Below are 230686 nucleotides of genomic sequence, written 5' to 3' on the forward strand. Positions count from 1 at the left end.
ATCAGAAAATAATTTAAAAAAATTATATTTTAATTACTTAATTAATATTAAGTTTATTAAACGATTGTGGGTTGTAAGGTTAAGTAAATAAGCGTATATGACGGATGCCTTGGCAGTCAGAGGCGATGAAGGACGTGTTAATCTGCGAAAAGCATCGATAAGTTGATTTAAAACATTATTAGTCGGTGATATCCGAATGGGGTAACCTAATATATATAATTATATATTATCGTTATTTGAATACATAGAATAACGAAGTAAACCAGGAGAACTGAAACATCTAAGTATCCTGAGGAAAAGAAATCAATAGAGATTTCCTTAGTAGTGGCGAGCGAAAAGGAAAAAGCCCAGAGATATATGTAATTATTATATTAATAGAAATAACTGGAAAGTTATACAATATAGGGTGATAGTCCCGTATATTAAAATATAGTGATTATAATCTCAATGAGTAAAACGAGACACGTGAAATCTTGTTTGAATATAGGGGGATCATCCTCTAAGGCTAAATACTACTGACTGACCGATAGTGAACTAGTACCGTGAGGGAAAGGTGAAAAGAACCCCGGTTAGGGGAGTGAAATAGAACCTGAAATCATATACGTACAAGCAGTAGGAGCATTTTGAAAAAAATGTGACTGCGTACCTTTTGTATAATGGGTCAGCGAGTTATATTTTGTAGCAAGGTTAACTGTATAAGGAAGCCGTAGGGAAACCGAGTCTTAAAAGGGCGTTTTAGTTGCAAGATATAGACCCGAAACCCGGTGATCTAACCATGAGCAGGTTGAAGGTTTGGTAATGCTTACTGGAGGACCGAACCGACTAATGTTGAAAAATTAGCGGATGACTTGTGGTTAGGGGTGAAAGGCCAATCAAACCGGGAGATAGCTGGTTCTCCCCGAAAGCTATTTAGGTAGCGCCTCGTGTAATTCATATTCGGGGGTAGAGCTCTGTTTCGGTTAGGGAATCTTCCAGATTTACCAATCCGATGCAAACTTCAAATACCGAATAATGTTATCACGGGAGACACACAGCGGGTGCTAACGTCCGTTGTGGAGAGGGAAACAACCCAGATCGCTAGCTAAGGTCCCTAAGTTATAATTAAGTGGGAAACGAAGTGGGAAGGCAGAAACAGCCAGGATGTTGGCTTAGAAGCAGCCATCATTTAAAGAAAGCGTAATAGCTCACTGGTCTAGTCATCCTGCGCGGAAGATGTAACGGGGCTAAATTATACACCGAAGCTGCGACAATAAAGAATTTATTTATTGGGTAGGGGAGCGTTCTGTAAATTGTTGAAGATAAATTGTAAAGTTTGTTGGAAAGATCAGAAGTGCGAATGCTGACATGAGTAACGATAAAATAGGTGAAAAACCTATTCGCCGAAAGACTAAGGGTTCCTATCCAACGGTAATCGAGGTAGGGTAAGTCGACACCTAAGATGAGGCTGAAAAGCGTAATCGATGGACAACAGGTTAATATTCCTGTACTCATTATTATTGCGAAGGGGGGACGAAGAAGGTTAAATTAGCCAAGTGATGGTAGTCTTGGTTTAAGCGTGTAGATGTATTATTTAGGAAAATCCGAATAATTATAAACATTGAGGCGTAATGACGAGGTACTTTATTGTATTGAAGTAATTGATACCCTGCTTACAAGAAAATCCTCTAAGCTCTAGATAATATTGAATCGTACTCTAAACCGACACAGGTGGTCAGGTAGAGAATACTAAGGCGCTTGAGAGAACTCAGGTGAAGGAACTAGGCAAAATAGTGCCGTAACTTCGGGAGAAGGCACGCTGATGGTAGGTCGAGAAATTTACTTTTGAAGCTGAAATCAGTCTAAGATAATAGCTGACTGCAACTGTTTATTAAAAACACAGCACTGTGCAAACACGCAAGTGGACGTATACGGTGTGACGCCTGCCCGGTGCCGGAAGGTTAATTGATAGAGTTATTATTTTAATAAGAAGCTCTTGATCGAAGCCCCGGTAAACGGCGGCCGTAACTATAACGGTCCTAAGGTAGCGAAATTCCTTGTCGGGTAAGTTCCGACCTGCACGAATGGCGTAATGATGGTCAGACTGTCTCCACCTGAGACTCAGTGAAATTGAAATTGCTGTGAAGATGCAGTATACCCGCGGCAAGACGGAAAGACCCCGTGAACCTTTACTATAGCTTGATATTGAATGATATTCATTAATGTGTAGGATAGGTGGGAGACAATGAAATATTGACGCTAGTTAATATTGAGTCAACCTTGAAATACCACCCTTTGATGTTTATTATTCTAACCTTGGCCCGTTATCCGGGTCAGAGACAGTGTCTGGTGGGTAGTTTGACTGGGGCGGTCTCCTCCTAAAGAGTAACGGAGGAGTACTAAGGTCAGCTAATCACGGTTGGAAATCGTGAGGTTAGTACAAAGGCAAAAGCTGGCTTAACTGTGAGAATGACAATTCAAACAGATGCGAAAGCAGGTCTTAGTGATCCGGTGGTCCTGTATGATAAGGCCATCGCTCAACGGATAAAAGGTACTCCGGGGATAACAGGCTAATACCGCCCAAGAGTTCATATCGACGGCGGTGTTTGGCACCTCGATGTCGGCTCATCACATCCTGGGGCTGCAGTAGGTCCCAAGGGTATGGCTGTTCGCCATTTAAAGTGGTACGCGAGCTGGGTTTAGAACGTCGTGAGACAGTTCGGTCCCTATCTGCCGTGGGCGTTGGAAGATTGAAAGAATTTGCTCCTAGTACGAGAGGACCGGAGTGAACGTATCTCTGGTGTTCGGGTTGTTATGCCAATAGCATTGCCCGGTAGCTAAATACGGAAAAGATAAGCGCTGAAAGCATATAAGCGCGAAACTTATCTTAAGATTAATCTTCCCAGAATTTTTGTTAATTATTTACAAAAATTCCTTAAGGGACGTTAAAGACTATGACGTTGATAGGCTGGATGTGTAAGCATAGTAATATGTTGAGCTAACCAGTACTAATAAACACCCGTGAGTCTTAACCTTACAACACCAGAATCGTTTAGATTTAATTATTAATTATTTATAACTTAACAAAATATTCCTGGTATAAATAACGCAATGGTACCACCTGAACCCATTCCGAACTCAGAAGTGAAACGTTGTAGTGCCAATGGTAGTGTGAGGTTTACCTCATGTAAGAGTAGGTAAATACCAGGAATTAATATATAAAAAAATGATTTTTTGTAAATATGCATTAAAAAAAATAAATACTTTTAACGTTAATGTTAATGCTAGAAAAATTGTAAAAGTTAAAAATTTACCACAACTTTGTAAGTTATGGAAAGAATATAAAAAAAAAAAACAGCCTTGTCTAGTTCTAGGAGAGGGTAGTAATGTTTTATTTTTAAAAGATTTTTATGGTCTGGTAATTATTAATAGAATAAAGGGTATTTATATAAGTGAATCTAAAAAATATTGGCATTTACATATAAATTCTGGAGAAAATTGGCATAAATTAGTAAAATTTACAATAAAACGTAAAATTTATGGTTTAGAAAATTTAGCATTAATACCTGGGTATGTAGGTTCAGCACCTATACAAAATATTGGTGCTTATGGTTCTAGTATACAAAAATTTTGTACATATGTAGATATAATTAATCCTATTAATAAAAGTATTAAAAGAATTAATAAAGAAAAATGTAATTTTAAATATAGATATAGTATTTTTCAACATAATTATAAAAATTATATAATAATTTCTGTAGGTTTATTGTTACCCAAAAAATGGGTTCCAAATTTAAATTACTTTAATTTTAAAAAATCAGAAAATAATATTTATAATACTCCCCAAAAAATTTTTGATTATATTTGTAGTATTAGAAAAAAAAAAATTCCTTATCACAAAATTTGTGGTAACGCAGGAAGTTTTTTCAAAAATCCAATAATTTCTATTAAATTAGGAAAAAAATTATTAAAAATATTTTCTAATATGCCTTATTCTTTGGAAAATAATTTTTTTAAATTATCAGCGGGATGGTTAATATATAAATGTAAATTTAAAGGATATATCAAGGATGGTGTAATGGTTTATTCTAAACAATGTTTAATTCTTTTAAATAAATTTAACAACGCATCAGGCATGGATATACTTAATTTAGCTATTAAAATTTATCATTCAGTTGGAAATAAATTTGGAATCTGGTTAGAACCAGAAGTAAAAATTATAGATCATTATGGTAAAATTAATCCTTATATATTGTTTAAAAAAAATTAAAAACTAAAATAATGTTTTTATTAAATAAAATTCTAAATTAATAATCTTTTAAAAATCATTTTTAATGCTAAAATATAGCCATATGTTCCTAATCCTAAAATTATACCGTTAGAAATATCGGAAAAAAAGGATTTATTTCTAAAAGCTTCTCTTTTATATATATTTGTGATATGTACTTCTATAAAAGGAATATTAATTCCTAATAAAGTATCACGTAAAGCAATACTAGTATGAGTAAAAGCTCCAGGATTGAAAATAATATAATTAATTATATCTTTATATCTTATTAAATAATTAATTAATTTATGTTCTGCGTTAGACTGAAAATGACTTAATTTAAAATTTTTTTTTTTTGCTTTTTTATATAAAATATTAATAATATCTTCTAAAGATTCGTTACCATATTTTTCAGGTTCTCTAATACCTAAAAGATTTAAGTTAGGCCCATTTAATACTAAAACATGATATTTGTTTTTTACTTGTTTATACATTATTATCTCTTAAATTAATTAAATACATTTAAAATTAATATATAATAAATTTATTTTAAATCTATAAAAAAATACAATTTTAAAAAAATATTATTTATTTGTAATAAATAATATATTTATTATAAATATAATGTTATTATTTAATAATAAAATAATACAATAAATTACATTTAATTAAAATAATTATAAAAATATAAAATTAGGTTTTTCTTATCATGTTAAAAAAATTTCGGGGAATGTTTTCTAATGATTTATCTATAGATTTAGGAACAGCAAATACTTTAATTTATGTGAAAGGACAAGGAATTGTTTTAAATGAACCCTCTGTAGTAGCAATTAGACAAGATAAAGCAGGTTTTCCAAAAAGTGTAGCAGCTGTAGGATATAACGCAAAAAAAATGTTAGGAAGAACGCCAGGAAATATTTCTGCAATTCGACCCATGAAAGATGGCGTTATAGCTGATTTTTTTATAACTGAAAAAATGTTACAACATTTTATTAAACAAGTACATAGTAATAGTTTTATGAGACCTAGCCCTAGAGTTTTAGTATGTGTTCCTGTAGGTGCTACTCAAGTTGAAAGAAGAGCAATACGTGAATCAACACAAGGTGCGGGAGCTAGAGAAGTTTTTTTAATAGAAGAACCAATGGCGGCGGCCATCGGAGCTGGTTTACCTGTTTCAGAAGCAACAGGTTCAATGGTTATAGATATAGGAGGAGGGACTACTGAAGTTGCCGTGATATCACTTAATGGTGTGGTATATTCTTCTTCTGTAAGAATAGGTGGAGATAGATTTGATGAAGCAATTATTAATCATGTTAGACGTAATTATGGATCTTTAATTGGAGAAGCTACAGCTGAAAAAATTAAACATAGAATTGGGGCAGCTTATAATAATGAAGAAGAATTATTAGAAATGGAAGTAAGAGGAAGAAATTTAGCTGAAGGAGTTCCAAGAGGTTTTACATTAAATTCAAATGAAATTTTAGAAGCTCTTCAAGAGCCCTTAATGGGTATAGTTAGTGCTGTCATGATTGCATTAGAACAATGTCCTCCAGAACTAGCTTCAGATATAGCAGAAAGAGGTATGATTTTAACTGGTGGAGGAGCATTATTAAAAAATTTCGATAAATTATTAATAGAAGAAACAGGGATACCAGTTACTATTGCAGAAGATCCATTAACTTGTGTAGCAAGAGGTGGAGGAAAAGCTTTAGATATGATTGATATACATGGAGGAGATTTATTTAGTGAAGAATAAAATTCTAATTTTAAGATGATATGTTTATGAAATTCATTTTTAATAAAAAACCTATTTTCAAATCAAGAATAATTATTACTATTATTCTTTCTATTGTAATTATCATTACAGATATATACTCAAATTATTTTATAAAATTTAGATATTATATTAATAATAAAATTAGTCCAATTTATTTTATTTTAAATAAACCATTTTCTATATATAGAAATACATTAGATTATTTTATAAAAAATGATATTTTACAAAAAAAAAATAAAGATTTAAATAATAAAATATTACAACAACAAATTAAACTATATAATTTACAAAAAATTAAATATGATAACGATAACTTAAGAAATATTTTACAATTACCTATTTTAAAAGAAAAAAAAAATATTTTAGCAGAAATAATACCTGTTTATTTTCCTATAAATAAAGATATAATATTTATTAACAAGGGATTAAAAAATAACATAAAACCAGGTACAATAGTTCTTAATAATCAAGGTATTGTGGGACAAGTAATATCAAGTAAAAATAGAAGTAGTCAAGTTTTATTAATTTGTAATAAAAATTTTTTTTTACCAGTACAAATAAAAAATAGTGATATTAAATTCATAATTAGTGGTAATGGGTGTACAAAAAATTTAAAATCTGAATTTATATCTACAGATATTAATCTTCATAAAGGAGACATGTTAGTTACATCTGGATTAGATGAACAATATCCTATTGGTTATCCAGTAGGTACAATCACTAATATATTTTTTGACAAAAAAAAGAATTTTAACACAGTATACGTGAAACCATTTTTACAAATAGAAAAAATAAAATATTTAGTACTATTAATAAATTTAGAATAAAATATGAAAAATTATTTTTTGAAATTATTTATTTATATAACTTTTATAATATCATTATTTTTACAAATTTTATTTATTAAAAATAATAATGTTATACTACATACATCATGGTTAATATTAATTTTAATTTATTGGATTATAACACATCCTTACCTTATTAATGTAAATACAAGTTTTTTTATAGGTTTAGTGATAGATTTTTTTACAAATTATATATTAGGAGTACATAGTTTATTATTATGTGTATTAACATATTTTATATCATACAATTATAAATTTATTATAAATTTACATATAATAAATAAGTTGTTGTTTATAATATATGTTACATTTATTATAAATAGTATTATTTATTGTATAAATAATGTTAATTATAATTATTTACAATTACTTTTACAAAGTATTTTAAATAGTTTTATTTGGTTAATTATATATTTTTATATAGAAAGAATCTATGATAAATATCAAAAATACTTTTTTAAGAAAATTTAGTATAAAAATTATTCTTATAAACAAATATTATTTTTTGGTAAACCAGCAATATTAGAAGCCTGTTTTATAGTTCCATTAGGAAATAATTGAAAAAGTATAATACTGTCCCAATAAACATCTTTATATTTTTTTTTAAGTGTATAAATTAATATACGTAGATTAGGATGTATATTATATTTTTTATATAAAAAACGTAATGTATAAATTACTTTCCAATGATTAGCTGTTAAAATAATATTTTCTAAAGAAGAAATTTTTATTGCTAATTTTTCATTCCATAAATTTTTTTTATGTATTTGCATATTTATATAACTAATTTAAATTTTAATATTTTTAAATAATGAAAAGATTTTTAATAGGAGGAAGAGAGATTCGAACTCTCGAATAGTTTCCTATTTCCGGTTTTCAAGACCGGTGCCTTCAACCTCTCGGCCATTCCTCCTTTTTTATATTTATAAAACTATATATTACAGCTTGTATATTAATACATTTTATCAAATAATTAAAGTAAATATTGTAAATAATGAATTATTCAAAATATGAAAAATCAAGATTTGAAATCTGGTAATTTATATATTATTGCTACTCCTATAGGTAATTATAATGATATAAGTAAAAGAGCTTTAATTATTTTAAATAAAGTAGATTATATTTTAGCTGAAGATACTAGAAAAACTGGAATATTATTAAAATATTTTAAAATAAAAAAAAAATTATATTCTTATTATGAATATAATGAAAAAAAGAATTCAACTTTTTTTTTAAAAAAAATTAAAAAGGGGCATAATATTGCCTTAGTTTCAGATTCAGGTACACCATTAATCAGTGATCCTGGCTATAGAATTATTAAATTATGTCGTCAAAAAGACATTAATATTATCCCTATTCCAGGACCATGTGCTGCTATTTTAGCATTAATTATTTCAGGATTACCAACAAATAGATTTTGTTATGAAGGATTTTTATCACATAAAAAAAATAAAAGAATTCAAAGATTAAATGAATTAAAATTAGAAAATAGAACATTAATTATTTATGAATCAACACATAGATTATTAAAATGTTTACATGATATAAAAAAAATTTTTGGAAAAGAAAGATATATAGTACTTATTAAAGAATTAACAAAAAAATGGGAAAATATATATGGTAATAATGTATCTAATTTAATTAAATGGATTAAATTAGATTTAAATAGATTAAAAGGAGAATTAGTATTAGTTATTAGTGGATATAATAACTCTGAATTAAATAACTATAAAATATCTCCTAAAATAATTAAAACATTTTTACTGTTAAAAAAAGAACTATCAACAAAAAAAGCAATACAAATAACTTCTGATATTTTTTCTATAAAAAAGAATTTATTATATAAATTTTATATCAAAAAAAAATATTAATTATTATTATTATAATATATAATATATATTTCTAAAGTTAATTAAAACAGTCGCTTTTATGAAGTAATAAAAGAGGAAAGTCCGGACTCCATAGGGTATTGGTGCCAGATAATTACTGGGAAGTTTAAACTTACGAATAGTGCAACAGAAAAAATACCGCCATCTTTTCAAAGATGGTAAGGGTGAAAAGGTATGGTAAAAGCATACCGGTATATTAGTAATAATATATGTCTATGTAAACTCCACCAGGAGCAAGGCTAAATAAGATTCGTATTTACCCGTACTATGAATCTGGGTAAGCTGCTTGAAATAATAAGTGATTATTATTCTAGATAAATGACTGTTCTAGACAGAATCCGGCTTAACAATTAACTTTATTATAAAAATTAAGCATAATTTTTTTATAAAAAATTATGCTTTTCATAAGCATATAAAATATTTTGCATTAACATAGCTACAGTTACAGGTCCTACACCTCCAGGCACAGGTGTAATATATGAAGCTTTTTTTTTAGCTAATTGAAAATCTACATCACCAACTATTTTATTTTTGCTAATTCTGTTAATTCCAACATCTATAATAATAGCCCCAGGCTTAATCCAATCTCCTGGTATAAAATTAGGTTTTCCAACAGCTACAATTAATAAATCAGCATATTTTATATGATGTTTTAAATTTTTTGTAAAACGGTGAGTAATAGTAATAGTACATTTATTTAATAATAATTCCATAGCCATTGGCCGTCCAACTATATTAGAAGCACCAACAATTACTGCATTTAAACCACATATATTAATATGATAATATTTTAATATTTCTAGTATTCCAAAAGAAGTACAAGGTCGTAATAAAGGTACTCTTTGACATAAACGTCCTATATTATAGGGATGGAATCCATCTACATCTTTTAATGGATGTATTTTTTCTAAAATTTTAATTTTATTAATTTTTTTAGGTAAAGGTAACTGAATTAAAATACCATCAAAAATTCTTTTTTTATTTAAAAAATTAATAATATTAATGATGTTTTTTTCATTAATATTTTTAGATAAATTATATTTATAACAAAAAAAACCTAATTTTTTACAAATTTTTAATTTATTCTTAACATAAATTTCTGAAGCTGGATTATTACCTACTAAAATAATTCCTAAACCTGGTTTTCTTTTTTTATTTGATGAAATAATTTTCATTTTTTGATTAATTTTATTATATATTTTATTAGCAATAATATTCCCATTAATAATTTTAGTATTCATTCTAGATACTCACTTTAAAATAATAAATAAAATTTATTTAATTAATTTGAATCTATATTGTAATAGTGATATCATTACTTACACATAGTATATTTTGCGCCCTTAGCTCAGTAGGATAGAGCAATAGCCTTCTAAGCTATTTGTCACAGGTTCGAATCCTGTAGGGCGCAAAAATATTAGAATATATAAAATTTATAATTAAACACATGTAAAATTATTTATAAATATTTAAAAAACTTATAATATTAATTAATTTTATAAATTAATTTGTAATATACTATGTATATAGAAACATTCTAAACTAATATTTAATTTTTCACTTGTCCTTATTTTTAATAAAAAACAAATCTAATAAAATATTTTTTTATATCTGAAAATTTAAAATTTATAATTATTAAAATATTAGGTATTTATTTTTATAAGAAAAAAATTTAAAATTCTAAAATTTTTATAAATAATAACATTTATTGGGTCGTGCAGGATTTGAACCTGCGACCAATTGATTAAAAGTCAACTGCTCTACCAACTGAGCTAACGACCCAAAATATTATATTTATAAATTACTTATAAATTCTATGGGTGATGACGGACTCGAACCGCCGACTCCCTCCTTGTAAGGGAGGTACTCTACCAACTGAGCTAATCACCCAAAATATAACTCTTATATGCTATATTTTTTAATACTATAATGTCAATGTTTTTTATTAAAAATGTTTAAAATAAAAATAAAATCATTTATATTATATATTAAATTATTAATCTACATAAAAAAAATTTTAAAATTATGAAAATAATTACTAGATTTGCACCTAGTCCAACTGGTTACTTACATATAGGAAATATTCGTACCGCTTTATATTCATGGTTATTTGCAAGAAAAAATAAAGGTAAATTTATATTACGAATTGAAAATACTGATTTTAAAAGATCAAAAAAAATTTTTATTAACAATATTATTGAAACTTTACAATGGCTAAATATTGATTGGGATGAAGGACCTTATTTACAAAGTAAAAGAATAAATAGATATAATAATATTATTAATCAAATGTTAAATAATAATAAAGCTTATAAGTGTTTTTGTTCTAAAAAAAAATTAGAAAAAAACAAAAAAAAACAAATAATGAATGGTGAAAAAATTAAATATAATGGTAATTGTCGGAATATTACATCATTAAATGATAAAAAATTACCTTATACAATAAGATTACGTATTCCTAAAAATAAATGTATTACATTTACAGATACAATTAGAGGTGAAATAAAATTTAATAATGCCGAATTAGATGATTTTATAATTCAAAGATCAGATGGTATTCCTACTTATAATTTTTGTGTCGTAATAGATGATTGGGATATGAAAATTACTAATATAATTAGAGGAGAAGAACATATAAATAATACCCCTAAACAAATACATATTATTAATGCTATTGGAGCAAATATCCCTGTATATACACATGTTTCAATAATTACAGATAAATTAGGGAAAAAAATTTCTAAAAGAGATAATAATTTTAATATTTTAAAATATAAAGAAAATGGTTATTTATCAATTACTTTATTAAATTATATTTTACGTTTAGGATGGTCTTATGGAAATAAAGAAATTTTTTCACAGGAAGAAATGAAAAAATTATTTAATTTAAAAAATTTAAATAAATCATCTAGTATTTTTGATATAAACAAATTAAATTGGCTAAATAAATATTATTTAAATAAATTATCAAAAGAAGATATGATTCTTTTTTTAAAAGATATTAGTATTACAAAAAATATTAATATAAATAATGGACCAAAATTAAAAGATTTATATAAAATATTTTATAAAAGATGTAATTCAATAAATGAAATAAATAATCTATTTTGTATTTTTTATAAGAATCCAGATTATAAAAATAATATTTTAATTAAAAATTATTTAAATATAAAAACTAAAATAATTTTAGAAATATTGGAAAAAAAATTAATTAATATTAACATATGGTCTTCAGAAAATATAAGTAATGTTTTAAAAAAAACAATATTTATATTTAATATATCTTTTAAAAAAATAGCAATGATTTTACGTATAGCTATTACTGGATTAGAAAACAGTCCTCCTATTAATGATATAATTTATTTAATGGGTAAAAAAAAAATTATATACCATATTAAAAATGCAATAAATTTTATTAAATTAAATACATAACAAAATATAGTATAATATCTTATACGTATACAATAATTAATTTTTTATATTATTTATATTAATTTCTTAATCTAGGCTTTATCAATTGTTTTTTTATTGCATCTGCTAATTCATCTAATAATGAATTACTTAGATGTTCATTTTCTAATGGTTCTCCAGATAATTGTGCTTCAGCTAAATATGTATGTATTGGTTGTCCATTATCATCTTCCATTATTACGTGATACCATGGTTTACTACGTAATGTTATACTTTCTGCCACTTCATCAATTTTAGGATCACTTAAAGAATATTCAGGATCAACATCAACTATAACTCCTAAAAAACCTAATAATTTATGTCTTACTTGTTGACCAATACCAAATTTACTGGTAATCATTATTAAGATCCTTTCTAAGAAATATTACAGTTTTCTATGATTAATTATATAATAAACTTCTTTGAAGTTAAATATTAATTTATACTAAAATAAAAAAAATAATATAATTTGATATCTTATATATATAAAAGATAGTCTATAATTTTTATAAAATATAAAATTTTTTGCACAGAGTGATTATATGATAAGACCAATCTATGCTATTATCAATACTAATGCAGTAAAAAATAATTTTAAAATAATTAAAAACATTGCATATAAATCTAAAATTTGGACTGTATTAAAAGCAGATGCTTATGGACATGGTATTAAAAATATTTTTCCCATTATTAAAAATGATACTGATGGTTTTGCTGTTTTAACATTAGATGAAGCTATAATTTTAAGAGAAAATGGTTATAATAAACCTATTTTGTTATTAGAAGGTTTTTTTAATAAAGAAGAATTATATTTAATTTATAAATATTTTTTAACTATTACTTTACATAGTAAATGGCAATTAAATAATTTAATTAAATATAAAGCAAAATATCCAATTAATATATATATTAAAATTAACAGTGGAATGAATAGATTAGGATTTTCAGTAAAAAATATTATGCAAATTATTAATATTATTAAAAATAAAATAAATATTTGTAAAATTACTTTAATGACACATTTTTCTGACGCATCAAAAAATTCTAATTTTATAAAAAAACAAATAAATAATATAAAAAAAAATATTCATAATTATTATAAATTTTCATGTTCATTTGCTAATTCTGCAGCAATGTTATGGCATTCATCCAGTCATTATAATTGGATTAGAACTGGAATTATTTTATATGGGGCTTCACCAACTGGTATTTGGCAAGATATTGCTAAAAAAAATATAAAACCTGTTATGACACTAAAAAGTAAAATAATATCCATACAAAAAATATCTCAAGGAGAGACAATAGGATATAATTGTAAATATTATACAGATAAAAAACATAGAATAGGAATTATTGCATGTGGATATGCAGATGGATATCCTAAAAATATTAATAATAAAACGTATGTTTTAGTAAAAGGCATTAAAACATTAATATTAGGTAATATATCTATGGATATGATTGCAATAGATTTAACAAATATTCCAACAGCAAGAATAGGTAGTTCAGTAGAACTATGGGGAGAAAATATTAAAATAGATGACGTTGCTAAATCTTCTGGTACTATTGGTTATGAATTAATGTGTTCTGTTTCTAAAAGAGTACCTAGGATTTTAAAATAATTTTTTTATAATATTAAAAATAAAGATTTAAATAAAAAAATAAGTTTTATAATTACTTATCTAGTATTTTATGTAAATCTTTTATATGTATTCTAAAAAATAATGGTTTAAATTTATTAATTTTTCTATTAATTAAAGGACATAAAATATTTTTAAAACATAATTTATATTTTAAAAATAACTCTGTTTTCTTAGATAAAATAGGCATAATTGGTTTCATATATATCATAATTACGCGAAACATATTAATACCCATAGAACAAATAGTTTGAACTTCATTTTTTTTTAAATCATCTTTAATTAAGATCCATGGTTTATATTTATCAATATAATAATTAGCTATATCTGATAACACTATTATTTGTTTAATAACATGACTAAATTTGCATTCTATAAAATATTTATGAATAATTTCTGATTTTTTAACAAATTTTAAATAAAAAGACATATTAATATTTTTAGATAAATTATTATTAAAATAATTATTAATAAAATAAGCATTTCTTGATGCTAAATTAATAATTTTATTAACAATATCTCCATTGATTTTATAAACAAAATCAGAAAAATTAAAATCAATATCATTAATATCAGATGATAATTTAGAAGCATAATAATAACGTAAACTATCAGGATCTAATACATCTAACCATTTTTTAGCAGTAATAAAATTACCCTTAGATTTAGACATTTTATATCCATTTAATGTTACATGTCCATGAACAAATAATTTAGTAGGTTTTCTAAAATTACTTCCTTCTAACATTGCAGGCCAAAATAAACTATGAAAATAAACAATATCTTTTCCAATGAAATGATATAATTCAGTAGTAGAAGTTTTTTTCCACCATTCATAAAAATTTAATTTTTTATTATCACATAAATTTTTAAAAGTACTTATATAACCTATTGGGGCGTCTAACCATACATAAAAATATTTATTAATAGTTTTAGGTATTTTAAAACCAAAATATGGTCCATCTCTAGTAATATCCCATTTTTTTAAACCTAAAATAAACCATTCTTGTACTTTATTTTTTATTTTTTCATTTAAAACACCAGAATTAATCCAATTTTTTAAGAAATTAAAAAATTGAGGTAAATCAAAGAAAAAATGTTCAGAATTACATAATATAGGGGTTGTTTGAGATAAAATAGAAATTGGGTTCATTAAATTAATAGATGCATATGTTGTACCACAATTTTCACAGTGATCGCTATATTGATGGATAGAAAAACAATTAGGACATGTTCCTTTTACAAATCTATCAGGTAAAAAGATATTATAAACAGAATCATATAATTGCTTAATAATCTTTTTTTTAATAAATGTACCTTTTTTTAATCGATTAAAAATTAATTTAGAAAAAAAAAAATTTTCATTACTATGTGTAGTATAATAATTATCATAACTAATATGAAATTGTTTTAAGTCTATAATATGTTCATTATATATTTTATTAATCATACTTTCCGGACTTATTTTTAATTGTAAAGATTTTAACATTACAGGAGTACCGTGTGCATCATCAGCACAAATAAAATATATTTCATTACCATACATGCGATGGTATCTAACCCAAATATCTGCTTGTATATGTTCTAACATATGCCCTAAATGAATACTGCCATTAGAATAAGGTAGTGCACAAGTAACTAGCATTTTTTTTTTTAATAACATAATATTTTATTATCTTTATATAATTAAATAAAAAATTAAAAATCTAACTAATATTTTAAAATCAATTAATAGAAGAATTTCATTATAATATTATTACAAATAGGATACAATAAATACAAAGAAAATATTAAATATAAATAACAAAAAATATCTTCTTTAAGAAATTTTTTTGTAATAAGTGGTAACTTAAATTTTTTTTTATAAGGCCATAATAATGGTACACCAGATGGTGTTAATATATCTGCAACAATATGACTACAATAACCTATAATCAAACCTAATTTAACATCAAAAACACAATTTAATTTTAAATTAATAGAAAAAATTATAAAACTGAAAACTAAAACTGATAATAAACTATGTGTAAATCCCCTATGTCCAAATATTTTATTAATTAAATATGATAAAATTTTAATTTTACGTCCTAAAATAGATTGAGGATTATCAATATCAGGTAATAAACATGTAACAATAGAAACAGGAATAATACGCCACCAATCATCATGATACATAATATTAGAAAATATAAAATGTTGTATTAAAACACTACTAGCTATTGTAAATATTATATGCCCTTTAACTGTCATACTTTACCTAATATATTAAATTATTTTCGCAATAATACCATTAATATTTACTTCTTTTATAATAACCTTTATTTTATCAGTAATTTTAAAAAATAATTTATTTTTATTAAAAATAACTCCCTTTTCTTGATTGATAATAATATTATCAATGTTATTACACAAAAATTTTTTAGGAATAAAAGCATAAGCACCATTTTTAATTAATCTTATTTTTATACCATAATAAAATATATCAATTATTTCAGATATAAAAATTTTACTACGAATAGATATATTTTTAAAATATTGTAAATATAAAAAATTATTTATCTCATTTTTTACTTTTTTATGTAAATAACGTTTTTTATTCATGTTAATAAATATATCATTAATAGGTTTTGATATATTATATTTTTTATCTATAACTGATTTAATCAATCTATGATTAATCATATCTCCAAATTTACGTATAGGAGATGTCCAAGTAGCATATCTTTTTACCCCTAAAGAAAAATGAGGACCTGGTTTTATATTAAATAATGTAATTAATTGATATTTTTTTATTCTATTTAAAATAAAAGATGCATTTAATTCATATAATTTATTATATATTTGTTTATAACCTTTTAAAGTAGTTAAAAATAATTTATCATATTTAATATTATATTCATTTAATAATTCTATTATTTTATTTGTTTTACTTATATTAAAACCATAATATACATTATATATTCCAAAACCTAATTTTTTATATAATACTTCAGATGCACATATATTTGCTGTAATCATAGCTGTTTCAATTATCTTATGTGCTATTCTTTTTTTTTCTTTTATTATATCGACTATACGTCCTTTATCACCAAAAACAAATTTATAATCAGTATTATTAAAAGCTACAATATTTTGATGATTCCATTTCTGACGATATAAATAAAATTTATATAAAAAAATAATTTGTTGTTCTATTTTATTATTATCAGGTTTCCAATTACCTATTTTTTCTAACCAATTAGAAACATCATAATAATTTAATTTTGCATGTGATTTAATCCAACCTGTAAAAAAAATTATTTTTTTAGACAAAAAACCATTTTTATGAATTATCATTTTACAAATTAAAACAGGTCTTTTTTTATTAGGTTGTAAAGAACAAAAATTTTCTGATAATATTTTTGGTAATAAAGGAATTGTTAATCCTGGTAAGTAATTAGTAAACATTCTTTTTGAAGCTATTTTATCTATTTCATTATCTTTTTCAATATAAGCAGTAGGATCTGCAATAGCCACATAAACTAATAATTTATCTTCAGATAATTCTTCTATATATAATGAATCATCTATATCCTTTGTATCTTTATTATCTACTGTGATAAAACATAATTTAGTTAAATCTTTTCTATATAAATTATCATTTAGAAATTTTATTTTTTTACATAAATTATTACTAGGAGAATTAATTGAAAGATTATATTTTAATAAAATATTCCACCATGGAATTAAATATTTATTATCTTCATTTAAAAATTTTGTTATTTCAGCTATAAATATATTATTCCCCCCTTTTAAGGGATGTTGAATAATTTTAGCAATTACTTTATCTCCATTTTTAATAATATTTTCTATATTTTTTTTTATATTACATTTTATTATATTTTTATACAAAATTTTTTTTTCTGGAATTATATAAATAATATTATTTTTTTTTTTAATTATTCCTTCAAAAATATTAATATTGGATTTTAATAATTTAATTGGAATAACTTCTAATTGACCATTATCATTATTTTTTATATTAGCTAAAATATAATCTCCTTCCATAATATATTTTAAATAAATACAAGATATATAATAAATATAATTTTTATCTGTTTCTAAAATTCCTGTTTTTTTATTTAGAATTTTAACAAAACCTTTAATTGGAGGTAAATGTTTTGTAAATTTTTTTTTAAGTTTTAAAAGTAAAAAATTATTATAAAGCATAATATTAATTATTAATTCTTTTTTAAATTAAAAATTTTTTTAATGATTAAAATGGTATGTCATCTTCAAAATCAAGAAGATTTTCATTTTCATTTTTATTAATAGATGATTCATCATTATTATTTTTTTCTATATTATTAGATATATTAATTTTTTTTTTCCAACTATTTTTAATTTCTTTTGATTTTTTTTCTTTATTTAATAAATTATTATCATTTTGACGTAAATTATTTAACATTTGCATAGTACCTCCTATACTTACAATTATTTCAGTTATGTAATTATCTTGACCATTTTGATTTTGCCATTTTCTAGTTTGTAAATAACCTTCAATATATACTTGAGAACCTTTTTTTAAATACTCATTAGAAATTTCTGCTAATTTTCCAAAAATAACAATACGATGCCATTCAGTTTTTTCTTTATTTTCTCCGGTATTTTTATCTTTCCAATTATTTGAAGTAGCAACTGTAATATTTACTACAGGATTTCCATTAGGCATATAACGTATCTCAGGATTTTTACCTAAAAAACCAACAATAATTACTTTATTAATACCTCTACTAGCCACTTTTAATCCTTTTTATAATTAAATTTCATATATTTTAAAAATTATTAATTAAATGATTATTACATAAAAAATATTAAAAAAATATAAATCATATAAAAAATAAATTTCCAATAATAAAACGTAATTTTTTCATTGCATTTTTTTCTAATTGTCTTATACGTTCTGCAGATATACCATAATAATTTGCTAATTCTTGTAATGTAGTTTTTTCTTTATTTTTATTTAACCATCTTAAAGTAATAATATTACGACTACGATAATCTAATTTTAATATAGCTTTATATAATTTATTTGAAATAAATTTACTCCAATTATCTTTTTCAATTATATTTGCAAAATTAGAATTATGATCTTTAAGAAAGATATTTGAATTATCTTTTTTGTTTTTAAAATTATCTTTAATATTATTATTATTATTATTACTCATATCTTGAGCTGACATACGTGATTCCATTTCACAAACATCTTTAATAGATACTCCTAATTCTTTAGCAACCATTTTAATTTCATCTTGATTAAACCAACCTAATCTTTGTTTGGCTTTACGTAAATTAAAAAATAATTTTCTTTGTGCTTTAGTAGTAGCAACTTTTACTATTCTCCAATTACGTAAAACATATTCATGTATTTCTGCTTTAATCCAATGAATAGCAAAAGATACTAATCGCACCCCAACTTCTGGATTAAATCTACGTACAGCTTTCATTAAACCTATATTCCCTTCTTGAATAAGATCTGCTTGTTGTAGTCCATATCCTGAATAATATTTAGCTACATGTATAACAAATCTTAAATGTGATAAAATTAATTTTTTTGCAGCCTCTAAATCTCCTTTATAATATAATTTTTTTGATAATTCTTGTTCTTCATCAGAAGTTAATATTGGATAATTATTTGTAACATATATATAAGAATCTAGTGTACCAATGGGTACAACAATAGAAGATCTTAAATTAGAGGTAAATATATTTTTATACATTAATTCTTCCAAAAATAAAAAATTATTAACATATTATATAATTAATTTTAAAATGGTATTATTAAAAATTAATTAATAATTATAAAATTGCATTAATAAAATCTTTTGCATTAAATAAATGTAAATCTGTTATTTTTTCCCCACAACCAATAAATCTAATTGGGATATTAAATCTATTTGCTAAAGAAAAAATAATTCCACCTTTTGCAGTTCCATCTATTTTAGTTAAAGTAATACCGGTTACTCCAATATTATTGTGAAATGTTTTTAATTGATTAATAGAATTTTGTCCAATAGTTGCATCTAAAATTAACATAATTTCATCAACAACCATATTATTATTTTTTTTTATCACACGTACAATTTTTTTTAATTCTTCCATAAGAGAAATATTATTATGTAATCTTCCTGATGTATCAGCAATTAAAATGTCTATTTTTTTTTTTTTAGCTTGAAAAATTGCATCAAAAATAACTGCTGAACTTTCTTTTTTTTTAGAATTATATATAAAAAAACTATTACTTTTTTTACTCCAGGTAAATAATTGTTCATGTGCACCTGCTCTAAAAGTATCACCAGAAGCTAACATTACAGATTTTTTTTTTTTATAGAAGTAATATGCTAATTTTCCTATTGTAGTAGTTTTACCTACTCCATTTACACCTATTATTAATATTATAAAGGGTTTTTTTATATTTTTATTAATTACTAAAGGAATTTCTACATGGCTTAAAATATTTAACATTTCTATTTTTAAATATTTATATAATTGAGAAGAATCTTGTAGATTATTTAATGTTACATATTTTTTTATTGAATCAATAATTTTTTTTGTAGTATGTATACCTATATCAGAAATAATTAATTTTTCTTGTAACTTATCAAATAATTTTTTATCAATAGTATTTTTTTGTTTAAAAAGTTTAATAATTTTTTTACTAATATTATTACTTGTTTTAATTAATTTTTTTTTTAAATAACTAAAAAAACTTATTTTTTTTTCGTTTTTTGGAATTGTATTTTTTTTATTTATCATTTTTTTACAAAATTTTAAATTATCTAGTAATAAAATTACTTGATATAATTAAATAATTATTTAAATAATATATCAAAAATACTTTTAAAGTAATTATTATTATTAAGTTATTTTACATAAATTATGAAAAAACAAAAATCTTTAAATACTATTAATATTATAGCAGGTAAATGGAAAGGTAAAAAAATAAAAATTATAGACAATAAAATATTAAAACCCACAATGTGTTTTATTCGTGAAAATTTATTTAATTGGCTTATAAACAGTAATTTACATGTGTTTAATTGTTTAGATTGTTATGCTGGTACTGGAATTTTAAGTTTTGAAGCTTTTTCTAGAAATATCTTATTTGCTACATTAATTGAAAATAATAAAAAAATATTTCAACAATTAAAAAAAAATATTTTTTTATTAAAAATACAAAATATTTCCTTAATTTATAAAAATACTTTAATTTTTTTATCAAAAAAATCAAATAAGCAATATGATTTAATTTTTATAGATCCTCCATTTTGTGAAACAAATATTTTATTACAAAAAACCTGTTTTTTATTAGAAAAAAATAATTGGTTAAAACATAATGCTTATATTTTTATTGAATATAGAACTAAAAGTAATAAATTTTTTTTACCAAAAAATTGGTTCAAATATCGAGAAAAAAGATTTGGTATCGTTACTTATCTTTTATGTAAACGAATTTTATTTTAAAAAAACTATAATTTTTTTATTAAAAAGAAATATGGTGGTACATTATATATTTTTTTATAAATTATGTTATAATTCATAAAATAACAAAAATTTTTTATATCTATATTAACTAATAAGTCGTCAGTAATAATTAATAAAGTTTCATGTTTTTTAATCCGAAGTGTTTTTTTTCTAATCATCATAATAGTTGTTGGGCACTGTAATCCTTGTATATCTAAAATATAATTTGCATTTTTATAAAGATTATTTTTTTTTAACATTTTAATATATTATTAAGAATAAATTCATATGAATAGTTTTATTATAATAAAAAAATTTTATTTTTATAAAAATTTTTAATTAAATTTATTATTTTAAAAAATATAAAGTAGGTGAATATTATGGATTTAAATAAAAAAAAAATAGTTCTTGAAGATGCTATTATTCAAATCGAAAACCAATTTGGTAAAGGTTCTATTATGAGGTTAGGTGATAATAGAACTATGGATATAGAATCAATATCAACAGGATCTATATCCTTAGATATAGCATTAGGTATTGGTGGTTTACCAATTGGTAGAATAGTAGAAATATACGGTCCAGAATCCTCTGGTAAAACTACTTTAACATTACAAATTATAGCTGAAGCCCAAAAGTTAGGAAAAATTTGTGCTTTTATTGATGCAGAACATGCACTAGATCCTATATATGCTAAAAAATTAAATGTTGATATTAATAAATTATTATGTTCACAACCTGATACAGGAGAACAAGCATTAGAATTATGTGACTCATTAGCAAAATCAGGAGTAATCGATGTTATTATTGTAGATTCTGTAGCAGCTTTAACTCCTAAAGCTGAAATAGAAGGAGAAATAGGAGATTCTCATGTAGGACTAGCAGCAAGAATGATGAGTCAAGCTATGCGTAAATTAGCAAGTAATTTAAAACAATCAAATACACTTTTAATTTTTATTAATCAAATTCGCATGAAAATTGGTATTTTATTTGGTAATCCTGAAGTAACAACAGGAGGTAATGCATTAAAATTTTACGCTTCTGTAAGATTAGATATTCGGAAAATTGGTAATGTTAAAAAAGGAGATGAAATAATTGGTAATGAAACAAGAGTAAAAGTTGTTAAAAATAAAGTTGCAGTACCTTTTAAAAAAGCAGAATTTCAAATTATTTATGGTAAAGGTATTAATATTTATGGAGAATTATTAGATTTAGGAGTAAAAGAAAAAATAATTGAAAAATGTGGATCATGGTACAGTTTTCATAATGAAAAAATTGGACAGGGAAAAATTAATGCTATAAATTTTTTAAAAAAAAATAAAAAACAATCTATAGAAATTGAAAAAAAAATACGAGAAATTTTTTTTAAAAAAAAATAATATAATGAAGTATTTTATTTTTTATAATTAATTTATATATAATTTTAATTATAATTAAGGATAATGTATAATATGGGAAGTAGAATAGAAGAAGTACGTAAAATGTTTTTAGAATTTTTTTCTACAAAAAAACATAAAATAATAGAAGGTAGTTCTTTAATACCTTATAATGATACATCATTATTATTTACAAATGCAGGTATGAATCAGTTTAAAGAATATTTTTTAGGATATAAAAAACCTCCTTATCCAAGAATTACTACAGTTCAAAAATGTATACGAGTAGGAGGAAAACATAATGATTTAGAAAATGTTGGTTTTACAAATAGACATCATACATTTTTTGAAATGTTAGGAAATTTTAGTTTTGGAGATTATTTTAAACAAGAAGCAATTTCTTATGCATGGGAATTATTAACTGATTCTAAATGGTTTAACTTAAAAAAAGAAAAAATATATATAACAGTATATTATACAGATATAGAAACATATAATATTTGGCATAAAAATATTGGTATTTCTAAAAAAAATATCTTTTTAAGAAAAGACAAAAATAATGAAATATATAATTCTGATAATTTTTGGCAAATGTCAGATACAGGACCTTGTGGCCCTTCTACTGAAATTTTTTATGATTTAGGTTGTAATTTAAAGGGAAATATTCAAAATAACTTGTTAGGAGATCGTTTTATTGAAATATGGAATATTGTATTTATACAATTTAATAAAAATTTAAAAGGAGAATTAATCCCTTTATCAATAAAATCAGTTGACACAGGTATGGGATTAGAACGTATTAGTTCTATTTTAGAGGGAGTTAATTCAAATTATCAATTATATTTTTTTAGAAAAATAATTAAAGATATAAATAATTTTATTAAAAATCAAGATTTAAAACATAACTCACTAAAAGTTATAGCTGATCATATTAGATCTTCTGTTCATTTAATATTAGAAGGTATTGTACCTAGTAATGAAAAAAGAGGGTATGTATTAAGAAGAATTATTAGAAGAGCTATAAATCATGGTAGAATTTTAGGTAAAAAAGAAACATTTTTTTATAGATTAGTAAAAATATATATTAAATATATTAATGATAAAGAAAAAAATATTTTATATAAAAAATATGATAATATTATTAATATAATTAAAAATGAAGAAGAAAATTATAATAAAATTATAAAATCAGGAATTTTATTATTAGATAAAGAAATTAAAAAATTAAAAAAAAAATATTTATCCGGAGAGAAAATATTTTATTTATATGATACATTTGGATTATCTCCTGATTTAATAGAAAATATATGTATAAATAAAAAAATTAATATTGATAAAAAAGAATTTATAAAATACATGGATATTCAAAAAAAAAATTCAAGAAAAAAAAATTTTTTTGAAAAAAAAAATTTTTTTTATTATAAAAATAAAATTTCAAAATTTAACGGATATGAAAATTTTGTTATTTATAGTAAAATAATTGATATATACTTAAATGAGAAATTAGTAGATAAAATAATTACAGGAGATCAAGGAGAAATAATATTAGATATTACTTCTTTTTATGGAGAATCTGGAGGACAAATAGGTGATATAGGATTTTTAGAAAAAGATAAAAAAAATATATTTCAAGTTTATAATACGAAAATACAAGGAAATTTAATTATTCATATTGGTAAAATGATTTTAGGAACATTAAAAACTAATGATTATTTATATTCTAAAATAAATATATCAAATCGCATACTAATTAGTAGAAATCATTCTGCAACACATTTATTACATTCTATCTTACGTAAAAAATTTGGTAATTATGTCCAACAAAAAGGATCTTTCATTACTAATAAATACTTAAGGTTTGATTTTTCATATAATAATTCTTTAGTATTAAAAGATATTTTTGATATTGAAAAACAAGTAAATACTTATATTTTCCAAAATATACCTATAAAAACATATTTGATAGAAAAAAATAAAATACAAGATAATAATATTATTGCTTTATTTAATAATCAATACAGTGATATTGTACGAATTGTAGATATTAAAGATATTTCAAAAGAATATTGTTGTGGAACACATGTATTAAATACTCAAGAAATTGGTTTTTTTATAATTACAAAATTTTTAAATATCGCCAGTGGCATAAAACGTATACATGCTATTACTCATAATTTTGCATTAGAATATATACAAAAACAGAATAAAAATATTAAATATATTTCCAATATCTTTAAAACAGATGAAAAAAATTTAATAAAAAATATTTTATTAAACAAAAAAAAAGTTAATATATTAAAATGTAATATTAAAGAATTAGAACAATATATTATTTTAAAAGAAGAAAAATTTTTATTAAAAAATAAAATTTTATTAAATAATATTAATTTAATAATAAGTAAAATATATAATTTTCATCCAAAATTATTTAATTATATTATAAAAAAATTATTAAAAAAATTTAAAAAAGTAATAATTTTTTTATCTACAAAATGGGAAAATAAAATATTTTTTGTAATAAAAATTACAAAAGATCTTTCTAAAACAATAAATATTATGGAAATTATTAAAAAAAATTTAGATAAAAATGTTTGTAAAATAAATGGATGTGTTAATATGGCACAAGGAAATATTAATCTCAATGAAGATAAATATTATTTTTTTTTATCTAAGATAAGATTATTTATTTTGAATAAAATAAATAAATAAATTAATTTCATTTAAAATTTCAATTAAAATTAATTAGATGTATTTAAAAATAAAATTTAAAATTATTATTTTAAATAAATACGAATATAATAAATATTTTATTATATTTTATTTTTTTAAGGAGAAAAGGATGCTTATTCTTACTCGCCGAGTAGGCGAAACACTTATGATAGGTGATGAAGTTATAGTAACAGTATTAGGAATAAAAGGGAATCAAGTTCGAATAGGTGTTAATGCTCCTAGAGAAATTGCTGTTCATCGTGAAGAAATATATCAACGTATACAAGCAGAGAAAAATCAAAAAACAAATTCGTTAAAATAAACTTATTTTTTTTATAAAAAAATAATTAATTTGACAAAGTTTTTATAAAAGATATAATATTATATCTAGTAAATATAATTGGTGAGATGGCCGAGTGGCTTAAGGCGCACCCCTGCTAAGGGTGTATGTGGTTTTCTACATCGAGGGTTCGAATCTCTCTCTCACCGAAAAATATTCGAAGCATCCGTAGCTCAGGGGATAGAGCACTCGGCTACGAACCGAGTGGTCGGGGGTTCAAATCCTCCCGGATGCAGATATAAAAAAGTTAAATATTTTTAGTTTTTACTTTTAAAATAGCAATCAAGTTATTATTCGATAATAAATAATTAATTAGTTATTTTGGTTATGTGTTTAGCTTCACGTAAAATATCATTAATTTCAGTTTTACTTAAAGTTTTTTTATCTACTTTTTTTACTATTATTACACAATATAAGTTATATTTACCATCTTTAGATGGTAAACTACCAGGTACTACAACAGAATAACTAGGAATTACACCATAGTGAATTAAACCTGTTTCTCTATTATAAATTTTAGTACTTTGTCCTATATATACTCCCATTGAAATTACTGATCCTTTTTTTACAATTACTCCTTCTACTATTTCTGATCTTGCTCCTATAAAACAATTATCTTCAATAATAGTAGGTCTAGATTGTATTGGTTCTAAAACACCACCTATGCCTACTCCTCCTGAAATATGAACATTATTTCCTATTTGAGCACAAGAACCTATTGTAGACCAAGTATCTACCATAGTTTTTTTGCCTATAAAAGCACCTATATTAATAAATGAAGGCATTAATATTGTATTTTTAGAAATAAAAGATCCATATCTTACTACAGTAGGTGGTATAATACGACATTTTATTTTTTCAAAATCATGGATTTTAAAATTATTATCAAATTTTAAAGGTATTTTATCGTAAAAATTATTATATGTACCTTTAAAAATCAAATTTTGATTAATATGAAAATATAATAATATTGCTTTTTTTATCCATTCATGAACTATCCAATTTTTCTTAATATTTTCAGCTACTCTAATTATACCTTTATCTAAAAATTTAATTACTTTATTAATATTATTGATAACTTCTTTATTTTTTAATAAATTATTATTTTTTTCATATTCCGAAAAATAATTTTCTATAATATCTTTAATATATTTCATATAATTTTATTATTAAAATTTTTTTAATTAAAATATGCGTATTGTTCAATAACAATATCATTTATTTGATAAATAAACAAATTTTAATATTTTTCAAAATTACTTATTTGATTAAGTAAATAAATTATTTTATTTTCATTAATAATTTTAATATTAAATTTAGTTGCTTTTAATAATTTTGAACTTGGTTTTATACCTAAAATTAGGATATTTGTTTTTTTACTAATATTATTATTTATAATTGCTCCTAATATCCTTAATTGATTGACAAGATTATATCTTGTTATAAATTTAAATCTTCCAGTAATAACTATTTTTTTTTGATAAAAAAAATTTTTTTTTGAAATATTATTAGTATAGATAATATCTATTTTTTTTAATAAGTTTTGAATAATATTTATATTATGTTTTTTTTTAATATAATTTAATATATTTAATGCAGTTTTTTCTCCTATATTCGTAATATTTTGTAATTTAATTAAATTAGTATTTAAAAAATCTTCTAACGTTTTAAAAAAAAATGATATAATATTAGAAGTTACTATCCCTACTTCAGGAATTCCTAAAGAAAATAAAAATCTATTAAATGTAACTTTATGTTTTTTTTTTAAACATTTTAAAATTTTTTCAATAGATTTATTTCCTAAATTTTCTATTTTAGATAAAACAAAATTATTTAAATTTAATAAATCTACAGAATTTTTTATTAAATTTTTATCTACTAATTTATCAATTAATTTTTCACCAATAAAACTAATATTCATAGCATTTCTTGAAATAAAATGTTTTAAATATGCTTTTAATTGAGCTTTACAAAATAGTTCTGACGTACAATATAAAATATTATTTTTTTTCTTATTTAAAATAGAATTACAACTAGGACACCTTTTAGGTATCAAAATATTTTTTCTTTTTCTTGTACATTTTTCATTAATTACAACATTAGTAACTTTAGGTATTACATCACCACATCTTTGTATTATAATCTTATCCCCAATTTTTAAATTTAATCTTTTTATTTCATTAATATTATATAATGTAGCAAAATTAATATTTACTCCATTAATATTTACTGTATGAAAATTAGCAATTGGAGTAAGAATTCCTGTACGTCCAATTTGGAAAATTACTTTTTTTAATGATGTTAATTTTTCTTGTGAAGGAAATTTATAAGCAATAGCCCATTTAGGTGCATGATTTGTACATCCAAAAATATTTTGTTTTTTTATATTATTTATTTTAATAACAATACCATCAATATTATAAGGTAAAAAATATCTCTTTTTTTTAAAATATTTATAAAAATTAATAATTTCATAGTAAGAAGAATAAACTTTTGTATGTTTACATATAGGAATTCCATAATATTGTAATTTTTTTAATATTTCTTGTTGATTTAAAAAAAAATTTTTATTTGTAAAACCAATTCCATAACTAAAAAAATTTAATAAATTAAAAATTTTTTTATTAATATTTTTATTTAATTTTAATATTCCTAATGTAGCACTTCTTGTATTACTAAATAATTTATTTTGATTTAATTTTTTTTGATTTAATAATTTAAATTTTTTTTTTGTTATAAATATTTCACCTCTTACTTCTAATATATTTGGTAAATTTTTTCCCTTTAAAATATGAGGTATATTTTTAATTTGTAATACATTTTTTATAATATTTTCTCCAATATTGCCATCTCCTCTTGTTATAGCACTAACTAAATAACCATTTTTATATAATAAATTAATTGCTATACCGTCAAATTTTAATTCACAACAAAAACTAGAGCTATTTATTCTTTTATTAATAGGGGAAAAAAATTTTTTAAATAAATTATTTTCATTAAAAACATTATTTAATGATAGCATGGGTATTTTATGTTTTTTTTTTTTTTGTAATATATATGATTTAACTTTTGCACCTACTAATTGAGTAGGTGAATTTTTATTTTTTAAATAAGGATATAAATGTTCTAATTTTATTAATTGAGTTAATAATTTATCATATTGATAATCAAGAATATTAGAATTATTTAATATATAATATCTATAATTATAGTTGTTAATTATTTTACGTAATTTAATTACTTTTTTTCTTAAATAAAAAAGTCTATAAATTTTGTATAAAATATTTATTAATTTTATTATATGAAATTTTATATTTTTTTTTTCCATATTGTTCCAATATCTGTATCTTCTAAAATAATATTTTTATTTCTTAATTGATTTCTAATTAAATCAGCCTTATCCCATAATTTATTTTTACGAGCAATATTACGTTTTTTAATTAATTCTTTAATTTTATCTTTACTATAAAAATTAAATAAATCTTTATTATCTTGTAAATATTTTTTAGGATTATAAAATAAAATTCCTAAAATATTACCTAATTTCTTTAATTTTGAAATATAATAATTAGTAATTAAATATTTTTTATTTCTATAATAAATATTAATTTTTTTAGATATTTTAAATAAAATACTATATGCTTTAGGAGTATTAAAATCATTATTCATAGCATTATAAAATTGTTGTTCTAATAAAAAAAAATTATTTTTAATATTTTGTATATTAAAAGATTTTTTTTTATAAAATAAAGAAGTATATAATTTTTTTATAGTTATTTGTGCTTGTTTTAATTTAATTTCATCAAATATAATAGGACTACGATAATGAGTGGCCGTTAAAAAATATCTAATAACTTCTCTATCATATTTTAATAATAAATCTTTTATTTTAAAAGTATTTTTTAAAGATTTAGACATTTTTTTATTATTAATTATAATCATTCCTGTATGTATCCAATAATTAACATAAAATTCTGGATCAATACAAGTAGATTGTGCAATTTCATTTTCATGATGAGGAAATATTAAATCATTACCTCCTCCATGTATATCAAAACATTTTCCTAAATATTTACGACTTAAAGTTGAACATTCTATATGCCATCCTGGACGTCCATACCCCCATGGAGAATTCCAGCCTATATTTAATTTATTAGTTAGTTTCCATAAAATAAAATCTTTATAATTTTGTTTAAAATTAATATTCTTAATTTTTATATTTGATTGTAATAAATTTATATTTTGTTTAGATAAAATCCCATATTTTGGATATTTTTTTACGGAAAACATAATATCACCATTTTTAGCAATATATGCAATATTATTTAGTAATAATTTTTTTATTATAAAAATAATATCCTTTATATGATCAGTAACTTTTGGTTCAAAATTAGGTAATAATATATTTAAATTATTAAAATCTTCTGATATTTTATCAATTATTTGTTTTGTAATAGAATATATGTCTTTATTTTCGTTATTTACTAAATGTATAATTTTATCATCAATATCAGTAATATTTCGGATATAATAGACTTCATAATTTAAAAATTTTAAATATCTAATAATAATATCAAATACAATAAAAGTTCTGCCATGCCCAATATGGCATATATCGTATGGAGTAATACCACATACATATATTTTTACTTTTCTTTTATTAATAGGAATAAATATTTCTTTTTTTTTACTTAATGTATTAAAAATTTTTAACATTGCTTTTTTCTTAATTAAATGATATAAATAATTTTATATTAATTTTTTTTTTGTGTAATATTTTTTTATAAAAATTAAATTTTTATAAAAAATTAATTAAATTATTTTAAAGAAAATTTTAAATATTTTCATTATTATAATAATCTGAATAATTATCAAAACGTGTAATTTGATTATTAAAAATTAATTTTATGGTTCCAATAGGTCCATTTCTTTGTTTTCCTATGATAATTTCAGCTATACCATGTAAATTAGTATTTTCATTATATACTTCATCTCTATAAATAAACATAATCAAATCTGCATCTTGTTCAATTGACCCAGATTCTCTTAAATCAGAATTCATAGGTCTTTTATCAGATCTTTGTTCTAAAGATCTATTTAATTGAGATAAAGCAACAACTGGGACATGTAATTCTTTAGCTAATGATTTTAAAGAACGTGAAATTTCAGATATTTCTAGTGTTCTATTAAAAGATAAAGAAGGTACTTTCATTAATTGTAAATAATCTACCATTATTAAACTTAAACCATTATGTTCTCTAAATACTCTCCGGGAACGTAATCTAATTTCTGTTGGAGTTAATTCTGAAGAATCATCAATATATATATTTTTTTTTTTTAGTAAAATTCCCATAGTATTAGATATTTTTTTCCAATCATTATCATTTAATTGTCCTGTTCTAATTTTACTTTGATTTACGCGAGAAAGAGAGGCTAACATACGAATCATAATCTGTTCACAAGGCATTTCTAAACTGAATATTAATACAGGTTTATCTTGAGATATTGCTGTATATTCACAAATATTCATTGCAAGTGTAGTTTTACCCATAGCAGGACGTGCCGCAATAATTATTAAATCAGAATTTTGTAATCCTGATGTTTTTTTATTTAATTCATGATATCCAGTATCTATTCCTGTAATTCCTTTCTGAGGTGCATTATAAAATGATTCAATTTTAGATATAGTAACTTCTAAAATTTCTTCTAAATTTTTAGGTTTAGTATTTTTATAAAATCTTTTTTCTGCAATTTTAAACACACGAGATTCTGCTAAATTTAATAAATCTTCACTATTTCTGCCATTTGGATAATATCCAGCTTCAGCTATTTCATTAGCAACAGATATCATTTCTCTAATTATAGCACGTTCATGAACAATATCAGCATAAGCATATATGTTTGATATACTAGGAATATTTTTGGATAATTCAGCTAAATACGCAAATCCTCCTACTTGATTTAATTTTTTTTTATTTTCTAAAGATTCAGATAATGTTATTAAGTCTATAGGTTTTCCTAATTCTATTAAAGAATTCATTTCATTAAAAATTATTTTATGTGATAAAATAAAAAAATCATCTACTATTATTTTTTCTATAATACGATCCCAGCGATTATTATCTAACATTAATCCTCCTAATATTGACTGTTCTGCTTCTAAAGAATGTGGAGGAGTTTTTATATTTTCAATTTGTAAATCTTTTTTAAATTGTTTCATTCAATTATTTATTACCATTTATCAATATAATTTTTAATTTATTTAAAAAATAAAAATAAAATATATTATTTATGTTTTATATAACACAAAGCATTTTTTAATATATCTAAACTATTATTTTTTAAAGAATTTGTTTTGTTAAAAATAAAATTTTTAAAAGCATGCGATCCATTAATACCATAAAAAATATTTAATAAAGGAGTAATAATAGTTCTTAAAGGGACACCTTTATTTAATTCTGATTTTATATAGGGAAACATAGATTTTATTATTATTAAAGGATCTTTAATAATAGTTTTTTTTATATTGTAAATATGTTTATCTATATTTATTAATATCATTGGATTTTTAAAAACTTCTCTACCAATCATTACTCCATCAACATATTTTAAATGTTCTTTTATATTTAATAAAGTTTTAATCCCACCATTAATTGAGATTTTTATATTTGGAAAATTTTTTTTTATTTTATAAATAATTTTATAATTTAATTTAGGAATAATTAAATTTTTTCTCGTATTAATTTTTTTGTAAAGTAATGCTTTTCTAGCATGAATAATAAATCTTGTACAACCACTCTGAACCATTAAATCAATAAAATTATGTAGAAAATGATAATTATCATTATTATTAATACCAATACGCATTTTTATTGTAATAGGTATTGACACAGCATCACTCATAGATTTAATACAATTAGATACAATTATTGGTTGAGATATTAAACATGCTCCAAAATTACCTTTTTGAGATCTTAAAGAAGGACATCCTAAATTTAAATTTATTTCTTTATATCCTATTTTTTCTGCTTTTTTCGCACATAAAGATAATAATTTTGGTTCATTACCAGCTAATTGTAATGCAAGATTATTCACATTATTATTTTCTAATAAAATTTTTGCATTATTTTTAATTAAATTAGAATGAATCATTTCAGTATATAAAAGTGATTTTTTTGTTAATTTGCGATAAAAATATCTACAATATTTATTAGTTTTTTTAAACATAGGTGCTACTTCAAATTTAAAATATGGATTTTTTTTTTTCATATTTATGCATTAACAAATGGAAATATTATTTAAATAAAATATTATAAAAGAATAAATATTGATTTTAATAAATTAATTGTATGGATTTTTATTTTCTTGAAATTTGAAATTTATAACATTACCAATACATTGTAATTTTTTATAAAAAAAATTTAATAAGTAACGTTTATAATTATTATTTAATTTTGTTAACTGATTACCATGTATTTTAAATATTAAAGGAGTATTATTTATTTGATGTATATATTTTAATCTTATACGCCTACCATTATAAATAGGAGGTAGAACTAATTTAGTTGCTAAATTTAAAATTTTCATAAGTTTAGAAGTATTATATATTTTAATAGATATATTATATATTTTATATATTATTTTATAAATATTTGTTAAATTTATAGTAAATTTAGCAGAAATAGAAATGATAGGAAAAAACTTAAATTTTATTTTTATAAGTTTTTTTATTAAATTAATATCTTTTACTTTTATAAGATCTATTTTATTTATTATTAAAATAATTGATTTTTTTTGAGAAATAATATAATTTATGGTATTAATGTCTTGATTACAAAAAATTTTTTTTTCTCCATTAATTACATATAAAATAATATTAGATTTTTTAATAATTTTATAAGATTCTAAAATAGAAATTTTTTCTATTTGATTTTTAATTTTATTTTTTTTTTTTATACCAGCTGTATCAATTATAGTAATATTTTTATTAAATTTATTTAATGATATAGCAATACTTTCTCTAGTTGTACCTGGAATATCACTAATAATTACTCTTTTTTCTTTAATAAATTTATTTATTAAAGTAGATTTACCTACATTAGGCATACCTATAATAGCTAATTTAATATTATTTTTATTTTTATTTTTATTTTTATCTTTTATACAAAATTTACTATATAATTGATTTTTATCTAATTTATTTATAGAAATTTTATTAATATAAGAAAATAATATTTTTTTTAATTTAATAATATCATTATTATCTGTAATATCTATTTGATAAAAATTTATACCTAAAGAATAAAATTCAGTATCTAAAAATCTTTTTTTCTTAATATTTAATATTATAATTACTTTTTTACCACATTTTCTAATACTATCAATAATTTTATAATCTATAAAATTTAATTTATCTCCTTTAATTATTAATAAAATAAGACTCGATTTTTTTATTAATAGTAAAATTTGTTCTTTTATTAAAGAATTTTTTTCATTAAATTTATTATAACTAACTGTATCTATACAAATAAATTTTAAATTTTTAATTTTAGCATTACTATATTTAGTATCTATTGTAAAATTTGGTATTTTATTAACTAATGAATCATTTTTTTTAATTAAAATATTATATAAAGAAGATTTACCTACATTATTATCACCTAATATAGTAATATTAGGATATTGAAGTATCATTTTTTTCTCTTTTATTTATTATACTGTTAAAATTTTAAATAAATATATTTTATTATATATAGTTTGTATAACTAATTGATTTTTTATTACTAAAATATAATGTATTTTATATTTATCAATTTTTTTCTTTCCTAGAAAAATTCCTGTATTAAGATCTATCCAATAAAGAAAACCTCTATTATTTGTAAAAAAAATTTTTTTATTATATATAAATAAATTATTAATTTTATTATTTTTAAATTTATCTATTATCCATATTAAATTTCCATTTTTTACATTTAAAGCTAAAATTCTATTTAGTGGATCTATTAAATATATAATATTATGATTTATAATAAAATTTTTATGAGTAAAATATATTTTTTCCCAAATAATATCACCTGTACTTAAATTAATAGCCATAAAATTACCGTTATAAGATGATACATAAACAATACCTTTATATATAACTGGTGAGATATCAATATCATTTATATTAATAAAATTTTCTTTATTATTCATTCTTAATAAATTTTGTTCCCAGACTAATAATCCATTAGTTACTATACGAGAACTAACTAAACCATTATCACTTCCTATAATTACATTATCAAAAAAAAGTACAGGATCAGATAATCCTTTTATAGATAATGAATTTGAATGTCCTAAATGTACTGTCCATAAAATTCTACCATTATTTTTATCTAATCCTTGTAAAATATCATCCATACTATGAACTATTAGTATATTTTTTCTAATAACAAAATTAGATAGTATTTCATTAAATATATTTTGTTTCCAAATAATAGATTTATTTTTTATATTTATTGAAAAAATTTTTCCTTGTTTATTACCAACATATAAATAATTATTCGAAATTATAGGACCAACTGTAAAATATTCATATTTACAAGATGAAAAAAAACAGGATTTATTTATTAAATTAAGAGACCAAACAACTTTACCTGTTTTTATATTTATACAATAGATAAAACCATTTTTATTAGCTAAATATAAAAATCCTTTACTATAATAAGGATTTAATTTTTTAAAAGAAACATTATTTTTTCCTATGTTATTTTGCCATATTAATTTTAATTTTATGTTATTAACTTTAGATAATAAATTATTATTTTTTTCATATGTACATGAAGTTAAAAAAATAGAACAAAAAATAAATATTAATGTTACAAATTTTCTTAATTTTATTTTCATATTTTACTCTTTTATGATTAAAATTTATTTTTTTATAATTTTAAAATTTAACCAGATAAAATTTTTTAAATAACAAAAATACATTAAAATATTTTTTCTAAATGTAATATTAATTTATTTTCTGGTATAATTATTTGTTTTTTTAAATATAAATCTTTAATAATAATTAAAGAATTTTTTATTTCTTCTGGACCTATAATAATTATAAAATGTGATTTGTATTTATTTGCTTGAATAATTTGTTTTTTTAAATTTTTAAAAAGATAACTAGTAACTATTCTAAGTTTAGGAAAATGTTTTCTAATTAATTCTCCAATAATTAAAATTTTTTTTAAAATATGATTATTTTCCATTGGTATTAAAAAAATATCAATCAAATATTTTATATTTAATTTAATAGATTTCATTTTTTCAACTAATAAAATTAAACGTTCTATTCCGATAGCACATCCAATACCATTATTAATTTTTTTATTACTCATATTTTTAATTAATTTATCATATCTTCCACCTCCACATATAGTTTTAGGATTTTCTGTACTTATATTATTAGTTTTCCATTCAAATACTATATCATTATAGTAATCTAATCCTCTGACTAAATAATCATTTATTATAAATTTTATATTCATAAAATTTAAAATTTTACACAATTTTTTAAATTGATATATACTATTTTCATTAAGAAAATTTTTTAATTTAGGTATATTAGGTATATTAGTTAATAATTTTTGGATATTTTTATTATTATTATCTAAAATTCTTAAAGGATTTGTGTATATTTTTTTTCTATTTTTTAAATCTAAAAGATGTGAATTTTTTTCGAAAAAAAATATTAATTCTTTTATATATCTTTCTCGATCTAGTATAGAACCAAGAGTATTAATTTCTAAAAAAACATTTTCTGTAATATTTAATTTTTTCCATATATTATTTGTCAGAATAATAATTTCAGCATCAATATAAGGTGATTTTAATCCAAGGCTTTCAATACCAATTTGATTGAATTGTCTATATCTACCTCTTTGAGGTCTTTCATAACGAAACATAGGACCATTATACCAAAAACGTTTATTATTATAAAAAACATTATGTTCTATTATGGCTCTAATAAATCCTGTAGTACCTTCTGGTCGTAAAGTTAAAGAATTTTTATTTTTATCTAATAAAGTATACATTTCTTTTTCAATAATATCTGTATTTTCACCAATAGTTTTATTAAATAATTCACTTTTTTCCAAAATAGGTAATTTAATTTCTTGATAACCATAATTATTTAAAATATTTTGAATAATATTTTCAATATTTTTCCATAATAAAGTACTAGGAAATAAATAATCATGCATACCATAAATTGCTGTAATTTTTTTTATCACTATAAATTCTCTTTATTAATATTAATTTTAATTATTTTTAATATTTTTTATAAAGTTTGAAATATATTAATATTATACTAATAACAATTATTTTTAAAAATAAAATATATATTCTTTTTATATTTTTTATATAATAAAATTAAATCTTATTTAACATAATTAAACTGAAAAATATATATTTTAATGAAAAATGACATTTATTGGATGAAATATGCTTTAAGTTTTGCTAAATTAGCAAAAAATATAGGAGAAATACCAGTTGGAGCAATTATTGTAAAAAATAATAAAATTATTTCTTATGGTATAAATAATTCAATTAAAAAAAATGATCCTACAGCACACGCTGAAATAATAGCTTTAAGGAAAGCAGGCAAATATTTAAAAAATTATAGATTATTAAATACAACTATGTATGTAACATTAGAACCATGTTTAATGTGCTCTGGTGCTATAATTATTAGTAGAATTGCTCGATTAGTATTCAGTACTTATAATAAAAAATATAGTAATATAGGATCTTTTATAGATTTATTAGGTATTTATAATATAAATTATAAAATAAAAATTCATTCTGGAGTTTTAAAAAAAGAATGTACAAATATCATAAAAAAATTTTTTTCTTTTAAAAGAAAAAAATTTTTTTTAAAAGGTAATTAATTTGAAAAAAAATAAAAAAATATTAAATTATGATATAGAATTATTAAATATTTTAAATAAAGAATCAAAAAGACAAGAAGAAAACATTAATTTAATAGCTTCTGAAAATTATACATCACATAATGTGATGTTTTTTCAAGGATCTCAATTAACTAATAAATACGCTGAAGGATATCCTAAATATAGATATTATGGAGGTTGTAGATATATAGATCAAATTGAAAACATTGCTATACAAAGAGCTAAAAAATTATTTAATGCAGATTATGTTAATGTACAACCACATTCGGGATCACAAGCTAATTTTGCTGTGTATATGGCTTTATTACGACCTGGAGATATTATAATGGGATTAGAAAATTCACATGGAGGACATTTAACACATGGTTCTAAAGTAAATTTTTCAGGAAAATTTTATAAAAATATATCATATACAACTAATGAACATGGAAAAATTGATTATAATAATTTATTAAAATTAGCAAAAAAATATAAACCAAAAATGATTATTGGGGGTTTTTCATCATATTCAAGAATATGTAATTGGGCTAAAATGAGATATATTGCTGATATAATAAATGCATATTTTTTTGTTGATATTTCACATATTGCTGGATTAATTATTGCAGGATTATATCCTAATCCATTACCTTACGCACATGTTATAACTAGTACAACACATAAAACATTATCTGGACCTAGAGGTGGAATTATATTATCATTAAAAAAAAATAAATATTTATTTCAAAAATTTAATAAGTCAGTTTTCCCTGGAAGTCAAGGAGGTCCTTTAATGCATGTAATTGCAGCTAAAGCTGCAGCATTTAAAGAGGCATTAAATCCTAGTTTTATTTTATATCAAAAACAAATATTAAAAAATGCTAAATTAATGGTTAAAATTTTTAAAAAATATCACTTTAAAATAATATCTAATTATACTGAAACACATTTATTTATTATTGATTTAACAAATAAAAATATGACAGGTATAGAAGCTGAATTATTATTAGAAAAACATAATATTATTGTAAATAAAAACAGTATTCCTAATGATGTAAATCCTCCTTCTATCACTTCTGGAATAAGAATAGGAACACCAGCTATTACAAAAAGAGGTTTCAAAGAAAAAGAAATATATTTATTATCTAAATATATTATAAATATTTTAAATAAAAAAAATAAGTATTGTGAAAATATAAAAAATAATATTATTAAATTATGTAGGATTTTTCCTATATATAAATAATATATTTTTTTAAAATTTTAGTTTTTTAAAATAAAATTAGGAGAAATTTATAATGACAAAATATAATTCTGTTTTAATATTTGTGACAGATGGTATTGAAGACATAGAAACAGTATCTTCAATAGATATCTTAACTAGAAGTAATATAAATGTTATATTAGTTAGTGTAAATAATATACGAGAAATTACATGTGCTCATGGTACAAAAATTATAAGTGATATTTTTTTAAATAATATAGAAAATATTAATATAAAAAATATAGCAGCAATTATCCTTCCTGGTGGTTTACAAGCATCTAAATATTTTCAAAAAAATTATTTTTTATTAAAATATCTAAAAGAAATTAAAAATTCTAATCGTATTATAGGTGCAATATGTGCATCACCTGCTATGGTTATTAGTTCTAATAATTTATTTCCTAATGCTAAAATGACTGGATATTTAGGATTAAAACATTTAATACCAAATAAACAATGGGTAAAAAATCCAATTTACTGGGATGATAAATACAAATTATTAACAGGGCAAAGTGTAAAATATGCTATTAAATTTAATTTAAAATTAGTACAAATTATTTTAGGTAAAGAAAAATCTCGTAAAATAGAAAATGAATTATAATTCAAACATTTAATAAAAAAATTAATATATTTAAAATATTTATAATTTTTATTACACAAATAATAATTCAAAATAAAATATTTAATTATTCATTTCTTAGTTTATTTGCTATTTTATCTAATACTCCATTAATAAATTTATAACTATTTTCTCCTCCTCCAAATTTTTTTGCAAGACAAATACTTTCATTTATTACTACTTTATATGGAACATCTAAACGATTAATTAATTCGTATAAAGATAGACGTAAAATTGCTTTTTCAACTTGTCCTAATTCAAATAATTTACGAGATAAAAATGGTTTCATTACATTATCTAAATAAAAACTATTAATTATTACTCCATTTATTAAATCATTAAAATAATCGACATCAATATTTTTAATATTTTTTATTGATTCATTTAAGAAATAATATTGAATTTCATGAAAATTATTTTTAGATAATTGCCAAGAGTAAATAGCTTGTAAAGCATATTTTCTAGATTGATATCTTTCAGTAAATTTCACTTAACTACCTTTTTACTTTTTATATGTAATAATTGTATTGATTTAAATATATTAATCATTTCTAATAGAGTTAAAGCAGCTTCAGTACCTCTATTACCCATTTTAACTCCTGATCTTTCAATTGCTTGTTCAATATTATCTGTTATTAAAATACTAAAAGCAATTGGAATATTATTTTGCACTGATAAATTAGATATTTGAGAACAAACTTCTTGAGATAAATATTTAAAGTGAGATGTTTTTCCTTTTATAATAGTACCAATAGCTATTATACCATCATAAATATTTTTTTGTATTAATAAATTTATAACTGATGCTATTTCATAACTTCCCGGGACCCAACATATAGTTATATTTTTATCTTGCACCATCCCTATTCTTTGTAAAGTATCAATCGTAGCATATAATAAATTTTTATTTATAAATGTATTATATCTTGATATAACAATAGCTATAAAAGCATTAGGTGCTATAATATTTTCATCAATAATTTTCATAATATATTATTTATATCCTTGTTTTATAAGATTATTTAATGGGTTTTAATATTAATTTTAAATCTGATCCTAATCTTTTTATTTTTGTAAAATAAAAATGAGGTACATTAATAATATTTGTAAATTTATGTATATTACATAAACTTAATGACATATTTCCTAATAATTTAGGTGATAAATATATAATTAATTCATCTATTAAATTATAATTAATTAAAGATCCTGATAAGATACTACCTGCTTCTATTAAAAGAGAATTAATTCCTCTATTACCTAATGTTTTAAATAAATTTTTTAAATTAAAATAATTATTAATTTCAGGAATAATAATTTGTTCTACATAATTAGGCCAATTTTCAAAAGTATATTTTGATTTTACTAAAATTATTTTTCCAGGAGATAAAATAATATTATTATTAGGTTTAATTGTATTTAATCTATCTAAAATAATTCTAATTGGTTGCCTGAATAATTTTTTAGGATATATCTTTTTTATTTGATTATATAATTTACTCCATTTTACTAAGAAAGTAGAATTATCTTGTAAAATAGTTTTACTTGTACTTAAAATAGCTGTACTTTTTGCTCGTAATATCTGAACATCTTTCCTAGCAATTATTGAAGATATCCATTTACTATTACCATTAAATAATGCAATTTTACCATCTAAAGATGATGCTAATTTAAGTTGTATCCAAGGTATCCCAGTTTTCATTCTTTTAAAAAATCCATAATTTATAGATTTAGCTTTTTTTGATAAAATATGATTCGTTATTTTAATTCCCTGAGTTTTTAAAAATTTTAATCCTTTTCCATTTACTTTTGGATTAGGATCTTTTGAAGCAACTACTAATCTTTTTATCTTAGCATCAACTAAAGCTTTACAGCAAGAAGGGGTTAAATTTTTATAATTACAAGGTTCTAATGTGATATAAACAGTTGCACCTTTAGCATATTGACCAGCCATTTTTAATGCATTAATTTCTGCATGAGTTTGTCCTGCTTTTAAATGATATCCTTTCCCAACAATTTTTTTATTATTAACAATAATACATCCTACATTTGGATTAGGAGTAGTAGTAAAAATTCCTAATTTAGCTAATTTAATTGCATGCATCATATAAAATTTATCTATTGAATCCATAATAACCTTAAAAAACGTTTAATATTAAAATAATTAGATAAATATTTATTTATAAAAAATAATTTTTTATTTAAACATTTAATAAATATAAATTATTATAATTATATATTAATATATATATAAAACATAATTTTTCTAATTATTTAATTAATTATTAAAATAGTTTTAATATAAAAAAATAAATATTTGTAATAAATTTTTTTTAAGAGATAACATTATATGAAAAAAAAAATTATTCTTTTTGATACTACATTACGTGATGGTGAACAATCACTAAAATCTAATTTAAATACTAATGAAAAAATAAAAATAGCATTAGCATTAGAATCTATGGGAATTGATATTATAGAAATCGGATTTCCTATTTCTTCTCCTAATGATTATCAAACTTCTAAAAAGATATCTAATATTATAAAAAATAGTAAATTATGTGGTTTAGCTAGATGCAAAGAAAAAGATATAGATATGGTATATAAAGCATTAAAAAAATCTCAAAATTTTAGAATTCACCTTTTTTTAGCCACTTCTCCTATACATATTACTACAAAATTAAAAACTACTTTGCATAAAGTAATAGAAAAAATATCATTTATGATAAAATATGCACGTAAATATACTGATGATATTGAATTTTCTTGTGAAGATGGAAGTAGAACACCTATTAATGATTTATGTTTAGTTGTACAAACAGCTATTGATGCAGGAGCTACAACTATTAATATTCCAGATACAGTAGGTTATACATTTCCTCAAGAATATTATAATATAATTTCTTATTTAAAAAAAAAAGTAGACAATATAGACAAATGTATTCTTTCAGTTCATACCCATAATGATTTAGGTATGGCTGTTGGTAATGCTATTACAGCAATAAATGCAGGAGCAAGACAAATAGAAGGCACTATTAATGGGATAGGAGAAAGAGCTGGAAATTGTGCATTAGAAGAAATAATCATGGCTTTATACGCAAGAAAAAAAAATATGAATTTTTATACCAATATAAATTATCAAAAAATATATAATACAAGTAAAATAGTAAGTAGAATTTGTAATATTCCATTAGCTATACATAAAGCTATTGTAGGAAGTAATGCTTTTTCTCATTCTTCTGGAATTCATCAAGATGGAATGATAAAAAATAAAAAAACTTATGAAATATTAAATCCAAAAAATATAGGTTTAAATAATACAGAAATTAATCTTACTTCTAAGTCAGGAAGAGCTGCAGTTAAATATCACATGAATTTAATGGGATATAAAAATAATACATATGATATTAACATATTATATAATAAATTTATTAAATTAGCTGAGCAAAAAGGACAAATTTTTAATTATGATTTAGAATCCTTAGCATTTAATAATGAAGTAGAAAACAATACAGAATATTATTCGTTAATATATTTTAATGTACAGTCTAATTCCAATATTTCTATTGCAACAATAAAATTAAAATGTGGGCAAATAATAAAGTTAGAAGCTGCAACAGGATTAGGTCCAGTTGATGCAATATATAAAACAATAATTAGAATAACAAATTATGATATAACACTAATTAAGTATATTTTAAAAGCTAAAAACCATACTGAAGAATCAATAGGTCAAGTTAATATTAAAATAAAATATAAAAACAAATTTTTTTATGGAATTGGTTTATCTAAAGATATTATTAAAGCTTCAGTTATTTCAATTATTAATTGTCTTAATAGTATTTGGAAATCTGAAAGAGTAAAACAAAACATATTAAAAATTAATAAATTTCACAATTTTAAGGAATAATTATGTCGGATATATTTAAAATAGCAATTTTAGCGGGAGATGGTATCGGGCCAGAAGTTATGAAACAAGCATTAAAAGTATTAGAAAAAATTAAAAAATATATAAATAAAAAAATATTTATTAATCATTATGTTGTTGGTGGAACAGCTATTAATAAATATGGGAATCCTTTACCTAAAAAAACATTATATGGTTGTGAAAATTCTGATGCAATATTATTTGGATCTATTGGAGGTCCTGAATGGGATTATTTACCTTTAAACAAACGACCAGAAAAAGGATCATTATTAAAATTAAGAAAACATTTTAATTTATTTGCAAATATACGTCCTACTTTTTTTTATAAAAAATTAAGTATTTTAAGTCCATTAAAAGAAAAAATTTTAAATAAAGGTTTTGATATTATTTGTATTAGAGAGTTAACTGGAGGTATATATTTTGGATTGCCTAATGGTAGAAAAGGAAAAGGTATAGATGAATATGCTTTTGATACTGAAATTTATTCAAGATTTGAAATAGAAAGAATTGCACATATTGCTTTTAATTTGGCATTAAAAAGAAAGAAAAAAATATGTTCTATTGATAAAGCAAATGTTTTAAATACATCAATATTATGGCGTGAAGTGGTAACAGATATATCTAAACAATATGCATCAGTCAAATTAGAACATATGTATATTGATAATGCTGTCATGCAATTAATGAAAAATCCGTCTCAATTTGATATTATATTATGTCCAAATTTATTTGGAGATATAATTTCTGATCAATGTGGTATGATTACAGGATCAGTAGGTAATTTACCTTCAGCTAGTTTTAATCATAATTATTTTGGTTTATATGAACCTTCAGGAGGTTCTGCCCCTAATATTGCAGGTAAAAATATAGCTAATCCTATCGCACAAATATTATCATTAGCAATGTTAATTGAATACTCCTTACGAGAAAAAAATATAGCTCAAAAAATAAAAAATGCTATTCAAAAAATATTAGATTTAGGTTATAGAACTAAAGATTTATTTACAAATAGTAAAAATGAAAAAATAGTTACTACTGAGGACATGGGAACATTAATTATGGAATCTATTATATAAAATATATAGGTATAATTTATGGGTAAAACATTATATGACAAAATATATAATAGGCATATTATTTGTAATATAAAAAATAATATTAATTTATTATATATTGATAGACATTTTATTCATGAGGTTACTTCGCCTCAAGCATTTAATGCATTAAGAAATAAAAATAGAAAAGTTTATAAATCAAATAAAACTTTTGCAACTATGGATCATAATGTATCTACTAAAATAAAAGATATAAATGCATCAGGATATATAGCTAAAAAACAAATGGAAACACTTATAAAAAATTGTAATGATTTTAATATTAAATTATATGATATTTATAATCCTGAAAATGGAATAGTTCATGTTATAGGTCCAGAACAAGGAATAACATTACCAGGAATGACTATTGTCTGTGGTGATTCACATACTTCTACCCATGGAGCGTTTGGAGCATTAGCTTTTGGTATAGGTACTTCAGAAGTTGAACATGTTTTAGCAACTCAAACATTAAAACAAGATCGTGCTAAAAATATGTTAATAAATATTAATGGTAATATATCTAAAAATATTACAGCAAAAGATATAATCTTATCAATAATTAGAAAAGTAGGTATTAGTGGTGGTAATGGATATATTATTGAATTTACTGGTGAAGTTGTAAAAAAATTAAGCATGGAATCTAGAATGACAATTTGTAATATGTCTATTGAAATGGGCGCTAAAGCTGGATTAATTGCACCTGATAATATAACCTTATCATATTTAAAAAATAAAAAATTTGCTCCTAAAAAGAATTTATGGAAAGAAGCTTTAAAATATTGGAAAACATTATATAGTGATTATGATGCTAAATTTGATAAAATTATAAATATTAATATTACAAAATTAACTCCTCAAATTTCTTGGGGTACTAATCCTGAACAAGTAATAGGTATAAATGAAAATATTCCATTAATAAATTCCTATAGCAATAATAATAAAAAAAAATTAGCTATAAAAGCATTAAAATATATGGATTTACATGAAGGTATTAAATTAATTAATTTAAAAATAAATAAAGTTTTTATCGGTTCTTGTACAAATTCTAGGATTGAAGATTTAAGATCAGCAGCAGAAATAATTTTAGGCAAAAGAATTTCTCCTCATATTACAGCTATAGTTGTACCAGGATCTAATGTAGTAAAACAACAAGCAGAAAAAGAAGGATTAGATAAAATTTTTAAAGATGCAGGTTTTGAATGGAGATATGCAGGATGCTCAATGTGTTTAGCAATGAATGATGATAAATTACTACCAGGAGAAAGATGTGCTTCTACTAGCAATCGAAATTTTGAAGGTCGTCAAGGACGCAATAGTAGAACACATTTAGTAAGTCCTATAATTGCCGCAATAACAGCTCTATATGGTTATATTACTAATATAAATTGAGATATATATGAAAAAAAAATTACAATACAATGGTGTTATAGCTCCCTTTAATATATCAAATATTGATACAGATGTGATTATACCAAAACAATTTTTACAAAGGAATAATAAAATAGGATTTGGAAAAAATTTATTTAATAATTGGAGATACTTAGATGATAAAAATAAAGTAATTAATCCTAATTTTATTTTAAATAAAAAAGAATTTCAAAATTCAAAAATTTTATTAACCAGAGATAATTTTGGTTGTGGTTCTTCTAGAGAACATGCTCCATGGTCATTATTAGATTTTGGGTTTCATACTATTATTGCTTCTAGTTATGCAGATATATTTTATAATAATGCTATTAATAATAAATTATTATTAATTATTTTAGATAAAAAAATAATTGATCAATTATTTTTTATAGTAGAAAAATTCCCTGGTATTTTATGTTATATCAATTTACTACATAAAAAAATTATGATAAATAATCAATTTTTTAATTTTAAAATTAGTGAAGATATAGTTAATTTTATTACAAATGATTTAGATCAAATAGATTTAACAATGAAATATTCTAAAGAAATTAATATCTTTGAAAAGACATATTTTAAGTTTTTTTAAAATGAGAATATTATTAAATGCGTATAATATTATTAGGTCCTCCAGGAGTAGGAAAGGGCACTTATGCAAGGTTTATATCTGAAAAATATGATTTACCTAATATTTCTATAGGAAATATATTAAGAAATTATATTTTAAATAATAAAAATTCTTTTTTAACCAATAAAATAAAAAATTTTATTCAAAAAGGAATGATGGTTCCTGACAATATCACAATTAAAATTATTAAAAATAGATTATACAATATAGATTGTAAAAAAGGTTTTTTATTAGATGGATATCCTAGAAATATTATACAAGCTAATATTCTAAAAAAAGAAAACATAAAAATAGACATAATTCTAGAATTTTATATACCAAAAAAACAAATTATTAAAAGAATTATAGGGCGGAAAATACATATACCTTCAGGAAGGACCTATCATATCATTTTTAATCCTCCGAAAATAAAAGATAAAGATGATATAACTGGAGAAACATTAATAACTAGAACAGACGATAATCTTATTACAATTAAAAATCGTTTTAAAGAATATTTAAAACAAACTAAACCATTAATTAAATATTATTACAAAGATTATATGCATAAAAAAATTATTTATAAAAAAATAAATAATACGTTATCTATTTTAGATGTAAAAAAAAAAATAAGTAATTTTTTAAAAAAATTTAATATACAAAAAAAATAATTTTTTTTATAAAAATTGAAATGAATAAATTTATAATAATTTGTTTATTTACTTTAAATTTGTTATGATCATTTAATGATTAATATTAATTAGTATGGATTATAGTCTAATGTTTACTGGAAGTATTGTAGCACTTATAACTCCAATGGATATTAAAGGAAATATTTGTAAAAAAAGTTTACAAAAATTAATTAAATATCATATTAATAATGGCACAAAAGCAATTGTTATTATGGGTACAACAGGAGAATCTGCTACATTAACATATAAAGAACATATAGATATTATAATGTATGCATTAGATTTTTCAGAAAATAAAATACCTATTATCGCAGGAACAGGATTTAATTCAACATCTAAAAGTATTGCAATAATATCTATTCTTGAAAATTCAGGAATTATTGGTTGTTTAAATGTAACCCCTTATTATAATCGACCTACACAAGAAGGTTTATATCAACATTTTAAAGAAATTGCAAATAATACTAAATTACCCCAAATTTTATATAATGTTCCTTCAAGAACAGGTTGTGATTTATTACCAGAAACTATTTATAAATTATCAAAAATTAATAATATTATAGGAATTAAAGAAGCAACTGGAGATTTGTCTCGTATTAATAAAATTAAAAATTTAGTTAAAAAAAAATTTTTTTTAATTAGTGGTGATGATAAAACTTCTTTTGAATTTATGTTATTAGGTGGTGATGGCATTATATCTGTAACGGCTAATATAGCCGCATTAAAAATGAGTAAATTTTGTAATTATATAAAAGAAAAAAAAATAAATAAAGCAAAAAAAATTAATCAAGATTTAATCTTATTGCATAATCAATTATTTATTGAGTCTAATCCAATACCAGTTAAATGGGTAGCAAAAAGATTAGGACTCATTAATAGTGATAAAATGAGACTTCCTATGACACAACTTACAAAGTATAATCAAAAAATTATAGAAAATACATTGAAAAAATTAAAATTAATATAAATTACTAATATTAATTACTTTTATAAAATATTCTTTTATATGGTATAGAATTAAGATTCTATTTTTTTTAATTTTTTTATCTTTATGATTAATTATTATCTTTTTAAAAAAATTATTTATAGGATAATATAACTCTGATAATATCAATAATATATTATAATATTCATTATTTTTAATTTTTAAAATAAATATTTTAGATAATTTGAGAATATGTTTAAATAACACAATTTCTTCTTTATCTTTTAATAAAGAGATATCTATCTTATTAATGAGATCTATATATTTTATATTTTTTAATAAAATTTTATTTATTCTTTTATAAGTAAAAATTAAAAAATTACCTTGTTTTATTTCATTTTTAAAAAATAAATCTAAAGCTTTTATTTTATAATCTAAAATTAATAAATTATTAATCTCATTATCTAAAACAGAAGAGATAATATTTTTTTTATAACCTAAAGAGATATACCAATTTTTACACCTATTTTTTATAAAAGATAAAATTTGCTGTAATATTTTTTTTTTATTAATAATATTTTTTTTATATAAAGTTAAACTAAAAAGAATTAATTTAGTTAAATTAATATTTATTTTTTTATCAATAATTATACGTATAATTATTAATGTTATATATTTTAAAGCAAAAGGATCTTTATCTCCAGTTGGTATTAATGATATACTAAAAATTCCTGTTATAGAATCTATTTTATCTGCAATAAATAAAATACAAGAAATTATATTTTTAGGTATTGAATTATTTTTTTTGTATTGATATTGTTCTTTAATAGCTTGTACTACATTTTGATTTTCTTTATTATATTTTGCATAATACATACCAATAATTCCTTGTAAATCAGGAAACTCATAAACCATTTGTGTAGCTAAATCACATTTAGATAATTTACTAGCTCTAATACAATCTTCTATATTAATATTTTTAATATTTTTTCCTATATATTGAGATATATTATTTATACGCATAGTTTTTTCAAATAAATTACCTAATTCATTTTGAAAAATAATATTTTTTAATTTATCTAAATATTTTTCAAATTTTATTTTTAAATCATTTTTAAAAAAAAATTGAATATCTTTAAATCTTGATGTAATTACTTGCTCATTATTAGAAATAATTGTTTGATTATTTTTAGTTTCTATATTTATTAAAATAATAAAATAAAATGATAAATTTTTCTCTTTATCATATAAGGGAATATATTTCTGATAATTAATCATAATATATTCTAATATTTCTGATGGTAATGTTAAAAATTTTTTATTAAATTTACCTATTAATAATACAGGCCATTCTACCATAGCAGATAATTCGTTCAAAAAATTTTTATCTATTTTAGAAATAAGATTTAAATTATTTGCTATTTTTTGTATTTCATGAAAAATAAAATGTTTTCTTTTATAATAATCAACAATAACTTTTCCTTTATTAAATAATAATTTATTATATTCTTTTGCATTTTTTAAAATTATTTTTTTTGAACACATAAAACGATGTCCTTGAATAATATTATTAGATTGAAGATTTAATAAATTTTTTTTAATATTTTTTTTATCTAAAACTAATACTATATTTCTTATAGGTCTAATAAATTTAAAAAAACTTTTTTCCCAAAACATAAAATTAGGAATAGAAATAATATTTTTTAGAGAATTAATTATTATATTTGATAATAAATTTTTAATATGTAATCCTTTAATTTTTTTTTTATAAAAAAGATATTTATTTTTATAAAAAATATCTTTTTTATTTTTAATATTATATTTTTTAATCCATAATTTTACTATTTTATCTGAAAAAATATTTTTTTTATTAGATATAAAAGGTCCTTTAATAGTATAAAAATGATCACTTTGTATAATATTTATAAAATATATTTGCAATGCAATACGTCTAGCAGTAAAAAAACATTTTATTGTTTTATATTTAAAAGAATTTTTTTTTAATTCATTTTTAAAATTTATTAAAATTATTTTAGATAATTTTAATAAATAATTAGAAGGTATTTCTTCTATACTAATTTCTAATAATAATATATTATTACACATAACATTATATTACCTAATTAAATAATTTTTTATTTTATATGATTAAAATATTTTGTAACAATTAATTTTGTCATATTACGTAATTTTAAAACATATCTTTGTCGTTCAGTATGGGATAAAAATCTACGTGCTTCTAATAAATTAAAACAATGAGATGCTTTTAAAAGTTTTTCATATGCAGGGAAAATTAATGGTTTTTCTAATTTTAATAAATAATCTATTTCAGTTTCATAATTTTTAAAACAATATATTAGAAAATTAATATTTGTATATTGAAAATTATAAATAGATTGTTCTATTTCATTTCTATAAAAAAGATCTCCATAAGTAATACAACTATTTTTATCTTTATTCCAAATTAAATCAAATATATTTTTTTTACCCTGTATATGCATTGCTAATCTTTCTAAACCATAAGTAATTTCTCCTGTTATTGGATCACATATTATTCCTCCCATTTTTTGAAAATATGTAAATTGAGTAATTTCCATACCATTTAACCATATTTCCCAACCTATTCCATAGGCACCTAATGTAGGATTTTCCCAGTTATCATCAATAAAACGAAGATCATTTTTTCTTAAATTTAATTTTAATTTTTCTAAAGATTTTAAATATAATGTTTGAATATTATAAGGAGGCGGTTTTAAAATTACTTGAAATTGATAATATTGTTGTAATCTATTAGGATTATTACCATATCTGCCATCGGATGGTCTTCTTGATAATTGTATATAAGCTAATTTAATAGGCTTTTCTCCTACTGCATATAAACAGGTCATTGGATGTGATGTAGCGGCTCCAACTTCAATATCAATTGGTTGAACAATACTACAACCTTGTTTCCCCCAATAATTTTGTAAAATAGAAATCATTCCTTGAAATGTTTTTTCGTTAAATTTCTTCATTTTTTAAAATTTATAATTTAAATATAATTATTTTATATAATTTTTAATAAAAATATAAATTAAAATTTAACATATTTTTAATAGAATAAAAATTAATGTTAAAATAATTTATTATTTTAAAATATAAAAAATTTTAATATGGATTAAATATAAACATGAATAATATATCTAAACAAATTTATTTTAAAGAAAAAAAAAATGAATATAATAAATTAATAAAAAAGGCTACAAATTTAGCTATTTTATTATCCTTAACGTTATTAATATTAAAATTACTAGCTTGGTGGCAAACAAAATCTATAAGTATGCTTGCCGCTTGCGTAGATTCTTTAGTTGATATTACATCTTCATCAATTAATTTATTAATTATATATTATTCTTTACAACCTGCTGATGTAGAACATACATTCGGGCATGGTAAAGCAGAATCTTTATCAGCTTTAACACAAAGTGTGTTTATTTGTATTACAGCAATATTTTTATTTTTAAATAGTTTACAATATATATCTCATCCTACAAAAATATATTATCCAGCAATAGGAATATTAGTAATAATAATTTCATTTTTTTTAACTTTAATATTAGTTCTTTTTCAAAAGAAAGTAATAGCTAAAACAAATAGTCAAGCTACTCATGCTGATATGATGCATTATGAATCAGATATTTTAATTAATAGTGCTATTTTATTGGCTTTAATTTTAAATTATTTTAATATAAAACAAGCAGATTCTTTAATAGCATTAATTATAAGTATATTTATTTTTTATAATGCTTTTAAAGTAGGATATAAAGCAATACAATCTCTATTAGATAGATCTTTACCAGAACATGAAAAAAAAATTATAATAGATTTGATTACTACTTGGCCTAAAGTAAAAGGAGCACATCAATTAAAAACAAGACAATCTGGTCCTACACGTTTTATACAACTTCATTTAGTATTAGAAGATAATTTACCTTTATTAGAATCACATTCAATTGCAAAAAAAATAGAAAATGCTTTAAATAAAAGATTTCCTTATTCAGATATAATTATACATCAAGATCCATATTCTATTGTTTCTAAAAAATATAAAGGTTTTTTTAAAAATTAATTTTATTAGTAAAATATTATATATTTTAATGAGGTATCACATGATTCAAAAAATTGGTGTACTTACAAGTGGTGGAGATGCTCCAGGAATGAATGCTGCTATTAGAGGAGTTGTAAGAACAGCTATAAGTTACAATATTGAAATTTTTGGAATATATAATGGTTATTTAGGATTATATAATAATAATATTATTAAATTAAATAGATTTAGTGTATCTGATATTATTAATAAAGGAGGAACTTTTTTAGGATCTTCACGTTTCACTCAATTTAAAAACCAAAAAGTACGTTCTATTGCTATAAAAAATATGAAAAAACATGGTATTAATGCATTAGTAGTAATAGGAGGAGATGGTACATATATGGGAGCTAAATTATTAACAGAAATGGGTTTCCCATGTATAGGAATTCCAGGTACTATTGATAATGATGTAGCAGGTACTGACTATAGTATAGGTTATTCTACTGCTTTAGAGACTATTGTTCAAGCTATTGATAAATTAAGAGATACTTCTACTTCACATCAAAGAATATCTATTGTTGAAATTATGGGTAGACATTGTGGAGATTTGACATTGTCTGCAGCTATTGCAGGAGGTTGTGAATTTATAGTTTTACCAGAAGTTAATTATAACCAAGAAGATTTAGTACAAGAAATAAAATTAGGCATTAAAAAAGGTAAAAAACATGCAATAGTATTGATTACAGAACTTATTTGTGATATTAATAAACTAGCGAAATTTATCCAAACTAAAATTAAACGTGAAACTAGAACTACAGTGTTAGGTTATATCCAAAGAGGAGGTTCTCCTGTTGCATATGATCGTATTTTAGGTTCACAAATGGGATCTTTTGCAGTAGAGTTATTATATAAAGGATATGGTGGAAGATGTATAGGAATTCAAAATAATAAAATGGTTCATCATGATATTATTGATGCTATTTTAAATATGAAAAAAGTTTTTAAAAAAGATTTATTAGATATTGCTAAAAAATTATATTAATTAATTAAAAAGAGATGGAATATGCATAATATAAAATTTTTAAAAAGAATGCAAACAGGTAAAAAATTTAGTAGACGATTAAGAATAAATCATCAATTTCCAGCTATAATTTATGGTAAAAAAAAAAAAGAAATACCTATAATTATAAATATTAATGATATAGTTAATATTAATTTTAAAAAAATTTTGAAAAAAAAATTTAGTGTAATTAATTTAATAGATGAAAAAAAAAAAATCTATAAAGTTAATATTATTGAAATTCAATATCATCCTTTTAAAAATAATAAAATATATCATATAGATTTTTTGTTTATATAATAATTTTATATTTATAAAATATATTTTTTTAAAATATTTAATTAGTTATATTAATTTTAATATTATATTTCTAATACATCATTCATATTATATATGCCAGATTTTTTATTATTAAGCCATATAGCTGCTTTAATAGCACCTTTGGCAAAAGGCATTCTGTTAGATGCTTTATGAATTAATTCTATTTGCTCTCCTATAAAAGAAAATAAAATATTATGTTCTCCATATAAATCAGCAGCTCTAATAGAATGACATGTAATTTTTTTTAAAATATTAAATTTTTTATAAGTTTGAATAATAATATTTTTAAATGATAAAGCTGTTCCTGATGGTAAATCTATTTTTTTTTTATGATGTTTTTCTATTATATCTATATCTAAATTATTTATTTGTTTATTTTTACATAAAATTTTAATTATATTTTCTATTATTTTTAATAAAATATTGATACCTTGACTAAAATTAGAAGATAAAATAACAGCTATATTTTTTGATATTTTTTTTATTATTAATTCTTGTTTTTGAGTAAATCCTGTAGTTCCAATAACAATTTTTTTTTTATACTTTTGACAAATATTTATATTTTTTAGTGTTGTTTGTGGATTTGTAAAATCTATTAAAATATCAAATTGATCAATAATATCTATTATATTTGATTTAATATCTAAAAAATTAGATTTATATAAAATTTTATTTATATTTTTTAGAGATATTTCACTTTCTGTAACTCCATTTAATGAAATATTATTTATTTTTTCTGTATTTAGTATTTTTAAAATACTTTGTCCCATACGCCCATTAATTCCTGATACAGCTAAACGAATTTGATTATTTTTCATATACAAAAACCTATATATTATTTTAATATTTTAAAATTATTTTTTATAATAATTATTATACCAATAAAAATGAAAATATCTGCAATATTAAAAACAGGAAAATGATAATTAAATATATGTATATCTATAAAATCTATCACAAAACCATATTGAATTCTATTAATTAAATTACTTAATATTCCGCTAAATATTATAGTGGTAGATAATTGATCATAATTTTTTTTAATAAAAATTAATATTATTAATATAATAATATTAATTTTTATTAAAAAAAAATTAATGTTGTTATAATTTTTTAAAAAACCAAAAATAATACCATAATTTCTTAAGTAAATTAAATTTAAATAAGAACAAATATAATAAAATTTATATAATTTTATTTTTTTAATTATTAAATTTTTACTTAACAAATCTATTAAAATTAATAATAAAATATATAAATTTAATATTTTTATTTTTTTTTTAATTATTTGCAAAAAACTACTAAATAAATAAACGTTTTTCACCATTACCTATTGTATTTAACCTACAACGATCACAAATATTATTAATTATATTTTTATAATAATACCAACAACGTTTACATTTGAAATATTTTGATTTAGTAATTTTAAATCTTTTTATTAATATATTTGTAGAAATTTGTTTTTCTTCATAAAGAGAAATATTAGATACTAATAATAAAAAACGTAATTCTGTCCCTAACATTATTAATTTTTTATAAATATTTGTATTTACAAAAACAGTAATGTTTGCTTCTAAAGAACTACCTATAATTTTTTTATTTCTTGCATATTCAATAATTTTATTTATTTTATTTTTAAAAACAAAGATTTCATCCCAATATTTATTATTCATTATATCATTTAATGGTAAATAAAATAATTTAGAATACCATTCTTCGGTAAAAACATATTTTGATCTTGTTCCAGGAATATAATTCCAAATTTCATGTGCTGTAAAAGATAATATTGGTGTTATCCATCTAACTAAAGCTTCAAGAATCATATATAAAGATATTTGACAACTTAATCTTTCTATACTAAATTTTTTAAATGTATATTGTCTATCTTTTATAATATCAAAATAAATAGAACCTAAATCTATAGAACAAAATTGCATAATTTCTTGAACTACATTTTGTATATTATATTCATTATAATATTTTATAATTTTATCTTGTGTAATTTTAGTCTTATGTATAATCCATTTATCTAAAATTAACATTTGTTCTTTTTTAATTATATTTTTTTTTGGTATAAAATTATCTAAATTAGATAATAAAAATCTAACTGTATTTCTAATACGTCTATAAATTTCTGTAATTCTTTTTAAAATATTTGAAGAAATATTTATTTCATTAGTATAATCTGTAGAAGCTACCCATAATCTTAAAATATCACTACCTAAAGTATTTACTATACTTTGAGGTTCAATAATATTACCTAAAGATTTAGACATTTTTTTACCTTTTTCATCAACAGTAAATCCATGACTTATTACTGTTTTATATGGAGCATCATTATTTATTGCCGTTGAAATAATTAATGATGAAGTAAACCAACCTCTATATTGGTCAGTACCTTCTAAATACATATCAATTTTTTTTTTTTTAAATTCTTTAATTTGTTTAATAATTGAATTATGAGTAGAACCAGAATCAAACCAAACATCTAATACATCTATCACTTTTTCATATAAACTAGCATCTTCACCTAAAAATTTATTAATATTTAAATCCCACCATGCTTGTATGCCTTTTTTTTCAATCAGACAAGCTATTTTTTCAATAAATTTTAAAGAATTAACATGTATTTTTTGTGTTTTTTTATGAATAAATAAGGGAATCGGAATTCCCCAAATTCTTTGTCTAGAAATACACCAATCAGGTCTTTTATCTAACATCAAACACATTCTATTATAACCCCAATTAGGTATCCAATTTACTTTTTTTATTGCTTTTTTTGCTAATTTTCTAAGATTATTTTTATCTATATTAATAAACCATTGTGGTGTAGATATATATATAATTTTTATTTTATGGCGCCAACAAAATGGATAATTATGTATATAATTTTCTAATAAGAATAATGTATTTGTTTTTTTTAAAATTTTAATAATTATTTGTTTAGAAGAAAAAATACTAATTTTATCTAATTTAGGATGTACACCATCTATAAAAAATCCTTTTTTATCTATAATATTTTTTAAACATTTTATATTATTTTGATGACATATTTTATAATCTTCTAATCCATGATTAGGAGCCATATGAACAATACCAGTACCTGATTGTTCAGATACATAATCACTTATAATTACAGAAGAAATTTTATTATTAATAGGATTTTTTACTAATATATTTTTTAAATATTTACCTTTTATTTCTAATAAAATTTTCCATGTTATAATTTTTGCTTTATTCATAATTATACTAACCAAATTTTTGGCTACTATAATAATATTTGTGTTATTAATCTTAATTAATTGATAATATGCTGTATAATTTACAGCAATTGCTCTATTTGCAGGTATTGTCCATGGTGTTGTAGTCCATATTAAAAATGAAATATCATGATTTTTTATTTCTATATTGAAATTTTTTTTAAAATAACTAGTATTTATTACATTAAACATAACATAACATGTTAATGTTTTTTTTTTAACATAATCAACTTCTGCTTCTGCTAAAGAAGAAAGGCATTTTATACACCAATATACTGGTTTTTCACCTTTATATATGTAATTATTTTTAATAATTTCCCCTAAAGTACGTACAATATTTGCTTCTGTTTTAAAATTCATTGTTAAATAAGGATTTAACCAATCAGCAAATATTCCTAATCTTATAAAATCTTTTTTTTGTTTTTCAATTTGTTTAAAAGCATATTCTCGACATTTAATTCTAAATATTTTTTTAGAAACTTTTTTATTTTGTTTTTTTAAAATTTCTTCTACTTTTTGTTCTATTGGTAAACCATGACAATCCCATCCAGGAATAAAAGAAGTACAATATCCATCCATATTTTTAGATTTTATAATAATATCTTTTAAAATTTTATTAAAAGCATGTCCAATATGAATATTACCATTAGCATAAGGTGGGCCATCATGTAAAATAAATAATTTTTTATTTTTTTTTATATTTAATATTTTTTTATATAAATTATCTTTTTTCCATTGTTTTAATATAATTAATTCATTTTTCGTTAAACATGCTTTCATGGGAAACATTGTTTTTGGTAAATTTAAACTAAATTTATTTTTCATACTAATTATCTTTAATTCATTATTATGTTAACAAAAATTAATAAATATACATTTTATTTATACATAGATATTATATATAATAATATTTTATGTAAATAAATAATTTTTATAAAAAAGAAAAATTATTTAAACAATTTAAAAGGTTATTGCATGGCAAATATAAAATCAGCTAAAAAAAGAATTTTAAAATCTGAAAAACAAAGAAAACATAATATTAATTATCGTTCAATGTTAAGAACATTTATAAAAAAAGTTAATAGTGCTATTATGAATAAAGATATAGAATTATCAAAAAAAAATTTTCAAATAATGCAATCTATTATAGATAAGCAAGTACAAAAAAAACTAATTCATAAAAATAAGGCAGCACGTTATAAATCTAGATTATATAATAAAATTATTAATCTTACTTAATTAAAATTAACTTAATAATAATCTGTAAAATTTAAATAATGAATATTAATTCAAAAGATTTTTCGATTTCTTTAACTAAAAGAGCTATGAATAAAATAAAAGAATTATATTTTCAAAATAGTAATTTTAGAATATTTATTCTAGGTGGAGGATGTAGTGGATTTAAATATAATTTTATGTTAGATAAAAAAATAAAAGAGAATGATATTCTGATAAATTTATCAGGTATAAATATTGTAATAGATAAAATAAGTATACAATATTTAACCGGAAGTATTATTGATTATATAGAAAGTATTGAAGAATCGAAATTTATTATTAAAAGTCCATACATGAAAAATACATGTAGTTGTGGTTCTTCTTTTGATATTTAATATTAAAAAGTATATTTATATAAGGAAAAACTTATGTCTAATACAAAATTAGTATTATTACGTCATGGACAAAGTGAATGGAATAAAAAAAATTTATTTACTGGTTGGCATGATATTCAATTATCTCCAGAAGGAAAAATTGAAGCAATACAAGCAGGAAAAATATTAAAAATAAATAATTTTAAATTTGATTATGCATATACTTCTGTGTTAAAAAGAGCAATTCATACTTTATGGTTAACTTTAAAAGAATTAGATCAATTATGGATTCCGATAAAAAAAACATGGAGATTAAATGAAAGACATTATGGTAAATTACAGGGAATGAATAAAGAGCAAATTGCTAATCAATTTGGTAAAAAAAAAGTACAAGAATGGCGTCGTAGTTTTAAAATTGCACCACCAGAATTATCTACTAATGATATTAGATGGTCTAGATTTGATTCAAAATATTCTAAATTAGAAGATTATCAATTACCTTTATCAGAAAGTTTATCTAAAACATTAGAAAGAGTTATTTATCTATGGAAACATAATATATCAACTAAAATTATAAATGGAGAACGCATCCTCATTGTCGCACATGGTAATTCATTAAGAGCATTAATTAAGTATATTGAAAATATTAACGATAATGATATTATTAATTTAAATATTGCTACTGGCATGCCAATAGTTTATGAATTTGATAGTAATTTAAATTATAAAAAAAAATATTATTTAAATCATTAATATATAAAATATTTTTTTACTTTCTTGTATATTGAGATTGAATAACCGTTACAGCTATTGTATAAATTATATCTTCAATTGATGAACCTCTTGAAAGATCATTAATAGGTTTTTGTATACCTTGTAATATAGGACCAATAGAAATTATTTTAGATGTTCTTTGAACTGCTTTATAGGTAGTATTACCTGTATTAAGATCAGGGAAAATTATAATATTAGCTTTTCCAGCAACTAAAGATTTTGGTGCTTTATATTTACCAATCTTTTTGATAACAGCGGCATCATATTGTAATGGTCCATCTATTATTAAATTTGGTAATTTATTTTGTACTAATTTAGTTGCTTTATATACTTTTTCAACTTCAATACCTTTACTAGAATTACCTGTTGCGTACGAAATCATTGCTATTTTAGGTATTAAATCAAATAATTTACTAGTATTAGCTGATTGTATTGCTATTTCAGATAATTGTTTGTAATTAGGATTAGGATTAATTGCACAATCTCCATATATTAAGATATTTTCATGTAATAACATTATAAATATTGATGAAATTATAGAATACTCTGGTAGAGTTTTAATTATTTGTAATGCTGGTCTTATAGTATTTGCTGTTGTTGTGTTAGCTCCTGATACTATTCCATCAACTTCATTATTTTTTAACATCATAGTAGCTAAAAACATATTATCTTGTAATAATTTTATTGCATTATTTTTATTTAATAATTTATTTTTTCTTATATACATTAATTGTTCTATATAATTATTTCTAATAGAATTAGGCTCGATAATATCAATATTTTTTAAATTTATATTATTCATTTTAGCTATATTAGTAACTTCTTTTATTTTACCTAATAATATACATTTAGCTATTTTTTTTTGAGAACATATTGATGCAGCTTGAAGAATACGTAATTCATTTCCTTCTGGTAATAAAATTGTTTTATCCAATTTACTAGCTTTATTAATTAAATTATATTTAAATAAAAATGGTGAAAGATAATATTTATAGTTTTTAGATTTTTTATTAAAAAATTGAGAAGGAATATATAAATTAATATAATTAATAATATTTAATATTAATTTAGAATCATTAATTGGAAAATTATTTGTATAAATATTTTGTAATTTTAAATTAATTTGATAAAAATTATTTTTTGTATATAAAATATACATATCATTATCTTTCATAATTTTAAAAATTTTTTTTATTATTAAATCAAAATTTTTTTGTATACAATTTGTAAATAATATAGCTTTAAAAAAAAATTTTTTAGATAACATTTTATATATTTTTTTTAAATTTTCGGTATCTTCTATAGAAATAATAATTAAAGATTCAATAAAAAAAAACTTATCTATAAATATTTGTTGATTTAGAAAAATAATATATTTAATATTTTTATATTTAAAATTCTTAGGTATATTACAGTTCAAATATTTACATATAATTTTTAAGTTTATTCCAAATACAAAATTTGTTAACCATGGAATAAAAACACAATTATTTGTACTTAAAGGTAATAAATTATAATGTAAAGTATTTTTTTTTAAAAAAATATTTTTAAACATATTTATTGTATAAAAAAAGGGATTATTATTAATAAATTTTTCTTTAATAAAAAAAAATGTATTATTTTTTGTTAAATTACATAATTTTTCTTTAAAAAAATTATTAATAATTAATTTTGTTTTTTCTAAAGTTTCATTTTTTGAAAATTTTGATGCAACAAAAATAATTTTTGCATTAAATATATTTGCTATATCACAATTTAATTTAAATATTGTTTGTTCTAAATAGAATGGAATTATTCCTTCTATAAAAACAATTTCTGTATCATTTATATTTTTAAAATATTCTTCTATTATTTTTTCAATAATATTATTATATTCAGTTTTATTATGTAATAAATTAAAATCATTAATTTTTAATGAATTAATAGATTCAATATTTAATTGATATTTATTTAAAATATCATAAGTATAATTAATATTATATTTTTCTATTTGAGAAATAGGTTTAAAAAATTTACATTTTAATTTTTTTTTTTTTATATTATTTAATAATCCAATATTTATACTAGTAAAAAAATGCATATCAACATTAACTGGTATTGACATAATTACTTTTAACATTATTATTACCTTTTAAAATAAATAATTTTTTATAATATTATTTCTTAATTATAATATTAAATGTATCATTTGCTATCATTAATTCTTCATTTGTAGGAATAACTAATATTGGAACACTATTATTTGTATTTATTAAACCAATTTTACCAAATTTTATTTTATTATTTAATTTATGATTAATAAAAATATTTAAAATTTTTAATTTTTCTATAGTTTTTTCTCTAATTAAAACACTATTTTCTCCAATCCCACCTGTAAAAATAATTGCATTTATTTTATTTTCCATTAAGATACTATAAGAAGCAATATATTTAGATAGAGAATGTATAAAAATATCTACTGCTCTTTTTATTCTAAAATCATTTAAATAATTATTTTCAAGATATCTAAAATCACTAGTTATATGAGTTAATCCTAACATCCCTGATTTTTCAGTTAAAATTTTATTAATTTTATCTATTTTAATATTTAATTTGTTAAACATATAAAAAATAATTGCAGGATCAATATTACCACATCTAGTACCCATAACTAAACCTTCTAAAGGTGTTAATCCCATTGAAGTATCAATACTTTTACCATTTTTTATAGCAGTAATAGATGAGCCATTGCCTAAATGGCATGAAATACAATTGAATTTATCTAATGGAATATTCAATATTTTTGAAGCCATTTTACTAACATATTTATGGCTAGTACCATGAGCCCCATAACGACGTATTTTATATTTTTCATAAAATTTTATTGGTAAAGCATATAAATATGATGTTTCAGGGATTGTTTGATGAAAAGAAGTATCAAATACAGCAACTTGTTTATTTTTTAAATGAGGTAATATTTTGATACTTTCACTAATACCTATTAGTTGAATTGGATTATGTAAAGGAGCAAAAATAGATGCTTTTTTTATTGCTTCTATCACTTTTTTTGTAATAATAACAGATTCTGTAAATTTTTCTCCACCATGCACTATACGATGTCCTACTGCAATTATATTATTATATAATAAGGTTTTTTGTAAAATTTTATTTATTAAATACTTTAATATTATTTTATGATCAATTTTTGAATAAAAATTTTTTTTTTCTTTTTGACTATTAAAAGTCCATTTAATATAAGCATTTTTATTTTCAAAATTTTCTGATAAACCGGATAATAGAATTTTTTTTTTTAAAACATTTATAACTGAAAATTTTAAAGAAGAACTTCCACAATTAATAACAAGTACTGATTTATTTATCATATATTTTCCTGAAATAAAATTTTATTAAATAAGTAAAATTTAATTATATATAAAAAAATTATAAAATTATATATAAGATAAATTATAATTTTTACTAAAAATAAAATATAATATGTACAGAATTAATAATTTAATATATTATGTACAAATGGCGCATTGGCAGAATGGTTTATGCAGAGGATTGCAAATCCTTTTATTTCGGTTCAATTCCGGGATGCGCCTTGTTTAGTAAAAACTATTTATTTTTTTTTTGCCCAGATGGTGGAATTGGTAGACACAAGGGACTTAAAATCCCTCAGCATTTATACTGCTATGCGGGTTCAATTCCCGCTCTGGGTATTAAATTTTTATAAAATATATTTATATTTTTGTAAAATATTATTAAAATAAATAAAAAATAAGGATTTTTTTTTAATTAAAAAATAATTATATAAATTTTTGTCTATATTATTTAATGAATATAAAAAAAGGAAAATTATTAAACATCCTTTAAATAAGCCAAAAAATAATCCTAATATACTATTAACATTTTTCATATGATATTGATTAATAATCTTTTGATTTAAATATTTTTTAATACTATTTCCTGATATAAAAATTAATACAAAATAAATAAATAATAAAAAAATTTTTCTGAAATAAAAATTCATTATTTTTTTATCTTTTATAAAAATAATATAATTATAATATTTTTTAGATATATAAAATGATATAAACCAAGTAAATATTGTAAAAATTTCTTTTATAAATCCTCTAAAATAACTAAATATTATAGAAAAAAATAACACTATTATAAATAAATAATCAATGTTAAACATATTTTTTATGTAAATTTTTTGGTTACGTTAAATTATTTAAAATTTTCTAAATTTTAAATAATTTTAAAATAATAGAAATAAAATAAATTATATAATTTATTTAATATAAAATCTTCTTTTAATAAAAATTTTTATTAAACTAATTTTTTAAAAAAATAAAATAAATTATTATTAATATTTGGAATTCCAAAATATTTTGGATATTCTACTTCTACTAAAAACAAACCGTTTGGTTTAACTGTAGCAGCTGCTTTAGTTCTATCTTTCATTTTTATTAATTTTAATAACCAATCTTCTTTTTTATTACCAATCCCTATTTCTAACAAACTTCCAACAATATTTCTAACCATATGATATAAAAAAGCATTAGCTTTAATATCAATTAAAATATAATTTCCATATTTTGTAATATTACAATGTAAAATTCTTCTATAAGAAGAACCAATTAATTTACCAGATCTAAAAGATGAAAAATCGTGCTCTCCTAAAAGGAATTTCATTGCATTTTTTATTTTTTTTATATTTAAATTACAATTATATAAAGTAACTAAATTATTTAACAAAGCAGATCTATATCTATTATTATAGATAATGTAAAAATATCTACGTGATAAAGCACTAAAGCGAGCATGAAATTCTGTATTTACAGAGATTATCCAATTAATAACTATATCTTTAGGTAAAAGACTATTTATACCTAAAATCCAAGATTTTTTTTTTCTAAAACTATATGTTTCAAAATGAATAACTTGGCCTAAACTATGTACACCAATATCAGTTCTACCTGCACAAAAAATTATTATATTATGATTTGCTATTTTAGAAATAGCATTTTCTAAACATTCTTGTATAGTCTTTTTATAATGTTGTTTTTGTTTTTGCCATCCATGATAATTAGTTCCATTATATTCTACTCCTAATGCAAATCTATATTTTTTTATAAATTTAAAATTTACCATATGATAATTTTCTATCTTTATATTTTTTATAATATTATATTTTACTAAAAATTAGTTACATTTTTAAAAAAATTATATAAAATAATGTTTTAATAAATAAAATTTAAATAATTTTAATAAAAATAAAAACATATTTATATGTGAGTAAAATATAATGAAAATATATAAAAAAAATAATAAATCTATGAATAATATATTAAAATTAATTATTATTGTATTTTTAGTATATTCAACAGTTATATATGCAAATGAAAATATATTTAATATTACATCTCAACCAAATATTGGTGCTAAATCATATATTTTAATAGATTATAATACAGGTATTATTTTAACTGAAAAAAATTCAAATGAAACTCAAAAACCAGCTAGTTTAGTAAAAATTATGACTAGTTACGTAATAGGGAAAGCATTAGTAAAAGGTAAATTACATAGAAATGATATAGTTACGGTTGGTAAAAATGCTTGGGCTACAGGTAATGATGAATTTAACGGTTCATCACTAATGTTTTTAAAAATAGGAGACCATATTTCTGTAAAAAATTTAATAAAAGGTATTATATTACAGTCAGGTAATGATGCATGTGTTGCTATAGCAGAATATATATCTGGAAATCAAAATAATTTTGTAAATTTAATGAATTTTTACGCTAAAAAAATAGGATTAAAGAATACTAATTTTAAAAATGTACATGGATTAGATGAAGAAGGGCAATATACGTCTGCAAAAGATATTGCTATTATGGGAAAATGTTTAATACGTGATTTTCCTTACGAATATTCTATATATAAAGAAAAATATTTTACTTTTAATCATATTTCTCAAAAGAATCGTAATTTATTATTATGGGATAAAACATTAAATGTAGATGGTATTAAAACTGGCCATACTGAAAATGCTGGTTATAATATAATTGCTTCTGCAATTAAAAATAATATGAGATTAATTGTTGTTATTTTAGGAGATAAAACAGAACAAGATAGAAAAAAAAATAGTAAGAAACTATTAAATTGGGGTTTTGAAACATTTCGTACAATTAATCCAATAAAAAAATATCAAAAAATAGCTACTATTCCAATTTTATATGGTAAACATAGTTATGTAAGAATTGGAATTAAACATAATGTTTTTTTAACAATTCTGAAAAATCAAGAAAAAAAAATTAAAATTTTATATCATATTAAAAATAATAAAATTTTTGCTCCAATTCATAGAAATCAAATATTAGGCCATTTAACTTTCATGATTAATAATCATATAATTGGCTATTATCCATTAATTGCTTTGGAAAATATACCCAAGGGTAATGTTTTCGTTTGTTTTTTAGATTATATAAGATTATTATTAAGTAAATGGATACATCAGTAATTATGTATATTTTAGATAAAATATAATATTTCAGTAAATATAAATGTATAAAAATAATTTTATTATAAGAGATTTAGGAATAGAATCATGGTATATAACTTATCAGAAAATGTATTATTTTAATTATATAAGATCTATTCATACATTAGATGAAATATGGTTAGTTGAACATAATCCTGTTTTTACTCAAGGAAAATTATCAAAAGTAAAAGATATTTTATCTTATAAACATAAGATACCAATCTTTAATACTGATAGAGGAGGGAAAATTACTTATCATGCTCCAGGACAACAAATTATATATATTTTAATTAATCTAAAAAAAAGAAAAATAAAAATTAAATCATTAATTACTATTTTGGAACAAACTATTATTAATATATTATTATATTTTAATATTACACCTGATTATTCTTTTAGTCATACTCCTGGTGTATATATTAATAATAAAAAAATTGCATCTATAGGAATAAAAATTTCGAAAGGATTTACTTCTCATGGAATGTCATTTAATATTAACATGAATATGTTACCTTTTAAATATATTAATCCATGTGGTTTCTATAAATTAAAAATGACTCAATTAAAAAACTTTATTCCATATATAAAACCAATTACAATTAAAAAATTATTAATAAAAGAATTATTATCATTAATAAATAATATTTGAGATTAATTAAATTTATTTTTTTTTAAAAATTTTTCTTTTATAATGTTAAATATATTTTTTAAATACATAATTTATGAAATTTATATGATATGAAACAAAAAATTTTAAAAAAACCTAATTGGATTAAAATTAAATTTTCAATAAAAAATATTAATAAAATTAAAAAAATTAAATCTATTTTAAAAAAAAATAAATTATATTCAGTTTGTGAAGAAGCATCTTGTCCTAATTTAATAGAATGTTTTGGTAAAAAACAATTAACTTTTATGATTTTAGGTAATATATGTACAAGAAATTGTCCATATTGTGATGTAATTCATGGCAGACCAAAAATTAAATATGATGAAAATGAAGCTTCAAATTTAGCTAATATTATTTTTAAAATGCAATTAAAATATGTTGTTATTACTTCAGTTAATCGTGATGATTTACATGATGGAGGTGCAAGTCAATTTGTTAAGTGTATAAAAAAAATACGTAAAAAAAATTCTAATATTAGAATAGAAATTCTAGTTCCTGATTTTAAAAATTGTATAGAAAAAGCTTTAAAAATATTTAGTAAATCATTACCTAATGTTTTTAATCATAATATAGAAACAGTACAACGTTTATATTATAAAATACGGCCTTCTGGTAATTATCAAAAATCTTTAATATTATTAAAAAAATTTAAAAATTTATTTCCTAATATTTTAACTAAATCAGGTTTAATGGTAGGTTTAGGAGAAACAAAAGAAGAATTATTTAATACTATAAAAGATCTAAAATATAGTAAAGTTGATATTTTAACTATAGGACAATATTTACAACCAAGTAAACATCATATACCTGTTTATCAATATATTAGTCTAAATGAGTTTGCACAAATTCAAAAAAAAGCAAAAAAAATTGGTTTTAAAAAAGTTATATGTGGTCCTTTTATTCGTTCTTCATATAATGCAGAAAAATTTTCTTTTTAAATTTTATATAATAAATATGCCTCTGATAAAATTTAAAAATTTTATGTTTATAATTATTTAAAATTAATAAAGTAATTAAAATCTCTTATATATTTATTAAAATAATAAATATTTAAAATAATTTTAATAAAAATAAATTTTTTTCAGAGGCATATTATATTTAACCTTTTCTTACTAACTAACGAAATTTAAAGAGCAACCACATTAGCAGCAGAAGGTCCTTTGGCGCCGTTAGTAATCTCAAATTCTACTCTTTGGCCTTCGGTTAATGTTTTAAAACCACTACTTTGAATTGCAGAAAAATGTACAAAAACATCTTTACTACCATCTTCAGGAGTAATGAAACCAAAACCTTTAGATTCATTAAACCACTTAACGTTACCTTTAATCTTGGACATCAATTATTACCTTTACATAAAAATAGACACTAAATTTGTGTCATTTAAAAGTACATCAATTAATAATACATTTGTCTAGTGAAACAAATCAAAAAAGTGAGAGATATCGAGTTTTTAAATATTTTTTTAAAAAATATTTAATTTTTTTATTATTATTAATAATTTTGTTAAGTTTATTAATAAAATTTTATTTTTTATAGGATAAAATTTATGTGTTTACTTTTAGGAAAAAAAATATTAATTACTGGTATTTTAAATAAATTATCTATTGCATATGGTATAGCTCGTATTATGTATAAACATAAAGCAAATTTAATTTTTACATATCAAAAAAAAAAAAATAAAGATAAAATCCAAAAATTAGTAGGGAAAATGACAAAAAATCCAATTATAAAATGTGATGTATCTAATGATAAAGATATTAAATCTTTATTCTTAAAAATATCTAAAATATGGAATAAATTTGATGGTTTTGTACATTCTATTGCATTTGCTCCTAGTAAAACTTTAAAAAAGAATTTTATTCAAAATACATCTCGTTTGGCATTTCAAATTTCTCATGAAATTAGTTCATATAGTTTATTAGCTATGGTTAAAGAATGTGTTAATATATTAAATAATAAATCTTCAATTATAGTATTAACTTATTTAGGATCAAGACGTGTTATACAAAATTATAATATAATGGGATTAGCAAAAGCTTCATTAGAAGCTAATATTCGTTATATAGCATGTAATATTGGTAATAAAAATATTCGAATTAATGGTATTTCTCCAGCACCAATAAGAACAATTGCATCTTCAGAAATAAAAGATATTTACCAATTAATAAAATTATATAACAAAAATAGTCCTTTATCAGAAAAAATTTCCATTAATCATATAGGTAATGTAGCTACTTTTTTAGCTTCTGATTTATCTTTAGGTATTACAGGAGAAATAATAAACTTAGATTCGGGATTTAACATAAAATAAAAATTTGAAAAATAAATTAATAAATGATAATTTTTAATTTTAAATAAATATTTTTTATTTTATTAAATTTTATTAAATAAACACATTTTCTTATATTCAAGGAATAAATATGATAATTGGAATACCAAAAGAAAAATATTTTAAAGAAACTAGAATAGCAATGACTCCTTTAAATATTAAAAAATTAATAAAATTAGGATTTAAAGTATATGTTGAAAAAAATGCAGGTAATTTATCTTATTTTACAAATGAAGATTTTATAAATGAAGGTGCTAAAATAGTAGAAAATGAAAAAATTTGGGAATCAAATATAATTATAAAAATTCATCCTCTTGATACAGAAGAAATTAAATTAATAAAAAATAATAGTATATTAATTAGTTTTATTTGGCCTAATAAAAATAGTTTATTATTAAAAATATTAGCAAAAAAAAATATAACTACTATTGCAATGGATACAGTACCTAGAATTTCTAAAGCTCAATCTTTCGATGCATTAAGTTCAATGAATAATTTATCAGGTTACAGAAGTATTATAGAATCTATAAATTTATTACAAAGAACTCCAAATGGACAAATAACAGCTGCCGGTAAAATATTACCAGCAAAAATAATGGTTATTGGAGCAGGAGTAGCAGGATTATCAGCAATAGGAACAGCTAAAAGTTTAGGAGCAAAAGTAATTGCTTTTGATAAAAGAAAAGAAGTAAAAGAACAAATCCATAGTATGGGTGCTGAATTTTTAGAATTAAAATATTATAAAGAAGACAATGATAATGAGTATCAAACCTTATCATCAAAAAAAAAAATACAATTAGAAAAAAATTTTTTTAATAACATTATCAAAACAACAGATATTATAATTACAACAGCAGTTATTCTGAATAAAAAAGCACCTATTTTAATTACTAAAGAAATGGTTAGTTTAATGAAACCAGGTAGTATTATTTTTGATCTTGCAATTGAAAATGGAGGTAATTGTGAATTAACAAAAATAAATCAAATGATTATTACTGATAATCAAATTAAAATCTTAGGATTTACTAATTTACCTAGTAAATTAGCTCCGCAAGCTTCTCAATTATATAGCACAAATATTATTAATTTAATAAATTTATTATCTAAAAATAATTTCGGTAAAATAAATATTGATTTAAATAATGAAATTATAAGAAACATGACTATTATCTATGAAAGTAAAATTATTTGGCCAGCACCAGAAATTAAATTTGAAAAAACAAAAAAAAATATAGAAAAAAATAATAATTTTGAAAATAAAAAAAATGCTATAAAAAAAAATACATGTTTTTTTAAAAATAAATATTTTTTATATACTATAGGATTATTTTGTACTTATTATATAACACAATCTGTTCCTCATGAGATAATTCCACATTTTATAATTTTTTTATTATCTTGTATAATAGGATATTATGTAGTATGGAATGTTGATCATAAATTACATACACCTTTAATGTCTGTAACTAATGCTATTTCTGGTATTATTATTATTGGTTCTATATTACAAGTAAATAGTGATTATTATACTATAATTCTATTTTCATTTTTGGGAACTTTATTATCTAGTATTAATATTTTTGGAGGTTTAACTATTACTCAACGTATGTTGAAAATGTTTCGTAAAAATTAAGGAGAATTTATACATGTTTGATAGGTCATTAATATTTATATATACTATATCTGCAATATTATTTATATTAAGTATTGCTAGTCTTTCAAAAAAAGAAACTTCTAAAAAGGGTAATTTATTCGCTATTTATGGAATGCTTATTGCTATTATTATTACTATATTAAAATCATCAATAGATAATATAGGTTTTGTACTAGGAGCAATTTTTTTAGGTTCAATTATAGGTATTATTATTTCAAAAAAAATTGATATGACTAAAATGCCTCAATTAATTGCAATATTACATAGTTTTGTGGGATTAACTGCTATTCTCGTAGGATTTAATAATTATTTACTATTAATGTATGATAAGATTTTATTTTATAAAAATATTCATATTCAATTAATAGAAATATTTATTAGTATTTTTATTGGTTCCATAACTTTAATAGGATCTATTGTTGCATTTAGTAAATTATCAGGATTTATTCAATCAAAAGCTTTAAACTTAAAATATAAAAATCAAATACACATTTTTACTTTAATAATATCATTTATGTTTATGATGTTTTTTTTAAAAACACATAATATAATATTACAAATTATATCATTAGGATTAATTTTTTTAGTTTCACTAATATTTGGTTTTCATTTAATCATGAGTATTGGTGGAGCAGACATGCCTGTAGTAATTTCAATGTTGAATTCTTATTCAGGGTGGGCAGCTGCATCTTCAGGATTTATGTTAACTAATGATTTATTAATTATAACAGGAGCATTAGTAGGATCTTCTGGTGCTATACTTTCATATCTAATGTGTAAAGGCATGAATAGATCATTTATTAATGTACTTCTAGGAGGAAATAATAAATTTTTTAATAAAAAAATTACTACAACAAAAAAAGATATACAAAATTTTAAAAAAATATCTATTGAAAATACAGTAGAAATGTTAAAAAATTCTAATAGAATTATCATTGTTCCTGGATATGGATTAGCTGTATCTCAAGCACAATATCCACTTTCTGAGATAGTAAAAAAATTACGTTTATTAGATATTATAGTAAAATTTGCAATTCATCCTGTAGCAGGACGTTTACCTGGACATATGAATGTGTTACTAGCAGAAGCTAATATACCATATGATATCGTTTTAGAAATGGATGAAATTAATAATGATTTTATTAATACAGATACTGTATTAGTAATAGGTGCTAATGATACAGTTAATCCATTAGCTCAAGAAGATATTAATAGTCCAATATCAGGTATGCCTGTATTAGAAGTATGGAAAGCTAATAACATTATTATTCTTAAAAGAAGTATGAATCAAGGATACTCTGGAGTTAATAATCCTTTATTTTATAAAGATAATAGTTATATGTTATTTGGTGATGCTAAAGATATAATAAATAAAATTTTAAAAATTATTTAAAAATAAAGTTTACTCACTGTATATAACTAAAATACTAGAGTAAACTTTATAAAAAAATATATTTTGTTATATAAATAAAAAAATTATGGTCTTTTTACCGGAGATGTCGCATATCTTTTAGCAGCATGTCCTCCAGCACCTTTTTTGTTTTTTGAATTAAATGATGAATTAATTAATTTATTATGAAAATAATTTGTAAAATTATTTTGTATTTTTTTTTCATTTGAGAGAATATAATTCTTATATGTTTTTTTTTTTGTTAAAAAATGATTATTTTTAATTTTAAAATGATGTTTATGAATAAAATCAGGGATAACTATATTTGTTTTAGATATTAGTTTTTTTTTAGAATGTAATTTTACTTTATCTAATATTACTTTATTAATAGAATTTTTAAATTTATTACATTCTATTTTATTTTCTATAGAAAATTTAGATATATTATTTTCTTTATTATCAGTAAGTTTAATATACTTTTTTTTATTTAAATATAAATTTTTATTTACTTGTATTTTTAAAAATTTTTTGGATTTTAAATAATTAAAATTATTTTGATTATTTTTTTGATTTTTATATATTAATTTATCATCTAATTTGAATAGTTTTAATTTATTTTTTATTAATTTAAAATTAGCAATGGGTACAGTTTTTTTTTTATAAAAATTTAAAATTTCTTTTTCTTGATTAAAATTTATTTTATTTAAAGAATTATTTATATTTTGAGTTATACTATTTTTTTTTGTATTATAAAATAAATATTTATTACATAGATTTAAAATAATTGTTTTTAGAAATATTATTTTCTGAATAAAAAAATTTTTAACATTCTTTAGATAAACTGTTTTTTTTTTAAATAAATTAAATAATTTATATTTTTTAAAAAAAGAATAATTTTTTTTATCTATTATTGACTGATTATATATTTTTGACGTTTTAAGTTTAATATCTTTATTAATTAAAGTTTTATTTAAACATGTATTTTTAAAATAATAATAATTATTAATATTGGAATTTAATTTATGAATTTTTTTTATAAAAAAATAAATATTTTTTTTATCTTCTCCATGTTTAACTCTTAAAATAGAATAATTAGGTGTATTTAATTTATCATTAGGAATAATAAATGTTCTTATTTTTCTATTTTCAATTGCATTAACTACATCTCTTTTTTCATTTAATAAATAAGATGCTATTTTTACAGGAACTATAGCATAGACTTCTTTTGTATTTTCTTTAAAAGACTCTTCTTCTATTAATCTTAAAATTGATAAAGATAAAGACTTACTATTTCTTAAATTACCATTACCTAAACATCTAGGACATAAATAATAACTTAATTCTTTTAAAGATGATTTTAATCTCTGACGTGACATTTCTAATAATCCAAATTTTGAAATATTATTTATTTGAATTTTAGCCCTCTCCTGACGTATATTATATAATAATCTTTTTTCTATATTTTTTTTATTTTCTAAAAGAGACATGTCTATAAAATCTATAACAATTAATCCTCCTACATCTCGTAATCTTAATTGTCTAATAATTTCATCTGCAGCTTCTAAATTAATATTTAACGCTGTTTCTTCAATATCTATACCTGTAGTAGCTTTAGAAGAATTAACATCAACTGATGTTAGTGCTTCTGTTGTATCAATCACAATTGATCCTCCTGAAGATAATTGAACTTTTCTTTGAAAAGCTGTTTCAATTTGTGATTCTATTTGATAATGACTAAATAAAGGAACAGTTCCTTTATATAACTTAATTTTATGTTTTAAATCGGATCTTCCTAAAATATTAATATGTTTTTTAGCTAATTTTAATATTTTAGGATTATCAATTAAAATTTCATTAATATCTTGATATAAATAATCACGTAGTGATCTTATAATGATATTACTTTCTTGATATATTAAAAACGGAGCAGGTTTCTGCTTAGCTATCTTTTTTATTATTTCCCAATGTTTTAATCTAAATTTTAAATCTAATTTAAATGTTTCTATATTTTTTCCTAATCCGGCTGTACGAATAATTAAACTCATATTATTAGGTAAAGATAATAATGATAAAATTTTTTTTAAATATCTTCTATTATCACCTTCAATTTTTCTTGATATCCCACTAGAATTAGGATTATTAGGCATTAAAACTAAAAAACTACCTGCTAAACTAAGAAATGTCGTTAATGATGCCCCCTTATTACCCCGTTCTTCTTTATTTATTTGTACAATAATTTCTTTACCAATTAATAAAGATTTTTTTAATTTTAATGTATTATATAAATTTTGATTAGATAAATATTCTTCTGTAATTTCTTTAATTGGCAAAAAACCATGTTTATCAACCCCATAATCTACAAAAACAGCTTCTAAACTTGGTTCAATTCGTGTAATTATACCCTTATATATATTAGATTTTTTCTGTATATCATTAGAATTTTCTATATCTAAATCATACAATCTCTGTCCATCTACTAAAGCAACACGTAGTTCTTCATGTTGAGTAGCATTTATTAACATTCTTTTCATAATGACTTACTCATGTATTTTTTTATAAATTAATTAATATTTTTATATAAAAATATAAAATTATATAATAAGAAAAATATATTTAATATTTAATATTTAATGAATTGAATAGGTTAAAAACTAAAATATCAATTATTTGCTAATAAAATATACTTTATAAGTATGTATATTTTATAAAAAATTATTTACTTAAATAATATTAACATAAAATTTTATTTTAAAATAATGATTTTATATGAAAGAATATTAAAAAAAATTAAATATTATTATATTTTTTTATATTTTTTAACTATATTAATAGAATTATTAATTTATTTTTATAAACATTTTTATAATATTATGTACAAAATAATAATTGTTTCCTCGATTATTGATACACAAAGAATTGATAATTTTTTAATAAATAAATTTAAAACCGTACCTAAAAGTATGATATATAAAATGTTAAGAAAAGGAAAAATAAAAGTTAATAAAAAAAAAATACTACCGAATTTTAAAATTAAATCTCAAGATATAATAAAACTTCCTTATATATATAAAAAAAAAATAAAACCAATTAAAGTTAATTTAACTTTAAATAAAAAAAAATTTTTAAAAAAAATAATTATTTTTGAAGATAAATATCTTTTAATTATAAATAAACCTTCTGGAATAGCTGTACATGGTGGTAGTGGAATTAACTATGGTATTATTGAAAATTTTAGATGTTTGTTTAAAAAAAACAAATTTTTAGAACTTGTACATAGAATTGATAAAGAAACTTCTGGTATTCTTTTAATAGCAAAAAAAAGATCAATATTAAAAATATTACAAAAACAATTAATAGAAAAAAAAATAATTAAAGAATATATTGCTTTAGTTAAAGGTAATTGTTTTGAAAAAAAATATATTTATATTAAAAATTTTTTATTAAAAAATTTTTTAAATAAAAAAATTAAAGTAAAAATAGATAATAAAGGTAAATATGCAGAAACTAAGTTTAAAATAATTAAAAATTATAAAAATATGATGTTAATAAAAATTAACCCTATAACAGGACGAACCCATCAAATTAGAGTTCATATGTCTCATTTAAATTTTCCTATAATAAACGATCAAAGATATGGTGATGATAATTTAAATTTTCAATTTAAAAAACATTATCATTTAGATAGATTATTTTTACATGCTAAAAGTATTAAATTTATACATCCAAAAAATAATAAAAAAATAAAAATTGTTGCACCATTAAGTAATGAATTAAATAATTGTTTAGTAAAAATAGAATATAATAAATAATATTGCAAATATAAATAAATATACTTATAATAAAGTGTATTTAAAATATATAAGATAAAATATTATTTTATAATGCAAAAGGTATATAAATAAACAATATGGCTGTACAAAAACATAAAAAATCAAGATCTAGAAGAAACATGAGACGGTCTCATGATAAATTATCTAGTAATAAATTTTTATTAATTAATAAAAGAACAGGTAAAAAATATTTATATCATCATATGACTGATGATGGTTTTTATCGAGGCAAACATATTATCAATAAACATAATAAATAAAATAAAATATACTGTAAAATATGAAAAAATTTGCTGCTATTTTTCCTGGCCAAGGAACTCAGTTTACTCAAATGATATCTTGTTTATATGTTAAATATAAAATTATAAGAGAAACTTTTTATACTGCTTCCGAAATACTTGGATATGATCTATGGAAACTTATTACAAATAGATCATTAAAAAAAATAAATATAACATATTATACACAACCTGCTATTTTAGTTGCATCTATAGCTATATATAAACTATGGATACAAAAAAACAATATATTACCTAGTATAGTTACCGGTTATAGCTTAGGAGAATATTCAGCTATGGTATGTAGTAATATTATTAGTTTTATAGATGCTATTAAAATAGTAGAATTCAGAGGAAAATTAATGCATAAAATATCATCTAATTTAAATGATTATAAAATTAATGGATATTATATGCAAACTATTATCGGATTAAAAAAAAAACAATAGAAAATATTTGTAAAAAAATATCTACAAGTGATAATATCATATCAATATCAAATTATAATTCACTTAATAATATAACAATTAGTGGAAATAAATTAGCTATAATTAAGGCTATTAAAATATTTAAATCTTTAGGTGCACATATAATCCCTATTAATATCAATATACCTTCTCACTGTTTATTAATGAAACCAATAGCATATAAATTTAAAATTTTTTTAGATAAAATTATTATAAATAAGCCAAAAATTCAATTTATTAATAATATTAATTGTGAATATGAAAAATCATCTAAAAAAATTAAAAAAAATTTAGTAAAACAATTATATTCTACAATTAATTGGGTTGGATGTATAAATTTCATCGAAAAACAAAATATATTTAATATAATAGAATTTACTCCTAAAAGTATGCTTAAAAAAATATCACAATCAATTACAAAAAATATTAGTATAGATTCCATTTATAATGTAAAAACATTTCTTTTAACATCAAAAAAATATAAAGTTTAATATAAATATATGTTAAAAAACATTAATTTCAAAAATAAAATTGTTTTAGTTACAGGAGCAAGTAAAGGAATAGGTTATAGTATTATTAGTACATTAGCTGATTATGGTGCCTATGTAATAGGTACATCAACTAACATGGATGGAATAAGAAAAATTAATAATTGTTTAGGTAAAAATGGTATTGGTTTAATTCTTGATTTAAAAAATAAATCACCATATATTATCAACAATTTAATCAGATATATTATTAATAATTTTAAAAAATTAGATATACTTATTAATAATGCTGGTATTATATATGATAGACTTGTATTAAATATGACAGACTATCAATGGGATAATGTATTACAAATTAATTTAACTTCTGTTTTTAGAATTTGCAGAGAAGTGATTTATTATATGTTACAAAAATCATTTGGACGTATAATTAATATTGGCTCTACTATAGCAATTACCGGCAATATAGGACAAGCAAATTATGCAGCATCAAAAGCAGGTATTATAGGATTTAGTAAATCTTTAGCAAAAGAAGTAGCTTCTAAAGGTATTACTGTAAATGTTATATCTCCTGGTTATATCAAAACTAATATGACATTAAATTTTCAAAAAAAAAATCATGATAGTATTATAGCACAAATTCCATCTAAACGTTTTGGTTATCCTCAAGAAATAGCTGATGCTGTAATTTTTTTATCTTCTGAAAAAGCATCTTACATAACAGGAGAAATACTTAATATTAATGGTGGTTTATACATGGGATAATTATATTATTTTATTTTTTCATAATAAATTATCTAAAATAATTTTATAGGAAAATATAACAATCATGAGTAATTCTATTACTAACCGTATTAAAAAAATCATTATTAATCAATTAGGAACAAAAAAAAATATTTTTCATTATTCTTCTTTTAAAAAAGATTTAGGTGCAGATTCTCTTGATACTATAGAGATTATAATGGCTTTAGAAGAAGAATTTAATATTGAAATTTTAGATGAAGATGCTGAAAAAATTACTACTATTCAAGAAGCAATTAATTATATTAATAGTCATAAAAAATAAAATTTAATTGATATTATGGAAAAGAGTAAAATATATTTTACTCTTTTCCATAATCATAAATATTATAAAATAAAATTTATATAGAAGATATATAATGTTTAAACGTAGACGTGTAGTAATTACAGGAATTGGTATGATTACTCCTATAGGAAATTCAATAGAATCTAATTGGTTTAATCTTATTAACGGTAATAGTGGTATTAATTTTATTAATACTTTTGATACTAGTAAATATAAAACAAAAATTGCAGGATTAATAAAAAAATTTAAATATCACAATTATATTTCTGATAAAAAAAAAAAAAATATTGATTTATTTATTCAATATGGTTTAGTCGCATGTCAAGAAGCTATTAGAAATTCAGGTTTAATATTTCACCAATCTTATCACCCTAGATTTGGAGTTTCTATCGGTTCTGGTTTAGGAGGTATCAATTTAATAGAAAAAAATACTAATATTTTATATAAAAAAGGTCCTAAAAAAATAACTCCATTTTTTATGACATCAACACTTATGAATATGTTAACTGGAAATATTGCAATAAATTATAAAATAACAGGACCTAGTTTAACAATTAGTACTGCTTGTAGTTCTGGAATACATAATATTGGAATTGCTTTTAAAATTATATCATATAATGATGCTGATGTAATGATAACAGGAGCTTCAGAAAAAGCTATTACTCCTTTAAGTTTAAGTGGTTTTTGTGCAATGAATGCTTTATCTAAAAGAAATAATGAACCACAAAAAGCAAGTAGACCATGGGATAAAGATAGAGATGGATTTGTACTTGGGGATGGAGCCGGTATCATAATTTTAGAAGAATATAATCATGCAAAAAAAAGAGATGCTAATATTCTTGCTGAATTAGTTGGTTTTGGTATGAGTAATGATTCATTTCATATAACTTCACCTTCTTTCCATGGTAAAGGAGCACAATTAGCAATGTTAAATGCACTTAAAGATGCTAATTTAAATCCTGAAAAAATTCAATATATAAATGCACATAGTACATCAACTATTTTAGGAGATATAGCAGAAGTAAATGCTATTAAAAAAATTTTTAAACATAATTGTTATAAATTATTTGTAAGTTCTACTAAATCAATTACTGGACATTTATTAGGTGCAGCAGGTGCAATTGAATCTATTTATTCTATTTTATCTTTAAAAAATCAAATAGTACCCCCTACAATTAATTTAGATAATCCTGATAAAAATTTAGATTTAGATTTTATTCCAAAAATTTCAAGAGATGTTCGTAATATGAAATATGTATTATGTAATTCTTTTGGTTTTGGAGGAACTAATGCATCATTAATTTTTAAAAAAATATAAAATTTAAATAATTAAATATATATTTAATTATTTAAATTTTTTTATTTATAAAAATAAATATTATATATAATCTAATAATAAATGTATATTTCGAAAAAATAAAATGAATAATAAAAAATTTATTGTAGTAGAAGGTATAGATGGTTCTGGAAAATCTACTATTTGTCATTATATAATTAAATTGTTAAATAATTTTAATATTAAAAATATAATTCAAATTCATGAACCAGGAGGTACTCCAATTGCAGAAAAATTAAGAAATATTATTAAATTTTCTAAAGGAGAAAAATTTTCTTATAAAACAGAATTATTATTAATATATGCTGCTAGATTACAATTATTAGATAATGTTATAAGAAAAAATATTAATATTAATTGGATTTTATCAGACAGATATGATTTATCAACATATGCCTATCAAGTAGGAGGAAGAAAAATAAATAAAAAAATTATATTATTTTTACAAAATTTTATTAATAATGATATAAAACCAGATATAATTCTTTATTTAGATGTAGAACCTAAAATTGCTTTACAAAGAATAAAATTCAAAATATATGATAGAATTGAGAAGGAATCTATAAATTTTTTTTATAAAGTTAGAAATTATTATTTAAAAATGGCTAATCAAAACAAAAATATTAAAATAGTTAATGCAAATAATAATTTAAAAAATGTAAAATTATCAGTTAAAAAAATTATATATAAATTAATATCATCATAAAATGAAAAAATATCCTATATTATCATATTATCCTTGGTTAGATTTTTTTTATAAAAAAATAATTTCTCAATTTTTAAATAAAAAAAATTATAAAGCTTATATTTTTTGTTCTTTATATGGATTAGGTACAAATATTTTAATTTTTTCTTTAATTAAGTGGATTTTTTGTATAAATAAAAAAAAAATATATAGTTGTTTAAAATGTAAAAATTGTATTTTAATAGAAAAAAATATTCATCCTGATGTACATATTATTCAAGATAATAACAAAAAAGTTAGTATTAGTATCGAATTAATTAGAAATATAACTGATATTATTTCTAAATCATCTTACAGAGATGTTGGTAAAGTTATTTGGTTCACAAATGCTAGTAAATTAAATGTTTCATCCAGTAATGCTATTTTAAAAATTTTAGAAGAACCTTGTAATAATACTTGGTTTTTTATTCAATGTAAAAATAAAACTGATTTATTACCCACAATATATAGTAGATGTCAATTTTGGTATATATGGCCTCCAAATGAAAAAATAGGTATATTATGGTTAAAAAAAAAAATCAAAAATTATAAATTTTTTAAAAAAGACTCTATAAAAACTGCATTACGTATATGTAATAATGCACCAATTTATGCATATAAATTATTAAATAATGTAATATGGGAAAAAAGAAGTATTTTATATAATATTTTAGTTTCCTCTTTAGAAAAAGATATTATGAATTTGTTATCTATATTAAATAATAAAAATATTTTGTTATATTTAAATTGGATTTATCTAATTTTATTAGATGTAATAAAAATGCATTTAAATATAGATAAAAAATTTTTTTATAATTTAGATCAAATATATTTTATACATAAAATATCTAATCTAATTTTAGAAGATAAAATCTTATTAATGATAAAAAAAATATTATTTTTTAGTAATATTTTAATAAAAATTAATACAATTAATCATGAATTAGTATTAATTAATTTATTATTTTCTTTAGAAAAGATATATAAATATAATAAATAATAATACTAATTAAATTTCATAATAAAAATTAGGATATTTATAATGTTTAATAATACATTCGCTAATATGCAAAAAATAGGTAAATCTTTAATGTTACCAGTATCTGTTTTACCAATAGCAGGAATACTATTAGGTATAGGATCAGCTAATTTTTTTTGGTTACCTCATATTATTTCTAATATTATGGAAAAAACAGGTAGTTCTGTTTTTGCTAATATGCCATTAATATTTTCTATCGGGATTTCTTTAGGATTTACTCAAAATAATGGAGTATCTGCATTAGCATCTGTTGTTTCTTATGGTATTTTAACAAAAACTATTGAAGTTATGATACCTATTTTATTAAATAATAACTTAACACAAGAAATAATAATTCAAAAACATCTTGCAGATACAGGAGTATTAGGAGGTATTATTTCTGGTTCTATTGCAGCATATATGTTTAATCGTTTTCATAATATCGAATTAGTAGAATATCTTGGTTTTTTTTCTGGTAAACGTTTTGTTCCTATTATTTCTGGATTAGCATCAATTGTTTTTGGTTTATTATTATCTTTTATATGGATTCCTGTAGGAAAATTTATACAATTTTTTTCATACTGGGCTGCTTATCAAAATCCTATTTTTGCATTTGGTATTTATGGAATTATAGAAAGAACTTTATTGCCTTTTGGATTACATCATATTTGGAATGTTCCATTTCAAATGGAAATAGGTTCATTTATGAATATAGTTACTAAACAAATATATCATGGTGATATTGCTAGATATATAGCTGGAGACCCATCTGCAGGAAAATTAGCAGGAGGTTTTTTATTTAAAATGTATGGATTACCTGGAGCTGCTATTGCTATATGGCACACAGCAAAGAAAGAAAATAAAAAAAAAATTGGTAGTTTAATGTTATCAGCGGCATTAACATCTTTTTTTACAGGTATTACTGAGCCAATAGAATTTTCTTTTATGTATGTTACACCATTATTATATATAATACATATTATTTTGTCTGGATTATCTTTTCCTATTTGTATTATATTAGGAATGAGAAATGGGACAAGTTTTTCTCATGGTCTTATTGATTTTATTATTTTAAGTGGTAATGGTTCTAAAATCTGGTTATTCCCAATTATCGGTTGTATTTATTTAATTCTTTATTATTACATATTTAAAATATTAATTATTAAATTAAATCTACAAACTCCTGGTCGCGAACAGATACAAAATTATGTATATAAAGATAATTATATAGCATCAAATTATACTAAAAAATTAGTAGAAGCTTTTGGGGGAAGAAATAATATTACTAATTTAGATGCATGTATTACTAGATTACGTATAAGTGTTATAAATATAAAAAAAGTTAATATAAAAGAATTAAAATTATTAGGTGCTTCTGCTGTTATTATAGTTGGTAATGGTGTTCAAGCTATATTTGGTACTAAATCTGATAATTTAAAAACAAAAATGGATGATTTTATAAAAAATAATAATCATAAATAAATATAAAAATATTATGAATAATAAAAAAAATATATTTCAACAAATTTTATCTAAAAAAATAATTACTGATATTATTTATCAAGATGATTTAGTAACAGCTTTTAATGATATAAATCCTCAAAGTCCAGTACATGTGTTAATAATACCTAATATTTTTATAAAAACACTTAATGATGTGAATCATAATCATGAATTAATTTTAGGTAGAATGTTATTAGTTGCGTCAAAAATAGCTAAAAAAAAAAATATTAATAACTCTGGATATAGGATTGTTATTAATTGTAATAAGCATGGTCATCAAACAATATTTTATTTACATATTCATTTATTAGGGGGAAGAGAAGGTATAAAAATTTTATTTTAGATTTTGAATATGTTTAACATTAATAACATTTTTTAAAAAATATAATTTTCTATTTGCTATGTATTTTAATTAAATACATAGCAAGATAATATTTTAATTTTTATTTAAAAATATGTATTATTAAATCTAATACTTTAGAAGAATATCCTGTTTCATTATCATACCAAGCAATTAATTTAAAAAAATTATTATTAATAGCTATACTTGCTTTTTTATCAAAAATAGATATTAATGTTGATCCATTAAAATCACTTGATACAACATCATCTTCTGTATATCCAATAATATCTTTCATATTATTTTCGGAAGCATATTTAATAACTTCATAAATATCTGATAATGTAGTTTTTTTTATAACTTTTACTGTAAAATCAACAACTGAAACATTAGCAATAGGTACTCTCAAAGATATTCCTGTTAATCTATTATTTAATTCTGGCAAAACAATTCCTACTGCTTTTGCAGCTCCAGTACTTGAAGGAATAATATTTTGATAGGCACCTCTACCTCCTCTCCAATCCTTTCTAGAAGGACTATCTACTGTTTTTTGTGTTGAAGTTACTGCATGAATAGTAGTCATAAGACCATTTTCAATAATATAATTATCATGAATAATTTTAGCTAAAGGAGCTAAACAATTAGTAGTACATGAAGCATTAGAAATAATATCTTCTCCATTATAACTATTAAAATTTACTCCTCTTACAAACATAGGAATAGAATTATCTTTAGGAGGAGCAGTAACAATAACTTTTTTAGCACCAGCAATAATATGTTTTTTTGCTAATTCTTTTGTTAAAAAAATACCTGTAGATTCTACAACAACATCAATTTTTAAATCATACCATTTTAATTTACTAGGATCTGATTCAGAAAAAATATGTATAATATTTTTACCTATAATAAAACTATTATTCTGAATTTTAATTTTTTTTTTAAAAGGCCCATGTGTTGAATCATATTTTATCATATATGCCATATAATTTATTTCTAATAAATCATTAATAGCTATAATTTTAATTTTTGTATTTTTTTGAGCAGCACGAAAAAAAATACGTCCTATTCTCCCAAATCCATTAATAGCAACTCTAATAGACATTAAATTATCTCCTATTGATGAATAAAAAAATCATTTTAAATAAATTTTTTTAATTTATTTATAAATTTATACAACATACAAAGAATATATTTTTTGAGTATTTAAAGATTTGTCATTATTAAAAATTGTATTCATATAATTTTGAATTAAATTAGATAAAATAAATTTATTTGAATTCATTAAAAGATCTAATATAGAAAAAGTATTTGTATCTTCCCATTGTAGATTTATTTTTTTTATTTTAGTTAATTGTGAAATTTTTATTATTGCACTATCAAAATCACCTATATCATCAATTAAACCATATTTTTTAGCATCTTTACCTAAAAATACCATCCCATTAGCTAATTTTTTTACTTGTGCAATAGGTAAATGTCTTTGTTGAGAAACTAAATTAATAAATTTTTCATAACCATTTTTTATATTTAATTCTATTATTTTCTTTTCTATAGAAGATAATTTTTCATTTAGAGAAAGATTAAATCTTTCTGATATACTAACACCATCTCTATTAATACCAATTAAATTTAAAATATTATTAAAATTATTTATAATACCAAAAATACCAATAGAACCAGTTAAACTAACTTTATCAGCAATTATAAAATCAGCTATTGTAGATATCCAATATGCTCCAGATGCAGCTACTTTACCCATTATAACTACAATTGGTTTATGTGCTTTTTTTAATAAAGTTAATTCATTATAAATTGCTTGTGATGCTATAATATCGCCTCCTGGACTATTAATTCTTAATATTAATCCTTTAATTCGTGGATTTTTATAAACTCTATGTATTGCATTTACGATAATATCACTCCCATTATTACCATATGTGATAAGTCCATCTATTGTTATAACTGAAATATTACCATTATTTTGTGGTATATCAGCATCTATATAAAATCTTATATAATCATTAATATTAATTTTGTTATATGTATTTTGATTTTTATCTAAACCAAAATTTTGAATCATTTCTTCTTCAAAATCATTATTATCAGATATTTTATCTACTAATTTATTTTTTAATGCAAACATAGTTGAATCTCCATGAACCTGTTCTAAAGACATTAAAAAATTTTGATCTGTAGGAAAAATTTCTTCTTTAGTTAATTGTCTATTAATTGTTATAGTAGTTAAATAATCATCCCATAAATGATTAATTAAATAATTCATAACAATTTTATTATTACTAGACATGTTATTTCTATAAAAAGGTTCTACAGCAGATTTATATTTTCCTACTCTAAATATATGAGTTTCTATTTTTAGATTTTGTAAAAAATTTTTATAAAAATTTTTTTTAATATTAAAACCATATAGTTTTACACTACCATATGGTAGTAAAAAAATTTTATCAGCAAAACTAGCTAAATAATATTGATTCTGATCATATATATCTGAAATTGCATATATTTTTTTACCAGTTTTTTTAAATCTATTTAAATATTTACCTATATATCTTAAAGAAGGAATATCATCAATATTTAAATTATTAAGTCTTAGTATAATTCCATTAATATTTTTATCTTGTCTTGCATAATTTATAGCATAAGCTATATTTATAATAGCATTATATTTTTTTTTATTTACAAACTTATTAAATAATTTGAATATTAAATTTTTTTTATAAAAAGGTTCATTATTAAAATTTTCATCAAAATTAATTTCTAATACTTGATGATTCTTTTTTAATATTCTATTATCTATATTTTTTTTATGATGAATATTATATATGTAATAACATAATAAAGATATTAATAATATAAAAATAATATTTATTATTAATGTTCTAGTAAAATTAATTAAGGACCATAAATAACAACAAAAAAATTTTACTAAATTCAATAACTTAATCATTTTTCACCTATTTTTTTTTAAACAAAAATTCATTGAATATTTTTAAATTTTACCCAAATAGGAGCGTGATCTGAAGGTCTAATTAAATTACGAATAGAATATTCTATATCTGAATCAAAATAATATTTTATTAATGAATGAGTAATTAAAATATTATCAATTCTTAAACCTTTATTCATAAGAAATCCTTTCGACCTATAATCAAACCAAGAAAATTTATTATTTATTAAAGGATTCATTAATCTCCAAATATCAAATAAACCCCAATTCAGTAATTTATTAATATAAAATCTTTCATGTGGTAAGAAAGAACATTTTCCTTGCTTTAACCATCTTTGACGATTTTTTTCGCCTATACCAATATCAAAATCAGAAATACTAATATTAATATCTCCCATAATTATGATATGATTTTTTGAATTTAGATTATTTTTAATATAAAAATATAAACTTTTTAAAAAGCTAATTTTATAATGAAATTTTATATTATTATTTTGATTATCTCCTTGCGGAAAATAACAATTTATAATTTTTATATTACCAATAGAACTATTTAAATCAATCATTATTAATCTTTTTTGATCATTAAAATTTGTTAAAAAATTTTTTTCAACATGAAATGGTATTTTTTTACTTAATAGAGCTACTCCATAATATTTTGATTGTCCACAAATATAAGTATTATATCCTAACTGGTATATTTTTTCTTTAGGAAAATTTTTATTATTTACTTTTATTTCTTGTAAACCAATTATATCAGGTTTATATATTTTTATAATTAATTTTAATTGATGTATATGTGCTCTTACACCATTAATATTAAATGAAAAAATTTTCATAAAATTTAATTTTAATTAATATAGTAATATTCTATTACAGAATAAGTAGTTATCCAATTTTTTTTATAAAATAAATTTAAATAAAAAAAATAATTTTTCTATTAATTTTTTCCAATATGGTCTTTGTATCCATAAATTATATTTTAATTTTTGTGATTTTAAAATATATTTATTTTGTAAATATAGAAGCGATTTACTAAAAATAGGATCATCTATAATTAAATTAATTTCAAAATTTAAATAAATACTTCGTATATCTAAATTTACGGTACCTATAAAACTAATTTTTTGATCAATGATAATACTTTTTGTATGTAGAAAACCTTTTTTTAATTGATAAATTTTTACTCCTGATTTTAATAATTTATAAAAAAGAAATTTACTTGCCCAATAAATAAAAATTGAATCATTATACTTAGAAATAATAATTTTTACATTTACTCCTCTCTCAGAGGCTATACAAATAGCAGATAATAAATTATTACTTGGTATTAAATAAGGTGTTGTAATAATTAAACTTTTTTTAGATAAAAATATTGCTGTAATTAAAGAATTATATATTATTTTTTTAGATAATTGTAACCCTGAAAATACTACTTGTATCCTATTTATACTATTGTTATTTTTATTATTATTTTTATTTTTATATTTAATTAAATTATTTTTTAATTGATTAATGGATAAAATATATTTTCCAGTTTCTATTTCCCAATCATATGAATAAATAATACTTATTGTATTAACAACAGGTCCTGTTATACGTACCATTAAATCAATCCATTTTATTAATTTAGTATTTTTTTTTAAATATTTTGAATCAATCATATTCATACTGCCAACATAAACTATTTCATTATCAATTAATATTATTTTTTTATGTTGTCTAAGATCTATACGAGAATGGAAAAAATTAAAAATTGTAATTTTTAATGATTTAACAATACAAATACCAACTTTAGTCATAAGTTGATACCAATAACTATAAAAAAAATTTTTACTTCCAATATAATCTAACATAATATAACATTTTACACCTCTTTTAGCTGCTAAAATTATATATTTTGAAATTTCATTTACTAATCCTTTAGGAATCCAGATATAAAATACAATATGTATACTATATTTTGCTAATTTTATATCATTAATTAATGATATAAAGAATTTTGATGATAATTCTAATAATTCTATAGAATTATTAGTCATACTAAATAAATTTTGTTTATTTTCACATAATTGAAATAGTGTTTGTATTTTTTTATTTACATAGATATTTTTTGTACATAATCCATAATGTTCTTGTAATTTCTTTAATAATGTACTATAATAAAACCATATTCTTTTTGCTTTTTGAGATTTATACTGTGTTTTTGAGTAGATTTCACCAAAAATAAAATAAAGAATAATGCCTATTTTAGGTAAAATATATAAAATAAGATACCATAATACATAAGATTTTATATCCTTATGTTTAATGAAAATTCTAATTATAATATAAATTATTATTATAATATTAATATTTAATAAAATTAAATTTAAAAAATTAATCATATTAATATAAATGAAATTTAATATTTTAAAAAATTAAAATTTTAAATTTTAAAAAGAAAATGAATAATATCACCATCTTTTATTATATAATTTTTACCTTCTATTTTCATTTTACCAAATAATTTTGCTTTTACTTGACTTTTATAAAAAATAAAATCTTTATAATGAATTATTTGTGCTCTAATAAAACCTTTTTGAATATCACTATGAATTTTTTTAGCAGCAAAGAATGTTGTAGTTCCTTTTAAAATACTCCATGATCTTGTTTCTTTAATACCTACTGTATAAAAAGTATGTAAATTTAATAACTTAAAACTATAAACTATTATTTTTTTTAAATCATAATTATCATTTATTGATAATAATTTTTGTTTTTCATAAAGTTTTTTAATACATATTTTTAAAATTAAGTAATTTTGATTAAGAATATTTATTTCTTCTGAAAATAAATTATTTTTAGTAAGAAGACTATTTTTATCTATATTAGCAATAATAATTATTGGTTTAATTGTTAATAATTTTAAACTTTTTAAAAATTTTATTTCTTCTATATTTAATTTTAATAAATTTAGTAATTTACCCTTTTTTAAATGATTCAAACAAATATTAAATAAATATTCCCATTTATTAAAATATTTTTCATTATTTTTTTTAGAAATATTTTTTTGTAATTTATATAATAAATTTATATCAAATTGAATAATTTCATTATTTATAATATGAACATCTTTTAATGGATTATATGATAAATTTAATATATTTTTATTTTTAAAACAACGTACTACATGAATAATAGCATTAACTTCTGATATATTATGTAAAAATTGATTTCCTAATCCTTCTCCTTTTGAGGCTCCTTTTATTAAACCAGCAATATCTACAAAAGTTATTGTTGATTGTATAGTTTTTTTAGATTTTACAATTTTAGATAAATAAAATAATCTATCATCAGGAACACTTACTATACTAGTATTTGGTTTTATTGTACAAAAAGGATAATTTAATGCATCTACATTAGATTTAGTTAATGCATTAAATAATGTTGATTTCCCTACATTTGGTAAACCTATAATACCACATTTTAATTCCATTATGTTATCCTTATTATTTTTTAGAATGTAAATAATTAATTGCTGTACTGTAATTACTTGTTTTAATAAAAATTAATAAAGCTTTTATGCTTTTTTTTATTGCAAAGTCAATATTTTTTTGTTCAATATTAGTTGGGTAATTTAATACAAAATTATTTACTTGCATTTTATTTCCTGGATGTCCTATACCTATTCTTAATCTGTAAAATAATTTATCATTAAAAATTTTAATAATACTATTAATTCCATTATGCCCACCACTACTTCCTCCATATTTAAATTTTATAATTCCAGGTAAATAATCTAATTCATCATGAATAATTAAAATATTTTTTAAAACAATTTTATAAAATTTAGATACAATAAATATTGATTTTCCTGAATTATTCATAAAAGAATTAGGTATTAACAAAATTATTTTTTTATTAAAAATATTAAGACAACCAATATATTCATTTAATTTTTTTATTTTTTCAAATTTTATATTAAATTTATTAGATAATTTTCTAATATAGTTTGCACCTATATTATGACGAGTTTTAATAAATTTATTGTTAAAATTATTACCTAATCCTACTATCATTTTAATATTATTCAAGTGTTTCCCTTATTAATTATAATTTATTTAAACATTATAGAAATAGATTCTTCATTACTAATTCTTCTTATTGTTTCTGCAAGCATATAAGATAGAGTTAGAACTCTAACATTATTTAATTTTTTTATTTTTTTTGTTAATGGGATACTATCACATACAATAATTTCATCTATTACAGAATTATAAATATTTTTAATTGCATCTCCAGAAAAAATAGCATGGGTTGCATAAGCAAAAACTTTTGTAGCTCCATGATTTTTTAATGCTTTAGCAGCCTGACATAATGTACCAGCTGTATCAATAATATCATCTATTAAAATACAATCTCTTTTATTTACATCTCCAATAATATTCATAACTTCAGTATTATTAAAACTAGGTCTTCTCTTATCTATTATAGCCATATCTGTACCATTAAATAATTTTTTTGCTAAAGATCTTGCACGTATTACTCCTCCAATATCAGGTGAAACTATAATAGGATTATTATATATATTTTTTGTGATATCTCTTAAAAAAATAGAACTTGCGAAAACATTATCTACAGGAACATTAAAAAATCCTTGAATTTGTTCTGCATGTAAATCTACTGTTAGTATTCTATCAACACCTACTCGAGATAAAAAATCAGCTATTACTTTAGCAGTAATCGGAACTCTTGCAGAACGGATTCTTCTATCTTGTCTAGCATATCCAAAATAAGGTATAACTGCAGTAATTCTACCAGCAGAAGCTCTTTTAAATGCATCAATCATTATAATTAATTCAATTAAATTATCATTTGTAGGATTACAAGTGGATTGAATAATAAAAATATCACTTCCTCTTATATTTTCATTTATTTGTACAGATATTTCTCCATCACTAAATTTACCTACAAATATTTTTCCTAAATTAATATATAAATGATTAGCAATTTTTGTTGCTAATTCAGGAATAGCATTACCAGAAAATAATTTCATATTAGTCATAAAAATTCCTTATAATTATATTTATAATTATACTTAAAATATGTATAATAAAAATATTAAAAATTAATAAAATTTAATAATTTACATTAAATATTATATTTTATTATTATACAATGTTAATATCTTGTAATAAGAATATTATTCTTACATAACAATATTATTATGTTTATAATAAGAGATATTCTATTTATAAATTTTTAAATATTAACATTATAATTATGCATTCTTATATTCTTAAAAAACTTAATATTTTATACAATAAATATAATGATATAACTAAAAAGTTAAGTAATTATAAAACATATAATAATAACAACTGTTTACGTAATTTATCTAAGGAATATTCAAAATTATCTAATATAATTAAATTATTTAAAAAATGGAAAAAATTACAATCTAATTTAATTAATAATAAAATATTGTTAAAAGAAAAAGATCAAGAAATACATCTAATGGTATTAGAAGATATAGAAAATATTAAAATTAAAAAAAAAAAAATAGAAACAAAAATATATAATTTACTTACACCTAAAAATAAAGAAGACACTCGTAATTGTTTTTTAGAAATTAAAGCTGGTTCTGGAGGAAATGAAGCAGCGATATTTGTCAAAGATATTTCAAGAATGTATATTAGATACGCAGAAACAAAAAAATGGAAAGTAGAAATTATACATATTCATTATAGTGAAAATAATCATGGTTTTAAAGAAATTATTTTAAAAATTACAGGAATAGGAGTATATGGAAAATTAAAATTTGAATCAGGAGGTCATAGAGTACAAAGAATTCCTGAAACAGAATCACAAGGTAGAATACATACATCTACATGTATTATTGCTGTTATGCCTGAATTATCAAAAACAGAAATGTCAAAAATAAATATCCAAGATTTAAAAATTGATACATTTAGATCTTCAGGAGCAGGAGGCCAACATGTTAATACAACAGATTCTGCAATCAGAATTACTCATATTCCTACTGGAATTGTAGTAGAATGTCAAGATGAAAGATCACAACATAAAAATAAATCAAGAGCTTTATCTGTTTTAGCTGCTAGAATAAATAAATTAGAAATAGAAAAAAGAAATAAAGATAATGCAATAAAAAAAAAAATATTATTAGGTAGTGGTGATCGTTCAGATAGAAATAGAACATATAATTTTATTCAAAAAAGGATAACAGATCATCGTATTAATTTAACACTTTATAAATTAAATGAAATTATGGATGGTAATTTAGATCTTTTAATAAAACCAATGATTCATCAATATATAAACAATAAATTATAATATATTATGAATATAATTAATGATTATTAGACAATACTTAGAATATTCTTACAATATTTTAAAAAAAAATAAAATTTTAGCATATCAATTAGAATCAGTTATAATATTATCTTTTGTTTTAAAAAAATCTAAATCATGGATTTATGGTTTTAGTGAAACAAAAATAAATAATAAACAATTAACAACATTACAAAATTTTTTAAAAAGAAGAATTAAAGGAGAACCAATAGCATATTTATTAGGTTTTTGTGAGTTTTGGTCATTAAAAATTTATGTATCTCCTTATGTTTTAATACCTCGTAAAGAAACAGAAATATTAGTAGAAATTGTTTTAAAAAAAATTAATATTGATACAAAAAAAATATTAGATTTAGGTACTGGAAGTGGGGCTATATCATTAGCCATTGCTTCTAAATTTAATTTTATTAATATTACTGCTACAGATATTTCTAAAAAAATTATCAATTTAGCAAAATATAATGCTAAAAAATTACATATTAACAATATTAATTTTTTAATAAGTAATTGGTTTAGTAATTTAAAAAATAATAAATTTGATATTATAATAAGTAATCCTCCTTATATAAGTTATTTTGAGTATTTATTTTTAAAAAAACAATTAAAATTTGAACCTACTAAATCATTAGTATCACATAATAATGGATTAGCTGATTTATATAAGATTATTTTACATTCTTTCAAATATTTAAATAATTATGGCTGGCTCATATTAGAACATGGATATAAACAGGGAAGTATTCTAAAAAAAATACTAAAAACAAATCAATTTCAAAATATTATGCAATATCATGATATACAACAGCATTATAGAGTTATTTGTGGACAAAAAATATTATTTTAAATTATATAAAATGTTAATTTATTAAATATAATTTTTTATAAAAAATATTTTATATAAAAAACTGAAATTAATATTTTTAATATATTTAAAAGAGAAATTTTGGTATTATAATGATATATTTATTTTAATAAAAGTAAAAAATGGAACAAAATAATAATTCTAAAAAAATAAATTTATCTAATAAAATCAAATTATTAGAAATAGATCATAGAATTATAGGAAAGAAGTTAAATCTATACCATTTTCAAGATAAATCTCCAGGAATGGTTTTTTGGCATAATAATGGTTATATTATTTTTAAAGAATTAGAAAAATTTTTACGTTTAAAATTAACTGAATATAATTATTTAGAAGTAAAAACGCCTTTAATAACTGATTTTTCTATTTGGGAAAAAACAGGACATTGGAAAATTTATAAAGAAGCTATTTTTACTACTGTTTCAGAAAATAGAAATTATTGTATTAAACCAATGAATTGTCCTGGACATATGCAAATTTTCCAACAAAAATTAAAATCTTACAGAGATTTACCTTTAAGAATTGCGGAATTTGGAATTTGTCATAGAAATGAACCATCTGGTTCTTTACTAGGATTAATGAGACTAAGAAATTTTACACAAGATGATGCTCATATTTTTTGTACAAAAAAACAAGTTATAAAAGAAATAGAAAATTGTATTCATATGATGTATGATATTTATCATATTTTTGGTTTTAAAAAATTTCTTGTAAAATTATCTACTAGACCAACAAATAAAATTGGTGATAATATTATTTGGGATAAAGCAGAAAAAGATTTATCTTATATTTTAAAAAAACTAAATATTAAATTTGAATATCAAAAAGGAGAAGGTGCTTTTTATGGCCCTAAAATAGAGTTTTCTTTTTTTGATTGTTTAAATAGAGAATGGCAATGTGGTACAATACAATTAGATTTTGTGTTACCTAAATATTTAAATTTATTTTATATTAATACTAAAAATAAGCATAGTACTCCAGTAATAATTCATCGTGCAATTTTAGGTTCATTAGAAAGATTTATAGGTATTCTTATTGAAGAATTTTCTGGATATTTACCTATTTGGTTAGCTCCAGTACAAATAATAATTTTAAATATCAGTGAGAAACATAATCAATACGTTATAAAAATATTTGAAATTTTTAAAAAAAATAATTTTCGTGTTAAATATAATATAAAAAATCAAAAACTTTCATTTAAAATTAGAAAATATACCATACAACATATTCCATATATTTTAATTTGTGGAGATGAAGAAATTAAAAATAAGAATATTTCTGTAAGAGATTGTTTTGGTAAAAGTTTGGGATTTATGAAAATCCATGATATTATCAATAAAATAAAAGAAGAAATTAATAATTATTATATTCATAGAAAAAAAGAAGAGAGGTAAAATATTAAAATTGGAAAAAGAAATATACAATTATTACGTCCTAATAAAATTAATGAAAATATTAGAAGTAAAATTGTAAGATTAATAGGATTAAATGGTGAACAAATTGGTATAATTAATATAAAAGAAGCTTTAATTAAAGCAAAAAACACCGGATTTGATCTAGTTGAAATTAGTCCTAATTCTGAACCTCCTGTTTGTCGAATAATGGATTATGGTAAATTTTTATATACAAAAAATAAAGCATCTAAGGAACAAAAAAAAAAACAAAAAATAATACATTTGAAAGAAATTAAATTTCGGCCAGGAACAGATACAGGAGATTATAAAGTTAAGTTACGTAACTTAATTCGTTTTTTAAAAAAAGGAGATAAAATAAAAGTTACTTTAAGATTTAGAGGAAGAGAGATGGTTCATACAAAACTAGGATTTTCTATGTTAAATCGTATTAAAAATGATTTACAAAATTTAGCTATAGTAGAATCATTTCCATCTAAAGTTGAAAGTAGACAGATTATAATGATTTTAATTCCAAAAAAATAATTATTAATACATAAATTTGGATTTTGTGATATGAATAAATTAAAAACAGTACGTAGTGTTGCTAAACGTTTTAAAAAAACAAGTAATGGTTTTTTTAAACATAAACAAGCTAACTTAAGACATTTATTAACAAAAAAAAGTAAAAAAAAAAAAAGATCTTTAAGACATAAGAAAATAGTTACAAAAGGAGACTCATATTCATTAAAAATTTGTTTACCTTATTCATAAAATAAGTAAACATATGAAAAAAATAATAATTACAGGAACTTAAATTATATGGTAAGAATTAAACGTGGAGTTACTGCAAAAGCAAGACATAAAAAAATTATTAAGCAAGCAAAAGGATATTATGGCTCAAGATCTAGAACTTATAGATCTGCTTTTCAAGCAGTAATTAAATCTGGACAGTATGCATACAGAGATAGAAAACAAAAAAAAAGAAAATTTCGTCAATTATGGATTATGAGAATTAATGCAGCAGCACGTCAAAAAAACATATCTTATAATCATTTAATTTTTAAATTAAAAAAAAATAATATTAATATAAATAGAAAAATTTTAGCTGATATGGCTATGTTTGATTATTTATCTTTTGAAAGATTAATAAATTTTACAAGTACTTAAAATTATATTTATGAAATTAAATATATTTTTTTTATATATGAATATTTATATTATCTTGTGTTAATGAGTAGATTTATATGTTATCTGATGATATAGTTGCTATTGCAAAAAAAGAAAGTTATGCAGTAAAAAATATTAATGATTTAAATAAATTAAAGATTAAATATTTAGGAAAAAAAGGATACATTACAATACAATTTTTATCAATAAAAAATTTAAATAAGAAAGAAAAAATTAAAAAAAGTATTATTTTTAATAAACAAAAAATACAAATACAAAAAATAATAATAAAACGTAAAAAAGAAATAGAATTAGTAAAAAATAATAAAGAATTTTTAAATCAAAAAATTGATATTACATTACCAGGAAAATATATTAAAATTGGTTCTGAACATCCAATAAAAAGTATAATTAGTGAAATTGAAGAATTTTTTATGAATATTGGCTTTAAAATAGTTACAGGTCCAGAAATAGAAGATGTTTATCATAATTTTGATGCATTAAACATTTCAAAAAATCATCCAATAAGAAAAGAACAAGATACATTTTGGTTAGATAAAAATATTTTATTACGTACTCAAACTTCTAATGTACAAATTAGAACAATGAAAAAAGAAAGACCTCCTATACGTATATTAACTTCTGGTAAAGTATATCGTAATGACTACGATAGCAGTCATACACCTATGTTTCATCAAATAGAAGGATTATTTATTGATAAAAAAGTAACTTTAACTCATCTTAAAGGAACATTAAATTTATTCCTAAACTTTTTTTTTAATAAAAAATATAAAATACGTTTTCGACCTTCTTATTTTCCTTTTACAGAACCTTCTTTAGAAGTAGATATTTTAAATCAAAATAAACAATGGATAGAAATTTTAGGAGCAGGTATGGTACATCCTAATGTATTAAAAAATATTAAAGTAAATTTTTCTAAATATTATGGATTTGCTTTTGGATTAGGAATTGAAAGATTAGCTATGTTACGTTATAACATTAATGATATTCGTTCATTTTATGAAAATGATATACGTTTTCTTAAACAATTTAAATTTAATAATTTTATATGATAAAATTTAGTACATCATGGTTAAATGAATGGTTAAATTATGATAAAGATATCAACTCTTTATCAGAAAAAATAACAATGTTAGGATTTGAAGTAGAAAGAATTGAATATATTAAAAAAAAAACAAATTTTGATAATATTTATGTAGGAGAAATAATTAAATCTGATTTATATACAACAGATCCTAAAATTTATAAATTAAAAATTTTAATTAATAATGAGAAATTATTAAAAATATTTTCTAATATTAATATTTTTAAAAAGAAAACTAAAATTGTTTTAGCAACTAAAAATTCGTCTTTATATAAAAAATATATTAATCATCCAGAGTATTTTTTTTTATTAAAATCAGAAGGTTTATTATGTTCTAAAAAAATTTTGAATTTATATGAAAATAATATTTTAACAAAAAATCTTATTAAACTACCTAATAATAGTTGTAATGGCGAAGATGCAAATAAGTACTTATATATAACTGATAATATTTTACATATTAATATACCTACTAATAGGACAGATTGTTTAAGTATATTAGGATTTACTAGAGAATTATCTGTTTTAAAAAAATTTTTTTATTTTAAAAAACCATATATTAATAATTTAAAGAAAAAATCAAAAATATATAAAATTAATATTAATTTTGATAAGAATATTAATGATATATTATATCAATATAATTATTGTATTATTAAAAATATTAATTTAAATAAAGAAATCCCATTATTTATTAAAAATAAATTATTACAATCTAGTATTAGAATTGTATCTGAAAATCCATTATTAAATATTTATAACTATATAATTTTAGAATTAGGATATCCCATTCAATTTTATGATTTGAATAAAATTCAAGGTAATATTTATATAGAAAATAATAAACAAAATAAAAATAATTTCTTAAATTTTGAAAATCAAAAAATTAATTTAATAAATAATAATTATCTTTTATTAATAAAAGATAATAATAAAATAATTTCGATACCAGGAATAACACAAAATAAAAATGTAATTGTTAATTTAAAAACAAAAGATATTTTTATAGAATGTTTTTTTATAAAAAAAGAATATTTTAATTTTTTACTTAGTAAAAATCCTTATTTTAATAATAAAACTAATATCTATACTAGATTTCTAGACCCATATATTCAAAAAGAAGTTATAATAAGAACGGTAAATTTAATTTTAAAAATATTTGGTGGAAATAGAAGTAAAATTTATACAAATAATATTAATAATATTAATTATATAAAAAAGAAAATTAAATTATCATTTAAACATATATATAAAATGTTAGGTTTTAATATTTTAAAAAAAGATATAATTGATATTTTAAATAAATTAGGTTTTTTAATAATAAAAAAAACAACTAATAATTACATAATTAAAATACCTAGTTGGCGTAACGATATAGAAATTGAAGAAGATTTAATAGAAGAAATTATACGGGTATATGGATATGATAAAATTCCGAGTAAAATAAAAATATATTTAATTCAAAAAAATATTTTAAATAAAAAAAAAGTAATATTAAAAAATACAAATATTAATATTAAAAATATTAAAAATATTTTAATTAATAAAGGATATCATGAAGTTATTAATTATAGTTTTATTAATCCAAAAATACAATCAATATTATATCCAAATATAAAACATATTAAAATTAATAACCCTTTAACTAATGAAACATCAGTTATGCGTAATTCTTTATCATATGGATTAATAAATAATATTGTTTACAATCAAAATAGACAACAAAAAAATTTACGTTTTTTCGAATATGGATTGTGTTTTTTAAAAGATTTAAAAGAAAAAATTGGTATTTCTCAAAAATTAATGTTAGCTGGGATAACAAATGGAAATTTATATTCCGATTATTGGGGGAAAAAAAAAGAATTAATTAATTTTTATGATATTAAAGGTGATATAGAATATATTTTTAAAGTTTTTGATCAATCTAATATAATAGAATTTCGTCCACAGCATGATAATAAAATATTACATCCATATATAAGTACATCAATATATTTAAATAATATATGTATTGGATATTTGGGTATGTTACATCCTAATTTAATTAATTTTTTTAATATAAAATATGATACTTTTCTATTTGAAATTTTTTTTAATAAAATTATTATTAATAATAATTTCAATTTTACAAAAATCATTAATTTACCAATTAATAAAAGAGATATATCCTTTTCTATAAAACAAAATATATATTTTGTAGAAATTTTGTCTTTATTAAAAAAACTAAAATTAAAAGAAATAATAAAAATAACTTTAATTGATATATATCAAGGAAATAATATTCCTATAGGATACAAAAATATTACTTTAAGTTTATTTATTCAACATAAAGATCATACATTAAAAGAAGAAGAAATTAACAAAATATTAAATAAATGTATTTTAGAATTAAAAAATAAATTTCAAATTTTATTAAGAGATAACATTTAAATATAAATTTATTTAATTAATCAAAGTTTTTTTATGATAAATAATATATATTACTATTATAATAAATAAATTCACTTTAAAAAAATATGTTTACAGGTATTATTCAATCTATAGGTATAATTCAAAATATTATTCTTAAAAAAAATTTGTATTTTTTATATATAAAAACAAATAAAAACTTTATAAAAAATTTACAAATAGGAGAATCTATTTCAAATAATGGATGTTGTTTAACAATTATTAAATTACATAATAATGTGATGATTTTTAATCTAATTAAACAAACATTTAATAATACAACTTTTAAAAAAATAAAAATTGGAGATTATGTCAACCTTGAAAAACCTATAAAACTGAAAAATTTTATAGGAGGTCATATAGTTTCTGGACATATTACTAGTATAGCAATTATTACTAATATTACAAATTATACTTCTTCTAAAATTTTATGGATAAAACCGAAAAATATTTTACAAATGAGATATATTTTTAAAAAAGGATCTGTGTGTATAGATGGAGTTAGTTTAACAATAGATAAAAAATTAAAAAATCAATTTAGTGTAAATATAATACCAAAAACATTATCTAAAACTACATTATCCAAAAAAAATACTTATAATTATGTAAATATTGAAACTGATATACATACTAGAATTATTATTAAAACTGTAGAAAGATTATTTAATAATATTAAATATTTTAAACATAATAAAAGGAATATAAATGTTAAAAAAAAAAAAAATAAATATTATAGAAAAATTAGAAAATCATAATATTTTATATCAAGTAACTAATAAAATTATTTTATCTAAAATTTTAAATGAAACAAAAATTAATCTTTATTGTGGTTTTGATTTAACTGCAGATAGTTTACATATAGGACATTTAATACAACTGATTGTACTTAAATATTTTCAAGAATTAGGACATACACCAATAATTTTATTAGGAGGTGCAACAAGTTTAATTGGAGATCCTAGTTTTAAATTAAAAAAAAGAAAAATTAATCCAATAGATCATATAAATATTTGGTTTCATAAAATTAGTTCACAATTAAAGAATTTTTTAGATTTTAATTGTGGTAAAAACAGTGCAATTATAATTAATAATTATAAATGGTTTCAGAAAATGAATATTTTATTTTTTTTAGAAAAAATTGCAAAATATTTTAGTGTAAATCATATGATAAACAAGGATGCTATAAAAAAAAGAATGATAAGTAATGATATTGAAGGAATTTCTTTTACCGAATTTTCTTATAATTTATTACAATCATATGATTTTGCTTATTTAAATAAAAATTTTAATGTTATCCTCCAAATTGGAGGTTCTGATCAATGGGGACATATTGTATCAGGAATAGATTTAATTAAAAAAATAAATAAAAAAAAAGTTTTTGGATTAACTACTAATTTAATTATTAAAAATGATGGAACTAAATTTGGGAAAACTGAAAGAAAAACAATTTGGTTAGACTCTCAAAAAACTAATCCATATAAATTTTTTCAATTTTGGTTAAATATACCAGATTCTATTGTATTTAAATTTTTAAATATGTTTACTAATTATGAATTAGAAATTATTAATATTTTTAATAAAAAAAAAAATAATATTAAAAGAAACAGTCCTCAATATCTTCTTGCAGAATATATGACTAAAATGGTTCATGGAGAAAAAAATTTAATTATATCAAAAAAAATCACTCATTTACTCTTTTATAAAAATATAAATAATTTTTCAGAAAATGATTTTTTAATATTACTTAAAAATATTAAAAATATTTATTTAGAAAATAAAAATATTGATTTATTATCCATATTAGTTTTAAGTAAGTTTGCATCTTCTAAAAATAAAGCATCTATTTTAATTAATTCAAAATCGATATATATTAATAATGAAAATATATCGAATGTTACATTTATATTTACAAAATATCATAAAAAATTTAATCATTTTTCTCTTTTACGTAAAGGTAAAAAAAATTTTTGTTTAATTTATTGGAAATAAGAAAAATTTTATATTTTAAAATATAAAATTCCTATGCGTTCTAGAGGATTTGAACCTCTGACTTTCACCATGTCATAGTGACACTCTAACCACTGAGTTAAGAACGCATACAAAAAATAAGAATTTATTATATACCATATATATTTAATAATCAATTTTTTGTATTTTTAGAATACGTAATATGATTAATATTACTGCAATAATTAAACCAATAATAAAACCAATCCAAAAACCAGAAGGGCCCATATGATAAGTAATTAAATTAGTAATAGATAAAATATAACCAATAGGTAAACTAATAATCCAATATGATATAAATGTAACTAAAAAAATAAATTTAGTATCTTTATATCCTTTTAAAGTACCTGAACCAATAACTTGAATAGAATCTAAAAATTGATAAATAGATGCTAATAATATTAAATTTGATGATAAATGTATAATATTTTTATTATGATTAAAAAATGAAGCAATTTTATCTTTAAAAAAAAAACTTACTAAAATAATAATAACAGATATTATTATACCTATAGTTTGAGAAATCCAACTAATAATTTTTGCATTATCTTTATTTCCTAAACCTAAATAAAATCCTACTAATATAGTAGTAGCAATACTTAAAGATAAAGGAATAATAAAAATTAAAGAACTAAAATTTAAAGCTATTTGATGACTAATAATATCGTCTATACCCATTTTTGATGATATTAATAATGATACAATACTAAATAATGTAATTTCAAAAAAAATAGATAATCCAATAGGTAATCCTAATTTAAATATTTTTTTTAAAATTTTAAAATTAGGTTTATTTAATAAATTAAAACACCTTATTTTTTTAAAGTAAGTAGATTTAAACATCCATAACATAGTTATAAAAAATAATATCCAATATATTAATACTATAGAGATACTACATCCTAAAATACCTAATGGAGGTATATAAAAAAAACCATAAATAAAAATATAATTAATTGGTATATATATAATTACTCCTACCCAGCTAATAATCATATCTGGTATGATTAATTCTAGTGATATACATAAACAACGTAATATTTGTAATAGTAAATATCCTGGTATACTCCAAATAATTATATTCAAAAATCTTTTTATTTTAAAAACAAAAAATTTATTATGAAATAATAAAGATATTAAAAAATTTATCTTATATAAAATAAACATCATTATAAATGACAATATCATTGCTAATAAATATGATTGTTTAATATAATTTATTATTTTTCTTTGATTATTAGATATATATAATTTTGTAATAATAGGTATTAAAGATAAAAAAATACCATGTCCAAATAATATTATTGGTAACCATATTGATGTTCCTATTGATAATATAGCAATATCAGTTTTATTAAAAGAACTAGACATGATAATATTAATAATACTTATTAAAAGATAAGCTATTTGTGTTAAAATTATTGGTATAGCAATATTCAATAATTTTTTTATTTCAATTAAATATTTTTGCACATATCTTCTCTTTCAAATTTTAATATTTATTAAAAAAAATTTACTTTTAAAAAAAAGTAAATTATTATATATGTAATTATGTTAATTTTTTATCATTATAAATAAAGTAGAAAATTTTATGCAAATTTTTGATAAAATTAAAAAACAAATTAATAATAATCATGTAATTTTATATATGAAAGGAAATCCTAAAAATCCTCAATGTGGTTTTTCTGATAGAACTGTAAAAATTATTTTATTTTATAAAATTAAATTTACTTATATTGATGTTTTGAAAAATCCTGATATTAGAAAATATTTACCAAAATATGCTAATTGGCCAACATTTCCTCAACTCTGGGTTAATAAAGAATTAATAGGAGGTTATGATATTTTATACACATTACATAATAATGGTCAATTAAAAAATATTTTAAATTTTAAAAACATAATTTAGATATTTTATAAAAATTAGGAATAAATAGGAGGCCATCCACCTTTTTTTTTCCATTTATTAACTAATTTACAAAATAATTCAGCAGTACGATTTGCGTCATATAATGCTGAATGAGCTTGAGTACTATCAAATGATATATTAAGTGCATGACAAGATTTAGCTAAAACAGTTTGGCCTAAAATTAAACCACACATTGAAGCTGTATCAAATATTACAAAAGAATGAAATGGGTTATATTTTACCATATTTGTTCTTTTAATAGCTTCCATGATAAAACTATGATCAAAGCTAGCATTATGAGCTACTATAACTGCTTTTCTACATTTATTTATTTTTATATCTTGAGATATTTTTTTAAAAATAATTTTTAAAGCTTCTGTTTCAGTTATAGCACCTCTTAAAGAGGTATTAATATTAATACCATTGAATGCTAATGCTTCTGGAGAAATATGAGAACCTTTAAATGGTAAAATATGAAAATGTAATGTTTCATTTTTTTTTAGCCAACCATTCTGCATTTTTAATGTTATTAGACTTATTTCTAATATAGCATTATATTTAGAATTAAATCCTGAAGTTTCGATGTCAATTACAACAGGATAAAAACCTCTAAATCTATAAGATAAAAGGTCTAATTTTGATAAGTTATTCATTTTTATTTTTTGAACTTTTATTTAAATATATTTCATATTAATATTATATACATAAATAAGTTATACTTTTATAAAAAAAAATACAAGTATAAAATGTTTTATATATTTTCATACTTTCAAAAATATTAATATTTTTAATAAAATTATTTTAGATAAAATAATTTTAGTGAATTAAAGGCGATAAAAATGTTAACAAAAATAATTAAATTTAAAAAAAATAATTTTTCATTTTATGTAATTTATTTATATAATAGTGAACCTGAACTTATATTTAATGAAATAAAAAAAAAAATCAATCATTCTCCTATATTTTTCAAAAAAATATCAGTTATTATTAATATTTATCATATAAAAAATGAAATAAATTGGGAAAAAGTTTATAATGCTATTATTGCTACAGGAATTAATATTATAGGAGTAAGTGGTTGTAATAATAAAAATATAATTAAAAATATAAATAATACTGGTTTACCTATTTTATTTACAAATAATAAAGATAAAAAAAAGAATAATAATGTTGATATTAAAAATAGGGAAAATATTACTAATAATAAAGTACCAAAATCTATTATTAAAATAATAAAAGAAAAAAGCTCATTATCATTAAATGATAATATTACTTTTAATAAAAGTAAAATTATTTTAAATCCTATTAGATCTGGACAACAAATTTATGCTTATAATAGTGATTTAATTATTATAAATAATGTTAGTACAGGAGCTGAGTTAATAGCAGATGGTAATATTCATATTTATGGTTTTATGAGAGGAAAAGCTTTATCTGGTGCTAATGGAGATACAAATTGTCAAATTTTTTGTAATCAATTATTTGCTGAAATGTTATCAATTGCTGGTGAATATTTACTTCAGGATCAAATTCCTGATAAATTTTTAGGTAAATCATCAAGAATATATTTAAAAAATAAAGTATTAACAATAAAATCATGTAATTAATTTTATTTACATTTAATATTAAAGGAGATGCTAATGCGTATAATTGTTGTTACTTCGGGTAAAGGTGGAGTAGGGAAAACTACTTCTAGTGCTGCTATAGCTACCGGATTAGCTAAAAATGGTAAAAAAACAGCTGTTATCGATTTTGATATTGGATTACGTAATCTTGATTTAATCATGGGATGTGAAAGAAGAGTTGTTTATGATTTTATCAATGTTTTACAAGGAGAAGCAACATTAAATCAAGCATTAATAAAAGATAAAAAAAATAAAAATTTATATATTTTACCTGCTTCACAAACAAAAAATAAAGATGCCTTAACTTATAAGGGGGTAGAAATAATTTTAAAAAATTTATATACTATGAATTTTGATTTTATAATTTGTGATTCACCTGCAGGTATTGAAACTGGAGCTTTAACTGCATTATATTTTGCAGATGAAGCTATTATTACTACTAATCCTGAAATTTCTTCTATTAGAGATTCTGATAGAATATTAGGTATTATTTCTTCACAATCTAAAAGAGCTAAATATGGTGAAGATCCTATAAAAGAATATTTATTATTAACACGTTATAATCCTATCAGAGTAGATTGTGGAGATATGTTAAGTATTGATGATATTATTGAAATTTTAGGTATTAAAATAATAGGTGTTATTCCTGAAGATCCTTTAGTTTTAAGGGCATCAAATCAAGGTAAAAGCATAATTTTAAATAATAATTCTAATGCTTCACTAGCATATAATGACACAGTAAAGCGTTTATTAGGAGAGAAAATCCCTTTGCGTTTTATAAAAATTAAAAGAAAAAATTTTTTACAACGTTGGTTTTGGAGATAATATGAATTTTATTAATTTTTTTTTATCAAAAAAAAAAAAAACTGCTAATATTGCGAAAAAAAGATTACAAATTATTATATCAGAAGAATCAAAAACAGGATATATATATCCTTGTTATATTACACAATTAAAACAAGAAATATTAAAAGTAATTTCTAAATATATTAAAATTAATCCAAATATGATTAATATAGAATTAGATGATAAAAAAAAGAATATATCAAAACTAGAATTAAATATTACATTACCTAAAACAAAAAAATATATTAAAAATCATAATAAATAGAAATTAGTTTTAGAATATATTTTTAATATAATTAATTTTATAATCTTTTTGTATTTTTTTTTGATTTAATAAAATATTATTTATAATATTAATAATTTCTTCTGAAAAAGAAGTATTATTTTTAATAAAATATATTTTTAAATTTTTGTTTAATATTTTTTTTATATCATATTCTAAACATTGATTTTTATTATATATTAAAGACCATATTCCTTTTAATAATAAAACTTTTTTAATAAAATTTTTATAATTCACTAAACATTCATTATTTTTTCCAATCCATAAACCTTTTTTATTTCTTTTATATAATGAAAAATATAAAAATTCTTTATTACAATTAATAATGGTTATTATTTTTTTAATTCCTGTTATTTTCCAAGATTTTTCTGCTAAAATCATTAAATGTGATAATCCTATTTTAGGAATATTAAAAACATAAGAAATACTTTCTATTGTTGCAATTCCTATTCTTATACTTGTAAAATTACCAGGTCCTAAATTATATCCTAATAAATTTATTTGAGATAATGATATATTAGCTTGTTGTAAAATATCATTAATTAAAAAAAGTATATATTTCATATGAGAAAAAGGACAATATTGAATTTTTTTATAAATAATTCCATTATTTTTTAAAATAACTGAACAATATTCTGTAGATGTATCAATAGTTAAAATATTTTTATACATGTAATTTTTATTTAATAATAAATTTATTGTTTAAAATTAAAATTATGTTATAATTTTATTGTTTTAATAAAATTTCAACTGTAATGTTGATGATTATAATATATTATTTTATAAAATAATATATTAAATATCTAAAATTAGAATAAATTTTATAATAATTATATTAAGATAATTTTAATATAATATTATTTACGTATTGTTATGAGATATAAAATAATAATAATTGAAGTGAGGGATAAACTCATGACAACAATAGTTAGTGTTAGAAAAAATGATAATGTAGTTATCGGTGGTGATGGACAAGCAACTCTGGGACATATTATAATGAAAGGGAATGTAAAAAAAATTCGCAAATTATATCATGATACAGTAATTGCTGGTTTTGCCGGTGGAACTGCAGATGCATTTACTCTTTTTGAATTATTTGAGCAAAAATTAGAAGTATATCAAGGAAATTTAACTAAATCAGCCGTAGAATTAGCCAAAGATTGGAGAACAGACCGTATTTTACGTAAATTAGAAGCTTTACTAATAATTGCAGATAAAGTTACTTCTTTAATAATTACAGGTAGTGGCGATGTTATACAACCTGAAAATAATATAGTAACTATTGGGTCTGGTGGCCCATATGCTCAAGCATCAGCTCGTGCTTTATTTGAAAATACTGATTTAAGTGCATATGAAATAGTAAAAAAATCTTTAAATATAGCAGGAGATATTTGTATTTATACTAATCATAATTTTACTATTGAAAAATTACAATGTAAATAAGCATGAGGAAAATGCTCATTATGTCTGAAATGACCCCAAAAGAAATCGTTAAAGAATTAGATAAATTTATTATTGGCCAAGAAAGTGCAAAAAAAGCCGTAGCTATAGCATTAAGAAATCGTTGGCGTCGTATGCAATTAAATGAAAATTTAAGGCAAGAAGTGACACCTAAAAATATACTTATGATAGGTCCTACTGGTGTTGGAAAAACAGAAATTGCACGTAGACTAGCAAAGTTAGCTAATGCTCCTTTTATTAAAGTAGAGGCAACTAAATTTACTGAAATTGGTTATGTTGGTAAAGAAGTAGATTCTATAATTCGTGATTTAACTGATGTAGCGATAAAAATGATAAGGATACAAGCATTTAATAAAAATTGTAATAGAGCTAGAGAAATGGCAGAAGAAAGAATTTTGCATGTTTTAATCCCGAATAAAAATAATTGGAAACAAGATGATAATCTTGAATCTATTAGACAAAAATTAAAAACTAAATTAAAAAATGGATTATTAGATAATCAAGAAATTGAAATTAATTTGTCTAGTACTCCTATGGGTATAGAAATTATGGCTCCTCCAGGAATGGAAGAAATGACTAGTCAATTACAATCATTATTTCAAAATTTAGGGGGTAATAAACAAAAAAAACGTAAATTAAAGATTAAAGATGCTTTTAAATTATTAATGGAAGAAGAAGCAGGTAAATTAATTAATAATGAAGATATTAAACATAAAGCTATAGAAGCAGTAGAACAAAATGGTATTGTTTTTTTAGATGAAATAGATAAAATTTGTAGAAGAAGTAATAATGTATCTTCTGATATTTCTAGAGAAGGAGTACAAAGAGATTTATTACCATTAGTAGAGGGATGTACAGTATCAACAAAACATGGAATGGTTAAAACAGATCATATTTTATTTATTGCTTCAGGATCATTTCAAATATCTAAGCCTTCTGATTTAATCCCTGAACTTCAAGGAAGATTACCGATTAGAGTAGAATTAAAAGCATTAACTAGTAATGATTTTGAAAGGATTCTAACAGAACCTGATACATCTATAACAGTACAATATAAAGCATTATTAGCAACTGAAAAAGTAAATATATCTTTTACTAAAGACGGTATTACAAGAATTGCAGAATCTGCTTGGAAAGTTAATGAAACTACAGAAAATATAGGAGCTAGAAGATTACATACTGTTCTAGAACATTTAATGTCTGATATTTCCTATAATGCTAATGAATATAATAATAAATCTATTGTTATTGATAAAAACTATGTAAGTGCACATCTTGATACATTAATAATTAATGAAGATGTTAGTAGATATATTTTATAATATATTTTTTATTATAAAAAGTTTTATAACTCATAATTTAAAAAATCTTAAAATTAAGAATTTCTTTCTTTTAAAATTTTTATTATATCATATAAACTAATATTTTTTATTTTTAATAAAACTATTAAATGGTAAATTAAATCAGCTGTTTCTTGTATAGTTTCTTTTTTATTATTGTCATTTGCAGCTATGATAGTTTCTATAGCTTCTTCTCCTACTTTTTGGGTAATTCTTTTTAAACCACTTTTATATAAATTATAAGTATATGAAGATTCTATAGAATTTTTTTTTTTATTTAAAATATATTCTAATAAATATAAAAAAGTAAAATCTGATATAGTATTTTTAAAACAACTATATTCATTTAAATGGCATGTTTTGTTTATAGGATGAACTAAAATAAGTAATGTATCTTTATCACAATCTGTTGTAATTTTTTTTACATATAAAAAATTACCTGTTGTCTCTCCTTTTGTCCATATTTTATTTTTAGTTCTAGAAAAAAACGTAACTTTTTTAGTTTCTAAAGTAATTTTAAGTGATTTCTTATTCATGTAAGCATGCATAAGTATTTGTCCTGAAATTTTATGTTGTATAATAACAGGAATTAATCCATTTGTTTTAACCCAATTTAAATTATTTAAATTATTTTTTATTAACATATTCTTACCTCAATATTTTTTTTATATAAAAATTTTTTTAATGTATGTATATTAATAATATTTTTATGAAATACTGATGCTGCTAAAGCACCATCAACATTAATTTTTTTATGGAAAACATCATAAAAACTATTTAAAGAACCTGCTCCACCAGAAGCTATTAAAGGAATTTTACAAATTTTTCTTACTTTTTTTAATTGTAATAAATCATATCCTGTACATAATCCATCTTGATTCATCATATTTAAAACTATTTCTCCAGCACCTAATTCTTGTACTGTTTTAATCCATTCAATAGTTTCCCATTTTGTTATTTTTATATTTTTCTGATTACCAGTATATTTATACACATAATATTTTCCATTTTTTTTGTTATACCAAGAATCTATACCTACAACAATACATTGTTTACCAAAATATTTAGATAATTTTGTAATTAAATAAGGATTATTTAATGCAGGAGTGTTTATAGATATTTTTTCAGCACCTAAATATAATATTTTTGCGGCATCATCTATAGATTGTATACCTCCTGCTACACAAATAGGTATACTAATTATTTTTGCAATTTTAGATATCCATTTTTTATTTACTAAACGTTTATCAATAGATGCTGTAATATCATAAAATACTAATTCATCAGCTCCTTCTTTATCGTACTTATGAGCTAGTGATAAAATATCTCCTACAATTTTATGATTTTTAAATTTTTTCCCTTTAACTACTACATTTTTATAAACATCTAAACAGGGAATTATTCTTTTTGCCAACATAAATTAGCCTCTTGAATCGTAAATTTTTTTTCTAAAAAAGCTCTTCCTATAATTATATGTTTTACTCCAATATTTTTTAAATTAGTAATATCTTGAAGTGAAGAAATACCTCCTGATGCTTGAAAAAATATTTCTGGATATTTTTTTACTATTTCAGCATATAAATTTATATTTGGTCCTAAAAAAGTTCCATCCCTAGAAATATCTGTACATAAAACATTTTTTAGTCCTAAATATAAAAATTTTTCAATAATATCTTCAAAAATAATATTACTTTTATTTTGCCAACCATTAATAAATACTATTTTTTTATTATTTTTATCAATTTTAAGATCTAATGCTAAAATTATAGAATACGGATTATATAATTTAAACCATGTTTTAACATTTTCAAAATCTTGTATAATTGAGGATCCTAATATGATTTGAATTTTAGATGTTAAACTAAAAATTAAATCTATGTCTTTTTTAGTTCTAATACCTCCTCCTAATTGTATAAAAGGTAGTTTATGTTTAAAAATATTTTTTAATAAAACTATCTGTTTTTTACCTGGATTTTTTGCTCCATCTAAATCTATAATATGAATTTTTTTAGTTCCTTGTTTAATATATTTTTTAATATAGAATAAAGGTTCATGTTCATATTTTCGTTTTAAATTAAATTTTCCTTGATGTAATCTAACTACTTGTCCTTTTATTAAATCAATTGCGGGGATAATCATATTTTATTTTATATATTTAAAAAATTTTTAATTAATTGAATACCATTATTTCCTGATCTTTCTGGATGAAATTGTACTCCAAAAAAATTTTTTTTTTGAATAGCAGAACTAAAAATATTGTCATAATTAGTAGTAGCTATTGTATAATTATTAATATTAATATTATAACTATGTGAAAAATAAAAATAAGAATTTTGATTAATATTATGAAATAATGGTGATGATATTATATAATTTACTTTATTCCAGCCCATATGAGGAATAGGTGTATATTTATTATTCATTAAATTTACAGAATAGTTTAAAATACCTAATGTAGGAGTACCTCCATTTTCTTCACTATATTTTCCTAATATTTGCATACCTAAACATATTCCTAAAACATCTGTCTTACAATTTTGAAGTAATCTTATTAAATTAGCACTTTTTAATTTTTTTATTATAGAATTAGCAGACCCTACACCTGGTAAAAAAATTTTTTTAGCATTTAAAATTAAATCCTTATTGTTTGTAATTTCAGAATTAAATCCTATTTTTTTTATAGTAGATTTTAAAGAATAAAAATTACCACAAGATGTATCTATAATAACAATTTTCAAATTAAAACTCCTTTTGAACTAGGAATATTATCATTAACTATTTTAATAGCTTGTTTTAAAGAACATCCAAATGCTTTAAACAAACTTTCTATTTTATGATGATCATTATCTCCTGTGACTTTTAAATATATATTACATGCCATAGAATATGAGAGAGAATAAAAAAAATGTTTAATCATTTCTGTACTTAAATCACCAATTTTTTGGTATTTAAATTTTACATAATATTGTAAATATGGTCTTCCTGATAGATCTAATGAACATTGGGCTAAAGATTCATCCATTGGTAATATAAAACCAAATCTGTTAATTCCTTTTTTATTACCAATAGCTTTAGTAAAAGCTTGTCCTAGTGATATTGCAATATCTTCTATTGTATGATGATCGTCAATATATAAATCTCCTTTACTATAAATATTTAAAACAAATCCACCATGTACCGCTATTTGTTCTAACATATGATTTAAAAAATTAATTCCAGTATTAATTTTATTTTTACCTATTTTATTTAAAAAAAGTTCAATATGTATGGAAGTTTCTTTGGTAACTCTTTTTATTATAGCATATCTTTTTATTGGTGTTAACTTAGTTAAAATATTTAACCAATTACATGTTTTTTTATTATATAAAATACCATTAATGCCAATATTTTTAGCTAATTTAATATCAGTCAAACGATCTCCTATAACATAACTATTCTTTTTATCTAAATTATTATTTATATATGAATTTAATAATGTTGTATTAGGTTTTCTGCAAATACAATTATTATAAGAATAATGAGGACAAATTAAAACATTTTCAAATTCTATATTTTGCGACTTAAAAACATTAATCATAAAATTATGAGGAATATTAAAAGATTCATAAGGAAAATCTATACTTCCTAAGCCATCTTGGTTGGTAACTATCACAAATAAATATGAAAATTTTTTTAATTCTGATAATGCAATAATTACATATTTTTCAAAAAATAATTTGTTGATATGATCAACTTGATGATTATTTGTAGGTTCAGTAATTAAAGTTCCATCTCTATCGATAAAAAGTATTTTTTTTAACATATAATAATTTCTTTTTCTTAAAATTTTATTAAGATAATTGTTGTAATTCAAAAAATAATTTTTTACATTCAAATATTGTTCCTATCGTAATTCTTAAACAATTATTTAAATTTTTTTGATTATTTTGATTTCTTATAATGATTTTTTTTTTATTTAATTTTTTAAATATATAATCAGAATTATAAAATTTTACTAAAATAAAATTAGTTGAACTATTAAATATATATTTAACACAACGACAATTATATAAATTTTTTACTAACCATTTTTTATTATTAATAATTGTTTGTACATTATTTTTCATAATAATTAAATTTTTTAAATTTAAAGCTTGTATAGCTATATCTGTAGAAGGTTCAGATATTGGATATGGAGCGATAACTTTAAGTAAAGTATTTATAATATATTCATTTGTTAAAAGAAAACCACAACGTATTCCTGCTAATGCAAATGCTTTTGATAAAGTTCTTAATATAATTAAATTATGATACTTATTTATTAAGTAAGTAAAAGTTTGATCAATACAAAATTCAATATATGCTTCATCAATAACAATCATTGTCGTATTTTTTGTTAATTCTAATAATTCTATTATAATATTTTTATTTATATAGTTACCAGTAGGATTATTAGGATTACAAATATAAATAATTTTAACATTATTAAGATTTTCTTTAATTTTATTTAAATTTAATTCCCAATTAATATTATTACTATTAATAGTTATATATTTTATATCTAATATTTGAGCAGTAACACGATACATATCATATGTTGGTGGGCAAAATAAAATTTTATCATTTTTCTGATTACAGAAAGTACGCATAACTAAATCAATACCTTCATCTGCTCCTCTTGTAACTAAAATATTTTTAACATTTAAATTAACATATTTACTATATAAAACAATTAATTTTTTTGGTTGTGGTTCTGGATATTTATTAAATATTTTTTTATTTAAAGAAAAATAAGAAATTATAGAAGATTCATTTGCATTTAATGCAATTAAATTTTTATTATCATTATCTTTATATAATAACCGGGCAGATTTGTATGGAATTAAATTAATAATATTTTTTTTAATAATTTTATTAATATTATCTATTTTTTTATTTTTCTCCTGATGTATATTATTTTTATTAATATATTTTTTTCTTATTGTAACAGAATTACTATGACCTAATAAATTTTCTTTTTTTGCCATAATTTCTACTGTATCAGAAATATTTAGTAATCCTTTCTGAGTTAATTTTTGAACAGACATTCTTTTTTGAAAATCTGATACTCCTAAACATGAATATGTTGAAGCATAACCATAAGTAGGTAAAACATGATTAGTTCCTGAAGCATAATCTCCAACTGATTCTGGAGACCAATTACCTAAAAAAATTGATCCTGCATTCATAATTTTAGGTAAAATTTTATCATAATTATGACATTGAATAATAAGATGTTCAGGAGCATATTTATTTATTATTTTTATACATTCTTCAATATTTTTTACTATTATAATATAGCTTTTTTTTAAAGATTTTTTTGCTATATCTTTTTTAGGTAATTTTTCTAATTGTTTCAAAAGTTTTTTTCTAACTAATTTTGCTATTTTTTCTTCAATAGTAATTAAAAACACTTGTGAATCTATTCCATGTTCTGCTTGTGATAATAAATCAGCTACAATAAAATTATGATTTGCTGATTTGTCAGCTAAAATCATTAATTCTGATGGTCCTGCTGGCATATCTATAGAAATATTATTATAAGTTGTATTTTGACTACTTACTTGTCTTTTAGCTTCTGTAACAAACACATTTCCTGGACCAAAAATTTTATTTACTCGATTAATCGTTTCTGTTCCAAAAGCCATTGCTGCAATAGCATGAGCTCCTCCTACTTGAAAAATATTTTTTATATTGCATAAATATGCAGAAAATAAAATTTCATTAGATATGGGAGGGGGAGAACATAATATAATATTAGGACATAATGCTAATTTAGCTGGAATTCCTAACATTAAGACAGTAGAAAATAATGAGGATGTACCTCCAGGAATATAAAATCCTATTTTAGAGATAGGACGTACAATTTGATTACAAAATACCCCAGGTATAATTTCTATAATTTTATTCTTTAAATTTTGATATTTATGAAATTTATATATATTATCATATGCCTTTTTTATAGCATTTTTAATTTTTTTATCTACATAAATTTTTGAATTATATATTTTTTCTTTATCTATTTTTAAATTATTAATTTCGATTTTATCAAATAAAAAACTATATTTTTTTAATGCCTGATCTCCTTTTTTTTTTACTTGATTTAAAATATCAGTTACATTATTTTTAATTGTTTTATCTATTAAACATATAGGCCTAGACAATATCTTTTGTTTTTGTTTTTTATTATAATTATTCCAATAAATTAAATTATTTATAATTGTCATTTTAACTACTCCATTATCTTTTCGATAGGTAAAACTAAAACAGAACTGACTCCTAATAATTTTAATTTTTCTATTTTTTCTAAAAATAGTGTTTCGCTACATACCATATGTATGGCTACTTTTTTATTTTCTCCTATTAATGGTAAAATAGTAATGTTTTTTATATATGATAATAAAGACATAACATGTTTTAATTTTTTACTAGGAACATGTAACATTACATATTTAGATTCTCTAGCTTTAATAACTCCTTTAATTCTTGTTAATAACTTATTTATTAATTGTTGTTTAAAATTTGTTATTTTATCATAACGTTGAATTAAACAAGCCTGTGAAGTATATATAGTTTCAACTTCTTTAATTCCATGTGCTTCTAAAGTAGCTCCTGTAGATACTAAATCACAAATAGCATCTGATAAACCTAATCTAGGTGCTAATTCTACTGAACCATTTAACATACAAGATTTAAATTTTATATGATGTTTATCAAGATATTTTTTTAATAAATTAGGATAAGAAGTTGCAATACAAGTATTCTGTAAAGATTGTAAACCTAAATACTGTTTATTAATAGGCATTGCTATAGATAATCTACATATACCAAAATTTAGTTTTCTTAATGTCAAATAATTTGCATTATCACCTCGTGATAATCTATTTAACACTTCTTCTTCTAAAACATTTTTACCAATTATTCCTAAATCAACTACTCCTTCCATAATTAAACCAGGTATATCATCATCACGTACTTTTAAGATATCAATCGGCATATTTTCCGCAAAAGCTATTAACTTACGTTGTTGTAAATTAATTTTAAGACCACAACTTTTTAAGAGCTTACTAGATTCATTACTTAAACGACCAGATTTTTGCATAGCTATGCGTAAACGATTGTTATCTAGCATACTTATATCCTTTTTTTTTTAAAATAAAATTTAATTTTAAAAATTAATTAATTTATTTAAACTTAAATAAGTTATAACAAAATAACAACTATTTTTATTATTAATTTTATTAAAATGAAAAATATTTATTTTTCTTTTATGTATCCAAAATCTTCATTTATAGGATTATTAGCTGAAATACGAGCTAATTTATCACATTTATTATTCATTTTATTATATGAATGACCTTTAATCCATTTCCAATAAATATTATGATTAGATAACAATAATTCTAATCTTTTCCATAAATCAATATTTTTAACTTTTTTTTTATTATTACGAAACCAATTACATTTTTTCCAATTATATAACCATATTGTAATACCTTTTTTTAAATAAATACTATCAGTAAATATATAAATATTACAATTTTCTTTTAAAGATTCTAATGCAATAATAGAAGCCATTAATTCCATTCTATTATTAGTAGTTAAAAAAAAACTTTTAGTCAAAATTTTTTCATATTTATGATATTGTAATATAGCTGCACATCCTCCAGGACCAGGATTATATATACAAGAACCATCAGTAAAAATATTTATACTTTTATACATATTATTTTAATAAAATTTATATTATTTATATAACAAATATGAAAAAAATTAATATACGTCAAGTAGTTTTAGATATAGAAACAACAGGGATGAATTTATCTCATCCTTATTATATAGGACATCGTATTATAGAAATAGGAGTAATAGAAATTATTAATCGTCATATTACTAAAAATTATTTTCATACATATATCAATCCACAAAAAACTATAAGCAAAGAAGCATTTAATATCCATGGTATTTCTAACACATTTTTAAATAAAAAACCTTTTTTTTCTGATATTTTTAATAATTTTTTAAATTTTATAAAAAATTCAGAACTTATTATACATAATGCACAATTTGATATTAATTTTTTAAATTATGAATTATCATTATTAAATAATAAATTACCTAAAATTGAAAATATTTGTATTGTTAAAGATACACTAAAAATGGCTAGAAATATATTTCCTGGAAAAAGAAATTCATTAAATTCTTTATGTTCTAGATTTAATATTAATATAAATAAACGTAATTTACATGGAGCTTTATTAGATGCAAAATTATTAGCTAAAGTTTTTTTATTTATGACGACAAAACAAAATTCATTTCAATTAAATTTCTTAAAAGAAAAAAATAATAGTTTTAACAATCAATTAAAAATTTTATGTAAAAAATTAATAAAAAAAAAAAGATTAATTTTAAATGCTTCTAATGAAGAATTAAGATTACATAAATTAAAATTAGAATTAATTAAAAATACATGTGGTTTTAATTTATGGAAATCATAAAAAATATAAAAAAGTATTGACTGTTAACTATCTGATAGATAATATAATAGTAATTATGGTGCGATAGTTCAGTTGGTTAGAATACCGGCCTGTCACGCCGGGGGTCACGGGTTCAAATCCCGTTCGCACCGTGTTATTTATTTTTAAATAAAAAATTAATATGATAATGTTAATCATTATTAATCCATAACACACATGATTTTTTATATAATTCCAAATTATTTTTTAAAATATCAATTAAATCTGAGCAAATTTCTTTTTTATTTATGAAATCATTAATCCAAAAAAAAACAGTAAAATTTATTGAGTTATTAGTAATTTCATCAACAATAACGTTAACAATTGAATTTTTTATTATTTTATCATTTACTGATACAGTATCTAATAAAATTTTTTTAATCATATTTATATCTTTTTGTATTAAATTTCTTGCAATACCTAAAGTAATTTTATTTCTATATGCATTAGATTTAGAAAAATTTATTATATTTTCAGTTAATATTTTCCCATTAGGTACAGATATAATACTCCCGTCAAATGTTTTAAAAAGAGTACAAAAAATTTCAACATTAGTAATTTTTCCAGTTACATTACCAATATTAATATAATCTCCTACTTTAAAAATACGAAAAGTAATAATTAATAATCCTGATGCTAAATTTGCTAAAGCGCTTTGCCATGCTAAACCTATAACTAATCCTATAGTACCAAATGCAGCAAAAATTGACGACGTCTTTAATCCTATACTACTTAATGCACTAACAATAACAAATACTGTTAAACTATATTTAAAAATATTTGTAAGAAATCCAGTTGTAATAGGGTCTATATTTCTTATAGTAAAAACATTTCTTACAGTTTTAGTAAAAATTTTAACTCCCCATAATCCAAAAAATAGAATCATACCAGCTAAAATAAAATGTTCACATTGATATAAAATAAAAATTTTATTTTGAAATATCGTAGATATTATAAAATCTAATACACTAGTAAATTTATTCATATTATATAATCCATTTTATGAAATAATTCGTATTTTTTTTATAGTTAAAATAATTTATTTTTTATAAAATATTAATTGCATTTAATTCTTTAAATGTTTTTTCTAATCTTTTTTGCATAGAAATCTGTGAAGCTCTAATCCATGATCTAGGATCATAATATTTTTTATTTGGTTTATTAACACCTTGTGGATTTCCAAGTTGTTTTTGTAAATATTTTTTATATTTTTTATAAAATTTTAATACACCTTTCCATGTAGCCCATTGTGTATCTGTATCGATATTCATTTTAACAACACCGTAATTTATAGAATCTTTTATTTCTAAAGGTGTAGAACCAGAACCTCCATGAAAGACAAAACTAATAGAATTATTAGGAATATTATGTTTTTTACTAATAAATTTTTGTGATTTTTTTAAAATTTTTGGTAATAATTTTACATTACCTTTTTGATATACTCCATGTACGTTTCCGAAAGAAGCTGCAATAATAAATTGAGAACTAATTAATTTTAATTTTTCATAAGCATAATTAATATCATGTGGGTCTGTATATAATGATTTTTTATTTAAATTACTATTATCAATGCCATCTTCTTCACCACCGGTACATCCTAATTCTATTTCTAATGTCATTTTCATTTTTGACATTCTTTTTAAATAACGACTACATATTTTAATATTATCTTGAATAGATTCTCTAGATAAATCTATCATATGAGATGAAAATAAAGACTTTTTATGTATTAAATAATATTTTTCATTTTCATCTAATAAATGATCAATCCAAGATAATTTGTTTTTCGGACAATGGTCAGTATGTAAAATAACTGGAATACCATAATATTTAGCAATATTATGAACATGTTTAGCACCAGATATAGCTCCAATTATTGAAGATAAATGTGGATTTTTTTTTTCTATTCCTTTACCTGCAATAAAGGAAGATCCTGAATTAGAAAATTGAATAATTACTGCAGATTTTAATTTTGCAGCAGTTTCTAAAACTATATTAATAGAATCAGTACCTATACAATTAATAGCTGGTAAAGCAAATTTATTTTCTTTTGCTATTTTAAATATTGTTTGTACATCATGACCTACAACAACACCAGGTTTGATAAAATTTAAAATTTTAGACATAATATATACTTTACATACCTTATTAAAATTTTTTATTGTTAATAATTTTATTATTTTAATTTTTAAATAAAATATTATGAAATATTTTCTAATATAGATATAACAGGTAATTTATTTCCCTCTATATATTTTAAAAAAGATCCTCCACCTGTAGAAATATAAGAAATTTTATTAAATGAGTTAAATAATTCTATAGCAGCTAAAGTATCTCCTCCTCCTATAATAGAAAAAGCATTACTATGTGTAATTGCTTTAATTATCATTTCAGTTCCTTTTCTAAATTGTTTAAATTCAAACACTCCAATAGGTCCATTCCATAATATGGTTTTAGCTTTTTTTAATTCATTTTTAATTATGTTTATAGTTTTATTACCTATATCAAGAATTTTTTCATTTTTTAAAATATTATTAATATCTTTGTTTTTTATTAAAGAATTATTGGTAATAGATGTGCTAACTATACAATCAATAGGCATAATTATATTTTTATATTTTTTCATTATTTCTTCAGCTAATAAAATAGCATTAGGTTCATATAATGAATTTCCGATATTATTGTTTAATGATAATAATGTATTTGCTATACCTCCACCTACAATAACTTTATCTGATAATTGAGTTAATTTTTTTAAAATATTAAATTTTGTTGATATTTTAGATCCTCCTATAATAGAAATTATAGGTTTTGCAGGATTTTTTAAAAATTTATTTAAATTTTTTATTTCATTTATTAGTAATAATCCTGCACAAGATTTTTTAGCAAAATTCATAATACCATATGTAGAGGAATGGAGACGATGTGAAGTAGCAAATGCGTCCATTACAAATATATCACATAAAGATGCATATTGCTTAGATAATTTTTCATTATTATTTTTTTCACCAATATTAAAACGGACATTCTCTAAAAGAATAATTTCATCTTTTTTAAAATTACATCCATTTAAATAATCTTTTTGTAAAGATACTTTATGATTTAAAATTTTTTCTAAATATATAGCAATTTTTTTTAAAGAAAAAAATTTATTATATTTTCCTTCAATAGGTCTTCCTAAATGAGATGCTATAATTATTTTAGATTTTTTTTCCAAGGCGTATTTTATAGTAGGTAATGATAATTTAATTCTCATAGCAGAAGTAATATTACCATGTGCATCTAAAGGTACATTTAAATCGGATCTAATTAATAAAATTTTATTTTTAATATCCAAATCTAGAATACTTAACATAAGTAATTAATCCTAATATATATAGTTAAAATAATTAATTGTATGATTTTAAATTTTTTTTGATTTTTAAAATAATATTTTCAACAGTAAAACCAAATTTTGTAAATAATTTATTTGCAGAAGCAGAATAACCAAAAGAATTAATACCAATTACACTACCATTTAAACCTACATATTTATACCAAAAATCTTTTGATCCAGCTTCAATAGCTATTTTACATTTAACATTCTTAGGTAATATATAATTTTTATATTCTTTTGTTTGCTCATCAAAAGTATCTGTAGATGGCATTGATATTACTCTGATTTTATATTTTAACAAAGATAATTTTCTATATACTTCAACTGCTAAAGAAACTTCTGAACCTGTAGCTATTAATATAATTTGCGGATTTTTATCTAAACAATCTTTTAAAATATATGCTCCATATGATATGAAAGATATCTTTTTTTTACTTCTTTTTTGTGTAGGTAAATTTTGTCTAGATAAAATTAATATAGTTGGTTTATGTATATTTTCAATACTAATTTTCCAAGATATAGCTGTTTCTATTTTATCACATGGACGCCAAATACTAATATTAGGAATTAACCTCAAACTAGATAGTTGTTCTATTGGTTGATGTGTTGGCCCATCTTCTCCTAAACCAATAGAATCATGAGTAAAGATCATTATATTTCTTATTTTCATTAAAGCAGCCATTCGAATAGCACTGCGACAATAATCAGAAAAAACTAAAAAAGTAGCTGTATAAGGAATAAAACTATTATATAAAGCAATACCATTTGCTATTGCTAGCATACCAAATTCTCTTACTCCATAATAAATATAATTCCCATTTTTAAATTTATTGATTGGTTTAGAATTTTTTAAAATAGTTAAATTACTACTAGATAAATCTGCTGATCCTCCTAATAATTCTGGTAATAATTTTGAATATTTTTGTAAAATATACTGTGATGCTTCTCTTGTAGAAAAATTAGTATTAATACTATTATTTAATTTGTAAATAAAATTATTAATTTTTTTATCCCAATCACAAGGAAGTATATTATTAATTCTTCTTTTAAATTCTTTAGCTAAAATAGGAAATGCATTACAATATTTTTGAAACATATTTTTCCATTTTAATTCTTTGATATTACCTATTTTTTGCGCATCCCATTTTTTGTAAATAGACGAAGGAATTTTAAAAGGTTTATAATTCCAATTTAAATTTTTTCTTGTTAAAAAAACTTCTTTTTCTCCTAAAGGAGAACCATGTGAAATATTTTTTCCTGATTTATTAGGTGATCCAAAAGCAATAATTGTATTACAAATTAATAAAGAAGGTTTATCTTCTTTAAAAGATTTAGCTTTATTAATAGCTTTTTCTATACTTTCAAAATTATGCCCATCTATATTAGATATAACATTCCATCCATAGGCTTTAAATCTTTTTTTTGTATCATCATTAAACCATCCTTTAACATCTCCATCTATAGAAATACCATTATTATCATAAAAAACGATTAATTTTTTTAATTTTAATGTTCCTGCTAAAGAACATACTTCATGAGAAATACCTTCCATTAAACAACCATCACCTAAAAAAACATAAATATAATGATCAATAATATTGTAATTTAACTTATTAAATTGAGCAGCTAATGTTTTTTCAGATATTGCCATACCAACAGCATTAGCTAATCCTTGTCCTAATGGTCCTGTACTAGTTTCAATATTAGGAGTACATCCAAATTCAGGATGTCCTGGTGTTTTAGAATATAATTTTCTAAAATTTTTTAAATCAGAAATTGTTAAATTATATCCAGTTAAATGTAACAAACTATAAATAAGCATTACACAATGTCCATTTGATAATATAAATCTATCACGATTAATCCATTGAGGATTATTGGGATTATGATTTAAATATTTACGCCAAAGTACTTCAGCAATATCTGCCATACCCATAGGAGCACCAGGATGTCCTGACTTAGAATTTTCTATAGCGTCTATACTTAAAAATCGAATAGCATTAGCAAGATCTCTTCTAGAAGGCATAATATAAGTTACTCCTAAAATTTTAATAAAATATTTTTAAAAAATTCTTTATATAAAGGAATATATACGTAAAATGTTTTAAAATCTATTTTTTCTAATTTTAAAATTTTAGAGATATAATGTATTTAAAATAATAACTTTATTTACATTTTATTTTATTTAAATATATACTAATGTAATTAGAATTTTTTTATAATTATATAAGGTAACATTAATGACGGAATATTTATTTACTTCAGAATCTGTATCAGAAGGACATCCTGATAAAATAGCAGATCAAATTTCTGATGCTATATTAGATGATATAATAAAACAAGATATTAATGCACGTGTAGCATGCGAAACATATATTAAAAATAATATGGTATTAATTGGAGGAGAAATAACAACAAAAGCTATTTTAAATATAGAAAAAGTAACTAGAAAAACAATAAAAGATATAGGATATAATAATTCAAATTCTGGATTTAATTCTACTACATGTACTATATTAAATATTATTAGTAAACAATCAGAAGATATTAATAGAGGAATAACATCTAACTTAAGTAAATATAATCAAGGAGCAGGAGATCAAGGTTTTGTATTTGGATATGCAACTGATGAAACTGATGTTTTTATGCCAGCCCCTATTATATATGCACATAAGTTAGTACATCAACAAGCATTAATTAGAAAAAAAAAAGTTCTATCATGGTTAGAACCAGATGCTAAAAGTCAAGTTACTTTTAAATATAAAAATAATAAAATTATTGATATAGATTCTGTAGTTTTATCAACACATATTTCAAAAGAAATATCATTTAAAGAATTAGAAGAAGCAATTATGGAAGAAATTATTAAACCAGTATTACCTAAAATATGGATAAATAAAAAAACAAAATTTTTTATTAATCCTTCAGGACGTTTTATTATAGGAGGTCCTATAAGTGATTGTGGTTTAACAGGAAGAAAAATTATTGTAGATACTTATGGGGGGATGGCAAGACATGGTGGAGGAGCTTTTTCAGGTAAAGACCCCTCTAAAGTAGATAGATCGGCTGCTTATGCTGCTCGTTATATAGCAAAAAATATAGTAGCATCATCTTTAGCTTCACGGTGTGAAATACAAATTGCATATATTATTGGTATTGCTAATCCAATTTCAATAATGATAAATACATTTGGTACTGGAAAAGTATCTAATAAAAAAATAATTTCTTTTATTCGTGAAATTTTTGATTTAAGACCTTTTAATTTAATTAAAATGTTAAATTTATTACAACCAATATATAAAAAAACAGCTTCTTATGGACATTTTGGTAGAAATATTTTTTCATGGGAAAAAACAGATCAAACACATAAATTTAAAGATTTTTTTAAAATTAAATAAAATTTTTTTTTACTATAACTTAAATTTAATAAATTAAATTTTTTGAATACTAACAACTTTTTCATTAAGTTTTGTTTTTATTATAGTAACTCCTTTAGTATTACGTCCCACAACACAAATTTCTGATATATTAATACGGATTAATGTACCCATATTAGTAATTATAAGAATTTGATCATTATCTTTTACTTTTAAAGTATCAACTAATTTCCCATTTCTATTATTAATTTTCATTGATATAATTCCTTTTGTTGATCTAGATTTTGTAGGAAAAGCTTGACTATTAGTACATTTACCATATCCATTTTCTGTTATGGTAAAAATATTATTTTGTAATTTACTATTTTTTATAGTTATTAATGAAACGACAGAATCTTCTTTTTTTTTTGAAAAATTAATACCTTTTACACCTAGTGTATTTCTTCCTATTGATTTAATTTGAGATTCATTAAATTTTACTACTTTACCTAATGAAGAAAATAACATGATTTTATCATTTTTTTTCGTAATAGCTACTGCTATTAAAGAATCATTTTTTTTTAATTTTATTGCAATAATTCCATTAGATCTAGGTTTATTAAATTTATCTAAATTTGTTTTTTTGACTTTTCCTTGTGCAGTCACCATAATTAAATTATAATTATTTTTATAATTATTTACTCTAAGAAAAGTATTAATAATTTCATTATTTTTTAAAGGAATTAAATTTATAATAGGTCTACCTTTTGCATATCTATTAGCTTCAGGGATATTATATACTTTTAACCAATACAAATATCCTGTATTAGAAAAACATAAAATATTATCATGAGTATATGCTATTAATATTTTAGATATAAAATCATTATCTTTTAATTTTACAGCTATTTTCCCTTTACCTCCTCTATGTTGTAAATTATATTCAGTAATTTTTTGATATTTTATATATCCTTGATGAGAGAGAGTAATTATAACTTTTTCATGATTAATTAAATCTTCTTTTTGAATGGTAGATTTATTATCTAAAATAATTTCTGTTTTTCTTTTATCTCCAAATTCTTTTTTTACTAATACTAATTCGTTATATACTATTTTCATTAAATATTCATAATTTTCAATAATTTTAGTTAAATTTGATATTTTATATATTAAATTTTCATATTCTATACATAATTTTTTATGTTCTAAATTTGTTAATTTATTTAATTTTAATTCTAAAATAGCTGTAATTTGTTTATCACTAAAATGATAATTATCATTAAATTTTATTAAATTAGAATTAGTTAAATAAATATTTAATGTTTTTTTTTCTTGTAAATTAAATATTTGAAATATATTTGGTATTTTCCAAGATTGTAAATAAATTTTATTTTTTAAAGTTTCTGATATTTTAGATGAACGTATAATATTTATAATTTCTTTTATATTAAGTAAAGCAACTATTAAACCTTCTAAAATATGTGCTTTATTTTGTGCTTTAGTTATTTCATAATTTGTTCGTCTTATTACTATTTCACGCCTATGAGAGATAAATGCTTTAATAATTTTTTTTAAAGACATTAATGTAGGTTTACCTTTATATAAAGAAACCATTTTTATACTAAAAGTAGTTTGTAAAGGAGTTAATTTATATAAATTATTTAAAATTACATTAATTGATATATCGTATTTTATTCTAATTAAAATTCTTATACCATCTTTATCAGATTCATCTCTTAATGTTTTAATACCCTGAATTTTTTTCTCTTTTATTAAATTAGCTATTTTTTCTATTAATTTAGATTTATTTACTTGATAAGGAAGTTCATAAATTATAATTGTTTTATATTTTTTTTTTTTATCTTTAATAATTTTAATACGTCCTCTAAGAAATATTTTTCCTTTTCCTGTAATATATGCATTTTCAATTTCATGAATACCATAAATAATACCTGCAGTAGGAAAATCAGGCCCAGGAATAGAATTCATTAATTCTTTAATTGTAATGTTGTTATTTTTAATATATGCTAAACAAGCATTAATTACTTCTATAATGTTATGAGGGGGAATATTAGTTGTCATTCCCACAGCTATACCAGAAGAACCATTAATTAATAAATTAGGGATTTTTGTAGGCATTATTTCAGGAATTTTTTCTGTACCATCATAATTTGGTAAAAAATTTACTGTATTTTTTTCTAAATCATTAATAATTTCTTGTGAAATTTTAGACATTTTTATTTCAGTATAACGCATAGCTGCAGCTGAATCTCCATCAATAGAACCAAAATTACCTTGACCATGTATTAATGGATATCTTAATGAAAAAGATTGCGCCAACCTAACAATTGTATCATAAACAGCATTATCTCCATGAGGATGATATTTACCTATAACATCTCCTACTATTCTTGCTGATTTCTTGTAAGATTTATTCCATGTATTTCCTAATATATACATAGCATATAATATTCGTCTATGTACTGGTTTTAATCCATCTCTTACATCTGGTAAAGCTCTACCTATTATAACTGACATTGCATAATCTATGTAAGAATTTTTTAATTCTTCTTCAATATTAATTAATTTTATTTCTTTAGCAAAAGAATTCATGTAAATAAATATCCTTTTAACTTAATTTTATAAGTTATATATTTGTTATTTATATTTCTAAATGTATAATTTATAATATTAATTTTTATAAATTTATACTTATACAATAAAATTAATTATATTAATATGTATAAACTTATATATTTTTATATATTATTTTTATTTTAAAAATTTAATTTAAATTTTATAATTTTCTAACTGTTTAATTTTTTTTTTAGCTCTATTAATAACTTCTTTAGGAATCCCAGCTAAAGATGCTACAAATAAGCCATAATTTTTATTAATTGATCCATTTTTAATTTTATGTAAAAAAACGATAGAATTATTAATTTCTATTGCATCAAAATATATATTTTTTATACCATTATTCTTGTTTTTTAATTTTGTTAATTCAATATAATTAGTTGCAAATAAAGTAAGTGATTTGTTTTTTTTTGCAATATACTCTGTACAAGACCAAGCTATTGATAAACCATCATGAGTAGATGTACCTCTTCCTACTTCGTCCATTAATACTAAACTTTGTGATGTTGCATTTCTTAAAATATTGGCAGTTTCTATCATTTCAACCATAAAAGTAGATAAACCTGAAGATATATTATCTGCAGATCCTATTCTTGTAAAAATTCTATCTATTGGGCCTATTATAGCTTTATCTGCTGGGACATAACTACCTATATAAGTCATTAATATAATTAATGCTACTTGTCTCATATAAGTACTTTTACCACCCATATTAGGCCCTGTTATTAATAATATGTGATGTTGTTTTGTTAATAAAACATTATTAGCTATAAAAGGTGATTTTACAATATTTTCAACAATAGGATGTCTTGAATTAGTTAAAGATATTCCTACTTTTTTATCTAAAGTAGGACAAGTATAATTTAAAGTTACAGATCTTTCAGCTAAATTACATAATACATCTAATTCTGATAAATATAATGATAATTTTTGTAAATTTTTTAAAAAAGGATCAATATAATTAAATAATTGATGATATAATTTTTTTTCTAAATTTAAAAGCTCTTCTTTAGAAGAAAAAATATTTTTTTGATATTTTTGTAATTCTGGAATCGTATACCTATTAAATTTTTTCAAAGTTTGGACTTTAATATATTTATTAGGAAGAGGATATTTATAACTTTTATTAATTTGAATATAATATCCATAAATTGTATTAAATCCTATTTTTAATTTTTCTATTTTTAATAAATTACGTTCTTTATTTTCTAAAAAAGATAAATATTTATTTGAATCTTTCGATAATTTTCTTAAATCATCTAATAATAAATTATATCCAGTTGCTATAATATTACCCTCTTTTAAAGATAAAGAGGGGGTTTCTTTTATAGATTTTTTTAATAATTTTTTTAATGTAGAAAATAATCCTAATTTTAAAATTTTAAATTTTATTTCACAATTATCTATATTTTGCAAAATATTATAAATATTAGATAAATAATTTAATGTTTTTCTTAAAGATACTAAATCAGTTGGTTTAGCTGTTCTTAAAGATAATCTGGCAATAATTCTTTCGATATCACTAATTTTTAATAATATTTTTTTAAAATTAAAATAATGTTTTTGTAAAATAGAAATATTTTTTTGCCTATTTAAAATAATTTTAATATCACGTATTGGATTATTTAACCACCTTTTTAATAAACGACTACCCATACTAGTAGTAGTATAATCTAGTATTTTAACTAAAGTATTATTTTTATCTCCAGAAATACTATTAATAATTTCTAAATTTTTACGAGTATTTTCATCCATAATAATTTCTTTATTATGTATATCTAAAGAAATATTATTGATATGAGGTAAATATACTCTTTGTGTATCTTTAACATATTGTATTAAACATCCAGCAGCTCTAATAGCTAAAAATTCTTTTTCAATACCAAAACTTTTTAAATTTTGTGTTTTAAATTGCATATTTAATTGTTGAATAGCTGTATCTATATCAAATTCCCATAATGGTCTACGTCTAATACAATATCTTTTTTTTAATAAACTCATATCTTTAAAATTTTCAGAATATAATAATTCTTTGGGATTTGTTCTTTGTAATTCTCCTGCAATTATATTAATATCTTGATTTTCCATAATTCTAAAATCACCAGAACTAATATTTAGTGTAGCATAACCAAATCCTAATTTTATATCTTGATATATTGATCCTAATAAATTATCAATATTATTATTTAATAAAATATCATCACTAACAGTTCCCGGGGTAATAATACGAACTATTTTCCTATCTAAAATTTTTTTTTTAGATAGGATCTTTTTATTTTGTATTTGTTCGCAAATAGCTATAGATTCTCCTAACTTAATTAATTTTGATAAATAATTATCTATACTATTAACTGGTATCCCTGCCATAGGAACAGGTTTCCCATTTAATTTACCTCTTTTAGTTAATACAATATTTAATAATTTTGATGCTTTTTTTGCATCTTCAAAAAACATTTCATAAAAATCACCTAATCTATAAAATAATAAAATATTAGGATATTGTTTTTTTAATTTAAAATATTGATTCATCATGGGTGTTATAGACATAATTTTATTACTTTCAATATTGATTAGTAAAAAAAGCTTATATATTTTATATAAATAAGACTCTTATATAAAAAATAATAAATAATATTTATTATTTTAATAATATATTATGTATTATTCGTCATCATTATTATTATCAATTAAACGTAATATTACAAAAAATAAATTAATAAAATCCAAATATAACATAAGTGCTCCTAAAATAGCATATCTTCTTAAATTATCTCGGTCATTTACATTTAAACTAATTTTTTTTGCAATATTTTTTAATTTTTGTGTATCATACGAAACAAGTAATGTAAAAAAAATTACACTAACATAATTTATTATAGAAGATATTAAATTATTTTGTATCCATAAATTTATAAGTGAAGCTATAATTATACCAAATATCCCCATAATAATAATATTACCTAAGTAACTTAAATCTTTTTTAGTAAAATATCCCCAAAGACACATAGCTAAAAAGGTAAATGATGTAGTTATAAAAGCTGTAAAAATTGTATTTTGATTATACGACGAAAATATTCCAGCTGTAGTTAATCCAGTTAGTGATGAATAAAACATAAATAATGTAGTTAATGTTTTTCCTGATAATCTATTTAAAAAATTTGAAATAACGAATACTAACATAAATTGTAAAAAACATAAACTTAATAAAAAAAATTTGTTATTTAATATATAATTTACAATTTGTGCTGTATTAGATACATACCAAGCAACAAATGCTGTTAATAATAAACCACAAAACATCCAGCTATATACTTTTCTAAAATAAATTTGTATATAATCTTTTTCTTTTTTTAAAGTCGTACTTTTTAAATTTGGATATTCTATCATAATTATACCTTTTAAAATTTAACCAAATTTTTTAAGAAATATTTTTATTATAAATTTTTATTATACATACATTATATAATATAATATATAAATTAAATAGTAATTAATTTACCTACATATAATATAATGAATCACATACCAGTTTTATTAAAAGAATCTGTTAATAGTTTAAATATTAAAAACAATGGAATATATATAGATGCTACTTATGGTTGTGGAGGACATACGAAACTAATTTTATCTAAATTAGGAAAATATGGAAAAATTTATGCAATTGATTGTGATATACAAACAATCTTAAAATATAAGATATTAGATAATAGAATTATTTATATAAATGATAATTTTTCAAATTTTAAAACTATTTTAAATAATAAGATAGGTAAAATAGATGGAATATTATTTGACTTAGGAATTTCTTCTTTTCAATTAAATAATTCAAAAAGAGGATTTTCTTATATGTTTAATGGACCATTAGATATGCGTATGAATCAGAAAAAGGGGATAACAGCTTATAATTTATTAAAGAATATAAATGAAAAAAAATTATCTGATATATTAAGAATATATGGTGAAGAAAAATATCATAAAAAAATAGCATATAATATAAAAAAAAATATATCAAATAATAAATTACATAATACAAAAGATTTATCATATTCAATATGTTCTTCTATTACTAAAAGTAATAAGTTTAAACATCCAGCAAAAAGATCTTTTCAAGCTATAAGAATTTTTTTAAATCGAGAGATAGAAGAATTAAAAAAAGCTTTAAATTTCTCATTAAAATTACTTAAAAAACATGGAATTATATCAATAATTAGTTTTCATTCTATAGAAGATAGAATTATTAAATGTTTTATGAAAAAATATAGTTCTTTAAATAAACAAAATATTTATAATAAATTACCTTTAACTGAAAAAGAAATAAATAATTTTTATTATAAAAATAATAAAAGAAAATTAAAAATTATTAATAGAATTTTCCCTAGTAAAAAAGAAATATATCAAAATCCAAGATCTAGAAGTGCAATATTACGTGTCGCACAAAAAATATAAAAAAATAATTTTTATTATTTAATTTTAATAAAATATCTTGAATTAAGGATTTAAATAAATTGAATTTTTCTTTATTTAGTTTACAAAAATTATTAAATAATTATATAAAAAGTCATTTAATAAAAAATATTCTAATAAATAAAATAGTTTTAGATAGTAGAAATGTAAAAGGTGAAAATTGTCTTTTTATAGCAATAAAAGGATATAAAAAAAATGGTAGAAGTTTTATAAAACATGCTATCTCAAAAGGAGCTATTGCTATTCTAACTTATACAGATGCTGAAATATCATCTTGTAAAATTCTTTTTAAAAAAAATATACCTATTATATATTTACCTAATTTACATAAAATTATTTCACATTTTGCAGGAATATTATATGATCACCCAAGTAAAAAAGTACCCGTTATAGGAATTACAGGAACTAACGGAAAAACAAGTGTAACTCATTTTTTAATGCAATGGATTAAGTTATTAGGAGGTAATCCAGCTATTTTGAGTACTCTAGGTAATGGTTTTAATGAAAAATTAATTAAAACTAATAATACTACAGATTCAGCAATAGAAATACAGTCTACATTACAAAAATTTATAAGTCAAAAAGCAAATATTATCATAATGGAAGTTTCTTCTCATGGATTATCTCAATACAGAGTATCTGATATATTTTTTTCTATTGGTATCTTTACTAATTTAACTAGAGATCATTTAGATTATCATCTAAATATGAAAAATTATGAATTATCTAAATGGAAATTTTTTTCTAATCATAAAATAAAACAAAAAATTATTAATATTGACGATCATATAGGATTAAAATGGTTTAAAAAATTATCTAATGTAGTTCCAATAACTACTAAAAAAAAATTTTTATATCAATTTTCATCTAATGTATTTATTTATATAAAAAAAATTACTTTTTTATCTAATAAAACAATTATTAATTTTAATTCAAGTTGGGGTGATGGTAAAATAAAAATAAATCTTATAGGAAAATTTAATGTTATAAATATTATTTTAAGTATGGCTGCATTATTAAAATTAAATTATCCTTTAAAAAAATTATTAAAAACAGTATCTAAAATTAAACCTGTGAAAGGACGTTTAGAAAAAATTTTTTTTAAAAAAAAATCTTCTAACATAATAATTGATTACGCTCATACTCCTGATGCCTTAAAAAACATATTATTAACTATAAAATTAAATACTCGTGGAAAAATATGGTGTATTTTTGGATGTGGAGGTGAAAGAGATATAGGAAAAAGAAAAATAATGGGATATATAGCTACTAAATATGCTGATAATATAATTTTAACAACTGATAATCCTAGAACAGAAAATATAAATAATATAATTAAAGATATTAAAAAAGGATGTATTACATCACATAATTTATATATTATTTTAAATAGAATTAAAGCTATTACTTATGCAATATTTAATTCTTCTAAAGAAGATACTATTTTAGTAGCAGGCAAAGGACACGAAGATTATCAAATTATTAATAATAAAATTTTAAATTATTCAGATTTTAATGCTATTCAAAATATATTAAAAAGACGAAATGAATAACTTAATTAGTTTAAGAAAAATATCAAAAATAGTAAATGGGATATTAATTGGAAAAAATATTGAAATAATAAATTTTTCAATAAATAGTAAAAAAATTAAAAATAAATGTATATTTATTGCTATTTATGGAAAACGTTTTGATGGACATAATTTTATTAAAGAAGCAATTAATAATGGAGCATTGGCCATATTAGTAAATAAATTTTATAATTTTGATATTCCTCAAATAATAGTCTTTGATACTATTTTAGGATTAGGAAAATTAGGTTTATGGAAAAGAAAATTATTTAAACATAATGTTATAGGAATAACAGGTTCATCAGGTAAAACTTCAGTTAAAGAAATGACAGCGTCTATCTTAAGTAAGAAATATGATATTCTTTACACTAAAAAAAACATGAATAACCATATAGGTATTCCTTTAACATTATTAAATTTAACAAATCATCATAAATGTGCAGTAATAGAAATAGGAGGAAATCAAATTAATGATATTTCTTATAATACTAGTTTAGTTAAACCAAATATTGCAATAATTAATAATATATCATCGTCACATTTAGAGGGTTTTAAATCATTACAAAATATTATTAAATGTAAAAGTGATATTTTTAATTATTTAACAAATAAAGGAATTGCTATTCTTAATTATGATGATAAAAATCAAAAACAAATATTAAAAAAATTAATTAATAATAAAAAAATTCTAACTTTTTCTTTATACAATAAAAAAGCTAATTTTTTTACAAAAAATATAATAATCTTATCAAATAAAATTGAATTTACTTTAATATCTCCTGTTGGCAAAATATTTATTCAATTATTTTTAATAGGAGGAGGAATCCATAATGTAAGTAATGCATTAGCATCTGCTGTATTATCTTTTACTGTTGGCTCATCTTTAGAAGAAATAGCTATTGGTTTAAAATCCTTTAAAGCAATTAAAGGAAGAATGTATCCAATTATTATTGATAATAATAAGTTAATTATAAATGATACATATAATGCAAATCCTAAATCTGTATATATAGCTATAAATATTCTGAAAAATTTTCATGGTACTAAAATTTTAGTTATTGGAGACATGTTAGAATTAGGTATTTATACAGTATTTTTTCATAAAAAAATAAAAAATTTAATTTTAAGAACTAATATAAATTATGTTTTAAGTATTGGAAAATATAGTCAATACATTACTGAAAATAATATAAATGCAAAACATTTTTTAAATAAGAATTTATTAATAAATGAATTATTTTTAATAATCAAAAAATTAAAAAATTATACAATTTTATTTAAAGGATCACGCAATAATAAAATGGAAATATTAATTAAGATTTTATTGGAGAAGTTAAAATGTTATTAATAATATTTAAATATTTAAAATATTTTTCAAAAAATTTAAATTTTTTTTTAATAACTTTTAAAATTCGTTTAGTGATGACATTATTAACATCTTTTCTTATAACTTTTATTTTAAGTCCATTTTATATTAATTATTTAAATAAAAAAAAAATTTCTCAAATTATTAGAAAAGAAGGTCCTATAACACATTATTCTAAAAATAACACACCAACTATGGGTGGGTTAATTTTATTATTATCAATTTTTATTTCTGTTATTTTTTGGGCTAATTTATCAAATAAATATATTTTTTATTCATTACTACTAATGATAGTATATGCTATAATTGGTTTTATAGATGATTATTATAAAATTATTTTAAATAATTCTATAGGATTATCTCCATATAAAAAACTTTTTTTACAGTCTATCCCTACTATTTTTATAGTAATACTACTTTATATAAATAATTCAGAAAAATTACATATACAATTTATTCTACCTATCATTAATTTACATATTAAATATAATTTAAGTTTTATTTTATATTTAATAATATCTTATTTTATTATTATAGGAATAAGTAATGCTGTAAATTTAACTGATGGATTAGATGGTTTAGTTATTATGCCTATAATTTTGATTTCTTTAGCATTATCTATATTATGTTACTTTTCCGGGGATATATATTTTTCTAAATATTTTTATTTTATTTATATAAAAAATGCAAAAGAATTAATAATAATATGTTTAGCTATTGTTGGTTCTGGATTAGGATTTTTATGGTATAATACTTATCCAGCTAAAATTTTTATGGGAGATGTAGGATCATTATCTTTAGGATGCATTATATCTATAATAGCAATATTAATAAGGCAAGAATTTTTATTTCTTATAATGTGTGGTGTATTTATATTAGAAGCACTTTCTGTAATAATTCAAATTCTAAAATTTAAGTATAATAAAAAACGTTTTTTTTTAATGGCACCTCTACATCATCATTATGAGTTAAAAGGAATTCCTGAACCTTGTATTATTATTAGATTTTGGATTATTTCATTAATATTAGTATTGTTTTCTTTAATTATAATAGTATAAAAATATTTAAAATGAACAAAAAAATACTTATTCTAGGACTTGGATTAACAGGTATATCATGTTTAAATTTTCTTTTAAAAAAAAATATTATACCATCTGTTATGGATATATGTAATTCTCCGAAATTTATAAAAAAAATACCACCTTATGTTCCATGTCATTTAGGTTTCTTAAAAAAAGATTGGATATTGAATTCACAACTAATAATTTTAAGTCCTGGTATATCAATATTTAATCATCTTTTATTAGAAGCAAAAAAAAAAGGTATTGAAATAATAGGAGATATAGAATTATTTGCTCGTTATAATACAACACCTATAATAGCCATTACGGGAACTAATGGTAAAAGTACTGTTACTAACATGATTGGGAAAATTATGAAAAAAAATAATTTTAATGTTGGTATTGGAGGGAATATAGGATATCCAGTATTAGATTTGTTATCTTTTATAAAAGATTTTTATATTTTAGAAATTTCTAGTTTTCAATTAGAAACTATAAAAAAACTTAATATATATATTGCTGTGATGTTAAATATTTCTGAAGATCATATGGATCGATATCCTTTAGGAATTCAACAATATCGTAACTTTAAATTAGGTATTTATAAATATGCTTCTTTTTGTATATATAATGCTGATAATTTATTATGTTATCCTAAATATTTTGAAAAAAAAAAAAAATATATAACTTTTGGTAAATTTTCTGGGACATATACATTATGTTATGATAAAAAGGATATATATTTGCAAATTAATCATCAAAAAATTTTAAATTTTAATAAAACTAAATTAATTGGTATCCATAATTACTTAAATGCTTTAGCTGTATTAGCAGTGACAGATGTATTAAAAATTTCTAAGAAAATTTCTTTAAAACAAATAAGTAATTATTTAAATATGGATCATATATTACAAATTATACATATAGAAAATGGAGTAACTTGGATTAATGATTCAAAATCTACAAATATTAGTAGTACTAAAGCTGCTTTAAGATATTTACATAAAAAAAAAAAAATTTGGTTACTATTAGGGGGATATGACAAAAATTGTAAATTATATTTATTAAAAAAATATTTACAAAAAAAAAATAATATTAATGTTTATTGTTTTGGCATGTTAAGAAAAAAAATATTATCTATTTATCCTAAAGCCAAAATAGTCAAAACAATATCTCAAGGAATAGAACAAATAATTAAATTAGTAAAATATGGAGATGTTGTATTATTATCCCCTGCTTGTTCTAGTATTGATCAATTCAAAAATTTTAAACATCGTGGAAAAGAATTTATAAAATTAGTTAAAAAATTTCATAATTCTAAGTAATATATTTTTATAACAAAATATTATATAATTTCAAATATTTTAATTTATATTAAATTTTTTTAAAAAAATGAAAAAAAATAAAAAAATTATTATAGTAGCTGGTGGAACAGGAGGACATATTTATCCAGCTTTAAATATAGCATATAAATTGATAAAAGAAGGATGGGAAGTTCGTTGGTTAGGAACATCATCTAGAATGGAATCTAAAATTATTCCTAAAAAAAATATATATATTTATTTAATAAAATTTTCTAGATTTAAAAATAAAAATATTTTTTCTATAATTATTACTATAATAAAATTATTAATATCAACTTATAAATCAATTTTAATTTATAAAAATTATAAACCAAATTTAATTTTAACAATGGGAAATTATATTTCTGGTCCAAGTGGTTTAGCGGCATGGTTATGTAATATACCATTAATCATACATGAACAAAATAGTATTCCTGGTATAACAAATAAAATTTTATCTATAATAGCAACAGTAAAAATGCAAGCTTATCCTCATACATTAAATAATGCAATATTAGTAGGTAATCCCATAAGTAAAAAAATTATTAAATTATCTTTATATAAAAGATCTATTTTAAAAATTCATAAACCAATTCATGTTTTAATTACAGGAGGAAGTCAAGGAGCTAATATAATAAATAAAATAGGTATAGAATTAGCTAAAATTTTAAAAAATAAAATATCTATTTTACATCAGGTAGGTAAAGGAAATTTTAAAAAAATATTTTATGAATATAAAAAAAATATTATTAATAATTTAATTTTAAAAGAATATATAAAAAATATAGATCAAGCATATAAATGGGCTGATATTATTATATGTAGATCAGGAGCAATGACGGTAAGTGAAATTACAGCAATAGGTTTACCTGCTATTTTTATACCATTTCAACATAAAGATAAACAACAATATTTTAATGCAATGTACTTAAAAAAAATAGGAGCTGCTAAAATTTATGAACAAAATAATTTAAATATTAATAAAATTGCTAATACTATATTATCTTTAAATACAAAAAAAATTATATATATGGCAAGTAAATCTTATAAATTATCTATAATAAACTCTACAGAATTAATTTATCAAGAATTAAATAAAATAAAATTAATTAATTAATTTATACATAAAATGAAATTTAAAATATGCTTAATAAAAAATTTTTCAAAAAAATACCCAAAATGAAAAATATTCATCATATATATTTTATTGGTATTGGTGGTTCTGGGATGGGAGGTATTGCAACAATTTTAGTAAAACAAGGATATAAAATTAGTGGTTCAGATTTATTTTCTAATTTCATTACAAAAAAATTAAATTTATTAAATATAAAAATATATTTTAAACATGATGCTAAAAATATTACAAGTGATATAGACCTTATTATAATATCTACTGCTATTAAGCATAATAATCCCGAATTAATTGCTGCAAAAAAATTAAATATTACTATACTGAATAGAGCACAAATATTAGCAGAATTAATGAGATTTTTTTATGGAATAACAATTACAGGAACACATGGAAAAACAACAACTACAGCTTTAATATATAAAATATTTAAATTAGCTAAATTAAGTCCTACTTTTATTAATGGAGGTATTTTAAAGTTTTCTGAAGAATACGCACATTTAGGTTCAGGACAGTATTTTATTACAGAAGCAGATGAAAGTAATAAATCTTTTTTATATTTAAATCCTATTATAAATATAATTACAAATATTGAAAAAGAACATTTAAATTTTTATAATAATAATATTGAAATTTTAAAAAAAAATTTTTTAAAATTTTTAAAAAAAATACCGTTTTATGGATGTATAATTATTTGTATAGATAATTTTCATAATTATGATTTAATAAAAAAGAATAAAAATATTTTAAAACAAAATATTATTACCTATGGATTTAATAAAAATGCTGATATTCAATTATATAATTATCAACAAAATAATTATAGATGTAGATTTTCTTTATTAGAAAAAAAAAAAAATTTATCTATAAAAATAAATTTAAATATTCCTGGATATCATAATGCTTTAAATGCAACAGCTGCATTTGCAATATCATCTTATATTGGTTTAGATTATTCTATAATTATAAAATCTTTAAAAAATTTTGAAGGTATTAAAAGAAGATTTGATATTTTAGGTATTTTATTGCCACATAAAAACATAAAATGTAAAAAAAATATAATTGTTATTGATGATTACGGACATCATCCAACTGAAATAAATATGACTATTAAAACAGCACGACAAATATGGCCAAATAGAAAATTAATAATGATTTTTCAACCTCATCGTTATTCTAGAATTAGTAATTTATTAACTGAATTTATAAAAATATTATCTAAAGTTGATACATTATTTATTTTAGAAGTTTATGCTGCAGGTGAAATACCAATTAAAAATGCTAATAGTGAATATTTAACTAAACAAATAAAAAAATTAGGTATAATTAATCCTATTTTAATTAAATTAAAAAATTATTATGATATTATGAATAATATTTATGTACAATTAAAAGGTAATACAGTATTAATTTTTCAAGGAGCTGGAGATATAAATAATATTTCATCATTATTAATGAAAAATAAATCCCAAAATTTAAAAAATTAAATAATAATAAATCATTATCATAAATTTAAATAAAAATTATGTCTAAAAAAATAGCTGTTTTATTCGGAGGTAATTCTCCAGAAAGAGAAATTTCTTTAAAATCTGGTAAAAAAATTTTAAATGCTTTATTAAAATCAGGAATAAATGCTATTGGTATAGATCCAATAAATTTCCCATTATTATATCTAAATAAATATAAATTTAAAAAAATTTTTATATCCTTACATGGGAAAGGAGGAGAAGATGGTACTATTCAAGGTATATTAGATTATCTTAATATTCCTTATACTGGAAGTAATTTATTAGCTTCTGCAATTACTATGAATAAATTTCTTACAAAAACTATTTGGAATGAATATGGATTACCAGTTATTTATCCTCATTATTTATTAAATAAAAAAAAGTTTATAAAATCTAATTATTTAGAAATTGAAAAAAAAATTTTGAAATTAAATTTACCTGTATTTATAAAACCTAACTGTAATGGTTCTAGTTTAGGTATTTCAAAAGTTCATCATTTAGATGATTTATTTAATGCAATAGAAAAATCATTTATATATAGTGATGATATTTTAATTGAAAAATATATAAAAGGAGAAGAATATACAGTAGGAATTTTAGATAAAAATATTTTGCCTCCTATAAAAATAGAATATCCTGGTTCTTTTTATAATTATCAAGCAAAATATTATTTAAATACTACTAAATATTATTGCCCTAGTGGATTAAATAAAAATAAAGAAAAAGAATTAAAAAATATAGTTTTAAAAGCATGGAATGTAGTAAAATGTAAAACATGGGGGAGAATTGATGTTATTTTAGATGAAAATCAAAAATTTAAATTATTAGAAATAAATACAATACCTGGAATGACGTCTCATAGTTTATATCCTATTGCAGCAAAAAAAATAGGATTATCTTTTTATGATTTAGTTTTAAAAATTTTAAATATAAATAAATAAAAAATTGTATTTAATACATTATATTTATTCTTAATAATATGTAATTTTAATAAATTTTTTTATTATATGTTTTAATTTTTTAGGACTTTTTTCTGCAATATTTAATAATAAATTAGTACTATATTTACTTAATATTTTTTTTTTAAATTTATATTTAGTAATATTATTAACAAATGTTTTTTTAAAAAAAATAGGATTAATTTTAATATCTATCTCTTTTAGAGAGGGAATAATATTTTTTTTTAAATAACATAAAATATTTGATTTTTCAGATAAAAATCTAATCATAGAACTAGCATTATATGTTTCTATAATTAAAATATTATTTTTTAAATTTCTAACATTATACCATTTACGTAAATGTAAAGGTAAATGTTTTTTAAGAAAATTATCAATTTTGATTAAAATATCTGTATGTATATATATATTATATAATATATTGTTATCAGATGAGTAGTATTTTTTTTTAAAAATTTTATTAATTGATAATAATTGATTATTACGCATTATTTTATCCCTTAATTTTTTTATAAAAAATTATATATATTTTTTTTATTTTGTTAAAATAAATAATAATTAATATTTATAATTATACAAATATCTTTTTATTAAGAGTATTTATATGTTAAAAAAAATTTTTACTAAAATTTTTGGTAGTAATAATGATCATGTTTTACGACGTATTCAAAAAACAGTAAATATTATTAATGAGATGGAATCAGAATTTGAAAAATTAACTAATTTTGAATTACAAAATAAAACTTTATTTTTAAAAGAAAAATTAAATAATAATTATTCTTTAGAAAATATTTTACCGGAAGCTTTTGCAACGGTTAGAGAAGCTAGTAAAAGAATATTTGGTATGCGTCCTTTTGACGTTCAATTAATGGGAGGTATTGTATTAAATAATAATTGTGTTGCAGAAATGAAAACTGGAGAAGGAAAAACTTTAACATCTACATTACCCGCTTACTTAAATGCCCTTACCGGTAAGGGAGTACATATAGTTACTGTTAATGATTATTTAGCTCAACGAGATGCTTTAAATAATAAAGTATTATTTAAATTTTTAGGATTAACTGTAGGTATTAATATATCTTCTATGTCATTAGAAGAAAAAAGAAATTCTTATCAAGCAGATATTACTTACGGGACTAATAATGAATATGGTTTTGATTTTTTAAAAGATAATATGGTGTTTGATCACATTAATAAAGTACAACGTGGTTTACATTATGCGATTATAGATGAAGTTGATTCAATATTAATTGATGAAGCTCGTACTCCTTTAATTATTTCAGGACCTGCAGAAGATAGTTCAGAGTTATATATAAAAATAAATAATATTATACCTAAATTAATCTATCAGTCTAAAGAAGATTCTAATTCTTATAAAGGAAAGGGACATTATTTTATAGATGAAAAATCTCGTCAGGCATATTTAACAGAAAAAGGTTTAATATATTTGGAAAAAATACTTATAGATGAAAAAATAATATATAAAAGCGAATCTCTATATTCTAGTAAAAATATTATTATTTTACATCATATTATTTCTGCTTTAAGAGCACATAATCTATTTAAAAAAAATGTGGATTATATTTTAAAAAATAATAAAATAATAATAGTAGATGAACATACCGGAAGATTAATGGAAGGGAGAAGATGGTCAGATGGATTACATCAAGCAATAGAAGCAAAAGAAAATGTAAAGATTAATAATGAAAATCAAACTTTAGCATCTATTACATTTCAAAATTATTTTAGATTATATAAAAAATTATCTGGTATGACTGGAACTGCTAGTACAGAATCTTTTGAATTTAAAGAAATTTATAAGTTAGATACAATAATAATTCCGACTAATAAACCTATGATTAGAAAAGATTTATCTGATTTAATTTATTTAACTGAAAAAGAAAAAATAAAAGCAATAATTACAGATATAAAAAAAAAACATTGTAAAGGACAACCTATTTTAGTAGGAACTGTTTCAATTAAAAAATCAGAATTAATTTCTCAAAAATTAAAAAAAATAGGTATAAAACATAATGTTTTAAATGCTAAATTTCATGCTAGAGAAGCAGAAATAATATCAAAAGCAGGTATGAAATATGCAGTAACAATTGCAACTAATATGGCTGGTAGGGGTACAGATATTGTTTTAGGTGGTATATTTATATTAGATAATAAATTTAGTTTAAACAAATTAAAAAATTTAAAATTACAATGGAAAATGAAACATGATGAAATTGTAAAATTAGGTGGTTTATATGTTATTGGTACTGAACGTCATGAAGCGAGAAGAATTGATAATCAATTAAGAGGACGTTCTGGTAGACAAGGAGATAAAGGTATGTCAAGATTTTATTTATCAATGGAAGATTCTTTAATGCGTATTTTTGCTCCTAAAAATATGTTATTTTTAATGCAAAAATTAGGAATGAAATATAATGATTATATTGAACATCCTTGGATAACAAAAGCTATATCTAAAGCACAAAAAAAAGTAGAAAATTATAATTTTGAAATACGTAAACAATTACTTGAATATGATGATGTAATAAATGATCAACGTTTATTAATATATTCACAAAGAAATAAATTATTAAAAACATCACAAATTGATCAAATAATTAAAAATTTTAGAATCGATATATTTACAAAAATAATAGATAAGTATATAAAATCTAATTATTTTATTAAAGAAAAATGGAGTTTAAAAGAACTTAAAATTCATTTTTTTAATATTTTTAATTTAAACTTACCAATACAAAATTGGATAAATATATTTAAAGAAAAAAATAAAAAAAAAATTAATAAAAATTATTTATTAAAAAAAATTATTAATTTTTCAGAAAAAGAATATTTGAAAAAAATAAATAATTTAAAAATAAAAGATATAAAAATTGCTGAAAAAAATATTATTTTAAAAATTTTAGATGATTTATGGAAAGAACATCTTTCTTCAATAGAATATTTAAAACAAGGTATACATTTAAGAGGTTATGCACAACAAGATCCTAAACAAGAATATAAAAAAGAATCTTTTTATATGTTTAAAATAATGTTAAATAATTTAAAAAAAGAAGTTATTATTACTTTAAGTAAATCAGAAAATGATATAGTAAATGATTATTATAAACTTTCAAATATCTTAGAAAATACTGAAGTTATTAATAAAAATATAAAAAATAATAATTTAATAATTATAAAAAAAGTAGCTAATGCTTATATAAATAAAGATAATAAATATTTAAACAATTTAAATAATATAAATTTTATAAAAAAAAAAATAGGTAGAAATGAGAAATGTCCTTGTCATTCAGGTAAAAAATATAAATTTTGTCATGGCTTAATAATTTAATAATTTTAATAATAGAGAATATAAAAAATAAATTTATTTTTTATACCCTCTATTATAATTAATTTGTAATATTATAAAAAAAATTTTTAATTAAAATTAAAAATTTTTCTATTTTAGGATTATTTTTATAATTAAAACTTTTATTTAATTGATATAAAATATTTTTTTGTTCATTATTTAAATTAATTGGAGTTTCGACTATTATTTTACATAATAAATCACCGACATTACTATTTCTTCTAATAGATTTTACTCCCTTATTACGTATTCTAAGTATTTTACCTGTCTGAGTACCTTCTGGTATTTTTAATTTTACATAACCATTTAATGTAGGTATTTTTATATTTCCACCTAATATTGCTGTAATAAAATTTATAGGTAATTCACAATATAAATTATTACCTTCTCTAATAAAAAGAGAATGTTTTTTAATTTTAATATCTATGTATAAATCTCCTGACTGTGCACCATGTTCGCCTAATTCTCCTTCTCCATTTAATCTAATACGATCTCCATTATTAATACCACTTGGAATTTTTATTGATAAAGTCTTATAAGTTTCTAATTTACCTTGACTTTTACAATAAAAACAAGGATTTTTAATAAAATTACCTTTTCCATGACATCTTGGACATGTTTGTTGAACAGTGAAAAAACCTTGACTCATTTGTATTTGTCCATAACCATTACATGTATTACATTTTTGTAATGATCCTTGTGAACCTGTTCCATTACAATAATTACAATTTTTTAAAATTGGGATATTTATTTTTTTAGTAATCCCTTTTATTGCTTCTTCTAATGAAATTTCAATTAAATATTTTAAATCAGATCCTTTTCTAGATTTATTTTTAGTTCTTGAACTACCTCCAAATATATCTCCAAAAACATCTCCAAAAATATCACTAAAATCAGTTGTATTACTTATATTTTCTTGTTCAAAAGCAGAATGTCCATATTGATCATAAGCAGCTCTTTTTTTTGAATCACTTAAAATCTCATAAGCTTGTTTTACTTCTTTAAACTTATTTTCAGCATTTTTATTTCCGAGATTACGATCTGGATGAAATTTTATAGCTAAACGTTTATATGCTCTTTTAATTTCACGATCTTCAGCATTTTTAGTAATACCTAAAATATCATAATAATCTTTTTTTGACATAATAAATTATTGTCCTAATCTTTATCTTTAATTCCATAATTTTATTAATATTTTTTATTTATAAAAGACAAATAATAGTAATAATATAATTTAATAATTTAATAATTTATTGATAAGATTATTAAACAATTATTTTTTTTTATCTTTAACTTCTTCAAATTCAGCATCAACAACTTCATTTTCTTGATTTGCAGTTTTTTTATTATCTTGTCCTGTATTAGTATTTTCATTACTATTTAAATTCATAATTTTACTAGATACTTCAATTAATTTTTGTATTTTTGTTTGTATATCATTTTTATCTTCTTGTTTAAGTGATTTATTTAATTCATTAATTGAATTTTTTATTAATTTTTTATCTTCTTGTTGAATTTGATTATCTACTTCTTTTAATTTTTTTTCAGTATTATGTATAAGTTGATCACCTTCATTACGGATTTTGACTAATTCTTCAAAAAGACGATCAGATTCAGAATTAGCTTCAGCATCTCTTATCATTTTTTCTACTTCATCTTTATTTAATCCTGATGATGCTTGTATTGTAATTTTTTGTTCTTGACCACTTTTTTTGTCTTTAGCTGAAACATGTAAAATACCATCTGCATCTATATCAAAAGTTACTTCTATTTGTGGTATTCCTCGAGGAGCAGGACTAATACCATCTAAATTAAATTGTCCTAAAGACTTATTATCATTTGCTCTTTTACGTTCTCCTTGTAAAATATGTATTGTAACAGAAGATTGATTATTTTCAGCTGTTGAAAAAACTTGACTATGTTTAGTAGGGATAGTAGTATTTTTATTTATTAATGGAGTCATTATTCCACCAATAGTTTCTATACCTAAAGATAAAGGAGTAACATCTAATAATAAAACATCTTTAACATCTCCTGCTAATACTCCACCTTGTACTGCTGCACCGATAGCTACTGCTTCATCAGGGTTAACATCTTTTCTTGGTTCTTTACCAAAAAATTTTGCTACTTTATTTTGTACCATAGGCATACGAGTTTGTCCACCAACTAAAATTACATCATTAATATCAGAAGAAGATAAATTAGCATCTTTTAAAGCTATTTTTAAAGGTTTTATGGATTGATTTATTAAATCTTCTACTAAAGATTCTAATTTAGCTCTAGTTAATTTAATGTTTAAATGTTTTGGACCTGAAGCATTTGCAGTAATATATGGTAAATTTACATCTGTTTGTTGTGTTGAAGATAATTCTATTTTAGCTTTTTCTGAAGCTTCTTTTAATCTTTGCATTGCTAAAGGATCATTTTTTAAATCTATTCCTTGATCTTTCTTAAATTCTGTTACTAAATAATTAATAATACGACTATCAAAATCTTCTCCTCCTAAATGAGTATCACCATTAGTAGATAATACTTCAAAAGTTTTTTCACCATCCACATCATCTATTTCAATTATAGAAATATCAAAAGTTCCTCCACCTAAATCATATACAGCTATTATACGATTACCTTTTCCTTTATCTAATCCGTATGCTAATGCTGCTGCTGTAGGTTCATTAATAATTCTTTTTACTTCTAACCCAGCTATTCTTCCTGCATCTTTAGTAGCTTGACGTTGAGCATCATTAAAATAAGCAGGTACTGTAATAACTGCTTCTTTAATTTTAGTACCTAAAAAATCTTCAGCTGTTTTCTTCATTTTTTTTAAAATTTCAGCAGAAATTTGAGGTGGTGCCATTTTTTTCCCTTTAATATCTATCCATGCATCTCCATTATCAGATCTAATTATTTTATAAGGCATTATTTTTATGTCACGTTGTACTTCTTTATCATTAAATTTTCGACCAATTAATCTTTTAATAGCAAAAAGAGTGTTTTGAGGATTTGTAACTGCTTGACGTTTTGCTGGTTGTCCTACTAAAATTTCACCATCTTGGGTATAAGCAATAACAGAAGGTGTAGTTCTATCTCCTTCAGCATTTTCTAAAACACGAGGTTTATTTCCATCAATAATTGCTACACAAGAATTTGTTGTACCTAAATCAATACCAATTATTTTACTCATATAAATTATTAACTCCTATATATTAATTAATTTTTTTTTAAAATATAAAATTTATTAAAAAAATTTTGATAATATGTTTTATATATCATATAAATTATAGTTCCCTAATGAAGGGGAAATGGGGTCACATATTAATGCATCAAGGGGGTCATCTAATTTTTTTTTTAATATAAAATTTTACTTATTTAAAATAAAATTTTTTTCTTAAACACAATGTTATATATTAAATTATATATTTTTTTAATTAATAAAATAATTCATTTTTATTAAAATCAATTTTACTTATAACTATGGAAATTATAGCATGAAATATACAGCAGAAAAAGTTACTATTTCTAAAAAAAATATATTTGATTGTATAGTAATACCTATATTTGAAAAATATAAATTCTCTAAAATTTCAAAAAAAATAAATAATATATCTAATAATTATATATTAAATATTTTAAAAAAAAATAATATAAAAGGAAAAATTAATCAAAATATAATTTTATATGAAATTCCTAATTTTTTATGTAATAAAATTATTATTATTGGTTGTGGTTTTAAAAATAAATTAAATAGAGAAAAATATAAATTAATTTTAAATAATATTGTTAATATTGTAAAACAATATTCTATTAAAGAAATAATATGGTGTTTATCTGATTTAGACATAGATAATTATCAATTATATTGGAAAATAAGAGATACAATTGATATTTTTGAAAAAAATATTTATTTATTTAATAAATTTAAAAAATATAAATCAATTTTTTCATCAAAAATAAAATTTATTATTGATAATAATAATAAAGATATTTATCTTTCCGCAATAAAACATGGTAAAGCTATTAATCTAGGTATAAAAAAAGCTAAAGATATGGCTAATTTACCTCCTAATATATGTACTCCTAAATATTTATCTATTAAAGCAGAAAGTTTAAAAAAAAAATATAAAAATATTTCTGTAAAAATTTTTGATGAACAATATATGCAAAAAAAAGGTATGAATGCTTATTTATCTGTCAGTAAGGGATCTAAAAATAAACCTTTTATCTCTATAATAGAATACTATAATAATAAAAAATCACAGCCTATAGTATTATTAGGTAAAGGTATAACTTTTGATTCAGGAGGTATATCTTTAAAACCTAGTAAAAATATGGAAGAAATGAAATATGATATGTGCGGAGCTGCATCTGTATACGGTACTATATGTTCAATAGCAGAATTAAAATTACCTATAAATATTATTGCTATTTTAGCTGGTAGTGAAAATATGCCTAGTTCTAATGCATATAGACCTAGTGATATTATTAAAACAATGTCAGGTATTACTGTAGAAGTAATAAATACTGATGCTGAAGGACGTTTAATTTTATGTGATATATTAACTTATATTGAAAAATATAAACCTAAATATGTCATTGATATCGCTACTTTAACAGGAGCATGTGTTATTGCTTTAGGTAATAATATTAGTGGACTAATGTCAAATAATAATATTTTATCTGAAAAAATTATAACTGCTTCATTAGAAGCAGATGATCGTGTTTGGGAATTACCTATTAATGATAAAAAATATTTTGACAAATTAAAATCAAATATTGCTGATTTAGTAAATAGTAGTGATGGTATTGCAGGAACAATAACTGCTGCGTGTTTTTTATCTAAATTTACTCAAAAATATAAATGGGCTCATATAGATATTGCTGGGACAGCCTGGGATTATATTAATCAAAAAGCAATGGCTTCTGGAAGACCTGTGAATATGTTATGTCAATTTTTAATTAATCAAATAAATAATCATTCATAATTTTTTATAAATTTAATACAGATTTTATTATATAAGAGATATTTTTTATTATGAATAAAATATATAATCCAAAAAATTTTGAAAAAGAAATTTATAGTTATTGGGAAAATAATAATTTTTTAAAAAATAAATTAGATGATTCAAAAAAATGTTTTTCTATTATGGTACCCCCGCCTAATATTACAGGTTCATTACATATAGGACATGCATTACAATATACTTTAATTGATATTTTAGTACGTTATCATAGAATGTTAGGGGAAAATATATTATGTCAAGTAGGAATCGATCATGCAGGTATTGCTACTCAAAATTTAATAGAACAAAAAATTTTTAATGAAACAGGAAAAACTAAAAATAATTATAGTCGAAAATTTTTTTTAGATAATATTTGGAAATGGAAAAATAAATATTGTAATATTATTTATGACCAAATGAAAAGTTTAGGTTTATCTACAGAATGGGAAAAAGCAAGATTTACAATGGATGATAAATTTACTAAATCTGTAAGAGATATTTTTATTATTCTTTATAATGAGGGGTTAATTTATAAAAAACAAAGATTAATACATTGGGATTTAAAACTTAAAACTGTAGTTTCTGATTTAGAAGTTGAGTATAAAAAAAATAAAACTAATTTATGGTATATAAAATATTTTTTATCAAATCAAATTAAAACTTTTGATAATAAAAATTATTTAATTATTGCTACAACTAGACCAGAAACATTATTTGCTGATAGTGCAATAGCAATAAATCCTTTAGATCAAAGATATAATAATTTAATTGGTAAATATGTAATTGTCCCAATTATTAACCGTAAAATTCCTATTATAGCAGATAATTATGCTAAAATAACAAAAGGAACAGGATGTGTTAAGATTAGTCCTGCACATGATTTTAAAGATTATCAAGTTGCAATTAAACATAATTTGCCTTTAATTAATATTTTTGATTTAAAAGGTAATATTTTAGAAAAATGTCAAATTTTTAATACAAAACAACAATCTCTAAAATTAAATAATAGTATTCCTAAAATTTTTCAAAAATTAAATTTTTTAAATGCAAGAAATATTATTCTTAAAGAAATGAAACAACAAGAATTATTAGTTAAATATGAAAAACAAACTAGACTAATTCCATTTAGTATACGTAGTAATACTATTATTATGCCTATGTTAACAAATCAATGGTATTTAAAGACTAAAAGTTTATCTCAAAATGCAATAAATGCTGTAAAAGAAAAAAAAATTGTGTTTTTCCCTGAAAAATATGAAAATATGTTTTATTCTTGGATGAATAATATTCAAGATTGGTGTATATCACGTCAATTATGGTGGGGACATAAAATACCAGTTTGGTATGATAATAAAAATAATATTTATGTAGGAAAAAATGAAAAAGAAATAAAAAAAAAATATAATTTAGACAAAAATTTTTATTTAAAACAAGATTCTGATGTTTTAGATACATGGTTCTCATCTAGTTTATGGACTTTTATTACTCTAAATTGGCCTAATAATAAAAATTTTTCTTTTTTTCATCCTACTAATGTGATTATAAGTGGTTTTGATATTATTTTTTTTTGGATATCTAGAATGATAATGATGACAATGCATATTGTTAAAAATAAAAATAATATTCCTCAAATACCTTTTAAAAATATTTTAATGACAGGATTATTAAGAGATAATAAAGGAAATAAAATGTCTAAATCAAAAGGAAATGTAATTAATCCAATGGATTTTATTGAAGGTATTACTTCTAAAAAAAAAATACAAAATAGTAAAATTTATGGAGCAGATGCATTAAGATTTACATTAGCAGCATTATCATCAACAGGTCGTGATGTATATTGGGATATAACTAGATTAGAAGGATATCGTAATTTTTGTAATAAAATTTGGAATGCTAGCATTTTTATTTTAAAAAATATTAATTATAACTTTACTAATAAAAAAAAAAATTTATCTATAATAGATAGATGGATTTGGTCTGAATATTATTTAGTCGTAAAATATTATATAAAAGCATTAAACAAATATCGTTTTGATTCTGCTACTAATATTTTATATAATTTTATATGGAATAAATTTTGTGATTGGTATTTAGAATACACTAAAATAGTTTTTCAAGAAAAAGATCAAAGTAAACATACTGGCACACATTATACATTATATAACCTTTTTGAGTCGTTATTAAGATTATCTCATCCAATAATTCCTTTTATTACTGAAGTTATATGGCAAAAACTAATTAAAAATGATAAAAAATTTTCTAATAGTAGTATTATGATCCAGGTTTTTCCTAAAGTAAATAAAATACAAATAAACAAAAAAATTATAAATATTGTTAATATTTTTATTAAAATTATTACAATTATTCGTAATAATAAAATAGAAATGAATATAAAAAATAGTAAGAAAATTAATTTATATATAAAAAACATAAATAATGAATTTAATATTTTTTTAAAAAATAATAAAAAAATTTTAGAAAAATTTGTAAATCTTAAAAAGATAATTTTTCTTAAAAAGAATATTAATTTTCCCCAAAAAACATTAATAAATAAAATAAATAATATTGAATTTGGTATTCTATTAGATAATACCATTATTAATAAGAAGAAATTATTAAAAAAAATTAATAATAAATTAAATAATAATCAAAAAATAATAAATCTATTAAATAAAAATGTAATAAATAAAAATTTTTTATCTAAAGCTCCTAAACATATTATACTAAAAAATTTAGAAAAATTAAAAAATTGTAAAATTTTGCAAAAAGAATTGTTACAAAAACTTTCTTTAATCGAAAATTTATAATATTTTTTTATATTTAAGTTATTTAAAAATAAGGATATATTGTATGAATCAATTTTATAATAAACATTTTTTAAAATTATCAGATTTTTCAAAAGAAAACATTTATGAGTTAATTAACATTTCAGAAAAATTAAAATATAACAAAAAAAATTTTAAAGAAAAAAAGAAATTAGTAAATAAAAATATTATTCTTATTTTTGAAAAAAATTCAACAAGAACTAGATGTTCTTTTGAAATCGCTTGTTTTGATCAAGGAGCTAACGTTACTTATTTAAATATTAAAGATAGTCATATTGGTGATAAAGAGTCTTTAAAAGATTCAGCTAGAGTTTTAAGTAATATGTATCATGGATTAGAATATAGAGGAAAATATCAAAAAACAATAGAAATTCTTGCTCATTATGCAACAATTCCTGTCTGGAATGGATTAACAAATGAATTTCATCCTACTCAAATATTAGCAGATTTATTAACTATTAAAGAAAATATTAAAAATAAAAAAATAGATCAAATTACATTATCTTATATAGGAGATATTAATAATAATATTTCCTATAGTTTAATAGAAGCATCAAGTATAATTGGTTTTAAATTATTTTTAATTTCACCACAAAAAATTAAATTAGGTAATAATATATATATAAATAATGTAATAAAAAAAATTAATACTTATAGTAATATAATTATTACTGATAATATTGATTTAGGTGTTAAAAATACAGATTTTATTTATACAGATATTTGGTTATCTATGGGAGAAAAAAAATCTTTACAATTATGGGAAAAAAAAATTAAAAAATTACATAAGTATCAAGTTAATAAATTATTACTCGAAAAAAGTCAAAATCAGAATGTTAAAATTATGCATTGCTTACCATCATTACATCTATATAAACATTATAAAAATTTATTTACCAAAAAAATTATTTCAAAATATAATCTATATAATGGGTTAGAAATAACAGATGAAATTTTTGAATCTAAAAATAGTATTATATTTCAACAAGCAGAAAATAAAATACATACTATTAAAGCTATAATGATGACTTCTTTATTAAAAGAAAAATATTAAAATATTTATAAATAAATTCAAAAAAATTTTATGGAAAATAATAAGTTATTTATTAATAAAAAATTTTTATTAAACATATATTTATTAATTGATTTCTCTGAATTTATACAAATAAAATATTAATTTTCTAAAATATAAATAACTTATAAATAATAAAATTTATTTATAAAAAAATATTTTGAAATATAATAAATTTATTAAATAAAATATATATAAAAGATTTAATTTTATTAAAATATAGAAATTAAAATTAAAATTATTTAAATAAAATATAGATAATATATTAATAATAAGGTTTAATAAAATGTTTTTATTTTTTAGAATAATATGTATTATTTTTATAATATTATTATTTCCAATAACAAAAAAATATTTAAATTTTACAAAATCTATTTCAAACACTATTTTTTTTTATAATTGGACCGAATATGTTCCTCAAGAAATTTTAGATCAATTTACTAAAGAAACTGGTATTAAAATTATTTATTCTACATATGAATCTAATGAAAGTATGTATGCTAAATTAAAAACTTATAAAAAACAACCCTATGATTTAGTTGTACCTTCCACATATTTTGTAGCAAAAATGAAAAATGAAGGTATGATACAAAAAATAGATAAAAAAAAAATACCTAATTTTTCTAATTTAGATTCTCAATTTTTAAACAAACCTTTTGATTTAAATAATGAATATTCTATTCCATATATGTGGGGTGCTACAGGTATAGGAATTAATACTAATATAATAGAACCAAATTCTGTTAATAGTTGGAATGATTTATGGAATCCAAAATATTATAAATCTATTTCTTTAATAGATGATGCTAAAGAAGTATTTCAAATGTCACTAATAAAATTAGGGTATCCGGGAAATACAACTAATATAAAATATATAAAAAGAGCTTTTATCGATTTAAAAAAATTAATGCCTAATATTATTTCATTTAATTCTGATAATCCTGGATATCCTTTTATTGAAGGTTCTGTAAATATAGGAATGATTTGGAATGGTTCTACTTATTCTGTGCAAAAATTAGGAATCCCTTTAAAATTTATTTGGCCAAAAGAAGGAGGTATTTTTTGGATGGATAGTTTTGTTATACCTAGTAATGCGAAGAATATTAAAGGTGCTTTAAAATTAATTAATTTTTTACTTAGACCTGATATTGCATCCAAAATAGCTAAAAAAACAGGTTTTTCTACTCCAAATTTACAAGCACAAAAATTATTACCATTAGATATGATTAATAATGATACTTTATATCCTGATGATAAAATAATTAATAAAGGTATATGGCAGAATGATATAGTTATTAACATAAGTAAAAAATATGAATTTTTTTTTCAAGAATTAAAAAATTTATAATATTTAATATATTTTTTACTTTAAAAATAATATTTTTAAAGTTATTATTTATTTACTATATATTTTATAAAAACATAATTTTCTTGACATATATATGTTATATATATTAGTATTATTAACTAATAATTTATAAAGATCCTCTGTAGTTCAGTTGGTAGAACGGCGGACTGTTAATCCGTATGTCACTGGTTCGAATCCAGTCAGGGGAGTTAAAATTATTAAAATTTTTATATCGTAAAATATATTTTATGTTTTTATATTATCAAAAAGTATCATACTATAGGAAATATACATATATTATATGGTAATAAAATTTAAATATTTATTTAACAAAGAAATTATAAATGAATTCTTATCTATTCAAGATGTAGTACGTTGGATAACAAGCTGTTTCAATGTTTCAAATTTATGGTATGGACATGGAAATGATAATCCATGGGATGAAGCTTTAAATTTAGTTTTACCATTATTAGGATTACCTCCTTATTTATGGAATGATGTTCGTGCATCTAAATTATCTTTGAAAGAACGTAAATGGATTTATCAATTAGTATTAAAACGTATCAAAAAAAGAATTCCAGTAGTATATTTAACAAAAAAAACTTGGTTTTGTGGACATGAATTATATATTGATAATAGAGTATTAATACCTAGATCTCCAATTGCTGAATTAATTAATAATAAATTTAAGTCTATTATTTTACCATATAAAAAACCAAAGTATATATTAGATTTATGTACTGGTAGTGGCTGTATAGCTATTGCCTGTGCATATCTTTACCCTAATGCACATATAGATGCAGTAGATATTTCTTTAGATGCTATTAATGTAGCAGAATATAATATCCAATTACATGGATTAGAAAATCGTATTACTCCTATATGTAGTAATTTGTTTAATAAATTAAAAAAATCAACTTATGATTTAATCATAACTAATCCTCCATATGTAGATAAACAAGATATAAAATTCTTACCAAAAGAATATTTATATGAACCTAAAATAGGATTATTTTGTAAAAACAATGGTATAGCAATTATTGAAGAAATAATATCTAAATCACCTTTCTATCTTAAAAAAAATGGTATTTTAATTTGTGAAGTAGGAAATAAAATGTTAGATATTATAGAAAAATATCCTGAAATTAATTTTCAATGGATTAATATAAAAAATGGAGGTATAGGAATATTTAAAATGGAAAATATTTAATATATCATATTATTTTATAAAAAATATATTTATAAATTTAGGAGTAAATATTCATGTCAGGTAATAGTATTGGAAAATTATTTAAAGTTACAACTTTTGGAGAATCACATGGAAAATCTTTAGGATGTATAATAGATGGAGTTCCTCCGAAAATTCCTTTAAAAATAAAGGATATACAAAAAGATTTAAATAGACGTAAACCAGGATTATCGAAATATACTTCTCCTCGTAAAGAATTAGATCAAATACAAATTTTATCAGGTGTATTTAATAATTTAACAACGGGAACAAGTATTGGTTTATTAATAAATAATATAGATATACGATCTCAAGATTATAATAATATTAAAAATATTTTTCGTCCTGGTCATGCTGATTATACTTATGAAAAAAAATATGGAATAAGAGATTATAGAGGTGGTGGACGTTCATCAGCTAGAGAAACAACTATGCGTGTAGCAGCAGGAGCAATTGCTAAAAAATATTTATCAATAAAATATAATTTAAAAATTAAGGGATATTTATCTCAAATAGGTGATATAATTTGTGATTTTGACAATTGGGAAGAAGTAAATAAAAATCCTTTTTTTTGTCCAAATACACACCAAATAAAATATTTACAAAATATGATAAATAATTTAAAAAAAACAGGTAATTCTATAGGTGCTAAAATTACTATTATTGTAGAAAATGTACCAGTAGGATTAGGTGAACCAGTATTTGATAAATTAGATGCTGAATTAGCACATGCAATAATGAGTATTAATGCAGTAAAAGGAATTGAAATAGGGGACGGTTTTAATTCTGTAAATAAATTAGGAAGTAATTATAGAGATGAAATCAGAAAAGATGGTTTTCAAAGTAATAATTCTGGAGGAATATTAGGAGGTATTAGTACAGGACAAAATATAATTATAAATTTTGTAGTAAAACCAACTTCTAGTATTTCTATTCCAGGAAAAACAATTAATATATTAGGGAAAGAAACATATTGTATTACACAAGGACGTCATGATCCTTGTGTAGGTATTAGAGCAGTTCCGATAGGAGAAGCAATGGTTGCTATAATTTTAATGGATCATTTATTACGTTATCGAGCACAATGTATTGATATTATAAATTTATCAAATTAATATAATTCATTTATATCATTAGATAAATAATTAATAATTCCTTTAGAATTAGGTGTTATACTTTTTTTACCTTTTTCCCATTGTGCAGGACATACATCTCCATATTTTTCATTATGTTTTAAAGCATCAATTATACGAATGATTTCATTTATATTTCTTCCAAATTGGAGATCATTTACTAACTGATGTCTTATGATTTTTTCTTTATCTATTATAAATAACGCTCTTAAAGCTATACCTAAATCAGGATGTTCAATACCATAAGATTTTTGTATATTTTTTGTAATATCGGATATCATCATAAATTTTATATGACCTATCCCCCCTTTATTTATAGGAGTATTTCTCCATGCTTGATGAACAAATTGTGAATCACATGATATACCTAATAAATTAACATTTCTTTTTTGAAAACTATTAAAATGTTGATTTAAAGAAATAATCTCTGTTGGACAAACGAATGTAAAATCTAAAGGCCAAAAAAATAATACAGTTATCTTATTTTCTAAATATTTATATAAATTAAAATTATCAATAATTGATCCATTTGATAAAACAGCAGAAGCATTAAAATCAGGAGCTTTTTTAGTTACTAAAATCATATTTTTCCCTTTAAATTTACTTATTATAAAATAATAATATATTATATATAAAATTATTATAAAATATAAAAAATATTATTAACTAAAAATTTTATTATAAATAATAATTATTTTGATAATTTATTTTAATAAATTTAATTAGATTTTATATTTTAATAACATTTTTATTTGGTGTAATATTATTACTAATTCATAATAAAATAATTTATTTTATGAGTTATTTTAATATATAATATTAAAATTAGCTCGAATATAATTTTTCTATTATATTAATAATTAATTATTTTTTTAAAAAGAGTATTTTAAATTTAAAATTTATATATTTTTTATTCTATATACAGAAAATTTTTTATTTTTAGATAAAATAGAAATTTTTAATGGAAAATTATTAAAAATTTTTTTATATGATATAAAATTATTAACGACAAAAAGTAATTCTCCTTTATAATATACATTATTTCTAAATTTATTTATTAGATGATAAATAAATTTTAAAGAAAAATTTAAGTTTTCATGAATAGGAGGATTAGATATAATAAAATGAAATTTTTCCTTAATATTAGAAAAAATATTATTAGGAAAAACTTTTACATTTTTTATTAAATTTATATTTAATGTTTTTCTAGTTGAATAAATTGCTTTTGCATCAATATCAATAGCATATATTGAATATTTTCTTTTATATTTTTTTAAATTATTACTTATTATTGTAGAGATAATTCCAGAACCACAGCCTAAATCTAATATTTTCCCTTTTATTAAAATCTTACTATTATTTATAATAGTAGAAATTAATAATTTACTACCATTATCAATTTTAGTATTACTAAATACTCCCGGTAAATTGTATATTTTATAATTGTTATAATAATAATAATTCCAATAATTATTTATATTAAAAGAAATATTTTTTGTTAAAATTCCGTGAAAAATAACATATTTTCTTGCATTAAGAATTTTTTTCAAATTTATTATTTCTAATTCTTTTATATTATTAATTGTTTTTATACCACTATTATTTGAACCAATAACAAATATCTCAACCTTTAAAGATAACAAAGATAAAATATTATTTAATATAAATAAAGATTCTTTTTTATTTTTTAACCAAAAAAATATGAGAATATTAAAATTATATTTTTTATATTTTTTACTCATTATTCCATAATAAATATTATCATTTATCTGTTTTTTTAACCATATATAATAATTATAATTATGAGTATTTACAAAACTAAATAAAGTATTTAAATAAATAGGTATTTTATCTTTAACATCCCCAGCAAAAATAACTTTTTTATTTAAAAATTTATTTTTAAATAAACGTAAAAAATATTTGTTTATTGGTAATAATGTATACATTTTAAATTTTACATGTTATACTATAAAATTGTTTTTTTTCCCATGAATAAACTGTTAATTTTTTTCCCCAACAACATCCAGTATCTAAACCTATTATATTTTTTGGGGTATATTCTCCTCCCTGTAAATCAGACCAATGGCCAAAAAATATTGTATATTTATTATATAAAATATTTGATATCCAAAACCATGGTTTTAATATCTTAGTATTTATATCATTTGGAGCTTTTTTAGTAAACATTTCTAATGTACCATCTAGATAACAATATCTCATTTTAGTTAATGCATTAATAGTATAATTAAAACGTGGAAAACCTATTAACGTATTATCCTTCCAATCATTTACTTGGTATTTTCCATTATCTATATAATTTAAAAAAAAATCATTTTTTTCCCTCGAGATAATTTTTTGTGCTTCATTAGAAGCAGATAAAATAATATTAATATTATTCCATTGAGGAGGAATACCTGCATGTGACATTAAAATTTTTTTATTTTTATCGTATTGGACTAAAGGTTGATATTTTAACCAATTATTTACAATAAATATTATTTTTTTATCTTTTAATAAACTTAAAATTTTTGAATCATTTACATTATAAGTATTAGAACTTAATATTAAAAATATTAAATATAAATCATGATTTCCCAAAACTAATTTGATAGATTTTTTAATAGAATATAAAAAATATAAAACTTTGATAGAATCTGGTCCTCTTGCTATAAGATCTCCTGTAATCCATAACTGATCATTTTTATAATCAAAATTAATTTTTTTTAATAAGGAAATAAGTTCATTATAATACCCATGAATATCTCCAATAAAGTAAGTAGTCATATTTTTTATAAATTAGTTATATTGATTAATGAATATATGTTTTAATTGCTAAACGAAAAATAGGAATTTCTACATGATAAACGTTATTATTTTCATCTGTTATAATATAATGTCCTTCTATAATTCCAATTGGAGTTTCTAAAATAATTATATTAGTATGATTAAAATTATTTCCTGGTCTCACATAAGGTTTTTCTTCTATTATTCCTCCATCATATATTTGAATTTTTTTACCATTACCATTAGTTATACTCCAATAACGACTAATTAATTGTAAAATTTTTTTTCCTAAATTATGAATAGTAATTGTATATGTAAATACATAATGATTAGTTGTAGGTATTGATTGGGATTTTATATAAATACTACTACCTTTTATATAAACTTGAGATAACAATGATTTCATAAATTTATAACCTTTTGTTATTTAACTCTAACCAATTAGCTAATTGACAATATTCTGATATTGAAACATCTTCAGCACGAATTTTATAATCAATACCTAAATAATTTAATTCTTCTTCAGAAAATAAATTTATTAAACTATTTCGTAAAATTTTTCTTCTCATACTAAAAGCTTGTTTTACAATTTTTTTTAAAAAAAAAATATTATTTAAATTATAAGGATTATTAATATAAGGTCTAATATAAACCATATTAGAAATAATTTTAGGTTGAGGAAAAAAATTACTCGCTTTAATTTCTATTAAAGATCTTATTTTACAAAATAATTGTGTTATGATACTTAAACAACCATAATTTTTTCTCCCTGGATTAGCAGTTAATCGATTTACTACTTCTTTTTGCATAATAAAATGCATATCTTGAATATTTTTTAAATATCTAAATAAATAAAAAATTATTTCAACAGAAATATTATACGGTAAACTACCAAATATACGTATTCTTTTTTTATATTTTTTTGCTAAAACTAAAAAATTAAAATTTAATATATTATTTAAAATAATATTAGTTTTTGCATTTATTAAAATTTTATTTTTTTTTAAAATATTGACAAAATTTTTATCTATTTCAATAATAGAAAGATTTTTATTATACTTTATTATTGGAATAGTTAATGCTCCTAATCCAGGACCTATTTCAAACATAATTTGATAATATTTTGGATTTATAAAAGAAATAATTTTTTTAATAATTTTTTCATTAGTCAATATATGCTGTCCATACTTTTTTTTTAAAATAATTTTCATATATGTTTTTTATAAAAAATTTACTATTTTATATATTTATAATATTTTTTATTATGAATTGATATTTTTTATATATATATTTTTAGAATATTCATAAATAAAAAGTTCAGATTCTCTTTCTATATTTTCTCGTAAAATAATTTTATATGCTCTTTGTTTAAAGAAAAATTTATTATTCTGAGTATTATTTTTATCTAATAATTGTATTATAAAACAACTATCAGATTCTTGAATTGGTAAGCTAAACTCATTTATTTTTAATTTTCTTATAATTTGACGAAATTTAGGAGAAAAATTCTTTAATAACATCCAATTTTTATTATTTCCAAATTTATTTGTTAATACATCATCAGAAAATAATTGAATAGCTTTTTTAAAAGTAATCTTTTTTTGTAAAAGATTAAAATATATATTTTTAATTTTATTATTAAAATTTTCTTTACTTAGGTTTTTTTTTTTTATATAAATAAATTGTAATAAAACTTTTTCATTATCTATATTATCTTCTGTAAAAATATTATTTATTTTTATAAGAAATAATTGTGAATTTAAATATATTGGTCCTATTATATCTTTTTTTTTAGAATTATCTAAATAATTAATAATATCTAGTGATAATTGATTTTTTTGTTTATTTTTTAAAAATTTTCTTTTTATATTAAAATGAGAAATAAATGTTTTTTCATTATATTTTTTAAAATTATTTTTTAATTTTTTTTTTTGTAAAATAGATATTAATTGATTTAATAAAAAAATTTTATGATTAAATTTATCTTTTAAAGGATTTTTCTTTATTATAAAATAAAATATAGTAATATCATAAATTTTATGTGTTTTAGATTTTAAGTATAATTGATTAGATAATGATTCAACTTCTTCATCATAAATATCAATATTTTTTGATAAAAATTTATTTTTTAATATATTAATAAATATAATATTTTGAAAAATTTTATAAAATTTTGTATAATTAATATTATGGTCTAGAAACTGTGTTTTTATTATATCCTCTGAAGTATTATTAGAACTATATATATTTAAAATAAGATCATTTAAATCTTCTTCTGGTATAGAAAAACCATTTTCTTTTATTATTTGTAAAAATACAAAATATTTTATTATATCTTTCATATTTTTAATATTTAAAAAATAATATAACTGTAAATATTTATTATTGTAAATTTTTCGTGTAATAGATAAAATTTCATTTATATTTTTTTGTAAAATTATATCATTATTTATAATTATCTTGATATTATTAGTGTTTTGCATAGACATACAGTTAGATATATTACATAAATAAAAAAAAAATATTAAAATATAAATTATTTTTCTAGTTATCATTTTTTTATCCTATTATTAAATTAAATAATAAATGTTAAAAATATTATTTAATGATTGCAAATTCATATAATAATTAACTATTATAGATAATTAGATTATAATTTAAATATATTTATTGAGGAATATATGTTTTCTTATTTAGAATTATTATTCTTTTTAATAAATTTTGTTATTAATTATTATATAAGCTTTAATTTATTAAATATAATAATCATTATATTAATTAGCTTTATAATTAATAAAATAACAAAATTTTATAATAAAAAATATAATTTTAATTATGTTAGCAATATTAGAAAATTATTTCTTCAAATAAATTTTGAAATTATGGGTTATATTAGTAAATCTAAAGGTTTTATTAGTAATAATGATATAAATTTTACTATTGAATTAATTAAAAAAATAAATTTAAATAATAAAGAAGTAATTTTTGTAAAAAAAGCATTTCAAAATGGTAAAAAAAAAAATTATCCTTTAATTTACAAATTAAATAATTTAAATTATTTAATTTGTAAAAATAAAACTTTAATAAATCAATTTTTAGAAATACAAATTGAATTATCTTTTATAAACAATTCTTTACATTCGAATACTAAAAAAATATTAAATATTATTTTTCAAGAACTTAATATTTCATATAATGAAATATTATTTATAATAAAAAAATTAAAATTTAAAAATCATTTTATTAATGAAAAAGATTTATTTTTTTATAATTTTTTTCAAGAGAAAAAAAGAAAATATTCCAATAATACCTATAATTTTTATAAAGAAAAAAATACATTTCAAGATAAAAATAATTATAATTTAGAATTAGATAAAGCATATAAATTATTAGGAATTAAATATAATGATAATTTATTAACTATAAAAAGAGCATATCATAAATTAATTAGTAAATATCATCCAGATAAGTTAATATCAAAAGGGTATACGGCTACACAATTAGAAAAAGCAAAAATTAAAACACAAAATATACATAAAGCATATAATATAATTAAAAAACATATAATATAAACTAAATCTTATTTTTTTTCAAGTATAACTATTGCACAAGCATATTTTATTTCATCTGAAAATGAAATATGAATATTATATTCATAAATTGTATTTTCTAAAAATTTTAATTTTGGTTTACCTGTAATATGATTAGATAATTCTATTTGCTTAAAAAAGATATTATTACTAATATCATTAGTACTTAAAGCTTTTATTGCAGCTTCTTTTACTGTAAAATATTTTGCTAAATTTTTTATTTTATTATTATTTTTTTTATATATAGATAATTCATATTTAGTAAGTATTTTATATGCAAAGAGATCTCCAAAACGTATAAAAACTTTTTCAATTCTTTTTATTTCTATAATATCAATACCAATGCCAATAATTTTCATATTTATAATTTTAATTTAAATATATTTATGATATAACAATATTATTTTACTTTTATCCATAAATTTATATTTATTTTTTTTTTAAAAAAAAATTTTATTTTTTTTTCAGATCGATACTTAATTAATTTTATTATTACAGCATTTTTACCTATTATTATTTTTTTTTGTCTTATATTTTTTATGAACAAAAAAATACTTATTGTATCTGGTAATTTTATTAATTTTTTTTGATAATTTATTTGAATTTTTATAGAATAAGGTAGTTCTTGATGAACATATTTAATAATACTTTCTCTTATAATTTCCTTTAAAATAAATTTTTTTGATTGATTAGTAATATAATTACTAGGATAGTAATGTTTTTTTTTCGGTAATTTTTTACAAATTATATTATTAATATTATCAGTATATAATTTATATTTAGCAGAAATAATAAATAAATAAACAAATTTAATTTTTTGTTTAAGAAAACTAATATAAGGTAATAAAATATCTTTCTTATTTATTTTATCAACTTTATTAATAATTAAAATTATTGGTATATTAATTTTGTTTAAAATTTTTACAAATTTTTCTTCTATATAATTCCATTTATTTTGATCTAAAATAAAAAAAATATAGTTATATTTATTTTTTTTAAATAAATCTAAACTTTTATTATTATAAAATATATTTCCTGGAGTATCAATATATTCTATTTGGTAAGAATTTTTATTATATACCCCTATAATATTATAATTAGTAGTATTTATTTTATGGGAAATTATAGATACTTTTTTCCCAATTAAAGTATTTAACAAAGTAGATTTCCCGACGTTAGACCGGCCTATAATTAGGATACTCCCATAATATGAAGATATTTTTTTCACATAAATAACCTTTATTATAAAACAAATTATTCTAAACCAATTTTTTTTAACGCTTGTTCCGCTGCTGATTGTTCAGCTTTTCTACGACTAGAACCTATTCCTATAATTATAGCTGATATACCACTAATTTTACATTGTATAGTAAATTTTTGGTTATGTACTTCACCATTTATTTTTGTTATAAAATAATAAGGTAAAGGAAGATGTGATCTTTGTAAATATTCTTGTAATCTTGTTTTAGGATCTTTTTGATTATTACCTGGTAATATTTTTTTTAACCTAAAATGGTACCATAATAAAATAATTTTTTCTACAATTTTTATATTACTATCAAGACAAATACTACCAATTAAAGCTTCCATAGTATCAGCAAGTATAGATTCTCTATTATAACCTCCATTTTTAAATTCACCAGGACCTAAAAATAAATATTCTCCTAATTTAAATTCTCTTGCAATACTTGCTAATGTATTACCTCTAACTAAGGTAGCTCTCATACGACTCATATTTCCTTCATTTACATCAGGAAATTTATTATATAATGCTTTAGCTATAATATAACTTAATATAGAATCTCCTAAAAATTCTAATCTTTCATTATGTTTACTACTTGCACTTCTATGTGTTAAAGCTTGATATAATAAATCTTGATGATTAAACATATACCCTAATCTTTTTTGTAATTGATTAATCATAATAAAATTCACATAATTATATTTTAATCTATTATATAAAATAAGTAATACTTTGAATAAATTAATTAACTTTATGTATTCGATTAAATTTAATTTTTAGCAACCATGAATTTGATTTTTTTTGAATATTTAACCAAATTAATACAGCTTTTCCTAATAAATATTTTTCATGAACAAATCCCCAATATCTACTATCAAAACTATAATCACGATTATCACCCATAACAAAATAACATTTATATGGAACAATCCATGTATATAATGGAATATTCTTTTGTTTATATATATTTGATGTATCAATTTCTAATTCAGGAGTAAAAAATATTGTATGTGATAATTTATTTATATATTCTGTATATTGAAAAAATCTTAATTTTCTAAAAATAGAATAATCTGTTGAATTTTCAGAAATATTAATAAATGATATTTTATTTTTATTTTTAAAAACTTGAATAAACTGGCTTTTTTTAAGTTTTTTATAGATAAAAATATTTTGTTTTATATATTTTCTATTATATAATGTAATTTGTTTATTTTTAGCATTATAAACAATAATATCTCCTGGTAATCCAATAATTCTTTTAATATAATTTGTTTTTGTATCTTTAGGATATTTAAAAACAACTATATCACCTCTTTTAGGTAGTTGATTTTTAATAATAATTTTATTATTTAAAGGATTTTTAATTCCATAAATAAATTTATTTACTAAAATAAAATCACCTTCTAATAAGGTAGGAATCATAGATCCTGATGGTATATAGAAAGGTTCATATATAAACAAACGGACTATAAAAATTAATATTATTATAGGTAATAGAGACATTATTTGTTTTATGAAATATTTTTTTTTTAACATATATTATACATAATTAAAGTTAAATATATTTTTTATATAAATAAAATAATTTAAAATTTTTATTTTATAAAAAAATATAAATAATATTTATATTTTATTTTAAAATAAATTATTTAGTATTTTTTAATATAGAAAGAAAAACTGAAGGTGGTAATTTTACATTACCAATATTTTTCATTCTTTTTTTTCCTTCTTTTTGTTTCTGAATTAATTTTTTTTTTCTACTAATATCTCCTCCATAACATTTAGCAATTACATTTTTACGTAATTGTTTTATATTTGCACTAGAAATAATTTTTTTTCCAATTGTAGCTTGGATTATAATATTGAATTGTTGCCTGGGAATTAATTTTTGAATTTTTTCTACTAATATTTTACTATAAGAATAAATATTATTTTTATAAGTCATTGTTGTTAAAGCATCAACACGTTTTTTATTAATTAAAATATGAATACAAGTTAAATTAGATTTTTTAAATTTTAAAAAACTATAATCTAATGATCCATAACCTTTCGTAATAGATTTTAATTTATCAAAAAAATCTATAATTACTTGAATCATAGGTATTTCGAAAATTAATATAACTTGATCCCCATGATACATTATATTTTTTTGTATACCATTTTTAGTAATACATAATTGAATAATTTTTCCAATATATTTAATTGGAGAAAGTATCTTACATTTTAAAATTGGCTCTCTAATTTCTTTTATAACATGAGATGAAGGAAATTTAGATAAATTATCTACATATAAAATATCTTTATTAATTGTTTCTATTTCATATTTTACAGAAGGCATAGTTGTAATTATATTTATATTATATTCTTTTAGTAAACGTTGTTGTATAATTTCCATATGTAATAAACCTAAAAAACCACATCTATATCCATGTCCTAGTATATCTGAGTTTTCTGGTTCAAAAAATAAAGAAGAATCATTTAAACTTAATTTTTTTAATGCATTACTAAAAATTTTATATTCATCTGACATTATAGGAAATAACCCAGCAAAAACTTTAGGAATACTTTTTTTAAAGCTTGGCATTAATATACTAGATGGTTCTATATATGATGTGATAGTAGCTCCTACTGGTACTTCATTTATATTTTTTATTCCTAAAACTATCCAACCAACATCACCACATTTTAATTTATTTAAATATATTTTTTTTGGTGTAAAAATACCTATTTTTTCAACAAAATATTTTTTTTTAGTATTTAAAATAATAATTTTCATTCCTTTAGAAATTTTACCATTTTTAATACAAATTAAAACTATAACTCCTAAATATTTATCAAACCATGAATCTATAATAAGAGCTTGTAAAGAAGTTTGTATATTTCCTTTAGGAGGGGGAACATTTTTAATTAAATCTTCTATTATTTCTTTTATTCCTAATCCAGTTTTAGCAGAACATTTAAGAATTTTTTTAGATTTAATACCTATAATATTAGATATATCTTTTTTTATTTTTGTAATATTTATAGTTAACAAATCAATTTTATTTATAACGGGTAATACTGTCAGACCCATTTTAATAGCAATATTATAATTAGATAAAGTTTGTGCTTCTATCCCTTGTGAAGCATCTATTAATAATAAAGCTCCTTCACATGCAGCTAAAGATCTAGAAACTTCATAAGAAAAATCTACATGTCCAGGAGTATCAATAAAATTTAATTTATAAAAATTATTATTTTTTGCTTTATAATTTAAAGAGACACTTTGTGCTTTTATTGTTATACCTCTCTCTTTTTCTAATGACATACTGTCTAATACTTGTGCTGTCATTTCTCTTTTAGATAAACCACCACAAATTTCAATTAATCTATCTGCGAATGTTGATTTACCATGATCAATATGAGCAATAATTGAAAAGTTTCTTATATTTTTCATAAAATAATTTTTTAAAAACCTATAAATATAGAAAATTAATTTTTATAATATTAATTATATTTTAATTCCTCTTTGTATAAGTAAAGAATTAATGTTTAATTGCTTACCACTAAATTTTTTAAATAAAATAATAGGATTTTCAGAACTGCCTAAAGATAAAAAATTATTTAAAAATTTTTTTCCTATTTTTAAATTTAATAATCCATTTTTTTTAAAATATAAAAAAACGTCTGCAGCTAATTGTTCTGACCATAAATAACTATAATATCCAGCAGCATATTCTCCACCAAATATATGATTAAATACATTTGTATATTTATTCCAAATTGGAATAGGAGTTATTGTAATTAAATTTTTTCTTATTTCTTCTATTAAATCTGTTATTTGATTATTTTTTTTTAAATCAAATTCTTTATGTATTCTTATATCAAATAAACTTAATTCTATTTGCCTCATAAGAGATAAAGCAGAATTATATTTTTTAGATTCAATTAATTTATTCATCATATTTACTGGTAAATTATTTTTATTTTTATAATGTTGTGAAATTAATTTTAAAGATTCATATTCCCAACACCAATATTCCATAAATTGACTAGGAAATTCTACAATATCTAAAGGTATTCCATTAATTCCTGATATGTTAGGTATATTTATTTTTGAAGTAATATGATGTAAAGCATGGCCAAACTCATGAAATAAAGTTAAAACCTCATTATGATTAAGTAAAAAAAAATTATTAATAGAAGGAGTAAAATTACAATTAACATAAGCTATTGGGTATTGAAGTACCCCATTTGTTTTTAATATTCTTGATTGACATATATCCATCCAAGCACCACTACGTTTTTCTGAACGTATATATAAATCAAAATAAATACTACCATATAATTTATTATTAGAGTTAAAAACATCAAAAAACATAACACTATTATGCCAAACTGGTACTTTCCTTTTTTTAAAAAATAAACCATATATTTTATTAATAATTTTAAACATTCCTTCCATTACAATATTAATTGGGAAATAATTACGAATAATATTTTCATTTATTCCATATAAATAAAATTTATATTTTTCAGCAAAAAATGATATATCCCATGGATTTATTTTTGTTAAATTATATTTTTTTTTAATAAATTTTTTTAAATTACAAACTTCTTTTTTAGCTTGTTTTTTTGATAATTTTATTAATTTATATAAAAAAGATAAAACTTTATAAATTTTTTCAGCAGATTTAACGGCTAAAGATTGTTCTGAATAAGAACTATATCCTAATAAATTTGATAATTTTAAACGTAATGATAATTCTTTTATTATAATTGGTTCATTATTAAATTTAGATGAATTAAGATCTAAAGAAGATGCTCTTGTATTATACATATAATATATTTTTTTTCTTAAAATATTATTTTTACAAAATGTTATAATTGATAAATAAATAGGAATATCTAAAGTAATTAAATATCCTTGTTTATTTTTTAATAAAGCATTTTTATTCATAATATTTATTATATGATCTGGAATCCCATCTAGTTCTTTTTTATTTAAAATATTTTTTTCTAATTTTTGAGTACTATCAAAAATATTATTATTAAAAATATTTTGTAAATTTAATAAACGATTAATAATTTTTGAATATATATTTTTTTTTTCTTTAGATAATAAAATTCCTGAAAGTTGAAAATCACGTATTATATCATTAAGAGATTTAATTTTTAATTGATCAAAATTTAAATTTTCTTGGTTATTTTGTATTTGTATATAAGCATTATATAAATCTTTATTTTGTTTAAACCATAAGTTATAATTAGTAATTATTTGAATACTAGTTTCATAAATTTTTCTTATTTTACTATTATTACAAACATAATTTAAATGATTTATTGGTGAAAAAATACGATATAAATTTTCATCTAATTCTAATATTTTTTGACAGAAATTATTCCAATTATAATTATTTTTATGTTTATTTAAAATTTTATTAATTTCTTTTTTAGAATTATTAATTGTAATTTTTATTGCAGATAACATGCAATTATGAGTTATTTTATCAAACGGAGGTAATAGAAAATCAGATAATAATGGATTATTCATAATAAATTTCCAATATATATATACAGATAATAAAATTATAAAATATTAATTAAATAATAAGTTTATTTAACAAATTATATTTTATATTAATTATTCATAAAATTAAAAAATATTATTTTGTCTAGTGATTTCAAATAAACAAATTCCAGTAGCGACAGAAACATTTAAAGAGTTTAAATTATGAAACATAGGTATAGAAACTAATAAATCACATTTTTTTTTAATAATAGATCTTATTCCTTTATCTTCAGAACCAATAATTAAACATATTGGATATTTTAATTTATTATTATAAATAATATTATTTTTTTTATTATTATCAGCTCCAATAATATAAATTTTATTAGATTTTAAAAAATTAATAATATTTATCAAACTTTTTACAAAAATTATGGGTATATATTCTGATGTTCCACAAGATATTTTTTTTACTATAGCATTTATTTTAACAGAATTTTTTTTAGGTAAAATAATTATATTAACACCAAATGCAACGGCACTTCTAATACATGCTCCTAAATTATGAGTATCTGTAAGACGATCTAAAATAAGAATAAATATCTTTTTTGATTCATTTATAATTTTATAAATATCTTTTTCTTTAAAAGATTTAGATATATTTATTATACTCATAATACCCTGATGTATACTATTATTAGTTTTTTGATCTAACCATTTTTTATTAACTTTATTTATTTGAATATTATATTTATTTATATATAAAAATAATTCTTTAATTTTATTAGATTGTTTTTTACTATTTAAAATAAATATTTTTTTTACACAAAAAGGATTTTTTTTTAAAATACTTATAACAGAATGTATACCAAAAATAATATCTTTCATATTATTAAATCATTATTTTAATAAATTAAATATATCATAATATAAAAATATAATTTTAAATTTTTTATTTGAAATAAATTATTTTTTTTTTTTGATAAATGTTATAAGATAATCATAAGCTTTATAAATTTGATTACTATCAAACCAATATAAATTTTTCCAATAACGTAACCAAGTTAATTGTTTTTTTGCTAAATGACGTGTTGCAAAAATAGTTTGTTGTACCATTTCATTATAATTTATTTGATTAACAAGATATAAAAACATTTGTTTATATCCAATACAACGTATTGCAGGAAAATGAATTTTTAAATATTTATTTTTAATAAGATTTTTTACTTCTTCTTCAAAACCTAATTCTAACATTTTAAAAACTCTATTTTCTATATTCTTATATAAAATTTCTCGATTAAAATAAGTTAATCCAAATTGATATATATTATAAGGAATTTTATTACCTGGAATTTTTTTTATTTCACTTAAAGTTTTTCCTGTTAAAAAAAATATTTCTAAAGCTCTTAAATTACGCTGTATATCATTACAATGAATTTTATTTGCAGATATAATATCAATTGTTTTTAACATATCATGATATGATTTATATAATTTATTTTTTATTTTATTAGTAATCATATTACGTATTTTAAAATTAGCTGCAGGTAATAAAGGAGACATAGTATTAATTAATACATTATAGTAAAACATACTTCCTCCTACTAATAGTGGAATTTTCCCCTTTTTAGTAATTTTATCCATAATATTTAAAACATCATTATAAAATTCTATTACAGAATATGACTGATATGGTTCTTTAATATCAATTAACCAATGTTTTGTATAAAAAAAATCATTTTTTCTTGGTTTATCTGTTCCTATATTTAATTTTTTGTAAATTAAAGAAGAATCTACACTGATTAATTCCACAGGTAAAATTCTAGCTAATCGACTAGCTAAATACGTTTTTTTAGAAGCTGTAGTTCCCATTAAAAAAATAGCTATTGGTAATATTTTATTTTTTTTATTCATAATAAAAATTATATTTTAATTATATAAAACAATTTTTTTATTGAAAAATTGTTTTTTTCTAATTTTAATAATTCTAATTCCATTAATAAATTTATAATTTTCGAAGAATCCCATTTTTCATTTAAATTAATTAAATAATTAATAATCCATTTTTGAATTTTATTTAAAGAAATTATTTTTATGTTTAAAAAATCTTTTAATAAAGACAAAAAAAAATTTTTAATATTATAGTCATATAAAAATATAGGTATATATAAAATATGAATTATATTATTTTGATTTATGTTAAATTTAAAACCTAATTTTTTTAAAAAATATTTTATTTTATATACAATTAAATATTCTTTTTTTTCTATATTAACAGAGATATTAATCTTAATACTATTTATAGTATTTTTATTTTTTAAATATAATTTAAATTTAATTTTTAATAATAAAGAAAATATTTCTTTTATTAAGATAGAATATAAAAGATTATTTTTTTCTATGATAATATAAGTATTTTGTAAAATTGTTAAAAATTTACCAAAATTTTTAAAATTAAAAATTGGTAAATTTTCTAAATATACCAAGTTTTTTTTTTTAATATTATTAAATAATAAACGATTTTTTATAGAAAGTTTTTTTTGAATAAAAAAATATTCTACATCTTTTACTTTTAATTGATTAATATCATTATTTTTTATTAAATTAATATTTATATTATCATTAATTTTTTTGATAAAATTATTATCACATAATAATTTTGTTATATTTTGAAATATAAAATTATATATTTCTTGTATATTATAAAAACATATATTATTTTTTTGTGGATGTATATTTATATCAATTTGATCAGGTTCTATTTTTAAATGTAATATAAAAGAAAATTTATAATTATTATTTAATTTATTAAATAATATTTCTTTAATAATACGATAAATAAAATTAGTATATACTATACGATTATTAACATAAAAATATTTAAATAAATTATTTATTAAATTATTTTCTTTATATATAATTATCCAACCATATAATTCTAATTTTTTATTAATAAAATTAAATTTTAATGAATTTTTTAAAAAATAACTACCACAAATTACTTTTATACGATTTAAATAAGAAATGTTATCTGTAACTTTTTTAAAATTATAGATAGTTTTATTATTATATATAAATTTAATTCCTATACCAAATTTCATTAAACTTATTTTTTTAATTATATTTTTAATATAAACAAACTCTATACTTTCATTTGAAAGAGATAATCTTCTTGCAGGAAAGTTATAAAAAAGATCAGATAAAATTATAGTTGTTCCAATTGGATGAGAAATTGGTTTAAAATAAATTATTTTTTCATTAAATCCTTCTGTATATAATTGCCAACCAATTCTTTGTTTGGATGTTTTAGATAGGATAGTCATCCTAGATATAGCCTTTATACTAGTTAAAGCTTCACCTCTAAAACCAAAACTCTTAAAAGAATCCAAATCATTTAAATTAAATATTTTGCTTGTAGCATGTTTTTTTATACATAAATTTAAATTTTTTTTATTCATGCCTATCCCATTATCATTTATATAAATATATTTAATACCTCCTTTTTTTATAGACAAATTTATTTGTGAAGCTTTTGCATCAATACTATTTTCTATTAATTCTTTAACTACAGTTGCAGGTCTATCTATTACTTCTCCTGCAGCAATTCTTTTTATAACATTTTTTGGTAAAATTTTAATATGCATTATTTATAATATTAATGTATAAATTTATTTATTTTAAAATAGAGCGGGAAACGAGATTCGAACTCGCGACCCCAACCATGGCAAGGTTGTGCTCTACCATACTGAGCTATTCCCGCTAAATAGAAATATAAATAACTTAATTAATGATATGAAATTTACGTTTTATTTGTCAATATATTTATTTAAAATATTATTTATTATTAAAAAGAAAATTTTTATAAAATTTTAATTCGTTTATAGATTCATTTATATCATAAAAAGCACTGTGTTTATTTTTTTTTTTTTTTTTAAAATTAGAATAAATTTTTGGATTCCATCTTTTTATAAGTTCTTTTATTGAACTTACATCAATATTACGATAATGAAAATATTTTTCTAGTTTAGGCATATAATTATATAAAAAAATACGATCTTTATAAATACTATTACCACATAAAGGAGTACTTTTAGGTTTAATCCATAATTTTAAAAAATTTAAAATATATATTTCTGCTTTTTTTTCATTAAATTTACTATTTTGAATTTTTTGAATTAAACCAGTTTTTTTATGTATATTTTTATTCCATAAATTCATAGTATTTAAAATATTATCTGGTTGATATATTGGGATAACTATTTCTTGATTGATAATTTCTAAATTAGAATTAGTAATAATAATAGCAATTTCAATGATACGATCTAACTTTGGATTAAGACCCGTCATTTCTAGATCTAACCATATTAAATTCTTATCTATTTGCACAAATAATATCCTTATATTATTTTTTTTATAAAAATTTAAATTTTTAAATATTATTTAATAATATTTTTTTGTATTATATTTAAATATTTCATAAAAAATTATTTATAAAATGAAAAAAAAAATTTATTTATATATACAAAACATATTACCACAATTTTTAATTACAAAATTTTTTAGTTATTTTACAAAAAAAAAGCTTGGGCTAATTACTACTTCTTTAATATTTTTATTTATTAAAATATATAAAATAAATATGAAAGAAGTAAAATATCCTAATATTTTTTATTATAAAACTTTTAATAAATTTTTTATAAGAAAATTAAATATGAATAAAAGACCAATTGATAATGATAAAAATCATATTATTCAAAATACAGATGGAACAGTTAATGAAATAGGTATTATAAAAAAAAATACACTTTTTCAATTTAAAGGTTGTTGTTATTCACTTTATAATCTTATAGGACAAGATTCTAAAATAAACAAAATTTTTAATAATGGTTTTTTTATAAATGTCTATTTATCTCCTAAAGACTATCATAGAGTACATATGTCTTGTAATGGGACTTTATTAAAAATAATATATATTCCTGGAAAATTATTTCCAGTTAATCATATAATATCTAAAAATTTATGTAATTTATTTATTTTAAATGAAAGAGTAATCTTTGTTTTTAAAACATCTTTTGGATTTATCATAAAAATTTTAATTGGAGCCCAAATAGTAGGTGGGATTTATACTTCTTGGTACGGTTCAGTTATTTCTTCTAGAACAAATAATATTAAAATTTGGAATTGGCCATACATAAAGAATTTTTATAAAAAAGATTTTATTTATTTAAAAAAAGGCGAAGAAATGGGATATTTTAATATAGGATCAACTGTAATTACTCTATTTCCTCCTAAAACAATTAAATTTAATCCTATATTAAAAAAAGGAGTAAAAACTAAAATTGGAGAATTATTAGCATTCATTATTTAGAAGTAAAAATTTTTATATATTAAGAATTTTTTATAGAAAAACTAATAGCTTTATGAATAGATTTTTTTTTTAATAAAAACATAATAAATCTATCTAAACCTATAGCCATACCTGAATAATTTGGGATACCATATTTCATTGCTTTTAGTAAATAATTATCTACTCTTTTTATGGGTAAACCCATTAGTTTTCTTTTATTATTATCTTCGTCAAATCTTTTTTTTTGTTCTTTATAATTAGTTAACTCATGGAAACCATTACCTAATTCTACACCTTTAAAAAATACTTCAAATCTATTTGCTATATTTTTATTTTTTTTATTTATAGTTTCAGTAGTTTTTTGTGATGCTGGAAAATTGTATATTAATATTGGAGATATAAATCCTAATTTAGGTACAATATATAAATCAAATAATAATTGTAAATAATTATTTTTTATAAAAAAGTGATTATTTTTTTTTTCTTTTACAAAACCTATTTTTTTAATTAAAAATAATAATTTTTTTTGATTTACATGAAAAGGATTTATTTTTAAATATTTTAAAAAAATTTTTTTATATGAATAATTTTTAATTTTATTAAATCCAAATTTTTTAAAAAAAGAGTTTACTTCTAACATTAATTGTTTTAAATTATAATTTTTATGATACCATTCTAACATGGTAAATTCTGGATTATGATATCTACCAAACTCTCCATTACGAAAACTATGACATATTTGATAAATTGAATGATTTATTTTAGATGCAAGTATTCTTTTCATATGATATTCAGGACTAGTAATTAAAAATAATTCTTTTTTATTTGTAAAATAAGAAAAATTAGTACTAAATTGTTGTAAATAAATATTTGTATTTTCATATTTAGTTAATATTGGTGTTTCTACTTCAATAAAATTTTTTTTATCAAAAAAATTTCTTATTTTCTTTATTATAATAGCACGTTGAATTAAATCATTAATTTTAGCGCTAGTTAAGTAATTAGAATTTTTCATATTATTTAAAAATTAATAATTTTATTATTTAAATCGAGAAATATATTTTTTTTTTCTTGTATCAATTTTAATTATATCACCAATCTTAATAAAAGATGGAACTTTTATTATTTCTCCGTTACTCATTGTAGCCTTTTTATTATTATTTATAATACTTCCTTTCCCAATTATACTTGTATTTATTACTTTTAATTTTATAAAATTAGGTAATGTTAAAAATATAGGTAATTGATTCCAAAATGTTATAATATAGTCATATTGAGAAATTAACCATTTTTGTTTTTTTTTAATTATTTTATAACTAATAATAGTTTGTTCAAAACTATTTTGATCCATAAAATAATAAAAATAATCTGTTTCATTATACAAATATTTTAATTTCTTTTCTACAATATCTGCAGTATCTAAATTATAAGTTGATTTAAATGTTTTATCAATTAATTTTTCTGTAATTAAATTTCTCATTTTTATTCTTACAAATGCTTGTCCTTTCCCAGGTTTAACAAATTCATTAGATTCTATAATATAAGGTTGATTTAAAAATATAAATTTCATTCCAATCTTAAAATTATTACTACAATAATTAATCATGTTTTCTTTTTTTTAAAAAAATATTAATTTATTATTATATTATATTTATAAAATAAAATTATTCTATGAAAGAATTATGGTTAAAACAATTATCTAATAATATTGATAATAATTATGATCTTATTAAGATATTAAAAATTAAAAAAGAAAATAGTTATCCATTCTTATATAAAAAAAATAATATTTTTTTTAAAGTTAAAATACCTTTAATTTTTATAAAAAGAATAGAAAAAAAAAATTACAAAGATCCAATCTTATTACAATTTATCTTTAATAAAAAAGAATTAATTAAATATGATAAATATAATAATCATCCACTGAATGAACAATTTATTATTCCAGGTATGATACATAGATATAAAAATAGAGTATTAATACTAATTACAGGAATTTGTGCAGTACATTGTAGATATTGTTTTCGTAAAAATACTAAACATATTAATTCAATTAAAATATGTGATTGGAATAAAATAATTTATTATGTAAAAAAAAATTTAGAAATTAATGAAATTATTTTTTCTGGAGGAGATCCATTGATTTTAAATGATCATAAAATTAATTTATTTCTTAATGATATAAAAACAATACCTCATATTAAAATATTAAGAATACATAGTAGATTATTATGCATTCTACCTACAAGAATTTCTATAAATTTATTAAAAATATTTAGTAAATGTAAATTTCGTATTGTAATAGTTACTCATATTAATCATCCTAATGAAATTAGTGAAGAATTATCTGATAAAATTTATTCTTTAAGAAAGATAGGAATAACTATTTTTAATCAAAGTGTTTTATTAAAGAATATAAATGATAATCATAAAATTTTAATTAAACTAAGTAATACTTTATTTAATATTGGAATTATTCCTTATTATTTGCATCTTTTAGATAAAATAAATGGTAGTAAACATTTTAATGTTTCTGAAAAAAAAGCCAAGAAAATTATGAAAAAAATATTATTATCATTATCAGGTTTTTTAGTTCCTAAATTAACTAAAGATATTTATGGATGGAAAAATAAAAAATTTATTACTTAAAATAATACAAAAAGCTGTGCATTAATAGCACAGCTTTTATTAATATATTAATAAAATTGTAGTTCAAATAAATTTAAATTTTTTTAAAGAAAAAATTACATCATACCGCCCATATTACCCATACCACCACCTGGTGGTGTAGATATTTCTGATTTTTCTTCTTTTGGTAAATCAGTAACCATACATTCTGTTGTAATCATAAGACCAGCTACAGATGCTGAATATTGTAACGCTGATCTTGTAACTTTAGTTGGGTCTAAAATACCAAATTTAATCATATCTCCATATTCTTCATTTGCAGCATTATATCCATAATTACCATGACCATCTTTTACATTATTTGCAACTACTGATGGTTCTTCACCAGCATTAGAAACTATTTGACGTAAAGGAGATTCCATTGCTTTTAACGCTACTTTTATACCCATATTCTGATCTTCATTTTGACCAGTTAAATTTGTTAATTTAGCAGCTACACGTACTAATGCAACTCCACCTCCAGCTACAACACCTTCTTCTACGGCCGCTCTAGTAGCATGTAAAGCATCTTCTACTCTAGCTTTTTTTTCTTTCATTTCTACTTCAGTTGCAGCACCAACTTTTAATACAGCTACTCCACCTGCTAGTTTTGCGACTCTTTCTTGAAGTTTTTCACGATCATAATCTGAAGTCGCTTCATCTATTTGTTGTCTTATTTGATTAACACGTCCTGAAATATCATTTTGTTTTCCAGTACCATCAATAATAGTTGTAGTATCTTTATTGATAACTATACGTTTTGCTTGTCCAAGATCTTCTAATGTAGCTTTTTCTAATTCTAAACCAATTTCTTCTGAAATAACATTACCACCTGTAAGAATAGCAATATCTTGTAACATAGCTTTACGACGATCTCCAAAACCTGGAGCTTTAACAGCAGCAACTTTTACTACGCCACGCATAGTATTAACAACTAGTGTTGCTAATGCTTCCCCATCAACATCTTCAGCTATAATTAATAAAGATTTACTAGATTTAGCAACCATTTCTAAAATTGGTAAAATTTCTCTAATATTTGAAAGTTTTTTATCTACTAAAAGTATATAAGGATTATCAAGTTCTACGGTACCAGATTCAGATTTATTGATAAAATACGGAGATAAGTATCCTCTATCAAATTGCATACCTTCAACAACATCTAATTCATCTTGTAATCCTGTACCTTCTTCAACTGTAATTACTCCTTCTTTTCCTACTCTTTCCATTGCCTGTGCAATTAAATTACCTACAGTTTCATCTGCATTTGCAGAAATAGTTCCTACTTGAGCTATAGATTTTGAATCAGAACATGGAACTGAAATTACTTTTAATTCTTCTACTGCAGCAATAACAGCTTTATCTATTCCTCTTTTTAAATCCATAGGATTCATACCAGCAGCAACAGCTTTTAAACCTTCACTAACAATAGATTGTGCTAATACACTAGCAGTAGTTGTTCCATCACCTGCTACATCATTAGCTTTGGATGCAACTTCTTTTACCATTTGTGCACCCATATTCTCAAATTTATCTTCTAATTCTATTTCTCTAGCAACAGTTACCCCATCTTTAGTTATAGCTGGTGCTCCAAAGGATTTGTCTAGTACTACATTTCTACCTTTTGGACCAAGTGTAATTTTAACTGCATCTGCAAGTATATTTACACCTCGTAACATTTTTACACGGGCATCATTCCCAAATTTTACATCTTTAGCTGCCATTTTAAATATTCCTTAAATTCATTTATATTAAATTAATTAAATTTTTTAAAAAATTTTATTTAATGACAAATTTTATTATTTAATAATAGCTAAAATATCACTTTCAGACATGATAAGCACTTCTTCATCATCAATTTTTTCTGTTTTAACACTATAACCATCATTAAATATAATTGTGTCGCCTTTTTTTACATCTAATGGTTTTACAACACCATTATCTAATATACGTCCTTTTCCTACTGCTAGAACTTCTCCTCTTGTAGATTTTCCTGCAGCAGAACCTGTTAATACAATTCCTCCTGAAGATTTAGATTCAACTTCTTTTCTTTTTACAATAACACGATCATGTAATGGACGAATATTCATTTAATAATTCTCCTTTTAAGAAGTTTAACTATTATAAATTAATATTAATTTATTTTGAATAATGTGCACTGAAAGATAAGGACATATAGTCCATGTTTCAAGTACTATTTTAAAAAAATTTATTTATCAAAATTTTTGTTAAAAAATAATAAAAATAATTAATATATTGATATGATATTATCATGATTAATTATTATTAATTACCCATATAATTATTTTATTTAATTTTTTAATAAAAAAATATTGACGTTTACTCATAAATATTGTCATAATAAGAACATATTTTTTTATATATGCCCGAATAGCTCAGTCGGTAGAGCAGTGGACTGAAAATCCCCGTGTCGGTGGTTCAATTCCGCCTTCGGGCATTTTTTTTAATTTTGTTATTTAAAAGATTTTTTTATATCTTTTTCTTATAAATAAAAAATGCAGAAAAAAATTTTTTTCTGCATTTTTTTATTTATAATCTATATAAAAAAATTACTGATTATTTTATTTATTAAATATACTTCTTTTTTAATGTGATAAATTTTTTGATATTCTTTTGTAAAAAGAAAGTTATATGGATAACTTAATTTTTTATATATAAACAATTCATTGTTATAATTATTCATTTGATTATTTAAATAATCATCATGATCATAATTATGATCCATTAAAGAATGTCTTTTATATAAAATATTTTTTTGAAGAATTTTAGGAGTTTTTATAATTTTTATTTCTACATAACGATCTATAACTAAACAATTTTTTAATTTTTTATAGTTTTTTATTTTCTGACAGTTTTTATTAATTAACAAATTACTACCTAATCCTTTAATAATAATTATTTTATTAAATAAATTTTTATTTTTTAATGCTAAATATTCAGCAATTTTTTGAGCTCTTTTTTGTGATAAAACATAATTATTATTATCTTTTTCTAAATAATCAGAATAACCTAAAATAATTATTTTATTTTCATTATCTTTAGATAAATTTTTGTTTTTAATATTTTCATTTAATACTTGATTTAATTTTTTTTTGTTTTGTGGACCTAAATCACTTTTATTAAAATTAAAATAAACTTTTGTTGTTAATAAAACATTATTATTACTATAATTAGTATAGTAATTATTTTTAGCTTTATGTATTAACTTTTTAAATGAAGGTAAATGATATTTATCAGTAAATTTATATACTAAATTAATGGTAAACATAGAATTATTTGTTTTTTGACCTAAATTATAAATATCATTATTTCCTATTTTTCCAGAAAATTGATACTCTAATCTTGATGAAAAAAATCTATTTATTTTAAATTCCCCACCTATGGCTAATACTGGGTATATACCATATTGTAAGTTATTTATATTTTTTCTATAATCATTATTTTTAATATATTGTTGATTAATTGATTGAGTAAATAAACCACCTAAACGACTATATAAATATATATTTTTATATATAGGATATCTAATATTAGATGTTAATTGTACTCCTTTAGATTCAAAAAAATTTGTAATTCCTTCTTCTGTAAGATTTTTTTTAACAGCTCCTAACCAATCAAAACCTAGTTCAAAACCTAAAAAATTATTTGATTGATATCCAAAAAATGCTCCAGTTCCTATTTGATTAAAAATATTATATTCTTGATTATCAATATCTTTACCAAATAATTTAATATGATCATATCGTGATAAACCAAATTTAGATCCAACATACCAATATTCTTGAAAGTTAGATTCAGCATTTGCAATATTATAAATGTTCATTATAATCATAATAAAAATAATAGTTATTTTTTTCATTTTTATATAAACCTTTTATTATTAAATGAATAACATTAAAATTTATATTCTTAAATATTTTACTTATTTATTTAAAAATTTACAATTTTAAAAAATTTTAATAATAGAAAAAATATTTTTTTGATCCTTATTTAATCTAAGTAAAGAATTTTTTAAAATATTATTTTTTAATATAACTTGTATCCAAATTATATCTAACTTAATTACTATTGATTTTAAAATAATACTATCTCTTATTATTTGCCATTTTTTAGTTTTATTATTTTGAATTTCTAATAAATCCTTATATGACGGTAAAAAATTAGATTTACCTTCTAGTAAAAATAACTTTTTATTTTTTTTATTTTTAAATTTTAAAGTACTAATTATTTCTTGTCCTAAATAACAACCTTTATTAAAATCAATAAAATTAAATTTTTCCATATTACTTTGTTGAGGAAAAAATAGATTACAATTATGATTAACGTCAATAATAGGATAACCTATCTTCATATAAAATTTATTCCAAAAATTATTATTTACAATATAAACTATTTTTTTAGAATAAAATTCTTGTATAAAAAATTTAATATTTTTTTTTGATACAACTAAAAAATAATAATAATTAGAATAACAAAATTTTAAAAAAATGTCTTTTTTAAAAAAAAATAATGTTTTTTTTGTTAATAAAATATTATTTTTTTTAAAAATTTTAGAAATTATTTTTTTTAAATTTATACTTGATAATCCAAATATCTTTTCTTTTGAATTTAAAAAAAATTCTATATTATAAAATGCAGTATATTTTTTGAGATTCTTTAAATATAATTCTAATATATTTTTTTGAATAATACATTTATAATAATTATCAGAATTTTTAAAAATATGCATATTTGTTAATATTCTTCCTTGAGAATTACAATGTAAAGAATTTAAATAATTATTATTATTTAATTTATTAATATCAATAGTTAATTGATTTTGTAAAAAATTTTTACAATCAGGTCCTTTAATATTCAAAATTTGTAAATAATTTAAATTATAAACTTTTAATAAATTATTTACATTATAATTTTTTTTTTCTATATCATTTAACATATAATTTTATAAAAATCACGTTTTTAAAAATTTAAATATTAATTATTAAAATAACAAAATTTTTTATTTTAATAGAAATTTATGTAGTTCTTGTAAAGAAAATACTTTTTTTTTGAAATTATTTTTCATAGCCATTACACTAGCTATTGCTCCATTAATAGTTGTATTATAATAAATATTATTTTTTAAAGCTAGAATTCTAATTAAACTAGAATTATTAATAGATTTTTTACTTTTCCCAGTATTAATTATATAAGTATATCTTTTATTTTGAATAAAGTTAACTATGTTTGGTTCTTTTTCAGTAGATTTCCTAACTTTTTTAACTAATAAATTTAATTTTTGTAAAAAATGAGCAGTTCCATATGTTGCTTCAATTTTAAAACCATATTTTATTAATTTTTGTACTATTGGAAAAATTAATTTTTTATCTTTATTTTGTATAGATATTAATATAATGCCTTTTTTTTTTATAAAAATTTTTGTTCCTAACATTGCCTTATAAAAAGCTTCAGCAAAAGAAAATCCAATACCCATAACTTCTCCTGTAGATTTCATCTCAGGCCCTAATATAGGATCTATATTATCAAATTTATTAAAGGGTAACATAACTTCTTTTACAGAAAAATATGGTGGAATAATTTCTTTGTTAAGATTTAAATTAAATAAAGATTTACCTACCATGACTAATGCACCCATTTTTGCTAATGGTATATTTATTGCTTTAGAAATAAAGGGAACTGTTCTAGATGCTCTAGGATTTACTTCTATTATATAAATTTCTTTATTTTTTATAGCAAATTGAATATTTATTAATCCACATACATTAATTTTTGTAGCTAATTGTTTAGTTTGAATTTTAATTTTCTTTAAAATACTTTTACTTAAAGTACGTGTAGGAAAAGAACAAGCTGAATCTCCGGAATGTACCCCTACATATTCAATATGCTCCATAATACCTCCTATAAAAATATTTTTTCTATCACAAATAGCGTCAACATCAACTTCTATAGCATCTTTTAAAAATTTTTCCAATAAAACAGAAATATTATTTTTTATATTTAGTAAATAATAATTTTTTAAATTTTCTTCATCATATATTATTTCCATAGATCTACCACCTAAAACATATGAAGGTCTAACTATAATGGGAAAACCTATAATTTTTGCCTTTATTACAGCTTCATTTAAATTATTTACTATATAATTAGGAGATTGTTTTAATTGTAAAGAATTAATAATACATTGAAATTTTTCTCTATCTTCAGCTAAATCTATAGATTCTGGACTAGTACCTATAATATTAATATTTTCTTTTTTTAATTTTTTAGCTAAATTTAGTGGAGTTTGTCCTCCGTATTGTATAATTACACCTTGTGGTTTTTCTATTCTAATAATTTCTAAGACATTTTCTAATGTAATAGGCTCAAAATATAAACGATCTGAAATATCATAATCAGTAGAAACAGTTTCTGGATTACAATTAATCATAATTGTTTCAAAATTATTTTGACGTAATATTATTGATGCATGTACACAACAATAATCAAATTCAATACCTTGACCTATTCTATTGGGCCCGCTGCCTAAAATAACAATTTTTTTTTTATTTTTACTAGGTTTAGCTTCACATTCTATTTCATATGTTGAATATATATAAGCTGTATTTGTTTCAAATTCAGCAGAACATGTATCTACTCTTTTATACACTGGATGTATATTTAATTTATGTCGTAATTTTCTTATTTTATCTTCAGATATATCTAATAAATCTGCTAATCTAGCATCAGAAAATCCTTTTTTTTTTAAATTAAAAAAATTTTCTTTATTGTATAAATATTCAATACCTATTTTTTTTACTTTATTTTCAATATTAATAAGATCTTTTATTTGTAATAAAAACCATTTATCTATTTTTGAATATTGATAAATATCTTGTATTGGTATATTTAATCTTATAGCATCTGCAATAAACCTAATTCTATCAGGACCAGGATTTTTTAATTCTTTAATAATTAAATTAAAATTTTTTTTATCTTTAACTAAATTAATTTTAGAATCAAAACCATTAATACCTATTTCTAAACTACATAATGCTTTTTGAATCGATTCCTGGAAAGATCTACCTATAGACATAACTTCACCTACTGATTTCATTTGTGTAGTTAATCGATCATTCACATTATAAAATTTTTCAAAATTAAATCTAGGTATTTTAGTAACTATATAATCAATAGAAGGTTCAAAAGCAGCGGTAATACAATTACTTGTTATATCATTCACTAGTTCATCTAAAGTATAACCTATAGCAAGTTTTGCTGATATTTTTGCAATTGGAAATCCTGTTGCTTTAGATGCTAATGCTGAGGATCGTGATACACGAGGATTCATCTCAATTACTACTAATTTTCCTGTTTTTGGATGGACAGCAAATTGAACATTCGCACCTCCTGATTTGATACCAATAGCCTTCATAATTAATATAGAAGCATTTCTCATGATTTGATATTCTTTATCAGATAAAGTTTGTGCTGGCGCGACAGTAATTGAATCTCCTGTATGAATACCCATAGGGTCTATATTTTCAATAGAGCAAACAATAATAGAATTACCATTTTGGTCTTTTACAACTTCCATTTCATATTCTTTCCACCCTATTAATGACTCATCAATAATTAATTCATGGTTTGGAGATAAATTAAAACCGTTTTTACAAATTTTTTTATATTCTGTTATATTATTTGCAATTCCTCCACCACTTCCTCCCATAGTAAATGATGGTCTAATAATACATGGAAAACCAATTTTTTTAATATACTGTAATGCTTCATCTATATTATGAATAATAAAAGAATTAGGTATATTAAAACCTAATTCTTTTACAATATTTGCAAAAGAACAACGGTTTTCTGCTTTATTTATAGTTTCAATTGATACTCCAATCGTATTAACATTAAATTTATTTAAAACATTATTTTTTTCTAAATTTAAAATACAATTTAATGCTGTTTGGCCACCCATTGTTGGTAAAATTACATCAGGTTTTTCTTTTTCTATAATTTTAGCAATACTTTCCCAATTCATAGGTTCTATATAAGTAATATTAGCAATATCAGGATCAGTCATAATAGTAGCAGGATTAGAATTTACTAAAATTAAATTATATCCTTCTTCTTTTAAAGCTTTACATGCTTGAGTCCCTGAATAATCAAATTCACAAGCTTGGCCAATAACAATTGGCCCGGATCCTAAAATCATAATATTTTTTATATCAGTACGTTTTGGCATTTTATAATCTCTTATATTTTTTTTTACAATATATTTGAATTAATTTTATGAAATAATCAAATAAAATAGATGCATCATGTGGACCAGGACTAGCTTCAGGATGTCCTTGAAAACCAAAAATAGGTTTATTAATTAAATGAATTCCTTGTATAGTATTATCAAATAAAGATTTATGTGTAATTTCTATATTTTTAGGAATATTATTTTGATCAATAGTAAAACCATGATTTTGAGTAGTAATTAATACTTTGTTACTTTTTAAATCTTTAACAGGATGATTACTTCCATGATGTCCAATATCCATTTTTTTAATTTTTGCTCCACTTGCTATGGCTAATATTTGATGACCAAAACAGACACCAAATATTGGAATACTTGTTGTTAAAAGTTTTTTTACTGTATTTATTATAGAAATACAAGGAGTAGGATCTCCTGGACCATTAGATAAGAAAATTCCATCAGGATTTAATAAAATTATATTTTTATAACTAGTAAAAGCTGATACGACAGTAATTTTACATTTTCTATCTATAAACATTTTTAAAATACTTGTTTTTATACCAAAATCTAGTACTATAATATGCATAGAAAATTTATAATGTTTAATTAATTTAATGTTTTTATTACTTTTATTCCAAAAATAATTTGTTTTTGTTGTAATGTTTTTGATTAAATTCAATCCTTGTAATCCATTATACTTATTAATTTTTTTAATAATATTTTCATAATTTACATATTGGTTAGTAACAATCAATGCTATTTTTTTTATTTTTTGATTACGTATTAATCTAGTTAAATATCGAGTATCTATTCCTTCAATAGCAACAATATTATTTTTTTTAAGAAATACATCTAAATTTTCAGTGCTACGATAGTTACTTGATATTGTTGATAAATTATTAATGATAATTCCTTTTAAATAAATTTTTGATGATTCATTATCTTCTATATTTGTACCTACATTACCTATATGAGGATAGGTAAAAGTTACAATTTGTTTATAATAAGAAGGATCAGTAATTATTTCTTGATAACCAGTAATAGCAGTATTAAATACTATTTCTCCTATAACTATTCCATTAACGCCTACAGATTTTCCAAAAATTTTAGTTCCATCTTCCATTAATATTATGGCTTTATTATTCAATTCATTCTCCATAATTAATATAAAAATACATTTAAATTCATTATGTATTATTTATATATTTATATTATTTTATTATATAAATATTCTATATTAGAATATTATATAATAAAATAAAATTTATGATTAAATAATAATTTTTTTAAAATAAGAAAAAATAATTAATTATTTATTTTAAATATTATTAAAATAAATTACTCTCTTTATTAAATAAAAGAGAGTAATTCTTTTATTTTTTAATATTATTTAAAGATTTCATATGAATCATATAATTTCTTAAAATATAACCTACTTTTTCAATAGGATGATTTCTAATATTAAAATTTAAATCACGTAAATATTTATTATTTATAAATTTATCTTTTATTTTTACTAAACCTAAATCTTCTGATGTAAGATTATTAATAAAATTTTTTAATAATGGAATAGCATTATTAGAAAATAGATAACTACCATATTCAGCTGTATTTGATATTACTTTATTCATTTCATATAATTTTTTTCTTGCAATAGTATTAGCTATTAAAGGTAACTCATGTAATGATTCATAATATGCTGATGCAGCAGATATACCTGATTCTATCATTAATTCAAAAGATAATTCGATACTACTTTTAATAATAGCAATAATGACAATTCCTTTATCAAAATATTCTTGTTCTTTTATATTATCGTTTTTAATATTTTTAGTTTTTTCAAAATTATTATTTTTATATATTTTTCTCCATTTTATTAAATTAATATTATTATTTTTCCAATCTTCCATAAGTTCTTTGGAAAATTTACCTGAAATTATATTATCAATATGTAAAGAAAATAAAGGTTTTAATTTTTTTTTTAAAATTAGTGATAATTCATATGCACGTATTTTATTAACATTATTTAATCGATCCATCATTAAACTAATACCTCCTTGTTTTAAAGATTCTGTAATATATTCCCAACCAAATTGAATTAATTGTGAAGCATATAATGGATTAATATTTAATTTTAATAATTTATCAAATAATAAAACAGATGTTGTTTGTAACATTCCACATAATACTGTTTGCTCTCCCATTAAATCTGATTTTACTTCAGCCGAAAAAGATGATTCTAATACCCCTGCTTTATGGCTTCCAAGCGCAAAAGCCCATGATTTTGCTATATCAAATCCATTTATATTATGATACGTACTGTTTTGATGAACAGCAATTAAAGTGGGTACCCCAAAATTTCTTTTAAATTCTTCTCTTACTTCAGTACCAGGACATTTAGGGGCTACCATAATTACAGTAATATCTTTAGGAATATTTTCTCCTTCTTCAATAATATTAAAACCATGAGAATATCCTAATGTAGCTCCTTTTTTTATTAAAGATTTAATATTTTTTAAAACATTATGATGATTATTATCAGGAGTTAAATTAATTATTAAATCTGCATCAGGTATTAAATCTTTATAAGAACCAATACGAAAATTATTTTTATATGCTCTTTGCCAAGATAAATTTTTATTTTTTATAGATTCTTGTTTTAATGCATAAGAAATATTTAAACCAGAATCTCTCATATTTAATCCTTGATTTAATCCTTGAGATCCACAACCTATAATAACAATATTTTTATCTTTTAAATATTTTATACCTTCTGTAAATTCTTCAAATCTCATTAATCTACATTTTTGTAAATTTTTTAATTTTTTACGAAAATTTAAATTATTAAAATAATTATTCATTTAGTAATCCTTGATTATAGTAAAAATCAAAATAATATTTAATTAGTTTAATAAATATTTTAATAAAATATTTATTAAATCTGAATAAATATTATTTAACTATTAAATTAAGTAATTTATATATTCTATATTAAAATTATTTTTTTATTTTTGTAATATATAATTAATTTTTTAGTCAAAAAATATTTTATTTTAAAGTCTAAATTTTAATAATTTCTTTTAATAAAAAAGAGTTTATTATTGATTTAATTTATCTTTATCTCTTACTGCTCCTGTATCAGCGCTAGTCACTAAATAAGCATATGCTTTAAGTGCAAAAGAAATTTTTCTTTTTCTTTTTAATAAAGGTTTATATGCTAAGTTCCCTCTTTTTTTTTCTTCATTTATCCTGTTATTTAATTCATAAAATGAAATATCTAAATTTATAGATCTATTTGGAATATTAATTTTAATAATATCTCCATTTTTTACTAAAGCTATAATTCCTTTACTTGCTGCTTCAGGAGAAATATGTCCTATAGATAAACCAGAAGTACCTCCAGAAAATCTTCCATCAGTAATTAAAGCACAAGTATTATTTAATTTCATTGATTTTAAGTAAGATGTAGGATATAACATTTCTTGCATACCTGGACCTCCTTTAGGTCCTTCATATCTTATGACAATAACATCTCCCGGAAAAATTTTTTTATTTAAAATTGCGTGTATTGCGGATTCTTGACTATCAAATACTTTTGCTTTTCCTTTAAAAATAAGTAATTTTTTATTTACACTAGCTGTTTTGACAACACATCCATCTTTAGCAAGATTACCATATAAAACAGCTAATCCTCCATCTTTACTAAATGCATATTTATATGAACGTATACAACCTTTTTTTCGATCAATATCTAAATTATTCCACATTTTATTTTGTGAAAAAGGATATATTGTTTTTATATTACCAGGAGCTGACTGATAAAATTTTTTTATTTTTATATTTTGTGTTGTTGTTATATCATATTTATTAATTGTTTCTTCTATTGTTAATCCTAATATATTTTTAATATCTTTATTTATTAATCCTATTTTATTTAATTCTCCTAAAATTCCGATTACTCCACCTGCTCTATGAAAATCTTCCATATAAAATTTATTTGTACTGGGAGAAACCATACATAACCATGGTGTTTGTCTTGATAATTGATCAATTTTTTTTAAATTAAATAATACTTTAGTTTCCTGTGATAAAGCTAACATATGTAGGATTGTATTTGTTGAACCTCCCATTGCAATATCTAACATTGTCGCATTTTCAAATGCTTTTTGATTAACAATATTTTGGGGTAAAAAATTAATTTTATTCTCTAAATAATATTTTTTTGTAATTTCTACAATTTTTTGAGCAGATTTTATACATAATTTTTTACGATTAATATGGGTAGATATTAATGATCCATTTCCAGGTAATGCGAGACCTAAAGCTTCTACTATACAATTCATAGAATTAGCTGTAAACATTCCAGAACAAGAACCACAAGTAGGACATGCATTTAATTCAATATTTTTTATATATTTTTTTGATTTTTCTGATATTCCTGATTGGACCATAGCATCCACTAAATCAATTTTTTTAACTTTTGTAGTTCCTTTTATGTTAATTTTACCTGCTTCCATGGGACCACCAGAAATAAATACAGTAGGTATATTTAATCGTAAACTAGCCATTAACATTCCTGGAGTAATTTTATCACAATTAGATATACAAATCATAGAATCAACACAATGTGCATTTATAACATATTCTATAGAATCTGCAATAAGTTCTCTAGAAGGTAAAGAATATAACATCCCATTATGTCCCATAGCAATACCATCATCTATTGCTATAGTATTAAATTCTTTTGGTACTCCTCCATTATGTTTAATTTCATTGGAAATAATTTTACTTAATGTTCGTAAATGTATATGTCCAGGTACAAATTCTGAAAAAGAATTAACTATTGCAATAATAGGTTTATTAAAATCTTCATCATTCATACCTGTTGCTCGCCAAAGAGCTCTTGCGCCAGCCATATTACGGCCTTTTGTTGTAGTCAACGAACGGTAATTAGGCATAATATTATTCTTCTTTTTAAATTAATATAAAATGATTATTTTTTAATAAAATCTAACCAATTCCATTTATCTTTTATTTTTCCTTTTAGTAAATATAAAAATTCTTTTTGTATAATTTTTGTAATTTTCCCTCTTTTACCATTATTAATTAATATATTATCTATACTATAAACAGGAGTAATTTCAGCTGCTGTACCTGTTAAAAATATTTCATCAGCTAAATATAAAGATTCTCTTAATATTAAACATTCTTTTATTTTAAAATTTAAATTTTTTGCTATTTTTAAAACTGAATCTCTAGTAATTCCCGGAAGAATAGATGAAGTAATTGGAGGAGTAAATAAAATATTATTTTTAATTTTAAATATATTTTCTCCAGCTCCTTCTGCAACAAAGCCTAAACTATCTAATGCAATCCCTTCATCATATCCGTTTCGACGAGCTTCACTACCAATTAATAAAGAAGATAAATAATTACCACCTGCTTTAGCTAAACTAGGTATAGTATTTGGTTTCATTCTATTCCAAGAAGATATCATAGTACGGATACCATTTTTTTTTGCATTATTACCAAGATAATCTGTCCAGGGAAATGTACTAATCATTATATCTGTATAATAATTTTTAGGAGGAGTAATACCTAGTCCTACATCTCCTATAAATACTAAAATTCTAATATAAGCTTCATTAAGATTATTAATATTAATTAATATATGGACAGCATTCATGATTTCTTTTATAGTAAATTTTAATGGAAAGCGATAAATTTTAGCAGAATTATATAAACGTGTAATATGATCTTTATGACGAAAAATCGCAGGTCCTTTATATGATTTATAACATCTTATTCCTTCAAAAACAGATGTACCATAATGTAATGCATGAGTCATAACACTAATTTTAGCATCTTCCCATTTTATAATATCACCATTTAGCCAAATAAAATTTGCCTTTTTTATAGACATTATTATATTTCCTTATTATATGTAAAAATAATGTTATCATAAAATTTATGATATTATTACTATATCTAATACATCTACTAATTTTTTAATTTGATTAACTAAAAAATTAATAGATTTATAACTTTTTACTATTAATTTAAAATTAATATTTTTCAATTTATTTACTACATCAATATTTATAGTTTTAATTAAGAATCCTCTATGACGAATAATTCTTATTATTCTTTCACTAATTTCAGGACTAATATTTGTTTTAATAAATAATTGATATTTTTTCATTTAATCTTTCTCCATCATATTATCATTACTATATCCTGGAGGAACTAATGGCCAAACATTATCATATTCATTAATAACAACATGTAATATATAAGATTTATTTATAAAAAAAATTTTTTTTAAACTTTCTTCAATTTCATTCATATAACTAATACTATGACCTGATATTCCAAAAGATTGAGCTAACTTTATAAAATCGGGGTTATCATATAAAGTTGTTTCACTATATCTTTTACTAAAAAAAAGTTGTTGCCATTGTCTTACCATACCTAATCTATTATTATCTAATAATATGATTTTTATAGGTAATTTTTTTCTTTTAATTGTACTTAATTCTTGAATGTTCATTATAAATGAACCATCTCCTGTAATACATATTACATTATTACGAGGTTTAGCAATTTGTGCACCAATAGCAGCAGGTAATCCAAAACCCATTGTTCCTAAACCGGCAGAAGTAATAAAATTTTTAGGATTAGTAAAAGTGATATGTTGAGCTACCCACATTTGATGTTGTCCCACATCAGTAGTAATAATAGTATTTTTATTTTTAATATCTGATAATTTTTTAAGTAAAAAAGGAGCGTAAATTTTATTATTTTTTGTAAAAAAATTATATTTATAGGAATATTTTTTTTTAATTTTTTTTATATAATTTTGCCATTTTAATATATTTTGAGGTATTTCTAATAATGGAATTAAATTATTTAAATTTCCTAATAATTCTACTTGTACTTTACAAATTTTATTAATTTCAGCAGGATCTATATCCATATGAATAATATTCGCAGAAGGAGCAAATTTTTTTATATTACCTGTTACTCTATCATCAAATCTTGCTCCAATAGCTATTAATAAATCACATTTTTGTACGGTATAATTAGCAGCTTTACTTCCATGCATTCCTAACATTCCTAAATAATATGGATTATTATTATCTATAGTTCCTAAACCTTTTAAAGTTACAACTGTAGGTATTTGAGAATTTTTAACAAATTTTCTTAATGTTTTAACTGCATTACCGATATTGACACCACCGCCTATATATAATAGAGGCATATTAGAGTGTTTTAATAAGTAATTAGCTTTAATAATTTCTTTTTTTGAAAATTCTAATTTTTTAATAAAAAATTTTTTTTTATTTTTTGATTTAATAATTTTTGGTAAATTAGATAATTGTATATCTTTAGGTATATCTATTAATACAGGTCCAGGTCTATTAGATAATGCTATATAAAATGCTTTTTGTATTGTTGAAGATAATTCTAGTGATGAAGTAATTAAAAAACTATGTTTAGTACATGATAAAGACATTCCTATAATATCTATTTCTTGAAAAGCATCAGTACCAATTAATGGGAGTGATACCTGTCCTGTAATAGCAATAATAGGTACAGAATCTACCATAGCATCAGCAATTCCTGTAATTAAATTAGTAGCACCCGGACCAGAAGTAGCAATACAAACTCCTACTTTACCTGTTACTCTAGCATATCCAATTGCAGCTATAGCTGCTCCTTGTTCATGTCTACATAAGATATGTTCAATGCCTCCATCATATAATGCATCATAAAGAGGCATGATAGCTCCTCCAGGATATCCAAATACTGTTTTAACATTTTGTTTTTTTAATTCTTGAATTATACATTGTGCTCCATTCATGTTTAAACCTCTTTCATTTTGTTAGATAATATGCATAATTCAACGTAATTTATTTAAGTTTTAAAAATATGGTTTTTATTTTATTTGATATGCTACAAATTTTTGGAAAATTATTTAAATTTTAATGTAAAATACATTTATATTTTACTATAAATTATTTTTTATTTTCAGGGGTGGAGGGATTTGAACCCTCAACCATTGGTTTTGGAGACCAATATTCTACCAATTAAACTACACCCCTTTTAAATATTAATAAAAAAATATATTTCATATTATCTAATAATAAATTATTACTATAATTGATTCAATTAAAATTTATATAAATAATTCTTTAAATTAATAATTTTTTTTATAAAAAAGATCAATATAAAATTATATTTTACTAAAATTTTTTTTAAATTTAATAAAAAATTTTATTTATTAATTTTGTAATATAATATATATGATATATATTATTTATGATATATTTTTTTAAAATATTAATTGATTAAATTAAAGGGTAAATATGACAGAATGGAGTATTGGTAAAATAAAAAAAATAAAATACTGGACAGAAAATTTATTTAGTATCATTGTAAATGCACAAGTTAATAATTTTTCTGCTGGCCAATTTACTAAGTTAGCATTAGATATTAATGGTAAAAAAATAAAAAGAGCATATTCTTATATTAATCCTCCAAGTAATCAAAATTATGAATTTTATATATCTAATGTTCAAAAAGGAAAATTAAGCCCATATTTATATAATTTAAAAATTAATGATGAAATTTTTATTTCTAAAGATGCATCAGGTACTTTCATACTAAATAATATACAATCTTGTGAAAATTTATGGATGTTGTCTACAGGTACAGGTATAGGCCCCTATCTTTCAATATTACAAGATAAAGTATGTTTTAAAAAATTTACAAAAATAATTTTAGTACATTCTATTAGATATATAGAAGATTTTAGTTATTTAAATTTAGTGAAAAATATAGAAAAACAACATTTTAATAAATTAATTGTTCAAATTATTTTAACTAGAAATATTAATAATAATAATTTTTTATATGGGTATATTCCTAATTTAATAAAAAATGGACAATTAGAACAAAAAATTGGAATAAAAATTAGTTCTCAAAATAATCATATAATGTTATGTGGCCATCCAGAAATGATAAAACAAACACAAAATTTTTTAGAAAAAAATAAAGGTTTTTCTAAAAATTTAAAAAATAAAAATGGTAATATAACATCTGAAAGATATTGGTAAAAGATTATTTTTTATATAGTAGAGGATAAAGATGAAAAAATTTTTGATTATTGCTAATTGGAAATTAAATGGTAATTTAAAATTTATTAACAAAAACATTAATTTAATTAAAAAAAATATAAATAATTCGTTATCTTTTTGTAATTTATCTATAGCTCCTCCTTATATTTACATAAATTATATAAATAATTTTTTAAAAAATACATCTATATCTTTAACCGCACAAGATGTAGATATTCATATAAAAGGATCTTTTACAGGAGAAACATCAATTAAAATGTTAAAAGATGTTGGTGTTAAATATATTATAATTGGACATTCTGAAAGAAGATTATTCCATAATGAAAATAATAATTTAATATCTAAAAAATTTATTTTAATTAAAAATAATGGTCTAATTCCAATTTTATGTTTAGGGGAGACAAAAGAACAAAAAGCACAAAATCAAACAGAACAAGTTTGTATTCAACAAATTAATAATATAATTAAAAATAGTAATATTAATATTTTCAATAAAACAATCATAGCTTATGAACCTGTTTGGGCTATTGGGTCAGGTAAAAGTGCTGATATTGATAAAATACAAAAAATTATTTTATTTATTAAAAAATACATATCTTCATTAAATAATAAAGTAGCAAAAAATATATATTTTTTATATGGTGGTTCTGTTAATTATTCTAATATAGAAACTTTTTTTAAAACAAATATTATTAATGGATTTTTAATAGGTAAAGCTTCTTTAGAAATACAAAATTTTATATCTTTAGTTAAAAAATCTGACAAATTAATAAGTTTATTAAATAGATCTTAACATTGGAAATAAAATTACATCTCTAATTGATTGTGTATTAGTAAATAACATAATTAATCTATCTATACCTATACCTAACCCAGCTGTTGGAGGTAATCCATATTCTAGTGCTTCTATATAATCTTGATCATAAAAATTTTTGTTAATGTTTTTATTATTATCGTTATCTTTTAAATTTTGTTGTTCTTGAAATCTTTTTTTTTGTTCTTCAGGGTCGTTAAGTTCAGAAAAACCATTAGCTATTTCCATACCACAAATAAAAAATTCAAATCTATCAGTAAATAAAGGATTTAAATTATTATTTCTTGATAATGGAGAAATTTCAATAGGATATTCTGTAATAAATGTTGGTTCAATAATTTTATTTGAAATTTTTTCTTCAAAAATTTCAGAAATAATTTTACCTTGACTCCAATTTTTATTTATTTTAACTTTCAATAAATCAGCAATTTGTATTAGTTTTTTTATATTTTCTAAATTTTCTAAAGAAAATTGTGGATAAAAATATATAATAGACTCTTTCATAGTTAATTTATTAAATTTTTTATTTAAGTCAAAAATATAATTATTATATTTTAATAAATGTTTTTTAAATATTTTTTTATATATTATTTTAAATAATTTTTCAAATAAAATCATTAAATCTTGATAATCAGCATATGTTATATATAATTCCATCATAGTAAATTCAGGATTATGTTGAGTTGAAATTCCTTCATTTCTAAAATTTCTATTAATTTCAAAAATTTTATTAAAACCACCGATTATAAGACGTTTTAAATAAAGTTCAGGAGCAATTCGTAAATATATATTTTTATTATAAGTATTATGATATGTTATAAATGGTTTTGCTAAAGCACCTCCAGGAATATTATGCATCATAGGTGTTTCTACTTCAGTAAAATTTTGTTTATACATAAAATTGCGAATATTTAATATAATTTGAGATCTTTTTTGAAAGATATTACGTGTTTTTTTATTAACAATTAAATCTAAATATCTTTTTCTGTATTTTATCTCTTTATTTTGTAAACCATGATATTTATCAGGAAGTGGGCGCATAGCTTTTGTTAATAAATAGAGTTTTTGACAAAAAATAGATAAAATATTAGTTTTTGTTTTAAAAACATAACCAACTATACCAACAATATCTCCAAGATCATATTTTTCTAAAAATTTTTTATATTCTTTTAAAGAAATACTATTTTGAGATATATAGATTTGTATTTTTCCATTATAATCTTGAATATTAATAAAGGAAGCTTTACCCATAATTCTTAAATTGACTATACGTCCTGCGATATTAAGTAATGTTTTTTTTAACAAACAATCTTTGTGATCATACTTTTTATAGATTTCATTTAATGAGATATTAATTTTAAAATTATTAGGAAAAACTATATTATTATCATTTCTTAATTCTTGTAATTTTTTATGTCGAAATTTTATTTCATTATTATCAATATTTTTAATATTATTATTAAAATTTTTTTTATTTTCAGACATAATAAATAATCCTATATTTATAAACCTAATTTTAAACTTGCTTGAATAAATTTATCTAAATTACCATCAAGAACAGATTGTATATCATTAATTTCAATTCCTGTTCTTATATCTTTAATTCTTGAATGATCTAGAATATAAGAACGGATTTGATATCCCCAACTAATATTAAATTTTTTTTTTTCTATTTTTTTTTGTATTTTTTGCTTTTTTTTATTTTGTAATTCATATAATTTAAACTTTATTTGTTTCATAGCTTGATCTTTATTTTTATGCTGTGATCTATTATTTTGACATTGTGTTACTAATCCAGTGGGAAGATGTGTAATACGTACAGCAGATTCAGTACGATTTACATGTTGTCCTCCTGCTCCAGATGATCGATATACATCAATACGTAAATCTTCTACATTAATAGTTAAATTAATATTATCTTTAATTTCTGGATATATAAATGTTGAAACAAAAGAGGTATGTCTTCTATTTGATGAATTAAAAGGACTTTTTCTAACTAAACGGTGAATACCATTTTCTGTACGTAACCACCCAAAAGCATAATGACCTATAATATGTAATGTAGATGATTTTATGCTTCCTATAATATCTCCAGAAGATTTATGTATTATATTTACTTGAAATTTTTTTTTTTCTGCCCATTTTATATACATTCTCATTACTATTCTAGCCCAATCTTGGGAATCTATCCCTCCAGAACCAGCTTGTATATCAATAAAACAATTTCTTTTATCATTTTTTTTTACAAAAATTTTTTTCAATTCTAAAATATTTATTTTATTTTCTATATTGTATAATATTTTTATAGATTCTTTTAATATTTTTTTATCATTAGTTTCAATAGCTAAATTAATTAATTCATTAATATCAATAATCTCTTGATTAAGATTATCTAATGATGATAATAAATTTTCTATATTTGTTTTTTTTTTATTTAAAATAAGTATATGATAAAAATCATTCCAAATATTGGGATCATTAAGTTTATTTTTTATTATTAATAACTTTTTTTGATATTTTAAATAATTAAAGAAACCCCCTAATAAAAATGTTTTTTCTTTTAATTTCTTTTAATTTATTTAATATTAAACGGATTTCTAACATATTTTACCTAATTTTAAAAATTAAATAAAAATTAATCTTAATTAAATTAAAAATTACGTTAAAATTAATATTAATTAATTTAAAATTAACATGAATAAAAAAAATATATTTTAATAAAACTGGCCCTTGTTGGATTTGAACCAACGACCTAACGATTATGAGTCGTTTGCTCTAACCACTGAGCTAAAGGGCCATTATTATTCTAAGTAGTATGTTATATTTTAAAAATTATTTCAATCAAATTTATATTTTTTTTTAATTAATTAACTAAATAAAATCTTTCTCCATCTCTCATAATATATAAAAGAATTAATATTGGATGTTTATCTAAAATTTTTTGAACATCTTTTATATTTTTTGTACGTTGTTTGTTAATAGATAATATTACATCACCTTCTTTTAAACCTATCATTGCTGCTGGAGAATTAGGAATTACTTTTTCAACTTTTACTGCATTTTTTTTAAATTTCTTAAAAAAGAAAATTTCTTTTTTTAAAATAACATTATTTAAATATCCTCCTTCTATTCCATAATACATCGCTTTATTTTGAGAATGATTATTACAATAATCATTTAATTTTATATTTATTTTTTGAAAATGACCTTTTCTTATAATTCCTAATCGAATTATTGTACCTCTCATAAGGTTACTTATTTTTGCCTTTAATATAGTAAAACTGTATATTTTTTTACCATTTAATGTAACAATAATATCTCCAGATTGGAGTTTATTATTTTTAAATGATTCAGTTTTTCGTATAAAAATACCTTTACTAACATTAGAAGCATGCATTGCTTTAGCTATATGAGGGTCAAGATCTATTCCATAAATTCCTAAAGAACCTCTTTTAACTTTACCAAACTTAATAAAATGTTTAATTAAATTATTAACAGTATTACTAGGTATAGCAAAACCAATACCGATATTACCTTCATTAGGAGTTAAAATAGCAGTATTTATACCAATTAAATCTCCATTTAAATTAACTAATGCCCCTCCAGAACTACCTCGATTAATTGCTGCATCTGTTTGAATAAAATTTTCAAAATTTTCAATATTTAGTCCTGTACGTCCTAATCCAGATATAATTCCTGATGTAACAGTTTCTCCTAAACCATATGGATTACCTATTGCTATAGTATAATCACCGACTTTTAAATTATCAGAATTAGCTATTTTAATACTTTTTAAATTTTTTGTTTTATTTTTAATTTGTATTAAAGCTATATCTGTTTGTGGATCTTTCCCTATAACTTTAGCTTCATAAGTTTTTCCATCATTTAATTCTATTAAAATATAATTAGCATGGTCAATAACATGATTATTAGTAATAATTAAACCTTTTTTAGAATTTATAATTACACCAGAACCAATTGAATGAAATTTTTGTTCAAGAATATTATTATTATTGCCACAAATAGGAGTATTTTCGTATGGTGATCCTTCTTTACATAACGCAAAATGTTCGTTTAAATATTCTTGTATTTTGGAAGGTAATTTAAATTGTGTTATAAAAGTACTTCCTTGAACATTAATACTAACAACAGAAGGTATTACTTTTGATAATATTTTTGATAAACTTGGTAATGATGGATTACCAGATTTTTTCATTACATTCAAAGGTAATAATTTAGCATTAATATTTTTATATGTTATAGTTAACATACTAATAAAAAAAAATATACAAAAAATTTTTTTTAATTTTCTCATAAAAAATCTCATAATATGATTTATTAAATAAAATTTATATAAAATTAATGAATTTAAATAAATTATTATTAATTATAATAAATTTATATGATTATATTAAATATTTTTATTAAAATAAAAAATTTATAAAAAATTTATATTTTAAAAAACTTTGAATAATGAAAATATAATAATTTTTTACAAATTATTATACTTAATATAATATAGATCTTATCTTATATAAAGATATAAATATACATGTTTAATAAATTAAAAAATATTGCAGCTAAATTTGCAATAAAATATATTCAAAATAATAATATTATTGGTATTGGATCAGGAACTACAATATCCCATTTTATTGATCTTTTACCTACTGTAAAACATAATATTAAAGGAGTAGTATCAGCTTCTGAAAATTCTACAAAAAAATTAAAAAAGTATAATTTTAACATTTTAAATATTAATGAAATAAAAAAAATTAGTATGTATTTTGATAGTGCTGATGAAATTAATTATAAAATGCAAATGATAAAAGGAGGAGGAGCTGCATTAACTAACGAAAAAATTATATCAAATTTATCGGAAACATTTGTTTGTATTATTGATGAATCTAAATATGTAAAATATCTAGGTATACATCCTGTTCCTATAGAAATTATACCTTTAGCAAAAAATTTCATTATTCAAAAATTATCTTACATAGGAGCTACAGCAAAACTTCGTATTAATACAATTACTGAACATGGTAATTTAATATTAGATATATATAATCTAGATTTAGATAATCCAATTAAAATGGAAAAATATATAAATAATATTCCTGGAATTGTAACAGTTGGTTTATTTACACAAAAATGTGCAGATATAGTAATAATAGGAAATAAAAATTATACAGTATCTGTAATAGATAAAAAAAAATAAATTTTAATATCAATTTATTTTTTCTTTTTTAAAAATTTAATTTTATAATTTATAATATATTATATGAAAATAAAATTTACTAAAATGCATGCATTAGGTAATGATTTTGTTATTATAAATAATATCAAAAAAAAATTTTTTTTAAAAAAAAAAATAATACAAAAATTATCTAATAGATATTTAGGTATAGGATTTGATCAATTATTATTAGTAGAATTATCATTAAATAAAAATATTGATTTTCACTATAGAATTTTTAATGCTGATGGTCATGAAGTTGAACAATGTGGTAATGGGGCACGTTGTCTTGCTTTATATTTAAAAACAAAAAAATTAACATTAAAAAATAAAATATGTGTAAGTACACAAAATCGTTTAATATATTTAAAATTTTTAAATGATAATATTATTTCTGTAAATATGGGTATTCCTTTATTTAATCCCAAAGAAATCCCGTTTATTACCAATAGTATTAAAAATACTTATAAACTTTTTTTTAAAAATAAATTTATTTATTTTAGTATCGTTTCTTTAGGAAATCCACATTGTGTTATTCAAGTTCAAAATGTATCAAATACTTCAATATCATTAATAGGTTCATTTTTTCAAAATCATAAATTATTTCCAAAAAAAGTTAATGTAGGTTTTATGCAATATTTAAATATTGATAATATTAAAATAAGAGTTTTTGAAAGAGGAGTTGGAGAAACTAAATCTTGTGGTTCAGGTGCTTGTGCCGCTGCCGCTGTAGGTATTAAAAAAAATATTTTATTAAATAAAGTTTATGTTCATCTCCCAGGAGGAATTATAACTGTTCATTGGAAAGGAAAAAATAATAATTTATATATGGAAGGAATTGCTAATTATGTTTATGATGGTCAAATAATATTATAATAAATTTTATTTTAATTACGGTATTCCCGTCAATGAAAAACATTAATTTGTTAAAAAATTTAAATAGTAAACAAAAAGAAGTTGTATCTGAAATTAGAAAAAATTTATTAATATTAGCTGGAGCTGGTAGCGGTAAAACACTTGTATTAATTCGTAGAATAGCATGGTTAATTTATCAAGAACATTGTTCTCCTAAATCTATTTTAGCTGTAACTTTTACAAATAAAGCAGCATTAGAATTAAAAAATAGAATTACGTCATTAATAAAAGATTATGAAAAAAATGATATTTGGATAGGAACATTCCATAGCTTCGCTTATTATATATTAAGAATTCATTATATAGAAGCGAAATTAACAAAAAATTTTCAAATTATAGATACTTCAGATCAAAAAATATTAATTAAAAAAATTTTAAAAAAATTATCTTTACAAGATAAAAATTACTCAATAGAGAGTATATTAAAAAATATAAATAATTTTAAAAATAATTTTTTTAATAAGAAAAAAAATTATATTTATGGAAATAATGTAAATAATATTTATTTATTAAAAATATATGATGAATATCAAAATTATTGTAAAAGTATAGAAGTTATTGATTTTAATGATTTAATATTGTGTTTATATAAATTATTTTTATATAATCCTCATATATTAAAAATATATCAAAAAAGATTTCAAAATATTTTAATTGATGAATTTCAGGATACAAACGATATACAATATAAGTTTATTTCTTTATTATATAATAAACATTATAATACTAAAATACTTCTTGTAGGTGATGATGATCAATCTATTTATGGGTGGAGAGGTGCTCAAATTGAAAATATTAATCTTTTTTTAAAAGATTTTGATGATGTTAAAACAATTTTATTAGAACAAAATTATCGCTCTACTTCAAATATTTTAAAAGCTGCAAATAAATTAATTTCTCATAATGATATAAGAGTAAAAAAAAAATTATGGACTCAAAAAGAAGATGGGAAACTTATTTCTATATATTTTGCATTAAATGAATTTGATGAAGCTCAATATATTGCGAAATATATAAATAAAAATTTTATAAAAAAAAATATAAAATTAGATAATTGTGCAATTCTTTATAGAAATAATGTTCAATCTCGTATTTTAGAAGAAATTATGTTAAAATTTTGTATTCCTTATAAAATTTACGGAGGAATACGTTTTTTTGAACGTCAAGAAATAAAAGATGTTTTATCTTATTTAAGATTCATATCTAATTATAATGATGATAATTCTTTTGAAAGGATTATAAATATTCCTAAAAGAGGAATTGGAGATAATACAATCAAGATAATAAAATATGTTTCTCAAAAATATTTTTTAACATTATGGGAATCTAGTCTTTATATTTTAAAAAAAAAAAAATATTTAAATACTACATCATTTAATGCATTAAAAAAATTTATTATTTTAATTAAATATTTAAAAAATAATTTAAAAAATAAACCATTACCAATAATGATAAAAAAAACTATAAATGATTCTGGATTATTAAAAATGTATAACAAAAGTTGTTTTTCTGAAAACAATTTTAATAAAATAAATAATTTAAAAGAATTAATTAATGCAGCTGATTATTTTACAAAAATTTCATTAAAACATACAAATAAAGTATTTTCGAAAAATCAAAATACTTTATTGGTAGATTTTCTTTCACAAACATTATTAACAACAGAAGATATTAATTTAAATAAAAAAAATAAAAATCAAAATACCAATAATTATATACAAATGATGACTATTCATGCATCAAAAGGATTAGAATTTTCTGAAGTATTTATCGTAGGTATGGAAGAAGGTATATTTCCAAATAAAAGTACTTTTACAGATACTAATATAAATGAAGAAAGACGTTTAGCTTATGTAGGTATTACTAGAGCAAAAAAAAAATTAACATTAACTTATACAAAAAAACGTTATTTATATGGTAAAGAAATTAATTCTATACCATCAAGATTTATTAATGAATTACCAGAAAATTGTATCCAAAAAATTAGTTATTTAAAAAAAAATATTTTTTTTAAATCCCAAAATATTTTAAATAAAAAAAAATATTTTATAGGACAAGTAGTTTATCATCAAATTTTCGGAAAAGGAATTATTTTAAAAATAGAAATTATTAAAAATAATAAAAAATTACAAATTAAATTTAATAATATGATAATAAAATGGATAATGTCTAATTATGTACAATCTTATATATAAAAAAGTAAATGTATTTGTAAAATAATACTGAAAAAGTATATATATTTATTTAAATATTAATTTAAATAATATCCTAATTAGGAGTTATTATGTTAAATGCGTATAAAATATATAATAAACATTTAATTTATTTAAAATTAGATAATCATTATAATAATCTTTTAGATGCAATTTGGATTGATTTAATAAAACCCGAAAATATTGAAAGAAAAAAAATTTATTATTTATTAGGACAAAATCTAGCTACTAGACCAGAATTAGAAGATATAGAAGCATCAGCTAGATTTTTTGAAAATCAAGAAGGATTACATATTCATTCTTTCTTTTTTTATAAAAATAAAGATGAACATGCTGGTACAACTACAGTTGCATTTACCATTAAAAATGGTAGATTATATACTTTACGAGAAAAAGAATTATCTGTTTTTCGTTTATATAGAATACGTATGCATAAAAATAATACCATGATTTATGGTAATCCTTATGAATTATTATTAGATATATTAGATACTAAAATTGAACAGTTAGCTGATGAAATAGAAAATATATATAGTCAATTAGAATCTCTTAGTTGTATCATTATGAAAGGACATAAAAATGATCAATTTGATAATGCACTTTCTACTTTAGCGGAATTAGAAGATATTGGGTGGAAAGTAAGATTATGTTTAATGGATACACAAAGAGCTGTAAATTTTTTAATGAGAAAAACTAGGTTACCAGAAATTCAGATAGAACAAGCTAGAGAAATTTCAAGAGATATTGAATCTCTATTACCCCATAATGAATCGTTATTTCAAAAAGTAAATTTTTTAGTACAAGCTGCAATGGGTTTTATTAATATAGAACAAAATAGAATTATAAAAATTTTTTCATTAGTATCAGTTATTTTTTTACCTCCTACTTTAGTAGCATCTAATTATGGTATGAATTTTTCTATTTTACCAGAATTAAAATGGAAATATGGTTATTTATATGCCATCATTATAATGATAATATCAGCTTTAGCTCCTTATTTTTATTTTAAAAAAAAAAAATGGTTATAATATAAAAAATATTTTTTAATTTATATAATTTTAATAATTCAATACTATGAATATATAATAAAATATTCATTAAAATTATATAAAATATAAATAATTATATTATTAATAAATATATTTTTCAAAAATTGAATTTTACTAGGTGAATTAATTATATTATAATTCACCTATATATTTTTTTTAAAATTATATATAAAAAATAATATATTTATAAATAATAAAATTATAATTAATATTATTTTATCAAAAAATAAATAAAATTTAATTTTATAAATTATATTATTTTAATAAAATTTAAAATTTTTATATCAATATAATAATTACTATAGATAATTATAAATAGATATGATGTACTAATTAAATATTAACATATATTTAATTAATTTAAATTATAATATATATTATTAAATATATTTAATTAAAAATATTTTATTAATAAAAAAAATCAAAAATTGTTTTTTAAATAGAAAATTTATAAATTTTAAATATTTTACAAAAATATTTTTATAAAATATATTGTTATATATTAATATATTATTTTTTTATATTACTTTAAAATAAAATAAATATTATTTTATTTTAATAAGAGATTATAATGAATAATAATTATTTTAAAAAAAATATTTCATATGAAAATATTTTATATATTGAAAAATTGTATCAAAATTTTTTAATAAATCCTCATTCTGTAAATAAAAATTGGTATAATATTTTTATAAATTTTCAAAAAAATAATAAAAATTTAAATACTAATAATATATTAAAAAATCAATTTTTTTATAAAAAAGAATTTTTAATAGAAAAAATTAATCAATTAATACATAATTTTAGAGAATTAGGACATTATTATGCAAATATTAATCCATTAATTTCAGATAAAAAAAAATTAAATAATATTTTACAATTACAAAATTATCATTTTAACGAAAAAGATTTACAAAAAAAAATTACATTAAATAAGTTTTTTAAAAATAAAAAAATAATTAATATTTATAATTTTTTTAAAAAAAAATATTGCGGTTCTATTGGTATAGAATACCAGCATTTATTAAATAAAGAAAAATATTGGATACAAAAAAATATAGAATATACACAAAATAATTTAAATTATAAAGAAAAAAAAATATTTTTAGAAGAATTAATTGCAACTGAAATTTTTGAAAAAAATATAGGAAAAAAATTCCCAGGTGCTAAAAGATTTTCTTTAGAAGGATGTGATGTTTTAATTCCTTTAATAAAAGAAATAATACGTTATACAAGTATATTAAAAGAAAAAACAAAAAAAATAATTTTTAGTATGGCGCATAGAGGTAGATTAAACTTTTTAGTAAATATCATGGGTAAAAAAATTAAAGATATAACTAATGAATTTTCAAATATTTTACTAGAAGAAAATAAGATAGATGATGTAAAATATCATTTAGGTTATTCTTCTTTTATTGAAATAAATAAACAAAAAATAGAATTACAACTAGCATTTAATCCTTCTCATTTAGAAGTTATTAATAGTATTACTATGGGTATAGCTAGAGCTCAAAATGATATTTTAAAAAAAAAAAATATTTATATTTTACCAGTTAATATACATGGAGATGCATCTTTTAGTGGCCAAGGGATAATACAAGAAATTTTAAATTTATCTCAAACTAGAGGATATGGAGTTAATGGTACTATTCATATTATTATTAACAACCAAATTGGTTTTACTACATCAAAAATTACTGATATGAGATCTAGTTATTATTGTACTGATATAGCAAAAATGATTCAATGTCCTATTTTTCATGTAAATGCCGATGATCTAGATAATGTTATCTTAACAATAAGATTAGCATTAAATTATAGAAATATATTTCATAAAGATGTTTTCATTGATTTAATTTCATATAGAAGACATGGTCATAATGAGATGGATGATCCATTTATTACACAACCATTAATGTATAATTATATTAAAAATCATAAAACAATACAATATTTATATTTCAATAAATTGTTATTAGAAAATATTATAAATAATCAAAAAAAAATAGATTTATATAAAAAATATCAAAATTTATTTGATAAAAATCAATATTTTATAAAAACATATCAATATCTTTATCCTATTAAAAAAAAATATAAAAAAAAAATATATAAAAATATAAAAATTGATAAATTAAAAAAATTACTTTTTCAAATTAGTTATTTACCTAAAAAATTTAATATTCATCCTAGAGTAAAAAAAATTTATTTAGATAGAATTAGTATGAGTAAAGAAGAAAAAAAATTAGATTGGGGTACAGCAGAAAATTTAGCATATGCAAATATTTTAACTCAAGGAATATCTTGTCGTTTATCTGGTGAAGATGTAAAAAGAGGTACATTTTCTCATAGACATGCTGTTATATACGATCAACAAAGTGGACTTTCATATACACCTTTAAAAAATATTACCTTACAACAAGGTAATTTTTATATTTATAATTCTATTTTATCTGAAGAAGCAGTTTTAGGTTTTGAATATGGATATTCTTTAAATAATATGAATCATGTTATCACAATATGGGAAGCACAATTTGGAGATTTTATTAATGGGGCTCAAATTATTATAGATCAATTTATTAGCTCTGGAGAAAAAAAATGGAATTATAAGAGTGGATTAATAATTATGCTTCCACATGGACATGAAGGTCAAGGACCAGAACATTCTTCATCAAGAATAGAAAGATTTTTACAATTATGTGCTGAAGATAATATGAGAATTTGTATTCCTTCTAATGCATCTCAAATTTATCATTTATTATGTGAACATGCATTTAATTCTATAAAAAAACCACTTATTATAATTTCTCCTAAATCTCTTTTAAGATATCCATTAGCTTGTTCTTCATTAAAAAATTTTGTAAATAATTATTTTAAATTAATTATAGATGACATAGATATAAACATTAATATTAAAAATATTCAACATATTATTTTTTGTTCTGGAAAAATATATTATGATTTATTAGAACATAGAAAAAATATAAAAAATAATAATATAATTATTATTAGAGTAGAACAATTATATCCATTTCCAAAAAAAAAATTACAAAAAATAATTACAAAATATGTAATAATAAAAAATTTTTTTTGGTGTCAAGAAGAACCAAAAAATCAAGGAGCATGGATATATATTCAAGACTGTTTTAAAAATCAATTAAATTGTAATATTCACTACATTGGAAGAAATAATTCTGCTTCAACTGCAACAGGATATTTTACTATTTATAAAAAACAACAAAACAAAATAATAAATTCTGTTTTTAATATCGATATAAAATAAAAATTAATTTATAAGGATAAAAAATGGATAATATTAATATTATTGTTCCTGAATTACCTGAATCTATCAATAATGCAATTATAATTAAATGGTTTAAACAACCAGGAGAAAAAGTAAAAAATGATGATATTCTTCTAGAATTAGAAACAGATAAAGTAGTATTAGAAATACCATCAACTATTGATGGTATTTTAGAAAAAATTTTAGTAAAACAAGGAGAAAAAGTAAAATCACAACAAATTATTGGTATTTTAAAAAAAGTAAAATTTTTTAAGAAAAAAGAAGATAATAATAAAAATATTATTAAATATACAGAATTTTTTAATTCTATTAAAAATCAAAAAAAAATTTTAGAAAAATTAAATAATTTTAGCCCTTCAATAAGAAGGAACATGAAAAAAAAAATATTTTCAATTAAAAAATTAAATAATTTTGATAATAAAACTAATTTCAATTCTGAAAATTTAAATAATATAACAACAAATAAAAAAAAAATTTTAAAAAATAATAGTTTTGAAAAAAAACAAATGAGTCCAATAAGAAAATATATTTCCAAAAAATTAATGGATTCTAAAAATAATACAGTTATGTTAACCACTTTTAATGAAGTTAATATGCAAAAAATTATTGACATAAAAAATAAATATAAAAACTTTATTTATGAAAATTATAATATAAAATTAGGTTTTACTTCTTTTCATATTAAAGCTATTACACAAGCACTAAAATCTTTTAAAAAAATTAATGCATTTATTGATGGTGAAAATATTATTTATAATAATTATTATAATATTAATATTGCAATAGCAACAGAAAGAGGTTTAATAACACCTATTATTTATAATACAAATAAATTATCATTAATAGATATTGAAAAAAAAATTAAAGAATTAATTATAAAAAGTAATAAAAATCAATTATCTATTGACGATTTAGTTAGTGGAACATTTACTATTACTAATGGAGGAGTATTTGGTTCTTTAATGTCAACACCTATTATTAATCCCCCACAAAGTGCTATATTAGGAATGCATGTTATTAAAGATAGACCAGTTGTTATTAATAATAAAATATGTATTATGCCTATGATGTATTTAGCTTTATCTTATGATCATCGATTAATAGATGGAAAAGATGCTATAGGTTTTCTTATTTTAGTAAAAACATTATTAGAAGATCCTATAAAATTATTTTTATAAATTTTATTTCGTTATTTATTATTAAAATTTTTTTATAAAAAATTTTTATTTTAAGAAAAATAATTAAAATAATTATAAATTGTTTTAAAAAATATTATAAATATTTTAAAATATATAAGGATTTATAATGTTAAATGTTATTGATTTATCAAGATTGCAATTCGCATTAACAGCAATGTACCATTTTATATTTGTACCGCTAACATTAGGACTTTCTTTTTTATTAGCTATAATGGAAACAATATATATTATTTCTAAAAATAAAATATATAGAGATATGACTCAATTTTGGGGTAAATTATTTGGAATTAATTTTGCTTTAGGAATAGTAACAGGTATAACTATGGAATTTCAATTTGGAACAAATTGGTCATATTATTCTCATTATGTAGGTGATATTTTCGGTGCTCCATTAGCGATAGAAGGTTTAGTTGCATTTTTTTTAGAATCAACTTTTGTAGGTTTATTTTTTTTAGGATGGAATCGTTTAAATAAACTACAACATTTATTTGTAACATGGTTAGTTGCTATAGGATCTAATCTTTCTGCTATTTGGATTTTAATTGCTAATGGATGGATGCAAAATCCTATTGCTTCTTCCTTTAATTATCAAAATATGCGAATGGAAATGAATAATTTTTGGAAATTAATTTTTAATCCTATAGCACAAGTAAAATTTGTTCATACTATAACAGCTGGATATACAACTGGTTCAATATTTATTATTGGAATTAGTGCATATTATCTTTTAAATAAAAGAGATATAGATTTTTCTAAAAAATCTATAATTATATCTTCTTGTTTTGGGTTATTTTCTATTCTTTCTGTAATAATATTAGGAGACGAATCCGGTTATCAGTTAAAAAATACACAACAAACTAAATTAGCAGCTATTGAAGCTGAATGGGAAACACAAAAACCTCCAGCAGCTTTTAATATTATATGTTTACCTAATCAGAAAAAAGAATTAAATAAATATTCTATAAAAATTCCATATTTATTAGGTATAATTGCTACAAGATCTTCCCATATACCAATTTTAGGTATAAAAGATGTAATTAAAAATAATGAATTAAAAATTAAAAAGGGACTAAAAGCATTAACTGCTCTTAAAAAAATGAAAAATGGAGATTTAAAAAAAAATAACATAAAAATATTTAATCAAAACAAAAAATATTTAGGATATGGATTTTTATTTCAACAATACTATAAAAATATTTATAATATAAATAATATACAGATAAAAAAAGTTGCTAAAATGTCAATTCCGATGATATTTCCTTTATTTTTTTCTTTTAGAATTATGGTTTTATCAAGTTTAATTTTATTTATTATATTAATTTTAGTTTTTTATTATAGTATTATTAAAAATAATATTGAAAAAAAAAAATATTTATTAAAAATTTGTTTATATTCAATGCCTTTACCATGGATTGCTTCTGAATCAGGATGGTTTGTTGCAGAATATGGTAGACAACCATGGGCTATAAAAGATATATTACCTACATATATGGCAGGATCTTCTTTACAATTTTTAGAAGTATTATTTTCACTAATAATAATTTTTATTTTTTATACAATTTTATTAATAATAGAATTATATTTAATGTATAAAATCTCTAGTATAGGTCCAAGTATTTTAAGAACTGGTAAATATTTTTTTGAAAAAAATATTAAAAAAGAAAAAATTAATTAGGTTATTTTAATGTTAAATTATAAATTTTTATGTTTAATTTGGTCAATAATAATTGGTATTCTAATTACAGGATTTATGATTACTGATGGATTAGATATGGGAGTCGGTATTTTATTATTTATAATAGGTAAAAATAATCTTGAACGAAGAGTTATAATAAATACTATTGCACCTCATTGGGATGGTAATCAGGTATGGTTAATTACAACTGGAGGAGCATTATTTGCAGCATGGCCTATTGTTTATGCAACCATGTTTTCTCATTTTTATATAGCCATGATATTATTATTAATATCATTATTTTTACGTCCTATAGGTTTTGAATATCGATCTAAAATTAAACATCCAATGTGGCAAAAAATGTGTGATATCTTTATTACAATAGGTAGTATCATACCTCCAGCAATAATAGGGATAGTATTAGGTAATATATTGAAAGGTCTCCCTTTTTATTTTGATAAATATTATAATCTTTATTCCAAAGAAAATTTTTTAAAATTATTTAATTTATCTAGTATAATGATTAGTATTACAACTATAATCCTAGTTATAAATCATGCTGTCACTTATTTACAAATCAGAATAAAAGATTTTATTATGAATCGTAGATTAAATTTAATTTTAAAAATATCTTCCATATTATTAATGATTTTTTTTACTTTATCATTTTTTAATATTTTATTTTTTATAAAAGGATATAAAATTAATACTCATATATTTCAAAAAACAAATATAATGTATAAAACTAATAGTGTCCTACATAAACAAACAGCATGGATGAATAATTTTCAAAATTTTAAATATTTATATTTATTACCTTTATTAAGTGTAACTTTACCATTTTTAATAATTTTAACATCTATATATAAAAAAAAAATAATAACATTTATTTTTTCTATTTTTACTATTATAAGTATGATATCAACTATAGGCATTATAATGTTCCCTTTTATTCTTCCTTCAAATATAAAATATTATCAAAGTTTAACTATTTGGAATTCTACATCAAGTCAACTAACATTAAATATAATGTTATATGTAGTAATAATATTTATGCCTATTATTTTAACTTATACTTTTTGGTGTTATAAAAAAATGTTTTTTTATATTAATAAAAAAGAAATTAAAAAAAAATCTGATTTTTATTATTAGAATTATTATAAATTAAAAAAAATGGATATAAATTAATGTGGTACTTAATATGGTTTTTAATGATATTCTTTTCATGTAGTTTTACTATTTTAATATCTTTAAAAAAGCATTATCAGAAATATAAAAAATAAATATTTTAAAAGTATTTATTATTAAAATAACAAAAAATAGGTTATATTTTTTTAAAAAAAAATATGTTATAATAAACAATATTGAGTTTTTACTTTATATTTTAAAAATAATATAATAAATAATATCAAATTATTTATTTATATAATAAATATCTATTAAAATTAATTGACTTAAAATGGATTTTTTTTATATTTTAAATATAAAATTATTATATACTTAATAAAATGAATCATTTAAATCAATATAATGCTGATTCTATAGAAGTTTTAGAAGGTTTAGATCCTGTACGACGTAGACCAGGAATGTATACTGATCTTACTAGACCTAATCATTTAGCTCAAGAAGTAATAGATAATAGTGTAGATGAAGCATTAGCAGGTTATGCTAAAAATATTTTTGTTACTTTATATAAAGATCAATCATTAGAGGTTATTGATGACGGTAGAGGAATGCCTACTGATATACATTCTCAAGAAGGTATACCTGCTATTGAACTTATTTTATGTCGATTACATGCTGGTGGAAAATTTTCTAATAAAAATTATAATTTTTCTGGAGGTTTACATGGTGTAGGTATTTCTGTTGTTAATGCTTTATCAAAAAGGTTAGAAGTCAGTATTTTCCATGAAAAAAAAATTTATACAATAATTTTTGAAAATGGATATAAAATACAGGACTTAAATTCTTATAAAAACGTAGATAGTCAAAAACATGGAACAAAAATTAGATTTTGGCCAAATGAAAAATTTTTCGAACATCATACTTTTTTAGTTTCGAGTTTAATTAATTTATTAAAAGCAAAAGCAGTTTTATGTTCAAAATTAACGGTATATTTTACTAATAAAAATACTAAAGACAAGTATCGTTGGAATTATAAAAATGGATTATCCGAATATTTAATTAATTCATTAAAAAATATAATTACTATACCAAATTCACCTTTTATAGGTGAATATTTTAATGATATTAAACATGTAAATTGGGCTTTATTTTGGATTACAGGCAATAATCATAATATTATTACTGAAAGTTATGTTAATTTAATTCCTACTACTTATGGAGGTACACATGTTAATGGACTACGTTTAGGGTTATTAGATGCAATACGTCATTTTTGTAATTTTCATAATTTATTACCTAGAAATATAAAATTATTAGGAGAAGATATTTGGAATCAATGTTCTTATGTTTTATCTATTAAAATACAAGATCCTCAATTTACTGGACAAACAAAAGAACGTTTATCTTCTAGACAATGTACTGTATTTGTTGCAAATATAGTCAGAGATTCTTTCATTTTATGGCTAAATCAAAATTTTAAAATAGGTACAGTTTTAGTTGATATTTTTATTACAAATGCACAAAAACGTATTCGAGAATCTAAAAAATTTATAAAAAAAAAAAATTATAATACAAATTCAATTTTACCTAGTAAATTATCTGATTGTATTATCCATGATAAAAAAAAAACAGAACTTTTTTTAGTAGAAGGTGATTCTGCTGGAGGATCAGCAAAACAAGCAAGAAATAAAAATTTTCAAGCAGTTATGCCGTTAAAAGGAAAAATTTTAAATACATGGGAAATAAATTCTGAAGAAATTTTATCTTCACAAGAAATATATGATATTTCTTTAGCAATAGGAATATATCCTAATAATGAAGATTTAAAAAAATTAAGATATAATAAAATTTGTATTCTTGCTGATGCTGATTCAGATGGATTACATATTGCTACTTTATTATGTGCTTTATTTGCAAAACATTTTTTAGCATTAGTAAAAAAAGGACATATTTATGTTGCAATGCCTCCTTTATACCGGATAGATATAGGAAAAAAAACTTTTTATGCTTTAGATGAAAATGAAAAAATTAAAATTTTAAAACAAAATTATAATAAGAATAATAGTCAACAAACAAATGTACAGAGATTTAAAGGATTAGGTGAAATGAATCCAACTCAATTAAGAGAAACAACTTTTAATCCCATTAGTCGCAGATTAATACAATTAATAATAAATAATACTGAAAAAGAAATAAAAAAAACATTTTCTATTATGGATATGTTATTAGCAAAAAAAAGAGCAGAAGATCGTCGTAAATGGTTACAAAAAAAAGGTGATATTACAACAATAATAAATATTTAAAAAATATAATATTTATAAATTTATAAATAATATTTTTTCAAAAATTAATTATAAAAATAAAATGAATAAATAAAATGTAAGTATATGTTATTTAATTTTTATTAAAATAAGGAATAATAACCATGTCAGATAACTATATATTTTATAATGACGTGGATCCAATTGAAACAAATGATTGGATACAATCAATAGATTCTGTAATAAAAGAGGAAGGAATTGAAAGAGCTAAATTTTTATTAAAAAAAACTATATTACATCTTAAAAATAAAGGAATTATTTTTGATGTACAAGATAATAATTATGTAAATTCTATTTCTAGAGAACAGGATAATATATATCCTGGAAATTTAATTTTAGAAGATAAAATCAGGTCATTTATTAGATGGAATGCAATAATGATAGTTTTAAGAGCTTCCAAAAAAAATCTAGATTTAGGTGGTCATATTTCTTCTTATCAATCATCTTCACATATTTATGAAGTTTGTTTTAATCATTTTTTTAAAGCATCTAATCATACAAACAATGGAGATATTATTTACTTTCAAGGACATATATCACCTGGAATATATGCTAGATCATTTTTAGAAGGACGTATTAGTATTGATTATTTAAATAATTTTCGGCAAGAAGTATTAGGAAAAGGTTTATCATCATATCCACATCCTAAGTTAATGCCTAATTTTTGGCAATTTCCAACTGTATCTATGGGATTAGGAGCAATATCTGCAATATATCAAGCTAAATTTATTAAATATTTGGAAAATAGAGAATTAAAAAAAAAAACAAATAATAAAGTTTTTGCATTTTTAGGTGATGGTGAAATGGATGAACCAGAATCTAAAGGAGTTTTAAATATAGCTTCAAGAGAAAAATTAAATAATTTAATTTTTGTAATAAATTGTAATTTACAAAGATTAGATGGTCCTGTATATGGAAATGGTAAAATTATTAATGAATTAGCTAATCTCTTTAAAGGAGCCGGATGGGAAGTTATTAAGGTTATTTGGGGCCATACTTGGGAAAATTTATTATATAAAGATAAAACTGGTAAATTAATTAAATTAATGAATGATACTTTAGATGGAGATTTTCAAAATTTAAATTCCAAAAATGGGGCTTATATTAGAAAAAATTTTTTTGGAAAATTTTCAGAAACATTAAAACTTGTTAAACATTTAACTGATCGAGAAATAGAATTATTAAATTATGGAGGTCATGATCCTGAAAAGATTTATACAGCTTTTAAAAAAGCTTATAAAATTAAAAATAAGCCTATTGTCATATTATTTCATACAATAAAAGGATTTGGTTTAGGTAAAATAGCTGAAAGCAAAAATATTGCACATCAAATTAAACAAATTGATATTAATACGATTAAATATATACGTAATAATTTAAATATTCCTATAAATGATAAAGATTTATATAAATTACCTTATATTACTTTTAAAAAAAAATCTTTAGAATATCAATATTTACACAAACAACGTAAAAAATTAGGAGGTTATATTCCTTTTAGGAGAATAAATTTTACGGAAAAATTAATATTACCTAAATTAAAAGATTTTAATTCTTTATTTAAAGAACAATATAAAATATCTACAACAATTACATTTGTACGTGTATTAAATATTTTACTTAGAAATAAAAATATTAATACTAGAATAGTTCCAATTATAGCTGATGAAGCTCGTACTTTTGGTATGGAAGGTTTATTTAGACAAATCGGTATATATAATTCAAATGGATTAAAATATACACCTCAAGATAAATCATTATTAACATATTATAAAGAAGATATTAAAGGACAAATTTTACAAGAAGGTATTAATGAATCTGGAGCTTTTGCATCATGGTTAGCTGCTGCTACTTCTTATTCAACCAATAATTTACCAATGATACCATTTTATATTTATTATTCTATTTTTGGTTTTCAAAGAATTGGAGATTTTTGTTGGGCTGCGGGAGATCAACAAGCAAGGGGATTTTTAATTGGAGCTACTTCTGGACGTACTACTTTAAATGGAGAAGGATTACAACATGAAGATGGACATAGTCATATTCATTCTTTAACAATTCCTAATTGTATATCATATGATCCTACATATGGATATGAATTAGCAGTTATTATATATGATGGTTTAAAAAGAATGTATAAAAAACAAGAAAATATATATTATTATATAACTACTATGAATGAATATTATAATATGCCAGCAATGAATGTAAAAGATAAATATGGTATTTGTAAAGGAATATATAAAATTATTTCAGTTAAAGATAATATAAATAAGATGACTGTACAATTATTAGGTTCTGGATCAATTTTAAGAAATATGATTAAAGCTGCAGATATATTATATAATCAGTATGATATTAATTCAGATATTTTTAGTGTAACTTCTTTTACTGAAGTTGCTAGAGAGGGACAAGATTGTGATCATTGGAATTTATTACATCCTTCTGAAAAACGTCGTATTCCTTATATTACTAGTATAATGAAAAATTATCCAACAGTAGCAGCAACAGATTATATGAAACTTTTTGCAGAACAAATTCGTAAATATATACCAACAAATGACTATTTTGTATTAGGCACTGATGGTTATGGTAGATCTGATAGTAGAAATAATTTACGTGATTTCTTTGAAATTAATGAATTATACGTAGTACTTGCTGTATTAAATATCTTTTTAGATTTAAATCTAATTAGTTTGAAAAAAATTTTACATTTTATCAAAAAATATAAAATTAATGTAAATAAACATAATCCTAGAATTTCATAGCAAAAGAGATAATATGTATAAAAAAATAATACTTCCTGATACAGGAATAGAGGAGATGAAAATTACTGATATTTTAGTAAAGGAAGGAGACAAAATTTTAAAAGAACAGCCTATAATTACAGTAGAAAGTGATAAAACATCTATGGAAATACCTTCTAATCACAATGGAGTAATTAAAAAAATTTTAATATCAATAGGTGATAAAATACATAAAGGAGATGCAATACTAGAAATATTAAATAATGAAATAAATAATTTAGTTAAAAACTCTAAAAAAATATTAGAAAAAAATCAAATAAAATTCAAGGAATTACCAATTTCTAATATAGAAAATAAAGAAATGACAGTTCCTGATATTTTGATAGAAGAAAACAATACAATAAAAAATCAAAATTTTAAAAAAAAAAATATTTTAAATATTGAAACATATATACATGCTTCACCTGTTATACGTAAGATTGCAAGACAATTAAATATAAATTTAGTAAATATAAAAGGTAGTGGTTTAAAAAATAGAATTACTAAAGAAGATTTATTAAAATATCATAAAAATAATATACAAAAAAATTATTTTAAGAAATCTATTTCAATTTATGAAAAATTTGGTCCTTGTGAAAAAATTATATTAAATAATATACAAAAAATTTCTAGTAAAAATTTATCCAATAATTGGAAAAATATTCCGCATGTTACTCAACATATTGAAACTGATATTACTGAATTAGAAAAATTTAGAATTAAAAAAAATAATGAATATAATAAAAAACAAAAAAATATTAAATTAACTTTACTAAATTTTATAATTAAAATATGTGCACATGCTTTACAAAAATATCCTATTTTTAATTCTTCTTTATCTGTATCTAATAAAAGTTTAATAATAAAAAAATATTTTAATATTGGCATAGCTATTAATACAAAAAAAGGTTTATTTGTTCCAGTAATATTTGATGTCTTAAATAAAAATATTAATAATTTATCTGAAATACTACGTAATTTAGTAAATAAAGCAAAAAATAATAAATTACATCCTCTTGATATGCAAGGTGGTTGTTTTACAATATCTAATTTAGGGCAATTTAAAGGTAGTTTTTTTACACCTATAATTAATGCACCAGAAGTAGCAATTTTAGGTATATCTCAATCAACCATTAAACCAATATGGAAAAATAATAAATTTATACCAAGACTTATGTTACCATTATCATTATCTTATGATCATAGAGTAATTAATGGTGTTGAAGCTGTTAATTTTTTAAATTATATTTGTATTTTAATGTCTGATATTAGAAATATATTAATATAATTTCTTTTAATTACAATTTACTCTTATTATCTATACCTAATAGAGGTTAATTTATGAATAATACAATAAAAACTCAAGTTGTTGTAATAGGAGGCGGACCAGCAGGATATTCTGCTGCTTTTCGTTGTAGTGATTTAGGATTAAAAACAATAATAGTAGAAAATTATCCAAATTTAGGAGGAGTTTGTTTAAATGTAGGATGTATCCCATCTAAAACATTATTACATATAGCAAAAATTATTAAAGAAAATGAAAATCTTTTTAATCAAGGAATATTTAATATTCAACCAGAAATTAATCGAAATAATATTATTAAATTTAAACAAAATATTATTAATAAATTAACTAACGGTTTAAGTTTTCTTGCTAAAAAACGTAATGTAAATATTATAAATGGTCTAAGTTTTTTTGAAACAGAAAATTGTTTAAATGTTATTAGTAAAGATAAAATACAAATTATTTTTGAAAATGCTATTATAGCTACTGGTTCTCAGCCTATTAAATTCCCATTGATTCCTTATCAAGATAATAGAATTTGGAATTCTACAGATGCATTATTGTTAAAACAAATTCCTGAAAAAATGATGATTTTAGGAAGTGGTATTATTGGTTTAGAAATGGCAACAATATATCAATCTTTTGGTTCTAAAATAGATATAGTTGATATTTCAAATAATTTTTTATCAGAAGTTGATGATGATATTATTAATGTTTATAAAAAAAGTATCAAAAAGAAATTTAATTTTATATTAGGAACTAAAGTTTTATCAATAGATAATACAGAAGAATTACTTCAAGTACATATGACTAGTGACAATAATAAATCAATATATTCTAAAGAATATAATAATATTCTTATAGCTATAGGAAGAAAACCTAATTCTCATTATATTAATAAAAAATTTAATAAAATTTCAATTAATGACTTTGGTTTTATTAATGTAGATAGTCAAATGAGAACAAATATTCCAAATATATTTGCAATAGGAGATGTTACTGGGAATCCTATGCTTGCACATAAAGGTATTCATGAAGGTCATTTAGCAGCAGAAGTTATTGCAGGGAAAAATCATTATTTTGTTCCTAAAATAATCCCATCTATAGCATATACTAATCCAGAAATAGCTTGGGTAGGCATGACTGAAAAACATGCTATAAAAGATAATATAAAATATAGAACTGCTTCTTTTTCTTGGAATTCATTAGGAAGAGCCGTTTCTTCTAATGAAGAAGATGGATTAACTAAATTAGTTATAGAGAAAGATTCTAATAGGATTATAGGCGGTAGTATTGTTGGTTATAATGCTGGAGAATTATTAGGAGAAATAAGTTTAGCTATTGAAATGGGATGTGATATAGAAGATGTTGCATTAACTGTTCATGCACATCCTACTTTTTATGAATCTATTGGGATAGCTGCAGAAATATACACAGGGTCTGTAACAGATATTATCAATAACAAATAATTTTTGATAAAAAAGTAATAAATTTATATTCTTAATTTTTATATCAAAAATATTTATTTTAATAAGTATTTTTAAACTTTTAAATTAATTTTCGTAATTTTAAAAAAGAAAAATATTTTTTATTATTTGATAATAAATTTTATATAAAATATATAAATCATTTATCTTAACACATTCATTAACTTTATGAATCGTTGAATTAATTAAACCTAATTCAACAATTTGTGCTTTTGTTTTTATTATAAAACGTCCATCAGAAGTACCTCCATCATTAATTAAAGTGGGATATATATTATTAATTGAATAAATACTTTTTTTAACGATTTCTACTAAATTTTTTTCTATTATACAATTTTGATTAGTACTTAAAAAAGGTAATCCAGATAATTGCCATGTTATTTTATAGTTAGTAATATATTTTTTTATAATATTATTTAAAATTTTTAATATATTTTTATAATATATTTCATTATTAAAACGAAAATTTATATTAATAATAATATTTCCTGGTATTATATTATTATTTTTTATCTCTGAACTAATTTTTGTTATTTGCATGCTAGTTTCTGGAAATAAATCATTTTTTTTACTCCATTCTATTAATAATAATTTATTAAGTAAGGGTATAACTATATGAATTGGATTTATAGCTAATTTATGATAAGCTACATGTCCTTGAATACCTATTATTTTTAATTGAATATTTAATGAACCTCTTCTCCCATTTTTAATATTATCTCCAACAAATTTATTACTTGTAGGTTCTCCCAAAATACAAAAATTTAATTTTTCTTTTTTTTTTAATAAATTATTAATAACTTTAATAGTTCCATTTGTTGCTTTCCCTTCTTCATCTGAAGTAATAAGAAAAGCTATACGACCATTATAATTATGATATTTTTTAATAAATTTTTTAGCCGCAAAAATCATTGCGGCTAGAGAGCCTTTCATATCACAAACACCTCTACCATATAAAATTTCATTATCTAAAATAGCTTTGAAAGGATTAAATTTCCATTTTTTAATATCTCCAGGTGGAACTACATCTGTATGACCTGCAAAAACTAAAGTATTAGTAATAAATTTATTATTATGTACTGCCCAAAAATTCTTTGTATCTTTAATATTTATTAATTGAATATTAAAATCTATTTTTTTTAAAATTTTTATTAAAATATCTTGACATCCTGAATCTAAAGGACTAATAGAATGACATTCTACAAGTTTTTTTGTTAAATTAATTATTTTTTCTAACATATAATTTTTATTTTAAGTTCTTTTATTAAAAGGGTTTATTTTGTAAAGCTATTAATAAGACTTCTTCGATATTTTTTACTGTTAAAATTTGTAAATCTGTAATGATATTTTTTGGTATATCTTCTAAATTTCTTTTATTTTGTTCAGGAATTAAAACAATATTAATACCACCTCTATGTGCAGCTAATAATTTTTCTTTTAATCCTCCAATAGCTAAAACTTGCCCTCTTAATGTAATTTCTCCAGTCATTGCTACATTTGCTTTTACAGGGTTTTTAGTTAAACTAGATACTAAAGCAGTACACATTGATATACCAGCACTTGGTCCATCTTTTGGTGTAGCTCCTTCTGGAACATGTACATGAATATCTATATTTTTATAAAATTCAGTATTAATATTTAATTTTTTAGTTCTTGCTTTTACTACAGTTAAAGCAGTTTGTATTGATTCTTGCATAACTTCACCTAAAGACCCTGTATATGTTAATTTACCTTTCCCAGGTATACATACAGTTTCAATAGTTAATAATTCTCCGCCTACTTCTGTCCATGCTAATCCAGTAACTTGACCTATTAAATTTTCATTTTCTGCTTTACCATAATCAAATTTTTTTACACCTAAATATTTTTTTAGATTTAAATGATCTATTTTAATAGATTTAATATCTTTTTCTATTAAGATAGCTTTAACAGTTTTTCTACATAATGTAGATAATTCTCTTTCTAAACCTCTAACACCAGATTCTCTGGTATAATATCTAATAATATCTATAATTGCTTCATTATTAATAATTAATTCTTCTTTTTTTAAAGCATTTCGAATAAATTGCTTGGGTAATAAATATTTTTTTGCTATATTTAATTTTTCATCTTCTGTATAACCAGTAATTTTAATAACTTCCATTCTATCTAAAAGAGGTAATGGTATATGTACAGAAGAATTTGAAGTTGCTACAAACATAACATTTGATAAATCATAATCAATTTCAAGATAATGATCATTAAAGGCAATATTTTGTTCTGGGTCTAACACTTCTAGTAAAGCTGCCGCAGGATCACCTCTCATATCATATGAAATTTTATCTATTTCATCTAATAGTAATAATGGGTTTTGTACTTTTACTTTTGCCATTTTTTGAATAATTTTACCAGGCATAGAACCAATATATGTTCTCCGATGTCCTCTTATTTCTCCCTCATCTCTTATTCCACCTAATGCTATTTTAATAAATTTTCTTCCTGTAGCTCTTGCAATAGATTTACCTAATGAAGTTTTTCCTACACCAGGAGGACCGACTAAACATAAAATAGGGCCTCTAATTTTATTAGATCTATTTTGTACAGCTAAATATTCTAAAATATGTTCTTTTACGGATTCTAAACCAAAATGATCTTGATCTAATATTTTTTTTGCTTTACATAAATTTTTTTTTAATCGACTTTTTATATTCCAGGGAATTTGTATCATCCATTCAATATATCCTCTAACAACAGTTGCTTCTGCTGACATAGGAGACATCATTTTTAATTTTCTTAATTCAGCAAAGGTTTTTTCTTTTGCTTCTTTTGGCATTTTTGCTAATTTTATTTTTTTTTTTAAAATTTCATTTTCATCAGGATTTTCATCTATTTCTCCTAATTCTTTTTGAATAGCTTTTATTTGTTCATTTAAATAATATTCTTTTTGACTTTTTTCCATTTGTTTTTTAACTCTATTTCGAATTTTTTTTTCTACCTGTAGTAAGTCAATTTCAGATTCCATTAAAGCCATTAAATATTCTAATCTTTTATCAATGTTAGACATTTCTAATATTAATTGTTTATTAGATAATTTTAACGGCATATGAGCAGCTATAGTATCTGCTAATTTAGCTGCATCATGAATATTATTTAATGAATTTAATACTTCTGGAGGAATTTTTTTATTTAGTTTTGTATATCCTTCAAATTGATTAATAGCTGTTCTTATTAAAACTTCTTGTTCTTTTACTTTAAGTATGGGAGAAGATAAATATTCTATTTGTGCTGTAAAATAATTATCATTATCTATTAGATTAGTTAATTTTGCTCGTTGTAATCCTTCTACTAAAATTTTAACAGTACCATCAGGTAATTTTAACATTTGTAAAATAGAAGTAATTGTCCCTACAGTAAATAAATCTTTGATACTAGGATTATCGTTAGAAGCTTCTTTTTGTGCTACTAACATAACTTTTTTATCATTATTCATAGCTGCTTCTAAACAACGAATAGATTTATTTCTTCCAATAAATAAAGGGATTACCATATAGGGATATACAACTACATCACGTAATGGTAACACAGGTATTATAATATGTTCTGAATTCTCAGAATTCATAAATTACTCTCTTTTTTATTATGACATGTTAAAAAATATATTTTTATATATAAAAATGGTTAATATTATTTAAATAATTAATTTTTTTTATATTTTATAATAGGTTCAGATAAATTATTTATAACCTTATTATCAATTTTAATTTTATAAATATTTTTTTTTGACGGTATATCATACATTATATTTAATAATACTCTTTCTAAAATAGATCTTAATCCTCTAGCACCAATATTTAATAAAAATGCTTGTTTAGCGATTTCTTTAATAGCATTATTATCAAATTCTAATTTAATATTTTCATATTCAAATAAAATTTGATATTGTTTAATAAGAGAATTTTTAGGTTTTAATAAAATTTGTGTTAATTTATTTTCATCTAATTGATTTAATGAAACAACAATAGGTAAACGTCCTACAAATTCTGGTATTAATCCAAATTTAATTAAATCTTCAGGAAGTACTTGTTGTAATAACTTATCTCTATTAGTAATGCTGTTAATATTTTTTTTTATTTTTGAATGAAATCCTATATTATTAGAAGTATTAATTCTATTAGAGATAATATCTTCTAGTCCATAAAAAGATCCGGCACAAATAAATAAAATATTTTTAGTGTTTACTTGTATAAAATCTTGTTGTGGATGTTTACGTCCTCCTTTTGGAGGTATAGAAGCAATAGTACCTTCAATTAATTTTAATAAAGATTGTTGGACTCCTTCACCTGAAACATCTCTAGTTATAGAAACATTTTCTGATTTTCTTGCAATTTTATCAATTTCATCAATGTATATTATACCATACTGTGCTTTTTTTATATCATAACTAGCATTTTGTAATAATTTTTGTATAATATTTTCTACATCTTCCCCTACATATCCAGCTTCTGTTAATGTAGTAGCATCTGTAATTGCGAATGGTACGTTAAGAAAACGTGCTAGTGTTTCAGCTAATAATGTTTTTCCACTTCCTGACGGTCCTAGTAAAAGGATATTACTTTTTTCAAGTATGTTGTTTTTTTTATTATAATTATGTAATTTTTTATAATGATTATATACAGAAACTGCAAGTATTTTTTTAGCTTGCGATTGACTAATAATATAATTATTTAAATAATTAAAAATTTTATGTGGTGTAAGTAATTTAAAATTTTCATGATTAAAAAAATTATTATATTTATTTATATTTTTTTTTTCTAAAATATTATTATATAATTTAACACATTTATCACAAATAAAAATTGATTTATCACCTGAAATTAATTGATTTACTTCATTTTGTTTTTTTTTACAAAAAGAACAACAAAATACTGTATTTAAATATTCCTTTTTATCTATCATTAAAAAACCTCATTTAAATAAATAAAATAATAAATTTTTCAAAAATATTTTTATAAATTTAAATATTAATATTTTTTTTTATTAAAAATAATATTATCTACTAATCCATATTCTATCGCTTCTTTAGCAGATAAAAATCTATCTCTATTTGTATCTTTTTCAATATTTTCAATAGATTTTCCTGTATGTAATGACATAAGCTTATTTATAAAATTTTTAATTCTTAAAATTTCTTGAGTTTGAATTTCTATATCTGTTACCTGTCCTTGATAACCACCCATAGGTTGATGTATCATTACTCTAGCATGGGGTAAGCAAAATCTTTTTTTCTTTTTTCCAGAAGCTAATAAAAAAGCAGCCATAGAACATGCTTGTCCTATACAAAGTGTACTAACATCTGCATTAACAAATTGAATTGTGTCATAAATAGACATTCCTGATGTAATTATACCTCCAGGACTATTAATATAAATAAAGATATCTTTATTTGAATCTTCTGAGTCTAAAAATAAAATTTGAGCAACTATTAAATTTGCCATATTATCTTCAATAGGCCCTGTTAAAAAAATAATACGTTCTTTTAAAAGTCTAGAATAAATATCATATGATCTTTCGCCTCTAGAGGTATTTTCAATTACAATAGGAATTGTATGATTTTGATTTTTTGTAATATTTTTATTTTTTTTGGTGTATAACATTATAGTCCTTTAATAAGATTTTATAATTTTAATATTAAATTTTTTTATATATTTTTTAATTTTTTCCATTCAGATAATGTGTAAGTATTTAATGATAATGAATGAATATTTTTAAATTTATTTCCTATAATATGATATATTAATCTATGACGAGTAATTAATGATTTATTAATAAATAAATTACTTACAATAATAATTTCTAAGTGAGTTATTAATGAATTATTTTTATTATTTTGATAATCATGATCTTGACTAGTATCATGTATTTTAAAATATATAGGTTGTAATTTAGATATTATTTTATTTTCTATTTTTTTTATAATCATTATTTTATACATCCGAAAATTTATTTTTTATATTAAAAATAAAATATTATAAAATATTTTCAGTATTAGAAATTACTAACTTTATAATATGAGAATTACCAGCTAACATATTTGCAGAATTTTTATAATTATAATGTCCAATAAAATTTGTTATTAATCCTCCTGCTTCTTTTATAATTAATTCTCCAGCAAGTAAATAGTTAAAATTTTGTACATTATTATTAATATAACAATCAATTTTATTTGCAGCTAAATAAGCTAAATCTAAAGATGTAGAACCACTTATTCTTATTGAAATAAATTTTTTTTTAAATAATTCTAATAAATTAATATTTTGTGATTTAAAAAAAATATAATTAGTATTTAATGCAAATATTAAAAATTTTTTTTTATATGTATCACAACGTAATTTATATCCATTTAATTGAGCGTTTTGTCCTCTTATTGCAGTAAATAAATCATTTTTTAATGGATCATATATTAAAGATATTTCTGTTTTTCCTTTTATACAAATAGCCATTGAAATTGAAAAATGAGGTAATTTTTTTAAAAAGTTTAAAATTCCGTCTATAGGATTAATAATCCATATAGTATTTTTATATTTGAAGATAAAAAAATTTTCTTTATTTAAAATAACAATATTTTTAGAATATATATTATAAAATGTTTTAGTAATGATATTAATTAAGTTTTTATTAATTTTTTTTATTAAAATATTACTATCATAGTTATTATTATATATATTTGCATTCTGCATTTCATAATTTTTTATAATAATATTACCAATATTACGTATTATACGTATAGCGATATTAAGCATTGGAGAACGCATATATTATTTCTCATTTATATTCATTCTTATATTATAAACTAAATAATTAAATAATATTTTTATTTTATAATAAAAAAATAATATTTAAAATATTTATTTAAATAATATTGTTTTTTAAAAAAAAACATTTATTATTTAAATAAATATTTTAAATATTATTTTTTTATTAATTATGTTAAAAATTACAAAATTAGCTCAAGAATATTTTTTAAAATTATTATCTAAAAAAAAAGAAAATACATGTATTAGAATTTCTGTTTTTGTAAAAAATAATATATTTAAAGGTAATGTTGCTTTTTGTGATATACAAAAAATTAAAGATAATGATATTAAATTAAATTTTAATAAATTAAATATATTTATAGAATTTAATAGTTTAAAATTTTTAGAAGATATTAAAATAGATCTTATAAAAAAAAAATTATCTAAAAAATTAAAATTTATAGTTTTAAGTACAAATAATATTACAATTAAAAAAAATATACAAGATTTAAAAAAAAATATTAAAGATTTTTTAAAAAATACAATTAATCCTAAATTATTAAATCATGGTGGTTTTATAAGATTAAAAAATATAACAATTAATAATATTGTATTAGTAGAATTTCATGGTGGTTGTCAAGGATGTGCAATGAGTAATTATACTCTACAAAATTGGATTAAAAAAGAAATATTACATCATTTTCCAGAAATTAAAGAAGTACATGATGTGACTTTACATAAAAAAAATGAATTATCTTATTATTAAGTAAATAAATATATCATTTTTTATTTAAATATTTTATTCTTTTTAAGAATATATATTAAGTAATTTAATAATTTAAAAAATATTTATACATTTAAATATTTAAATAAGGAATAAAGATATATGCCTGTAATAGTTCCCCAAAAATTACCTGCTATTAATTTTTTAAAAAAAGAGAACATATTTTTATTAACAAAATCTAAAAAATATAAAAAAAACTCAAATACATTAAAAATTCTTTTTTTAAATTTAATGTTTAAAAAAATTGAAACAGAAAATCAAATTATTAGATTATTATCAAATTCATCTCTATTAATAGAGTTATCATTATTATCTGTACGTGATAATGAATCATCTAATAATGTATCTATTGATCATATTAATAAATATTATCTTAATTTAGATCAAATATATAATAAATATTATGATGGTTTAATTATTACGGGTGCTCCTTTAGGATTAATTAACTTTACAGATATAAGATATTGGAAAGAATTTGTAAAAATTATACATTGGGCAGAAGATCATGTAAATTCTATTTTCTCAATATGCTGGTCTGTACAAGCAATACTTAATATATTATATAATATTCCTAAAAAGATTAATCAATCAAAATTATTAGGTATATTTAAACATAAAATATTATTAAAAAATAATTTTTTAGTACAAGGATTTGATGATTATTTTTTTGTTCCTCATTCCAGATATTCTGATTTTTCTTTACAATTTATACAATATTATACTGATTTAAAAATTATTTCTTATTCAGAAAAAGCAGGTGTATATATTTTTTCAAGTAATAAAAATAAATATATATTTATTACTGGTCATCCAGAATATGATGCATTAACAATAAATAAAGAATATTTAAATGATGTAAAAAATAACTTACATGTTCATATACCTTATAATTATTATCCTCTAAATAATAGGAAATTAATACCTAAAATAACTTGGAGAAGTCATGGTAATTTATTATTTTTAAATTGGTTAAATTATTTATTTTATAAATAAAAAATATTTTTTATAAATTTTTGAAAATATTTAATTTTAAAAGGAGTTTTAATGTTAACTACTAAATATTTATTTTTTACATCTAAAAACAAAATATATGTTAATAATCTCAACAGTTATTTTTTAATGGTTAAGTCAGGAATGGTAAGAAAATTATCTTCAGGAATATATACTTGGTTACCTACAGGGTTAAGAGTAATTAATAACTTTAAAAAAATAATACGTTATTTTATGACAGATATAGGAGCAATAGAATTATTATTACCTATTTTACATCCCAGTAATATATGGGAAAAAAGTGGACGTATAAATGAGTATGGTGAAGAATTATTAAAAATTTTAGATCGGAAAAAAAAGAATTTAATTTTAGCACCCACTCATGAGGAAGTTATTACTTACTTAATAAATAATGAAATAAAATCATATAAATCTATACCTATTCACTTATATCAAATACAAACAAAATTTAGAGATGAAATAAGATCTCGTTTAGGTGTTATTCGTGCTAAAGAATTTTTAATGAAAGATAGTTATTCTTTTCATATAAATAATATTTCTTTAAAAGAAACTTATAATATTGTATTAAAAACTTATAAAAAAATATTTAATTTTATGAATATAAAATATTTAATTATAAAAGCTGATAATAATATTATTGGTGGTGATATTTCTCATGAATTTCATATTTTATCCAAAAATGGAGAAAATTCAATTGTTTTATCTAAAGATAAAAAATTTATTTCTAATAAAAAATTAGAAGAATATTTTTTTAATAAACAATATAATTTAAATAAAAAAAAATTTCTTAAAAGAAAAATATTAATTTATAAAAATTGTTTAAATTATAAAAAATTAGCTAAAAATTTTAATTTATCTCTAAAAAATATTATTAAAACAATTATTGTTAAAACATTAGATAAAAAAAATCCTTTTATTGCTTTATTAATTAGAGCAGATTATGAATTAAATTTTCATAAAATTAAGAAAATTGATAATAAAATAACAAGAATTTTATCAAATATAGAAATAGAAAAAATTTTTAAAATGAATATACATTCAATAGGCCCTTTTCATTTAAAAATACCTGTTATAGGAGATTATTCTATAATTAATATGTATAATTTTGTTATAGGAGCTAATATTAAAGATAAATATTTTATTAATACAAATTGGAAAATAAATTTATCTATCCCTCATAATATTCAAGATATTCGTTATATTACTAATGATGATTTAACTCCAATTAAAAAAAATTTAATAAAGATTAAACGTAGTATAGAAATAGCTCATATTTTTCAAATTGGTAAAAAATATTCAAAAATCATGAATACTTATATATATGATCAAAATAAACTTAAAAAATTTATATATATGGGATGTTACGGAATTGGTATATCAAGATTAATTGCAGCTATAATAGAACAAAATTACGATTCAAAAGGAATTGTATGGCCTAACCCTTTTTTAGCACCTTTTTTGGTAGCTATTATTCCAATTAATATGTATAAATATTCTTTAGTTGAAAAATATTCTTTTTTAATTTATAAAAAATTTAAATTATTAGGTATAAATATTATTTTTGATAATCGTAATGAAACTCCTGGAGTTATGTTTGCTGATATAGATTTAATTGGAGTACCATATGTAATTATAATTAATAATAACAATATAATTAATAAGAATGTTGAATATAAAAATAGAACAACAGGATTAAAAAGTATTATTTCTGTAGATGTAATTGTTGATTTTATTTTTCATAAAATTAAATTAAATAAATTTTTTAACATATTTTATTCCAAAAGATAAAAAAATTATCTTTTTTAGATAATTTTGCTTTACCTTCTCTAGTAATTAATTTATTTTCTAGATCAGCAATTAATGTTTTATTATAAAATAATAATGGAATTTGTTCTCTTTTCCATTTAGGAATAGATAATTTTTTCCATATATTATTCATATTTATTGAACTTTTAATATTATTAAAATAAAATTTTCCTAAAATATTAAATTTGACATATATAATTTCATTAGATTTAGGTTTTCTAATATATATTGATTCTTTTTTATAATTAAAATTTATATATAATATTATTAATTTTCCTAATTTATGAGGTAATAGAAGAGGAATATTAAAATTATTCCAAGTTAAAATGATATTTTTTAGATAAGGGAAATATTTTATACAAAATAAATAATTTTTATGTTTTCGAATAATATATTTTC

195 protein-coding genes, 15 tRNA genes, 2 rRNA genes, 1 other RNA gene and 2 pseudogenes (1 of these 215 cut by a window edge) are annotated in these 230686 nt (G+C 20.4%); 107 read left to right on the forward strand and 108 right to left on the reverse strand.

The window, feature by feature from the left end; genetic code table 11:
• Positions 1-77 precede the first annotated feature (77 nt).
• The 3 genes from GJU01_RS00015 to murB all read left to right on the forward strand — a co-directional run bounded on the left by GJU01_RS00015 (position 78) and on the right by murB (position 4246).
• A 23S ribosomal RNA gene (locus tag GJU01_RS00015) occupies positions 78-3012 on the forward strand.
• A 57-nt stretch (positions 3013-3069) separates the two neighbouring features.
• Positions 3070-3186 (forward strand): 5S ribosomal RNA (gene rrf, locus GJU01_RS00020).
• Between the two features lie 16 nt (positions 3187-3202).
• Positions 3203-4246 carry a UDP-N-acetylmuramate dehydrogenase gene (murB, locus tag GJU01_RS00025; RefSeq protein WP_246208931.1) on the forward strand — a complete coding sequence of 348 codons (1044 nt, stop codon included), beginning with the start codon at positions 3203-3205 and terminating at the stop codon, positions 4244-4246.
• Positions 4247-4278: 32 nt separating this feature from the next.
• Here the strand turns inward: murB and aroQ are convergent, their stop codons facing one another.
• Positions 4279-4737 (reverse strand): type II 3-dehydroquinate dehydratase, encoded by a 459-nt coding sequence (gene aroQ / locus GJU01_RS00030; protein ID WP_168867826.1) that lies wholly within the window; start codon positions 4735-4737, stop codon positions 4279-4281.
• Between the two features lie 215 nt (positions 4738-4952).
• Between aroQ and GJU01_RS00035 the strand changes: the two genes are divergently transcribed.
• From GJU01_RS00035 to mreD, 3 genes are read left to right on the forward strand one after another with little or no spacing between them, the layout of a single operon-like run.
• The gene (locus tag GJU01_RS00035) at positions 4953-5999 is read left to right on the forward strand and encodes a rod shape-determining protein (RefSeq protein ID WP_168867827.1); all 1047 of its coding nucleotides are present in this window, start codon (positions 4953-4955) and stop codon (positions 5997-5999) included.
• A 26-nt stretch (positions 6000-6025) separates the two neighbouring features.
• Positions 6026-6847 (forward strand): rod shape-determining protein MreC, encoded by an 822-nt coding sequence (mreC, locus tag GJU01_RS00040; RefSeq protein WP_168867828.1) that lies wholly within the window; start codon positions 6026-6028, stop codon positions 6845-6847.
• Positions 6848-6850: 3 nt separating this feature from the next.
• On the forward strand, positions 6851-7339 hold the full coding sequence (gene mreD / locus GJU01_RS02270) for a rod shape-determining protein MreD (RefSeq protein WP_168867829.1): 489 nt from the start codon (positions 6851-6853) through the stop codon (positions 7337-7339).
• Between the two features lie 14 nt (positions 7340-7353).
• On the opposite strand, the gene GJU01_RS00050 is transcribed toward mreD, so the two are convergent.
• Together GJU01_RS00050 and GJU01_RS00055 are read right to left on the reverse strand one after the other, a co-directional pair.
• Positions 7354-7641 carry a TusE/DsrC/DsvC family sulfur relay protein gene (locus GJU01_RS00050; RefSeq protein ID WP_168867830.1) on the reverse strand — a complete coding sequence of 96 codons (288 nt, stop codon included), beginning with the start codon at positions 7639-7641 and terminating at the stop codon, positions 7354-7356.
• Between the two features lie 55 nt (positions 7642-7696).
• A tRNA-Ser gene (locus GJU01_RS00055) sits at positions 7697-7781 on the reverse strand.
• 97 nt (positions 7782-7878) lie between these two features.
• Here GJU01_RS00055 and rsmI point away from each other — a divergent pair.
• Together rsmI and rnpB are read left to right on the forward strand one after the other, a co-directional pair.
• A complete protein-coding gene (gene rsmI / locus GJU01_RS00060; protein WP_168867831.1) occupies positions 7879-8739 on the forward strand; it encodes a 16S rRNA (cytidine(1402)-2'-O)-methyltransferase in 861 nt (286 codons plus the stop codon).
• A 33-nt stretch (positions 8740-8772) separates the two neighbouring features.
• An RNA gene (gene rnpB, locus GJU01_RS00065) (RNase P RNA component class A) lies at positions 8773-9119 on the forward strand.
• 21 nt (positions 9120-9140) lie between these two features.
• On the opposite strand, the gene folD is transcribed toward rnpB, so the two are convergent.
• Positions 9141-9998 (reverse strand): bifunctional methylenetetrahydrofolate dehydrogenase/methenyltetrahydrofolate cyclohydrolase FolD, encoded by an 858-nt coding sequence (gene folD, locus GJU01_RS00070; protein ID WP_168867832.1) that lies wholly within the window; start codon positions 9996-9998, stop codon positions 9141-9143.
• Positions 9999-10094: 96 nt separating this feature from the next.
• On the opposite strand from folD, the gene GJU01_RS00075 reads away from it, so the two are divergent.
• A tRNA-Arg gene (locus GJU01_RS00075) sits at positions 10095-10168 on the forward strand.
• A gap of 298 nt (positions 10169-10466) precedes the next feature.
• On the opposite strand, the gene GJU01_RS00080 is transcribed toward GJU01_RS00075, so the two are convergent.
• Positions 10467-10539 (reverse strand) — tRNA-Lys (locus tag GJU01_RS00080).
• Between the two features lie 35 nt (positions 10540-10574).
• Positions 10575-10647 (reverse strand) — tRNA-Val (locus GJU01_RS00085).
• A gap of 135 nt (positions 10648-10782) precedes the next feature.
• On the opposite strand from GJU01_RS00085, the gene gltX reads away from it, so the two are divergent.
• On the forward strand, positions 10783-12189 hold the full coding sequence (gltX, locus tag GJU01_RS00090; protein ID WP_168867833.1) for a glutamate--tRNA ligase: 1407 nt from the start codon (positions 10783-10785) through the stop codon (positions 12187-12189).
• Positions 12190-12247: 58 nt separating this feature from the next.
• Here the strand turns inward: gltX and hspQ are convergent, their stop codons facing one another.
• Complete coding sequence (hspQ, locus tag GJU01_RS00095; protein WP_168867834.1) at positions 12248-12568, reverse strand: heat shock protein HspQ; 321 nt, start codon at positions 12566-12568, stop codon at positions 12248-12250.
• Positions 12569-12749: 181 nt separating this feature from the next.
• On the opposite strand from hspQ, the gene alr reads away from it, so the two are divergent.
• Positions 12750-13829, forward strand: a complete 1080-nt coding sequence (gene alr / locus GJU01_RS00100; protein ID WP_168867835.1) for an alanine racemase — start codon at positions 12750-12752, stop codon at positions 13827-13829.
• Positions 13830-13881: 52 nt separating this feature from the next.
• On the opposite strand, the gene metG is transcribed toward alr, so the two are convergent.
• From metG to ftsY, 6 genes are all read right to left on the reverse strand, one after another.
• A complete protein-coding gene (metG, locus tag GJU01_RS00105) occupies positions 13882-15510 on the reverse strand; it encodes a methionine--tRNA ligase (protein WP_168867836.1) in 1629 nt (542 codons plus the stop codon).
• Between the two features lie 65 nt (positions 15511-15575).
• Positions 15576-16097 (reverse strand): metal-dependent hydrolase, encoded by a 522-nt coding sequence (locus GJU01_RS00110; RefSeq protein ID WP_168867837.1) that lies wholly within the window; start codon positions 16095-16097, stop codon positions 15576-15578.
• Between the two features lie 15 nt (positions 16098-16112).
• Entirely contained in the window at positions 16113-18056 is a 1944-nt protein-coding gene (locus GJU01_RS00115) for an exoribonuclease II (protein WP_168867838.1), read from the reverse strand.
• A gap of 46 nt (positions 18057-18102) precedes the next feature.
• Positions 18103-18627 (reverse strand): single-stranded DNA-binding protein, encoded by a 525-nt coding sequence (gene ssb, locus GJU01_RS00120; protein WP_168867839.1) that lies wholly within the window; start codon positions 18625-18627, stop codon positions 18103-18105.
• Between the two features lie 88 nt (positions 18628-18715).
• A complete protein-coding gene (rpoH, locus tag GJU01_RS00125; RefSeq protein WP_168867840.1) occupies positions 18716-19606 on the reverse strand; it encodes an RNA polymerase sigma factor RpoH in 891 nt (296 codons plus the stop codon).
• Between the two features lie 79 nt (positions 19607-19685).
• The gene (gene ftsY, locus GJU01_RS00130) at positions 19686-20642 is read right to left on the reverse strand and encodes a signal recognition particle-docking protein FtsY (RefSeq protein WP_168867841.1); all 957 of its coding nucleotides are present in this window, start codon (positions 20640-20642) and stop codon (positions 19686-19688) included.
• Positions 20643-20765: 123 nt separating this feature from the next.
• Here ftsY and rsmD point away from each other — a divergent pair, with 123 nt between their 5' ends.
• Positions 20766-21350, forward strand: coding sequence for a 16S rRNA (guanine(966)-N(2))-methyltransferase RsmD (gene rsmD, locus GJU01_RS00135; RefSeq protein WP_168867842.1), 585 nt, complete (start codon positions 20766-20768; stop codon positions 21348-21350).
• Positions 21351-21355: 5 nt separating this feature from the next.
• On the opposite strand, the gene GJU01_RS00140 is transcribed toward rsmD, so the two are convergent.
• Positions 21356-21610, reverse strand: a complete 255-nt coding sequence (locus GJU01_RS00140) for a sulfurtransferase TusA family protein (RefSeq protein ID WP_168867843.1) — start codon at positions 21608-21610, stop codon at positions 21356-21358.
• Positions 21611-21730: 120 nt separating this feature from the next.
• Between GJU01_RS00140 and recA the strand changes: the two genes are divergently transcribed.
• The 5 genes from recA (at position 21731) to GJU01_RS00165 (ending at position 26007) form a co-directional block, all read left to right on the forward strand.
• Positions 21731-22726 carry a recombinase RecA gene (gene recA, locus GJU01_RS00145; RefSeq protein WP_168867844.1) on the forward strand — a complete coding sequence of 332 codons (996 nt, stop codon included), beginning with the start codon at positions 21731-21733 and terminating at the stop codon, positions 22724-22726.
• 63 nt (positions 22727-22789) lie between these two features.
• Positions 22790-25432 carry an alanine--tRNA ligase gene (gene alaS / locus GJU01_RS00150; protein ID WP_168867845.1) on the forward strand — a complete coding sequence of 881 codons (2643 nt, stop codon included), beginning with the start codon at positions 22790-22792 and terminating at the stop codon, positions 25430-25432.
• Positions 25433-25562: 130 nt separating this feature from the next.
• Positions 25563-25754 (forward strand): carbon storage regulator CsrA, encoded by a 192-nt coding sequence (gene csrA, locus GJU01_RS00155; protein ID WP_168867846.1) that lies wholly within the window; start codon positions 25563-25565, stop codon positions 25752-25754.
• Positions 25755-25834: 80 nt separating this feature from the next.
• A tRNA-Ser gene (locus tag GJU01_RS00160) sits at positions 25835-25921 on the forward strand.
• Positions 25922-25934: 13 nt separating this feature from the next.
• A tRNA-Arg gene (locus tag GJU01_RS00165) sits at positions 25935-26007 on the forward strand.
• A gap of 73 nt (positions 26008-26080) precedes the next feature.
• Here GJU01_RS00165 and dapD read toward each other — a convergent pair.
• From dapD to hisS, 8 genes are all read right to left on the reverse strand, one after another.
• Complete coding sequence (dapD, locus tag GJU01_RS00170; protein ID WP_168867847.1) at positions 26081-26929, reverse strand: 2,3,4,5-tetrahydropyridine-2,6-dicarboxylate N-succinyltransferase; 849 nt, start codon at positions 26927-26929, stop codon at positions 26081-26083.
• A gap of 83 nt (positions 26930-27012) precedes the next feature.
• On the reverse strand, positions 27013-29100 hold the full coding sequence (gene ligA, locus GJU01_RS00175) for an NAD-dependent DNA ligase LigA (protein ID WP_168867848.1): 2088 nt from the start codon (positions 29098-29100) through the stop codon (positions 27013-27015).
• Positions 29082-30488, reverse strand: coding sequence for a cysteine--tRNA ligase (gene cysS, locus GJU01_RS00180; protein WP_168867849.1), 1407 nt, complete (start codon positions 30486-30488; stop codon positions 29082-29084). Before cysS ends, ligA begins: the two co-directional genes overlap by 19 nt.
• A gap of 118 nt (positions 30489-30606) precedes the next feature.
• The gene (gene dnaB, locus GJU01_RS00185; protein ID WP_211080607.1) at positions 30607-31992 is read right to left on the reverse strand and encodes a replicative DNA helicase; all 1386 of its coding nucleotides are present in this window, start codon (positions 31990-31992) and stop codon (positions 30607-30609) included.
• 65 nt (positions 31993-32057) lie between these two features.
• Positions 32058-33041, reverse strand: coding sequence for a tRNA dihydrouridine(20/20a) synthase DusA (dusA, locus tag GJU01_RS00190; RefSeq protein ID WP_168867850.1), 984 nt, complete (start codon positions 33039-33041; stop codon positions 32058-32060).
• Positions 33042-33113: 72 nt separating this feature from the next.
• A complete protein-coding gene (der, locus tag GJU01_RS00195) occupies positions 33114-34466 on the reverse strand; it encodes a ribosome biogenesis GTPase Der (protein WP_168867851.1) in 1353 nt (450 codons plus the stop codon).
• 18 nt (positions 34467-34484) lie between these two features.
• The gene (locus tag GJU01_RS00200) at positions 34485-35660 is read right to left on the reverse strand and encodes an outer membrane protein assembly factor BamB family protein (protein ID WP_168867852.1); all 1176 of its coding nucleotides are present in this window, start codon (positions 35658-35660) and stop codon (positions 34485-34487) included.
• An 83-nt stretch (positions 35661-35743) separates the two neighbouring features.
• Positions 35744-37036 (reverse strand): histidine--tRNA ligase, encoded by a 1293-nt coding sequence (gene hisS, locus GJU01_RS00205; RefSeq protein ID WP_168867853.1) that lies wholly within the window; start codon positions 37034-37036, stop codon positions 35744-35746.
• A 183-nt stretch (positions 37037-37219) separates the two neighbouring features.
• Between hisS and tadA the strand changes: the two genes are divergently transcribed.
• Genes tadA through GJU01_RS00220 form a run of 3 tightly spaced genes read left to right on the forward strand, consistent with a single transcriptional unit; the run spans position 37220 to position 39558 of the window.
• The gene (tadA, locus tag GJU01_RS00210) at positions 37220-37693 is read left to right on the forward strand and encodes a tRNA adenosine(34) deaminase TadA (RefSeq protein WP_168867854.1); all 474 of its coding nucleotides are present in this window, start codon (positions 37220-37222) and stop codon (positions 37691-37693) included.
• 1 nt (position 37694) lies between these two features.
• On the forward strand, positions 37695-38939 hold the full coding sequence (gene glyA / locus GJU01_RS00215; protein WP_168867855.1) for a serine hydroxymethyltransferase: 1245 nt from the start codon (positions 37695-37697) through the stop codon (positions 38937-38939).
• Positions 38940-38991: 52 nt separating this feature from the next.
• On the forward strand, positions 38992-39558 hold the full coding sequence (locus tag GJU01_RS00220; protein ID WP_168867856.1) for a DJ-1 family glyoxalase III: 567 nt from the start codon (positions 38992-38994) through the stop codon (positions 39556-39558).
• Between the two features lie 85 nt (positions 39559-39643).
• On the opposite strand, the gene nusB is transcribed toward GJU01_RS00220, so the two are convergent.
• The 3 genes from nusB to ribD are packed head-to-tail and all read right to left on the reverse strand — an operon-like array spanning position 39644 to position 41707.
• Complete coding sequence (nusB, locus tag GJU01_RS00225) at positions 39644-40066, reverse strand: transcription antitermination factor NusB (protein WP_168867857.1); 423 nt, start codon at positions 40064-40066, stop codon at positions 39644-39646.
• Complete coding sequence (gene ribH, locus GJU01_RS00230) at positions 40063-40563, reverse strand: 6,7-dimethyl-8-ribityllumazine synthase (protein ID WP_168867858.1); 501 nt, start codon at positions 40561-40563, stop codon at positions 40063-40065. The genes nusB and ribH overlap by 4 nt, the downstream gene beginning before the upstream one ends.
• A gap of 31 nt (positions 40564-40594) precedes the next feature.
• Positions 40595-41707, reverse strand: a complete 1113-nt coding sequence (ribD, locus tag GJU01_RS00235; RefSeq protein ID WP_168867859.1) for a bifunctional diaminohydroxyphosphoribosylaminopyrimidine deaminase/5-amino-6-(5-phosphoribosylamino)uracil reductase RibD — start codon at positions 41705-41707, stop codon at positions 40595-40597.
• Between the two features lie 219 nt (positions 41708-41926).
• On the opposite strand from ribD, the gene leuA reads away from it, so the two are divergent.
• The 6 genes from leuA to dapA all read left to right on the forward strand — a co-directional run bounded on the left by leuA (position 41927) and on the right by dapA (position 48274).
• Entirely contained in the window at positions 41927-43486 is a 1560-nt protein-coding gene (gene leuA, locus GJU01_RS00240; protein ID WP_168867860.1) for a 2-isopropylmalate synthase, read from the forward strand.
• Between the two features lie 2 nt (positions 43487-43488).
• Positions 43489-44580: a 3-isopropylmalate dehydrogenase gene (leuB, locus tag GJU01_RS00245; protein ID WP_168867861.1), complete on the forward strand. Its 1092-nt coding sequence runs from the start codon at positions 43489-43491 to the stop codon at positions 44578-44580.
• A gap of 18 nt (positions 44581-44598) precedes the next feature.
• Positions 44599-45990 carry a 3-isopropylmalate dehydratase large subunit gene (leuC, locus tag GJU01_RS00250; RefSeq protein ID WP_168867862.1) on the forward strand — a complete coding sequence of 464 codons (1392 nt, stop codon included), beginning with the start codon at positions 44599-44601 and terminating at the stop codon, positions 45988-45990.
• 7 nt (positions 45991-45997) lie between these two features.
• Complete coding sequence (gene leuD, locus GJU01_RS00255) at positions 45998-46597, forward strand: 3-isopropylmalate dehydratase small subunit (RefSeq protein ID WP_168867863.1); 600 nt, start codon at positions 45998-46000, stop codon at positions 46595-46597.
• Between the two features lie 17 nt (positions 46598-46614).
• Complete coding sequence (locus tag GJU01_RS00260) at positions 46615-47286, forward strand: adenylate kinase family protein (RefSeq protein ID WP_168867864.1); 672 nt, start codon at positions 46615-46617, stop codon at positions 47284-47286.
• Positions 47287-47395: 109 nt separating this feature from the next.
• The gene (gene dapA / locus GJU01_RS00265; RefSeq protein ID WP_168868214.1) at positions 47396-48274 is read left to right on the forward strand and encodes a 4-hydroxy-tetrahydrodipicolinate synthase; all 879 of its coding nucleotides are present in this window, start codon (positions 47396-47398) and stop codon (positions 48272-48274) included.
• Here dapA and glyS read toward each other — a convergent pair.
• Complete coding sequence (glyS, locus tag GJU01_RS00270; RefSeq protein ID WP_168867865.1) at positions 48266-50338, reverse strand: glycine--tRNA ligase subunit beta; 2073 nt, start codon at positions 50336-50338, stop codon at positions 48266-48268. The two genes, dapA and glyS, sit on opposite strands and share 9 nt — an antisense overlap.
• A 29-nt stretch (positions 50339-50367) precedes the next feature.
• Positions 50368-51246 (reverse strand): glycine--tRNA ligase subunit alpha, encoded by an 879-nt coding sequence (glyQ, locus tag GJU01_RS00275; protein ID WP_168867866.1) that lies wholly within the window; start codon positions 51244-51246, stop codon positions 50368-50370.
• A 155-nt stretch (positions 51247-51401) separates the two neighbouring features.
• Between glyQ and GJU01_RS00280 the strand changes: the two genes are divergently transcribed.
• Genes GJU01_RS00280 through rplY form a run of 3 tightly spaced genes read left to right on the forward strand, consistent with a single transcriptional unit; the run spans position 51402 to position 53661 of the window.
• A complete protein-coding gene (locus tag GJU01_RS00280; RefSeq protein ID WP_168867867.1) occupies positions 51402-52340 on the forward strand; it encodes a cation diffusion facilitator family transporter in 939 nt (312 codons plus the stop codon).
• Positions 52341-52380: 40 nt separating this feature from the next.
• Entirely contained in the window at positions 52381-53343 is a 963-nt protein-coding gene (gene pfkA, locus GJU01_RS00285; RefSeq protein WP_168867868.1) for a 6-phosphofructokinase, read from the forward strand.
• 21 nt (positions 53344-53364) lie between these two features.
• Positions 53365-53661, forward strand: a complete 297-nt coding sequence (gene rplY / locus GJU01_RS00290) for a 50S ribosomal protein L25 (RefSeq protein ID WP_168867869.1) — start codon at positions 53365-53367, stop codon at positions 53659-53661.
• 62 nt (positions 53662-53723) lie between these two features.
• On the opposite strand, the gene dapB is transcribed toward rplY, so the two are convergent.
• The 3 genes from dapB to ileS are packed head-to-tail and all read right to left on the reverse strand — an operon-like array spanning position 53724 to position 57770.
• Positions 53724-54500 carry a 4-hydroxy-tetrahydrodipicolinate reductase gene (dapB, locus tag GJU01_RS00295; protein WP_168867870.1) on the reverse strand — a complete coding sequence of 259 codons (777 nt, stop codon included), beginning with the start codon at positions 54498-54500 and terminating at the stop codon, positions 53724-53726.
• Between the two features lie 17 nt (positions 54501-54517).
• Positions 54518-55009 (reverse strand): signal peptidase II, encoded by a 492-nt coding sequence (gene lspA, locus GJU01_RS00300; RefSeq protein ID WP_168867871.1) that lies wholly within the window; start codon positions 55007-55009, stop codon positions 54518-54520.
• A complete protein-coding gene (gene ileS / locus GJU01_RS00305; RefSeq protein WP_168867872.1) occupies positions 54984-57770 on the reverse strand; it encodes an isoleucine--tRNA ligase in 2787 nt (928 codons plus the stop codon). Before ileS ends, lspA begins: the two co-directional genes overlap by 26 nt.
• Positions 57771-57920: 150 nt before the next feature.
• On the opposite strand from ileS, the gene rpsT reads away from it, so the two are divergent.
• The 3 genes from rpsT to gpmA are packed head-to-tail and all read left to right on the forward strand — an operon-like array spanning position 57921 to position 59290.
• A complete protein-coding gene (gene rpsT, locus GJU01_RS00310; protein WP_168867873.1) occupies positions 57921-58184 on the forward strand; it encodes a 30S ribosomal protein S20 in 264 nt (87 codons plus the stop codon).
• Positions 58185-58222: 38 nt separating this feature from the next.
• Positions 58223-58558: an iron-sulfur cluster insertion protein ErpA gene (gene erpA, locus GJU01_RS00315; RefSeq protein WP_168867874.1), complete on the forward strand. Its 336-nt coding sequence runs from the start codon at positions 58223-58225 to the stop codon at positions 58556-58558.
• Positions 58559-58591: 33 nt separating this feature from the next.
• Positions 58592-59290 (forward strand): 2,3-diphosphoglycerate-dependent phosphoglycerate mutase, encoded by a 699-nt coding sequence (gene gpmA / locus GJU01_RS00320; RefSeq protein ID WP_168867875.1) that lies wholly within the window; start codon positions 58592-58594, stop codon positions 59288-59290.
• A gap of 16 nt (positions 59291-59306) precedes the next feature.
• On the opposite strand, the gene pta is transcribed toward gpmA, so the two are convergent.
• Together pta and GJU01_RS00330 are read right to left on the reverse strand one after the other, a co-directional pair.
• Positions 59307-61430, reverse strand: a complete 2124-nt coding sequence (pta, locus tag GJU01_RS00325) for a phosphate acetyltransferase (protein WP_168867876.1) — start codon at positions 61428-61430, stop codon at positions 59307-59309.
• Positions 61431-61467: 37 nt separating this feature from the next.
• The gene (locus tag GJU01_RS00330) at positions 61468-62673 is read right to left on the reverse strand and encodes an acetate kinase (protein ID WP_168867877.1); all 1206 of its coding nucleotides are present in this window, start codon (positions 62671-62673) and stop codon (positions 61468-61470) included.
• A 150-nt stretch (positions 62674-62823) separates the two neighbouring features.
• Between GJU01_RS00330 and GJU01_RS00335 the strand changes: the two genes are divergently transcribed.
• Positions 62824-62895 (forward strand) — tRNA-Cys (locus tag GJU01_RS00335).
• Positions 62896-62925: 30 nt separating this feature from the next.
• A tRNA-Leu gene (locus GJU01_RS00340) sits at positions 62926-63012 on the forward strand.
• 8 nt (positions 63013-63020) lie between these two features.
• On the opposite strand, the gene GJU01_RS00345 is transcribed toward GJU01_RS00340, so the two are convergent.
• Entirely contained in the window at positions 63021-63491 is a 471-nt protein-coding gene (locus tag GJU01_RS00345; protein ID WP_168867878.1) for a CvpA family protein, read from the reverse strand.
• Positions 63492-63625: 134 nt separating this feature from the next.
• Positions 63626-64450 (reverse strand): tRNA pseudouridine(38-40) synthase TruA, encoded by an 825-nt coding sequence (gene truA, locus GJU01_RS00350; protein WP_168867879.1) that lies wholly within the window; start codon positions 64448-64450, stop codon positions 63626-63628.
• A gap of 184 nt (positions 64451-64634) precedes the next feature.
• Between truA and GJU01_RS00355 the strand changes: the two genes are divergently transcribed.
• The 3 genes from GJU01_RS00355 (at position 64635) to lipA (ending at position 67448) form a co-directional block, all read left to right on the forward strand.
• The gene (locus GJU01_RS00355; protein WP_168868215.1) at positions 64635-65819 is read left to right on the forward strand and encodes a serine hydrolase; all 1185 of its coding nucleotides are present in this window, start codon (positions 64635-64637) and stop codon (positions 65817-65819) included.
• Between the two features lie 43 nt (positions 65820-65862).
• Complete coding sequence (gene lipB / locus GJU01_RS00360; RefSeq protein WP_168867880.1) at positions 65863-66489, forward strand: lipoyl(octanoyl) transferase LipB; 627 nt, start codon at positions 65863-65865, stop codon at positions 66487-66489.
• Positions 66490-66578: 89 nt separating this feature from the next.
• Positions 66579-67448: a lipoyl synthase gene (gene lipA, locus GJU01_RS00365; protein WP_168867881.1), complete on the forward strand. Its 870-nt coding sequence runs from the start codon at positions 66579-66581 to the stop codon at positions 67446-67448.
• A gap of 188 nt (positions 67449-67636) precedes the next feature.
• On the opposite strand, the gene cspE is transcribed toward lipA, so the two are convergent.
• A complete protein-coding gene (gene cspE / locus GJU01_RS00370; RefSeq protein WP_168820769.1) occupies positions 67637-67846 on the reverse strand; it encodes a transcription antiterminator/RNA stability regulator CspE in 210 nt (69 codons plus the stop codon).
• Positions 67847-68056: 210 nt separating this feature from the next.
• Here cspE and GJU01_RS00375 point away from each other — a divergent pair, with 210 nt between their 5' ends.
• The 3 genes from GJU01_RS00375 (at position 68057) to GJU01_RS00385 (ending at position 71886) form a co-directional block, all read left to right on the forward strand.
• Positions 68057-68821 (forward strand): enoyl-ACP reductase FabI, encoded by a 765-nt coding sequence (locus GJU01_RS00375; protein ID WP_168867882.1) that lies wholly within the window; start codon positions 68057-68059, stop codon positions 68819-68821.
• 109 nt (positions 68822-68930) lie between these two features.
• Positions 68931-70472, forward strand: coding sequence for a Re/Si-specific NAD(P)(+) transhydrogenase subunit alpha (locus tag GJU01_RS00380; RefSeq protein ID WP_168867883.1), 1542 nt, complete (start codon positions 68931-68933; stop codon positions 70470-70472).
• 13 nt (positions 70473-70485) lie between these two features.
• Complete coding sequence (locus GJU01_RS00385) at positions 70486-71886, forward strand: NAD(P)(+) transhydrogenase (Re/Si-specific) subunit beta (RefSeq protein ID WP_168867884.1); 1401 nt, start codon at positions 70486-70488, stop codon at positions 71884-71886.
• Positions 71887-71969: 83 nt separating this feature from the next.
• On the opposite strand, the gene GJU01_RS00390 is transcribed toward GJU01_RS00385, so the two are convergent.
• Positions 71970-74414, reverse strand: a complete 2445-nt coding sequence (locus GJU01_RS00390; RefSeq protein ID WP_168867885.1) for an Rne/Rng family ribonuclease — start codon at positions 74412-74414, stop codon at positions 71970-71972.
• Between the two features lie 339 nt (positions 74415-74753).
• Between GJU01_RS00390 and GJU01_RS00395 the strand changes: the two genes are divergently transcribed.
• From GJU01_RS00395 to GJU01_RS00445, 11 genes are all read left to right on the forward strand, one after another.
• Positions 74754-75692 carry an RluA family pseudouridine synthase gene (locus tag GJU01_RS00395; RefSeq protein ID WP_168867886.1) on the forward strand — a complete coding sequence of 313 codons (939 nt, stop codon included), beginning with the start codon at positions 74754-74756 and terminating at the stop codon, positions 75690-75692.
• Between the two features lie 98 nt (positions 75693-75790).
• Positions 75791-75973 (forward strand): 50S ribosomal protein L32, encoded by a 183-nt coding sequence (gene rpmF, locus GJU01_RS00400; RefSeq protein ID WP_168867887.1) that lies wholly within the window; start codon positions 75791-75793, stop codon positions 75971-75973.
• Between the two features lie 20 nt (positions 75974-75993).
• Entirely contained in the window at positions 75994-76440 is a 447-nt protein-coding gene (locus GJU01_RS00405) for an ACP S-malonyltransferase (protein WP_168867888.1), read from the forward strand.
• A 182-nt stretch (positions 76441-76622) separates the two neighbouring features.
• Entirely contained in the window at positions 76623-76949 is a 327-nt protein-coding gene (locus GJU01_RS00410; protein ID WP_168867889.1) for an ACP S-malonyltransferase, read from the forward strand.
• Between the two features lie 21 nt (positions 76950-76970).
• On the forward strand, positions 76971-77711 hold the full coding sequence (fabG, locus tag GJU01_RS00415) for a 3-oxoacyl-ACP reductase FabG (protein WP_168868216.1): 741 nt from the start codon (positions 76971-76973) through the stop codon (positions 77709-77711).
• A 64-nt stretch (positions 77712-77775) separates the two neighbouring features.
• A complete protein-coding gene (acpP, locus tag GJU01_RS00420) occupies positions 77776-78012 on the forward strand; it encodes an acyl carrier protein (protein ID WP_168867890.1) in 237 nt (78 codons plus the stop codon).
• A gap of 94 nt (positions 78013-78106) precedes the next feature.
• On the forward strand, positions 78107-79351 hold the full coding sequence (gene fabF / locus GJU01_RS00425; protein WP_168867891.1) for a beta-ketoacyl-ACP synthase II: 1245 nt from the start codon (positions 78107-78109) through the stop codon (positions 79349-79351).
• A 103-nt stretch (positions 79352-79454) separates the two neighbouring features.
• A complete protein-coding gene (gene tmk, locus GJU01_RS00430) occupies positions 79455-80075 on the forward strand; it encodes a dTMP kinase (protein WP_168867892.1) in 621 nt (206 codons plus the stop codon).
• 1 nt (position 80076) lies between these two features.
• A complete protein-coding gene (locus GJU01_RS00435) occupies positions 80077-81093 on the forward strand; it encodes a DNA polymerase III subunit delta' C-terminal domain-containing protein (protein ID WP_168867893.1) in 1017 nt (338 codons plus the stop codon).
• 42 nt (positions 81094-81135) lie between these two features.
• Positions 81136-82593 carry a PTS glucose transporter subunit IIBC gene (gene ptsG / locus GJU01_RS00440; RefSeq protein ID WP_168867894.1) on the forward strand — a complete coding sequence of 486 codons (1458 nt, stop codon included), beginning with the start codon at positions 81136-81138 and terminating at the stop codon, positions 82591-82593.
• Positions 82594-82606: 13 nt separating this feature from the next.
• A complete protein-coding gene (locus GJU01_RS00445) occupies positions 82607-82957 on the forward strand; it encodes an HIT domain-containing protein (protein ID WP_168867895.1) in 351 nt (116 codons plus the stop codon).
• A 100-nt stretch (positions 82958-83057) separates the two neighbouring features.
• On the opposite strand, the gene gap is transcribed toward GJU01_RS00445, so the two are convergent.
• The 7 genes from gap to GJU01_RS00480 all read right to left on the reverse strand — a co-directional run bounded on the left by gap (position 83058) and on the right by GJU01_RS00480 (position 90966).
• Positions 83058-84056, reverse strand: coding sequence for a type I glyceraldehyde-3-phosphate dehydrogenase (gene gap, locus GJU01_RS00450; protein ID WP_168867896.1), 999 nt, complete (start codon positions 84054-84056; stop codon positions 83058-83060).
• 66 nt (positions 84057-84122) lie between these two features.
• Positions 84123-85919 (reverse strand): signal peptide peptidase SppA, encoded by a 1797-nt coding sequence (gene sppA, locus GJU01_RS00455; RefSeq protein ID WP_168867897.1) that lies wholly within the window; start codon positions 85917-85919, stop codon positions 84123-84125.
• 29 nt (positions 85920-85948) lie between these two features.
• Positions 85949-86758: an exodeoxyribonuclease III gene (gene xthA / locus GJU01_RS00460; RefSeq protein WP_168867898.1), complete on the reverse strand. Its 810-nt coding sequence runs from the start codon at positions 86756-86758 to the stop codon at positions 85949-85951.
• A 63-nt stretch (positions 86759-86821) separates the two neighbouring features.
• Positions 86822-88306, reverse strand: a complete 1485-nt coding sequence (gene cls, locus GJU01_RS00465; protein ID WP_168867899.1) for a cardiolipin synthase — start codon at positions 88304-88306, stop codon at positions 86822-86824.
• Positions 88307-88347: 41 nt separating this feature from the next.
• Positions 88348-89397, reverse strand: a complete 1050-nt coding sequence (gene ychF / locus GJU01_RS00470; protein ID WP_168867900.1) for a redox-regulated ATPase YchF — start codon at positions 89395-89397, stop codon at positions 88348-88350.
• Positions 89398-89410: 13 nt separating this feature from the next.
• Positions 89411-89995 (reverse strand): aminoacyl-tRNA hydrolase, encoded by a 585-nt coding sequence (gene pth, locus GJU01_RS00475; RefSeq protein WP_168867901.1) that lies wholly within the window; start codon positions 89993-89995, stop codon positions 89411-89413.
• Between the two features lie 23 nt (positions 89996-90018).
• On the reverse strand, positions 90019-90966 hold the full coding sequence (locus GJU01_RS00480; RefSeq protein ID WP_168867902.1) for a ribose-phosphate pyrophosphokinase: 948 nt from the start codon (positions 90964-90966) through the stop codon (positions 90019-90021).
• Positions 90967-91184: 218 nt separating this feature from the next.
• On the opposite strand from GJU01_RS00480, the gene prfA reads away from it, so the two are divergent.
• From prfA to tyrS, 10 genes are all read left to right on the forward strand, one after another.
• Positions 91185-92255 (forward strand): peptide chain release factor 1, encoded by a 1071-nt coding sequence (gene prfA / locus GJU01_RS00485; RefSeq protein WP_168867903.1) that lies wholly within the window; start codon positions 91185-91187, stop codon positions 92253-92255.
• Positions 92256-92274: 19 nt separating this feature from the next.
• Positions 92275-93117, forward strand: coding sequence for a peptide chain release factor N(5)-glutamine methyltransferase (gene prmC / locus GJU01_RS00490; RefSeq protein ID WP_168867904.1), 843 nt, complete (start codon positions 92275-92277; stop codon positions 93115-93117).
• Positions 93118-93257: 140 nt separating this feature from the next.
• Entirely contained in the window at positions 93258-94529 is a 1272-nt protein-coding gene (thrS, locus tag GJU01_RS00495) for a threonine--tRNA ligase (RefSeq protein WP_168867905.1), read from the forward strand.
• Between the two features lie 3 nt (positions 94530-94532).
• Positions 94533-95072: a translation initiation factor IF-3 gene (gene infC / locus GJU01_RS00500; RefSeq protein ID WP_168868217.1), complete on the forward strand. Its 540-nt coding sequence runs from the start codon at positions 94533-94535 to the stop codon at positions 95070-95072.
• A 30-nt stretch (positions 95073-95102) separates the two neighbouring features.
• Entirely contained in the window at positions 95103-95300 is a 198-nt protein-coding gene (rpmI, locus tag GJU01_RS00505) for a 50S ribosomal protein L35 (RefSeq protein WP_168867906.1), read from the forward strand.
• Positions 95301-95348: 48 nt separating this feature from the next.
• Positions 95349-95696, forward strand: coding sequence for a 50S ribosomal protein L20 (gene rplT, locus GJU01_RS00510; RefSeq protein WP_168867907.1), 348 nt, complete (start codon positions 95349-95351; stop codon positions 95694-95696).
• A 77-nt stretch (positions 95697-95773) separates the two neighbouring features.
• Complete coding sequence (pheS, locus tag GJU01_RS00515) at positions 95774-96769, forward strand: phenylalanine--tRNA ligase subunit alpha (RefSeq protein ID WP_168867908.1); 996 nt, start codon at positions 95774-95776, stop codon at positions 96767-96769.
• The gene (gene pheT / locus GJU01_RS00520) at positions 96766-99231 is read left to right on the forward strand and encodes a phenylalanine--tRNA ligase subunit beta (RefSeq protein WP_168867909.1); all 2466 of its coding nucleotides are present in this window, start codon (positions 96766-96768) and stop codon (positions 99229-99231) included. The genes pheS and pheT overlap by 4 nt, the downstream gene beginning before the upstream one ends.
• Positions 99232-99317: 86 nt before the next feature.
• Complete coding sequence (locus GJU01_RS00525; protein WP_168867910.1) at positions 99318-100004, forward strand: riboflavin synthase; 687 nt, start codon at positions 99318-99320, stop codon at positions 100002-100004.
• Entirely contained in the window at positions 99955-101238 is a 1284-nt protein-coding gene (tyrS, locus tag GJU01_RS00530) for a tyrosine--tRNA ligase (RefSeq protein WP_168867911.1), read from the forward strand. The genes GJU01_RS00525 and tyrS overlap by 50 nt, the downstream gene beginning before the upstream one ends.
• A 34-nt stretch (positions 101239-101272) precedes the next feature.
• On the opposite strand, the gene GJU01_RS00535 is transcribed toward tyrS, so the two are convergent.
• Positions 101273-101345 (reverse strand) — tRNA-Val (locus GJU01_RS00535).
• A 37-nt stretch (positions 101346-101382) separates the two neighbouring features.
• Positions 101383-102729 carry an MATE family efflux transporter gene (locus GJU01_RS00540; protein ID WP_168867912.1) on the reverse strand — a complete coding sequence of 449 codons (1347 nt, stop codon included), beginning with the start codon at positions 102727-102729 and terminating at the stop codon, positions 101383-101385.
• A 118-nt stretch (positions 102730-102847) separates the two neighbouring features.
• Here GJU01_RS00540 and grxD point away from each other — a divergent pair, with 118 nt between their 5' ends.
• Positions 102848-103165, forward strand: coding sequence for a Grx4 family monothiol glutaredoxin (grxD, locus tag GJU01_RS00545; RefSeq protein WP_168867913.1), 318 nt, complete (start codon positions 102848-102850; stop codon positions 103163-103165).
• Positions 103166-103179: 14 nt separating this feature from the next.
• Here grxD and rnt read toward each other — a convergent pair whose 3' ends face one another.
• Positions 103180-103818: a ribonuclease T gene (gene rnt / locus GJU01_RS00550; RefSeq protein ID WP_168867914.1), complete on the reverse strand. Its 639-nt coding sequence runs from the start codon at positions 103816-103818 to the stop codon at positions 103180-103182.
• A gap of 186 nt (positions 103819-104004) precedes the next feature.
• Here rnt and minC point away from each other — a divergent pair, with 186 nt between their 5' ends.
• From minC to minE, 3 genes are read left to right on the forward strand one after another with little or no spacing between them, the layout of a single operon-like run.
• Entirely contained in the window at positions 104005-104772 is a 768-nt protein-coding gene (gene minC, locus GJU01_RS00555; protein ID WP_168867915.1) for a septum site-determining protein MinC, read from the forward strand.
• A gap of 27 nt (positions 104773-104799) precedes the next feature.
• Positions 104800-105615, forward strand: coding sequence for a septum site-determining protein MinD (gene minD, locus GJU01_RS00560; RefSeq protein ID WP_168867916.1), 816 nt, complete (start codon positions 104800-104802; stop codon positions 105613-105615).
• 1 nt (position 105616) lies between these two features.
• A complete protein-coding gene (gene minE, locus GJU01_RS00565; protein ID WP_168867917.1) occupies positions 105617-105901 on the forward strand; it encodes a cell division topological specificity factor MinE in 285 nt (94 codons plus the stop codon).
• A 9-nt stretch (positions 105902-105910) separates the two neighbouring features.
• Here minE and tsaB read toward each other — a convergent pair whose 3' ends face one another.
• A complete protein-coding gene (gene tsaB, locus GJU01_RS00570; RefSeq protein WP_168867918.1) occupies positions 105911-106591 on the reverse strand; it encodes a tRNA (adenosine(37)-N6)-threonylcarbamoyltransferase complex dimerization subunit type 1 TsaB in 681 nt (226 codons plus the stop codon).
• 243 nt (positions 106592-106834) lie between these two features.
• On the opposite strand from tsaB, the gene hslV reads away from it, so the two are divergent.
• On the forward strand, positions 106835-107362 hold the full coding sequence (hslV, locus tag GJU01_RS00575; protein ID WP_168867919.1) for an ATP-dependent protease subunit HslV: 528 nt from the start codon (positions 106835-106837) through the stop codon (positions 107360-107362).
• A gap of 20 nt (positions 107363-107382) precedes the next feature.
• A complete protein-coding gene (gene hslU / locus GJU01_RS00580; RefSeq protein WP_168867920.1) occupies positions 107383-108702 on the forward strand; it encodes an ATP-dependent protease ATPase subunit HslU in 1320 nt (439 codons plus the stop codon).
• Positions 108703-108755: 53 nt separating this feature from the next.
• Here hslU and hisIE read toward each other — a convergent pair whose 3' ends face one another.
• The 9 genes and pseudogenes from hisIE to rnhA all read right to left on the reverse strand — a co-directional run bounded on the left by hisIE (position 108756) and on the right by rnhA (position 116463).
• Entirely contained in the window at positions 108756-109364 is a 609-nt protein-coding gene (gene hisIE / locus GJU01_RS00585; protein ID WP_168867921.1) for a bifunctional phosphoribosyl-AMP cyclohydrolase/phosphoribosyl-ATP diphosphatase HisIE, read from the reverse strand.
• Positions 109358-110137, reverse strand: a complete 780-nt coding sequence (gene hisF / locus GJU01_RS00590; RefSeq protein WP_168867922.1) for an imidazole glycerol phosphate synthase subunit HisF — start codon at positions 110135-110137, stop codon at positions 109358-109360. Before hisF ends, hisIE begins: the two co-directional genes overlap by 7 nt.
• A complete protein-coding gene (locus GJU01_RS00595; RefSeq protein WP_168867923.1) occupies positions 110119-110859 on the reverse strand; it encodes a 1-(5-phosphoribosyl)-5-[(5-phosphoribosylamino)methylideneamino]imidazole-4-carboxamide isomerase in 741 nt (246 codons plus the stop codon). Before GJU01_RS00595 ends, hisF begins: the two co-directional genes overlap by 19 nt.
• Before the next feature lie 8 nt (positions 110860-110867).
• Positions 110868-111458: an imidazole glycerol phosphate synthase subunit HisH gene (gene hisH / locus GJU01_RS00600; RefSeq protein ID WP_168867924.1), complete on the reverse strand. Its 591-nt coding sequence runs from the start codon at positions 111456-111458 to the stop codon at positions 110868-110870.
• Positions 111455-112522 (reverse strand): bifunctional histidinol-phosphatase/imidazoleglycerol-phosphate dehydratase HisB, encoded by a 1068-nt coding sequence (hisB, locus tag GJU01_RS00605; protein ID WP_168867925.1) that lies wholly within the window; start codon positions 112520-112522, stop codon positions 111455-111457. The genes hisH and hisB overlap by 4 nt, the downstream gene beginning before the upstream one ends.
• A gap of 28 nt (positions 112523-112550) precedes the next feature.
• The gene (hisC, locus tag GJU01_RS02260) at positions 112551-113681 is read right to left on the reverse strand and encodes a histidinol-phosphate transaminase (RefSeq protein ID WP_246208935.1); all 1131 of its coding nucleotides are present in this window, start codon (positions 113679-113681) and stop codon (positions 112551-112553) included.
• Positions 113664-114965, reverse strand: a pseudogene (gene hisD, locus GJU01_RS02265) (histidinol dehydrogenase); the annotation flags it as partial. The gene hisC and the pseudogene hisD, both read right to left, overlap by 18 nt.
• Positions 114966-114970: 5 nt before the next feature.
• Complete coding sequence (gene hisG / locus GJU01_RS00615) at positions 114971-115870, reverse strand: ATP phosphoribosyltransferase (protein WP_168867926.1); 900 nt, start codon at positions 115868-115870, stop codon at positions 114971-114973.
• A 125-nt stretch (positions 115871-115995) separates the two neighbouring features.
• Entirely contained in the window at positions 115996-116463 is a 468-nt protein-coding gene (gene rnhA, locus GJU01_RS00620) for a ribonuclease HI (protein ID WP_168867927.1), read from the reverse strand.
• A gap of 38 nt (positions 116464-116501) precedes the next feature.
• Between rnhA and dnaQ the strand changes: the two genes are divergently transcribed.
• Together dnaQ and GJU01_RS00630 are read left to right on the forward strand one after the other, a co-directional pair.
• Positions 116502-117236, forward strand: a complete 735-nt coding sequence (gene dnaQ, locus GJU01_RS00625) for a DNA polymerase III subunit epsilon (RefSeq protein WP_168867928.1) — start codon at positions 116502-116504, stop codon at positions 117234-117236.
• Between the two features lie 57 nt (positions 117237-117293).
• Positions 117294-117367 (forward strand) — tRNA-Asp (locus GJU01_RS00630).
• A gap of 38 nt (positions 117368-117405) precedes the next feature.
• Here the strand turns inward: GJU01_RS00630 and GJU01_RS00635 are convergent.
• From GJU01_RS00635 to tkt, 4 genes are all read right to left on the reverse strand, one after another.
• Complete coding sequence (locus tag GJU01_RS00635) at positions 117406-118239, reverse strand: mechanosensitive ion channel domain-containing protein (RefSeq protein WP_168867929.1); 834 nt, start codon at positions 118237-118239, stop codon at positions 117406-117408.
• A gap of 61 nt (positions 118240-118300) precedes the next feature.
• Positions 118301-119380 carry a class II fructose-bisphosphate aldolase gene (gene fbaA / locus GJU01_RS00640; RefSeq protein ID WP_168867930.1) on the reverse strand — a complete coding sequence of 360 codons (1080 nt, stop codon included), beginning with the start codon at positions 119378-119380 and terminating at the stop codon, positions 118301-118303.
• A 74-nt stretch (positions 119381-119454) separates the two neighbouring features.
• Complete coding sequence (locus GJU01_RS00645) at positions 119455-120609, reverse strand: phosphoglycerate kinase (protein ID WP_168867931.1); 1155 nt, start codon at positions 120607-120609, stop codon at positions 119455-119457.
• 34 nt (positions 120610-120643) lie between these two features.
• Positions 120644-122656 carry a transketolase gene (gene tkt / locus GJU01_RS00650; RefSeq protein ID WP_168867932.1) on the reverse strand — a complete coding sequence of 671 codons (2013 nt, stop codon included), beginning with the start codon at positions 122654-122656 and terminating at the stop codon, positions 120644-120646.
• Between the two features lie 214 nt (positions 122657-122870).
• Here tkt and metK point away from each other — a divergent pair, with 214 nt between their 5' ends.
• Positions 122871-124028, forward strand: coding sequence for a methionine adenosyltransferase (gene metK, locus GJU01_RS00655; RefSeq protein ID WP_168867933.1), 1158 nt, complete (start codon positions 122871-122873; stop codon positions 124026-124028).
• Between the two features lie 33 nt (positions 124029-124061).
• On the opposite strand, the gene gyrA is transcribed toward metK, so the two are convergent.
• The 3 genes from gyrA to GJU01_RS00670 form a co-directional block, all read right to left on the reverse strand.
• Complete coding sequence (gene gyrA / locus GJU01_RS00660; protein ID WP_168867934.1) at positions 124062-126599, reverse strand: DNA topoisomerase (ATP-hydrolyzing) subunit A; 2538 nt, start codon at positions 126597-126599, stop codon at positions 124062-124064.
• 177 nt (positions 126600-126776) lie between these two features.
• Complete coding sequence (gene mutS, locus GJU01_RS00665; RefSeq protein WP_168867935.1) at positions 126777-129170, reverse strand: DNA mismatch repair protein MutS; 2394 nt, start codon at positions 129168-129170, stop codon at positions 126777-126779.
• Positions 129171-129284: 114 nt separating this feature from the next.
• Entirely contained in the window at positions 129285-130010 is a 726-nt protein-coding gene (locus GJU01_RS00670; protein WP_168867936.1) for a Bax inhibitor-1/YccA family protein, read from the reverse strand.
• 126 nt (positions 130011-130136) lie between these two features.
• On the opposite strand from GJU01_RS00670, the gene rsmH reads away from it, so the two are divergent.
• The 8 genes from rsmH (at position 130137) to GJU01_RS00710 (ending at position 140006) form a co-directional block, all read left to right on the forward strand.
• Positions 130137-131069 (forward strand): 16S rRNA (cytosine(1402)-N(4))-methyltransferase RsmH, encoded by a 933-nt coding sequence (rsmH, locus tag GJU01_RS00675; protein WP_168867937.1) that lies wholly within the window; start codon positions 130137-130139, stop codon positions 131067-131069.
• Between the two features lie 59 nt (positions 131070-131128).
• Positions 131129-132640, forward strand: a complete 1512-nt coding sequence (gene murE / locus GJU01_RS00680; protein ID WP_168867938.1) for a UDP-N-acetylmuramoyl-L-alanyl-D-glutamate--2,6-diaminopimelate ligase — start codon at positions 131129-131131, stop codon at positions 132638-132640.
• The gene (locus GJU01_RS00685; RefSeq protein WP_168867939.1) at positions 132633-134006 is read left to right on the forward strand and encodes a UDP-N-acetylmuramoyl-tripeptide--D-alanyl-D-alanine ligase; all 1374 of its coding nucleotides are present in this window, start codon (positions 132633-132635) and stop codon (positions 134004-134006) included. Before murE ends, GJU01_RS00685 begins: the two co-directional genes overlap by 8 nt.
• Entirely contained in the window at positions 133997-135082 is a 1086-nt protein-coding gene (gene mraY, locus GJU01_RS00690) for a phospho-N-acetylmuramoyl-pentapeptide-transferase (RefSeq protein ID WP_168867940.1), read from the forward strand. The genes GJU01_RS00685 and mraY overlap by 10 nt, the downstream gene beginning before the upstream one ends.
• Before the next feature lie 11 nt (positions 135083-135093).
• On the forward strand, positions 135094-136410 hold the full coding sequence (gene murD, locus GJU01_RS00695) for a UDP-N-acetylmuramoyl-L-alanine--D-glutamate ligase (RefSeq protein WP_168867941.1): 1317 nt from the start codon (positions 135094-135096) through the stop codon (positions 136408-136410).
• Between the two features lie 67 nt (positions 136411-136477).
• Positions 136478-137545 (forward strand): undecaprenyldiphospho-muramoylpentapeptide beta-N-acetylglucosaminyltransferase, encoded by a 1068-nt coding sequence (murG, locus tag GJU01_RS00700; protein ID WP_168867942.1) that lies wholly within the window; start codon positions 136478-136480, stop codon positions 137543-137545.
• Between the two features lie 26 nt (positions 137546-137571).
• A complete protein-coding gene (gene murC, locus GJU01_RS00705; RefSeq protein WP_168867943.1) occupies positions 137572-139044 on the forward strand; it encodes a UDP-N-acetylmuramate--L-alanine ligase in 1473 nt (490 codons plus the stop codon).
• Positions 139045-139082: 38 nt separating this feature from the next.
• On the forward strand, positions 139083-140006 hold the full coding sequence (locus tag GJU01_RS00710) for a D-alanine--D-alanine ligase (RefSeq protein ID WP_168867944.1): 924 nt from the start codon (positions 139083-139085) through the stop codon (positions 140004-140006).
• A gap of 30 nt (positions 140007-140036) precedes the next feature.
• On the opposite strand, the gene GJU01_RS00715 is transcribed toward GJU01_RS00710, so the two are convergent.
• Positions 140037-140513, reverse strand: coding sequence for a hypothetical protein (locus GJU01_RS00715; protein WP_168867945.1), 477 nt, complete (start codon positions 140511-140513; stop codon positions 140037-140039).
• A 115-nt stretch (positions 140514-140628) separates the two neighbouring features.
• Between GJU01_RS00715 and secA the strand changes: the two genes are divergently transcribed.
• Complete coding sequence (secA, locus tag GJU01_RS00720; protein WP_168867946.1) at positions 140629-143373, forward strand: preprotein translocase subunit SecA; 2745 nt, start codon at positions 140629-140631, stop codon at positions 143371-143373.
• A gap of 58 nt (positions 143374-143431) precedes the next feature.
• Here secA and dnaJ read toward each other — a convergent pair whose 3' ends face one another.
• Positions 143432-144535 (reverse strand): molecular chaperone DnaJ, encoded by a 1104-nt coding sequence (dnaJ, locus tag GJU01_RS00725; RefSeq protein ID WP_168867947.1) that lies wholly within the window; start codon positions 144533-144535, stop codon positions 143432-143434.
• Positions 144536-144664: 129 nt separating this feature from the next.
• A complete protein-coding gene (gene dnaK / locus GJU01_RS00730; protein WP_168867948.1) occupies positions 144665-146575 on the reverse strand; it encodes a molecular chaperone DnaK in 1911 nt (636 codons plus the stop codon).
• Positions 146576-146879: 304 nt separating this feature from the next.
• Between dnaK and GJU01_RS00735 the strand changes: the two genes are divergently transcribed.
• From GJU01_RS00735 to aroC, 7 genes are all read left to right on the forward strand, one after another.
• On the forward strand, positions 146880-148373 hold the full coding sequence (locus GJU01_RS00735) for a leucyl aminopeptidase (protein ID WP_168867949.1): 1494 nt from the start codon (positions 146880-146882) through the stop codon (positions 148371-148373).
• A gap of 50 nt (positions 148374-148423) precedes the next feature.
• Positions 148424-151198 (forward strand): valine--tRNA ligase, encoded by a 2775-nt coding sequence (locus GJU01_RS00740; protein WP_168867950.1) that lies wholly within the window; start codon positions 148424-148426, stop codon positions 151196-151198.
• Between the two features lie 43 nt (positions 151199-151241).
• A complete protein-coding gene (gene argF / locus GJU01_RS00745; protein ID WP_168867951.1) occupies positions 151242-152270 on the forward strand; it encodes an ornithine carbamoyltransferase in 1029 nt (342 codons plus the stop codon).
• 304 nt (positions 152271-152574) lie between these two features.
• Positions 152575-153636 carry an extracellular solute-binding protein gene (locus GJU01_RS00750; RefSeq protein ID WP_168867952.1) on the forward strand — a complete coding sequence of 354 codons (1062 nt, stop codon included), beginning with the start codon at positions 152575-152577 and terminating at the stop codon, positions 153634-153636.
• A gap of 136 nt (positions 153637-153772) precedes the next feature.
• Positions 153773-153845, forward strand: a tRNA-Asn gene (locus tag GJU01_RS00755).
• A 92-nt stretch (positions 153846-153937) separates the two neighbouring features.
• Positions 153938-154846, forward strand: a complete 909-nt coding sequence (prmB, locus tag GJU01_RS00760) for a 50S ribosomal protein L3 N(5)-glutamine methyltransferase (RefSeq protein WP_168867953.1) — start codon at positions 153938-153940, stop codon at positions 154844-154846.
• Positions 154847-154899: 53 nt separating this feature from the next.
• The gene (aroC, locus tag GJU01_RS00765) at positions 154900-155979 is read left to right on the forward strand and encodes a chorismate synthase (protein ID WP_168867954.1); all 1080 of its coding nucleotides are present in this window, start codon (positions 154900-154902) and stop codon (positions 155977-155979) included.
• On the opposite strand, the gene GJU01_RS00770 is transcribed toward aroC, so the two are convergent.
• From GJU01_RS00770 to GJU01_RS00795, 6 genes are all read right to left on the reverse strand, one after another.
• The gene (locus tag GJU01_RS00770) at positions 155976-156581 is read right to left on the reverse strand and encodes a redoxin domain-containing protein (protein WP_168867955.1); all 606 of its coding nucleotides are present in this window, start codon (positions 156579-156581) and stop codon (positions 155976-155978) included. The genes aroC and GJU01_RS00770 overlap by 4 nt on opposite strands.
• A gap of 315 nt (positions 156582-156896) precedes the next feature.
• Positions 156897-157943 (reverse strand): methyltransferase, encoded by a 1047-nt coding sequence (locus GJU01_RS00775; RefSeq protein WP_168867956.1) that lies wholly within the window; start codon positions 157941-157943, stop codon positions 156897-156899.
• 1 nt (position 157944) lies between these two features.
• Positions 157945-158781, reverse strand: coding sequence for a symmetrical bis(5'-nucleosyl)-tetraphosphatase (locus GJU01_RS00780; RefSeq protein ID WP_168867957.1), 837 nt, complete (start codon positions 158779-158781; stop codon positions 157945-157947).
• A gap of 25 nt (positions 158782-158806) precedes the next feature.
• Positions 158807-159187 carry a Co2+/Mg2+ efflux protein ApaG gene (gene apaG, locus GJU01_RS00785; RefSeq protein WP_168867958.1) on the reverse strand — a complete coding sequence of 127 codons (381 nt, stop codon included), beginning with the start codon at positions 159185-159187 and terminating at the stop codon, positions 158807-158809.
• Positions 159188-159191: 4 nt separating this feature from the next.
• Positions 159192-159992, reverse strand: a complete 801-nt coding sequence (rsmA, locus tag GJU01_RS00790; protein ID WP_168867959.1) for a 16S rRNA (adenine(1518)-N(6)/adenine(1519)-N(6))-dimethyltransferase RsmA — start codon at positions 159990-159992, stop codon at positions 159192-159194.
• A gap of 51 nt (positions 159993-160043) precedes the next feature.
• Entirely contained in the window at positions 160044-161336 is a 1293-nt protein-coding gene (locus tag GJU01_RS00795) for a peptidylprolyl isomerase (RefSeq protein ID WP_168867960.1), read from the reverse strand.
• A 126-nt stretch (positions 161337-161462) separates the two neighbouring features.
• Here GJU01_RS00795 and djlA point away from each other — a divergent pair, with 126 nt between their 5' ends.
• Positions 161463-162353, forward strand: a complete 891-nt coding sequence (gene djlA, locus GJU01_RS00800; protein ID WP_168867961.1) for a co-chaperone DjlA — start codon at positions 161463-161465, stop codon at positions 162351-162353.
• 8 nt (positions 162354-162361) lie between these two features.
• On the opposite strand, the gene acpS is transcribed toward djlA, so the two are convergent.
• The 11 genes and pseudogenes from acpS to orn form a co-directional block, all read right to left on the reverse strand.
• The gene (acpS, locus tag GJU01_RS00805) at positions 162362-162730 is read right to left on the reverse strand and encodes a holo-ACP synthase (protein WP_168867962.1); all 369 of its coding nucleotides are present in this window, start codon (positions 162728-162730) and stop codon (positions 162362-162364) included.
• Between the two features lie 41 nt (positions 162731-162771).
• Positions 162772-163599, reverse strand: coding sequence for a GTPase Era (gene era, locus GJU01_RS00810; protein ID WP_168867963.1), 828 nt, complete (start codon positions 163597-163599; stop codon positions 162772-162774).
• A 26-nt stretch (positions 163600-163625) separates the two neighbouring features.
• On the reverse strand, positions 163626-164306 hold the full coding sequence (gene rnc, locus GJU01_RS00815; protein WP_168867964.1) for a ribonuclease III: 681 nt from the start codon (positions 164304-164306) through the stop codon (positions 163626-163628).
• A gap of 49 nt (positions 164307-164355) precedes the next feature.
• Positions 164356-165144 (reverse strand): annotated as a pseudogene (gene lepB / locus GJU01_RS00820) (signal peptidase I); the annotation flags it as partial.
• Positions 165145-165262: 118 nt separating this feature from the next.
• Positions 165263-167053 (reverse strand): translation elongation factor 4, encoded by a 1791-nt coding sequence (gene lepA / locus GJU01_RS00825; protein WP_168867966.1) that lies wholly within the window; start codon positions 167051-167053, stop codon positions 165263-165265.
• A 54-nt stretch (positions 167054-167107) separates the two neighbouring features.
• Positions 167108-169150 (reverse strand): M3 family metallopeptidase, encoded by a 2043-nt coding sequence (locus tag GJU01_RS00830; RefSeq protein WP_168867967.1) that lies wholly within the window; start codon positions 169148-169150, stop codon positions 167108-167110.
• A 102-nt stretch (positions 169151-169252) separates the two neighbouring features.
• Positions 169253-169996, reverse strand: coding sequence for a 23S rRNA (guanosine(2251)-2'-O)-methyltransferase RlmB (gene rlmB, locus GJU01_RS00835; RefSeq protein WP_168867968.1), 744 nt, complete (start codon positions 169994-169996; stop codon positions 169253-169255).
• A 78-nt stretch (positions 169997-170074) separates the two neighbouring features.
• On the reverse strand, positions 170075-171022 hold the full coding sequence (gene miaA, locus GJU01_RS00840) for a tRNA (adenosine(37)-N6)-dimethylallyltransferase MiaA (RefSeq protein WP_168867969.1): 948 nt from the start codon (positions 171020-171022) through the stop codon (positions 170075-170077).
• 8 nt (positions 171023-171030) lie between these two features.
• Positions 171031-172752, reverse strand: coding sequence for a DNA mismatch repair endonuclease MutL (gene mutL / locus GJU01_RS00845; RefSeq protein ID WP_168867970.1), 1722 nt, complete (start codon positions 172750-172752; stop codon positions 171031-171033).
• A 42-nt stretch (positions 172753-172794) separates the two neighbouring features.
• Positions 172795-172868 (reverse strand) — tRNA-Gly (locus tag GJU01_RS00850).
• Between the two features lie 74 nt (positions 172869-172942).
• Positions 172943-173494, reverse strand: a complete 552-nt coding sequence (gene orn / locus GJU01_RS00855) for an oligoribonuclease (protein ID WP_168867971.1) — start codon at positions 173492-173494, stop codon at positions 172943-172945.
• A gap of 109 nt (positions 173495-173603) precedes the next feature.
• On the opposite strand from orn, the gene asd reads away from it, so the two are divergent.
• Positions 173604-174476: an archaetidylserine decarboxylase gene (gene asd / locus GJU01_RS00860; protein ID WP_168867972.1), complete on the forward strand. Its 873-nt coding sequence runs from the start codon at positions 173604-173606 to the stop codon at positions 174474-174476.
• A gap of 19 nt (positions 174477-174495) precedes the next feature.
• Here the strand turns inward: asd and epmA are convergent, their stop codons facing one another.
• Positions 174496-175470 carry an elongation factor P--(R)-beta-lysine ligase gene (gene epmA / locus GJU01_RS00865; RefSeq protein WP_168867973.1) on the reverse strand — a complete coding sequence of 325 codons (975 nt, stop codon included), beginning with the start codon at positions 175468-175470 and terminating at the stop codon, positions 174496-174498.
• A 24-nt stretch (positions 175471-175494) separates the two neighbouring features.
• On the reverse strand, positions 175495-176061 hold the full coding sequence (gene efp, locus GJU01_RS00870) for an elongation factor P (RefSeq protein WP_168867974.1): 567 nt from the start codon (positions 176059-176061) through the stop codon (positions 175495-175497).
• A gap of 65 nt (positions 176062-176126) precedes the next feature.
• Between efp and GJU01_RS00875 the strand changes: the two genes are divergently transcribed.
• Positions 176127-177104 carry a KamA family radical SAM protein gene (locus tag GJU01_RS00875; protein WP_168867975.1) on the forward strand — a complete coding sequence of 326 codons (978 nt, stop codon included), beginning with the start codon at positions 176127-176129 and terminating at the stop codon, positions 177102-177104.
• A 95-nt stretch (positions 177105-177199) separates the two neighbouring features.
• Here GJU01_RS00875 and groL read toward each other — a convergent pair whose 3' ends face one another.
• Both groL and GJU01_RS00885 read right to left on the reverse strand, forming a co-directional pair.
• A complete protein-coding gene (groL, locus tag GJU01_RS00880) occupies positions 177200-178843 on the reverse strand; it encodes a chaperonin GroEL (RefSeq protein ID WP_168867976.1) in 1644 nt (547 codons plus the stop codon).
• A gap of 75 nt (positions 178844-178918) precedes the next feature.
• A complete protein-coding gene (locus tag GJU01_RS00885; protein ID WP_168867977.1) occupies positions 178919-179209 on the reverse strand; it encodes a co-chaperone GroES in 291 nt (96 codons plus the stop codon).
• Between the two features lie 295 nt (positions 179210-179504).
• Between GJU01_RS00885 and GJU01_RS00890 the strand changes: the two genes are divergently transcribed.
• Positions 179505-179577, forward strand: a tRNA-Phe gene (locus tag GJU01_RS00890).
• 99 nt (positions 179578-179676) lie between these two features.
• Here the strand turns inward: GJU01_RS00890 and GJU01_RS00895 are convergent.
• The 10 genes from GJU01_RS00895 to GJU01_RS00940 form a co-directional block, all read right to left on the reverse strand.
• A complete protein-coding gene (locus tag GJU01_RS00895) occupies positions 179677-180999 on the reverse strand; it encodes an OmpA family protein (RefSeq protein WP_168867978.1) in 1323 nt (440 codons plus the stop codon).
• An 87-nt stretch (positions 181000-181086) separates the two neighbouring features.
• Positions 181087-182076, reverse strand: a complete 990-nt coding sequence (ygfZ, locus tag GJU01_RS00900) for a CAF17-like 4Fe-4S cluster assembly/insertion protein YgfZ (RefSeq protein ID WP_168867979.1) — start codon at positions 182074-182076, stop codon at positions 181087-181089.
• Positions 182077-182139: 63 nt separating this feature from the next.
• Complete coding sequence (gene carB / locus GJU01_RS00905; protein WP_168867980.1) at positions 182140-185364, reverse strand: carbamoyl-phosphate synthase large subunit; 3225 nt, start codon at positions 185362-185364, stop codon at positions 182140-182142.
• A gap of 1 nt (position 185365) precedes the next feature.
• Complete coding sequence (carA, locus tag GJU01_RS00910; protein ID WP_246208938.1) at positions 185366-186511, reverse strand: glutamine-hydrolyzing carbamoyl-phosphate synthase small subunit; 1146 nt, start codon at positions 186509-186511, stop codon at positions 185366-185368.
• Positions 186512-186737: 226 nt separating this feature from the next.
• Entirely contained in the window at positions 186738-188225 is a 1488-nt protein-coding gene (ilvC, locus tag GJU01_RS00915) for a ketol-acid reductoisomerase (protein ID WP_168867982.1), read from the reverse strand.
• A gap of 237 nt (positions 188226-188462) precedes the next feature.
• The gene (gene ilvD, locus GJU01_RS00920) at positions 188463-190322 is read right to left on the reverse strand and encodes a dihydroxy-acid dehydratase (protein WP_168867983.1); all 1860 of its coding nucleotides are present in this window, start codon (positions 190320-190322) and stop codon (positions 188463-188465) included.
• Positions 190323-190357: 35 nt separating this feature from the next.
• Positions 190358-191287 (reverse strand): branched-chain amino acid transaminase, encoded by a 930-nt coding sequence (locus GJU01_RS00925; RefSeq protein ID WP_168867984.1) that lies wholly within the window; start codon positions 191285-191287, stop codon positions 190358-190360.
• 45 nt (positions 191288-191332) lie between these two features.
• Positions 191333-191566: an acetolactate synthase 2 small subunit gene (ilvM, locus tag GJU01_RS00930; RefSeq protein WP_168867985.1), complete on the reverse strand. Its 234-nt coding sequence runs from the start codon at positions 191564-191566 to the stop codon at positions 191333-191335.
• On the reverse strand, positions 191567-193228 hold the full coding sequence (gene ilvG / locus GJU01_RS00935) for an acetolactate synthase 2 catalytic subunit (protein WP_168867986.1): 1662 nt from the start codon (positions 193226-193228) through the stop codon (positions 191567-191569).
• A 168-nt stretch (positions 193229-193396) separates the two neighbouring features.
• Positions 193397-193469, reverse strand: a tRNA-Trp gene (locus GJU01_RS00940).
• Positions 193470-193733: 264 nt separating this feature from the next.
• On the opposite strand from GJU01_RS00940, the gene GJU01_RS00945 reads away from it, so the two are divergent.
• The gene (locus GJU01_RS00945; RefSeq protein WP_168867987.1) at positions 193734-194483 is read left to right on the forward strand and encodes an FAD-binding oxidoreductase; all 750 of its coding nucleotides are present in this window, start codon (positions 193734-193736) and stop codon (positions 194481-194483) included.
• A gap of 31 nt (positions 194484-194514) precedes the next feature.
• Positions 194515-195297, forward strand: a complete 783-nt coding sequence (tpiA, locus tag GJU01_RS00950; protein ID WP_168867988.1) for a triose-phosphate isomerase — start codon at positions 194515-194517, stop codon at positions 195295-195297.
• On the opposite strand, the gene lysS is transcribed toward tpiA, so the two are convergent.
• The 4 genes from lysS to GJU01_RS00970 all read right to left on the reverse strand — a co-directional run bounded on the left by lysS (position 195283) and on the right by GJU01_RS00970 (position 199633).
• Positions 195283-196803, reverse strand: a complete 1521-nt coding sequence (lysS, locus tag GJU01_RS00955; protein WP_168867989.1) for a lysine--tRNA ligase — start codon at positions 196801-196803, stop codon at positions 195283-195285. The genes tpiA and lysS overlap by 15 nt on opposite strands.
• 17 nt (positions 196804-196820) lie before the next feature.
• A protein-coding gene (prfB, locus tag GJU01_RS00960) for a peptide chain release factor 2 (RefSeq protein WP_425482424.1) occupies positions 196821-197922 on the reverse strand; the annotation gives its coding sequence in 2 pieces (ribosomal slippage) (positions 196821-197855 and positions 197857-197922; 1101 coding nt in all).
• 120 nt (positions 197923-198042) lie between these two features.
• Positions 198043-198115: transfer RNA gene (locus tag GJU01_RS00965), tRNA-Ile, on the reverse strand.
• A 66-nt stretch (positions 198116-198181) separates the two neighbouring features.
• Positions 198182-199633: a Do family serine endopeptidase gene (locus tag GJU01_RS00970; protein WP_168867991.1), complete on the reverse strand. Its 1452-nt coding sequence runs from the start codon at positions 199631-199633 to the stop codon at positions 198182-198184.
• Positions 199634-199870: 237 nt separating this feature from the next.
• Here GJU01_RS00970 and rpiA point away from each other — a divergent pair, with 237 nt between their 5' ends.
• The 12 genes from rpiA to lpdA all read left to right on the forward strand — a co-directional run bounded on the left by rpiA (position 199871) and on the right by lpdA (position 219895).
• The gene (gene rpiA, locus GJU01_RS00975; RefSeq protein ID WP_168867992.1) at positions 199871-200536 is read left to right on the forward strand and encodes a ribose-5-phosphate isomerase RpiA; all 666 of its coding nucleotides are present in this window, start codon (positions 199871-199873) and stop codon (positions 200534-200536) included.
• 69 nt (positions 200537-200605) lie between these two features.
• The gene (gene dapF, locus GJU01_RS00980; RefSeq protein WP_168868218.1) at positions 200606-201430 is read left to right on the forward strand and encodes a diaminopimelate epimerase; all 825 of its coding nucleotides are present in this window, start codon (positions 200606-200608) and stop codon (positions 201428-201430) included.
• Between the two features lie 32 nt (positions 201431-201462).
• A complete protein-coding gene (locus tag GJU01_RS00985; RefSeq protein WP_168867993.1) occupies positions 201463-203664 on the forward strand; it encodes a UvrD-helicase domain-containing protein in 2202 nt (733 codons plus the stop codon).
• 89 nt (positions 203665-203753) lie between these two features.
• The gene (gene corA, locus GJU01_RS00990; protein ID WP_168867994.1) at positions 203754-204710 is read left to right on the forward strand and encodes a magnesium/cobalt transporter CorA; all 957 of its coding nucleotides are present in this window, start codon (positions 203754-203756) and stop codon (positions 204708-204710) included.
• Positions 204711-205302: 592 nt separating this feature from the next.
• Complete coding sequence (locus GJU01_RS00995) at positions 205303-208014, forward strand: 2-oxoglutarate dehydrogenase E1 component (protein ID WP_168867995.1); 2712 nt, start codon at positions 205303-205305, stop codon at positions 208012-208014.
• Positions 208015-208037: 23 nt separating this feature from the next.
• Positions 208038-209213, forward strand: coding sequence for a dihydrolipoyllysine-residue succinyltransferase (sucB, locus tag GJU01_RS01000; RefSeq protein WP_168867996.1), 1176 nt, complete (start codon positions 208038-208040; stop codon positions 209211-209213).
• A 127-nt stretch (positions 209214-209340) separates the two neighbouring features.
• The gene (locus GJU01_RS01005) at positions 209341-210909 is read left to right on the forward strand and encodes a cytochrome ubiquinol oxidase subunit I (RefSeq protein ID WP_168867997.1); all 1569 of its coding nucleotides are present in this window, start codon (positions 209341-209343) and stop codon (positions 210907-210909) included.
• 9 nt (positions 210910-210918) lie between these two features.
• A complete protein-coding gene (cydB, locus tag GJU01_RS01010; RefSeq protein WP_168867998.1) occupies positions 210919-212061 on the forward strand; it encodes a cytochrome d ubiquinol oxidase subunit II in 1143 nt (380 codons plus the stop codon).
• 356 nt (positions 212062-212417) lie between these two features.
• Complete coding sequence (gene parE / locus GJU01_RS01015) at positions 212418-214337, forward strand: DNA topoisomerase IV subunit B (RefSeq protein WP_168867999.1); 1920 nt, start codon at positions 212418-212420, stop codon at positions 214335-214337.
• A 122-nt stretch (positions 214338-214459) separates the two neighbouring features.
• A complete protein-coding gene (aceE, locus tag GJU01_RS01020; RefSeq protein WP_168868000.1) occupies positions 214460-217123 on the forward strand; it encodes a pyruvate dehydrogenase (acetyl-transferring), homodimeric type in 2664 nt (887 codons plus the stop codon).
• Positions 217124-217136: 13 nt separating this feature from the next.
• Positions 217137-218429 carry a 2-oxo acid dehydrogenase subunit E2 gene (locus tag GJU01_RS01025; RefSeq protein WP_168868001.1) on the forward strand — a complete coding sequence of 431 codons (1293 nt, stop codon included), beginning with the start codon at positions 217137-217139 and terminating at the stop codon, positions 218427-218429.
• A gap of 53 nt (positions 218430-218482) precedes the next feature.
• Entirely contained in the window at positions 218483-219895 is a 1413-nt protein-coding gene (gene lpdA / locus GJU01_RS01030) for a dihydrolipoyl dehydrogenase (protein ID WP_168868002.1), read from the forward strand.
• 99 nt (positions 219896-219994) lie between these two features.
• Here lpdA and dapE read toward each other — a convergent pair whose 3' ends face one another.
• From dapE to GJU01_RS01060, 6 genes are all read right to left on the reverse strand, one after another.
• Positions 219995-221152: a succinyl-diaminopimelate desuccinylase gene (gene dapE, locus GJU01_RS01035; protein WP_168868003.1), complete on the reverse strand. Its 1158-nt coding sequence runs from the start codon at positions 221150-221152 to the stop codon at positions 219995-219997.
• Between the two features lie 25 nt (positions 221153-221177).
• On the reverse strand, positions 221178-223511 hold the full coding sequence (gene lon, locus GJU01_RS01040; protein WP_168868004.1) for an endopeptidase La: 2334 nt from the start codon (positions 223509-223511) through the stop codon (positions 221178-221180).
• A gap of 77 nt (positions 223512-223588) precedes the next feature.
• Positions 223589-224848 carry an ATP-dependent Clp protease ATP-binding subunit ClpX gene (gene clpX, locus GJU01_RS01045; protein ID WP_168868005.1) on the reverse strand — a complete coding sequence of 420 codons (1260 nt, stop codon included), beginning with the start codon at positions 224846-224848 and terminating at the stop codon, positions 223589-223591.
• Between the two features lie 65 nt (positions 224849-224913).
• Entirely contained in the window at positions 224914-225546 is a 633-nt protein-coding gene (gene clpP / locus GJU01_RS01050) for an ATP-dependent Clp endopeptidase proteolytic subunit ClpP (protein ID WP_168868006.1), read from the reverse strand.
• Between the two features lie 44 nt (positions 225547-225590).
• Positions 225591-225872: a BolA family protein gene (locus tag GJU01_RS01055; RefSeq protein ID WP_168868007.1), complete on the reverse strand. Its 282-nt coding sequence runs from the start codon at positions 225870-225872 to the stop codon at positions 225591-225593.
• Between the two features lie 46 nt (positions 225873-225918).
• Complete coding sequence (locus tag GJU01_RS01060) at positions 225919-226704, reverse strand: inositol monophosphatase family protein (protein WP_168868008.1); 786 nt, start codon at positions 226702-226704, stop codon at positions 225919-225921.
• Between the two features lie 172 nt (positions 226705-226876).
• Here GJU01_RS01060 and GJU01_RS01065 point away from each other — a divergent pair, with 172 nt between their 5' ends.
• From GJU01_RS01065 to GJU01_RS01075, 3 genes are all read left to right on the forward strand, one after another.
• Positions 226877-227452, forward strand: coding sequence for a NifU family protein (locus tag GJU01_RS01065; protein WP_168868009.1), 576 nt, complete (start codon positions 226877-226879; stop codon positions 227450-227452).
• Positions 227453-227572: 120 nt separating this feature from the next.
• A complete protein-coding gene (locus tag GJU01_RS01070) occupies positions 227573-228463 on the forward strand; it encodes a homoserine O-succinyltransferase (RefSeq protein ID WP_168868010.1) in 891 nt (296 codons plus the stop codon).
• A 51-nt stretch (positions 228464-228514) separates the two neighbouring features.
• Entirely contained in the window at positions 228515-230269 is a 1755-nt protein-coding gene (locus GJU01_RS01075) for a proline--tRNA ligase (protein WP_168868011.1), read from the forward strand.
• Here GJU01_RS01075 and tilS read toward each other — a convergent pair.
• On the reverse strand, positions 230244-230686 hold the final stretch of the coding sequence (gene tilS, locus GJU01_RS01080; protein WP_168868012.1) for a tRNA lysidine(34) synthetase TilS. 889 nt of this gene lie beyond the right edge of the window; only the last 443 of its 1332 coding nucleotides appear in the window; its start codon lies beyond the right edge, outside the window; the stop codon is at positions 230244-230246. The genes GJU01_RS01075 and tilS overlap by 26 nt on opposite strands.

Origin of the sequence: Enterobacteriaceae endosymbiont of Donacia vulgaris, assembly GCF_012568445.1 — a bacterium.
In the GTDB taxonomy this organism is placed as follows: domain Bacteria; phylum Pseudomonadota; class Gammaproteobacteria; order Enterobacterales; family Enterobacteriaceae.

What these genes read in the sequence shown, in the direction of transcription:
- GJU01_RS00775 (WP_168867956.1), bottom strand. Translation starts at nt 157,943, where the DNA reads ATGTATACATTATTACCAATAAACAAATATTTTTTACGTTTATTTAAA.
- dnaQ (WP_168867928.1), top strand. Translation starts at nt 116,502, where the DNA reads ATGAAAAAAATTAATATACGTCAAGTAGTTTTAGATATAGAAACAACA.
- ychF (WP_168867900.1), bottom strand. Translation starts at nt 89,397, where the DNA reads ATGGAATTAAAATGTGGTATTATAGGTTTACCAAATGTAGGGAAATCA.
- GJU01_RS00385 (WP_168867884.1), top strand. Translation starts at nt 70,486, where the DNA reads ATGTTTGATAGGTCATTAATATTTATATATACTATATCTGCAATATTA.
- GJU01_RS01065 (WP_168868009.1), top strand. Translation starts at nt 226,877, where the DNA reads ATGTTAAAAATTACAAAATTAGCTCAAGAATATTTTTTAAAATTATTA.
- ribD (WP_168867859.1), bottom strand. Translation starts at nt 41,707, where the DNA reads ATGGATTCAATAGATAAATTTTATATGATGCATGCAATTAAATTAGCT.
- GJU01_RS00635 (WP_168867929.1), bottom strand. Translation starts at nt 118,239, where the DNA reads ATGAATAAATTTACTAGTGTATTAGATTTTATAATATCTACGATATTT.
- der (WP_168867851.1), bottom strand. Translation starts at nt 34,466, where the DNA reads ATGATACTTCAATATCCTAATATTACTATATTAGGTGATAATAATGTA.
- glyS (WP_168867865.1), bottom strand. Translation starts at nt 50,338, where the DNA reads ATGTGTAATAATATATTATTATTAGAAATTAGTATAGAAGAAATACCT.
- pta (WP_168867876.1), bottom strand. Translation starts at nt 61,430, where the DNA reads ATGTTAAAAGTAATTATGTCAATACCAGTTAATGTTGATATGCATTTT.
- GJU01_RS00355 (WP_168868215.1), top strand. Translation starts at nt 64,635, where the DNA reads ATGAATAATATATTAAAATTAATTATTATTGTATTTTTAGTATATTCA.
- sppA (WP_168867897.1), bottom strand. Translation starts at nt 85,919, where the DNA reads ATGATTAAGTTATTGAATTTAGTAAAATTTTTTTGTTGTTATTTATGG.
- GJU01_RS00740 (WP_168867950.1), top strand. Translation starts at nt 148,424, where the DNA reads ATGAATAAAATATATAATCCAAAAAATTTTGAAAAAGAAATTTATAGT.
- GJU01_RS00970 (WP_168867991.1), bottom strand. Translation starts at nt 199,633, where the DNA reads ATGAGAAAATTAAAAAAAATTTTTTGTATATTTTTTTTTATTAGTATG.
- dapA (WP_168868214.1), top strand. Translation starts at nt 47,396, where the DNA reads ATGTTTACTGGAAGTATTGTAGCACTTATAACTCCAATGGATATTAAA.
- GJU01_RS00830 (WP_168867967.1), bottom strand. Translation starts at nt 169,150, where the DNA reads ATGAATAATCCATTATTATCTGATTTTCTATTACCTCCGTTTGATAAA.
- GJU01_RS00895 (WP_168867978.1), bottom strand. Translation starts at nt 180,999, where the DNA reads ATGAAAAAAATAACTATTATTTTTATTATGATTATAATGAACATTTAT.
- epmA (WP_168867973.1), bottom strand. Translation starts at nt 175,470, where the DNA reads ATGAAAAATTCTAATTACTTAACTAGCGCTAAAATTAATGATTTAATT.
- GJU01_RS01075 (WP_168868011.1), top strand. Translation starts at nt 228,515, where the DNA reads ATGTTAACTACTAAATATTTATTTTTTACATCTAAAAACAAAATATAT.
- tadA (WP_168867854.1), top strand. Translation starts at nt 37,220, where the DNA reads ATGAAAAATGACATTTATTGGATGAAATATGCTTTAAGTTTTGCTAAA.
- rsmD (WP_168867842.1), top strand. Translation starts at nt 20,766, where the DNA reads ATGAAAAAACAAAAATCTTTAAATACTATTAATATTATAGCAGGTAAA.
- ilvG (WP_168867986.1), bottom strand. Translation starts at nt 193,228, where the DNA reads ATGAATGGAGCACAATGTATAATTCAAGAATTAAAAAAACAAAATGTT.
- prmB (WP_168867953.1), top strand. Translation starts at nt 153,938, where the DNA reads ATGGTAATAAAATTTAAATATTTATTTAACAAAGAAATTATAAATGAA.
- ribH (WP_168867858.1), bottom strand. Translation starts at nt 40,563, where the DNA reads ATGAAAATTATTGATGAAAATATTATAGCACCTAATGCTTTTATAGCT.
- lspA (WP_168867871.1), bottom strand. Translation starts at nt 55,009, where the DNA reads ATGGTGAAAAACGTTTATTTATTTAGTAGTTTTTTGCAAATAATTAAA.
- ilvM (WP_168867985.1), bottom strand. Translation starts at nt 191,566, where the DNA reads ATGAAAAAATATCAATTATTTATTAAAACAAATATTAGTCCTGAAATT.
- GJU01_RS00260 (WP_168867864.1), top strand. Translation starts at nt 46,615, where the DNA reads ATGCGTATAATATTATTAGGTCCTCCAGGAGTAGGAAAGGGCACTTAT.
- mutL (WP_168867970.1), bottom strand. Translation starts at nt 172,752, where the DNA reads ATGCATATTAAAATTTTACCAAAAAATGTTATAAAAAGAATTGCTGCA.
- rpmF (WP_168867887.1), top strand. Translation starts at nt 75,791, where the DNA reads ATGGCTGTACAAAAACATAAAAAATCAAGATCTAGAAGAAACATGAGA.
- csrA (WP_168867846.1), top strand. Translation starts at nt 25,563, where the DNA reads ATGCTTATTCTTACTCGCCGAGTAGGCGAAACACTTATGATAGGTGAT.
- hisG (WP_168867926.1), bottom strand. Translation starts at nt 115,870, where the DNA reads ATGCTAGATAACAATCGTTTACGCATAGCTATGCAAAAATCTGGTCGT.
- prfA (WP_168867903.1), top strand. Translation starts at nt 91,185, where the DNA reads ATGCATTCTTATATTCTTAAAAAACTTAATATTTTATACAATAAATAT.
- corA (WP_168867994.1), top strand. Translation starts at nt 203,754, where the DNA reads ATGTTAAATGCGTATAAAATATATAATAAACATTTAATTTATTTAAAA.
- GJU01_RS01060 (WP_168868008.1), bottom strand. Translation starts at nt 226,704, where the DNA reads ATGCGTTCTCCAATGCTTAATATCGCTATACGTATAATACGTAATATT.
- rsmA (WP_168867959.1), bottom strand. Translation starts at nt 159,992, where the DNA reads ATGAAAATTATTTTAAAAAAAAAGTATGGACAGCATATATTGACTAAT.
- ptsG (WP_168867894.1), top strand. Translation starts at nt 81,136, where the DNA reads ATGTTTAATAATACATTCGCTAATATGCAAAAAATAGGTAAATCTTTA.
- efp (WP_168867974.1), bottom strand. Translation starts at nt 176,061, where the DNA reads ATGATTAATTATTGTAGTAATAATTTTAAGATTGGAATGAAATTTATA.
- GJU01_RS00875 (WP_168867975.1), top strand. Translation starts at nt 176,127, where the DNA reads ATGAAAGAATTATGGTTAAAACAATTATCTAATAATATTGATAATAAT.
- mutS (WP_168867935.1), bottom strand. Translation starts at nt 129,170, where the DNA reads ATGTCTATAACACCCATGATGAATCAATATTTTAAATTAAAAAAACAA.
- erpA (WP_168867874.1), top strand. Translation starts at nt 58,223, where the DNA reads ATGAATATTAATTCAAAAGATTTTTCGATTTCTTTAACTAAAAGAGCT.
- lpdA (WP_168868002.1), top strand. Translation starts at nt 218,483, where the DNA reads ATGAATAATACAATAAAAACTCAAGTTGTTGTAATAGGAGGCGGACCA.
- GJU01_RS00770 (WP_168867955.1), bottom strand. Translation starts at nt 156,581, where the DNA reads ATGATTTTAGTAACTAAAAAAGCTCCTGATTTTAATGCTTCTGCTGTT.
- apaG (WP_168867958.1), bottom strand. Translation starts at nt 159,187, where the DNA reads ATGAAATCATTGTTATCTCAAGTTTATATAAAAGGTAGTAGTATTTAT.
- dapB (WP_168867870.1), bottom strand. Translation starts at nt 54,500, where the DNA reads ATGAAAAATAATCAAATTCGTTTAGCTGTATCAGGAATTAATGGGCGT.
- rpoH (WP_168867840.1), bottom strand. Translation starts at nt 19,606, where the DNA reads ATGTATAAAAATATATTTACCTCTAATTTAAGATCTTCTATTGTTGTA.
- GJU01_RS01025 (WP_168868001.1), top strand. Translation starts at nt 217,137, where the DNA reads ATGTATAAAAAAATAATACTTCCTGATACAGGAATAGAGGAGATGAAA.
- alaS (WP_168867845.1), top strand. Translation starts at nt 22,790, where the DNA reads ATGTATAATATGGGAAGTAGAATAGAAGAAGTACGTAAAATGTTTTTA.
- cysS (WP_168867849.1), bottom strand. Translation starts at nt 30,488, where the DNA reads ATGTTAAAAATTTTTAATACATTAAGTAAAAAAAAAGAAATATTTATT.
- ligA (WP_168867848.1), bottom strand. Translation starts at nt 29,100, where the DNA reads ATGGAAAAAAAAAATATAAAATTTCATATAATAAAATTAATAAATATT.
- gpmA (WP_168867875.1), top strand. Translation starts at nt 58,592, where the DNA reads ATGTCTAATACAAAATTAGTATTATTACGTCATGGACAAAGTGAATGG.
- hisB (WP_168867925.1), bottom strand. Translation starts at nt 112,522, where the DNA reads ATGTTAAAAAAAATACTTTTTATCGATAGAGATGGAACTTTAATTACT.
- leuC (WP_168867862.1), top strand. Translation starts at nt 44,599, where the DNA reads ATGGGTAAAACATTATATGACAAAATATATAATAGGCATATTATTTGT.
- GJU01_RS00140 (WP_168867843.1), bottom strand. Translation starts at nt 21,610, where the DNA reads ATGTTAAAAAAAAATAATCTTTATAAAAATGCAAATTATATTTTAGAT.
- GJU01_RS01005 (WP_168867997.1), top strand. Translation starts at nt 209,341, where the DNA reads ATGTTAAATGTTATTGATTTATCAAGATTGCAATTCGCATTAACAGCA.
- GJU01_RS00395 (WP_168867886.1), top strand. Translation starts at nt 74,754, where the DNA reads ATGTACAAAATAATAATTGTTTCCTCGATTATTGATACACAAAGAATT.
- lepA (WP_168867966.1), bottom strand. Translation starts at nt 167,053, where the DNA reads ATGAAAAATATAAGAAACTTTTCAATTATTGCTCATATTGATCATGGT.
- ilvD (WP_168867983.1), bottom strand. Translation starts at nt 190,322, where the DNA reads ATGCCTAATTACCGTTCGTTGACTACAACAAAAGGCCGTAATATGGCT.
- GJU01_RS00645 (WP_168867931.1), bottom strand. Translation starts at nt 120,609, where the DNA reads ATGTTAAGTATTCTAGATTTGGATATTAAAAATAAAATTTTATTAATT.
- GJU01_RS00445 (WP_168867895.1), top strand. Translation starts at nt 82,607, where the DNA reads ATGAATAATAAAAAAAATATATTTCAACAAATTTTATCTAAAAAAATA.
- rnhA (WP_168867927.1), bottom strand. Translation starts at nt 116,463, where the DNA reads ATGTATAAAAGTATAAATATTTTTACTGATGGTTCTTGTATATATAAT.
- cydB (WP_168867998.1), top strand. Translation starts at nt 210,919, where the DNA reads ATGTTAAATTATAAATTTTTATGTTTAATTTGGTCAATAATAATTGGT.
- lipA (WP_168867881.1), top strand. Translation starts at nt 66,579, where the DNA reads ATGAAACAAAAAATTTTAAAAAAACCTAATTGGATTAAAATTAAATTT.
- groL (WP_168867976.1), bottom strand. Translation starts at nt 178,843, where the DNA reads ATGGCAGCTAAAGATGTAAAATTTGGGAATGATGCCCGTGTAAAAATG.
- gap (WP_168867896.1), bottom strand. Translation starts at nt 84,056, where the DNA reads ATGTCTATTAGAGTTGCTATTAATGGATTTGGGAGAATAGGACGTATT.
- pheS (WP_168867908.1), top strand. Translation starts at nt 95,774, where the DNA reads ATGTTATCTGATGATATAGTTGCTATTGCAAAAAAAGAAAGTTATGCA.
- GJU01_RS00710 (WP_168867944.1), top strand. Translation starts at nt 139,083, where the DNA reads ATGTCTAAAAAAATAGCTGTTTTATTCGGAGGTAATTCTCCAGAAAGA.
- GJU01_RS01070 (WP_168868010.1), top strand. Translation starts at nt 227,573, where the DNA reads ATGCCTGTAATAGTTCCCCAAAAATTACCTGCTATTAATTTTTTAAAA.
- tmk (WP_168867892.1), top strand. Translation starts at nt 79,455, where the DNA reads ATGAATAATAAAAAATTTATTGTAGTAGAAGGTATAGATGGTTCTGGA.
- xthA (WP_168867898.1), bottom strand. Translation starts at nt 86,758, where the DNA reads ATGAAAATTTTTTCATTTAATATTAATGGTGTAAGAGCACATATACAT.
- glyQ (WP_168867866.1), bottom strand. Translation starts at nt 51,246, where the DNA reads ATGAAGAAATTTAACGAAAAAACATTTCAAGGAATGATTTCTATTTTA.
- cls (WP_168867899.1), bottom strand. Translation starts at nt 88,306, where the DNA reads ATGATTAATTTTTTAAATTTAATTTTATTAAATATTAATATTATAATA.
- GJU01_RS00375 (WP_168867882.1), top strand. Translation starts at nt 68,057, where the DNA reads ATGTGTTTACTTTTAGGAAAAAAAATATTAATTACTGGTATTTTAAAT.
- dapE (WP_168868003.1), bottom strand. Translation starts at nt 221,152, where the DNA reads ATGTTAGAAAAAATAATTAATTTAACAAAAAAACTTGTAGAATGTCAT.
- rsmH (WP_168867937.1), top strand. Translation starts at nt 130,137, where the DNA reads ATGAATCACATACCAGTTTTATTAAAAGAATCTGTTAATAGTTTAAAT.
- murB (WP_246208931.1), top strand. Translation starts at nt 3,203, where the DNA reads ATGATTTTTTGTAAATATGCATTAAAAAAAATAAATACTTTTAACGTT.
- GJU01_RS00750 (WP_168867952.1), top strand. Translation starts at nt 152,575, where the DNA reads ATGTTTTTATTTTTTAGAATAATATGTATTATTTTTATAATATTATTA.
- thrS (WP_168867905.1), top strand. Translation starts at nt 93,258, where the DNA reads ATGGAACAAAATAATAATTCTAAAAAAATAAATTTATCTAATAAAATC.
- minC (WP_168867915.1), top strand. Translation starts at nt 104,005, where the DNA reads ATGTTAACAAAAATAATTAAATTTAAAAAAAATAATTTTTCATTTTAT.
- alr (WP_168867835.1), top strand. Translation starts at nt 12,750, where the DNA reads ATGATAAGACCAATCTATGCTATTATCAATACTAATGCAGTAAAAAAT.
- lon (WP_168868004.1), bottom strand. Translation starts at nt 223,511, where the DNA reads ATGAATTCTGAGAATTCAGAACATATTATAATACCTGTGTTACCATTA.
- argF (WP_168867951.1), top strand. Translation starts at nt 151,242, where the DNA reads ATGAATCAATTTTATAATAAACATTTTTTAAAATTATCAGATTTTTCA.
- clpX (WP_168868005.1), bottom strand. Translation starts at nt 224,848, where the DNA reads ATGATAGATAAAAAGGAATATTTAAATACAGTATTTTGTTGTTCTTTT.
- hspQ (WP_168867834.1), bottom strand. Translation starts at nt 12,568, where the DNA reads ATGATTACCAGTAAATTTGGTATTGGTCAACAAGTAAGACATAAATTA.
- miaA (WP_168867969.1), bottom strand. Translation starts at nt 171,022, where the DNA reads ATGAATAAAAAAAATAAAATATTACCAATAGCTATTTTTTTAATGGGA.
- truA (WP_168867879.1), bottom strand. Translation starts at nt 64,450, where the DNA reads ATGGTAAATTTTAAATTTATAAAAAAATATAGATTTGCATTAGGAGTA.
- mreC (WP_168867828.1), top strand. Translation starts at nt 6,026, where the DNA reads ATGAAATTCATTTTTAATAAAAAACCTATTTTCAAATCAAGAATAATT.
- GJU01_RS00035 (WP_168867827.1), top strand. Translation starts at nt 4,953, where the DNA reads ATGTTAAAAAAATTTCGGGGAATGTTTTCTAATGATTTATCTATAGAT.
- GJU01_RS00685 (WP_168867939.1), top strand. Translation starts at nt 132,633, where the DNA reads ATGAATAACTTAATTAGTTTAAGAAAAATATCAAAAATAGTAAATGGG.
- GJU01_RS00200 (WP_168867852.1), bottom strand. Translation starts at nt 35,660, where the DNA reads ATGAAAATAAAATTAAGAAAATTTGTAACATTAATATTTATTTTTTGT.
- djlA (WP_168867961.1), top strand. Translation starts at nt 161,463, where the DNA reads ATGTTTTCTTATTTAGAATTATTATTCTTTTTAATAAATTTTGTTATT.
- rplY (WP_168867869.1), top strand. Translation starts at nt 53,365, where the DNA reads ATGCATAATATAAAATTTTTAAAAAGAATGCAAACAGGTAAAAAATTT.
- tsaB (WP_168867918.1), bottom strand. Translation starts at nt 106,591, where the DNA reads ATGTATAAAAATATTTTAACTATTGATACATCTACAGAATATTGTTCA.
- murD (WP_168867941.1), top strand. Translation starts at nt 135,094, where the DNA reads ATGAACAAAAAAATACTTATTCTAGGACTTGGATTAACAGGTATATCA.
- prmC (WP_168867904.1), top strand. Translation starts at nt 92,275, where the DNA reads ATGATTATTAGACAATACTTAGAATATTCTTACAATATTTTAAAAAAA.
- pfkA (WP_168867868.1), top strand. Translation starts at nt 52,381, where the DNA reads ATGATTCAAAAAATTGGTGTACTTACAAGTGGTGGAGATGCTCCAGGA.
- dnaB (WP_211080607.1), bottom strand. Translation starts at nt 31,992, where the DNA reads ATGAAACAATTTAAAAAAGATTTACAAATTGAAAATATAAAAACTCCT.
- hisF (WP_168867922.1), bottom strand. Translation starts at nt 110,137, where the DNA reads ATGTTGGCAAAAAGAATAATTCCCTGTTTAGATGTTTATAAAAATGTA.
- GJU01_RS00345 (WP_168867878.1), bottom strand. Translation starts at nt 63,491, where the DNA reads ATGTTTAACATTGATTATTTATTTATAATAGTGTTATTTTTTTCTATA.
- dnaJ (WP_168867947.1), bottom strand. Translation starts at nt 144,535, where the DNA reads ATGTCAAAAAAAGATTATTATGATATTTTAGGTATTACTAAAAATGCT.
- hslV (WP_168867919.1), top strand. Translation starts at nt 106,835, where the DNA reads ATGACAACAATAGTTAGTGTTAGAAAAAATGATAATGTAGTTATCGGT.
- acpS (WP_168867962.1), bottom strand. Translation starts at nt 162,730, where the DNA reads ATGAAAATTATTGGCATTGGTATTGATATTATAGAAATAAAAAGAATT.
- GJU01_RS00050 (WP_168867830.1), bottom strand. Translation starts at nt 7,641, where the DNA reads ATGCAAATACATAAAAAAAATTTATGGAATGAAAAATTAGCAATAAAA.
- recA (WP_168867844.1), top strand. Translation starts at nt 21,731, where the DNA reads ATGGATTTAAATAAAAAAAAAATAGTTCTTGAAGATGCTATTATTCAA.
- GJU01_RS00795 (WP_168867960.1), bottom strand. Translation starts at nt 161,336, where the DNA reads ATGATAACTAGAAAAATAATTTATATTTTAATATTTTTTTTTTATTTA.
- acpP (WP_168867890.1), top strand. Translation starts at nt 77,776, where the DNA reads ATGAGTAATTCTATTACTAACCGTATTAAAAAAATCATTATTAATCAA.
- GJU01_RS00595 (WP_168867923.1), bottom strand. Translation starts at nt 110,859, where the DNA reads ATGATTATCCCCGCAATTGATTTAATAAAAGGACAAGTAGTTAGATTA.
- GJU01_RS00925 (WP_168867984.1), bottom strand. Translation starts at nt 191,287, where the DNA reads ATGTCTATAAAAAAGGCAAATTTTATTTGGCTAAATGGTGATATTATA.
- rplT (WP_168867907.1), top strand. Translation starts at nt 95,349, where the DNA reads ATGGTAAGAATTAAACGTGGAGTTACTGCAAAAGCAAGACATAAAAAA.
- rnt (WP_168867914.1), bottom strand. Translation starts at nt 103,818, where the DNA reads ATGAATAACTTATCAAAATTAGACCTTTTATCTTATAGATTTAGAGGT.
- hisIE (WP_168867921.1), bottom strand. Translation starts at nt 109,364, where the DNA reads ATGTTAATAAAAAATAATTTAAATAATTTAAATTGGGTTAAAACAAAT.
- carB (WP_168867980.1), bottom strand. Translation starts at nt 185,364, where the DNA reads ATGCCAAAACGTACTGATATAAAAAATATTATGATTTTAGGATCCGGG.
- GJU01_RS00525 (WP_168867910.1), top strand. Translation starts at nt 99,318, where the DNA reads ATGTTTACAGGTATTATTCAATCTATAGGTATAATTCAAAATATTATT.
- metK (WP_168867933.1), top strand. Translation starts at nt 122,871, where the DNA reads ATGACGGAATATTTATTTACTTCAGAATCTGTATCAGAAGGACATCCT.
- lysS (WP_168867989.1), bottom strand. Translation starts at nt 196,803, where the DNA reads ATGTCTGAAAATAAAAAAAATTTTAATAATAATATTAAAAATATTGAT.
- GJU01_RS00985 (WP_168867993.1), top strand. Translation starts at nt 201,463, where the DNA reads ATGAAAAACATTAATTTGTTAAAAAATTTAAATAGTAAACAAAAAGAA.
- GJU01_RS00885 (WP_168867977.1), bottom strand. Translation starts at nt 179,209, where the DNA reads ATGAATATTCGTCCATTACATGATCGTGTTATTGTAAAAAGAAAAGAA.
- asd (WP_168867972.1), top strand. Translation starts at nt 173,604, where the DNA reads ATGAAAAAAAAAATTTATTTATATATACAAAACATATTACCACAATTT.
- rsmI (WP_168867831.1), top strand. Translation starts at nt 7,879, where the DNA reads ATGAAAAATCAAGATTTGAAATCTGGTAATTTATATATTATTGCTACT.
- GJU01_RS00410 (WP_168867889.1), top strand. Translation starts at nt 76,623, where the DNA reads ATGAAACCAATAGCATATAAATTTAAAATTTTTTTAGATAAAATTATT.
- GJU01_RS01055 (WP_168868007.1), bottom strand. Translation starts at nt 225,872, where the DNA reads ATGATTATAAAAAAAATAGAAAATAAAATAATATCTAAATTACAACCT.
- rpiA (WP_168867992.1), top strand. Translation starts at nt 199,871, where the DNA reads ATGTTTAATAAATTAAAAAATATTGCAGCTAAATTTGCAATAAAATAT.
- tyrS (WP_168867911.1), top strand. Translation starts at nt 99,955, where the DNA reads ATGTTAAAAAAAAAAAAAATAAATATTATAGAAAAATTAGAAAATCAT.
- GJU01_RS00735 (WP_168867949.1), top strand. Translation starts at nt 146,880, where the DNA reads ATGAAATATACAGCAGAAAAAGTTACTATTTCTAAAAAAAATATATTT.
- GJU01_RS00945 (WP_168867987.1), top strand. Translation starts at nt 193,734, where the DNA reads ATGACAGAATGGAGTATTGGTAAAATAAAAAAAATAAAATACTGGACA.
- mreD (WP_168867829.1), top strand. Translation starts at nt 6,851, where the DNA reads ATGAAAAATTATTTTTTGAAATTATTTATTTATATAACTTTTATAATA.
- secA (WP_168867946.1), top strand. Translation starts at nt 140,629, where the DNA reads ATGTTAAAAAAAATTTTTACTAAAATTTTTGGTAGTAATAATGATCAT.
- lipB (WP_168867880.1), top strand. Translation starts at nt 65,863, where the DNA reads ATGTATAAAAATAATTTTATTATAAGAGATTTAGGAATAGAATCATGG.
- aceE (WP_168868000.1), top strand. Translation starts at nt 214,460, where the DNA reads ATGTCAGATAACTATATATTTTATAATGACGTGGATCCAATTGAAACA.
- GJU01_RS00780 (WP_168867957.1), bottom strand. Translation starts at nt 158,781, where the DNA reads ATGACTACTTACTTTATTGGAGATATTCATGGGTATTATAATGAACTT.
- GJU01_RS00670 (WP_168867936.1), bottom strand. Translation starts at nt 130,010, where the DNA reads ATGATAGAATATCCAAATTTAAAAAGTACGACTTTAAAAAAAGAAAAA.
- folD (WP_168867832.1), bottom strand. Translation starts at nt 9,998, where the DNA reads ATGAATACTAAAATTATTAATGGGAATATTATTGCTAATAAAATATAT.
- tpiA (WP_168867988.1), top strand. Translation starts at nt 194,515, where the DNA reads ATGAAAAAATTTTTGATTATTGCTAATTGGAAATTAAATGGTAATTTA.
- dapD (WP_168867847.1), bottom strand. Translation starts at nt 26,929, where the DNA reads ATGAAATATATTAAAGATATTATAGAAAATTATTTTTCGGAATATGAA.
- ftsY (WP_168867841.1), bottom strand. Translation starts at nt 20,642, where the DNA reads ATGATAAATAAAAAAAATACAATTCCAAAAAACGAAAAAAAAATAAGT.
- leuA (WP_168867860.1), top strand. Translation starts at nt 41,927, where the DNA reads ATGAAAAAAAAAATTATTCTTTTTGATACTACATTACGTGATGGTGAA.
- fbaA (WP_168867930.1), bottom strand. Translation starts at nt 119,380, where the DNA reads ATGTCTAAAATTTTAAATTTTATCAAACCTGGTGTTGTTGTAGGTCAT.
- GJU01_RS00995 (WP_168867995.1), top strand. Translation starts at nt 205,303, where the DNA reads ATGAATAATAATTATTTTAAAAAAAATATTTCATATGAAAATATTTTA.
- GJU01_RS00390 (WP_168867885.1), bottom strand. Translation starts at nt 74,414, where the DNA reads ATGAAAAGAATGTTAATAAATGCTACTCAACATGAAGAACTACGTGTT.
- pheT (WP_168867909.1), top strand. Translation starts at nt 96,766, where the DNA reads ATGATAAAATTTAGTACATCATGGTTAAATGAATGGTTAAATTATGAT.
- leuB (WP_168867861.1), top strand. Translation starts at nt 43,489, where the DNA reads ATGTCGGATATATTTAAAATAGCAATTTTAGCGGGAGATGGTATCGGG.
- aroQ (WP_168867826.1), bottom strand. Translation starts at nt 4,737, where the DNA reads ATGTATAAACAAGTAAAAAACAAATATCATGTTTTAGTATTAAATGGG.
- fabF (WP_168867891.1), top strand. Translation starts at nt 78,107, where the DNA reads ATGTTTAAACGTAGACGTGTAGTAATTACAGGAATTGGTATGATTACT.
- sucB (WP_168867996.1), top strand. Translation starts at nt 208,038, where the DNA reads ATGGATAATATTAATATTATTGTTCCTGAATTACCTGAATCTATCAAT.
- gltX (WP_168867833.1), top strand. Translation starts at nt 10,783, where the DNA reads ATGAAAATAATTACTAGATTTGCACCTAGTCCAACTGGTTACTTACAT.
- clpP (WP_168868006.1), bottom strand. Translation starts at nt 225,546, where the DNA reads ATGTTATACACCAAAAAAAATAAAAATATTACAAAAAATCAAAATCAT.
- GJU01_RS00380 (WP_168867883.1), top strand. Translation starts at nt 68,931, where the DNA reads ATGATAATTGGAATACCAAAAGAAAAATATTTTAAAGAAACTAGAATA.
- tkt (WP_168867932.1), bottom strand. Translation starts at nt 122,656, where the DNA reads ATGCCTTCTAGAAGAGATCTTGCTAATGCTATTCGATTTTTAAGTATA.
- grxD (WP_168867913.1), top strand. Translation starts at nt 102,848, where the DNA reads ATGCAAATTTTTGATAAAATTAAAAAACAAATTAATAATAATCATGTA.
- rpsT (WP_168867873.1), top strand. Translation starts at nt 57,921, where the DNA reads ATGGCAAATATAAAATCAGCTAAAAAAAGAATTTTAAAATCTGAAAAA.
- cspE (WP_168820769.1), bottom strand. Translation starts at nt 67,846, where the DNA reads ATGTCCAAGATTAAAGGTAACGTTAAGTGGTTTAATGAATCTAAAGGT.
- minE (WP_168867917.1), top strand. Translation starts at nt 105,617, where the DNA reads ATGAATTTTATTAATTTTTTTTTATCAAAAAAAAAAAAAACTGCTAAT.
- rpmI (WP_168867906.1), top strand. Translation starts at nt 95,103, where the DNA reads ATGAATAAATTAAAAACAGTACGTAGTGTTGCTAAACGTTTTAAAAAA.
- metG (WP_168867836.1), bottom strand. Translation starts at nt 15,510, where the DNA reads ATGTTATTAAAAAAAAAAATGCTAGTTACTTGTGCACTACCTTATTCT.
- GJU01_RS00220 (WP_168867856.1), top strand. Translation starts at nt 38,992, where the DNA reads ATGACAAAATATAATTCTGTTTTAATATTTGTGACAGATGGTATTGAA.
- GJU01_RS00435 (WP_168867893.1), top strand. Translation starts at nt 80,077, where the DNA reads ATGAAAAAATATCCTATATTATCATATTATCCTTGGTTAGATTTTTTT.
- dusA (WP_168867850.1), bottom strand. Translation starts at nt 33,041, where the DNA reads ATGAAAAAAAAAAATCCATATTTTAAATTTGAAGTAGCACCTATGTTT.
- GJU01_RS00280 (WP_168867867.1), top strand. Translation starts at nt 51,402, where the DNA reads ATGAATAATATATCTAAACAAATTTATTTTAAAGAAAAAAAAAATGAA.
- GJU01_RS00330 (WP_168867877.1), bottom strand. Translation starts at nt 62,673, where the DNA reads ATGATAAATAAATCAGTACTTGTTATTAATTGTGGAAGTTCTTCTTTA.
- rlmB (WP_168867968.1), bottom strand. Translation starts at nt 169,996, where the DNA reads ATGAAAGATATTATTTTTGGTATACATTCTGTTATAAGTATTTTAAAA.
- murG (WP_168867942.1), top strand. Translation starts at nt 136,478, where the DNA reads ATGAAAAAAAATAAAAAAATTATTATAGTAGCTGGTGGAACAGGAGGA.
- GJU01_RS00110 (WP_168867837.1), bottom strand. Translation starts at nt 16,097, where the DNA reads ATGACAGTTAAAGGGCATATAATATTTACAATAGCTAGTAGTGTTTTA.
- murC (WP_168867943.1), top strand. Translation starts at nt 137,572, where the DNA reads ATGCTTAATAAAAAATTTTTCAAAAAAATACCCAAAATGAAAAATATT.
- minD (WP_168867916.1), top strand. Translation starts at nt 104,800, where the DNA reads ATGCTAATGCGTATAATTGTTGTTACTTCGGGTAAAGGTGGAGTAGGG.
- gyrA (WP_168867934.1), bottom strand. Translation starts at nt 126,599, where the DNA reads ATGAATTCTTTTGCTAAAGAAATAAAATTAATTAATATTGAAGAAGAA.
- ileS (WP_168867872.1), bottom strand. Translation starts at nt 57,770, where the DNA reads ATGAAAAATAAATTTAGTTTAAATTTACCAAAAACAATGTTTCCCATG.
- GJU01_RS00405 (WP_168867888.1), top strand. Translation starts at nt 75,994, where the DNA reads ATGAAAAAATTTGCTGCTATTTTTCCTGGCCAAGGAACTCAGTTTACT.
- hslU (WP_168867920.1), top strand. Translation starts at nt 107,383, where the DNA reads ATGTCTGAAATGACCCCAAAAGAAATCGTTAAAGAATTAGATAAATTT.
- dnaK (WP_168867948.1), bottom strand. Translation starts at nt 146,575, where the DNA reads ATGAGTAAAATAATTGGTATTGATTTAGGTACAACAAATTCTTGTGTA.
- parE (WP_168867999.1), top strand. Translation starts at nt 212,418, where the DNA reads ATGAATCATTTAAATCAATATAATGCTGATTCTATAGAAGTTTTAGAA.
- GJU01_RS00715 (WP_168867945.1), bottom strand. Translation starts at nt 140,513, where the DNA reads ATGCGTAATAATCAATTATTATCAATTAATAAAATTTTTAAAAAAAAA.
- leuD (WP_168867863.1), top strand. Translation starts at nt 45,998, where the DNA reads ATGAAAAAAAAATTACAATACAATGGTGTTATAGCTCCCTTTAATATA.
- GJU01_RS00480 (WP_168867902.1), bottom strand. Translation starts at nt 90,966, where the DNA reads ATGACTAATATGAAATTATTTTCTGGTAATGCTATTCCTGAATTAGCA.
- mraY (WP_168867940.1), top strand. Translation starts at nt 133,997, where the DNA reads ATGTTATTAATAATATTTAAATATTTAAAATATTTTTCAAAAAATTTA.
- ygfZ (WP_168867979.1), bottom strand. Translation starts at nt 182,076, where the DNA reads ATGTTAAATGATATAGAAAAAAAAAATTATAATGTAAATAATTTATTA.
- GJU01_RS00115 (WP_168867838.1), bottom strand. Translation starts at nt 18,056, where the DNA reads ATGCTTTATAATAATTTTTTACTTTTAAAACTTAAAAAAAAATTTACA.
- ilvC (WP_168867982.1), bottom strand. Translation starts at nt 188,225, where the DNA reads ATGAATAATTATTTTAATAATTTAAATTTTCGTAAAAAATTAAAAAAT.
- aroC (WP_168867954.1), top strand. Translation starts at nt 154,900, where the DNA reads ATGTCAGGTAATAGTATTGGAAAATTATTTAAAGTTACAACTTTTGGA.